187 protein-coding genes, 5 tRNA genes and 2 pseudogenes (2 of these 194 only partly in view) are annotated in these 230,686 nt (G+C 66.8%); 66 read left to right on the forward strand and 128 right to left on the reverse strand.

Annotated features, from left to right (window positions below):
• The 5 genes in view from KXD98_RS16325 to KXD98_RS16345 are tightly spaced (each overlapping or abutting the next) and all read right to left on the reverse strand, a layout consistent with a single transcriptional unit that may run on beyond the window.
• Positions 1–5,267, reverse strand: the 5' portion of a protein-coding gene (locus KXD98_RS16325) for a non-ribosomal peptide synthetase (RefSeq protein ID WP_260759412.1). It extends 10 nt beyond the left edge of the window; 5,267 of the gene's 5,277 nt are visible here — the first part of the coding sequence; the start codon lies at positions 5,265–5,267; the stop codon falls past the left edge of the window.
• The gene (gene mbtD, locus KXD98_RS16330; protein ID WP_260765241.1) at positions 5,264–8,149 is read right to left on the reverse strand and encodes a mycobactin polyketide synthase MbtD; all 2,886 of its coding nucleotides are present in this window, start codon (positions 8,147–8,149) and stop codon (positions 5,264–5,266) included. The genes KXD98_RS16325 and mbtD overlap by 4 nt, the downstream gene beginning before the upstream one ends.
• Positions 8,149–9,456 (reverse strand): polyketide synthase, encoded by a 1,308-nt coding sequence (locus tag KXD98_RS16335; protein WP_260759413.1) that lies wholly within the window; start codon positions 9,454–9,456, stop codon positions 8,149–8,151. Before KXD98_RS16335 ends, mbtD begins: the two co-directional genes overlap by 1 nt.
• Positions 9,446–10,189 carry a thioesterase II family protein gene (locus KXD98_RS16340; RefSeq protein WP_260759414.1) on the reverse strand — a complete coding sequence of 248 codons (744 nt, stop codon included), beginning with the start codon at positions 10,187–10,189 and terminating at the stop codon, positions 9,446–9,448. The genes KXD98_RS16335 and KXD98_RS16340 overlap by 11 nt, the downstream gene beginning before the upstream one ends.
• Positions 10,186–13,671: an amino acid adenylation domain-containing protein gene (locus tag KXD98_RS16345; RefSeq protein ID WP_260759415.1), complete on the reverse strand. Its 3,486-nt coding sequence runs from the start codon at positions 13,669–13,671 to the stop codon at positions 10,186–10,188. The genes KXD98_RS16340 and KXD98_RS16345 overlap by 4 nt, the downstream gene beginning before the upstream one ends.
• A 110-nt stretch (positions 13,672–13,781) precedes the next feature.
• On the opposite strand from KXD98_RS16345, the gene KXD98_RS16350 reads away from it, so the two are divergent.
• Positions 13,782–15,431 (forward strand): (2,3-dihydroxybenzoyl)adenylate synthase, encoded by a 1,650-nt coding sequence (locus KXD98_RS16350; RefSeq protein WP_260759417.1) that lies wholly within the window; start codon positions 13,782–13,784, stop codon positions 15,429–15,431.
• A 19-nt stretch (positions 15,432–15,450) separates the two neighbouring features.
• Complete coding sequence (locus KXD98_RS16355; protein WP_396881448.1) at positions 15,451–16,935, forward strand: pyruvate kinase; 1,485 nt, start codon at positions 15,451–15,453, stop codon at positions 16,933–16,935.
• On the opposite strand, the gene KXD98_RS16360 is transcribed toward KXD98_RS16355, so the two are convergent.
• Entirely contained in the window at positions 16,897–22,065 is a 5,169-nt protein-coding gene (locus KXD98_RS16360; protein ID WP_260759418.1) for a type I polyketide synthase, read from the reverse strand. The two genes, KXD98_RS16355 and KXD98_RS16360, sit on opposite strands and share 39 nt — an antisense overlap.
• Before the next feature lie 119 nt (positions 22,066–22,184).
• Positions 22,185–22,568 (reverse strand): nuclear transport factor 2 family protein, encoded by a 384-nt coding sequence (locus KXD98_RS16365; RefSeq protein WP_260759419.1) that lies wholly within the window; start codon positions 22,566–22,568, stop codon positions 22,185–22,187.
• 48 nt (positions 22,569–22,616) lie between these two features.
• On the opposite strand from KXD98_RS16365, the gene KXD98_RS16370 reads away from it, so the two are divergent.
• Positions 22,617–23,477, forward strand: coding sequence for an LLM class F420-dependent oxidoreductase (locus KXD98_RS16370; RefSeq protein WP_260759420.1), 861 nt, complete (start codon positions 22,617–22,619; stop codon positions 23,475–23,477).
• 27 nt (positions 23,478–23,504) lie between these two features.
• Here KXD98_RS16370 and hemW read toward each other — a convergent pair whose 3' ends face one another.
• Positions 23,505–24,692 carry a radical SAM family heme chaperone HemW gene (gene hemW, locus KXD98_RS16375; RefSeq protein WP_260759421.1) on the reverse strand — a complete coding sequence of 396 codons (1,188 nt, stop codon included), beginning with the start codon at positions 24,690–24,692 and terminating at the stop codon, positions 23,505–23,507.
• A gap of 311 nt (positions 24,693–25,003) precedes the next feature.
• Between hemW and KXD98_RS16380 the strand changes: the two genes are divergently transcribed.
• From KXD98_RS16380 to KXD98_RS16400, 5 genes are all read left to right on the forward strand, one after another.
• Complete coding sequence (locus KXD98_RS16380; protein WP_260759422.1) at positions 25,004–26,686, forward strand: nitrite/sulfite reductase; 1,683 nt, start codon at positions 25,004–25,006, stop codon at positions 26,684–26,686.
• A gap of 4 nt (positions 26,687–26,690) precedes the next feature.
• Positions 26,691–27,398 (forward strand): phosphoadenylyl-sulfate reductase, encoded by a 708-nt coding sequence (locus KXD98_RS16385; RefSeq protein WP_260759423.1) that lies wholly within the window; start codon positions 26,691–26,693, stop codon positions 27,396–27,398.
• Positions 27,377–28,102, forward strand: coding sequence for a sirohydrochlorin chelatase (locus tag KXD98_RS16390; RefSeq protein WP_260759424.1), 726 nt, complete (start codon positions 27,377–27,379; stop codon positions 28,100–28,102). Before KXD98_RS16385 ends, KXD98_RS16390 begins: the two co-directional genes overlap by 22 nt.
• A gap of 96 nt (positions 28,103–28,198) precedes the next feature.
• Complete coding sequence (locus tag KXD98_RS16395; RefSeq protein WP_260759425.1) at positions 28,199–29,575, forward strand: hemolysin family protein; 1,377 nt, start codon at positions 28,199–28,201, stop codon at positions 29,573–29,575.
• Positions 29,568–30,566 (forward strand): hemolysin family protein, encoded by a 999-nt coding sequence (locus KXD98_RS16400; RefSeq protein ID WP_260759426.1) that lies wholly within the window; start codon positions 29,568–29,570, stop codon positions 30,564–30,566. The genes KXD98_RS16395 and KXD98_RS16400 overlap by 8 nt, the downstream gene beginning before the upstream one ends.
• A 1-nt stretch (position 30,567) precedes the next feature.
• Here the strand turns inward: KXD98_RS16400 and KXD98_RS16405 are convergent, their stop codons facing one another.
• The 6 genes from KXD98_RS16405 to KXD98_RS16425 all read right to left on the reverse strand — a co-directional run bounded on the left by KXD98_RS16405 (position 30,568) and on the right by KXD98_RS16425 (position 34,904).
• Positions 30,568–31,602 (reverse strand): sulfate/molybdate ABC transporter ATP-binding protein, encoded by a 1,035-nt coding sequence (locus KXD98_RS16405; RefSeq protein ID WP_260759427.1) that lies wholly within the window; start codon positions 31,600–31,602, stop codon positions 30,568–30,570.
• A gap of 43 nt (positions 31,603–31,645) precedes the next feature.
• Complete coding sequence (cysW, locus tag KXD98_RS16410; protein ID WP_260759428.1) at positions 31,646–32,464, reverse strand: sulfate ABC transporter permease subunit CysW; 819 nt, start codon at positions 32,462–32,464, stop codon at positions 31,646–31,648.
• Positions 32,461–33,333: a sulfate ABC transporter permease subunit CysT gene (cysT, locus tag KXD98_RS16415; protein WP_260759429.1), complete on the reverse strand. Its 873-nt coding sequence runs from the start codon at positions 33,331–33,333 to the stop codon at positions 32,461–32,463. Before cysT ends, cysW begins: the two co-directional genes overlap by 4 nt.
• The gene (locus KXD98_RS16420; RefSeq protein WP_260759430.1) at positions 33,330–34,355 is read right to left on the reverse strand and encodes a sulfate ABC transporter substrate-binding protein; all 1,026 of its coding nucleotides are present in this window, start codon (positions 34,353–34,355) and stop codon (positions 33,330–33,332) included. Before KXD98_RS16420 ends, cysT begins: the two co-directional genes overlap by 4 nt.
• A gap of 120 nt (positions 34,356–34,475) precedes the next feature.
• Positions 34,476–34,568, reverse strand: a complete 93-nt coding sequence (locus KXD98_RS28570; protein WP_396881455.1) for an Ms4533A family Cys-rich leader peptide — start codon at positions 34,566–34,568, stop codon at positions 34,476–34,478.
• A 117-nt stretch (positions 34,569–34,685) separates the two neighbouring features.
• Entirely contained in the window at positions 34,686–34,904 is a 219-nt protein-coding gene (locus KXD98_RS16425) for a hypothetical protein (RefSeq protein ID WP_260759431.1), read from the reverse strand.
• Positions 34,905–34,971: 67 nt separating this feature from the next.
• Here KXD98_RS16425 and KXD98_RS16430 point away from each other — a divergent pair, with 67 nt between their 5' ends.
• The gene (locus KXD98_RS16430) at positions 34,972–36,990 is read left to right on the forward strand and encodes a glycoside hydrolase family 15 protein (protein WP_260759432.1); all 2,019 of its coding nucleotides are present in this window, start codon (positions 34,972–34,974) and stop codon (positions 36,988–36,990) included.
• A gap of 74 nt (positions 36,991–37,064) precedes the next feature.
• Positions 37,065–37,334, forward strand: coding sequence for an ANTAR domain-containing protein (locus tag KXD98_RS16435; protein ID WP_260759433.1), 270 nt, complete (start codon positions 37,065–37,067; stop codon positions 37,332–37,334).
• A 439-nt stretch (positions 37,335–37,773) separates the two neighbouring features.
• Here KXD98_RS16435 and KXD98_RS16440 read toward each other — a convergent pair whose 3' ends face one another.
• Positions 37,774–38,703: an LLM class flavin-dependent oxidoreductase gene (locus tag KXD98_RS16440; protein ID WP_260759434.1), complete on the reverse strand. Its 930-nt coding sequence runs from the start codon at positions 38,701–38,703 to the stop codon at positions 37,774–37,776.
• Between the two features lie 90 nt (positions 38,704–38,793).
• On the opposite strand from KXD98_RS16440, the gene KXD98_RS16445 reads away from it, so the two are divergent.
• On the forward strand, positions 38,794–39,405 hold the full coding sequence (locus tag KXD98_RS16445) for a TetR/AcrR family transcriptional regulator (RefSeq protein WP_260759435.1): 612 nt from the start codon (positions 38,794–38,796) through the stop codon (positions 39,403–39,405).
• A 103-nt stretch (positions 39,406–39,508) separates the two neighbouring features.
• Here the strand turns inward: KXD98_RS16445 and KXD98_RS16450 are convergent, their stop codons facing one another.
• The 7 genes from KXD98_RS16450 to lepA form a co-directional block, all read right to left on the reverse strand.
• A complete protein-coding gene (locus tag KXD98_RS16450) occupies positions 39,509–40,240 on the reverse strand; it encodes a sensor domain-containing protein (protein ID WP_260759436.1) in 732 nt (243 codons plus the stop codon).
• A gap of 102 nt (positions 40,241–40,342) precedes the next feature.
• Positions 40,343–41,920 carry a histidine ammonia-lyase gene (gene hutH / locus KXD98_RS16455; protein ID WP_260759437.1) on the reverse strand — a complete coding sequence of 526 codons (1,578 nt, stop codon included), beginning with the start codon at positions 41,918–41,920 and terminating at the stop codon, positions 40,343–40,345.
• 78 nt (positions 41,921–41,998) lie between these two features.
• Positions 41,999–43,441 carry a class I adenylate-forming enzyme family protein gene (locus tag KXD98_RS16460; protein ID WP_260759438.1) on the reverse strand — a complete coding sequence of 481 codons (1,443 nt, stop codon included), beginning with the start codon at positions 43,439–43,441 and terminating at the stop codon, positions 41,999–42,001.
• Positions 43,438–44,277, reverse strand: coding sequence for a leucine-rich repeat domain-containing protein (locus KXD98_RS16465; protein ID WP_260759439.1), 840 nt, complete (start codon positions 44,275–44,277; stop codon positions 43,438–43,440). The genes KXD98_RS16460 and KXD98_RS16465 overlap by 4 nt, the downstream gene beginning before the upstream one ends.
• Positions 44,274–46,991: a type I polyketide synthase gene (locus KXD98_RS16470; protein ID WP_260759440.1), complete on the reverse strand. Its 2,718-nt coding sequence runs from the start codon at positions 46,989–46,991 to the stop codon at positions 44,274–44,276. The genes KXD98_RS16465 and KXD98_RS16470 overlap by 4 nt, the downstream gene beginning before the upstream one ends.
• 80 nt (positions 46,992–47,071) lie before the next feature.
• Positions 47,072–53,539 (reverse strand): type I polyketide synthase, encoded by a 6,468-nt coding sequence (locus tag KXD98_RS16475; protein WP_260759441.1) that lies wholly within the window; start codon positions 53,537–53,539, stop codon positions 47,072–47,074.
• A gap of 700 nt (positions 53,540–54,239) precedes the next feature.
• A complete protein-coding gene (lepA, locus tag KXD98_RS16480; protein ID WP_260765244.1) occupies positions 54,240–56,087 on the reverse strand; it encodes a translation elongation factor 4 in 1,848 nt (615 codons plus the stop codon).
• A 107-nt stretch (positions 56,088–56,194) separates the two neighbouring features.
• Between lepA and KXD98_RS16485 the strand changes: the two genes are divergently transcribed.
• Positions 56,195–56,809 (forward strand): type II toxin-antitoxin system PemK/MazF family toxin, encoded by a 615-nt coding sequence (locus KXD98_RS16485; RefSeq protein ID WP_260759442.1) that lies wholly within the window; start codon positions 56,195–56,197, stop codon positions 56,807–56,809.
• Positions 56,810–56,968: 159 nt separating this feature from the next.
• On the opposite strand, the gene KXD98_RS16490 is transcribed toward KXD98_RS16485, so the two are convergent.
• Entirely contained in the window at positions 56,969–57,574 is a 606-nt protein-coding gene (locus KXD98_RS16490) for a GNAT family N-acetyltransferase (protein WP_260759443.1), read from the reverse strand.
• Positions 57,575–57,604: 30 nt separating this feature from the next.
• The gene (locus tag KXD98_RS16495) at positions 57,605–58,033 is read right to left on the reverse strand and encodes a CBS domain-containing protein (RefSeq protein ID WP_260759444.1); all 429 of its coding nucleotides are present in this window, start codon (positions 58,031–58,033) and stop codon (positions 57,605–57,607) included.
• 144 nt (positions 58,034–58,177) lie between these two features.
• Between KXD98_RS16495 and KXD98_RS16500 the strand changes: the two genes are divergently transcribed.
• The gene (locus tag KXD98_RS16500) at positions 58,178–59,038 is read left to right on the forward strand and encodes a ribonuclease Z (RefSeq protein WP_260759445.1); all 861 of its coding nucleotides are present in this window, start codon (positions 58,178–58,180) and stop codon (positions 59,036–59,038) included.
• Here KXD98_RS16500 and KXD98_RS16505 read toward each other — a convergent pair.
• Genes KXD98_RS16505 through KXD98_RS16515 form a run of 3 tightly spaced genes read right to left on the reverse strand, consistent with a single transcriptional unit; the run spans position 59,022 to position 62,355 of the window.
• Positions 59,022–59,861: a transglutaminase family protein gene (locus KXD98_RS16505; protein WP_260759446.1), complete on the reverse strand. Its 840-nt coding sequence runs from the start codon at positions 59,859–59,861 to the stop codon at positions 59,022–59,024. The genes KXD98_RS16500 and KXD98_RS16505 overlap by 17 nt on opposite strands.
• Before the next feature lies 1 nt (position 59,862).
• Positions 59,863–60,837, reverse strand: a complete 975-nt coding sequence (locus KXD98_RS16510; RefSeq protein ID WP_260759447.1) for an alpha-E domain-containing protein — start codon at positions 60,835–60,837, stop codon at positions 59,863–59,865.
• Positions 60,838–60,846: 9 nt separating this feature from the next.
• Positions 60,847–62,355 (reverse strand): circularly permuted type 2 ATP-grasp protein, encoded by a 1,509-nt coding sequence (locus tag KXD98_RS16515; protein ID WP_396883217.1) that lies wholly within the window; start codon positions 62,353–62,355, stop codon positions 60,847–60,849.
• Positions 62,356–62,669: 314 nt separating this feature from the next.
• On the opposite strand from KXD98_RS16515, the gene rpsT reads away from it, so the two are divergent.
• Positions 62,670–62,930 carry a 30S ribosomal protein S20 gene (gene rpsT / locus KXD98_RS16520; protein WP_260759449.1) on the forward strand — a complete coding sequence of 87 codons (261 nt, stop codon included), beginning with the start codon at positions 62,670–62,672 and terminating at the stop codon, positions 62,928–62,930.
• A 5-nt stretch (positions 62,931–62,935) separates the two neighbouring features.
• On the opposite strand, the gene holA is transcribed toward rpsT, so the two are convergent.
• From holA to KXD98_RS16535, 3 genes are read right to left on the reverse strand one after another with little or no spacing between them, the layout of a single operon-like run.
• Complete coding sequence (gene holA / locus KXD98_RS16525) at positions 62,936–63,877, reverse strand: DNA polymerase III subunit delta (RefSeq protein WP_260765245.1); 942 nt, start codon at positions 63,875–63,877, stop codon at positions 62,936–62,938.
• Between the two features lie 14 nt (positions 63,878–63,891).
• Positions 63,892–65,352, reverse strand: coding sequence for a ComEC/Rec2 family competence protein (locus KXD98_RS16530; RefSeq protein ID WP_260759450.1), 1,461 nt, complete (start codon positions 65,350–65,352; stop codon positions 63,892–63,894).
• A 5-nt stretch (positions 65,353–65,357) separates the two neighbouring features.
• The gene (locus tag KXD98_RS16535) at positions 65,358–66,164 is read right to left on the reverse strand and encodes a ComEA family DNA-binding protein (RefSeq protein WP_260759451.1); all 807 of its coding nucleotides are present in this window, start codon (positions 66,162–66,164) and stop codon (positions 65,358–65,360) included.
• Positions 66,165–66,278: 114 nt separating this feature from the next.
• Here KXD98_RS16535 and KXD98_RS16540 point away from each other — a divergent pair, with 114 nt between their 5' ends.
• From KXD98_RS16540 to KXD98_RS16550, 3 genes are read left to right on the forward strand one after another with little or no spacing between them, the layout of a single operon-like run.
• A complete protein-coding gene (locus tag KXD98_RS16540) occupies positions 66,279–66,917 on the forward strand; it encodes a hypothetical protein (protein ID WP_260759452.1) in 639 nt (212 codons plus the stop codon).
• Positions 66,918–68,063 carry an acyl-CoA dehydrogenase family protein gene (locus tag KXD98_RS16545; protein ID WP_260759453.1) on the forward strand — a complete coding sequence of 382 codons (1,146 nt, stop codon included), beginning with the start codon at positions 66,918–66,920 and terminating at the stop codon, positions 68,061–68,063.
• A gap of 29 nt (positions 68,064–68,092) precedes the next feature.
• On the forward strand, positions 68,093–69,058 hold the full coding sequence (locus KXD98_RS16550) for an acyl-CoA dehydrogenase family protein (protein ID WP_260765248.1): 966 nt from the start codon (positions 68,093–68,095) through the stop codon (positions 69,056–69,058).
• A gap of 1 nt (position 69,059) precedes the next feature.
• Here KXD98_RS16550 and KXD98_RS16555 read toward each other — a convergent pair whose 3' ends face one another.
• From KXD98_RS16555 to KXD98_RS16595, 9 genes are read right to left on the reverse strand one after another with little or no spacing between them, the layout of a single operon-like run.
• Positions 69,060–69,869 carry an SDR family NAD(P)-dependent oxidoreductase gene (locus tag KXD98_RS16555; protein ID WP_260759454.1) on the reverse strand — a complete coding sequence of 270 codons (810 nt, stop codon included), beginning with the start codon at positions 69,867–69,869 and terminating at the stop codon, positions 69,060–69,062.
• Complete coding sequence (locus KXD98_RS16560) at positions 69,866–70,705, reverse strand: DegV family protein (RefSeq protein WP_260759456.1); 840 nt, start codon at positions 70,703–70,705, stop codon at positions 69,866–69,868. The genes KXD98_RS16555 and KXD98_RS16560 overlap by 4 nt, the downstream gene beginning before the upstream one ends.
• Before the next feature lie 6 nt (positions 70,706–70,711).
• Positions 70,712–71,446: a diglucosylglycerate octanoyltransferase gene (gene octT / locus KXD98_RS16565; protein WP_260759457.1), complete on the reverse strand. Its 735-nt coding sequence runs from the start codon at positions 71,444–71,446 to the stop codon at positions 70,712–70,714.
• The gene (gpgP, locus tag KXD98_RS16570; RefSeq protein WP_260759458.1) at positions 71,447–72,118 is read right to left on the reverse strand and encodes a glucosyl-3-phosphoglycerate phosphatase; all 672 of its coding nucleotides are present in this window, start codon (positions 72,116–72,118) and stop codon (positions 71,447–71,449) included.
• On the reverse strand, positions 72,115–72,498 hold the full coding sequence (rsfS, locus tag KXD98_RS16575; protein WP_260765250.1) for a ribosome silencing factor: 384 nt from the start codon (positions 72,496–72,498) through the stop codon (positions 72,115–72,117). The genes gpgP and rsfS overlap by 4 nt, the downstream gene beginning before the upstream one ends.
• Positions 72,495–73,109, reverse strand: coding sequence for a nicotinate-nucleotide adenylyltransferase (gene nadD, locus KXD98_RS16580; RefSeq protein WP_260759459.1), 615 nt, complete (start codon positions 73,107–73,109; stop codon positions 72,495–72,497). Before nadD ends, rsfS begins: the two co-directional genes overlap by 4 nt.
• Positions 73,110–73,159: 50 nt before the next feature.
• Positions 73,160–74,596, reverse strand: coding sequence for a VWA domain-containing protein (locus tag KXD98_RS16585; protein ID WP_260759460.1), 1,437 nt, complete (start codon positions 74,594–74,596; stop codon positions 73,160–73,162).
• Positions 74,596–75,492 carry a MoxR family ATPase gene (locus KXD98_RS16590; RefSeq protein WP_260759461.1) on the reverse strand — a complete coding sequence of 299 codons (897 nt, stop codon included), beginning with the start codon at positions 75,490–75,492 and terminating at the stop codon, positions 74,596–74,598. Before KXD98_RS16590 ends, KXD98_RS16585 begins: the two co-directional genes overlap by 1 nt.
• A gap of 16 nt (positions 75,493–75,508) precedes the next feature.
• Complete coding sequence (locus tag KXD98_RS16595) at positions 75,509–76,756, reverse strand: glutamate-5-semialdehyde dehydrogenase (protein WP_260759462.1); 1,248 nt, start codon at positions 76,754–76,756, stop codon at positions 75,509–75,511.
• 68 nt (positions 76,757–76,824) lie between these two features.
• Here KXD98_RS16595 and KXD98_RS16600 point away from each other — a divergent pair, with 68 nt between their 5' ends.
• Both KXD98_RS16600 and KXD98_RS16605 read left to right on the forward strand, forming a co-directional pair.
• Entirely contained in the window at positions 76,825–77,733 is a 909-nt protein-coding gene (locus KXD98_RS16600) for a ribokinase (protein ID WP_260759463.1), read from the forward strand.
• On the forward strand, positions 77,702–78,520 hold the full coding sequence (locus KXD98_RS16605) for an enoyl-CoA hydratase/isomerase family protein (protein WP_260759464.1): 819 nt from the start codon (positions 77,702–77,704) through the stop codon (positions 78,518–78,520). Before KXD98_RS16600 ends, KXD98_RS16605 begins: the two co-directional genes overlap by 32 nt.
• 11 nt (positions 78,521–78,531) lie before the next feature.
• Here the strand turns inward: KXD98_RS16605 and KXD98_RS16610 are convergent, their stop codons facing one another.
• Positions 78,532–80,574, reverse strand: coding sequence for an NAD(+) synthase (locus KXD98_RS16610; RefSeq protein ID WP_260759465.1), 2,043 nt, complete (start codon positions 80,572–80,574; stop codon positions 78,532–78,534).
• Between the two features lie 43 nt (positions 80,575–80,617).
• Between KXD98_RS16610 and KXD98_RS16615 the strand changes: the two genes are divergently transcribed.
• From KXD98_RS16615 to KXD98_RS16630, 4 genes are all read left to right on the forward strand, one after another.
• The gene (locus KXD98_RS16615) at positions 80,618–81,157 is read left to right on the forward strand and encodes a cysteine hydrolase family protein (protein WP_260759466.1); all 540 of its coding nucleotides are present in this window, start codon (positions 80,618–80,620) and stop codon (positions 81,155–81,157) included.
• A 23-nt stretch (positions 81,158–81,180) separates the two neighbouring features.
• Complete coding sequence (locus KXD98_RS16620) at positions 81,181–82,026, forward strand: NAD-dependent protein deacetylase (RefSeq protein ID WP_260759467.1); 846 nt, start codon at positions 81,181–81,183, stop codon at positions 82,024–82,026.
• A gap of 71 nt (positions 82,027–82,097) precedes the next feature.
• Positions 82,098–82,658, forward strand: a complete 561-nt coding sequence (locus KXD98_RS16625; RefSeq protein WP_260759468.1) for a hypothetical protein — start codon at positions 82,098–82,100, stop codon at positions 82,656–82,658.
• A 44-nt stretch (positions 82,659–82,702) separates the two neighbouring features.
• Positions 82,703–83,983: an HNH endonuclease signature motif containing protein gene (locus KXD98_RS16630; protein WP_260759469.1), complete on the forward strand. Its 1,281-nt coding sequence runs from the start codon at positions 82,703–82,705 to the stop codon at positions 83,981–83,983.
• 40 nt (positions 83,984–84,023) lie between these two features.
• Here KXD98_RS16630 and proB read toward each other — a convergent pair whose 3' ends face one another.
• From proB to KXD98_RS16685, 11 genes are all read right to left on the reverse strand, one after another.
• Entirely contained in the window at positions 84,024–85,139 is a 1,116-nt protein-coding gene (gene proB, locus KXD98_RS16635) for a glutamate 5-kinase (protein ID WP_260765251.1), read from the reverse strand.
• Between the two features lie 2 nt (positions 85,140–85,141).
• The gene (obgE, locus tag KXD98_RS16640) at positions 85,142–86,581 is read right to left on the reverse strand and encodes a GTPase ObgE (protein ID WP_260759470.1); all 1,440 of its coding nucleotides are present in this window, start codon (positions 86,579–86,581) and stop codon (positions 85,142–85,144) included.
• A gap of 85 nt (positions 86,582–86,666) precedes the next feature.
• The gene (gene rpmA, locus KXD98_RS16645) at positions 86,667–86,933 is read right to left on the reverse strand and encodes a 50S ribosomal protein L27 (protein ID WP_260759471.1); all 267 of its coding nucleotides are present in this window, start codon (positions 86,931–86,933) and stop codon (positions 86,667–86,669) included.
• A 17-nt stretch (positions 86,934–86,950) separates the two neighbouring features.
• On the reverse strand, positions 86,951–87,274 hold the full coding sequence (gene rplU / locus KXD98_RS16650) for a 50S ribosomal protein L21 (RefSeq protein WP_260759472.1): 324 nt from the start codon (positions 87,272–87,274) through the stop codon (positions 86,951–86,953).
• A gap of 156 nt (positions 87,275–87,430) precedes the next feature.
• On the reverse strand, positions 87,431–90,304 hold the full coding sequence (locus KXD98_RS16655; RefSeq protein ID WP_396881472.1) for an Rne/Rng family ribonuclease: 2,874 nt from the start codon (positions 90,302–90,304) through the stop codon (positions 87,431–87,433).
• A 355-nt stretch (positions 90,305–90,659) separates the two neighbouring features.
• Positions 90,660–91,070, reverse strand: coding sequence for a nucleoside-diphosphate kinase (gene ndk / locus KXD98_RS16660; protein WP_260759474.1), 411 nt, complete (start codon positions 91,068–91,070; stop codon positions 90,660–90,662).
• Between the two features lie 21 nt (positions 91,071–91,091).
• On the reverse strand, positions 91,092–91,481 hold the full coding sequence (locus tag KXD98_RS16665) for a DUF4233 domain-containing protein (protein WP_260759475.1): 390 nt from the start codon (positions 91,479–91,481) through the stop codon (positions 91,092–91,094).
• Positions 91,478–92,896, reverse strand: coding sequence for a folylpolyglutamate synthase/dihydrofolate synthase family protein (locus tag KXD98_RS16670; protein WP_260759476.1), 1,419 nt, complete (start codon positions 92,894–92,896; stop codon positions 91,478–91,480). Before KXD98_RS16670 ends, KXD98_RS16665 begins: the two co-directional genes overlap by 4 nt.
• A gap of 2 nt (positions 92,897–92,898) precedes the next feature.
• Positions 92,899–95,592, reverse strand: a complete 2,694-nt coding sequence (locus KXD98_RS16675; RefSeq protein ID WP_260759477.1) for a valine--tRNA ligase — start codon at positions 95,590–95,592, stop codon at positions 92,899–92,901.
• Between the two features lie 26 nt (positions 95,593–95,618).
• Positions 95,619–96,881 carry a trans-acting enoyl reductase family protein gene (locus KXD98_RS16680; protein ID WP_260759478.1) on the reverse strand — a complete coding sequence of 421 codons (1,263 nt, stop codon included), beginning with the start codon at positions 96,879–96,881 and terminating at the stop codon, positions 95,619–95,621.
• Positions 96,882–96,891: 10 nt separating this feature from the next.
• Positions 96,892–98,895 carry a S9 family peptidase gene (locus KXD98_RS16685; protein WP_260759479.1) on the reverse strand — a complete coding sequence of 668 codons (2,004 nt, stop codon included), beginning with the start codon at positions 98,893–98,895 and terminating at the stop codon, positions 96,892–96,894.
• 176 nt (positions 98,896–99,071) lie between these two features.
• Between KXD98_RS16685 and KXD98_RS16690 the strand changes: the two genes are divergently transcribed.
• Together KXD98_RS16690 and KXD98_RS16695 are read left to right on the forward strand one after the other, a co-directional pair.
• Positions 99,072–100,403 carry an ammonium transporter gene (locus KXD98_RS16690; RefSeq protein WP_260759480.1) on the forward strand — a complete coding sequence of 444 codons (1,332 nt, stop codon included), beginning with the start codon at positions 99,072–99,074 and terminating at the stop codon, positions 100,401–100,403.
• Positions 100,404–100,622 carry a hypothetical protein gene (locus KXD98_RS16695; RefSeq protein WP_260759481.1) on the forward strand — a complete coding sequence of 73 codons (219 nt, stop codon included), beginning with the start codon at positions 100,404–100,406 and terminating at the stop codon, positions 100,620–100,622.
• Positions 100,623–100,695: 73 nt separating this feature from the next.
• Here KXD98_RS16695 and KXD98_RS16700 read toward each other — a convergent pair whose 3' ends face one another.
• The 3 genes from KXD98_RS16700 to KXD98_RS16710 are packed head-to-tail and all read right to left on the reverse strand — an operon-like array spanning position 100,696 to position 103,162.
• A complete protein-coding gene (locus KXD98_RS16700) occupies positions 100,696–101,673 on the reverse strand; it encodes a DUF3445 domain-containing protein (protein WP_260759482.1) in 978 nt (325 codons plus the stop codon).
• The gene (locus KXD98_RS16705; protein ID WP_260759483.1) at positions 101,670–102,623 is read right to left on the reverse strand and encodes a PDR/VanB family oxidoreductase; all 954 of its coding nucleotides are present in this window, start codon (positions 102,621–102,623) and stop codon (positions 101,670–101,672) included. Before KXD98_RS16705 ends, KXD98_RS16700 begins: the two co-directional genes overlap by 4 nt.
• Positions 102,620–103,162, reverse strand: a complete 543-nt coding sequence (locus KXD98_RS16710; protein WP_260759484.1) for a dimethylamine monooxygenase subunit DmmA family protein — start codon at positions 103,160–103,162, stop codon at positions 102,620–102,622. Before KXD98_RS16710 ends, KXD98_RS16705 begins: the two co-directional genes overlap by 4 nt.
• 117 nt (positions 103,163–103,279) lie before the next feature.
• On the opposite strand from KXD98_RS16710, the gene KXD98_RS16715 reads away from it, so the two are divergent.
• Positions 103,280–104,506: an FAD-dependent oxidoreductase gene (locus tag KXD98_RS16715; protein WP_260759485.1), complete on the forward strand. Its 1,227-nt coding sequence runs from the start codon at positions 103,280–103,282 to the stop codon at positions 104,504–104,506.
• On the opposite strand, the gene KXD98_RS16720 is transcribed toward KXD98_RS16715, so the two are convergent.
• From KXD98_RS16720 to KXD98_RS16745, 6 genes and pseudogenes are all read right to left on the reverse strand, one after another.
• Positions 104,484–104,984: a transglycosylase family protein gene (locus tag KXD98_RS16720; RefSeq protein ID WP_260759486.1), complete on the reverse strand. Its 501-nt coding sequence runs from the start codon at positions 104,982–104,984 to the stop codon at positions 104,484–104,486. The two genes, KXD98_RS16715 and KXD98_RS16720, sit on opposite strands and share 23 nt — an antisense overlap.
• Positions 104,985–105,214: 230 nt before the next feature.
• Positions 105,215–105,448 (reverse strand): annotated as a pseudogene (locus tag KXD98_RS16725) (transglycosylase family protein); the annotation flags it as partial.
• A gap of 1,051 nt (positions 105,449–106,499) precedes the next feature.
• Positions 106,500–107,105 carry a molybdenum cofactor guanylyltransferase gene (mobA, locus tag KXD98_RS16730; protein WP_260759487.1) on the reverse strand — a complete coding sequence of 202 codons (606 nt, stop codon included), beginning with the start codon at positions 107,103–107,105 and terminating at the stop codon, positions 106,500–106,502.
• 43 nt (positions 107,106–107,148) lie between these two features.
• The gene (locus KXD98_RS16735; RefSeq protein ID WP_260759488.1) at positions 107,149–108,234 is read right to left on the reverse strand and encodes a 2-oxoacid:ferredoxin oxidoreductase subunit beta; all 1,086 of its coding nucleotides are present in this window, start codon (positions 108,232–108,234) and stop codon (positions 107,149–107,151) included.
• 30 nt (positions 108,235–108,264) lie between these two features.
• Complete coding sequence (locus KXD98_RS16740; protein WP_260759489.1) at positions 108,265–110,223, reverse strand: 2-oxoacid:acceptor oxidoreductase subunit alpha; 1,959 nt, start codon at positions 110,221–110,223, stop codon at positions 108,265–108,267.
• 340 nt (positions 110,224–110,563) lie between these two features.
• Positions 110,564–111,574: a LacI family DNA-binding transcriptional regulator gene (locus KXD98_RS16745; RefSeq protein WP_260759490.1), complete on the reverse strand. Its 1,011-nt coding sequence runs from the start codon at positions 111,572–111,574 to the stop codon at positions 110,564–110,566.
• Positions 111,575–111,709: 135 nt separating this feature from the next.
• Between KXD98_RS16745 and KXD98_RS16750 the strand changes: the two genes are divergently transcribed.
• From KXD98_RS16750 to KXD98_RS16765, 4 genes are read left to right on the forward strand one after another with little or no spacing between them, the layout of a single operon-like run.
• The gene (locus tag KXD98_RS16750; RefSeq protein WP_260759491.1) at positions 111,710–112,888 is read left to right on the forward strand and encodes a phytanoyl-CoA dioxygenase family protein; all 1,179 of its coding nucleotides are present in this window, start codon (positions 111,710–111,712) and stop codon (positions 112,886–112,888) included.
• Complete coding sequence (locus tag KXD98_RS16755; RefSeq protein WP_260759492.1) at positions 112,885–113,901, forward strand: Gfo/Idh/MocA family oxidoreductase; 1,017 nt, start codon at positions 112,885–112,887, stop codon at positions 113,899–113,901. The genes KXD98_RS16750 and KXD98_RS16755 overlap by 4 nt, the downstream gene beginning before the upstream one ends.
• A complete protein-coding gene (locus tag KXD98_RS16760) occupies positions 113,898–114,770 on the forward strand; it encodes a sugar phosphate isomerase/epimerase (protein ID WP_260759493.1) in 873 nt (290 codons plus the stop codon). The genes KXD98_RS16755 and KXD98_RS16760 overlap by 4 nt, the downstream gene beginning before the upstream one ends.
• Positions 114,767–115,729 (forward strand): Gfo/Idh/MocA family protein, encoded by a 963-nt coding sequence (locus tag KXD98_RS16765; RefSeq protein WP_260759494.1) that lies wholly within the window; start codon positions 114,767–114,769, stop codon positions 115,727–115,729. Before KXD98_RS16760 ends, KXD98_RS16765 begins: the two co-directional genes overlap by 4 nt.
• A gap of 3 nt (positions 115,730–115,732) precedes the next feature.
• Here KXD98_RS16765 and KXD98_RS16770 read toward each other — a convergent pair whose 3' ends face one another.
• The 5 genes from KXD98_RS16770 to KXD98_RS16790 form a co-directional block, all read right to left on the reverse strand.
• Positions 115,733–115,876, reverse strand: coding sequence for a hypothetical protein (locus KXD98_RS16770; RefSeq protein WP_260759495.1), 144 nt, complete (start codon positions 115,874–115,876; stop codon positions 115,733–115,735).
• Positions 115,877–116,028: 152 nt separating this feature from the next.
• Positions 116,029–116,511, reverse strand: coding sequence for an SRPBCC family protein (locus KXD98_RS16775; RefSeq protein WP_260759496.1), 483 nt, complete (start codon positions 116,509–116,511; stop codon positions 116,029–116,031).
• A 67-nt stretch (positions 116,512–116,578) separates the two neighbouring features.
• Entirely contained in the window at positions 116,579–117,403 is an 825-nt protein-coding gene (locus KXD98_RS16780) for an ATP-binding cassette domain-containing protein (RefSeq protein ID WP_260759497.1), read from the reverse strand.
• A gap of 4 nt (positions 117,404–117,407) precedes the next feature.
• Entirely contained in the window at positions 117,408–118,466 is a 1,059-nt protein-coding gene (locus KXD98_RS16785; RefSeq protein ID WP_260759498.1) for an ABC transporter permease, read from the reverse strand.
• An 18-nt stretch (positions 118,467–118,484) separates the two neighbouring features.
• Entirely contained in the window at positions 118,485–119,501 is a 1,017-nt protein-coding gene (locus tag KXD98_RS16790; RefSeq protein ID WP_260759499.1) for a substrate-binding domain-containing protein, read from the reverse strand.
• A gap of 413 nt (positions 119,502–119,914) precedes the next feature.
• Between KXD98_RS16790 and KXD98_RS16795 the strand changes: the two genes are divergently transcribed.
• Positions 119,915–120,739 (forward strand): TIM barrel protein, encoded by an 825-nt coding sequence (locus tag KXD98_RS16795; RefSeq protein WP_260765254.1) that lies wholly within the window; start codon positions 119,915–119,917, stop codon positions 120,737–120,739.
• Between the two features lie 30 nt (positions 120,740–120,769).
• Here the strand turns inward: KXD98_RS16795 and KXD98_RS16800 are convergent, their stop codons facing one another.
• Positions 120,770–121,501 carry a GntR family transcriptional regulator gene (locus tag KXD98_RS16800; RefSeq protein ID WP_260759500.1) on the reverse strand — a complete coding sequence of 244 codons (732 nt, stop codon included), beginning with the start codon at positions 121,499–121,501 and terminating at the stop codon, positions 120,770–120,772.
• A gap of 156 nt (positions 121,502–121,657) precedes the next feature.
• On the opposite strand from KXD98_RS16800, the gene iolC reads away from it, so the two are divergent.
• The 5 genes from iolC to KXD98_RS16825 are packed head-to-tail and all read left to right on the forward strand — an operon-like array spanning position 121,658 to position 127,511.
• On the forward strand, positions 121,658–122,659 hold the full coding sequence (gene iolC / locus KXD98_RS16805) for a 5-dehydro-2-deoxygluconokinase (protein WP_260759501.1): 1,002 nt from the start codon (positions 121,658–121,660) through the stop codon (positions 122,657–122,659).
• Positions 122,652–123,566, forward strand: coding sequence for an aldolase (locus tag KXD98_RS16810; RefSeq protein WP_260759502.1), 915 nt, complete (start codon positions 122,652–122,654; stop codon positions 123,564–123,566). The genes iolC and KXD98_RS16810 overlap by 8 nt, the downstream gene beginning before the upstream one ends.
• Positions 123,563–124,450, forward strand: a complete 888-nt coding sequence (iolB, locus tag KXD98_RS16815; protein ID WP_260759503.1) for a 5-deoxy-glucuronate isomerase — start codon at positions 123,563–123,565, stop codon at positions 124,448–124,450. Before KXD98_RS16810 ends, iolB begins: the two co-directional genes overlap by 4 nt.
• A gap of 12 nt (positions 124,451–124,462) precedes the next feature.
• Positions 124,463–126,412 (forward strand): 3D-(3,5/4)-trihydroxycyclohexane-1,2-dione acylhydrolase (decyclizing), encoded by a 1,950-nt coding sequence (iolD, locus tag KXD98_RS16820; protein WP_260759504.1) that lies wholly within the window; start codon positions 124,463–124,465, stop codon positions 126,410–126,412.
• 40 nt (positions 126,413–126,452) lie between these two features.
• A complete protein-coding gene (locus KXD98_RS16825) occupies positions 126,453–127,511 on the forward strand; it encodes a Gfo/Idh/MocA family protein (RefSeq protein ID WP_260759505.1) in 1,059 nt (352 codons plus the stop codon).
• Between the two features lie 26 nt (positions 127,512–127,537).
• Here KXD98_RS16825 and KXD98_RS16830 read toward each other — a convergent pair whose 3' ends face one another.
• Entirely contained in the window at positions 127,538–129,715 is a 2,178-nt protein-coding gene (locus KXD98_RS16830; RefSeq protein ID WP_260759506.1) for a glutamine synthetase III, read from the reverse strand.
• A gap of 228 nt (positions 129,716–129,943) precedes the next feature.
• Between KXD98_RS16830 and fdhD the strand changes: the two genes are divergently transcribed.
• Positions 129,944–130,768, forward strand: coding sequence for a formate dehydrogenase accessory sulfurtransferase FdhD (fdhD, locus tag KXD98_RS16835; RefSeq protein WP_260759507.1), 825 nt, complete (start codon positions 129,944–129,946; stop codon positions 130,766–130,768).
• A gap of 84 nt (positions 130,769–130,852) precedes the next feature.
• Positions 130,853–132,169 (forward strand): glycosyltransferase, encoded by a 1,317-nt coding sequence (locus tag KXD98_RS16840; protein WP_260759508.1) that lies wholly within the window; start codon positions 130,853–130,855, stop codon positions 132,167–132,169.
• A 257-nt stretch (positions 132,170–132,426) separates the two neighbouring features.
• On the opposite strand, the gene clpX is transcribed toward KXD98_RS16840, so the two are convergent.
• Both clpX and KXD98_RS16850 read right to left on the reverse strand, forming a co-directional pair.
• Complete coding sequence (gene clpX, locus KXD98_RS16845; RefSeq protein ID WP_260759509.1) at positions 132,427–133,707, reverse strand: ATP-dependent Clp protease ATP-binding subunit ClpX; 1,281 nt, start codon at positions 133,705–133,707, stop codon at positions 132,427–132,429.
• Positions 133,708–133,995: 288 nt separating this feature from the next.
• A complete protein-coding gene (locus KXD98_RS16850; protein WP_260759510.1) occupies positions 133,996–134,280 on the reverse strand; it encodes a hypothetical protein in 285 nt (94 codons plus the stop codon).
• 111 nt (positions 134,281–134,391) lie between these two features.
• Here KXD98_RS16850 and KXD98_RS16855 point away from each other — a divergent pair, with 111 nt between their 5' ends.
• Entirely contained in the window at positions 134,392–134,835 is a 444-nt protein-coding gene (locus KXD98_RS16855) for a TIGR03618 family F420-dependent PPOX class oxidoreductase (protein ID WP_260759511.1), read from the forward strand.
• Positions 134,836–134,843: 8 nt separating this feature from the next.
• Here the strand turns inward: KXD98_RS16855 and clpP2 are convergent, their stop codons facing one another.
• The 4 genes from clpP2 to KXD98_RS16875 form a co-directional block, all read right to left on the reverse strand.
• On the reverse strand, positions 134,844–135,479 hold the full coding sequence (gene clpP2 / locus KXD98_RS16860) for an ATP-dependent CLP protease proteolytic subunit ClpP2 (RefSeq protein ID WP_260759512.1): 636 nt from the start codon (positions 135,477–135,479) through the stop codon (positions 134,844–134,846).
• The gene (locus KXD98_RS16865; protein ID WP_260765255.1) at positions 135,476–136,078 is read right to left on the reverse strand and encodes an ATP-dependent Clp protease proteolytic subunit; all 603 of its coding nucleotides are present in this window, start codon (positions 136,076–136,078) and stop codon (positions 135,476–135,478) included. The genes clpP2 and KXD98_RS16865 overlap by 4 nt, the downstream gene beginning before the upstream one ends.
• Before the next feature lie 123 nt (positions 136,079–136,201).
• Positions 136,202–137,632, reverse strand: coding sequence for a trigger factor (tig, locus tag KXD98_RS16870; RefSeq protein ID WP_260759513.1), 1,431 nt, complete (start codon positions 137,630–137,632; stop codon positions 136,202–136,204).
• 45 nt (positions 137,633–137,677) lie between these two features.
• A tRNA-Pro gene (locus KXD98_RS16875) sits at positions 137,678–137,754 on the reverse strand.
• A 145-nt stretch (positions 137,755–137,899) separates the two neighbouring features.
• Between KXD98_RS16875 and KXD98_RS16880 the strand changes: the two genes are divergently transcribed.
• Positions 137,900–137,973 (forward strand) — tRNA-Gly (locus KXD98_RS16880).
• Positions 137,974–138,002: 29 nt separating this feature from the next.
• On the opposite strand, the gene KXD98_RS16885 is transcribed toward KXD98_RS16880, so the two are convergent.
• Positions 138,003–138,962 (reverse strand): SPFH domain-containing protein, encoded by a 960-nt coding sequence (locus KXD98_RS16885; protein ID WP_260759514.1) that lies wholly within the window; start codon positions 138,960–138,962, stop codon positions 138,003–138,005.
• 123 nt (positions 138,963–139,085) lie between these two features.
• Between KXD98_RS16885 and KXD98_RS16890 the strand changes: the two genes are divergently transcribed.
• On the forward strand, positions 139,086–140,426 hold the full coding sequence (locus KXD98_RS16890) for a cytochrome P450 (RefSeq protein ID WP_260759515.1): 1,341 nt from the start codon (positions 139,086–139,088) through the stop codon (positions 140,424–140,426).
• A 137-nt stretch (positions 140,427–140,563) separates the two neighbouring features.
• Positions 140,564–141,271: a Crp/Fnr family transcriptional regulator gene (locus KXD98_RS16895; RefSeq protein ID WP_260759516.1), complete on the forward strand. Its 708-nt coding sequence runs from the start codon at positions 140,564–140,566 to the stop codon at positions 141,269–141,271.
• 4 nt (positions 141,272–141,275) lie between these two features.
• Here KXD98_RS16895 and KXD98_RS16900 read toward each other — a convergent pair whose 3' ends face one another.
• Positions 141,276–141,752, reverse strand: coding sequence for a DUF4383 domain-containing protein (locus tag KXD98_RS16900; protein ID WP_260759517.1), 477 nt, complete (start codon positions 141,750–141,752; stop codon positions 141,276–141,278).
• Positions 141,753–141,874: 122 nt separating this feature from the next.
• On the opposite strand from KXD98_RS16900, the gene KXD98_RS16905 reads away from it, so the two are divergent.
• On the forward strand, positions 141,875–142,648 hold the full coding sequence (locus KXD98_RS16905; RefSeq protein WP_260759518.1) for a DUF1542 domain-containing protein: 774 nt from the start codon (positions 141,875–141,877) through the stop codon (positions 142,646–142,648).
• 10 nt (positions 142,649–142,658) lie between these two features.
• Here KXD98_RS16905 and KXD98_RS16910 read toward each other — a convergent pair whose 3' ends face one another.
• Genes KXD98_RS16910 through KXD98_RS16920 form a run of 3 tightly spaced genes read right to left on the reverse strand, consistent with a single transcriptional unit; the run spans position 142,659 to position 144,524 of the window.
• Positions 142,659–143,465 carry an Fpg/Nei family DNA glycosylase gene (locus KXD98_RS16910; protein WP_260759519.1) on the reverse strand — a complete coding sequence of 269 codons (807 nt, stop codon included), beginning with the start codon at positions 143,463–143,465 and terminating at the stop codon, positions 142,659–142,661.
• Positions 143,466–143,468: 3 nt separating this feature from the next.
• Entirely contained in the window at positions 143,469–143,942 is a 474-nt protein-coding gene (locus KXD98_RS16915; protein ID WP_260759520.1) for a ribose-5-phosphate isomerase, read from the reverse strand.
• Positions 143,943–143,984: 42 nt separating this feature from the next.
• The gene (locus KXD98_RS16920; protein WP_260759521.1) at positions 143,985–144,524 is read right to left on the reverse strand and encodes a TetR/AcrR family transcriptional regulator; all 540 of its coding nucleotides are present in this window, start codon (positions 144,522–144,524) and stop codon (positions 143,985–143,987) included.
• 84 nt (positions 144,525–144,608) lie between these two features.
• On the opposite strand from KXD98_RS16920, the gene KXD98_RS16925 reads away from it, so the two are divergent.
• Positions 144,609–145,349, forward strand: coding sequence for an SDR family oxidoreductase (locus KXD98_RS16925; RefSeq protein WP_260759522.1), 741 nt, complete (start codon positions 144,609–144,611; stop codon positions 145,347–145,349).
• Here the strand turns inward: KXD98_RS16925 and KXD98_RS16930 are convergent.
• From KXD98_RS16930 to KXD98_RS16945, 4 genes and pseudogenes are all read right to left on the reverse strand, one after another.
• On the reverse strand, positions 145,346–146,305 hold the full coding sequence (locus tag KXD98_RS16930; RefSeq protein ID WP_260759523.1) for an isopenicillin N synthase family oxygenase: 960 nt from the start codon (positions 146,303–146,305) through the stop codon (positions 145,346–145,348). The two genes, KXD98_RS16925 and KXD98_RS16930, sit on opposite strands and share 4 nt — an antisense overlap.
• Entirely contained in the window at positions 146,302–146,748 is a 447-nt protein-coding gene (locus KXD98_RS16935) for a nucleoside deaminase (protein WP_260759524.1), read from the reverse strand. The genes KXD98_RS16930 and KXD98_RS16935 overlap by 4 nt, the downstream gene beginning before the upstream one ends.
• Positions 146,745–148,142 (reverse strand): annotated as a pseudogene (locus tag KXD98_RS16940) (purine-cytosine permease family protein). Before KXD98_RS16940 ends, KXD98_RS16935 begins: the two are co-directional and overlap by 4 nt.
• A gap of 151 nt (positions 148,143–148,293) precedes the next feature.
• Positions 148,294–148,902 carry a DsbA family protein gene (locus KXD98_RS16945; RefSeq protein ID WP_260759525.1) on the reverse strand — a complete coding sequence of 203 codons (609 nt, stop codon included), beginning with the start codon at positions 148,900–148,902 and terminating at the stop codon, positions 148,294–148,296.
• Positions 148,903–148,999: 97 nt separating this feature from the next.
• Here KXD98_RS16945 and pepN point away from each other — a divergent pair, with 97 nt between their 5' ends.
• Positions 149,000–151,585 (forward strand): aminopeptidase N, encoded by a 2,586-nt coding sequence (gene pepN / locus KXD98_RS16950; RefSeq protein ID WP_260759526.1) that lies wholly within the window; start codon positions 149,000–149,002, stop codon positions 151,583–151,585.
• Positions 151,586–151,644: 59 nt separating this feature from the next.
• Positions 151,645–152,037 carry an HNH endonuclease gene (locus tag KXD98_RS16955; protein ID WP_260759527.1) on the forward strand — a complete coding sequence of 131 codons (393 nt, stop codon included), beginning with the start codon at positions 151,645–151,647 and terminating at the stop codon, positions 152,035–152,037.
• A gap of 35 nt (positions 152,038–152,072) precedes the next feature.
• On the opposite strand, the gene KXD98_RS16960 is transcribed toward KXD98_RS16955, so the two are convergent.
• Genes KXD98_RS16960 through KXD98_RS16970 form a run of 3 tightly spaced genes read right to left on the reverse strand, consistent with a single transcriptional unit; the run spans position 152,073 to position 153,457 of the window.
• On the reverse strand, positions 152,073–152,549 hold the full coding sequence (locus KXD98_RS16960) for a DUF5130 domain-containing protein (protein WP_260759528.1): 477 nt from the start codon (positions 152,547–152,549) through the stop codon (positions 152,073–152,075).
• Positions 152,536–152,751, reverse strand: a complete 216-nt coding sequence (locus KXD98_RS16965; protein ID WP_260765256.1) for a hypothetical protein — start codon at positions 152,749–152,751, stop codon at positions 152,536–152,538. The genes KXD98_RS16960 and KXD98_RS16965 overlap by 14 nt, the downstream gene beginning before the upstream one ends.
• Before the next feature lie 40 nt (positions 152,752–152,791).
• Positions 152,792–153,457, reverse strand: coding sequence for an HNH endonuclease (locus tag KXD98_RS16970; protein WP_260759530.1), 666 nt, complete (start codon positions 153,455–153,457; stop codon positions 152,792–152,794).
• A gap of 170 nt (positions 153,458–153,627) precedes the next feature.
• Between KXD98_RS16970 and KXD98_RS16975 the strand changes: the two genes are divergently transcribed.
• Positions 153,628–154,029: a globin gene (locus KXD98_RS16975; RefSeq protein ID WP_260759531.1), complete on the forward strand. Its 402-nt coding sequence runs from the start codon at positions 153,628–153,630 to the stop codon at positions 154,027–154,029.
• 6 nt (positions 154,030–154,035) lie between these two features.
• Here KXD98_RS16975 and KXD98_RS16980 read toward each other — a convergent pair whose 3' ends face one another.
• The 9 genes from KXD98_RS16980 to KXD98_RS17020 form a co-directional block, all read right to left on the reverse strand.
• Positions 154,036–154,689 carry a hypothetical protein gene (locus KXD98_RS16980; RefSeq protein ID WP_260759532.1) on the reverse strand — a complete coding sequence of 218 codons (654 nt, stop codon included), beginning with the start codon at positions 154,687–154,689 and terminating at the stop codon, positions 154,036–154,038.
• Positions 154,686–155,048: an acyl-CoA thioesterase gene (locus tag KXD98_RS16985; RefSeq protein WP_396883222.1), complete on the reverse strand. Its 363-nt coding sequence runs from the start codon at positions 155,046–155,048 to the stop codon at positions 154,686–154,688. Before KXD98_RS16985 ends, KXD98_RS16980 begins: the two co-directional genes overlap by 4 nt.
• A gap of 53 nt (positions 155,049–155,101) precedes the next feature.
• Positions 155,102–159,964, reverse strand: a complete 4,863-nt coding sequence (locus KXD98_RS16990) for an NAD-glutamate dehydrogenase (protein ID WP_260759534.1) — start codon at positions 159,962–159,964, stop codon at positions 155,102–155,104.
• An 88-nt stretch (positions 159,965–160,052) separates the two neighbouring features.
• Entirely contained in the window at positions 160,053–161,726 is a 1,674-nt protein-coding gene (gene ettA, locus KXD98_RS16995) for an energy-dependent translational throttle protein EttA (RefSeq protein ID WP_260759535.1), read from the reverse strand.
• 121 nt (positions 161,727–161,847) lie between these two features.
• Positions 161,848–162,348, reverse strand: a complete 501-nt coding sequence (locus tag KXD98_RS17000; RefSeq protein WP_260759536.1) for a single-stranded DNA-binding protein — start codon at positions 162,346–162,348, stop codon at positions 161,848–161,850.
• Positions 162,349–162,514: 166 nt separating this feature from the next.
• Positions 162,515–164,533, reverse strand: a complete 2,019-nt coding sequence (locus tag KXD98_RS17005; RefSeq protein ID WP_396881498.1) for a cytochrome c oxidase assembly protein — start codon at positions 164,531–164,533, stop codon at positions 162,515–162,517.
• A 35-nt stretch (positions 164,534–164,568) separates the two neighbouring features.
• The gene (locus KXD98_RS17010) at positions 164,569–166,917 is read right to left on the reverse strand and encodes a glycerol-3-phosphate 1-O-acyltransferase (RefSeq protein WP_260759537.1); all 2,349 of its coding nucleotides are present in this window, start codon (positions 166,915–166,917) and stop codon (positions 164,569–164,571) included.
• Positions 166,914–168,566, reverse strand: a complete 1,653-nt coding sequence (locus KXD98_RS17015; RefSeq protein WP_260759538.1) for an HAD-IB family hydrolase/lysophospholipid acyltransferase family protein — start codon at positions 168,564–168,566, stop codon at positions 166,914–166,916. Before KXD98_RS17015 ends, KXD98_RS17010 begins: the two co-directional genes overlap by 4 nt.
• Complete coding sequence (locus KXD98_RS17020; RefSeq protein WP_260759539.1) at positions 168,563–170,035, reverse strand: wax ester/triacylglycerol synthase family O-acyltransferase; 1,473 nt, start codon at positions 170,033–170,035, stop codon at positions 168,563–168,565. Before KXD98_RS17020 ends, KXD98_RS17015 begins: the two co-directional genes overlap by 4 nt.
• Before the next feature lie 99 nt (positions 170,036–170,134).
• Between KXD98_RS17020 and KXD98_RS17025 the strand changes: the two genes are divergently transcribed.
• The 5 genes from KXD98_RS17025 to KXD98_RS17045 all read left to right on the forward strand — a co-directional run bounded on the left by KXD98_RS17025 (position 170,135) and on the right by KXD98_RS17045 (position 173,976).
• Positions 170,135–170,207, forward strand: a tRNA-Arg gene (locus KXD98_RS17025).
• 88 nt (positions 170,208–170,295) lie between these two features.
• The gene (locus KXD98_RS17030; protein ID WP_260759540.1) at positions 170,296–171,054 is read left to right on the forward strand and encodes a dienelactone hydrolase family protein; all 759 of its coding nucleotides are present in this window, start codon (positions 170,296–170,298) and stop codon (positions 171,052–171,054) included.
• 40 nt (positions 171,055–171,094) lie between these two features.
• Entirely contained in the window at positions 171,095–172,435 is a 1,341-nt protein-coding gene (locus KXD98_RS17035) for a PE-PPE domain-containing protein (protein ID WP_260759541.1), read from the forward strand.
• A gap of 10 nt (positions 172,436–172,445) precedes the next feature.
• Complete coding sequence (locus KXD98_RS17040; RefSeq protein ID WP_260759542.1) at positions 172,446–173,219, forward strand: acyl-[acyl-carrier-protein] thioesterase; 774 nt, start codon at positions 172,446–172,448, stop codon at positions 173,217–173,219.
• A 4-nt stretch (positions 173,220–173,223) separates the two neighbouring features.
• Positions 173,224–173,976 (forward strand): enoyl-CoA hydratase, encoded by a 753-nt coding sequence (locus KXD98_RS17045; RefSeq protein ID WP_260759543.1) that lies wholly within the window; start codon positions 173,224–173,226, stop codon positions 173,974–173,976.
• A gap of 1 nt (position 173,977) precedes the next feature.
• Here the strand turns inward: KXD98_RS17045 and KXD98_RS17050 are convergent, their stop codons facing one another.
• The 3 genes from KXD98_RS17050 to pdhA are packed head-to-tail and all read right to left on the reverse strand — an operon-like array spanning position 173,978 to position 177,244.
• Positions 173,978–175,114, reverse strand: a complete 1,137-nt coding sequence (locus tag KXD98_RS17050) for a dihydrolipoamide acetyltransferase family protein (RefSeq protein WP_260759544.1) — start codon at positions 175,112–175,114, stop codon at positions 173,978–173,980.
• Complete coding sequence (locus KXD98_RS17055; RefSeq protein WP_260759545.1) at positions 175,111–176,157, reverse strand: alpha-ketoacid dehydrogenase subunit beta; 1,047 nt, start codon at positions 176,155–176,157, stop codon at positions 175,111–175,113. The genes KXD98_RS17050 and KXD98_RS17055 overlap by 4 nt, the downstream gene beginning before the upstream one ends.
• 1 nt (position 176,158) lies before the next feature.
• Entirely contained in the window at positions 176,159–177,244 is a 1,086-nt protein-coding gene (gene pdhA, locus KXD98_RS17060; RefSeq protein ID WP_260759546.1) for a pyruvate dehydrogenase (acetyl-transferring) E1 component subunit alpha, read from the reverse strand.
• 328 nt (positions 177,245–177,572) lie between these two features.
• Between pdhA and KXD98_RS17065 the strand changes: the two genes are divergently transcribed.
• A complete protein-coding gene (locus tag KXD98_RS17065) occupies positions 177,573–178,967 on the forward strand; it encodes a histidine phosphatase family protein (RefSeq protein WP_260759547.1) in 1,395 nt (464 codons plus the stop codon).
• Between the two features lie 143 nt (positions 178,968–179,110).
• A complete protein-coding gene (locus KXD98_RS17070) occupies positions 179,111–179,953 on the forward strand; it encodes an IclR family transcriptional regulator (protein ID WP_260759548.1) in 843 nt (280 codons plus the stop codon).
• Positions 179,954–179,956: 3 nt separating this feature from the next.
• On the opposite strand, the gene KXD98_RS17075 is transcribed toward KXD98_RS17070, so the two are convergent.
• Positions 179,957–181,054, reverse strand: a complete 1,098-nt coding sequence (locus KXD98_RS17075) for an acyl-CoA dehydrogenase family protein (RefSeq protein ID WP_260759549.1) — start codon at positions 181,052–181,054, stop codon at positions 179,957–179,959.
• A gap of 68 nt (positions 181,055–181,122) precedes the next feature.
• Between KXD98_RS17075 and KXD98_RS17080 the strand changes: the two genes are divergently transcribed.
• Positions 181,123–182,085 (forward strand): hypothetical protein, encoded by a 963-nt coding sequence (locus KXD98_RS17080; RefSeq protein ID WP_260759550.1) that lies wholly within the window; start codon positions 181,123–181,125, stop codon positions 182,083–182,085.
• Here KXD98_RS17080 and KXD98_RS17085 read toward each other — a convergent pair.
• From KXD98_RS17085 to KXD98_RS17105, 5 genes are read right to left on the reverse strand one after another with little or no spacing between them, the layout of a single operon-like run.
• Entirely contained in the window at positions 182,028–182,885 is an 858-nt protein-coding gene (locus tag KXD98_RS17085; protein WP_260759551.1) for a CoA ester lyase, read from the reverse strand. The two genes, KXD98_RS17080 and KXD98_RS17085, sit on opposite strands and share 58 nt — an antisense overlap.
• Positions 182,882–183,382, reverse strand: a complete 501-nt coding sequence (locus KXD98_RS17090; RefSeq protein ID WP_396881505.1) for a MaoC family dehydratase — start codon at positions 183,380–183,382, stop codon at positions 182,882–182,884. The genes KXD98_RS17085 and KXD98_RS17090 overlap by 4 nt, the downstream gene beginning before the upstream one ends.
• Positions 183,382–184,542: an acyl-CoA dehydrogenase family protein gene (locus KXD98_RS17095; protein WP_260759552.1), complete on the reverse strand. Its 1,161-nt coding sequence runs from the start codon at positions 184,540–184,542 to the stop codon at positions 183,382–183,384. The genes KXD98_RS17090 and KXD98_RS17095 overlap by 1 nt, the downstream gene beginning before the upstream one ends.
• A gap of 30 nt (positions 184,543–184,572) precedes the next feature.
• On the reverse strand, positions 184,573–186,567 hold the full coding sequence (locus KXD98_RS17100; protein WP_260759553.1) for an acetyl/propionyl/methylcrotonyl-CoA carboxylase subunit alpha: 1,995 nt from the start codon (positions 186,565–186,567) through the stop codon (positions 184,573–184,575).
• Positions 186,568–186,573: 6 nt separating this feature from the next.
• A complete protein-coding gene (locus KXD98_RS17105) occupies positions 186,574–188,124 on the reverse strand; it encodes a carboxyl transferase domain-containing protein (protein ID WP_260759554.1) in 1,551 nt (516 codons plus the stop codon).
• A gap of 94 nt (positions 188,125–188,218) precedes the next feature.
• On the opposite strand from KXD98_RS17105, the gene KXD98_RS17110 reads away from it, so the two are divergent.
• The gene (locus KXD98_RS17110; RefSeq protein WP_260759555.1) at positions 188,219–188,836 is read left to right on the forward strand and encodes a TetR/AcrR family transcriptional regulator; all 618 of its coding nucleotides are present in this window, start codon (positions 188,219–188,221) and stop codon (positions 188,834–188,836) included.
• Between the two features lie 3 nt (positions 188,837–188,839).
• On the opposite strand, the gene KXD98_RS17115 is transcribed toward KXD98_RS17110, so the two are convergent.
• The 3 genes from KXD98_RS17115 to KXD98_RS17125 all read right to left on the reverse strand — a co-directional run bounded on the left by KXD98_RS17115 (position 188,840) and on the right by KXD98_RS17125 (position 191,147).
• Positions 188,840–188,995, reverse strand: coding sequence for a DUF6131 family protein (locus tag KXD98_RS17115; RefSeq protein ID WP_260759556.1), 156 nt, complete (start codon positions 188,993–188,995; stop codon positions 188,840–188,842).
• 36 nt (positions 188,996–189,031) lie between these two features.
• On the reverse strand, positions 189,032–189,235 hold the full coding sequence (locus tag KXD98_RS17120) for a hypothetical protein (protein ID WP_260765260.1): 204 nt from the start codon (positions 189,233–189,235) through the stop codon (positions 189,032–189,034).
• An 82-nt stretch (positions 189,236–189,317) separates the two neighbouring features.
• Complete coding sequence (locus tag KXD98_RS17125; RefSeq protein ID WP_260765261.1) at positions 189,318–191,147, reverse strand: S9 family peptidase; 1,830 nt, start codon at positions 191,145–191,147, stop codon at positions 189,318–189,320.
• A gap of 136 nt (positions 191,148–191,283) precedes the next feature.
• Between KXD98_RS17125 and KXD98_RS17130 the strand changes: the two genes are divergently transcribed.
• Positions 191,284–192,051 (forward strand): MmpS family protein, encoded by a 768-nt coding sequence (locus KXD98_RS17130; RefSeq protein WP_260759558.1) that lies wholly within the window; start codon positions 191,284–191,286, stop codon positions 192,049–192,051.
• Here KXD98_RS17130 and KXD98_RS17135 read toward each other — a convergent pair.
• Entirely contained in the window at positions 192,048–193,367 is a 1,320-nt protein-coding gene (locus KXD98_RS17135) for an MFS transporter (RefSeq protein WP_260759559.1), read from the reverse strand. The genes KXD98_RS17130 and KXD98_RS17135 overlap by 4 nt on opposite strands.
• A 25-nt stretch (positions 193,368–193,392) precedes the next feature.
• Here KXD98_RS17135 and cmrA point away from each other — a divergent pair, with 25 nt between their 5' ends.
• Entirely contained in the window at positions 193,393–194,199 is an 807-nt protein-coding gene (gene cmrA, locus KXD98_RS17140; RefSeq protein WP_260759560.1) for a mycolate reductase, read from the forward strand.
• Positions 194,200–194,208: 9 nt separating this feature from the next.
• Here the strand turns inward: cmrA and KXD98_RS17145 are convergent, their stop codons facing one another.
• Entirely contained in the window at positions 194,209–195,780 is a 1,572-nt protein-coding gene (locus KXD98_RS17145) for a DUF853 domain-containing protein (RefSeq protein ID WP_260759561.1), read from the reverse strand.
• An 82-nt stretch (positions 195,781–195,862) separates the two neighbouring features.
• On the opposite strand from KXD98_RS17145, the gene orn reads away from it, so the two are divergent.
• Both orn and KXD98_RS17155 read left to right on the forward strand, forming a co-directional pair.
• Positions 195,863–196,510, forward strand: coding sequence for an oligoribonuclease (gene orn / locus KXD98_RS17150; protein WP_260759562.1), 648 nt, complete (start codon positions 195,863–195,865; stop codon positions 196,508–196,510).
• Positions 196,511–196,537: 27 nt separating this feature from the next.
• Positions 196,538–196,610 (forward strand) — tRNA-His (locus KXD98_RS17155).
• Positions 196,611–197,153: 543 nt separating this feature from the next.
• Here KXD98_RS17155 and KXD98_RS17160 read toward each other — a convergent pair.
• Complete coding sequence (locus KXD98_RS17160; protein WP_260759563.1) at positions 197,154–199,301, reverse strand: DGQHR domain-containing protein; 2,148 nt, start codon at positions 199,299–199,301, stop codon at positions 197,154–197,156.
• 194 nt (positions 199,302–199,495) lie between these two features.
• Positions 199,496–200,239 carry a Dam family site-specific DNA-(adenine-N6)-methyltransferase gene (locus tag KXD98_RS17165; protein ID WP_260759564.1) on the reverse strand — a complete coding sequence of 248 codons (744 nt, stop codon included), beginning with the start codon at positions 200,237–200,239 and terminating at the stop codon, positions 199,496–199,498.
• A 385-nt stretch (positions 200,240–200,624) separates the two neighbouring features.
• Here KXD98_RS17165 and KXD98_RS17170 point away from each other — a divergent pair, with 385 nt between their 5' ends.
• Both KXD98_RS17170 and KXD98_RS17175 read left to right on the forward strand, forming a co-directional pair.
• Positions 200,625–201,989 carry a Fic family protein gene (locus KXD98_RS17170; protein ID WP_260759565.1) on the forward strand — a complete coding sequence of 455 codons (1,365 nt, stop codon included), beginning with the start codon at positions 200,625–200,627 and terminating at the stop codon, positions 201,987–201,989.
• A 252-nt stretch (positions 201,990–202,241) separates the two neighbouring features.
• Positions 202,242–202,826 carry a recombinase family protein gene (locus tag KXD98_RS17175; protein WP_260759566.1) on the forward strand — a complete coding sequence of 195 codons (585 nt, stop codon included), beginning with the start codon at positions 202,242–202,244 and terminating at the stop codon, positions 202,824–202,826.
• 288 nt (positions 202,827–203,114) lie between these two features.
• On the opposite strand, the gene KXD98_RS17180 is transcribed toward KXD98_RS17175, so the two are convergent.
• The 7 genes from KXD98_RS17180 to KXD98_RS17205 form a co-directional block, all read right to left on the reverse strand.
• Positions 203,115–203,681, reverse strand: a complete 567-nt coding sequence (locus KXD98_RS17180) for a helicase RepA family protein (protein WP_260759567.1) — start codon at positions 203,679–203,681, stop codon at positions 203,115–203,117.
• A gap of 126 nt (positions 203,682–203,807) precedes the next feature.
• The gene (gene istB / locus KXD98_RS17185) at positions 203,808–204,587 is read right to left on the reverse strand and encodes an IS21-like element helper ATPase IstB (protein WP_260759568.1); all 780 of its coding nucleotides are present in this window, start codon (positions 204,585–204,587) and stop codon (positions 203,808–203,810) included.
• Entirely contained in the window at positions 204,584–206,101 is a 1,518-nt protein-coding gene (gene istA, locus KXD98_RS17190) for an IS21 family transposase (protein ID WP_260759569.1), read from the reverse strand. The genes istB and istA overlap by 4 nt, the downstream gene beginning before the upstream one ends.
• A 133-nt stretch (positions 206,102–206,234) precedes the next feature.
• Positions 206,235–206,750 (reverse strand): AAA family ATPase, encoded by a 516-nt coding sequence (locus KXD98_RS28575; protein ID WP_396883224.1) that lies wholly within the window; start codon positions 206,748–206,750, stop codon positions 206,235–206,237.
• A 220-nt stretch (positions 206,751–206,970) separates the two neighbouring features.
• Positions 206,971–207,165 carry a helix-turn-helix domain-containing protein gene (locus KXD98_RS17195; protein ID WP_260759570.1) on the reverse strand — a complete coding sequence of 65 codons (195 nt, stop codon included), beginning with the start codon at positions 207,163–207,165 and terminating at the stop codon, positions 206,971–206,973.
• A 143-nt stretch (positions 207,166–207,308) separates the two neighbouring features.
• On the reverse strand, positions 207,309–208,457 hold the full coding sequence (locus KXD98_RS17200; RefSeq protein WP_260759571.1) for a site-specific integrase: 1,149 nt from the start codon (positions 208,455–208,457) through the stop codon (positions 207,309–207,311).
• Between the two features lie 235 nt (positions 208,458–208,692).
• On the reverse strand, positions 208,693–209,910 hold the full coding sequence (locus tag KXD98_RS17205) for an Ig-like domain-containing protein (protein WP_260759572.1): 1,218 nt from the start codon (positions 209,908–209,910) through the stop codon (positions 208,693–208,695).
• A gap of 157 nt (positions 209,911–210,067) precedes the next feature.
• Between KXD98_RS17205 and KXD98_RS17210 the strand changes: the two genes are divergently transcribed.
• Positions 210,068–210,143, forward strand: a tRNA-Lys gene (locus KXD98_RS17210).
• Positions 210,144–210,198: 55 nt separating this feature from the next.
• Here KXD98_RS17210 and KXD98_RS17215 read toward each other — a convergent pair.
• A complete protein-coding gene (locus tag KXD98_RS17215) occupies positions 210,199–210,579 on the reverse strand; it encodes a hypothetical protein (RefSeq protein WP_260759573.1) in 381 nt (126 codons plus the stop codon).
• Positions 210,580–211,116: 537 nt separating this feature from the next.
• Positions 211,117–211,344, reverse strand: a complete 228-nt coding sequence (locus KXD98_RS17220; protein ID WP_260759574.1) for a DUF3618 domain-containing protein — start codon at positions 211,342–211,344, stop codon at positions 211,117–211,119.
• Between the two features lie 97 nt (positions 211,345–211,441).
• Between KXD98_RS17220 and bcp the strand changes: the two genes are divergently transcribed.
• Entirely contained in the window at positions 211,442–211,915 is a 474-nt protein-coding gene (gene bcp / locus KXD98_RS17225) for a thioredoxin-dependent thiol peroxidase (RefSeq protein WP_260759575.1), read from the forward strand.
• 4 nt (positions 211,916–211,919) lie between these two features.
• Here the strand turns inward: bcp and KXD98_RS17230 are convergent, their stop codons facing one another.
• The 5 genes from KXD98_RS17230 to KXD98_RS17250 form a co-directional block, all read right to left on the reverse strand.
• A complete protein-coding gene (locus tag KXD98_RS17230; RefSeq protein WP_260759576.1) occupies positions 211,920–213,311 on the reverse strand; it encodes an MBL fold metallo-hydrolase RNA specificity domain-containing protein in 1,392 nt (463 codons plus the stop codon).
• Between the two features lie 76 nt (positions 213,312–213,387).
• On the reverse strand, positions 213,388–214,740 hold the full coding sequence (locus tag KXD98_RS17235) for a dipeptidase (RefSeq protein ID WP_260759577.1): 1,353 nt from the start codon (positions 214,738–214,740) through the stop codon (positions 213,388–213,390).
• Positions 214,741–214,856: 116 nt separating this feature from the next.
• The gene (locus KXD98_RS17240) at positions 214,857–215,249 is read right to left on the reverse strand and encodes a holo-ACP synthase (protein ID WP_179964258.1); all 393 of its coding nucleotides are present in this window, start codon (positions 215,247–215,249) and stop codon (positions 214,857–214,859) included.
• Positions 215,250–215,271: 22 nt separating this feature from the next.
• Positions 215,272–224,490: a type I polyketide synthase gene (locus tag KXD98_RS17245; protein WP_260765262.1), complete on the reverse strand. Its 9,219-nt coding sequence runs from the start codon at positions 224,488–224,490 to the stop codon at positions 215,272–215,274.
• A gap of 589 nt (positions 224,491–225,079) precedes the next feature.
• Entirely contained in the window at positions 225,080–225,820 is a 741-nt protein-coding gene (locus KXD98_RS17250) for a MerR family transcriptional regulator (protein WP_260759578.1), read from the reverse strand.
• A gap of 375 nt (positions 225,821–226,195) precedes the next feature.
• Here KXD98_RS17250 and KXD98_RS17255 point away from each other — a divergent pair, with 375 nt between their 5' ends.
• Together KXD98_RS17255 and KXD98_RS17260 are read left to right on the forward strand one after the other, a co-directional pair.
• Complete coding sequence (locus KXD98_RS17255; RefSeq protein ID WP_260759579.1) at positions 226,196–227,452, forward strand: nitrate/nitrite transporter; 1,257 nt, start codon at positions 226,196–226,198, stop codon at positions 227,450–227,452.
• Positions 227,453–227,491: 39 nt separating this feature from the next.
• Positions 227,492–228,199, forward strand: a complete 708-nt coding sequence (locus tag KXD98_RS17260; RefSeq protein ID WP_260759580.1) for a 2-C-methyl-D-erythritol 4-phosphate cytidylyltransferase — start codon at positions 227,492–227,494, stop codon at positions 228,197–228,199.
• Here KXD98_RS17260 and KXD98_RS17265 read toward each other — a convergent pair.
• The 4 genes from KXD98_RS17265 to KXD98_RS17280 form a co-directional block, all read right to left on the reverse strand.
• Positions 228,171–228,836 carry a 2-C-methyl-D-erythritol 4-phosphate cytidylyltransferase gene (locus tag KXD98_RS17265; RefSeq protein ID WP_260759581.1) on the reverse strand — a complete coding sequence of 222 codons (666 nt, stop codon included), beginning with the start codon at positions 228,834–228,836 and terminating at the stop codon, positions 228,171–228,173. The two genes, KXD98_RS17260 and KXD98_RS17265, sit on opposite strands and share 29 nt — an antisense overlap.
• Positions 228,837–228,847: 11 nt before the next feature.
• Entirely contained in the window at positions 228,848–229,402 is a 555-nt protein-coding gene (locus tag KXD98_RS17270) for a hypothetical protein (RefSeq protein WP_260765263.1), read from the reverse strand.
• 80 nt (positions 229,403–229,482) lie between these two features.
• Complete coding sequence (locus tag KXD98_RS17275) at positions 229,483–230,319, reverse strand: hypothetical protein (RefSeq protein ID WP_260759582.1); 837 nt, start codon at positions 230,317–230,319, stop codon at positions 229,483–229,485.
• A gap of 141 nt (positions 230,320–230,460) precedes the next feature.
• On the reverse strand, positions 230,461–230,686 hold the end of the coding sequence (locus KXD98_RS17280; RefSeq protein ID WP_260759583.1) for a FadD3 family acyl-CoA ligase. The gene runs 1,226 nt beyond the window's last position; the window shows 226 of its 1,452 coding nt (coding positions 1,227–1,452); its start codon lies beyond the right edge, outside the window; the stop codon is at positions 230,461–230,463.

Raw genomic sequence — 230,686 nt, forward strand, 5'->3', positions numbered from 1 at the left:
TCGTTCTGTTCGGCCCACGACGACGCGACCATCGCCAGCTCCTCGGGCGACAAGCCGGAGGTGGTCATCGGTGCGTGCCGGACGTCGTCGGCTTCCGGTGTGGCGCCGGCAACATCGACGGCGGCGGCCAGATCGTGAACCATGGGATGCTCGAACACCATTCGTCCGGTCAACCGCAGGCCCGCCTGCTTGGCCCGGGCCGCCAACTGCACGGCGAGGATGCTGTCGCCGCCGAGCTCGAAGAAGTCGTCGTAACGCCCGATGTCGGTCCCGTCGTACACCTCGGCCAGCACGTCGGCCAGCATCGCCACCAGTGCCTTCTCGGTCTCGGTGCGGGCGGGTTCACTCGGCCCGACCACGCGGGGCGCGGGCAACTCGCGCCTGTCGGCGGGCAGCGCGTCCAGCACGGTGATCGACGTCGGCGCCAGCTCGGGCGGCAGCGCCGAACGCACCATCTCGGCAAAGGCCGCCAGGTCGTCGACGGGACGGTCGGGGACGACATACCCGGCCACCACGGTGCGGTGGCCGATGTCCCAGCTGCGCATCGCGGCCGCGGCGACACCGTCCACCCCGGCCAGCGCTTCCTCCAGGTCGTGGTCGACCCGCACCAGGTACTCCAGCCGCCCGTCGTCGGTCCACCGGCCACGGTCCCCACGGCGATCGGCTGCCTGACCGGGGTAATGCACATCGGCCACCACGCCCACCGGCACCGGATTTCCCGCCTCGTCGAGCAGGATCGCCTCGGCGTCGGGTCCCGGGAGCACCGGTGCGGCGATGTGCAGGTCGTCCAGCGTCCGATCGGGATCGTCGGCCAGCGCCGTGATCACCCGGCTCAGCCAGCCGGCGAATCGTTGTGCGGTGGCGTGGCTGTAGAGCTCGGTGCGGTAGATGACGTGGCCCCGGTAGCCCGCGTCACCGGCGAAGAAGTTCACCGACAGGTCGGCGTGGGCCATGTCGAATGTCGGTTCCAACGCGGTGAACATGGTGTCACCGTCGGGTGCGCTGCTGATCACCCTGGACTCGGGGAGCTGTTCGCGCACGTGGACCACGACGCCGAACAGGGGGTTGCGCGCCAGCGAGCGCACCGGGCTGACCGCGTCGACCACCTGGTCGAACGGCAGATCCTGGTGGGCGTAGGCGGCCAGCGCCATCTCGCGGGCCCGGCGGGCCACCTCGCGCAAGGTGGGGTTGGCACGTAAGTCGTTGCGCAGTACCAGGATATTGATGAAGAACCCGATCAGCTGGTCGAGTTCGGATTCGGTGCGCCCGGCGACCGGGGTACCCAGCGGGATGTCGGGGCCCTCGCCTGCCTTGTACAACGTCACCGCCACCGCAGCCTGCAGCAACATGAACTCGGTGGCCCCGGTCTCGCGGCTCAATGCCACGAGTTTCTCCCGGGTTGCCGCGTCGATGCTGAACTCGACAGCGTCGGCCGCACCGCTGGGCACCGGCGGCCGAGCGAAGTCGGGCTGCAGTCCGGTCTCGGCGGTCAGACCGTCGAGCTGCTGTGTCCAGTAGTCGCGCTGTGCGGCGATGAGTCCGGATTCGTCGGCCAGCAGCGCCGCCTGCCAGGCCGCGTAGTCGGCGTACTGCACCGGCAACGGCGCCCAGGTCGGGGCCGCCCCGGCACAGCGAGACCGGTAGGCGGTGAGCAACTCGGTGAACAGCACCGCCGCCGACCAATGATCGGCGGCGATGTGGTGGATGACGATCGACAGCGCGTGCTCCCCGGGAATTGACAGCACCGCCGCCCGGATCGGCCACTGGTTCTCCAGGTCGAAGGCGTGCAGACGTTCGGCGTCCAGTTCCGAACTCAGCCAGACGTCGTCGGCGCCGCGGGCGCACCGCACCGGAAACTCGGGATCGGCGGCATTGATCAACTGGTAGGGCACACCGTCGATTTCGCAGAAGGTGGTGCGCAGGCTCTCGTGTCGGTTGACCACATCGCGCACCGCCGCGACCAGCGCGTCGACATCGCACGGTCCGCTGAACCGGGCGGCGAACGGCACGTTGTTGACCGGTCCGGGCCCTTCGATGCGGTACTGGAACCACTGCCGCAACTGCGAGGCCGACATCGCTGCCGGTCCATCGTGCGGCACCGCGATCAGCCGGGGCCGCGACGGCGCCGACTCACCGGCAGCCAGCGCCTCGACACGTTCGGCGAGGCGGGCGACCGTGCCCAGCTCGAAGATCTCGCGAATCTCGATCTCGACGCCACAACGCGAGCGCACCGCGGTGACCAGCTTGGTGGCCAGCAGAGAGTGCCCGCCCAGCTCGAAGAACGAGTCGTCAGCGCCGACCCGTTCGGTTCCCAGCAGCTCGGAGAACAGTTGTGCCAGTTGCTTTTCGGCCTCGGTTTGAGGTTCGCGGTACTCGGTGGTGGTGCTGATCTCCGGCAGCGGAAGCGCCGCACGGTCGATCTTGCCGTGCGCGGTGATCGGTATCTCGTCGAGAACGACGTAGGCCACCGGGGTCATGTAGTCCGGCAGGGCGGCAGCCACCCGCTCGCGCACCCGGGGTAGATCGACGTCCTCGCCCGCCGCCGCGGTGAGGTAACCGACCAGGCTCTTGCCCAGCCCCGGCAGATCCTGGCCCAGCACCACCGCCTGGCCGACCGACGGGTCGACGCTGATGGCGGCAGCGACCTCGCCGAGTTCGATGCGGAACCCGCGGATCTTGACCTGTTCGTCGGCGCGGCCGACGAACTCCAGATCACCGTCGGCGTTGCGGCGAGCCAGGTCGCCGGAACGGTAGAGCCGACCGCCAGGGGTGAACGGGTCGGCGACGAAGCGTTCGGCCGTCAACGCCGGTCTGCGGTGGTAACCGCGCGCGACGTGGTCACCGCCGATGTAGATCTCACCGATCGCGCCGGCCGGGACGGGTTGCAGCGCATCGTCGAGCAGATGCACCGAGGTGTTGATCTTCGGCTTGCCGATCGGCACGATGCGCGATCCCTGGGTGCCCTCGACCTTGTAGCGCGTGGTGTTGATGATCGTCTCGGTCGGACCGTAGAAATTGTGCAGCAGGGCGTCGAAGGTGGCGTGGAATTTGTCGGCGAGCTCGCCGGGAAGTGCCTCTCCCCCGATCGGCACCCGCTCCAGGGTGCGCCAATGGTTGACCCCGGGCAGCGACAGGAACAAACCCAGCAACGACGGCACGAAGTGCATCGCCGTGATGCCTTCGCGCTGCAGCAGATCCGTCAGATAGCCGACATCGGTCAGGCCATCGGGCCGTGGGATGACCAGGCGCCCACCGCAGGCCAGTGTCCCGAAGATCTCGCCGATCGAGACGTCGAAACTCGGTGAGGCGACCTGCAACAGGCGGTCCGATTCACCGATGTCGTACTCGTCTTTGAACCAGGCGAAGTACTCCGCGACCGGCGAGTGCGGCACCGGCACGCCTTTGGGCTGACCGGTGGAACCCGAGGTGTAGATCAGGTAGGCGGCGTTGTCCGGCCGCAGCGGACGCACCCGGACATCGTCGGTCGGATTGTCGCTTCGGTAGCCGTCCAGTGCGCCCACCGGTTCCCGGATCACGATCGCGGGATCAGAGTCACTCAGCACGAAGGACAGCCGGTCCTGCGGATAACCGGGGTCGATGGGCAGATACACCGCGCCGGCCTTGATGATTCCCAAGGCGGTGATCAGCAATTCCGGTGAGCGCTCCAACAGTACCGCCACCCGGTCCTCGGCGCCGATGCCCTGTTCGATCAACCAGTGCGCGACGCGATTGGCCGCTTCGTTGATCTCCCGGTAGGAGTACCGATGGCCTTCATAGACCACCGCGACGGCGTCGGGGATCACCGCGACGCGGGACTCGATCTGGGCGCCTATGGTGCCGGCGGGCACGTCGAAGGCCTCGCCGTGGCTGACCCGGCGCAGCCATTCCGCGTCGCGACCACCCATCAGGGTCAACTGCGCAAGCGGCGTATCGGGTGCTGCCATCGCGGCGTCCAACACCACCGCGTAGTGCTCGAGCAGCTGGCGGGCCAGTCCATCCTCCAGCACCTCGACCAAGTACTCGGCCTCCAGCACCGCCCCGGACCCGTTGAGTTCCACCATCAGCTCCAGCGGCAGCTGGGTGAACTGGCCGCGCAGTTCGGCTCGACGGCAGGTCACCCCGGGCGGGCAGAACCCGCCACCGTCCGGTTCCCGGAAACCGAAGCTGACCCGGGTCATCCGCTCCGCGCCGTGCCTGCGGTCCAGGTCGAGTTCACGCACCACCCGATCGAGGTTGACCTGCTGGTGGGCGAACGCCTCGAGCGCGAAGTCCCGTGTCTGCGCCAGGAGTTCGGCGAAGGTCTGCATGGCCCGTGGCCGCAGTCGCATCACCGCGGTGTTGCCGTGGTAGCCGATCACGTCCTCGCCTCCGGCTGGTCGCAACAGCACCGGGCTGGCGACGAGGATGTCGTCGGCCTGGGTGTAGCGGTGCAGCAGCGCGCCGAAAGCGGCCAGCATCACCATGTACGGCGTGGCGCCGGCAGCACGGGCGGTCGCGCGCACCCGCTCGATGGTCTCGGCCGGCAATGCCACCGTGGTGCGCTGCGAGCGCCAGGTTGTCGGCACCGCACTGCCATGGGGGCCGGGAAGTTCGAGGGGTTCGGGCAGGCCGGTCATCGCGTCCCGCCAGAACCGGAGATCCTCGTCCGCGGTCGCCGGTTCGGGTATCGGGCCAGGGGTCGGACCGAGCTCGGCGCCGGCGTAGGCACGGGTCAGGTCGGCGAAGAACACCCGCCAGCACCCGTCGTCCCATGCGATGTGGTGCACGACGAGCAGCATCACGTACTCGTCGGGCGCGGTGCGCGCCATGGTGATTCGCATCGGAGACTCGGCAGCGAGGTCGAAAGGCTTGCCGAACTCACGCTGGGCCAGTACTTCCAGACGCAGCCGGCGAGCGTGCTCGGAGAGCTCGGACACATCCTGCACAGCCCACCCGGGCTGCAGATCGTCGTGCACGGTCAGCCGAGGATCACCGTCGGCGTCGGCGTGAAACGTCGTGCGCAGCACCGGATGACGCTGCGCCACGGCGACCACGGCATCATGCAGGCGGCTCAGGTCCAGCTCACCGGTGATGCGGTAGGACAGACACACGTTGAGCAGCGCGCCGCTGGGATCGATCGAGTGCACGAACCACATGCGCTGTTGTCCGTCGGACAGGACGCCCGCGGGACGCACCCGTTCGTCGGTCTCACGGTCGCGCAGGCCTTGTCCGGCAAGGCGGCGGCGCAACAGCTCCAGCCGTCGGGCATCCAGGTCAGTGTCAGTCACGCGGGGATCTCATTCTTTCGGGGTGCATCGTCCAAGTCGGCAATCAGTTCGGTTCCGGTCATGCCGCCGAGCATCGCGGCCAGCGGAACCGACGTACCGGTGGCGCGTCGCAGTCGCTTGCGCAGGTCCAGCGCCAGTAGTGAATCCACTCCCATGTCGAGCAGGGAGGCGTCCAGGTCGATGCCGCCGGATTCGATTCCCAACACCGAGGTCAGCTCGGCGAGCACCAACGCGGTGGTGTCGCCGACGTCGACCTTCGGCGCCGACGTGTCGGCGGCCGGGGTTTCGCGGAAGATCTGCAGCCGGCCCCGGTCGGCACTGTAGATCAACGGGTCACCCGGGTGATCATGCAGGCTGGCCGCGATGGCGTCGTCGGCGTCCAGGGGCACCAGTCCGGAACGACCGATCTCGGTCACGGTATCGGTGTCGACGATGCCGGTCCCGAACAGCCCGAACCGCACAGAAACGCAGCGCACACCGTCGGCGCGCAGCTGCGCAGCCTGCACGTCGAGAATCCGGTTGGCCGCCGCGTACGCTGCATGGCCTCGGCCGCCCCACACTCCGGAGACTGAGCTGCACAACACCATGCGCGCATCGGGACGCAGCGGCCAGATCTCGGCGAATCGGGCCAGGCCACCGATTTTTGCCGCGGCGGTGTCGGCGAAGTCCGCGCCGGTCAGCCGGTCATGGTCGCCGAACCGCGCCGCCGCGGCGGCGTGCACCACCAGCGACGCTCCGTCCCCGGCGTACTCGGCCGCGACGGCCGACAGCTGGGCGTGGTCGGTGACATCGCAGCGCACCGTGCGCACCTGCGCCGCACCCGAAAGGTCGGCAGCCTCACCGCTGCGGCTGAGCAACACGATTCGGCGCGCCCCCCGTTCGGCGAGATGGCGGGCATAGTGCCCGGCGACCGTCCCACTGCCGCCGGTGATCACGACGTTGTCCAGCACGGCGGGATCGGTCGTCGACGCCGGCGAAGGCGCCACGGCCTCATGCTCGACGCAGGCGAACAGTACAGGCCCGCAGTTGGTTTCGCGCAGTGCCAACTGGTCACCGGCGCCGAGCACAGCCTCGAGTGCGACCGCCGCCGTCGCGTCGTCGACGGTCCGCGCCGGCAGATCCAGGTGACGGAATGTCTGGTCGGGGAACTCGAAGCCGAGGCTGCGGTGCATCGCCGCCAGAGCGGCCTGGGCGGGAAGGCCGGGGTGTTCGCCGGCGACCTGCTCGGCCCCCGCAGTGATCAGCCACACGTCGCGACATTCGGCGCCGACGGCACCCGGGTACCGGAGCAGGCCGGCACCGATGAGTTCGGCCAGCTCGGCCACCGCCTGCTGCGGGTCGGTTCCCTGCAGGGCCGGGGCGACTGCCAGCACCAGATCGGCCTGACCCACCGGCGCTGCAAGCATGCCGGGATGGCGATCGACAGCGCTGCGCAGCAGCGCACCGAGTTCGCCGATCGGACCGGCGAGGTCGAGGACGGCCGTTCGGCGCCATGCCAATCCTCGGGCGACGGGCTGGTGGGGTTCCCACTGCTGTGCGGCCACCGTCAGCAGTGGACGCGGTGGCAGCGGCTGCGGCAAGGCCCACAGGTGCGCCCTGCGCATCGGCGCGTTCGGAAACCCACGCAGGGCCGCAAGCGCGGTGTCGACGGTGTCTGCCCACGGGAATCGGGCATCGTCAGCGGCCACCGCGGCCACACCGGCCGAGAGCGTCTCCGTCACCGACTCGTCGCGTCGTCCCGAGCCGACGGTCAGCGCGTTCTCGGCGCTCTGCCCGAGCGCGAACAGCAGTGCCGGGTGTGCCGACATCTCGACGAACTGGTCAGCTCCGGCCTGCACGGCCGACGCGGCGGCGCGGTCGAAGCGCACGGTGTTGCGCAGATTGGCAAACCAGTACTCGGCGAAGTCCGTTTCCGGCGCCACTACCGACCCGGTCGCTGATCCGATGAATGGAATTGCCGGCTCTGCGAAACGCGAGTCCGGCAGCCGGTCGGTCAATTCGTCTCGCAACCCGTCCAGCAGGCTGGTGTGAGCGGGGAATGCCATGGTGACCGAGCGGGCGAAGACGCCGCGTGCGGTGGCGGTTGCCAGCAGGTAGGCGACTGCGTCGCGTTCGCCGGAGACGCCGACCGACGATTCGGAGTTGACCACAGCCAATTCCAGCCACCCCGGAGTGGACTCGATCAGCTGCTGGGCGGCATCGGGCCCGACTCCCAGCACCACCATTCCGTAACCCTCGGACAGGCTCTGCAGCACCGTCGCTCGGGCGATGACGACCGCGGCGGCATCGGGGAGGGTGATCGTGCCCGCCACATAGGCTGCCGCCACCTCGCCGAGGCTGTGCCCGACCGTCAGGTCAGGGGCCACCCCACTGTGCTGCCACGCCGCGGCCAACGCCGCCGCATGGGTGAACTGCGCCGCCTGCGCCTCGAGCTGGGACCAGCCGTCGGTACCGGGCGCCGCGGTGAGGTAGTCCAGCGGCGACGGGGCTCCGATGGCCGCGAAGGCGGCCGCGCACGCGTCGGCTTCGGCTCGGTAGGTGTCGAGCTCCCGGTAGGCCTGGGCGCCCATCGACGGCCATTGATTGCCCTGCCCGGGAAAGACGAAGGCGCGCCGGCGTGCTGCGGCCTCACCGGAGCGAGCCACCAGCGCGTGATCCCGCCCGTCCGCCAGCGCGGCGAGGGCGTCGGCCAGTTCGCGCCGGTCGGCTGCACGCACCACGGCCCGATGCCGGTGTCGGCGCCGCAGTCGCAACAGGGTGGCCGCGACCGCCTCGACATCCGGTTCGCGCTGCAGGAATTCTCCGATGGATCGGGCTTCGGCGCCGATCAACTCCTCGGCATGTGCACTGAGCAGCAGCGGGATTCGACCATCGGGCAGCATCACGGCGCTCCTGGGTCGGGCACGGCGACGATCGCGTGGGCGTTGGCGCCGCTCATTCCGAACGCCGATACCGCGGCCAGTCGGCGTCCCCCGATGGCGGGCCATTGGGTCCGCTTGGTGGCGAGCCGCAAACCCTGTTCATCCCAGTCGATTTCGTGACTCGGCTCGTCGGTGTGCAGACTTTTCGGGATGGCAGCGTGCGCGGCGCTGACCAGGATCTTGGCCAGACCCAGCGGTCCCGCGGCGGACTGTGCGTGCCCGATGTTGGATTTCACCGATCCGAGCACTGCCCCGCATCCCGGGCGGGTGGCGCCGTACGTCGCAGCCAGCGACTGCAGTTCGGTACGGTCGCCGAGTCTGGTTCCGGTGCCGTGACCTTCGATCATGCCGATCTCCTCGGGTGGCACACCGGCAGCGTCGAGGGACCGCCGGAACAGCCGCGCCTGCGCCCGCCCGCTGGGCGCGGTCATCCCCTTGGTGCGGCCGTCGGAGTTCACCCCGCTGGCCAACACCTCGGCCAGCACCGGATAGCCGTCGCGTTCGGCCACCGATCGACGGGTCAGCACGAAGACCGCCGCGCCTTCGGCCCATACGGTGCCGCTGGCGTGGGCGCTGTAGGGACGACAGTGGCCGTCGTCGGACAGTGCGTGCTGTTTGGAGAATTCGACGAAATAGCCGGGTGATCCGAGCACGCACACTCCACCGGTGAGCGCGATGTCGCAGTCCCCGGCACGAACCGCCGAGACCGCGACATGCAATGCGGCCAGTCCGCCGGTGCACGACGCATCGATCGTCAGCGCCGGCCCGTCGAGTCCGAGCACATAGGCGACCCGCCCGGAAATCGCCCCCAGGGTGGTGCCGGTGAGCAGATGTCCGCTGTAGGCCGAGTACTCGGCCAGGTCACCGCCGTAGCCGAGGTAGGACGCCCCGACGTAACAGCCGACCTCCTGGCCGGCCAGGGTGTCGGGATTGATGCCGGCGTTCTCCAGCGCGCGCCACGCCACCCGCAGGCAGACCCGCTGCTGCGGGTCGATCGCGACCGCTTCGCGGGGCGAGATACCGAAGAACTCCGGATCGAAGGACGCTGCGTCGGAAAGGAATCCGCCCATGTCGTGAATGCGTTTGAAACCCTCGCGCCGGGAACCGTCCAGCAGCTCGCGAACCGGCCAACCGCGATCGGCCGGGAACGGCCCGAGGACCTCGCGTTCCTCGGCCAGCATGGCCCAGTACGCCTCGGGAGTCTCGATGCCCCCAGGTGCTTCCAGTGCCATGCCGACGATGACGACCGGATCGTCGCTAACGGCCATGGATCGACTCCGCTACAGCGGCGGCCTGCTCCGTGACGTAGAAGTGCCCACCGTCGAAGAGCTCGCAGGAGAACGCACCGGTTGTGTGCTCCTGCCACCCCGCCAGCATGTCCGAGGCGATGCGGTGGTCGCTGCGACCACCGAGGGTGCCGATGTCGGCGCGGATCCGCACGTCGGCCGGACACGAGTAACGGTTGAACGCCTGGTAATCGGCCAGCACGGCCAACAGCAGCAGTTCGACGAAGTCCTCGTCGGCAAGCAGCCGCGCATCAGTCCCGCCGAGGTCGACCATGTGCGCGAGCACCTCACGGTCGGTGGTGGGTAGGCGTGGCGAAGCGGCCACCGCCGAGGGCGCCTCGCTGGCCGACACCCACAACCGTTGCACGTCCACGCCGTGCCGCTCGGCGATCCTGGCGAACTCGAAGGCCACCACGGCGCCCAGGCAGTGTCCGAACAACTGCAGCGGGCCGATGTCCGCCCAGTCACCGGCATCGAAGAGGTCCTGCGCCAGTTCCTCCACGGTGACCGCTGCGGGGTGGGCGAGTCGTTCGGCGCGGCGCGGGTATTGCAACACGTAGGTGTCGATTCCACGGCCGGCGAATGCCGTCGCCAGCCCGCGATAGGTCGCCGCGGCGCCACCGGCGTGCGGGAACAACAGAATGGCCCCGGATCCAGCAGCTGCCCCGGCTGGGTAGCGCTTGACCCAGGGCTTCAATGTCGCTTGATTTCTCACTGTGCTGCAACGGTTTCCAGCGTAGAAGCGACCTCGGCGGCATCCATCTGCGCAACTTCGAGGTACATCTCGGCGACCTTCTCCAACCGACTCTCACGGGCCGACAGCGCAGCGGCCAGCGCAGCGACGGTGCGGGCCGCGAAGATGTCGGAGACCGCCACCGCCGTGGTGTCCAGCCAGGTCCGGATCCGGGAGACCGCCTGCGTCGCCAGTACCGAATCGCCCCCGCTGGCGAAGAAGTCGTCGTCGACGCCGATGCCCGTTCGGTTGAGCAGCCCGCCCAGGATGGATACCAGCGCCGACTCCAGCGCGCTCGCCGGCGCCCGGTACCCGCCCTCGGGGACGCCGGCCTGGTTGAGTACCCGCGCCACAGCCTGCCGGTCGATCTTGCCACCGACCGTGAACGGAATCCGCTCGGTGATCCCGACGATCTTCGGAATCATGTGCGGTGCAACAAGTTCAGCCATCGCCGCGATCACCGACGTGGCGTCGATGGTCGCACCGGCGGCCGGTTCGACCAGCGCGGCCAGCATCTCGTGGCCGCCGTCGGGGCCGACCATCGCGGCCACCGCGGCCTCGATGCCGGCAATGCGGCGCAGCGCGGACTCCACGTCACCGAGCTCGACGCGGTAACCGCTGATCTTGACCCGGTGATCGACCCGGCCGACGAATTCGATGAGCCCGCCGGGGCGGTACCGGACCAGATCACCGGTGCGGTACCACCGTCTGCCCTGATACGACACGAATCGCTGAGCGGTCAGATCGGATCGTGCGCAGTAGCCCCGGGCCACCCCGCGACCGCCCACCCACAGTTCGCCGGGCACCCAGTCGGGGCAGTCCCTGCCGTCGGGCCCGACCACCCGGCAGGCGTTGTTGGGCAGCGGCACGCCCAGCGGAATCGATGTCCAGTCCGCCGGGATCTCACCGACGACCTCGCAGATGGTGTTGTGGGTGGCAGTTTCGGTGGCACCGCCCAATCCGGCGAAGCGCATCTGCGGGGCACGCTTGCGCAGAGCGCGCACCAGGTCGGGGCGCACCCAGTCGCCTCCGGTGGGGACCACCCGCACCGAGGACAGGTCTGCATCGACCTCGGCGAGCATCTCCAGCCACCCGGGCATGAAATGCAGCACGGTCACGCCGTGTTCCTCGATGAGCCGAGCCCAGGACTCGGGGTCGCGGCGCTGCTCTTCGTCGACGACGACGATCGATCCCCCGGAACGCAGCGTGCCGAAGATGTCGAGCACGGACAGGTCGCACTCCAGCGTCGACAGCGCCAGGCAGCGGTCGGCGGGCCCGAGCCCGAAGTGGCCGTTGATGAACTCGACGGTGTTCATCGACGCGTCGTGGGTGATCTCCACACCCTTGGGCTCACCGGTCGAGCCGGAGGTGAACAGGATGTAGGCCAGATCGCCTGGATCCACCGCGGGTGGGGTGAAGGCGCTCTCCCGGCGGCCCACTCGCAACGCCTCGGTGACCGTCAGAGCGGGCAACGTGGTCGGCGGCTCGTCGCCGCACACCAACGCCATCCGCACTCCGGCGTTGACCAGCATGCGGGCGGCCCGTTCGGCCGGGTGGTCCGGCCCGACCGGGACGTAGACCGCGCCGACTGTCGAGATCGCCAACAGGGCGATGACCTGTTCGTAGTTCTTCGCGCCCAGCACCGCGACGGTGTCACCGCGCCGTACACCGGCGACGTGCAGCGCCGAGGCCACTGCGAGCACCCGCTCGCGCAGGTCTCGGTAGGAGAGGTTCTGATTGCGGCTCCACACCGCCGGCGCGTCCGGCTGGGCCTGGGCCTGGCGGAAGAATCCGTCGTGCAGCACGTCGCCGCTGGGCGGCTCGGTCACCGTGTTCAGCGCATCGCGGGTGGCCTGTTGGTGCGCGGTGACAGCGGGCGGATCGGTTGCCTCCCATGCTGATTCGTCGGTTGCCAGGCGTTGCAATTCGGCGAGGTGGTGGGAGAACATGGCGTCGGCCACGCCGGGACGGAAGGCGTCCTCCCGAGTGTCCCAGTTGATCATCAAACCTTCGGCCACCGGCGTGGCCTGCGCGTCGAGCAGAACCTGGGGACCCTGCGAGATCGTCCACACCGGCCTGCCGAAGTGCTCGGTCACCTTGCCCGCGAACAGGTCTCCCAGACCGATCGCGCTGGTGTAGACGATCGGAGCCAGCACCGGGCTGCCGTGGTGACGGGTCAGATCACGCAGCACCGACAGCCCCGAGTAACTGGCGTGGCGTGCGGTGGTGTGCAGTGTTTCCTGCAGCACGCGACAGCGCGCGATCGGGGTGTCGGCGCCGGTCAGGTCGACGTCGAGCATCAGCGACGAGGTGAAATCGCCGACGAGCCTGTCGACGTCGGGGTGGAACTGTTCGCGGCCGAACATCGGCAGGTTGAGCAGGAAGCGCCGGCTCGTCGACCACCGGGCCAGGGTTCCTGCGTAGGACGCGGCGACGGCCATCGCCGGCGTGATCCCGCGCCGCTGCGCAGCGGCGAACAGCGCATCACGGGTGGTGACGTCGAAGATGTGCCAGCGCCGCCGGGACCGCTTGGGGTCGGCCTGCTCGGCGCGTGGAACCAGCGGAAGCGCCGGACCCTCCGGCAGCTCGGGTATCCGCTGCGCCCACCAGCGACGGTCCTGCTCGGACTCGGTCACCGTCGAGGTCAGCGCTGCGCGGTACTGGCGATAGGTGTAACCCAGTTCGGGCAGGCTTGCCCCGCCGTAGAACTCGGCCAGGTCGGCCATGAAGTTGCGGTAGCTCACCGCATCGGCGGCCTGCATGTCCATGTCGACGTGCAATCGGGTGCGGCCGTCGGGGCGCAAGGACAACGACAGCTGCAGCACCTCGCCGTGCATCATCTGATGGGACTTGGCATCCCTGATCTGCTCGAGTCGTTGCTCGGCTGCCGGGATGTCGAGGTCACGCAGGTCGTAGACGGTGACCGGCAGGCCGCGATCGCTGATGCGCTGGGTGCCGTCGGGCAGGATCTCCACGCGCAACATCGGGTGACGCGCCGACAGTTTGGCCGCGGCGTCGCGGAGCCGCTCGGGATCGACTCCCGCACCGTCGAACTCGACATAGAGGTGGGCCGCGACGCCGCCGAGCTGCTGGTCATCGTTGCGACCGATCCACATCGCGTGCTGAATCGGGGCGAGCGGGAACACCTCGGCCGAATCGTGCGCCGACGCCGCGCTGTGCTCGGCGGGCTGCGCAACGGTCGACTCCGGTGCGGACTGCCGGGTGGCGGCGGGCTCGGTGGCGACCAACTCCGACCACGCGGCTACGGTGGGGTTTGCCGCCAGCGCGGCAAAACCGACGTCGACGCCCTGTCGGCGCCACCGTCCGGACAGCGTCATCATCCGGATCGAGTCGAGACCGGCGGCGATGAGATCGGTGTGCGGATCGAGTTCGGCCGGGTCCACGCCGAGCAGTTCGGCAACCTCGTCGCGGACAGACTGTGCAGTCGTCGACGCCAAACTCACCGAACCTCCTCGGTCCACCTTTGAATTAAGTGCAGGCTGCCCTAACTTTGAGAAGGCTACCTTATATTCGGGTCACCGAAAACTCCTACCCAGAGCGGCGATTTTGACCCATGAGCAGTGAATACTCGACTGAGCAGGCTGATGAGCTGGCACACGGCTTCGTGCCCTTTCCCGAGGACAGGGCCGCGGTGTACCGACAGGCCGGATACTGGACAGGTCGGCCCCTCGACTCGATCCTCACCGAAGCCGCCGCGGCCTGGCCCGACAAGCCGGCAATCATCGACTCGACGCACAGCTACTCGTTCGCCGAATTGGACGCCGCGGCCGACCGGGCCGCCGCCGGTCTGTCCAGCATCGGGATCCGTCCCGGCGATCGGGTGCTGCTGCAGTTGCCCAACACCTGCCAGTTCGCCGTTGCTCTTTTCGGGCTGCTGCGCGCCGGGGTGGTGCCGGTGATGTGCCTGACCGGACACCGGACCGCCGAACTCGGCCGCTTCGCCGAGGTCAGTGGCGCCGTGGCGATCCTGATCCCCGACCAGGCCGCCGGATTCGACTACCGCGATATGGCTGCCACGCTGACCGCAGAACACCCGACGCTGCGCCAGGTGATCGTCGACGGTGCGCCGGGACCGTTCCTGGCGTGGTCGTCAATCCGCGATTTCGCCGGACCAGCGGCCGAGCGCGGGCTCGTCGACCCGACGCTGCCGGCACTGCTGCTGGTGTCGGGGGGCACCACCGGATTGCCCAAGTTGATCGCCCGCACCCACGAGGACTACGTCTACAACGCCACCGCATGCGCCCAGGCCTGTCAGATGACCGCCGAGGACGCCTATCTGGTTGCGCTGCCCGCTGGGCACAACTTTCCGCTGGCCTGCCCCGGCCTGCTCGGCTCGATGACCGTCGGTGCGCCGACCGTGTTCACCACCGACCCCAGCCCGGAGAACGCGTTCGCGTTGGTCGACAAGCACCGGATCACCGTCACCGGACTGGTGAACGCGCTGGCCAAGGTGTGGGCACAAGCGTGCGACTGGGAGCCGGTGCTGCCGACGTCGCTGCGCTTCGTCCAGGTCGGCGGCTCCCGGATGAGCCCGCAGGAGGCGCGCTTCATCCTCGATCGGTTGACCCCGGGCATGTCGCAGATCTTCGGGATGGCCGAGGGGATGCTGAACTTCACCCGCCCCGGCGACCCGGAGGACGTGGTGGTGCACACCCAGGGCCGACCGATGTCCGCGCACGACGAGATGCGGGTGGTCGACGAGGACGGGCATGACGTGGCGCCGGGCGCCGAGGGCGAGCTGCTGGTACGCGGCCCCTACACCCTCAACGGCTACTACCGCGACGACGAGGCCAACGCGCGGGCTTTTTCTCCCGACGGGTTCTACCGCACCGGTGACCGCGTCCGGATATTCACCGAGGGTGCGCGCGCCGGCTACGTCGAAGTCACCGGCCGGATCAAAGACGTGATCCACCGCGGGGGGGAGACGGTTTCCGCGACCGACCTGGAGGATCACCTGCATACTCACCCGGGAATCTACGCGGCCGCCGCGGTTGCGCTACCCGATCCCTACCTCGGTGAGAAGATCTGTGCTGCAGTGGTTTTCCGAGGCAAGCCGATCAGTTTGACCGAACTCAACGCGTTCCTCGACGAGCGCGGAGCCGCCAAGCACGCACGACCCGACGTGCTGGCGCCGGTGACGTCATTGCCGATGACCGCGGTCGGCAAGGTCGACAAGAAACAGTTGGTCGCTCGGCTGGTGTGAACGGCACGGATGGGGCAATGTGGCCGACGTGGACTTCGACGCCCTAGCCGAAGACATCGACCGACTCCGCACCGACATCGCCACAGCCGAGGCCCATTGGGCCCCGTGGCTGCACCGGGTGGCGCCGCGGCATCGGCGCAGCGCCCAGAACATGGTCCACTACTGGGCGCTGCGTCAGCACGACCTGCGCGGCCTGCAAACCCGGCTTTCCGCGCTCGGCCTGTCCTCACTCGGCCGTTGCGAGCCCCATGTGCAGGCCACCGCGGACCTCATCGCCGCAGCGCTGACAGCGATGCGCGGTGGCGGTTACCACCGGCCCACCGCCGCCGCGATAAGCGTCGCCGAAGGCCCCGCGCTGCTGGCGCGCCGCGCCGACGAACTGCTGGGCCGGCGTCGCGCCGAGCGTTCGGTGCGGATCATGGTGACGCTGCCCAGCGAGGCCGCCGAGGATCCCACCCTCGTCGAGGACCTGATTGCCGCCGGCATGGACGTCGCCCGCATCAACTGCGCCCATGACGACGCACCGGCCTGGCGCGCGATGGCCGAACACGTCGGTGCCGCCGCGGCTGCCGCGCAACGCAGCTGTCTGGTGGCGATGGACCTCGGCGGCCCCAAACTTCGTACTGTCGCGCTCGGACCTAAGGCCGGTGCACTCACCCTGGGCGGCGGTGACAGGTTGCGACTGGTCCCCGACGACGCCACCGCGCCGGCCGACATCCCCTGCATCGCCACCACGCTGCCCGAGCTGTTCGATCCCATCGCCGTTGGTGACGCGATGTTCTTCGACGACGGAAAACTGGGTGGTGTCGTGGAATCGGTCGGCGCCGAGGGGATCGATGTACGCATCGAACACCCGGCACGGGGCACTGCACGACTCAAATCGGGCAAGGGCATCAACGTGCCCGACACCGACTTGGCGATCTCCGCGCTGACCGACAAGGACGTCAAGGACCTCGCGACCGTGGTCGAGATCGCCGACATCGTCGAGTTGTCGTTCGTGCGCGACCCTGTCGACGTCCAGCGGCTGCTCGATGAGCTCGACCGCCGGGGCGCCGACGATCTGGGGGTGGTGCTCAAGATCGAGACCCGGTCGGCGTTCGAGAAGCTGCCGCAACTGTTGATGACCGCCATGCAGCGCAACCGCGTCGGGGTGATGGTGGCGCGCGGCGACCTGGCGGTCGAGGTGGGCTATGAGCGCATGGCCGAGATTCAGGAGGAGATGCTGTGGTTGTGCGAAGCGGCTCACCTGCCGGTGCTGTGGGCCACCCAGGTGCTGGAACGGCTGGCCAAGAAGGGCCAGCCGACACGCGCTGAAGTGTCCGACGCCGCCATGGGCGTGCGTGCGGAGTGCGTGATGCTCAACAAGGGCCGCTACATCACCGACGCGGTCGGTGCACTGGACAGCATCCTGCGCCGGATGGAGGCGCACGCCTACAAGAAGAACAGTCTGCTGCGCACGCTGACCTCATGGCGACCCGACGCGGCCACCCTGCGCGGTCGCTGAGGTCGAGCCGTTGCCGGTCGCGAGCATCTCGACGATGCGGGCACTGACCGCGGCCGCGCTGGGATGCTCCCACAGCAGGGTCGGCGGCAGTCTCAGCCCGGTGCGCTTCTCCAGAGCGCGGCGCAGCGCCACCGTCATGATGGAATCCACACCGGTCTCGACCAGCGGGACCCGCGGATCGACGTCCTCGTGGTCCAACCCCAGCTCGGCGGCCACCACCTCGATGACCTGATCGGCGACCCACTGTTCGACGTCTTCGTCACCCGGCCCGAACGCGGCACTTGCGCCCCCGGCAGGATCGGGCACGGGTGCCACGTCGGCGAGCATCGGGACCGAGCCGGCTTCCGGAAGCACCGGCAGCACAACGGGGTTCGGGTCGTCGCGACGCATCGCCGCGTCCAGTGCGCGCATCGCGTCCTCGGCTCCCACCGTGCCCATACCGAGGGCCTCGAGTTGGGCGGCCACGTATCCCGAGTCCGATCCCATGCCCAGCCCACGCCAGGCGGTCCAGGCCACACTGACGATGCGATCACCCTGTGCGCGGCGGTGTCGGGCGAACGCATCGAGGTAGGCATTGGCGCACGCGTAGGCACCCTGTCCGGGGAACCCCGCCAGGTACCCGCACGAGGAGAACAACACCATCCAGTCCAGCTGCCCCGGGCCGAACAGCCGGTGCAGCGTCTGCGCCCCGTCCACCTTGGGCGCCATCGTGGCGTGCAGATCCTGCGCTGTGGTGTTCGCCAGCAGTGCGCCGGCTTCCACGCCCGCGGCGTGCACCACGCCACGCACCGGAGGAAGCGGCGAGAGAATCTCGCTCAACTGCTCACCGGCGTGCGGGGCCGCGATGTCGATCGCGGCCACGTGCACGCTGACCCCGCGTTCCTCCAACGAGGACACCGCGGCGACGAGCTCGCGGTCATGGTGTTGCGGCCACTGGCGGCGCGGGGGGATCCCGCTGCGCGACAACAGCACCAGGCGGCGGGCCCCGAGATCGGCCAGTCGCTGGGCGACGCGCAGGCCGAGCGCACCGGTGCCTCCGGTGATCAGGTAAGTGCCGCCCGGGGCGCAGGTCAGCGGCGCTCCCGCACCGGGATCGGCGGGCGCCAACCGAGCGGTGAACGCCACACCGTCGCGCACCACCACCACGCCGTGGCCGTGCAGTTGCGCCAGGACTGCGTCGGGCACCACGTCATCGACCAGGTCGAGCACACCACCCCACTGGTCGGGGTGCTCGGCGGCCGCGACTCGGGCCAACCCCCACACCGGTGCCTGCGCCAGGGCGGCACCTTCGTGAACTCCGCGGGTCAGCACCCACAACCGGGCTCCCGATGCCTTCAGGTGCATCTGCAGGCAGGCGTGCAGGGCCAGTTCCGCAACGGCCTGGGGGGTGGCCGAAGACGGTATCACCAGTAGCACCACCGCCGCGGGTGTCGGGTCGGACGGGATCTGCGTGATGTCGCGGTAGCATCGCACCGTCGCCGGCGTGCCGTCGAGATGATCTGCCAGCGAACGGGTTTCAGCCTCTTCGCCGACCAGGAGTACCTCAGCGGGCCGTCGGTCGGGGTCGAAGGCCACCGGGTGCCAGGCCACCTGGTGCAGCATCCGCGAGGTGTCGCTGCCGCTCGGATTCTCCAGTTCCTCGAAAGTCATCGCGGTGATCGAGGCCAGCACCAGGCCGGCGTCGTCGGCGATCACCACGTCGGTGGTGGTGGGTTTCCGATGCCGGATGTGCATGACGGCCACCGCCGGTGGTGGTGCGCCGATCCGGACCTCCCCGATGCGGGCCGGCATCCGCAGCCGCGCCGGCCCGTCGAACACCGTCGAGGCAGCCGATGTCGCGGCGTCGAGCAGACCGGCCCAGGTCGCAGGCACCGACCCGTCAGCGTGCGCCGACACCCGGATGAGCATCTCGGCGTCACCGCAGCGGATGTCGAGGATCTGCCAGTCAAAACCCATCGCCGCGACCCCCACAGCGGCCAGAGTGTCGACGACATGCTCGGGCGGGCGCACCCGGGTGCAGCGCCACCGCGCGTCGTCGTCGATCCGGCCGCTGGGCGCATCGGTCCCGTCGTCGGTGACGACCACGGCGCTGCTGTGGGTCAGCCACCCGCCGGCGGCCGCGTCTGCGTCGGGCTCGACCACCCGCGACGACAGCCGCAGCGCGCCGTCCTGCAGCACCACCTGGATGTCGCGGGCGCGCCCGGGCGCGACCGGGGTGCGCAGTCGGACATCGGTCAGCCCGGCCCCGGCAGCGCCGAGGAACGTGTTGACCAGCACCGCGGCCGGCACGATTTCGGTGTGCTGAACGGGGTGGTCTCCGGGGTAGGGCCGGTTGGCCATGTCGAGCCGCGTCTGCCAGACGCGAGCCGGGACCGCCCCGGTCACCTCGGTGGCTCCACCGAGCAGGGTGTGCGACGTGACATCGTGCAGCGCACCGGTGCCCGGGGGCACGCCCGGGGTGCGCCAGAAGTGCCGGTGCTGCCATCGGGTGCCGGGCAGCCCGGGTGACCACGGGCTCTTCGAGGTGTAGCCGTGCCGAACGGGTGCGCCGTGGCAGTACAGGGCGGCCAGCGCGGCCCCGACCGATCGGCGCTCGGGCTGGTCTCGCCGAAGCACCGGGACCACCGCGTAGCAGTCACGGCCGTCCTCGTGGCCGAGCCCGGTCATGGTCTCGGCGATCGAGTGGGCCACCACCGGGTGCGCAGAGACCTCGAGGAACAACCGGTGACCGTCGGCCGCGGCCGCGGCCACCGCCTCGGCGAACCGTACCCGACCACGCAGGTTGGTCGCCCAGTATTGCGGCCCGCGCGGCGCCGAGGAGCGCGGGTCGGTCATTGCGGTGCTGTACAACGGGATTCGGGGTTGTCCGGGTTCTGGTAGCTCGGCGACCAGGCGGGCCAGTTCACCGGTCAGCTGATCCATCGCGGGGCTGTGGAACGCGACGTCGGTGTTGACTCTGCGCACGGTCATGCCGTCCGCGCTCCACCGCGCGACGACGTCCTCGACGGCGGCCACGGCGCCCGATACCACAGTCGACTGCGGGGAGGCGCTGATCGCGGCCACCACGTCGCCGCGGCCGGTCAGCTGCCGGACGGCCTCCTCGAACGGCAGCCGCACCAGCGCCATCGCTCCCGCGCCGGCCACCTGCCGGAAGCCACGGGCCCGGTAGCAGGCCACCGCCGCGCCGTGGAACAGGTCGAAGACTCCCGAGACCACGCACGCGGCAACCTCACCCACCGAGTGGCCGATCACCGCGGCCGGAGTGATGCCCCGGCCGGCCAGCAATGCGGCCAACCCGACCTGCATGGCGAACGTCAACGCCTGCACCTGATCGGTCTCACCGAGGTCTTCGGAGGTCAGCGCTTCGCGGGCGCTGAACCCCAGTTCGCGGCCGAACACGGTGTCGACCGCGTCGATGGTGGCGGCGAACTCCGGTTCGGTGGCCAACAGTTCACGGCCCATCCCGGCCCAATGCGAGCCATGCCCGGAGAACACCCAGACCGCTCCGTCACCGGCTCCGGGCAGCACATTGCCGGTCACCACGCGTGGGTCACGCCCCTGGGCAGCGAGCGTGTCGAGCGCCTTGACCACGATCGGAGCCCGCTGCTCGTCGCTCAGGCCTTCGGTCACCACCGCGGCGCGGACCGGCTCGACCGAACGTCGGGTCCACATCGTCGCCGCGACACGCTCGACGTCGAATTCCGCGGTGCGCAGATGGTCGGCCAGCGCCCCGGCCTGGATGGCCACCCTGTCCTCGGAGCGCGCCGACAGTGGAATGAAACTGGCTGTCGGCACTGGCTTTTGAGAGTCTCCGGCCAGCGGGGCCTCTTCGAGTAACACATGGGCGATGGTGCCGCCGTAGCCGTAACTGCACACCGCGGCGCGACGCGGAGCCACACCGCGAGTCCACGGCTCGACCTCGGTCGGCACCCGCAGGCCGCTGCCGGCCCAGTCGATGGCGGGGTTCAGCGTGCGCACCCCCGCCGTCGGCGGCAACGCCTCACGGTGCAGCGCCAGCGCGGTCTTGATCAGCCCGATCACCCCCGCGCCGCCCTCGAGATGGCCGGTGTTGGGCTTGACCGAACCGATCGCGCACGGGCCGCTGGTACGCCCGGCGCCGTAGACCGCCGCCAGCGCCGCGACCTCGACCGGATCTCCGGTGGGAGTTCCGGTGCCGTGCGCCTCGATGTAGTCGACGCTGTCCGGCGTGATGCCCGCGCTGCGGCAGGCCAGTCGGAAGAGGTCCTGCTGGGCTTGGCCGTTGGGGGACATGATGCCCACGGTGCGACCGTCCTGGGCGACGGCACCGCCGCGGATCACGGCCAGAACCCGGTCGCCGTCACGCTGCGCATCGGTGAGTCGCTTGAGGACCACCACGCCGGCACCCTCGCCGCGCCCGTAGCCGTCGGCGGACTCGTCGAACGTCTTGCACCGGCCGTCGGGCGCGGTGGCGCCCGCGACGTCGAGCACCCGGCTCAGTCCCGGCCCGATGAGCGCGCTGACCCCGCCGGCGAGAACCAACGATGTCTCGCCGTCGCGCAGCAGCTGACAGCCCTGGTGCACGGCAACCAGCGACGCCGCGCACGCGGCATCGAGGGCGACGCTGGGACCACGCAGGTCAAGCAGGTGGGAGACCCGGTTGGCGACTCCGCACAGCGAGGTGCCGATACCGGTCCAGGCCTCGATGCCCTCGAGATCCTCCATCAACAGCCTGCCGTAGTCGTCGGAGTTGACCCCCATCAGCACCGCGGTGTCCGTCCCCGCCAGTGAACGCGCAGCGATGCCGGCGTGCTCCAGGGCTTCCCACGACACCTCCACGGCCAGCCTCTGCTGCGGGTCCATCAGCTCGGCTTCCCGTGGGGAGACGCCGAAGAAGTCGGCGTCGAAGCCCGCCAGATCGTCGAGGAATGTGCCCCACCGCGTGGTGTCGCGCAGGACCGCAGCGTTGCGGGGGTCGCGGTGCAGGTAGGGCTCCCACCGCTCGGCGGGTACCTGACGCACGGCACTGCCGCCCTCGAGCAGAAAATCCCAGAACTCGTCGGCGGTGCTGATGCCGCCCGCAACACGGCAACCGATGCCGACAACGGCGATCGGCTCGGGAGCGCGGTTCAGTGCCACGTCGGCAGGCACGCCCGGGGCACCCACCGTGCCAGCGAACTATGTTTAGGCTGCCCTAACTGACGCATGGGCGTTATCTTGGCACAGCGGCCGCGCGATCAGGAATCCATCCCCGGTCTCGAGAAGTTTGCTCACCGCCGCGGCGGGGGCTGCGCGCCGGGGTCCTCGGGGTCGACCTCGACCGCATACGACGTGATCGCCGCGATCTCCTCGCCGGCGAACTCGTAGATCGCGCAGCCGGCGACGGCGATGATCCCGTCCGGGCGCAGATAGCGCACCACGGTGTCGACAGCGACAACGTCACCGTCGCCGGTGTTCACCTGCCGGTCGAAGGTCACCTCGATGCCTTCCAGACTGGCCAGGGTCTCCCGGCAGGTGCGGCGCACCGCATCGGCGCCTTCCAGCACCATCCCGCCGACGATTGTCCACTTCACGTCAGCGGCCAGATGTCCCAGCGCGTCGTCGAACCGGTGCTCGGAGAAGGCGCGGGCCACCGCAGCCGGGTCGAATGTCACGGTCTCGACCGTAGCGCCCGCCGCCCTCGGGCGGGTATGTGTAGACGCATGGAGCTGTCCGGGATCGGTGTGTGGAGTTCGCAGTTGCGCTACGGGAATCCGGCGGAGGCAGCAGAAGCGGCCGCCGAACTCGATGAGCTCGGGTTCACCGCCCTGTGGATACCGGACGTCGGCGGACCGGTGCTCGACTCGGTGGAGAACCTGCTTTCGGCCACCAAGCAGACGGTGATCGCCACGGGCATCCTGAACCTCTGGATGCACGAGCCCGCCGAGGTCGCCGACCGCTACGCCGCCCTCACCGATGCCCATGGCCGGCGATTCCTGCTCGGCATCGGCTGCAGTCACGCCCCACTGATCGACGCGGGAGAGCCCGGTCGCTACCGCAAGCCGCTGGCCGCGACGAGAGCCTTCCTCGACGGCCTCGACAGCGCGACGCAGCCGGTACCCAAAGACGACCGGGTACTGGCCGCGCTGGGGCCGAAGATGCTGCAGCTGTCGGCCGAGCGCGGCGCCGGCGCACACCCGTACCTGACCACGCCCGAACACACCCGGCAGGCCCGTGAGGTGCTCGGCGACGGCCCACTGCTGCTGCCCGAGCAGGGCGTGCTGCTGACCGAGGACCGCGAGCAGGCCCGGGCGATCGGCACCGACTGGCTGAAGTCCTATCTCGCACTGCCCAACTACGCCAACAACCTGCTGCGCCTCGGCTTCACCGAGGAGGATCTGCGCACTGTCAGCGACCGCGTCTTCGACGCGCTGCTCGCCTGGGGCGACGAGGAGACCATCCAGCGACGCGTCGACGAGCATCGCCAGGCCGGCGCCGATCATGTGTGCGTGCAGGTTCTCACCGCCGATCCCCGCGAGTTCCCGCGCGAGCAGTGGCGCCGGCTCGCCGCGGCACTGCTCTGAGCCGGCTCGCCGACGTGCTGCTCTGAGTCAGTCCAGCAGCGAGCGCACCACCGCGTCGGCCAGCAGCCGGCCGCGATCGGTGAGCACCACCGCGGCGCCCTCGGCGCGCAATAGCCCATCGTCGATCGCGGTCGCTGCTCGCCGGCGCTCACGATCCGACAGCACGGCCAGCGGCAGGCCGCTGCGCAGCCGCAACCGCAACATCACGTCCTCGACGTGGATGGTGTCGCAATCGAGCACCTCGAAGTCGGCCACCGGTAGCCGACCCGCAGCCAGCACCGCCGCGTAGGTCGCCGGGTGCTTGACGTTCCACCACCGGGTGGCCGCCACATACCCGTGCGCTCCGGGGCCGGCACCCCACCACAGGCCGCCGTTCCAGTAACCCAGGTTGTGTCGGCACTCACCGCCGGGCCGGCTCCAGTTCGACACCTCGTACCAGGAGAACCCGGCCTCACCGAGATGACGGTCGACCAGCTCGTAGCGACGCGCCAGCACGTCGTCGTCCGGGGCGGGCAGCTCCCCGCGCCGCACCCGGCGGGCCAGAGCGGTGCCGTCCTCGACGATCAGCGCGTAAGCAGACACGTGGTCGGCCCCGGTGGTCAGCACCGCGTCCAGCGACCGCCGCAGGTCGTCATCGCTCTCCCCCGGCGTGCCGTAGATCAGATCGAGGTTGACGTGCTCGAAGCCGGCGCGGCGCGCCTCCAGTGCCGCCTCGATGGCCCGGCCGGGTGAATGCACCCGGTCAAGCGCCCGAAGCACGTGCGATGCGGAGGACTGCATGCCCAGCGACACCCGGGTGTAGCCGCCGCGGCGCAGCGCACTGAAGAATTGCGCAGACGTCGACTCGGGGTTGGCCTCGGTGGTGACCTCGACGTCGGCGGCCAGCCCGAACTGCGCGCGCACCGCGTCGAGCACCCGGGTCAGCCCGGCAGCGCCCAGCAACGACGGGGTGCCGCCACCGACGAACACCGTCGACACCGCGCCCACGTCGCCCAGGTGCCTGGCGGCCAGTTCCAGCTCGGTCTGCACCGCCGACAGCCACCCCTGCGGGCTGCTGTCGCCGAGTTCGGCGGCTGTGTAGGTGTTGAAGTCGCAGTAGCCGCAGCGGGTCGCGCAGAACGGGACGTGGATATAGAGCCCGAACGGGCGGCCCGGGTCCGCCGTCAGCGCAGGCAGAACCACCCCAGCGGCGGCGGGCGGCATACCGACGGACATGGCCACCAGTGTGGCAGGCCGGGCCTGCGCTCACCGTGAGCACAAATCTGGCCCGGTTAGGGGCTATACCGGTGTCCGTGGCACAATGGCCAACGTGACCGACGCCCGCATCCTGCCTACCCCGGTAGCCCTGGTAGCCCGGCGTCACGTCGACTTCAAGCGTGTCTGTACCAGCACTTGTCTGCTTTGTCGCGCCTGATCTAGGACCCAGCCCACCCCCGAACTCACAGCTGGCCGCCGGATCTGCGCCGCCGGACAGCCACCGGTGAGAATGCGCGGTCCCCACGCCGGCTCCGACCGAGAGCCACCTGATGACCACAGCCAAGACACCCCCCAGCAAACCCGCCAAACGCCCGCGTGGTGAAGGCCAGTGGGCCCTGGGGTACCGCGAGCCGCTCAACGCCAACGAGCAGGCCAAGAAGGACGACAACCCGCTCAATGTGCGGGCCCGCATCGAGAACATCTACGCCAAGAACGGCTTCGAGTCGATCGACAAGGGCGACCTTCGCGGCCGTTTCCGCTGGTGGGGACTGTATACGCAGCGCAAGCCCGGCTTCGACGGGACTTGGACCGGTGACGAGAACACCGACATGCTCGAAGACGAGTTCTTCATGCTGCGGGTGCGCTCCGACGGTGGCGCGCTGACCGCTGCGGCGCTGCGCACACTCGGGCAGATCTCCACCGAGTTCGCCCGGGACACCGCTGACATCTCGGACCGGCAGAACGTGCAGTACCACTGGATTCGCGTCGAGGACATGCCCGAGATCTGGCGGCGCCTCGACGAGGTCGGGCTGCAGACCACCGAGGCCTGCGGCGACTGCCCGCGCGTGGTGCTGGGCTCCCCGTTGGCCGGGGAATCCCTCGACGAGGTGATCGACGGCACGCCGGCGGTCGATGAGATCGTCAAGCGCTACATCGGCAAGCCCGAGTACTCGAACCTGCCGCGCAAGTTCAAGACCGCGATCTCCGGGCTGCAGGACGTGGTCCACGAGGTCAACGACGTCGCGTTCATCGGCGTGGTCCACCCCGAGCACGGACCCGGCTTCGACCTGTGGGTCGGCGGCGGCCTGTCGACCAACCCGATGCTGGCCCAGCGGGTCGGCGTATGGGTGCCGCTGGCCGAGGTGCCCGACGTGTGGGAGGCCGTGGTCAGCGTGTTCCGCGACTACGGCTACCGCCGGCTGCGCAGCAAGGCCCGGCTGAAGTTCCTGATCAAGGACTGGGGCGTCGAAAAGTTCAGGGAAGTTCTCGAGCAGGAATACCTGCACCGTCCCTTAGTCGACGGGCCGGCGCCCGACCCGGTGACCCGGCCGATCGACCACGTGGGCGTGCAGAAACTCAAGAACGGACTCAACGCCGTCGGTGTCGCGCCGATCGCGGGCCGGGTGTCGGGCACCATCCTGAGCAAGGTGGCTGACCTCGCCGAGGCCGCGGGCTCTGACCGGATCCGGTTCACCCCGTACCAGAAGCTGATCATCCTCGATATCCCAGACGCCAAGCTCGACGATCTGCGTGCCGGCCTTGACGCCCTGGGCCTGCCCTCGACACCGTCGCACTGGCGCCGCAATCTGATGGCATGCACCGGCATCGAGTTCTGCAAGCTCAGCTTCGCCGAGACCCGCAGCCGCTCGCAGGTGCTGGTGCCCGAATTGGAGCGCCGCCTGGAGGACATCAACTCCCAACTCGACGTGCCGGTCACCATCAACATCAACGGCTGCCCGAACTCGTGCGCGCGTATCCAGGTCGCCGACATCGGTTTCAAGGGCCAGATGGTGGACGACGGGGACGGCCCCGAGGAGGGTTTCCAGGTGCATCTGGGCGGCAGCCTGGGCCTGGACAGCGGGTTCGGTCGTAAACTGCGCCAGCACAAAGTGCTGGCCAGCGAGCTCGGCGACTACATCGAGCGGGTGGTGCGCAACTTCGTGAAACAACGCGAGCATGGCGAGCGTTTCGCTACGTGGGCGCTACGAGCCGACGACGCGGACTTGAGGTGATGGCATGACCGAGACACTGACCGAGAGCGATTTGCAGCGGCTGGCCGAACGGGGCGCAGCGGAGCTGGGCCCGAACGCCACCGCAGAGCAGCTGCTGCGCTGGACCGACGAGAATTTCGGCAACGATTACATCGTCGCCTCCAACATGCAGGACGCGGTGCTGGTGGACCTGGCCGCCAAGGTGCGCCCCGGTGTGGACGTGTTGTTCCTCGACACCGGCTACCACTTCGTCGAGACCATCGGCACCCGCGATGCCGTCGAGGCCGTCTACGACATCAACGTCGTCAACGTGCGTCCCGAGCAGACCGTCGCCGAGCAGGATGCGTTGCTGGGCCGCAACCTTTTCGAGCGCAACGCCAACGAATGCTGCCGGTTGCGCAAGGTCGAACCGTTGTCGAAGGCGCTCAGTGGCTACTCGGCGTGGGTGACCGGTATCCGCCGGGTGGAGGCGCCGACCCGCGCCAACGCACCCCTGATCACTTGGGATGCGGCGTTCGGACTGGTCAAGATCAACCCGCTGGCGGCCTGGACCGACGAAGAGATGCAGGACTACATCGACACGCACGGGGTGCTGGTCAATCCGCTCGTCGAGGAGGGCTATCCGTCCATCGGATGCGCGCCATGCACCCGCAAGCCGGCTGCCGGTGCCGATCCGCGCAGCGGGCGGTGGGCCGGTCAAGCCAAGACCGAATGCGGGTTGCACGCCTCTTGAGCACCCTGGTGCTGACGGCGCACGGTAGCGCCGATCCCCGCTCGGCGCGCACCGTCGCGTCGATCGCCGATTGCGCGCGCCGCTTGCGCCCGGCGTTGGACATTCGGGTTGCCTTCTGCGAGAAGAGTTCTCCCAATCTACGCGAGGTGCTCGCCACGGTGGGAGATGACGACGCGGTGGTCGTTCCACTGTTGCTTGCCGATGCTTATCACGCCCGGGTCGACATCCCGGCGATCATCGCCGAGTCCGGCGTGCGAGCCCGGCAATCCGAGGTCCTCGGAGAGGACGATCGGCTGATCCACGTGCTGCGCCAACGTCTGGAGCACGCCGGGGTGTCCCGGCTGGACTCCCGGATCGGAGTGCTGGTCACCGCGGTGGGCTCCTCGCGGCCCTCGGCCAATGCCCGCACCGCATCGGTGGCCCGGGAGCTGACGCTGACCACGCGCTGGCGGGCCGCGACAGCATTCGCCACCGGCCCGCAACCCAGTCTGGCTCACGCTGCCGACGCCCTGCGCCACCGCGGGGCCACCCGCCTGGTGATCGCACCGTGGTTTCTCGCGCACGGCCGGATCACCGACCGGGTCGCAGACTTCGCCGCGGCACAGGACATTCCGATGTCGGCCCCGCTGGGCGCGCACCGCCAGGTCGCCGAGACCGTGCTGGACCGCTTCGAAGCGGCCCTCATGGTGCGCTCAGCGGCCTAGAGGCCACGCCGCCAGGCCCGGTACAGTCGCTCTCACACCCACGCCGGACTCTTCACAGAAGGATTCGATGCCCCCTCATAGACCCGGGGCGGTCACGTGTTGACCGCCGCCCTCGGGATTCTTGTCGGATTTGTCGTCGTCCTGTTGATAACAGCGCTGACTGGCTACTTCGTCGCGCAGGAATTCGCCTACATGGCCGTGGACCGGTCCCGGCTCAAGGCGCGTGCAGAAGCAGGTGACGGCGCGTCGGCACGGGCGCTCGGTGTCACCCGCCGCACGTCGTTCATGCTGTCGGGCGCACAACTCGGCATCACGGTCACCGGGCTGCTGGTCGGGTACGTCGCCGAACCGCTGATCGGGCGCGGTCTGGAGACACTGCTGGGCGGCTCCGGCATCCCCACCGTCATCGCAGTCGCCATCGGCGGCGTGGCCGCGATCGCAGTGTCGACACTGATCCAGATGCTCTTCGGCGAGCTCTTCCCGAAGAACCTCGCGATCGCGCGACCCGAACCGCTGGCTCGCTGGTTGGCGTTGTCGACCACGATCTACCTGAAGCTCTTCGGCTGGCTGATCTGGCTGTTCGACCAGTCCTCGAACGTCCTGTTGCGGTTGTTGCGAATCGAACCCGTGCACGACGTCGAACACTCGGCGACCCCGCGCGACCTCGAGCACATCGTCGCGGCGTCTCGCGAAGCCGGTGAAATCCCGCGGGAATTGTCCGCGTTGCTCGACCGCATACTGGACTTCCCCACCAGCACCGCCGAGCACGCGATGATTCCCCGTTCACGGGTTGACATCGTCGAGAGTGACGAACGCATGTCGGATGTGCTCGATCGGATGGCCGGCGGCCACACCAGATATCCGGTGATCAGTGTCGATGACGACGAAGTGGTCGGCGTCGTCCACCTGCACGACGTGCTCGGTGACGTCCCCGGCGAAGACACCGTGGTGGGGCACTGCCGACCGGCGGTGATCGTGCCGGAGACGTTACCGCTGCCGAATGTGGTGCGCGCGTTGCAGGATGCTGCCGACGAGATGGCGGTTGTGATCGACGAGTACGGGGGGTTCGTCGGTGTGGTGACCGTCGAAGATCTCGCCGAGGAACTGGTGGGTGAGATCGACGACGAACATGACACCGATCACGAACCAGACGCCGTCGTCGAGGACGGTGGTTGGTTGCTCGCCGGGGACCTGCCACTCGACGAGGCCGAACGCACGCTCGATCTGACACTGCCGCCGGGAGACTACGAGACGATCGCTGGAATGGTGATCGCGTTCGCGGTCGGACTGCCCGACGTCGGCGATACCGTCAAGATCGAGCTTCCGAGCGACAGCGCCGACCTGCTGATCGACGGGCCCGCACCGACACGCCGACTGACAGCCGAGGTGCGGTCGGTCGAACGTCACGTCCCGGCCACGGTCTTCGTCACCGTCACCACCGAGTCCGCTCCCGCGGAGGCCGGCCATGAATGATCTCTGGGTGGTCGGGGGCATCACCGTCGCATTGATCGCCTCCAGCGCCTTCTTCGTGGCCATCGAGTTCGCGTTGATCGCTGCGCGCCGCAGCCGGCTCGAGGATGCCGCCGCCACGAGTGCGGCCGCTCGAGCCGCGCTGCGCAGCGCCAGTGAGCTGTCGCTGTTGCTGGCCGGGGCCCAGCTGGGCATCACGGTGTGCACGCTGATGCTCGGCGCGATCACCAAACCTGCTGTGCACTACGCGCTCACGCCGCTGCTGCGGGACCTCGGCGCGCCCTCGTGGGCGGCGTCGGTCGGCGGGTTCGCGCTCGCGCTGCTGATCGTGACGTTCCTGCACCTGGTGATCGGCGAGATGGCGCCGAAGTCGTGGGCGATCGCACACCCCGAGCGTTCGGCGACACTGTTGGCGCTGCCCATGCGCGGCTTCATGTTCGTGACCCGGCCGCTGCTGCGGGCACTCAACCAGGCCGCCAACTGGTGTCTGCGGCGTGTCGGCGTGAATCCGGTTGACGAGCTTGCCGAGGGCCAGGACCCCGGTGCGCTGCGGCAGCTGGTGGAGCATTCGGCAACTGTCGGCACGCTGGACGAGCGCTACCACGCCAACCTGACCAGTGCGCTGGAACTCGAAGCCCTGACCATTGGCCAAATGGCCCGCCGCGACGTCGAATTCAGCACCGTGCCCGCCGACGCGACACCGGAGCAGGTGCGCCAGACCGCGCGCGCCACCGGGCATCTCCGTCTGTTCGTCCGCGACGGGGAGGCGACGGTCGGTGTCGTGCACGTACGCGACACCCTGTCGTCATCGAGCCCGGCGCGCGACCTGATGCGACCGGTTTTCACCCTGCCGGAGCAGACACCCGTCTACGAGGCGCTGCGCCTCATGCGCGAGACCCGTAACCACCTGGTGGCCGTCGACGGCCCGTCCGGACCCGGCCTGCTGACGCTCACGGATCTGCTGCATCGACTGCTGCCTGCCGGCTCCGCCTGACTCAGCTCACCACCGCACCTTCGACGACCGTCACATCGTCGGGCAACGTCGGCACTCGGGTGGCACGCACGTAGACGGTGTCACCCTCCTTGAGTCCCAGCGCTTCGGCATCGCCTCTGGTGATCTGTGCGGTGAACGGGGTGTTCGTCGCAGCATTGGTCAGCTCGACGCGAACTTCGAAGCCCAACAACACGATCCGATCGATGACCGCCCGCGTGACCCCGGTCGCCTGCACCGAGTCGTCGCTGGTGGCGATCGCCATCTCGGGGTTGCGGCCCACCCGAATATCGTGCGGACGCACCAGCGCACCATTCAGCAAGGACACGGCACCGAGGAACGACATGACGAAAGCGTTGGCCGGCTTGTCGTAGACATCGCTGGGCGCGCCGACCTGCTCGATGCGTCCTTGGTTGAGCACTGCGATCCGGTCAGAGATGTCCAGGGCCTCGGACTGGTCGTGGGTGACCAGCACGGTGGTCACGTGCACCTCGTCGTGCAGTCGTCGCAGCCAGGCGCGCAGGTCTTCACGAACCTTGGCGTCCAGCGCGCCGAACGGTTCGTCGAGCAGCAGCACCTGCGGGTCCACGGCCAGGGCTCGGGCCAGGGCCATCCGTTGCCGCTGCCCGCCCGAGAGCTGGTTGGGGTAGCGGCCCTGAAAGCCGGCCAGTCCGACGACCTCCAGGAGGTTGTCGACGCGGTCCTTGATCTCGGCCTTGGGTTTCTTGCGGATCTTCAGGCCAAAAGCGACGTTGTCCCGCACCGTCAGGTGTTTGAAGGCGGCGTAATGCTGGAACACGAAGCCGATGCCGCGCCGTTGCGGCGGTACGTCGGTGACGTCGCGACCGTTGATGATGACGGTGCCGCTGTCCGGTTTGTCCAGACCGGCGATGGCCCGCAGCAGCGTCGACTTGCCCGAGCCGCTGGGCCCCAGCAGCGATGTCAGCGAACCCTGCGGCACCGTGAAGTCGACACTGTCCAGCGCGGCGAAGTCACCGAACCGCTTGTTGGCCCCGCGGACGACGATCGCATCTGTCATTCGTCTCTCACGTCCCTTCGGTTGTCATTCAGCATTGTGCGACTCAGTCTTCGGTACGGACGCGTTTGCGCTGGGTGTCGAACACGATCTGGGCGATCAGGACGGTCACCGCCACGGCCATCAGCACGGTCGAAATGGTGTAGGCCCCGTACTCGTCGCCTCGGGTGTAGCGGTCATGCACCAGCAGCGTGAGCGTCTGCGACTGACCGGGAAGGTTCGACGACACCATGAGCACCGCGCCGAACTCGCCGAGCGTGCGCGCCACCGTCAGCACCACACCGTAGGTCAACCCCCACCGGATGGACGGCAATGTCACTCGCAGGAAGGTCTGCCAGGCGCTGGCGCCCAACGTCGCCGACGCCTCTTCCTGATCGGTGCCCAGTTCATGCAACACCGGCTCGACCTCGCGGATGACAAACGGCAGGGTGACGAAGATGCTGGCCAGCACGATGCCCGGGAAGCCGAAGATGATCCGCAGGCCCAGGTCGTTCTGCACGAACCCGAAGAGCCCACCGGTGCCCCACAAAGCGATCAGGGCGACCCCGACGACGACCGGCGAGACTGCGAACGGCAGGTCGATGGCGGCCTGCAGGAGGTTCTTGCCGCGGAAACGTCTGCGCGCCAGCACCAGCGCCGTCGATACCCCGAACACCACGTTGAGCGGCACCACGATGGCCACCACGAGCAGCGAGAGCTGCAGGGCCGATTGCGCCGCCGGTGTGGTGATGGATGCCCAAAACGCGCCCAGCCCTGGCGCGAACGTCTGCCACAGGATCGCGCCCAGCGGCACGATCAGCAACGCGACCACGTAGATCGACGCCAGGAGCCGCAGCACCAGGCGGGTGGGCAGCGAGAGCGTCACGGCGCCAGCGCCTCCCGCTTGGCAGCCCGGGCTCCGAAGTACCGCAGCGCGAACAGCACGATGAAGGAGATCGCGAGCAGCACAATCGACACCGCGGCTGCCCCGGCGGGGTCATCGTTTTCGATCAGTGTCCTGATCCACTGAGAAGACACTTCGGTCTTGCCGGGAATCGCGCCGCCGATCAGCACGATCGAACCGAACTCCCCGATCGCCCGCGCGAAGGCCAGCCCGGCACCGGACAGCAGCGCCGGCGCCAGTGCGGGCAGGATCACCCGTGCGAAGATCGTCAAATTGTTCGCACCGAGTGAGGCCGCTGCCTCTTCGACCTCGCGGTCGAGTTCCAGCAGCACCGGTTGCACCGCTCGGACGACGAACGGCAGCGTCACGAAGGCAAGCGCCATACCCACCCCCCACTCGGTGTGCTGGATCTGGATGCCCACCGGACTCGCGGGTCCATACAGCGCCAGTAGCACCAAGCTCGCCACGATGGTGGGCAGCGCGAACGGCAGGTCGATGATCGCGTCGACGAACCGTTTGAACGGGAACTCGTCGCGCACCAGCACCCATGCGATCAACAGACCGAATACCAGATTGACCAGTGTCACGGCCACCGAGATGGTCAGGGTGACCCGAAACGACGCCACCGCCGACGGCGAGGTGACGGCGGCCACGAACGCTTCCCAGCCACCTCTGGCCGAAATCCACACGATCGCTGCCAGCGGCAGCAGGACGGTCAGCGACAACCACCCCACCGCCACGCCGATCTGCAGCGTGCCGCCGCTTCGTCCGAGCGCAGCCGAACGCCCGCCGGGTGCGGGCGTCACCTCCGGCCGCACCTCCTCGGGATTGGGCTGGGCGACAGCCCTCATCCAGTGGCCTGCTTGTAGATCTTGGTGATCGTGCCGTTGTCCTTGTCGAACAGTTGCGCATCGACGTCAGCCCAGCCGCCGAGATCGTCGATGGTCCAAAGTTTCTCGGGTGCGGGGAACTTGTCGGCGAACTCGGCCAGCACGGCGGGGTCGACCGGACGGAAGTTGGCCTCGGCCCACAGCCGCTGCGCCTCGGCGGTGTACTGGAAGTTCAGGAAGTCGTTCGCCTTGTCGAGGTGGCGGCTGGTGTTGACCACCGCGACCGGGTTTTCGATCTTGAACGTTTCGGGCGGGTTGACATACTCCAAATCGAAGTTCAGCGCTTCGTTCTCGTAGGCCAGCAGCACGTCGCCGCTGCCCTGCCGGAACACATCGGTGGCTTCCCGGCCAGAACCGGGACGGAGTTTGACGTGCTCGGTCACCAGCCGGTTGACGAAGTCGATACCGGCCTGGGGGTCCTGTCCCCCATTGCTGGCATACGCGTACGGTGCCAGCAGATTCCACTTCGCAGCCCCGGAACTGAGCGGGCTCGGCGTGATCACCTCGACACCGGGGGCCAGTAAGTCATCCCAGTTGCGGATGTTCTTCGGGTTGCCCGGCCGCACCGCGAAGCTGACGACCGACCCGAACGGGATGCCCCGGGTGACGCCGGCGTTCCAGCCCTCGTCGACCTTGCCGGCCTTGACCAGCCGGGTGATATCCGGTTCGACGGAGAAGTTGACGATGTCGGCCGGTTTGCCGGCCTCGACGCTGCGTGACTGGTCCCCCGAAGCCCCGTAGGACCCGGTGACCTCGACACCCCTGCCGTCCTGGGTCGCCGCGAAGGCCGGCGCGACCTTGGCCCAGCCCGGCTCGGGGACGGCGAAGGCGACCAGCGTCAACGTCGTCTCGGCGTCGGAGCGGCCACCGCCCTCTCCCACCACATCGCTGGCGCCACCGGCGCAACCGGCCAGCAGTGTCGCCGCGAGAGCGAACGCGGCGGCGGCGCGCCGGTGCTTCAACGATCTGAGCGTGTCGTGCATGGGGAACCTTTCACCGGAGGGGGCTTTTCAGGGGGAACCCGTCGGCGACAAGGCGAGATGGGTCGCGGCACCTCATGCCGCAAACAATCACCGACCACCGGACCGCGAACGGGCAGGAAGTCAGCGACAACAGCAGACATCGGCAACGGCAGACAAACCCACGGCAATGAGGGCCACGATATGGCCGCTCTTGTTGCCGGACGCCGTTCGCATGGCGGGAAGAATAGCAGAACCGTCGCTGATCAGTTCACCGAGCGAACAGCCACATCACGATGACCAGGACGATCAGCGCGACCAGCGCCAACGTCACCCGCGAACGCGGCATCGCACTCACCTGTCCTCTCCGTCTGCCTCGGCCGTCGCGCGCGCTCGGGCCTGGCGTGCCTGTCTGCGCAACCGGATCCCGTGTCCCAAGACGACGTCGAGCAACGCGGCAACGCCGTACGCCAGCACCAGCACCACCGGCATCACCACTGCGGTCTGCGCCACGAAGGGCAGACCTGAAAGCCACAGCTCGACTCCGTCCCACCAGTTGAGGAACCCGTCCACCCGGCCAGCCTATGCTCCGTGGCCCCTGCAGTAGACGGCGCGGCGGTCGGCAGTCGATGATGAGCAAATGGTTGTGCAGCGATCCGAGGTATCCGGTGAGGTATCCCACAATGGTGATTCGGCTGGCGATTCGGCCTTGACCCTGCCCGCCCCCACGCCGCCCTATCAATCCGGCGGTCCGCTGCGCAATCCCTTCCCGCCGATTGCCGACTATGCCTTCCTGTCCGACTGCGAGACGACGTGCCTGATCTCCTCGGCCGGATCGGTGGAGTGGATGTGTGTTCCGCGACCGGATTCGCCGAGCGTGTTCGGCGCGATCCTGGACCGCGGCGCCGGCCATTTCCGGCTCGGGCCCTACGGGGTGTCGGTGCCCGCGGCGCGCCGCTATCTGCCGGGCAGCCTGATCCTGGAGACCACCTGGCAAACCCATACCGGATGGCTGATCGTGCGTGACGCGCTGGTGATGGGCCCATGGCACGACTTGGAGACCCGGTCGCGCACCCACCGCCGCACCCCGATGGATTGGGACGCCGAGCACATCTTGCTCCGCACGGTGCGCTGTGTCAGCGGCACGGTCGAACTGGTGATGAGCTGTGAGCCGTCGTTCGACTACCACCGCACCAGCGCCTCTTGGGAGTACTCCGCGCAGGCCTACGGTGAGGCGATCGCGCGGGCGACCAAGAACCCGGACTCGCATCCGACGCTGCGGCTGACCACCAACCTGCGGATCGGGCTGGAGGGCCGCGAGGCGCGGGCCCGGACCCGGCTCAAGGAGGGCGACAACGTCTTCGTCGCGTTGAGCTGGTCCAAACACCCGGCGCCGCAGAACTTCGAAGAAGCCGCCGACAAGATGTGGAAGACCAGCGAGGCGTGGCGGCAGTGGATCAACGTCGGCGATTTCCCCGACCATCCGTGGCGCGCCTATCTGCAGCGCAGTGCGTTGACGTTGAAGGGGTTGACCTACTCTCCGACCGGCGCCCTGTTGGCCGCCCCGACCACGTCGCTGCCGGAAACGCCGCAGGGTGAACGCAATTGGGACTACCGATATGCCTGGGTGCGAGACTCGACGTTCGCGCTGTGGGGCCTGTACACGCTGGGCCTCGACCGCGAGGCCGACGACTTCTTCGCGTTCATCGCCGACGTGTCCGGCGCCAACAACGGCGAGCGCCATCCGTTGCAGGTGATGTACGGCGTCGGCGGTGAGCGCAGTTTGGTCGAAGAGGAACTGCCCCACCTGTCGGGCTATGACAACTCACGCCCGGTACGGATCGGCAACGGCGCCTATAACCAACGCCAGCACGACATCTGGGGCACCATGCTGGACTCGGTGTACCTGCACACCAAGTCACGTGAACAGATTCCCGAAACACTGTGGCCGGTACTCAAAGAGCAGGTCGAAGAGGCGATCAAACATTGGCGGGAGCCCGACCGCGGCATCTGGGAGGTGCGCGGCGAACCGCAGCACTTCACGTCGAGCAAGATCATGTGCTGGGTCGCGCTGGACCGGGGCGCCAAACTGGCCGAGCTGGAAGGCGAGAAGTCCTATGCCCAGCAGTGGCGGACCATTGCCGACCAGATCAAAGACGACGTCCTCGCCCACGGGGTGGATGAACGCGGCGTGCTGACCCAGCGGTACGGCGACGACGCGCTGGACGCGTCGCTGCTGCTGGCGGTGTTGACCCGGTTCCTGCCGCCCGACGACCCCCGCATCCGGGCCACGGTGCTGGCCATCGCCGAGGAACTGACCGAGGACGGGCTGGTACTGCGCTACCGCGTCGAGGAGACCGACGACGGACTCGCCGGCGAAGAAGGCACCTTCACCATCTGCTCGTTCTGGCTGGTGTCGGCGCTGGTGGAGATCGGGGAGATCGAACGCGCCAAGCACCTGTGCGAACGGCTGCTCGGCTTCGCCAGTCCGCTGCATCTCTACGCCGAGGAGATCGAGCCGCGCACCGGCCGCCACCTGGGTAACTTCCCGCAGGCGTTCACCCACCTGGCGTTGATCAACGCGGTGGTGCACGTAATCCGCGCCGAGGAGGAAGCCGACAGCTCGGGGGTGTTCCAGCCGGCGAACGCCCCGGTGTAACGGCGTGGTCGCGGTTTAATTTCTGGGCGCGCAGAAGACTCCCGCCGTTCACCGAGCGGGTGAACTATGGCCGTATGAGTGTGCGGGGATCAGACGACACGTCTCGGCAAGTCATCGACGTGGCTGTCGGCATTTTGATCGGCCTGCGCGGATGCTCGCGCCGGGAGGCTTTCGACGAGCTGGTGGCCGTGGTGCACCGCACCGGGACCGGGCTGGGCACGATCGCCTCGGGCCTGGTCGCGGTGGCCAGCGGGGCCAGTTCGGCCCGCTACGCCGAGGCCTACCACGAGTGGGGCGAGCTGATTCGCCTCGGCCGGAACGGGCCGCTGGCCGCCGCGGGCTGACGAGCGCGGATTTTCGACCTCGCTGAACAGAATGCTGTTCCTCGGAGCGGTCGGGCCACCATCGCCGCGGCCTGCCGATTGCGCACCAGCTGTTCGCCGGCGCCGGCCAGGCAGCTGCGCACATCGGCCCAGATCTCGTCGAGTACGCCAACGGACGCGGTCAGCACCTCCCCGCGCCGCAGATAGTTCTTGTCGTACGGCAGCACCTCACGCTGCAGCGCCGACACCACCTCCCGGTAATCGGCTGAGCGTCCACCGCTCTGCGGACGGATTCCGGCCGTGCCCGCACCGGACACCCGGCGAAAGGGAGATGGTCCAGCGAAAGCAGCTGGCGGGCGAGGTGGTAGGGGTGCTGCAGCGTCGCCGACCCGGTGAGCACCAGCCCGACGCGTTCGGCACCGCACGGAAGATACTGAGCCGCTGACGATTTGCCCAGTATTCAAACCGTCGCGAGCGCAATCTCCCGCAGCGCGGCGACGGTGCGCGCGCGAGCGGTCTCGTCGCCCACGGGTAAGGCACTGAACTCGGCGACGCCGAGGTCGGCGAACTTCTGCAGGCCGAGCATCACCTCCGACTCGTTGCCGACCAAACAGAGGTCGGCGATGCTGTCGACACCCTCCTTCTCCACCATCGCGCGATACCTCGGCACCTCACGCGCCACGCTGAACGTGGAGTTCACCTCGGCGCGGGTGGCTTCGACGTCATCGGTGATGCTCACAGGGAGACCGACGATCACCTGCGGCACCGGCCGGCCTGCATCCGCCGCAGCGGTTGTGACCTGCGGAATGATCTGGCTTTCAATCACTTTCGGACCAGTCCAGGCAGTCAGCACGCCGCCTGCGAACCGGCCTGCCAAGCCGAGCATCTTGGGGCCGAGCGCCGCGAGAACGATCTGTGGAGCCTCGACGGGGAACTTCAATCGACCGACCGCCGTGATCTGCGCCCCGTGGTGCTCGACGGGCTCTCCGGCCAGCGCCGGCCCGAGTACCTCGAGGTACTCGCGCAGATACGCCGCCGGTGCGTCGTAGGAATACCCCAGCGCGTCGGCGACGACGAACTTGTGGCTGACACCGATGCCGAGAATGAATCGGCCCTGGATGGCAGCCGCTGCAGTGAGTGCCTGGCGGGCCAGGACAAAGGGGTGTTGGCCGTACACCACGGCGATCGAGGATCCCAGCTCGATGCCGGGCGTTCGAGAGCCGGCGACGGCCAGTGCGGTCAGTGCGTCCCACCCCGTCATGTCGGCTACCGGCGGCAGTTGCGGCACCCACGCGCGCGCGAATCCCGCCGCCGCGGCGTCGGCGATGCCGTCGAACACGGCGTCGAGTCCGGCATCCGGCGGCGGCACGACGGTCAGGGTGATATTCATACGGGAGGCCCATCATAGAATGTGGAGACTGTCTCCGGTGAATATACGGAGGTGGTCTCCGGTTGTCCACCTGAGCATGCGAAGGGCCTGATGAATACGACAGCCGATGCACGACCGCGCCGCGCCGACGCTGCACGCAACCGGCAATTGCTGCTGCGCTCGGCGCATGATGCCTTCGCCAAGCACGGCGTGAACGCATCACTCGATGACGTCGCCCGTGCCGCCGGCGTCGGTCCGGGAACCCTGTACCGACATTTCCCAAGCCGTGACGCGTTGGTGCTCGCCGTCATCGACGAGGGGTTGACCGCCCTGCACCGTCTCGGCACTCGACTACTCGAAGCGCCGGATCCACTTGGCGCGCTTCGGGAATGGTTGCAGGCCTACATCGAGCAGGGCGCGATCTTCACGGGCTTGGCGGCAACGCTGGCAAGCCCACCGGACCCTGGTGATGACTCGGACAGCACGTGTCAGCTCGCCCGCAAGGCGGGCGCTGCGTTGATCGACCACGCCATCTCCCACGGCGTCGTCCGCGACGATCTCACCGCGCAGGACGTGATGGACATGGCCGCGGCGATCACGTGGGTTGGCGATCAGCCTGACCGCGATGCGGCCCAGCGGGACCGGCTGCTCGCAGTACTGATCGACGGCCTGCATGCTGGCACGCCGTCACGTCGGAACCCTGTTGAGTCGGCACTTCCGTAATCAACCCAGAGCCGCGGCGTTCGCGTCGACGCGGCGACGGGCAGTGCGATCAGCGCGTGGCGTTGATCTTGTCGAGGATGACGTCCGCGACCGCGCCGCCGGGTCAGCGGTGCGCGGCGATCTTGTCGAGCATTAGCGCGGCCACGCCCGCGGCACCGCGCACGTCGCCGGTGGGGCGCGGATCTGTCAGCTCCACCTCGACGATGCAGTCGCCGGCCAGTGCAACGGCACGCAGTTGATCGGGAGCGGCGGTGCCGTGCGAGGCATGCAGGATGTTGGCCGAGACGATCCGCTGATCGAACGACACGTCGGTGACCCTGCTCAGCTCCCCTACCTGTTGGCGGGCCAGCGTCTGCCCGTTACAGCGGTGCCACGCACCGGTGAGCGTGGCGAAGAACTCCTGGGCCGCCGCCGCCGACGCCATCTGCACGATCCCGAAGTGACCGGTCACCGGGGGGCCGTCGAAGCCACCGCCGGCCCAGGTGTTGGTCGCCACCGACCGCACCGGACTGTCGTCGTAGACGACGTTCTGCAGCCGGTAAGCGGCACTGACACAGTCTGCGGGCACCACCTCGGTCTCGCCGACGTTGCGCAGCAGCATGCCGGCATCACCCTGGACGATCTGGCCCATGAAGCCGTCGGGACCCGTCCCCAACACCTGCGACAATTCCTGCGCGGTGGGCAGGACGTGCCCGAACGGCATCGCCTCCGACGGTGCTGCGGCCTCGACGATACGCACGGTGGGCCGCTGATCGACCGGTGCGCCGACACAGCCGGTCAGCGCACCGCCCACAGCCACCATCGCAGCCAGAGCCGCCCAGCGCGCTGCCGACATGCCGCCTCTTTCGTCACAGGTGCTACTTACCCTGGCGTCTTGATAGCACGCGATGGACACTCATGCGACCGCTTCGATCGACACCGGGCCGCGAAACCGACACTAGGCCCACTGGTGGCAGGTACGGACGATCGCCGCGACCGCCCCGGATCCGATCAGCTGACGGGCCGCTTCGTGATCGGCGGCGGGCGAACGATCACGCCCGAGAGGTGGAACCTGCTCGCGGAGCAACTCGTGGACAGCGCGAGTGCCGACCCCGGCGTGGCCACCGCGGCAGTCGAGTGCTTGTGCCGCACAGACCAATTCGATCGAGAGTATGCCCTGAAGTCTGTCGATCGCGTCCAGCGCCATCAAAGCACCCGTCATCCCCATGCTGACGTGGTCCTCCTGCCCACCGGATGTCGGGACATTGTCGGTGCTCACCGGATAGGCCAGAGCTCGTAACTCACTGAGAAGTGCTGCGGCGGTGTATTGGGACAGCATGTAGCCGCTCGACGCGCCCCGCCCGTCGCCTAGAAACGCCGGCAACCCACGGTTCTCCGACGGCGCCAGCAGCCGGAATATCCGGCGCTCGGCCATCGAGGCAAGGTCGGCAACCGCGATACGAAGCGTATCGAACCCCAACGCCAGCGTTTGCCCGTGGAAATTGCCTGCCGAGATGATGTGGGGCGGATCGGCGAAGACCAATGGGTTGTCGGTCACCGCGTTGATCTCGTTGTCGGCGATCTGACCGAAGAATGCTGCCCCCAATCGCGCCGATCCGTGCACTTGAGGCACGCATCTTGTCGAGTACGGGTCCTGCCTGCCGCCGCAGTATTCGGTGAGATGTTCGGAGCCGAAAGTAATGTTGTAGAGGTTCATCGCCGTCCTGGACTGCCCCTCACCCCCGCGCAATCGTTGCACCCGCGGATCGAAAGGTGATGTCGCGCTGAGCAATGCCTCCGTCGACATCGCAGCTGTCGCGTCGGCCGTGTCCAACAGCACGTCGACCCGGGCGGCGACAATGGCTGCGATCCCCGCCATGAAGTGCGTCCCGTTGAGCAGCGAAAGCCCTTCCTTGTACGACAGGGTCAGTGGTGCGATCCCGAGCTCTGCGAGCACCTGCGCACCTGTGACATGCCGACCGGAGCTGTGGAGCAGTTCCCCTTCTCCGATCAACGGCAGGAATGCGTGTGCCGACGGTGCCAGATCACCGCTGGCGCCCAGCGAACCGCTCCGAGGAACGATCGGAACAAAGCCGCTGTTGAGAATGTGGGCGATGCGTTGCAGTACTGTTGAACGGATGCCGGAGTGTGCTCGCAATAGGCCATTGAGGCGCACGATCACACCCGCGCGCACGACGTGGCTCGGTAGCGGGTCCCCCCAGCCGGCAGCATGGCTGCGCAACAGGTCATCCTGTGCGGCAGCGCTTTCGGCTGGATCGACGTCCTTGACCATGAGCGCCCCCACCCCGGTGGTGACGCCGTAGATGAGGGCCCCCTGGGCCACCAACTCATCGAGAGTGCTCCGATTGCGATCCACCGCCTTCAGGCATTCCGGTGACAGCTCGATCTGGACGGGGCCGGTCGCCGCCCAATCGAGGGCATGCCGAGACAGGTGTCCGTCCAGGACGAGCGAATCGCGCATCTCGTGACCGTGGTCTGGCGCGGTGATCTCGAAATCGAGGCGAGTCTCGCTCATGTGGACCTCATTGGCATCACCATCGGAGCCGTGTGCTCAGGCTTGGGTACCTCCATTGCCGAACCGATTCCTTCGCTGTCAGGGCAGCTCACACGTCACCACCTTCCCCGACGGGGTCATGGGGAGCGTGTCGAGCAAATGGATCACATTCGGACGCTTGTAGAAGACGAGGTGCGCCCGGCAGTGCGCGGCAATCGTTGCTGCGCTGATCTTTTCGTCCGCCACGACCGCGACGTTGACCTGTTCGCTGTCAGAGGTCGCGCTCTTGCCGTACGCCTTCACCGCGGACACTCCCGGAATTGCGGCGATGACGTCCTCGACCTCGCGCGGCACAACCTTGAGGCCATTGACGTTGATGATCTCACTCTCTCGGCCGGAGAGCAGGTAAGAGCCATCAGGGCCGCGTGACACGAGGTCGCCGGTGCGGTACCAGGACTGTTCGACACTCGAGGAGTCGACACCGTCCCCGTCGAGGTATCCGGCCATCACCATGGGCGACTGTACGAGCATCGTCTCGAAGGTGGGGTCGGTCGCCGGGCACAATCGGATGTCGACACCCTCGGCGGCGACGCCGACGGTATTCGGTTGTTCAGCCTGCTCCTGGGTTCGCGCGACTGAGATCAGGGCCGTCTCGGTCGTCCCGTACATCGGGTAGGGCCACCGCGATGTGCACTCGAAGTGCTTGCGGGCCAGTTCATGTGGCAGCGGCGCGCCCGCGGTGAACGTCCACGTCGGAACGGGTGTCGTCGGGCTGTAACTGGCCAGCAGCGATTCGAGCATCCCGGGCACGGCCGGCAGGATCGAGACCGCATGTTCCTCGATCGCACACGCCACCGTGCGGGGATGATAGCGATCGAGCGTGACGACCTGCGAGTGGTTGAGTAGCGGCGTGACCACACACATGCCGAACCCGTACACGTGTGTCATCGGCGGCGCAGCGAGCACGGTGTCGTGCCTGTCGAACCCGAGGGTGGCCAGATAGCTTCGCCCGTCGGCGACGGCGCTCGTCCCGGTGCGGACCGCGAGCTTGGGACGTCCCGTCGTGCCCGACGTGCAGTGCATGTACACGCCGCGTAGTGCACCGTCGTGGCCCTCGGACGCGGGTACCCGACCGGCGGCGAACACCAGCCAGGGCAGCACCTCGTGCCGATCGGCGACCATCCCGCCCACGCTCAACGCCTCGGGTGACTGCCGTTGGGTAATGATCACGTCGGCGTGGGCGCGCAAGGCGATCCGCTGCAACTCGTACGCCGGGGTGTCGGCATGCACCAGTATCGGGACCGCGTCGTGCTGGAGCAATCCCATGAAGAGGGCCAGCAGAATCGGGGAATTGGCCGCCGACAACACCACGCGGTCTGCACCCCCGACACCCCAATCGGCCAGCCAGCGCGTCACCGCGGCGGCGCCGCGGCGCAATTCGGCAGCCGGATACCGGTGTCGAGCCGCTAGGTCGATCCAGCCTCCCTGGTACTCGGCGAAAGCCTCCAAAAGCCCGTTGGCGTCTGCACCGCGGGCGGTCACCAGATGATCCTCGCCGTGTCGTCGTTGGCCGACGAGTTCAGACCTGCGACCGCGGCGGCGATGATGCCGGCGGCGCCGCGGTCGACGCGTGTCGCGCGCAACTGAAGTCGGGTCAGGGAACTGAAGGTGCACAGGTCGGGCACACAGCTATCGGTGACAGCGGTGTAGCCCAGGTGCAGCCGGGTCAGGCTCCCGGCGAGCGGCTTCAACGCGCTGACCCCGCGATCGCCGACCTGGGTTTCCTCCAAACCCAACTCCCGCAGCGTGGCGATCGTCGCGATGGCTTCGACGTCGTTGTCACCCAACGGTGTTGACGCGAGGTTGAGCACCGTCAGGCGGGGTGCGCGGGCGAGCGCGGCAACCGCACCCGACGTCAGAGCGGTGTAGCCGAGGTGCAGTGTGTGCAGCCTCGGAAGCGTTGCGATGACGTCGAGCACCGGCCCGGTGATCGAGGTGCCCGCAAGATTGAGCACCTCCAGGTTGTGGCACTCGGCCAGCACGGCGAGGTCGGCGTCGTCGAGCTGGGTGTTGAAAAGATCGAGGAATGTCACCTCGGGGAAAGCGCTCAGCGTCGAGATGCCTGAGCCGGTGAGGCTTCGGCAGCTGGCCAGGGACAGCGCGGTGATCCGCGCTTGGCGCAGCCCCTCGATGAGCACCGGAAGATACTTGTCGCCGATCCGAAAGTCCGGGTGGCGCACATAGCGTCCGTTCGGCAGTCGCAGGGCATCGGCGAGAAAAGTATCGCCGTCCTCATCGAGGTTGTCACCGAGGAACTGGTCGATGCCCCAGAAATCGTGTCGGTAAACCCGCAACGCCACATCGGTGGCCACGGTCACGATGAACTCCCTCCCCCTAGACAATTCCCGTCGCCCGAACCGGCTGCTACGCCGACGGGCTGCACCGGAGCGACTGCCGACGTGCTCGACAGAAAAACCTTACGATCGAACACCGTGCAGCGCGGCAGCTCGGATCCGGACACTCGTGGCGCCTGAGACGCTCCAGACACATGCGGCTCTCGGTCGATTTCCACTCCGAGGCTGTACAGCTGCGCAGCGGCACGCAGCACGGCGACGTCGTCGTCGAGATCTGGCCGCAGGGTAGTGATGATCGGAATATCCGGTCCAAGAGTGGATCTGGCCACATCTGCCAGATGAGGCGCGGGTCCGAGCTCGACCACCGCGTCGATGTCCATCGCCTTCACTGTTTCCAGGCACAGATGGAATTCGACGGTACGGCGGAGGTGACCGCGGACATAGGACGCCGACATCTGCTGCAGGCGCGCCCCCGAGACGTTCGAGACGAGCGGGATACGCGGAGCACGGAAGGTCAGTCCAGACGCGTATTCGGTGAAGGCGGCGATGTCGTCGGCCGGCGGGGACTGCGGCGGAGGAGACACCGCCACCTCGCCGTAGCGGATATTCCTGTCGGACAGAACTGATGACAGTTTGGCGAGATCGGACCGAGGCACCGACACCACCACGCTGTGGGGACCGTAAACGACCGCAACGTCAACATCTGCGAGTCCGTGCGCAGCAGCGAGGTGACCGAGGTCCTCTTCGCTTGCCGCCACCGAGACCATCGCGGTGTCGGCAGCAGCTCGGTGCATCAACGCGCCGCGCCGACACACCAGACGGGCAGCATCCCGTAGGGCGATCACACCGGCGACGACGCTGGCGACGAGTTCGCCCACGCCACAGCCCAGAACCACCGACGGATTCAGCTGCGCGGCACCGAAAGACTGCGCCAGTGCGTAGCCGACCGCGAAGATCGCGGGTTGGCGGTACCGCGGCTGCGCAAGCCAGAGGTCCGCACCTGGCGGCGTCTCGGACAGCAGGGTCGGCAACGGCCGGTCCAGCTCGGTGTCCATCACATTCGCGACCTCGTCGAACGCGGTGCGGAACAGCGAATCGGATTGATAGAGGCCGGTCGCCATCCCGGTGTGATGACTGCCCTCACCGGTGAACAGCAGGGCGATTCGCGGACGCTTCGCCGACGATCCGTTCCAGCCGCCGGCCTCGACTGCGGCCCCGGTGCTGAATCGTCGCAACGCCGAGATCGCCTCCGCCGCGGTGGTCACCACACATGCGAACCGCTGCGCCCCACGAGCGTCCAGACGACGTAAATGGGATGCCACGGCAGCCAGATCTGCGGACGGGGTCGCTCGTAGATACCGCGCCAGACGCCCGGCCGTATCGCGCAACTCGTCTGTCTTGCGCGCCGAGAACGCAAGCATCAGTGGACCGGTTCGGCTCGGCGTCTCTGCGTCGGTCGCCGGCGCCGGGGTGATGATCACGTGGGCGTTGGTCCCGCTGAAACCAAAGGAACTCACCGCGATCCCAGCCCGGCTGGGCGGCAGGGGACGCCGGACGTCTGCGATCGCCAATGGGTTGCTGTCAAAGCCCAGATGTCGACTGGCGCGATGGAAATGCAACTGCGGGAATACTTCGTTCATCTGGACCTCGAGTACGGCCTTGATCAGACCGGCGATTCCGGCGCTGGCCTCCAGATGACCGATATTGGTCTTGACCGAACCGACCGCGACCCGGTGGCCGGGCGGCCGACTGCCGATGACCGAGCTCAGCGCGTTGAACTCGATTGCGTCTCCGAGCAAGGTACCGGTGCCGTGGGCCTCGACGCAGCCCAGGTCGTCGGCTTGCATTCCAGCAGCCTGCAATGCCCGCCTGATGACCGCCTGTTGCGCCGGGCCGTTGGGCGCGGCCATCCCGTGGCTGCGTCCGTTGTGGTTGACTGCGCTGCCAGATATCAGCGCCAACACCGGGTCGCCGTCGCGCTGCGCGTCCGCGATCCGCTTGAGCATGACCAGCCCGCAACCCTCGCCGCGGCCGTACCCGTCGGCGCGGTCGTCGAAGGTCTTGCACCGGCCATCGGGAGCCAACATGCCGGCCTGTGAAAACGTGATGTGAACGGTTGGCGAGAACATCGCATTGACACCGCCGGCCAGCGCCGCATCCACCTCACCGCTGGCCAACGCACCGCAGGCGCGATGCACGGCCACAAGGGCGCTCGAACAGGCTGTGTCGATGCTCTCCGCAGCGCCGTTGAGATCGAAGTGATAGGCCAGTCGGCCCGCGGCCGCGCTGTGCGCGAGCCCCGTGCCCAGCAGCCCGTCGCGGTCCTGGGCAGAAAACCGCTCGTAGTAATCAAACGTCGAAATACCCACGTAGACACCGGTTGCTGTGCCGGCCATCGATTCCATGCTCAGGCCGGCCGATGCCAGAGTTTCGTGACCGACCTCCAGAAGGACCCGATGCTGGGGGTCCATCCGCTCCGCCTCCTCGGGCGAGATGGCGAACAACTCGTTGTCGAAAGCGGCGAAATCCGAGCAGAATCCACCGTGCCGGACCGGCGTCTTGCCCCTGACGCCCGGCGTCTCCGAATAGTAGGCGTCCGCGTCCCAGCGTTCGGACGGAACAGACCCCACCGCGTCGACACCGTGCAGGAGTAGATCACGAAACTGGCCGACCGTCTCTGCGCCGGGAAACCGGCACGCCATGCCGATCACGGCGATGGGCTCGTCCTTGGCGATCATTGCCCGTGCCAAGTTTGCTAGGCGGCGTTTCCCGGCTCCGGCAGATGCGTTCTGGTGCGGCCGCGTCGTCGACATCGTCGCTACCCCTCCAGAATCCGCTCGAGCAAGTCGCGCTGGGCGGTCTCGGGCAATGACTCGATCTGCCTCAACAGATTCGACACGACGTCCTCGTCGAGGACCCCAGACGCCGGCTGAGCGACCACATCGTCCACAACATCGGTGTCGGTGTCGGCGTCCCCGCCGAGCCCGAGCTGGTCGTAGGCGAGATGTTCGGCAAGCGACGACAGCGTCGGGTAGTCGAAGAGCAACGTGGCCGACAACGTCAGGCCGAGCCGTCGACCGAGAGCGTTACGCAGCTCCACAGCCATCAGCGAATCAAGCCCCAGGGCCTCCAGCGGCGCATGGACGTCGATGACAAGCTCCGAGTCCAGATAGAGCATCTTGCGGATCTCGTCCTCGATCAATGCCGCGACTGTTTCGACGGTGGCTGACGAGAGGTCGATACCACCGGCGTCGGCGCTGCGCCGACGCTGCACAGCCCCACCCAGTCTGCTGAGCGTGACGCGCAGGTGCTCGGGCGCCTGCGGCAGGTAGCGCGCCCAGTTCGCCGGCAGGACCGCGACCTGGCAGTGGTCTAAGCCGAGCAGAGCCGTGAACGCTTCGGCGCCGTCCGGCGGCGCGATGGGATCGATTCCCGATGCCTTGATGGCCGCCAACAGTGCGCCGCCGTCACGAGCAGCCATCCCGATGTCGCCGAAACCGCCCCAGTTGATGCTCAGTGCGGGAAGGCCATGGCTGCGGCGATGATGGGCAAGCGCGTCCATGTATGCGTTGGCAGTTGCATAGTTCGCCTGGCCCACGGTGCCGAGCAGCGCGGTCACCGACGAGAACATCACGAAGTAGTCCAGACCGGCGTTGAGGGTGGCGGCGTGCAGGTTGTGCGCGCCGGCGACCTTCGCCGCCAATACCTGCTGCATCGATTCCCAGCTCTGCTGGGCCAACAATCGATCGTCCAGAACCCCTGCAGCATGGATGATTCCGCGCAGCGGCGGGTACTGCGATCTGATCCTATGCACCACGCCGTACACCTGATCGCGGTCAGCTACGTCGCAGGGCAGGATGACGAGTCTGCGTCCGGTGGGGTCCAGCTTGTGCACCGTGTCCGCCACATCGGCCGCGGCGACGTTGCGGCCGGTCAGCACCACCTTCGATGCACCCGCGTCGAGCAACGTCTGTGCGGTCAGCTGTCCCAGCGCGCCGAGACCGCCGGTGACCAGATACGTTCCCGGCCCGGCATCGAACTCTGGATCGGCACACGGGCCGAATCGCAATGCCAGCTTGCCGACATGTCGGCCACCGGCCATCTGACGGAACGCTTGCACGGCGTCGGAGGCATCGAACTGCTGTGTGGGCAACGGGTGCAGCTTGCCGCTGACGATCCGAACCAGAACGTCGTCGAGCATCGTCCGCAGTTGCTGATCGGGCAGATCGTTGAGATCGAAATGGAAGTACCGGATTCCCTCAGGCACTTCCGCCGCGCTCAGCACTGTGACCTTCCCGATCTCGACGAAGCGCCCGCCGCTTGCCATGGTGCGCAGCGTGGCCGGGACGAACTCGTGCGCCAAGGAGTTGAGCACGACATCGACACCGCGCCCTTCGGTGAGTTCGAGCACCTGGTGCTCGAAGTCCAGCGTGCGCGAATCCAGTACATGCGCCACACCGCGTGCATGGAGCAACGCACGCTTACGCCGGCTGCCTGCCGTGGCGATGATCTTTGCCCCACAGGCCTGTGCGCATTGCACCGCGGCTTGTCCGACCCCACCGGCAGCCGCGTGGATCAGGATGGTCTCTCCCGGGCGTAGCTTGGCCAGATTGTTGAGCGCGTGCTCGGCGGTCAAGAAGGCAACAGGCAGAGTGGCGGCGTGTGCTGCGGTGAGATCGGAAGGCCGCGCAACCACCCTGGCGGCCTTCGCGTTGACGATCGACCGGAATGCTCCGCCGGTGAGCGCGATGACGGGATCCCCCACGGTGAAACCGGATACTTGGGCCCCTACCGCGGTCACCCGCGCTGCGCATTCCTTACCCAAGGGTTCGGGATCGCCTGGATAGACGCCCAGCGCATTCATCACATCCCGGAAATTCACACCGGCGGCTTCGACGGCCAGTTGCAGTTCGTCGTCGGCCGGTGCGGGTGCGGCGCAAGGCTCCAGTACCAGCTCGTCGAGCACACCTGGTCTGCGGGACGTCAGTGCGTACGCGGGCGCCGAGGGTTGGTCGAGTGATGTCGGATCACTGAGTTCCAACAGCCGGAACACGTATCGATCTTTCCCGCGCAGCGCAGCCTGCCACTCCTGGTCGCTTGACTGTAGCGCGGCCAACAGCGCATCTGCTTCTTCTGCGCCGATGTCACCGCCACTATCGAGATCGACCATGCTGCAGTGGAGTTCGGGATGTTCGACACCGATGACGCGACCAAGACCCCAGACCGCGGCCTGCGCAGGAACCCCCTGTTCGGTGTCGAGAACCCGATGCGCCCCGCGGGTCACCACGGTCAAGTCAGGCGGTTGGGCGCCCTGCTGCGACAGCAGCGTCTGCGTCACGTGCAAGACGCCGCCGGCTGTCGAGCGGAGGAAGGCCGTCGTGGCGTCGACGTCGAGACAGTCGGCGGCGACGTTCCCGCCTGCCTGTCCCGACAACCCCACCTCGAGACCCGCGGGCCAGAGGCACACCACACGATCGAACCGCTGCGCCCTCGACAGAACTCCGCGGACGGCACTCGTCACGCTGTCGGGACAGCCGGGATCGAGCGTGCCATCACGGCCGTCGTCAGCGACGGCGAGCAGCGTCGGTGTCACATCGCGAGCCTTCAACGCCGCGACGGTGCTGCGGGTCAGTTCGTCCGCACCACCGATCACAAGCCAGCTTTGGCCGGCGAACTGGTCGCGATGGGCAGCGGAAATCTCAGCAGCCTTCTCCCACAGAGGAATCAGGAATGCGCCGGTGATCGATGATCGCGTGAGCTTGCGCAAAGCGTCGCTGTCCGCGCGCTGCAGGGTCAACCCGTGCAGCCTCATCGCCAGCATCCCCGCATGGTGGACGTCGATATCGGCGCTCAGCGCGTCGGGGCTGTTGGTGGGTCGCACCCGCACATGGCACAACGCGTCACAGAGTGACTGGCGGTCATCGCCCCGACTCAGCGCCTGAAGGCGGCGCCCGAGTTCGATGCGGTCCACCCCGACCGGCAAGAACGCTCCCGGGGCCACCTCGAGTCCCCGCTGCGCCGCGCCGATCGCGTGCAGGCACGCGTCGAGCAGCGCAGGGTGGATGAGGTAGGGCCCGGCGGACACATGTCCGGGTAGCACGACATCGGCCACGGCTTCCGCCGGGCGCGCGACGGAGCCCTGCAACGTACGAAGTCCGCGGAATGAGTCGCCGTAGTCGAGTCCCTCGGCGGCCAGGTCCAGGTAGTGCTTCTCGATGTCCATGACGTCAGCGAAGGAGTGGCGCATTGCGTCGCTGTCGACGCTCGTCGGCGCCCCGTCACCGGCCGGGCCCAGCACCGCGGTCGCTGTCGCGTGCCGCTCCCAAGACTGGCCGGTCGATGGCGAATCAGGATGACGACCAAATACTTCGACACGGATCGCGCCATCGTCGTCGAGTTCGAATCGGGTGCAGAAGGTCCGTCGTCCATCGTCCGGCAGCACCGCAGCTCGCTCGAAAATCACCCCGCGGAGTTCGACGCTGTCATCTGGCCATTCGCACTGCACCGCTTCGAGCATCATCTCGACGAACGCCGCACCGGGGAACACCGGGGTTCCGGCCACTCGGTGGTCAGCCAGGTAGGGAAATTGATCGAAGTCGACGGTGGTGGTGTACAAGTCCGGATCGGGCGGCGCCGGGCTGCGTTTCTGCGCCAAAGGTCTAAGGTGGTTCTCTGGACTGCTCTGTGACCACAACGGAGCCGTATCGCTGAACCAGAAGAACTTGCGCTCGAACGGCATTGTGGGCAACGATATTCGCCGCTGCTCTCGACCGGCATAGAAAGTTGACCAGTCCGGTTGCACTCCCGCGCAGTACAGCGACGCCACAGCCCGCAACGCCGATTCGGCGCCGTCGCGCCCGCGCACCTGCGTACCGACCACGTGACCGTCAGGCACGAGCTGAGAGACCAACTGGGACAGCACCGGATGCGGTCCGATCTCCACGAACACGTTGCAACCGTCCGCGGCCAGTGACGCCACGCCAGGCGCGAACTGAACGGGTTGACGTATGTGGTCGCGGAAGTAGCGGCTGTCGAGTGTGTCCGGCTCGGCGGGCAGGCCGGTGAGGTTGCACATCAATGGGAGTTTCGGCGGGGTGAAGGAGATCTGGCGCGCGCTGATCTCGAACTCGTCCAAGATGGAATCCATGTGTGGCGAATGAAACGCGTGCGACACCGTCAGGCGGGTGCTCCGGATATCGAGCGCTTCCGCCGCCTCGATGATGTGGTCGATCGCCGTACTGTCCCCGCTCAGCACTGTGCTCCGGGGACCGTTGATGGCGCCGAAACCGACGACATCGGCGAATGGAGCCAGCAGTCCGGCCATCTGCTCGGCGGGTGCCGAGAACGCCACCATGGCGCCCCCGGGCTGCGCAGACGCCATGCAGCTGCTCCGCCGTTCGACCAGCCATAGCGCGTCCTCGAGCGACAGCACACCTGCGGTGCACGCGGCAGCGTACTCGCCAATGCTGTGGCCGATGACCGCATCCGGGACGATTCCCCAACTCGCCAGGAGTTCAGTCATCGCGTACTGGAACGCGAACAGGCAGGGCTGCGCGTAGCGGGTGTCATGAATCGTGCCGCCGTTGTCGAACATCACCTCGAACAGCGGTTGATCGAACCGGCCATCCAGCAGCTCGGCGCAGCGCGTCAGCGCATCCCGGAAGATCGGCTCGCTGTCGAACAGGTGCCGGCCCATCCCCGGTGTCTGAGACCCCTGACCCGAGTACAGGAATGCGACTCGGGGAGCCTTGAGGGCTCGGCCCACGACGAGATTGTTGTGGTCGCGACCGGCCGCCGCGGCGGCAAGGCCTTCCCGGGCATTCTTCGCAGACGAGCACACGATGGCGGTCCGGCGCTCAAAGGGTGACCGACCCACCGCGAGCGTATAGGCGACGTCGGCCAACTCGGCACTTGGCGACGCACGCAGAAACCGGTCCAGATTCCCGGCGATGGCGCCCAACGCCGAATCTGTCTTGGCGGACAAGCAAAGTAGCTGATGTGTGCGCTCGGTCTCGCCGCGCCGCCCGAAGCCCTGCCCTTGTTCGAGCAGCACATGTGCGTTGGTCCCGGAAAACCCGAATCCGCTGACTCCGGCGAGACGTCGCCCACCGGCCGAGGGCTGCCACGGGACGCGCTGCACCGGTACGCGTGCCGGGGCCCCGGCCAGGTCGAGGGCGGGATTCATCGATCCTGCATGCAGATTGGGCGCGATCTCACAGCGCTGCAGATTCAGGACCGTCTTGATGAGGCCGGCCATTCCGGCCGCTTGCTCGAGATGTCCCAGATTGGTCTTGACCGCTCCAAGTGTGAGCCGATTCCGTCCAGCGGCGCCGAACGCCGACATGATGCCCTCGACTTCCTTGGGGTCGCCGACTGGTGTGCCGGTACCGTGGGTCTCGACAAAGGTGATGTCTTCGGGCTGTATTCCGCTCTTGCCCAGCGCCAATTCGAGGACCTCGTACTGCGCCGTTGCCGACGGTGCGATCAATGCGGGGGTATGTCCGTCGTGGTTGATCGCGGTGGCCCGCACCACCGCCCGCTCGGTCATACCCAGTTCCCGGGCCGTGCCGCGGGGCATCACGATCAGCGCACCGCTACCTTCCGAGCGGGCGAAGCCGTCGGCATCCTCGGCGAAAGTCTTGCAGCGGCCATCCGGCGACAAGACATTGATCTCGGACAGCAGGAGGTGCTGGATCGGGTTGACGATAGCTTGTGATGCCGCCACCACCGCCATGTCACATTCGCCTGCAGCGAGGCTTTGGCACGCCATGTGCAGAGCGACGAGTGAACTCGAGCATGCGGTGTCGAGGGCAATCACAGGACCGGCGAGATCGAGGAAATGCGCGATCCGGCCGGCAGCCATACACAGCAAGCCGTTGACGCCGCCATAACCCGCCCGGGTGAAGTTCGGCGCCAGGTACTCGTTCTGGGCGGGGCCGACGAATACTCCGGTTCTGCTGCCGCGCAGAGACAACGGAGCGATGCCGGCATCCTCCAGGGCTGTCCATGTGGTTTCGAGCAGCATTCGGTGCTGCGGATCCATCCCGCGCGCCTCGGCCTCGCTGATGCCGAAGAACGCGGCGTCGAATCCGCACATATCGTGCACGAATCCGCCGCGACGCGTGCTCATCATTCCCTCGGCCGGCTCGGACGAATAGAGCTCGTCGACGTTCCAACGCTCGGCCGGTATCTCGGATGTCGCGTCGACACCGCTTTCCAGGATCGACCAGTAGGAGTCGAGATCGTCTGCGCCGCCAGGGAAACGACATGCCATACCGACGATCACGGGCTGACTGTCCGGTGCAACCACTACGCGGCCCGCTTCGGCCGGAAGTCGCGCAGCGCCCCGAAACCGCGTCCATCCATATCCAGGAATTCACGCAAACCGACCGTCGCCCCCCTCGATCCTGACTTACGAGTAACGTTACTGTTTGGTCATATCGATCCCCGGGAGCGTAACCTACGCGACCGTATGATGTGCAACTCTTCTGACGGATCTTTGCGGATTTAGCAATCGCCGACGCGTCACCGACCGGAGCCGGGTTCGATGCCATCGCACGCGATTACGGGGCAAGTCCGGGTAGCCGTGTCGAGGCCGGTGGCGTCCCGCGCACTCACCACACCAACCCAAGAACGACGAGGTGGCGTGCGTGCGGATGGCCGATAATCCATTGCGCAGCAATCGGGTTGCTGGGAAATGAGCATTTACGCCGGGAAACCAATATCCCAGGCCCGATGGCGCAACGGCACTGCACAGCAGCCGCGCATCCACGCAGTCACTGTGACTACAGGTTGTCCGACGGTGTCCCCCAGCTACTCCCGCTTCGCCGATCCGGTCACCGCACCGTTACCTCAGCAAATTTGGCCCGGTAGCTGTCGGCGATCTGCTCGACTGTCGACCGTCGGCCTTCCGGCACATTTCTCGCGCCGCGACACCCACCCGTCAGCTGGTGCTGTGGCCACGGCCGATCCGCGACAACACGCCGCTATTTCTTGGGCTTGTCGGCCGCCGATTCGGTCGACAGCGCGGCGACGAACGCCTCCTGGGGGACGTCAACCCGACCGATGGTCTTCATCCGCTTCTTGCCTTCCTTCTGCTTCTCGAGCAGCTTGCGCTTACGGGTGATGTCACCGCCGTAGCACTTGGACAGCACGTCCTTGCGGATAGCCCGGATGTTCTCGCGGGCAATGATTTTCGATCCGATGGCCGCCTGCACCGGCACTTCGAACTGCTGACGCGGGATGAGCTCTTTGAGCTTGGTGGTCATCTTGTTGCCGTAAGCGGCCGCGGAGTCCTTGTGCACGATCGCGCTGAACGCGTCGACTGCCTCACCCTGCAGCAGGATGTCGACTTTGACCAGCGCGGCCTCCTGTTCGCCGGCCTCCTCATAGTCGAGGCTGGCGTAGCCTCGGGTGCGCGACTTCAGTGAGTCGAAGAAGTCGAAGATGATCTCGCCCAGCGGCATGGTGTAGCGCAGCTCGACCCGTTCGGGTGACAGGTAATCCATGCCGCCGAGCTCGCCACGCCGAGACTGGCAGAGCTCCATGATGGTGCCGATGAACTCGCTGGGCGCGATGATCGTCGTCTTCACGACAGGTTCGAAGACGCTGCGTACCTTGCCTTCCGGCCAGTCCGACGGGTTGGTGACGATCAGCTCCGTTTCATCGTCTTTGACGACGCGGTACACGACGTTCGGCGAGGTGGAGATCAGGTCCAGATCGAATTCGCGCTCCAGGCGTTCGCGGGTGATCTCCATGTGCAGCAGACCCAGGAAACCGCATCGGAAGCCGAATCCCAGCGCCACCGACGTCTCTGGCTCGTAGGTCAGCGCGGCGTCATTGAGCTGAAGCTTGTCCAGCGCGTCGCGCAGCACCGGATAGTCCGAACCGTCCACCGGATACAGCCCCGAGTACACCATCGGTTTGGGTTCGCGATAGCCGGTGAGTGGTTCGGTGGCGCCGTGACGCGCGGTGGTCACGGTGTCGCCGACCTTGGACTGACGAACGTCCTTCACACCGGTGATCAGGTAGCCGACCTCGCCGACGCCGAGCCCGTCGGAGGGTTTGGGCTCGGGTGAGACGATGCCGACCTCGAGCAGCTCGTGGGTGGCGCCGGTGGACATCATCTTGATCTTCTCGCGCGGGTTCAGTTTGCCGTCCACGACGCGGACGTAGGTGACCACGCCGCGGTAGATGTCGTAGACCGAGTCGAAGATCATGGCCCGGGCGGGCGCGTCGGCCTCCCCGACCGGCGGCGGGATCAGCCGCACCACCTCGTCGAGCAGTTCGGACACCCCGGCACCGGTCTTGCCGGACACCCGCAACACATCTGCGGGCTCACACCCGATGATGTGGGCGATCTCGCCGGCGTAGCGGTCCGGGTCGGCGGCGGGCAGATCGATCTTGTTGAGGACGGGGATGATCGTCAGGTCCCGATCCAGCGCCAAATACAGGTTGGCCAGGGTCTGCGCCTCGATGCCCTGCGCAGCATCGACAAGCAGCACCGCACCTTCGCAGGCTTCCAGCGCACGGGACACCTCGTAGGTGAAATCAACATGGCCCGGCGTGTCGATCAGGTGCAGGACGAAATCCTCGCCGTTGACCTGCCACGGCAGCCGCACGTTCTGAGCCTTGATCGTGATCCCGCGCTCACGTTCGATGTCCATCCGGTCCAGGTACTGGGCGCGCATGTCGCGATCGGCGACGACCCCGGTGATTCCCAGCATGCGGTCGGCCAGCGTCGACTTGCCGTGATCGATGTGGGCGATGATGCAGAAGTTCCGAATCTGCGCCGGCGCAGTGAACGTCTTGTCGGCGAAGCTGCTGATGGGAATCTCCTGGTGAACGTGGTTTCTGCGGCGTGGGCGGGTCCGTCCAGCCTAGCGATCCGGCCCGCCGGCGACACAATCGAGCGCCGCGATCACCCTTATGCTTGGCGGGTATGGCGCCATCATCGGGCTACTTCAGGTCGTTCCAGCGCTTCCTGCTCAAGAACACCGAGAACCTCGTGTTCAACGAGGCCCCCAAACTGGTCCGTCAGCTGCAGCAGTCCGAAACGCTGCAGCGAGGCATCGCCCAGGGCATCCGTCTCGGCCGCGACGTCCTGGCCGCCGGCCAACCCACCGCGGCCACCCCTGCGCTGCCGGCGGGCCGGCCGGTGTCGCGCACCTTCGTCCCGACCGCCCATCGCGCTCGCCGGGTCGCGTACTCCCCCGACCTCGACGGACGCGCCGACCCGGGCGAGGTCGTCTGGACCTGGGTGGTCTACGAGGACGACCCGAGTCAGGGCAAGGACCGGCCGGTGCTCGTCGTCGGCCGTGACCGCCAGATTCTGCTGGGTCTGATGCTGTCGAGCCGAGAACACCACGGCGACGATCCGAACTGGGTCGGCATCGGCACCGGCAGCTGGGATCATGAGGGCCGACCCAGCTGGGTGCGACTGGATCGGGTGCTCGACGTCCCAGAAGAGGGCATTCGACGCGAGGGCGCGATCCTGGCCCGCGAGGTGTTCGACGTGGTTGCCGCGCGCTTGCGCGCCGACTACTCCTGGAGCTGAGCATCACCCTCCCTGCGCGAGCAGACACCAAAAACCCCTGAAACGCACCGAACGGGGGGACTCAGCGTCTGCTCGGCCGAGTGACCGTGGCTGCCGCCGCCTCGGCCTCACCGCGGCGTTCGCCACATCTGTCTCATCGTGGCTGTCGCCACATCTGTCTCATCGTGGCTGTCGCCACATCGGCCAGATCGCCGGCCCGCCGTCGGGCATCCTGATCTCCCCGGTCACCTCGAAGCCGAACCGCAGGTAGTACCCGATGTTGGATTCCTTGGTCGACTCCAAGTAGGCGGGGGCGCCCTCGGCATCGCAGCGGTCCAGCCGGGACTCCATCAGTGCTTTGCCGAACCCTGCGCCGCGGACCGCCGGGTCGCTGCCGATGACGGCCAGATACCAATGCGGTTCCTCGGGGTGCTGGGATTTCATCAGCTCGGCCATCGCCTGACCGCGACCGCTGTGCCGACCCATCGCCAGCAGGAACGCCGGCATCATCCGCAGCTCCTCGCGCCGGGTCTGCTTCCACCGACCCGGCGGGTCCCACAGCGCCGCCGCACCCAGATCGCCGTCGCGTCTGGCGACCTCGACCGCCTGGCCGGCCAGGAAATGGTGTCGGGTCATCGCGGCGAAGATCCGCGGCAGCGCCCGCGCCCGACGCGCACTGTCAGGGATCATCCAGACCATCAGCGGGTCGTCGAAGAAGGCGGTGCCCAGCACCCGTGACAGCGGCTTCACATCGGCGCGGCGGGCGGGCGCGACATCGATCGTCATTCCGCGCAGACTACGCGCGGACCGACACGCTCAGCCCTGGGTGATGTAGGCCTGCAGCTGCTGGTGTTCGTGTTCGAGCTCTTCCATTCGGGTTTTGACCACATCGCCGATGCTGACGATGCCGGCAAGCCGGTCACTGACCATCACCGGGACGTGACGAACACGGTTGGTGGTCATCAGCGCGGCCAAATTGTCCACCGGATCGTCCGGTGAACACGTCGCCACCAGCGCGGTCATGATCTCCGACACCGGCCGGCGCAGCAGCTCAGCGCCGACCTCATGGAGCTTGCGCACCACGTCGCGCTCGGACACGATGCCAAGCACGCCGTCGGGTGACACCACGACCATGGCACCGATGTTGTGCACGCTCAGCTCGGTGAGCAGGCCGGCGACCGAGGTCTCCGGGGTGATGGTCGCGACCGTGTGACCCTTGCTGCGCAGCACATCGGCGATCCGCATCGGCATCCTCCTGGTGACTTGGCTCACACCGGATTACCACCAGGCTAGTTCGCCGACCGTGCCCGCGCCAACGTTTGGCTGCGTCAACCCTCTGGCTGCGTCAATTTCACCCTGCATCGCGGCGTTCGCGGTATATGTGACGCCATGATCGAAGTGACCCTCCTCGGAACCGGCAGCCCGATCCCCGACGCGCGCCGGGCCGGACCGTCCACTCTCGTGCGCGCCGGCGAGCAGATCTTCCTGGTGGATTGCGGGCGCGGGGTCTTGCAGCGGGCCGCGGCGGTCGGTGTGGGCGCCAACAATCTCAGCGCCTTGCTGATCACCCACCTGCACAGCGACCACATCACCGATCTGGCCGACGTGCTGATCACCCGCTGGGTGTCGAACTTCGATCCGAATCTGCCGCCACTGCCGATCATCGGCCCGCCGGGAATCGCCGAGGTCGTCCAGAGCACGCTGGCGGCGATGCGCTTCGACATCGGGTACCGCATTGCCCACCACGACGACCTGACGGCGCCCCCGCAGGTCGAGATCGAAGAGGTCTCCGACGGAGTGGTGTGGGGTCGCGACGGAGTGCAGATCCGGGTGGGACCCACCGATCACCGCCCGGTGACCCCGACGATCGGGTTCCGCATCGAACACGGCGGTGCATCGGTGGTGCTCGCCGGTGACACCGTGCCGTGCCCGACGCTGGACGAACTGGCCGCCGGCGCGGGTGCGCTCGTACACACAGTGGTCCGGGAGGACCTGATCGAAGCGCTACCGATGCAACGTTTCCGCGACATCTGCGGTTATCACTCGTCGGTGGAGCAGGCCGCCAGCACCGCAGCCCGCGCCGGTGTCGGCATCCTGATCCTCACGCACTACGTGCCCTCGATACAGCCCGGCCAAGAGGAGGACTGGCGCGCGTTGGCGGCGACGGTGTTCGAGCGCCAGATCGAGATCGGCGACGACCTGCACTGCGTGCAGGTCCACCCGGGGGTAGGCGCTAGGCCAGCCGCGTGACCTCCACGATGACGTCGAGATCGGTGGATCCCTCCCCGGAGTAGATGCCTTTGAGCGGTGTGACATCGGCATAGTCGCGTCCCACGCCGACACTGATGTACTGCTCGTTGATCTCGGCGTCGTTGGTCGGGTCGTAGTGCCACCACTCGCCCGTCCAGGCCTGGATCCAGGCATGGCTCTGGCCGTCGACCGTCTCACCGAGCTCGGCATCGCGGCTTGGGTGCAGGTACCCGGAGACGTAGCGCGACGGAATACCCATGCCGCGCAACAACATCAGCGTCAGATGGGCGAAGTCCTGACACACTCCCTTACCCTCCCGCAGCGCCTCGACTCCCGAGGTGTGCACACCGGTGGTGCCCGGCACATACTCCAGTTCGGCCTGCACCCAGCGCGCCGCCTCGATGACCGCCTCGACCGGTTCGTGGTACTTGGCGATGCGCCGGCCCACCCGTTGGATGCGTTTGCTCGCCGGCACATAGTGCGTCGGGGCGAGCACCTCATCGAACCTGTCCACCGCCGCTTCGGTGGCCAGGTCAGACCAGGTGACCTTGGCTTTGGGTTCCTCGGTTTTGTCGGTTTCGACCACTGAGGACGCAGTGACCTCGAGTTCGGTGTGCGGAGCGTGCAGATCGAAGGCGGTCACCGCGGTGCCCCAGTAGTCGACGTAGCGGTAGGACCGGGTCGCCGGCACCGTCTCGACCCGGTTGAGGATGACGTTCTGCCGAGAGTCCGATCGGGGCGTCAACCGGGCTTCGTTGAACGACGCGGTGACCGGCGACTTGTAGGCGTAACCCGTCGAGTGCACCACCCGCATTCGCCACATGTCAGATCTCCCCTTCTTCGATAACCAGCGAGTTGTGTCCTGCATCGGTCCAGGCCACCCACGGCGCGGAGTGAAAATACTGCACCGCCAATGCTTCTCCGACCTCAAAGCAGGTCTGCTGCAAGCCTGCCAGCCGGGTCTCGAGGGAATCGACGACCGCACCGGGTTGCAGGAACTCCAGCTCACTTCGGGCCCGGCCGAGCAGCCGCTGGGCTTCGGCGGTGGCGCCGAGGCGTCCGTGCGGGCGCTTGAGCAGTTCGTCGAGGCTGTGTTCGGCGAGCTTGAGCGAGTAGAAGATCGAGCGTGGGAACAAGCGATCCAGCAGCATGAACTCCACGACTCGGCCGGCGTCGAGCGCGCCACGGTAGGTGCGCAGGTAGGTGTCATGGGCGCCGGCGGAGCGCAACAGCGTCACCCAGGTCGGTGAGGACCCGCTGTCCCCGACCCGCGACAGCAGCAGACGCACCGTCATGTCCACCCGTTCCAGCGCCCGCCCGAGCACCATGAAGCGGTAGCCGTCGTCACGAGACAGGGTGGAGTCGGCCAACCCGGCGAACATCGCGGCACGGCCCTCGACGTAAGCCAAGAACTCGTGCGGCCCGAAGCGCTTGGCCGCGCGTTCCCGTTCGGGTAGCGCGTTGTAGGTGCTGTTCAGGCACTCCCAGATCTCAGTGGAGGTGACTTCCCTTGCACCCCGGGCATTCTCGCGGGCAGCGGAAATAGCCTCGACGATCGAGCAGCCACCGTAGGTCTCGCGGCTGAACGCGACGATGTCGGTCAACGACCACACGTCGAGCGCTTCGTCGGGCGGCTCGATGCCCAGCACCCGCAGCAACGTGCGCGATGCCCAGTCCGGATCGACGCTGGAGTCCTCGAGCAGCTGATGGACGGTGACGTCGAGGATTCTGGCGGTGTCATCGGCGCGCTCGACGTAACGTCCGATCCAGTACAGCGATTCGGCATTCCTGGCCAACATGGCTGACTCCTATTGCTGCTGCTGTTGCTGCTGGCTGTTGTCCGGCCCGCCGTCGGACCGGACCTTGCTGGCGGCAGCTTTGGGCAGCGAACGCACCACCTCTGCCGCACCCAGCTCGCGGTCAGCCGCCGACGTGCGCGACGCCAGCACCCAGGTGTCTTTGGACCCTCCCCCCTGACTGGAGTTGACCACCAGCGAACCTTCGGGCAGCGCCACCCGGGTCAGACCGCCGGGCAGCACCCACACCTCGTCTCCGTCGTTGACCGCGAACGGGCGCAGGTCGACGTGCCGGGGCGCCAGTTGGTCGCCGATCTGGGTCGGCACGGTCGACAACTGCATCACCGGCTGGGCGATCCAACCTCGCGGGTCGGCGATGATCTTCTTGGTGATCGTGGCCAGTTCCTTGTCCGAAGCGTCGGGGCCGAACACGATGCCGTAGCCGCCCGAACCCTCCACCGGTTTGATGACCAGTTCCCCGACCCGGTCGAGGACTTCCTCGCGCTCGTCGTCGAGCCAGCAGCGGAAGGTGTCCACATTGGCCAACAGGGGCTTTTCCCCCAGGTAGTACTCGATGATCGTCGGAACGTAGGTGTAGACGAGCTTGTCGTCGCCGACACCGTTGCCGACCGCGCTGGAGATCACCACATTGCCTGCGCGGGCCGCGTTGAGGACGCCCGCGACGCCGAGCACCGAGTCTGGCTTGAACTGCATCGGATCCAGGAAGTCGTCGTCGATCCGCCGGTAGATCACGTCGACCTGGCGCTCACCCTCGGTGGTGCGCATGTAGACGGTGTTGTCCCGGCAGAACAGGTCGCGGCCCTCCACCAGCTCCACACCCATCTGCCGGGCCAGCAGCGAATGCTCGAAATACGCGGAGTTGTACACCCCCGGTGTCAACACCACCACGGTCGGGTCGGCGACGTTGTTGGCCGCGGCATTGCGCAGCGCACGCAGCAGGTGCGCCGAATAGTCACCGACGGCCCGCACCCGGTGGGTGGCGAACAGATTCGGAAAAACCCGCGCCATCGTGCGTCGGTTCTCCATGACGTAGGAGACCCCTGACGGCGAGCGCAGGTTGTCCTCCAGGACGCGGAAGTTGCCCTGCTCGTCGCGGATCAGGTCGATACCGGCGACGTGGATACGCACTCCGTTGGGCGGAACGATGCCGACCGCCTCCCGGTGGAAGTGTTCGCACGAGGTGACCAGCCGGCGCGGGATGATGCCGTCACGCAAAATCTCCTGCTCGCCGTAGATGTCGTCGAGGTACATCTCCAGTGCCTGCACCCGCTGACGGATGCCGCGTTCCAGCCGGGTCCACTCCGCTGCGGAGATGACGCGGGGCACCAGGTCGAGCGGGAAGGGCCGTTCCTGACCCGACAGCGAGAACGTGATTCCCTGGTCGGTGAACGCCCGGCCCAGCGCCTCGGCGCGGGCGGCCAGCTCGGACGCGTCCGACGGGGCAAGTTCTTTATGGATGCCCTTGTAGGGGCCGCGCACGTTGCGTTGGGCGTCGAACATCTCGTCGAAGGCCTCGGCGTAATTGCCCACGGCGTTGTAACCCCCGAAGACGCCGTCGTGGCGCTTGGCGGCTTTGACGGTGTTGCGTGAGGTCCGTACGGTCTCGGTCGGCAACGTGCCCCCTAACTCTGTGCTGAGTGCTTGCGGTGCGCGAGCACCCGCCTGCCATGCTGCATCACATCTGCTGTTTCGGCAGGCCAGCGACGCTGCTTTGGGACATTTACCCGCTCGCTGCTACCCTGAACAGTCGCTGCCCCCGGACGGGCGCCCACAGACTCCAGTAACCCAGTCGAGATTTGCGAAGGAATACACGCGTGGCCAACATCAAGTCGCAGGAGAAGCGGAACCGCACCAACGAGCGCCGCAGACTGCGCAACAAGTCGGTGAAGTCGTCGCTTCACACGGCGGTCCGTGGGTTCCGCGAAGCGGTCGAGGCCGGCGACAAGGACAAGGCCGGCGAGTTGTACGCCGCCACCAGCCGCAAGCTCGACCAGGCGGCCAGTAAGGGCGTCATCCACAAGAACCAGGCCGCCAACCGCAAGTCGGCACTGGCCAGGGCGCTCAACAAGATCTGATCGGGTCAGTCGCTGACCAGCGACGCGACCTTTCGCACGGCCTTCTCCAAGGCGTAGTCGGCATCGGCTGCGGCGCCTTTGACATCGGCATTCAACGCGGCTACCAGCCGCATCGCCTCCGCTACCGAGTCCCGCGACCAGCGCCGGGCCTGCTTTTGCGACTTCTGCACCCGCCACGGCGGCATGCCCAGCTCGCTGGCGACCTGGAAGTGGTTGCCGGACATCGGACCCACGCGGGCGATGGTGTGCACGGCCTCGGCCAGCGCGTCGGCCAGCACCACATGCGGTTCGCCGGCCATCATCGCCCAGCGCAGCGCCTCGGCGGCCCCCGCCACATCTCCCACCACCGCTTTGTCCGCGATGTCGAATCCCTTGACCTCGGCTTTTCCGGAGTGATAGCGGCGCACGGCTGCGGCGTCGACGTGTCCGCCGGTGTCGGCGACCAGCTGAGAGCAGGCAGCGGCCAACTCGCGGATGTCGGACCCGACCGCGTCGAGCACGGCGGTGACGGTGCTGTCGTCAGCCTTGATGCGCAACGCCTTGAACTCCCGACGGACGAAATCGGCGCGCTCGCCGGGTTTGGTGATGCGCGCGCACGGGTGAACCTGCGCGCCGAGCTTCTGAAGCTTGTCGGCCAGTGCTTTGGCTCGGCCGCCGCCGGAGTGCACCACCACCAGTACGGTGCCCTCGGGCAGGTCGGCGGCGGCGTTCTCGATGAGGGCGACGGCGTCCTTGCCGGCTTCGGCGGCCGACTCCAGCACCACCACGCGCTCGTCGGCGAACAGCGAAGGACTGAGTAGCTCGGCGAGCTCGCTAACGCTGACTTCACCGGCGCGCAGCCGGTCGACCGGGACATCGGCGGTGCCGGCGACGGTGCGCGCCTGCCGCAGGATCGCGCCGACGGCACGTTCGACCAACAGTTCCTCATCACCGAGAACCAGGTGCAGTCCCGCCAGTTCAGTCACGCCATGATGTTGTCACGGCGGCCCGACACGACCCAATGCCAGCCCGCCGCCGCGATCGCGGCCGTCGTCGCGACGCACACCACCCCGGCAACACCCGAAGGAACCGGCACCGACGCGGCGGGCAGAGCCGAAGACCAGCGCGCCACTGCGAGCAGCCACCACACCTCAGGTCCGGTGAACCGGATCAGCAGCTCGGCACCGGCCGGCCACAGCGGGCACATCGCCGCAGCCGCCGTGCCGAGCACGGTGATCGGCGGAATGACCGGTGCCGCAGCCAGATTGGCGAGTACAGCGACCAGGCTGACCGAACCCGAGATGCCGGCCACCAGCGGAGCGGTGACCAATTGTGCGGCCAGCGCGACGCTGACTGCCGCGGCCAGGGGCTGCGGCCAACCACGGTCGGTCAGGCGTCGTGTCCATACCGGGGCGATCAGCACCAGCGCCGCGGTGGCCGAGGCCGACAACGCGAAGCCGACATCGACGGCCAGTTCGGGTGCGCCCACCATCAGCACGATCACGGTGGCAGCCAACGCCGGCAGCGCCTGGCGCCGTCGATGCGACAGCACCGCCAGCAGGGTGATCGCGCCCATCACCGCCGCGCGCAGCACGCTCGCCGAGGGCTGCACGACGATGACGAAGCCCAACAGGCTGACCGCGGCCAGACCCACCGCTGCGCGCGGGCCGAGCACCGCCGCCGAGAGCAGCACCGCGCCGCACACGATGGTCACGTTGGCCCCTGACACCGCAGTCAGATGGGTCAGGCCGGCGGCCCGAAACTGCGCGGTGGTCGCAGCCGACACCGTGGAGGTGTCACCGAGCACCAGTGCGGGCAACATCGCGGCCTGGTCGGCCGGCAGCACCGAACGCGCGGAGTCGGTGAAGGCGGTGCGCACCGCGTGCGCGACCTGCATCACCGGGGCCGCATCGCCCGGCGCCGGCCGGCCCTTGGCCGCCAGCACCGCCACGGTCAGGTCGCGCCGTTTGGGTGCGCTCACCACCGCCCGGAACGCGGCGGGCTGTCCCGGCTGCAGGTGCCCGTAGTCAGCACCGGAGGCAAATACCAGCACCCGCCCCGACGACGGCACGCCGTCGAGTCGGTGCAGCACACCGCGGAACATGGTGCGGCCCCCGGTGAGCACGCGCGGTGTCTCCGACGGGGCGACAACCACCGACACCGACGAGCCGGTGTCGGCGGCGATCGGGTGGTGCCGTGCCGCGTCGTCGCGCAGCGTCACCGCGATCGCGAATCCGCCGCCGACGACCGCCACGGCGACCACGCTGCTCAGCCAGCGCCCTCGATCTGGCGGCGTTCGGTGCCGCACCGCCCACCAGCCCGTCACGGCCGTCGCGGCGGGAGCTGCGGCCACCGCGCCCCAGGCCCCCGTACCCGCCCACGTGATGCCCGCAGCGGTGACTATCCAGCTGGTCAGTGCAGCCGGGACCAGGCGCAGATCCACCGCCGTCAGACCCGGACGCGGTCACGGAGCTTCTCCAGCCGCCCCGCCCCGATACCATCGACGTCTTTGAGTTGGTCGACGCTCTCGAATCGGCCGTTGGCGTCCCGCCAGGCCACGATGGCCGCCGCTGTCACCGGCCCGATGCCGGGCAGCGCGTCGAGCTGTTCGACAGTGGCCGTGTTGAGGTCCACCACACCGCCCGCACCGGAGCTCGTCTGTGTCGATGTGGGCCCCGGCTGCGCCGAGGGGTCCGCCACCACCGAGCTGCCCATCTGCGCAGGCTGACCGGGTGGCGTCTCGATACCGACCACGATCTGTTCGCCGTCGGCGACGCGACGAGCCATGTTCAAACCGAGGACGTCGGCACCGTCGACCGCACCACCCGCTGCCTCCAGGGCGTCGGCGATGCGTGCACCGGGCGACAGCGTGACCAGACCGGGCTTGTGCACCAGACCGACGACGCTGACGACGACCGGTTCGGCCGGCCCGGGAGCAGGGGACCCCGCCGAGGTCGAGGCCACCATCTCCACCGGCGGCAGCTTGGCCGACACCACCGCCGGCGGCTGATCGCCGATCAGGGTCAGCACGGTGACCAGGATCGCCACCACGGCCACCGCGCTCAGGCCCAGCACCCCGGCGCGACCTGGATCGGCCCGCATCTTGGCCAGCCAGGCCGCCGGTGTCGACGGTGCCTGGTCGGGCAACCAGCGCGACAACGACCGTTCCGATGGCTCCTCAGCGTCGGTGACCCCGCCCTCGGCATCGGTACCGAGCCGCCGGTGCAGCCGCTCGGTCGGCAGTTCGGTGGACATGATGCCGACGCTAGGACGGGCGAAGGACGTTTCGGCTGACCTCGGGCCACCAGACGCGCACCCTGTGGATGGATGCCGTGTTGGGGACAGCCGTGACTACGATGGCTTCTCAAGATGAACCGACGAGCCCCGACGATCGCTGGTGTCGCGTTCGCGGTGCTCTACACCACGGCCGTGCTGATCCTGCCTGCTGTCGCGGGCAGCGAACCCGCAGCGGTGCGAGCGCGCGCGCTGCTGTTGGCCTTCGCGGCACTGGCCCTGGGCTTGCTGGCCGCTGCGGTTCGCGACCGGCTGACCGGCCCGCCGGCCCACCTGTTCACGATCGGATCGATCCTGTTGCTCGCACAGCTGTGCATCGGGACCTGGTTGAGCGCCGGCCCGGCGATCCGGCCAGGCCAGGTTACCGACGGCACCGCGGCCACCCTCGACGACATCGGCTCGCTGTGGCTGCCCACCGCCACCATCGCCCACATCCTGGTCGCCATCCCGATTCTGTTGGAAGCCAACGCCGGTCGGCTGCCGCGCTGGCTCGGTATCGGTGCCGCGGTGTTCGTCGTGGAGCAGCTCATCGAAACCATCACCATCATCGGCCCGCCCGGCAGCTTCATCTCCCCCGGCGGGCCGATGAACATCTATCTGGGCGCGACCCTGTCGGCGGCGTTCTTCGCCGCACTCGGCATCGCCGTTGGGCAGCTGCCCGACACAGTCGGCCAGCAGGACGACACCGCGTCCGAGGAACCGGTAGGAGATTGAATGACCTTGCCCCGTCTGGTACCTCGCTCAGGCATCGAACCGTCGAGCGCCGGCGTGTTGCGCCGCGAGGTCCGTGGGTTCCTGGCCGCGCAGCTCGCCGCGGGTGTCTTCCAACCCGCCGTGGACGCCTGGTTGACCGGGTGGGATGAGGAGTTCACTGCGGCGTTGGCGGCCCGGGGCTGGCTGGGAATGACGGTGCCGCCCGAATACGGCGGTCACGGACGCTCATTCCTGGAACGCTTCGTCGTCACCGAGGAGCTGCTGGCGGCGGGTGCACCGGTCGCGGCGCACTGGATCGCCGACCGCCAGATCGTGCCGTCGCTGCTCAAGTACGGCACCGAGCAGCAGAAATCGCGGTTCCTCCCGGCGATCGTGGCCGGCCGGTGTTTCTTCGGAATCGGAATGAGTGAACCGGATTCCGGGTCGGATCTGGCCAGTGTGCGCACCCGTGCCGAGCGGGTCGAGGGTGGATGGGCGCTCACCGGCACCAAGGTGTGGACCTCGGGCGCGCATCGGGCCCATGCCTTCATCGCCCTGGCACGTACCGCCCCGCCCGATCCGGCCCACCGGCACGCCGGGCTGAGCCAGTTCATCGTCGACCTGCGCGGACCCGGCGTGCAGATCCGTCCGATCGAGTCGATGAACGGCGCGCACCATTTCAACGAGGTGATCCTCGACGGTGCGTTCGTCCCTGACGACATGGTGTTCGGTGAGATCGGCGACGGCTGGCGCCAGGTCACCTCCGAGTTGGCGTTCGAGCGCAGTGGGCCAGAACGGTTGCTGTCGACGTTCGTCCTACTCGACGCGTGTGCCGCGCGGGCCGCTCAGCGGCGTACACCTGCGCACACCGACCTCGGCCGGTTGGTGGCCCGCATCGCGGGTCTGCACCAGATGTCCTGCGCGGTAGCCGAAGCGCTGCAACGCGACGAACTCGCCGACATCCCCGCAGCCGTGGTGAAAGTACTGGGCACCTCGACCGAAGGTGACATCGCCGAATTCGCCCACCTGGGCGCAGACGCCGACGACGGTGACGAGTACCTCGACACCGCCTGTGCTGCACTAGATCAGCGGCCGGGATTCACGTTACGAGGTGGAACCAACGAGGTGCTGCGCGGCGTGATCGCGCGCGGATTGGGGCTGCGGTGAGCGACGAGGTCGACCCCGCGCTGGTCGACATGATGGATGCCGTTCTGCGCCAGCATGGACGCAACAGCGACCCCGCCGATCTGTGGAACCGGCTCGCCGACCTAGGCCTGGTCCGCCTCACCGGCGCGGAAACCTCCAGCGGCAGCGGCGCCGGATGGCGCGAAGCCGCCGCACTGATGTCGGCGGCGGTGCACAACGGTGTGCGCCTTCCGTTGGCCGAGCATGATCTCCTGGCGTGCTGGCTGCTCGATGCCGCCGGTGTCACCGGCTATGACGGTGTGATGCGGACGGTGTGCGTGCTCGACGCCGACGGCCGGGCTCGGGCCGTGCCGTGGGCATCTCGGGCGCGACGGGTGGTCACTGTCACTGCACACGGTGACGGGTTCACCGTGGCCGATCGCGACGTCGCCGAGCTCTCGATCACGCCCGGGGTCAACATGATCGGCGAGCCCCGCGACACCGTGGCCGCGCACCAAGATGCGCCCGAGGTCGGCATCTCCGCCGCATTGGTAGCGCAGCTGCGAAACAAAGCCGCCCTGGTCCGCGCGGTTCAGGTGTGCGCCGCCCTGGACTGCGCCCTGGAGTCCTCGATCACGCACGCCACGTCCCGGGAGCAGTTCGGCCGACCGCTGGCGAAATTCCAGGTGGTGCAACATCTCATCGCCGACATGGCTTCCGAGGCCGCGCTGGCCCGATCGGCCACCGACGCGGCGATCGCGACCGGCGTGGCCAGTGACTGGGCGGCGCCGAACCTGGACTTCTTGGTAGCGGTCGCACGGTCGTGCGCCGGACATGCGGCGTCGGTGGTGGTACGGCATGCCCATCAGGTACACGGCGCCATCGGCACCACCAAGGAGCATCGGCTGCACGAGTTCACCCGTGCGGCTCTGGCGTGGCGTTCGGAGTTCGGGACGGTGCGCGATTTCGACGAGCAGCTGACCCGATTGGCCGTCGACGCCGGCGCTGGGAGCCTTTGGCAGACAATCTGCCCCTGAGTCAGCGCACCACGACGGAACTGGGTTCGCGAGGGGCGCCCAGCATGTCGCGATGTGACGGCGGTCGGCGTCCGCCCTCGTCGGTGATGCCGTAACGCTCGGCCAATTCGGCGGTGATCAGGGTGTACCCACTGAGGTCGCGCACGGCAGGGTCGCGGTACAGCGCATCGATGACATGCCCGGCAAATTCCGGTGTCTCGGCCTGGGCGCTGAAATCGCTCAGCGCCTGGGTGTTTTCACCGAAAGCCGCCCGCAACCGCTCGGTCAGCAGAATGCCCAGCCACAGTGACACCACCGAAACAGTGGTCTCGCCGAAGTCCACGGCCATGTCGGCGACCATCTTGTCGACACCGGCTTTCTGCGCGCCATAGGCAGGCCCGTGCATGTAACACACCGAGCCCGGCGAAGATGTGAACACCATCAGCGCGCGCTCGCGCTGGGCCAGCAGCGGCGCGGCGTGCCACGCCGCAACGTAGGAGGACCGCAGCCCGACATCGAGGACATCGGCCAGCTCGCGAGGCTTGCGCCAGAACGGCTTCCGATCGACCAGATGATCAGATATCGCCGCGGCGTTGTTGACCAGCAGATCCAGCCGGCCGCACGCATTGTGCACTCGCTCGAAGACCCGACCCACCGCATCGTCGTCTCGGTGGTCGACGGTGAGGCCGGTGCCCCAGTGCGGGCGGTCGGCGATGGTTCGACCGGTGCCATACACCCGCCAACCGCGGGCGGCCAGGGCAACGGCGATGCCTTGGCCCGCGCCCCGGCTGGCGCCGGTGACGACGGCGACCGGTGCATCCTGGCCGGTCACGGCGCATCCACCCGGACGGCGACACCAACTGCGCCGGAGCCGACATGCACCGACAACAGCGGACCCATGTCGGTGACCGTCAGCGCAGAGATCTGCGGGAGACGTTGTGTCAGGGTGGCGCCGAGTTCATCGGCGCCGTCGTGGTTGTCCACGTGGTGAACCACGACCTCGGCTGAGCTCTCGCCGACCACCTCGACGACGCGTTCCACCATGGCGGCGTGCGCCTTGTTGACGGTGCGGATCCGCTGATCGAGTACCAGCCGGCCGTCGACGTCCAACATCAACAGTGGTTTGAGCGACAGGGCTGTGCCCAGCCAGGACGCCGCGGTGCGCAAGCGGCCGCTGCGGCGCAGATTGTCGAGACGGTGCACCACCAAGAAGACGTGGGTGTGGTTGACCGCCTTGCGGGCCGCCGCCTCGACGGCATCGAGGTCGACCTCGGCTCGGGCGGTGCGGGCCGCCTCTACAGCGATCAAGCCCACCCCCATGGCCGCCGAGCGCGAATTGACCACTCGAACCGAGGGCCCGAACTCCCGCGCAGCCATCACCGCCGCGCTGTAGGTCCCCGACAATGCGGCCGAAATATGCACGGCAACAACGCCGTCCCCGTTGCTGTCGGCCAGGGCTTGTCGATAGACGTCGGACAGATCAGCCGGGGTGGCACCGGCTGTGGTGACTTTGGGACGGTCGTGCACGTCGAACGGGATGTCGTCGCAACCGTCACGCAGATCCGTACCGTCGATCAGGACGTGCAGCGGCACCTCCAGGATGCCCCATTGCGCGCGCTGCTCGGCAGACAGACGCGACGACGAATCGCTGACCACTATGACGGACATGGTCGGTCATCCATGCGAATCAGATACCTGCACACCAGCTTCGGCCAGGCCTTTGACCATCAGGTCGGCGACCGCCTGATGAGCCTCGAAGTTCCAGTGGATCCCATCGGGGTTGCCCCGCCCGCCGAGCACCTCGTCCTCGACCGCGGCTTTGAGGTCAACCAGCGGCACACCGTGGGCGCCCGCCCATGCAGTGATCGCCGCGACGGTACCGGCCCGACCATGGTGGGCCATCCCGTAGGTCGGCGCGATGTGCACCGACGGCAGCGACGCCACCACCGGGATGCCGGGCCGGTTGAAGTCGATGGCTGCCCGGGTCATCTCGAGGTATTCGACGGTCAGGTGCGGTGGCAGTGCGGCCCGCGCCACCGGCGAGAGCCGCGGTTGCACCCAGCCGTAACCGTCCCGGGCCCAGCGTCGCAGCCGAGTCGGTCGGACATAGCGAATGAGCTCGCGCAGCGCGGTGGGCAACGGCGAGGGCAGCGAGTCCATCCCCGAAGTGGCGAAGATCACCGCTCCGGCGCGCGGCAGTGCGGCCCACGAGCGCGGATCCTGGGTGGCCGCCCACCACACGTCACGACTCGTCCAGCCGATCCGACCGATCAGCTCCACGTCCCAGTCAAGTTGTCGGGCAACGATATTCGGCCAGATCCTGGGATCATCTGACGGCAGCCCGCCGGTCGGTCCGTAATAGGACAGCGAGTCGCAGAAGATCAGCAGGGTCCGGCGCGGTGCGGTCATCTACAGTACGTCCCCCGCGACCTGCGCCGATGCGTTCCACACGTCCAGCCGCCACCGGATGTCGTCGAACGACGCCCCGGCGCCGCCGGTGCGGGTATGCCCGGCCAACTGCACCCAGCTGGCGTTGCCCATGCCACCCAGCACCGGCCAGTTGTCCACCGGTAGGTCCAGCAGCGCCGCGGTCAAAGCCGCGATCAGTCCGCCGTGCGCGACCAAGATCACCGGCCGGTCGTCCCGACCCCATTCGATCTGCCCCGCGACCAGTTCACGGACCAACGGCACGCCGCGTGCGGCGACGTCGACACGGCTCTCACCGCCGTGCGGTGCCCAACGCGCGTCCTCGCGCCATGCGAGTCTGGCTCCAGGTGCGGCGGCATCCACCTCCAGGTGAGTCATCCCCTGCCAGTCGCCCAGGTGGGTTTCCCGCAGCCGGGTGTCGATGCCGACGGGAAGGCCGCTGCGGTCACCGAGGGCGACCGCGGTGTCGAGCGCGCGGCGCAGGTCCGATGACACGATCAGCAGCGGCTGCCGTTTGGCCAGCGACTCCGCCGCCGCAATGGCCTGATCCCGGCCCAGGTCGCTGAGCTCGGTGTCGAGCTGACCCTGCATGCGGCTGCCGGCGTTGTACTCGGTTTGCCCGTGGCGCAGCATGACCAGACGGCGGATCGTCATGGACCGCCCTCCGCGCGGTCGGCGCTGAGATCCACTTCGACCGTCGGGCAGTCCCGCCAGAGCCGGTCGAGCGCGTAGAACTCGCGTTCGTCGGCGTGCTGGACGTGTACCACGATGTCCACGTAGTCCAGCAGTGTCCACCGCCCTTCACGGGTGCCCTCGCGCCGGGCCGGCTTGTAGCCCGCCTGCCGCATCTTCTCCTCGACCTCGTCGACGATGGCGTTGACCTGCCGGTCGTTGGACCCCGACGCGATAACGAAGCAGTCGGTGATCACCAACTGACTGGACACGTCGATCACGACGACATCCTCGGCGAGTTTGGCTGCCGCTGCTCGCGCGGCGATCCGTGCCATCTCGATGGCTTCCTGTGTGGCGGTCAGGGATGCTCTCCTTGTCCTGCGTTGCTGGAGTTGCGATATAGATTGCGCTTGGCGACATACTGCACCACACCGTCGGGGACCAGGTACCAGATGGGCCGCGACTGCCCGGCGCGCACCCGGCAGTCGGTCGACGAAATCGCCAGTGCCGGCACCTCGACGAGGTGCAGCGCATCAGAGGGCAGTTCGGCCATCGCAGCGGTGATGTGGCTGCCGTCGAGTTCGTAGCCCGGTCGGCTGACACCGATGAAGCTGGCGATCGAGAACATGTCCTCCCAGTTCTGCCACGACAGGATGGAGGCCAGCGCATCAGCACCGGTGATGAAGTACAGGTCGGCGTCCGGGTTGGCGGCCCGCAGGTCCCGCAGCGTGTCCTTGGTGTAGGTGGGCCCGCCACGGTCGATGTCGACCCTGCTGACCGAGAATCGCGGGTTGGACGCGGTCGCGATCACCGTCATCAGATAGCGGTCCTCGGCCGCGGTGACACCCCCGCTGCGCTTCTGCCAGGGCTGACCGGTCGGGACGAAAACCACTTCGTCGAGTTCGAACAGGTCGGCGACCTCACTGGCCGCCACCAGGTGCCCGTTGTGGATGGGGTCGAATGTGCCGCCCATCACGCCGAGCCTTCTGCGCTGTCGACCCTCTCCTTGCCCCGACATCGCCGTCAGACCGGCAGCAGCGCGTCGATCACCGACGCCAGCTGCTTGGCCGACCGGCACTCGTGCATCGTGATCAGGTCCTCGTAGCGCGGCACCGCCGAATCCCCACTGCCCCACAGGTGGCGGGGCTCCGGGTTGAGCCAGTGCGCATGCCGGCTCGCATTGACCATGTGGGCGAGCAACTCGGTCTCGGGGTTGCGGTAGTTGTTGCGCCCGTCGCCGAGGATCAGCAGCGCGCTGCGCGGGGACAGCACATTCGGATACTTGTCCAGAAACGACACGAACGCGTGGCCGTAGTCGGAGTGACCGTCGCGGGTGTAGACCCCTGCCTCGCGGGTGATCCGTTGTACGGCCACCGCGAGATCAGCCTCCGGACCGAACAACTCGGTGACCTCATCGGTGGTGTCGATGAAGGCGAAGACCCGAACCCGGGAGAACTGCTGGCGCAGCGCGTGCACCAGCAGCAACGTGAAGTGGCTGAAGCCGGCCACCGAGCCGGACACGTCGCAGAGCACCACCAGCTCGGGTCGGGCCGGATGTGGCTTCTTGAGCACTACGTCGATCGGGACGCCGCCGGTGGACATCGACTTGCGCAGCGTCTTGCGCAGGTCGATCTCCCCGGCGCGGGAGCGGCGCCGCCGCGCGGCCAGCCGGGTCGCCAGCGTGCGTGCCAGCGGGGCGACGACTCGGCGCATCTGGCGCAGCTGTTCGCCCGAGGCCCGCAGGAACTCGACGTTCTCGGCCAGCTGCGGCACCCCGTAGGTCTGAACGTGGTTACGACCGAGCTGTTCGGCGGTACGGCGTTTGGTCTCCGCTTCGACCATTCGGCGAAGTTGCGTGATGCGCTGGGCAGCAAGAGCTTTAGCGATCTGCTCCTGCGTCGGGGTGGGTTCGTCACCGTAAGGTGCCAGCAACCCGGCCAGCAGCCGACCTTCCAGGTCGTCCAGACTCACCGCTTTGAGTGCCTGATACGACGAGTAGGACGGCCCGCGACTGGAGTTGTAACGCCCATAGGCCTCCACGATCTGGGCGATCATTGCGGCCAACCGTTCGTCGAGATTGGCCAATTCCTCGTTGTCGCTGAGCATATCGACCAGCGCCTGGCGCAGCGCCTCGATGTCCTCGGGCGGAAGGCCGTCCTCGGAGTCGGAATCTTCATCGAGCACCGTCTTGACGCCCAGCGCCGCCGGGAAGTAGAGGTCGAACAGCACATCGTAGGTCTCGCGGTGATCCGGGCGGCGCAGCACCGCACACGCGATACCCTCCCGCAGCACCTGGCGGTCCCCCAGCCCCAGCGTAGCCATCACCCGGCCGGCATCCACGGTTTCCGATGGACCCACCGAAATACCTTGTGCCCGAAGCGCTTCGACGAACTCGACGAGGTGCCCGGGGATTCCGTGCGGAGCCAGGGGCTGAGGCGGGCTGGTGCGGCGGACGGCCATCAGTTCAGCCTCAGCTCCCCGGCGGCCTTGATCTGGTCGGACTGGTGCTTGAGGACGACGCCCAGGGTGGCGGCGATGAGCTCGTCGTCGATGGTGTCCAGGCCCAGCGCCAGGATGGTGCGACCCCAGTCGATCGTCTCGGCCACCGACGGCAACTTCTTCAGCGCCATGCCGCGCAGCACGCCGATGATGCGGACCAGCTCGTCGGCCAGGTGCGCCGGCAACTCCGGCACCCGCGACAACAGGATGCGCCGCTCCAGGTCGGGGTCGGGGAAGTCGATGTGCAAGAACAGACAGCGCCGCTTGAGCGCCTCAGAGAGTTCCCGGGTGGCGTTGGAGGTCAGCACCACCAGCGGACGACGCTGCGCGGTGATGGTGCCCAGCTCGGGCACGGTCACCGCGAAATCACTGAGCACCTCCAGCAGCAGGCCCTCGATCTCGATGTCGGCCTTGTCGGTCTCGTCGATCAGCAACACCGTCGGGTCGGTGCGCCGAATGGCGGTCAGCAGCGGCCGGCTGAGCAGGAACTCCTCGGAGAAGACGTCGTCTCTGGTGCGATCCCAGGCTTCACCGTCGCCCCCGGCGCCCGCGTTCCCAGCCTGGATGCGCAGGATCTGCTTGGCGTGGTTCCACTCGTAGAGTGCGCGGGCCTCGTCGACTCCCTCGTAGCACTGCAGCCGCACCAGCTCCGAACCGGTCGACTGTGCGATGGCCCGGGCCAGTTCGGTCTTGCCGACCCCGGCGGGCCCTTCCACCAGCAGCGGCTTGCCCAACCGATCAGCGAGGAAGACCGCGGTCGCGGTGGCGGTGTCGGGCAGATACCCGGTTTCGGCCAGCCGCTTGGCGACGTCGTCGATGTCGGCGAACAGCGGCACGGTGTGCGCGGGGAGACTCACAGGTCTTCTCCTTCTCCTAGGCCGGACGGGTGTGGCCGTCGCCCCACACGATCCATTTGGTCGAGGTCAGCTCTGGCAACCCCATCGGGCCACGCGCGTGCAGTTTCTGGGTGGAGATGCCGATCTCGGCACCGAAGCCGAACTGTTCTCCGTCGGTGAACGCGGTAGAAGCGTTCACCATCACCGCGGCGGCATCGACGCGTTCGGTGAACCGTTGCGCGGCAGCGAGATCGGTGGTGACGATGGCTTCGGTGTGTCCGGTGCCGTAGTCGTTGACGTGCGCGATGGCCCCGTCGACACCGTCGACGACGGCCAGCGCGATGTCCATCGAGAGGAACTCGGCGCGCAACTCGTCCTCGGACGGATCGGCGTGCACGGTCACCCCGGCCTCCTGCAGCGCGGCCGTCAGCCGAGGCACCGCGATGTCGGCGATGGCGGCGTCGACCAGAACCGTCTCCGCGGCGTTGCACACACTGGGGCGGCGGGTCTTGGCGTTCAGCAGAATCTTCTCGGCCATGTCGAAGTCGGCGGACTTGTCCACGTAGACATGGCAGTTCCCCACGCCCGTCTCGATGGTGGGCACCTGGGCGTCGCGCACCACCGCATCGATCAGGCCGGCCCCGCCGCGCGGGATGACTACGTCCACCAGTCCGCGGGCCTGAATGAGGTGGGTGACCGACGCCCGGTCGGCGCTGGGCAGCAGTTGCACAGCGTCACAGTCGAGTTGCTCGCTGGCCAGCGCCGCTCGCAGTGCATTGACCAGCGCTTCGTTGGACTGCGCGGCCGAGGAGCTGCCGCGCAGCAGCACCGCGTTACTCGACTTCAACGTCAGTCCGAACGCATCGACGGTGACATTGGGCCGACCTTCGTAGACGATCCCGACCACCCCGAGCGGCACCCGCTGCTGACGCAGCTGCAGACCGTTGACCAGGGTGCTGCCGCGCAGCACCTCCCCGACCGGGTCGGGCAGGCCGGCGACCTGGCGAAGACCGTCGGCGATGCCCTCGATCCTGCTCGGGTTCAGCGCCAGCCGGTCGAGCATCGCCGCGGGTGTGCCGGCACCACGGGCGACGTCCAGGTCGGCCTCATTGGCGTCGAGGATGACGCGGGTGTTCATCAACACATGGTCGGCAGCCGTGCGCAGCGCGCGGTTCTTCACCTCGGTACTCAGGGTGGCCAGCACGCGGGCGGCGCTGCGGGCGCGCCGGGCTGCCTCGTGGACCTGCTCGCGCAGATCAGGTGCTGATGGTGCCTGCACACTCATCAGGCCAGGGTATCGGGTCTTCGGACCGCCTCGTCGGCAAGGGTGACGGTTGTCGAACGCTACCGTTTGTGAGTGTGACGCGAGTGTGCGTGGTCGGCAGCCTCAACGCCGACCTGATCTTCTCCGTCGGCGCGCTGCCGCGTCCGGGCCAGACGGTGATGGCCGCGGACCTGATCACCGCACCGGGTGGCAAGGGTGGCAATCAGGCGGTCGCCGCGGCCCGCGCCGGCGCCGATGTGGCACTGGTCGCCGCAGTGGGGACCGACACCGCCGCCGACGAACTGCGGTCCCACCTCCGCGACAACGGCGTGGACCTGTCCGGGGTGAGCACGGTGCCAGGCCCGAGCGGATGCGCGGCGATCGTCGTCGACTCGGCCGCCGAGAACTCGATCGTGGTCGCGCCCGGGGCCAACGCCCATTTCGGCGTAGATTCGCCCGGGCTGCGTGCCGCGGTCACCGGGGCAGACGTCATGTTGACGCAGCTCGAAATACCGCTGTCGACAGCGGTCGCGGCAGCGCGCTGGGCGCGTGCCGCCGGAGCCGTGGTGCTGGTCAACGCGTCGCCGGCCGGAGGCGACCCCGCAGGTCTCGCGGAGCTGGCCGCGCACACCGACGTGGTCGTCGTCAACGAGAACGAGGCGCCGCGCTGGCTCGACGATGACCGCCTGCGCGTCGAGCACCTGGTGGTCACCCGTGGCGCGCACGGGGCCCGCCACATCAGTGACGGGCGTATCCGGGAGGTGCCGGCGCCCGTGGTGCAACCGGTCGATACGACGGGCGCCGGTGATGTGTTCGCCGGGGTACTGGCAGCGGGGTGGCTGGCCGGCCCCAAGCTCGCCTTGCGCCGAGCATGTGCTGCCGGAGCATTGGCCACACTGGTGTCCGGGGCCGGTGACTGCGCCCCCTACAGTAAGGCGATCGACAACGCCCTGACAGGAGGTCCCGATGACCAGCGCGCCCCGACCACCCGAGGGTGATTGGCTCGGTACCCCGTTTCTGCGCTTCACCCGGGAATCCGGGTTCGGGGTGTGCACACTGGACCGCCCCGAGGCCCGCAACGCGATGACGCCGGCGATGTACTTCGGCATCCGTTACGCGGTACGCCACGTCGATGCCGACCCGGATCTGGCGGGTCTGCTGATCACCGGCACCGGGGACGTCTTCGCCCCCGGCGGCGACATGGGCGGCGGGGACGGCTCGGACAACTGGTTGACGTTCGGCTCGGCGCTGGGCATGGACGTGACCCCGTTCGAGACGCTGCGCCAATCCACCAAACCGGTGGTCGCTGCGGTGAACGGGTTGTGTCAGGGCGGTGGACTACAGATCGCGCTGTGCTCGGACATCGCGGTGGTCAGCGACCGGGCGACCTTTCGGGTGCCCGAACTCTTCCGCGGGATCGCCGACACCTACTACAGCCACATGCTGGCCCGTCTCATCGGGCCGGTGCGTACCCGCGACCTGATGTTCACCGGCCGCACGCTGACCGCGGCCGAGGCGCTGGACTGGGGTCTGGTGGCCCGGGTGGTGCCCCACGAGGAGCTGCCCGGCGCCGCGCGGGAGGTGCTGGCCCAGTGCTGTCGCACCGCACCGCACGCTCGCAGCGTCGTCAAGGCCAGCCTGGACAACTACCTCGGGCTCTACGACCGCATCGGGATGCAGGCCAGCCTGGGTGCACCGGAGTCCATCGAAGGGTTCCTGGCGTTCAAAGAACGTCGGTCACCGAATTGGGTTCATCCGGGTCTGCGCATCGACGGGCGGTTGTGAGCGTCGGCGCGTCAGCTCTGCGGAACTGAGCGCTCGATCTCGTCGAGCCACGTCCGCGCGGACATGTCCGACGGGGCGCGCCAGTCACCGCGCGGCGACAGTGAGCCGCCGGCGGAGACCTTCGGGCCGTTCGGCAGTGCCGAACGCTTGAACTGGCTGAACGAGTAGAACCGCTGGGCGAAGACCTGCAGCCAGTGCCGGATCTCCTTCAGCGAGAACGATGGCCGCTCGTCCTCCGGCAACCCTGGCGGCCAGTCCCCGCGCTGCGGGTCACTCCAGGCGTGCCACGCCAGGAACGCCACCTTCGACGGCCGGAACCCGTAGCGAAGCACCTGGAACAGCGAAAAGTCTTGCAGGACATAAGGTCCCACCTTGCTTTCGCTGCTCTGGATCTCCTCGTCCTCGCCTGCGGGCACCAGCTCGGGACTGATCTCGGTGTCGAGCACCGACTGTAAAACCTCGTTGACCGCGTCGTCGAACTGATGTGACGAGATCACCCAGCGAATCAGGTGCTGGATCAACGTCTTGGGCACCCCGCCGTTGACGTTGTAGTGCGACATCTGGTCACCGACGCCGTAGGTCGACCAGCCCAGCGCCAGCTCGGACAGGTCACCGGTGCCCAACACGATCCCGCCGCGCTGGTTGGCCAGCCGGAACAGATAGTCGGTACGCAGGCCGGCCTGGACGTTCTCGAAGGTCACGTCGTAGACCTCCTCGCCGCGGGCGAACGGGTGATCCATCTCGGAAAGCATCAGCTGCGCCGTCGACGAGATGTCGATGGTCTGAAAGGTCACACCGAGCGCCTCGGCGAGCCGGGTCGCGTTGTTGCGGGTGCGGTCGCCGGTGGCGAACCCGGGCAGCGTGAACGCCAGGATGTCGCTGCGGGGCCGCTGCTCACGGTCCATCGCCCGGGCGGCGACGATCAGCGCATGGGTGGAGTCGAGGCCACCCGACAGGCCGAGCACGATCTTCGGGTAATCCAGCACGCGCAACCTCTGCTCGAGCCCGGAGACCTGGATGTTGTAAGCCTCGTAGCAGTCCTGCTCCAATCGGGCCGGGTCAGCCGGCACGAACGGGAAGCGCTCCACCTCGCGACGCAATCCGATGTCCTCGGCCGGTGGATCGACCCGGAATTCGATCCGCCGGAAGGAATCGTCGTCGATCAGGTGCTGGCGCCGGTTGTCGTCGAAGGTCCCCATCCGGATGCGTTCGTTGCGCAGCAGCTCGACGTCGACGTCGGCCACCGACCGGCGCTCGCCTTTCGGGAACCGCTCGGACTGCGCCAGACACACCCCGTTCTCCCAGACCATGGTCTGTCCGTCCCAGGCCAGGTCGGTGGTGGACTCGCCCTCCCCGGCCGCGGCGTACACGTAGGCGGCCAGGCAGCGCGACGACGCCGACCGCGCCAGTAGGCAGCGGTCCTCGCTGCGGCCGATGGTGATCGGACTGCCCGACAGGTTGGCCAACACCGTCGCACCGGCCAGGGCTGCCTCGGCGCTGGGCGGTATCGGGACGAACATGTCCTCGCAGACCTCGACATGCAGCACGAACGCGGGGATATCCTCGGCCGCGAACAGCAGATCGGGCCCGAACGGCACGTCGGCGCCGCCGAGCCGGATTTCGCCGGCCTCGTCATGACCGGACGCGTACTGTCGCTTCTCGTAGAACTCCCGGTAGGTCGGCAGATAGGACTTGGGCACCACACCGAGCACCCGACCCTTGTGGATCACCACTGCGGTGTTGTAGATCCGATTGCGGTGGCGCAGTGGCGCTCCGACCACCAGCACCGGCATCAGGTCGACCGACCCGGCGACCACCGACAGCACCGCCCGTTCGGCCGCCTCCAGCAGGGCATCCTGCATCACGATGTCCTCGATGGAGTACCCCGTCAGATTCAGCTCCGGGAACACCGCCACAGCCACACTGTCGTCGTGGCATCGGCGCGCGACGTCCAGCACCGTCTCCGCGTTGCCGATTGGGTCGGCCAGGGCGGTGTGGTGGGTGCACGCGGCCACGCGCACGAAGCCATGGCGGTAGGCGGAGTAGAAATCCATGCCTCATTGTTGCCCGTAAACCAAACGGGGTATGCACGTGGCCATGAGTGACACCGTGGTGCTGGTCGTCGACATGATGAACACCTACCAGCACGAGGATGCCGAGGTGCTTGCCGACAACGTCGCCGCGATCATCGATCCGCTGTCGAAACTGGTCGCCGAGGCTCGTCGGCGCGACGACGTCGACCTCATCTACGTCAACGACAACTACGGCGACTTCTCCACCGAGTTCGGTGACCTGGTCACCAACGCGCTCAACGGTGCCCGGCCTGAGCTGGTCAAACCCATCGAGCCCGACGACGGCTGCCGATTCATGACCAAGGTGCGGCACAGCGCGTTCTATGCGACGTCGCTGGCTTACCTGCTCAACCAGCTCGAGCCCCGCCGCTTGGTGTTGACCGGGCAGGTCACCGAGCAGTGCATTCTCTACACCGCGCTGGACGCGTATGTGCGCCATTTTCCGGTGGTGGTGCCGCGGGATGGGGTGGCCCACATCGATGCCGGTCTGGGTGAGGCAGCGCTGCAGATGATGGAACGCAACATGGACGCCGAGGTCGTGGCGGCTGCCGAGTGCCTGCCCTGACGCCGATGCCTACTGTGGGGGACGTGGAATCACCTGAACTGGTTGCACTGCTGCGGGGCCGCCGCGTGGCGGTGCTGACGGGCGCGGGCATGTCCACCGACTCTGGCATCCCCGACTACCGCGGGCCCGACTCGCCGCCGAGCAACCCGATGACGATCCGTCAGTTCACCTCGGACCCGACTTTTCGCCAGCGTTACTGGGCGCGCAACCACGTCGGCTGGCGGCACATGGACGACAAGCGGCCCAACGCCGGCCACCGAGCGCTGGCGGCACTCGAACGGGCCGGCGTGGTCACCGGCCTGATCACCCAGAACGTGGACCTTCTGCATACCAAGGCCGGCAGCCACGCCGTAGTGGACCTGCACGGCACCTACGCGCGGGTGGTGTGCCTGGAATGCGGGCACCGGATGTCTCGCTCGGCGCTGCACGACCTGCTCGACGCAGCCAATCCGGGTTTTCTGGAACGTGCTGAGTCGGTGGGCGCCATCGCGGTGGCACCCGACGCCGATGCGATGCTCGACGACACCGCGGGCTTTCGGATCGTCGATTGCCCCGAGTGTGGCGGAATGCTCAAGCCCGACATCGTCTACTTCGGCGAAAGCGTCCCCAAAGCCCGCGTGGATGTTGCGTATTCGATGGTCGACCATGCCGATGCGCTGCTGGTCGCGGGTTCGTCACTGACGGTGTATTCGGGCTACCGATTCGTCCGCCACGCCTGCGCTCGTGGTATCCCGGTGGCGATCATCAACCGCGGTCGCACCCGCGGCGACGATCTGGCCTCGGTCAAGATCGACAACGGTTGCTCACCCATGCTTGCGTTGCTGGCCGACGAACTGCCTGCCCCAGCCGCCCCGGAGCTGAGCGCGTGACGACACCACTGGCGCGGCTGCGTCCCCCCACCGGACCGGTGCACGGACGCTGGGGGTTGGGTCTCGGGGAGTTGGCGGCGCGCATCAGTCGGGCACCCGAGCCGCTGGACGCGGCGCTGCGTCACCTCAATCATTTCGGCGCGCTGGTCATCAGCGACGACTCGGTGGAGTTCGACGGGGATTCCGTCGCTTGGTCCGATGTTAAGGACATCGAAACCCACAGTCTCGTCGGGTATCTCGTGTCCGGGGCATTGGACAAGCAAGTCGGCAAGCTGCCGCTGCCCCGGTTCCCGGGGCGCCGACTTGCGATCGGGCTGGCCTCTGACGCGGCGCTGACTGCGCTGGTCGTCGTAGCCGGTGGGCCGCTCAAGACTGTGTTCGAGGTGCAGATTCCGGCCGAGGTGAACTACAAGGCGAGGTTGCGCAACCGCACCTTGGCCGCAGGCGTGTTGCCCACCCTGTTGATGGCGGATCCGGCGGTGCGCGAAACCTTGATCCAGACTGCCAAAGCGAACGGCGTCACCGTGCGGCATGCCGACAACGACGCCATCGACGACGCCGAAAAAAGACTTCAGAAGATCAAGGCACTTTGGGATAAGCTGGCTTCGCTCGCCGAAAAGCACTCTGGCTGAGCCGGATACACCTTTTTGTCAGACCCCGGTGCGATCATGGGTTCATGTCTTCGGTCGCAACGGACAGCGGGGCCGACGTCGGGTCTCCGGCGGAGCGGTTGGCGGTGTTGTTCGATGAGGTCGCCGAGTTGTGTGGGCAGCGCAATGCCATCGATGGCCGTCTGGTGCAGATCGTCGCCGAGATCGACCGTGACGGGTTGTGGTGCATCACCGGGTGTCGGTCGGTGGCGGCGTTGGTGGCCTGGAAAACCGGTGTCTCCCCGAACAACGCCACGTCCATGGTGGCGATCGCCGACCGGCTCACCGAGTTCCCGCGCTGCGTGACGGGGTTGCGGGAGGGTCGGTTGTCGCTGGATCAGGTCGCGGTGATCGCCCAACGCGCCGGTGCGGGCTCGGACGAGCATTACGCCGAGCTGGCCCAGAGCGCCACGGTCACCCAGCTGCGCACCGCCATCAAACTCGAACCCCGACCCGACCCCGATCCACGTCCACAGCCGAGGCCGTCGATCAGTACGCGGGTCAACGGGGACATGACCTGCTGGACCATCTGGCTGCCGACCATCGAATCAGCGAAACTCGAAGCCGGGCTGGCATCCCAGCACGACGGGCTGATCGCTGACTGGAAACGCGACCACACCATCGACACCAGCGACGACAGCACCGACCCCGACACCGACGGGTCGGCTGCCCGGCCGCCGATGCCCACCCGGGTGGATGCGTTGATGGCGTTGGTCGAGGCCGGATGGGATGCCGAGGTGGCGGCCCGCCCGCACGGGCAGCACACCACCGTGATCGTGCATGTCGATGTCACCGACAAGCTCAGCTCACTGCATCTGGGTCCGCTGCTCTCCGACGCCGAGCGGCAGTATCTCGGTTGTGACGCCACCGCCCAGGTGTGGTTCGAACGCGACGGTCAGCTGATCGGGTCCGGGCGCACCACCCGCACCATCAGCCGCCGACTGCGCCGCGCCCTGGAGTATCGCCACCCCACCTGCGCGGTACCCGGGTGCGGGGCCACCCGCGGCCTGCATGCCCATCACCTCCGGCACTGGGAAGACGGCGGACCCACCGACCTGGACAACCTGGTGCTGCTGTGTCCCTGGCATCACCGCGCCCATCACCGCGGGGCCATCACCATCACCGGCACAGGACACAACATCACCGTCACCGACGCCACCGGCCAAACACTGCACCCCGGATCACTGGCCCGACCACCCACCACCACCGCACCCGACGTGGCGCCCTACCCCGGCCCGACCGGCGAACGCGCCCACTGGTGGTGGTACGACCCCTACCAACCACCCCCACCCACCCACACCAACTAGGCCCGGCAACACCTGTTGCGCCAGAACCACATTGACCGCGTCAGGCAGGCACCAGATCGTCGGCGTGCACCACAGGGCGGCGCATCTCGGTAGGCAACTCCGAGGTGGAGCGGCCTAGCATGCCCGCCAGCTCGGTGGCGTCGTAGGCGACCACACCCCGGCCCACCAACGCCGAGTCCTGCGCCCGCAACTCGACCACGTCGCCACCGTAGAACCGGCCCGACAGCGCCGTGATACCAGCCGGCAACAACGAGCGGCGCTGACGCACAACAGCGTTGACGGCACCGTCGTCGAGAGTCAGCGTTCCTGACGCCTCGGCGGCATAACGCACCCAGAACCGGCGCGAGGACATCCGGGTAGCGCGTGGCGCGAACACCGTGCCCACCGACGCGTCGGTCAACGCGGTGGCCGCGTCGGCCGCCGCAGCCAGCAGCACGGGCACACCGGCGTCGGAGGCCAACAGTGCCGAAGAGAGTTTGGAGACCATTCCCCCGGTGCCCAGGCTGCTGCCGCGACCGGCGGTCACCCCGACTAGGTCGGCCGGGCCGCTGACCTCGGGGATGAAACGCGCCGGATTGTCCTCCGACGCCTTGCGCGGATCTCCGTCGTAGAGGCCGTCGATGTCCGACAGCAAGATCAACGCATCGGCCCCGACCAGATGAGCCACCAACGCCGAGAGCCGGTCGTTGTCACCGAACCGAATCTCGTTGGTGGCCACCGTGTCGTTTTCGTTGACAATCGCCACGGCATGCAGGGCGCGCAGCCTATCCAACGTCCGCGCGGCGTTGGTATGTTGGGCCCGCATCGAGATGTCGTGCGCGGTCAGCAGGACCTGCCCCACGGTTCGCTGGTAGTGCGCGAACGCGGCGCTCCAGGTGTTCACCAGCGCCACCTGCCCCACGCTGGCGGCAGCCTGCTTGGTGGCCAGGTCCGTGGGGCGCCGGGTCAGACCCAGGGGCTCGATGCCTGCGGCGATCGCGCCCGAGGACACGATGACCACATCGGAACCGGACTGCATCCGGGCCTCGATCGCGTCGGCCAGATTTTGCAGCCGGCTGGCGTCGAACTTGCCCGACTGAGTGGTCAGCGCCGTGGTGCCGATCTTGACGACCACCGAACGCGCGTTGCGGATAGCCGCGCGGTGGATGGACTCCACGCTCACCCGTCGCTCTCCCGACGAGCTTTGCGGGCAGCCTTCCGCTCGTCAGCGGAGATCCGTCCGGTCTGTTCCAGGCGAGCATCGGTGCCGCGCCCCGACATGGGGACATCCACACCGGCCGGCGTCTGCGGCTCCCAGTCGAAGGTCATATCACCGATCGTGACCGCACATCCGGGCGTGGCACCGAGCTTGAGCAGCTCGTCCTCCACCCCGAGCCGGGCCAGCCGGTCACCGAGATAGCCGACAGCCTCATCGTTGTCGAAGTTGGTCTGCGCCACCCAACGCTGCGGGCGGGTCCCGGAGACGACGAAGCCACCGTCGCCGTCGGGCTGCACCGAAAATGCCGTCTCGTCAACAGGAATCGGTCGGATCACCGGTCGGCGCGCCACCACCTCGGGCTGGGCCGCCCGATATGCCGAGACCATCTCCCACAGCCCGAAAATCAACGGTCGCAAACCTTCTCGTGTCACTGCAGAGACCTCGAACACCCGCCACCCGAATTTCTCGGAGACTTCCGCGCGAACGAAATCGGCAAGTTCGCGCGCATCGGGAACGTCGATCTTGTTCAGTACCACCGCACGTGGTCGCTGCGCGAGGTCGCCGAGCGCGGAGTCGCCCTGCAGCGTCGGGGTGTAGGCAGCCAACTCGGCTTCGAGCGCCTCAATGTCGGAGATCGGGTCACGGTCGGGCTCGAGCGTGGCGCAGTCGACGACGTGCACCAACACCGCGCACCGCTCGATGTGACGCAAGAAATCCAGTCCCAGCCCGCGGCCTTCGGACGCGCCCGGGATCAGTCCGGGGACGTCGGCGACGGTGAAGGTGTGCTCCCCGGCCGAGACCACACCCAGGTTGGGGACCAACGTGGTGAACGGATAATCGGCAATCTTCGGTTTGGCCGCCGAGATCGCCGAGACCAACGAAGACTTACCGGCCGACGGGAAACCGACCAGCCCGACGTCGGCGACCGTCTTCAGTTCCAGCGTCAGCTCGCGCGTCTCCCCTTTCTCGCCGAGCAATGCGAATCCGGGGGCTTTGCGGGCCCGCGAGGCCAGCGCGGCGTTTCCCAGTCCGCCGCGCCCACCGGCCGCGGCTTCGAACCTGGTGCCGGCTCCGACGAGGTCGGCCAGCAGCCGACCCTTCTCGTCGAGCACGACCGTCCCGTCGGGGACTTTCACCTCCAGGTCTGAACCGGCAGCTCCGTCCCGGTTGCTACCGGCGCCCTGCTTGCCGGACGGCGCGACGACGTTGGGATGGAAGTGGAAGTCGAGCAGGGTGTGCACCTGCGGATCGACGACGAAAACCACACTTCCGCCCCGGCCACCGTTACCGCCGTCGGGACCACCCAGCGGCTTGAACTTCTCGCGGTGCACCGAGGCGCACCCGTTGCCACCATTACCGGCCCGCGCGTGGACCACGACGCGGTCGATGAACCGGGGCATCGGACTACCTTTCCATGACGAAATCTACGTTTTGCGGGCGATGTGCGAGAGCCCTGCGAGCAAAACGGCGATCTCGACGCGGAAGTCAGGCCTCGCTGCGGGTGACGCGGACGATGTTGACGAACTTGCGGCCGCGCTTCGTGCCGAACTCCACAGCACCCGGTGCCGTCGCGAACAGGGTGTCGTCACCACCACGCCCGACGTTGACGCCGGGGTGGAAATGGGTCCCGCGCTGGCGGACCAGGATCTCGCCGGCCTTGACGACCTGGCCGCCGAACCGCTTGACGCCCAGTCGCTGGGCGGCGGAATCGCGACCGTTGCGTGAGCTCGAAGCGCCCTTCTTGTGTGCCATCTCTCTCGCTCCCGTCGTTACTTGATGCCGGTGACCTTGAGCACCGTCAGCTGCTGACGGTGGCCCTGGCGCTTGTGATAGCCGGTCTTGTTCTTGAACTTGTGGATCCGGATCTTGGGGCCCTTGGTGTGTTCGAGCACCTCGCCGGTGACGGCGACCTTCTCCAGCGCCTTGGCGTCGGTGGTCACCTTCGCGCCATCAACCACCAGCGCCACGGGCAGCGAGACCGAGGAACCGGGCTCGACGTCGAGCTTCTCCACCTTGACGATGTCGCCGGCCGCCACCTTGTACTGCTTGCCGCCGGTCTTCACGATCGCGTACGTGGCTGTTTGCGCTGCCATCGTTGGTCTTCCTCTGCTTCGCGTGCGGGCGCGCATCACCCGAGGGTGTGCGTGCGGGTCTGGGTGCGGGAACATCCCGCTCTCCGGCCGACCGGGGGCCGGACCTGGAGACAACTGTTCAAGGTTACGTGACCAGCGGCTGGAGAATCAAACCGCTCAGTCCTGGCTGGGTGGTCCGGCCGGGCGAGCAGCGGCGCGCCGGCGCTGTCGACCGGGGCGGGCCGCGACGACCGGCTCGTCGTCGGACTCGTCCTCCGTGTCCTCAGACTCGTCGTCCGAATCATCCTCGTCGTCCGAATCGTCCTCGTCGTCCGAATCATCATCGGAGTCGACGACGTCGATGTCGTCCTCGATCTCTTCCTCGTCGTCGTCGAGGTCGATCTCGTCCTCATCGGTGTCGTCGTCAGAGTCATCATCGGTGTCGTCGTCGGTGTCATCGGCGTCGTCGGTATCCCTGCCGACCGCCCGGCGGATGGTGTCCGGTTCGAGCTCGGCGACGTCTACTGCAGCATCCCCGGACTCGTCGTCGTCCTCGTGCTTGCCGTTGGCGGCGGCCATCGCCTTGAACATCGGGTGGTCACCGGGGCTGTGCGAGGGCAGTTTGGCGACCTGGACCTCCTGCTCGCGGGCGCCGCGCTTGCCACGCTTGCCGCGGCGGCCGCCACCGGACTCGGACTTACGTCCGCCACCCGACGAGTTCGAGTCAACCGGATCGCCATGTAGCACGATGCCACGCCCGGCGCAGTGCGTACACGGTGTGGAGAACGCCTCGATGAGCCCGGTGCCGAGCCGCTTGCGGGTCAGCTGCACCAGCCCCAGCGAGGTCACCTCGGAGACCTGGTGGCGGGTCCGGTCGCGGGCCAGCGCCTCGGTCAACCGGCGCAACACCAGGTCACGGTTGGATTCCAGCACCATGTCGATGAAGTCGATGACCACGATGCCGCCGATGTCGCGCAACCGCAGCTGCCGCACGATCTCCTCGGCCGCCTCCAGGTTGTTGCGAGTGACGGTCTGTTCGAGATTGCCACCTGAGCCGGTGAACTTGCCGGTGTTGACGTCCACGACGGTCATTGCCTCAGTGCGGTCGATCACCAGCGTGCCGCCGGAGGGCAACCACACCTTGCGGTCCATCGCTTTGGTCAGCTGCTCGTCGATGCGGTGCACGGCGAACACGTCGGGGGCATCCGCGGCCGCAGGTTCGTACTTGGTCAGCCTCGGCATCAACTCGGGAGCCACGGCTTCGACGTAGTCGTTGATCGTCTTCCATGCCTCGTCACCGGAGACGATCAACCCGGAGAAATCCTCGTTGAACAGGTCGCGAATGACCTTGACCAGCACATCGGGCTCTTCGTAGAGGGCCACCGCGGCACCGGCCTTCTTCGCGGTGATCTCGGCGGCTTTGGCCTCGACCTCGCCCCAGCGCTTCTGCAGCCGCTCGACGTCGGTGCGGATGTCGTCTTCCTTGACGCCTTCGGAGGCGGTGCGGATGATCACCCCGGCGTCCGACGGCACCACCTCGCGCAGTATCTCCTTGAGTCGCTGGCGCTCGGTGTCGGGCAGTTTGCGGCTGATCCCGGTCGATGACGCACCGGGCACGTAGACCAGGTAGCGACCGGCCAGACTGACCTGAGTGGTCAGCCGGGCACCCTTGTGGCCGACAGGGTCCTTACTGACCTGAACGACGACGTAGTCGCCCGGTTTGAGGGCCTGTTCGATCTTGCGGTTCTGCCCGCCCAGGCCGGCAGCTTCCCAGTTCACCTCACCGGCGTAGAGCACACCGTTACGGCCGCGGCCGATGTCGACGAACGCCGCCTCCATCGAGGGCAGCACATTCTGCACGATGCCGAGGTAGATGTTGCCGACCAGCGACGCCGACGACGCCGAGGTGACGAAGTGCTCGACGACCACGCCGTCCTCCAGAACCGCGATCTGGGTGTAACGGGCTCCCTCGTGCGGCGGTTCGGTTCGAACCTTGTCGCGCACGATCATGGTCCGTTCCACGGCCTCCCGGCGCGCCAGGAACTCGGCCTCGGACAGGATGGGCGGGCGCCGACGGCCCGCGTCGCGCCCATCGCGGCGACGCTGCCGTTTGGCTTCGAGCCGGGTGGATCCGCTGATCCCCTGGATCGCGTCGGGGTCGGCAGTGTTCTTGTCGCCGCGGTCGTTCTTGCGGGGCTCGCGCTCGTGGACGACCGTGTTGGGCGGATCATCGGACGAGCCGCTGCTGTCGTTGTCGTTACCGGAGCCGGATTTGCGGCGTCGCCGACGGCGCCGCCGCCGGGTGGTCCCGTCGCCGCCGTTGCCGTCGTCGTCGTCGTCGCTGTCCTCGTCGTCGGAGTCAGACTCGGCCTGGGAATCACCGTCGCCGTCGGACGGCGCGTCCTCACCATTCTGCTCGCCGCGCCCCCGGCCACGCCCCCGCCGACCACGCCGACGCCGTTTGGCCGCGCCCGCCGGACGTCCACTCTGGTCGTCGTCGGAGTCGGCGTCGTCGTCGGAGTCGTCGTCGTCAGAGTCCTCGTCGTCAGAGTCATCGGCCCCGGTGTGGCGGTCATCGAACCGCACGGGCTGCGGAGCGACGAACAACGGCAGGTAGTCGGCGGGCTCAGCGGCCGGCGCTGCCGGTGCCTCCAGTATCAGCCGAGACTCCGGCTCTTGCTCGGCCTGCTCAGGGGCCTCGGCCTGCTCGGGGGCCTCGACGGGCTGTCGGGGTTCGTCGACAGCGGAGTCAACCGCTTCGTCGGCGGCGGCATCGACCGCGACCGGCTCGGCTTCCGGCTGGGCGAGGACCTCCCGCACCCGGTCGGCTTCCTCGCGGCCGACTGTCGAGTGCGCACTGCGCGCCCTGCCGTCGAGTTCGACCAGCGCGTCGATGATCCGCCTGCTCGTGGTGCCGAGCACCCGGGCCAGCGAATGGACTCTCAACCGTTCCGGCGGCGCTTCCTTGACTCCACCGGCAGAGGCAGCAGGTTGCTGTGTCTCTTCCGGGAGGTCGTGGGTCGGGACTGCAGAATTCTCATTGTCGGCCACGTATTCTCCTCAAGCCCCCGGGCGCGTCGTCATGCTGACGCGGCCACGCGAGGGCTACCGATTTGGCGTCCGAGCTCCGATTTCTCGGTACTCCCGAACTCGTTATGGTCTTGCTCCGAGTAGATCCCGCGGGATGTAGCTCGGTGCCGGTCTGAATGATGGCTGGACGGGTCCGCGCCGCACCGCGTCACCGGTGGTCGCGCTCGTCGAAGTCTTCATTCGGGTAGCCGACCCGGGTCTGTCGGGACGGTCACCCTCGCCCAGTATCCCACACCACAACGAGTGAACCGTTCAGGCCGGGTCTGTCGCGTCGGTGACGACGCCGTTGGGCCCTGGCCCTCGACGCTGTCGCGCCCTAGCTCCCGGGGAACCAGAGCGCGATTTCGCGCGCCGCCGACTCGGGCGAGTCCGAACCGTGCACCAGGTTGAACTGCGTCTCCAGCCCGAGGTCACCGCGAATGGTGCCGGGCACGGCCTTCTCGACGGGATCGGTGCCGCCGGCCAGCTGGCGGAACGCTGCGATCGCGCGTGGCCCCTCCAGGACCGCGGCCACAACCGGACCCGAGGTGATGAACTCCAGCAGAGACCCGAAGAACGGTTTGCCGTCGTGTTCGGCGTAGTGAGCGCGCGCCAGGTCCTCGCTGACGTTCTTGAGCTCGAGCGCGACGATGGTCAGGCCTTTGGCTTCGATTCTGCTGATGACCTCCCCGACGAGCCGGCGCTGCACACCGTCGGGCTTGATCAGAACCAGGGTTCGCTCAGTCACGGCCGACAGCCTACCCAGTGCTCACTCGGGCTCGGGCTGCTGACCGGGCAGCAACCCGCGCCGCTGGCGGCGCAACACCTCGGCCCGCAGGTAAGCGATCAACAGCCACACCACCAGGAACAGCACGCCGATGAAACCCAGTCCGGGATAAATCGCCCATCCTGCGACCAGGATCAACTGCGCCGCCAAGTTTGCCCGCATCGCCCAGGGCCGCCCCTGTAGACCCGCCAACAACACCAACAGCACCGCCGTACCGATCACGTAGCCGGTCGACCACGGGGTCAAGCCGCCTCCGACGGCCCCGACCACCGGCAGCGCCAGCAGCACGACGATTGCCTCCAAGATCAACGTGCCGGCCGTGACGCCCCGGAAGCTGCGCCAGGGGTCGGGCGCCGACGTCTGTTCGCTCACGCCGGATCCTTTCCGAACAAGGTCCGGGCCGCGCCTGCGGTCACCACCGAACCCGTGATCACGATTCCCGCGCCGCTCAGTCCCACACCGCTCTGGTCGTCGGCGCCGGAATCCTCCACCAGCGCGGTCGCCGTTTCGATCGCGTCGGGCAAGGTGGCCGCCACGATCACTCGTTCCGGACCGAAGATCTCCTCGGCTTTGACAGTGAGCGCGTCGACCTCCAGCGCCCGCGGGGAGCCGTTGTGGGTGACCACCAGCTGATCGAAGGCCGGCTCGAGGGCCGCCAGTATCCGGTCGACATCCTTGTCGGCCATCACCGACACCACACCGACCAGGTAACGGAAGTCGAACTCCTCATCCAGCGCCTGCGCCAGCGCCGCGGCGCCGGCCGGGTTGTGCGCAGCATCGATGAAAACCGTTGGGGCGCTGCGCATTCTCTCAAGTCGCCCGGGTGAGGTGACGCTGGCGAATCCGGCCCGCACCGCGTCGAGGTCGAGTTGCCGTTGCGCTCCGGCGCCGAAGAAGGCCTCCACCGCGGCCAGTGCGAGCACCGCGTTGTGTGCCTGATGTTCGCCGTGCAGCGGCAAGAAGATCTCGGAGTAGACGCCACCGAGACCCTGCAGTTCCAGCAGCTGACCTCCCACGGCCGTCGCGCGGTTGAGTACCGCGAATTCGGAGTCCTCCCGGGCTACCGCCGCGTCGGCGCGCACCGCCTGCGCGAGAAGGACTTCCATGACCTCGGATGGCTGGCGTCCGATCACCGCGACGGTGTCGGTGGGGACGAGGTCGTCGCGCTGTTTGGTGATGATGCCGGCCTTCTCCCCCGCGATCGCAGCCAGATTGTCACCGAGGTAGTCGGTGTGGTCCATGCCGATCGGAGTGATGACGACTACCGGCGCATTGACGACGTTGGTGGCATCCCAGCGCCCGCCGAGCCCGACCTCGACGACGGCCACCTCGACCGGGGCGTCGGCGAACGCCGCGAACGCCATCGCGGTGAGAACCTCGAACTTGCTCATCCGGGGCCCACCGGCCGCCTCGGATCGTCCGTCGACAAGTTCGACGAACGGTTCGATCTCGCGGTAGGTGTCGACGTAAGTGGCCGGGCTGATGGGCACGCCGTCGATGCTGATGCGCTCCACCGCCGACTGCAGGTGCGGGCTGGTGGTGCGGCCGGTGCGGCGGTGCAGCGCGGTCAGCAGTGCGTCGATCATGCGCGCCACCGAGGTCTTGCCGTTGGTGCCCGCGATATGAATCGACGGATAGCCCCGCTGCGGCGAGCCCAGCATTTCCATCAGCGCCTCGATACGGGCCGTGCTGGGCTCGATTTTCGTCTCCGGCCACCGCTGATCGAGCAAGTGCTCGACCTGCAGCAGGGCAGCGACCTCGTCGGGCGTGGGTTCGGGGAGGGTCATCGCTACTGCGCCGGCAACGCGGCCAGGCGTGCGGTGATGCGCGCGACCTCTTCTTCGGCCACCTGCTGGCGGGCGCGGATCTTGTCGACGACATCGGCCGGCGCCTTGGCCAAGAACGCGTCATTGCCCAGCTTCGCAGACGTACCCGAGAGCTCCTTCTGCGCCGCACCCAGATCCTTCTCCAGCCGCCGCCGCTCGGCGGCCACGTCGACGGTGCCCGAGGTATCCACCTCGACGACGACGGTGGCGTTCGTCAGGCGTACCTCGACCGCTGCCGAAGCGGTGAAGTCGTCGGCCGGCGGGGTCAGCCAGGCCAGCGCGCTGACCGCTGGGACGTGGGCGTCGAGACCGGCCACGCTGATCTGTGACAGTCGCGCAGGGACCCGTTGCCGGTCGGCCAGACCTTGATCGCTTCGGAACCTGCGCACCTCGGTGATGAGCTTCTGCACGTCGGCGACCCGTTGCGCGGCAGCGGGATCGACGCCGATGCCGCTGGGCTTCGGCCATTCGGCGATGACCAGGGACTCCACTTTTCCAGCCGCTTCGCTCGCCCCGGACCCACCACTGAGCGTCTTCCACAACACCTCGGTGACAAACGGCATCACCGGGTGGAGCAGTTTGAGCAGCGTATCCAGCACGGCAGCGAGCACCGCGGTCGTGTGCGCAATCCCTTGGCCGAGCTGAACTTTGGCGAGTTCGACATACCAGTCACAGAATTCGTCCCAAGCGAAGTGGTAGAGCGCTTCGCAGGCGCGGTTGAATTCGTAGCCGTCGAAAGCCGCGTCGACCTCGGCGCGCACTTCTTCGAGCCGACCCAGGATCCACCGGTCGGCGTCGGTGAGTTCGTCGGGCGCCGGCAGCGGAGCCGGCGCGGCACCGTTGAGCAGCGCGAACCGGGTGGCGTTGAACAGCTTGGTGGCGAAGTTGCGTGATGCCCGCGCGTGGTCCTCTCCGATGGACAGGTCACCGCCCGGGCTTGCGCCACGGGCCAGGGTGAACCGCAGCGCGTCGGCGCCGAACATCTCCACCCAGTCCAGCGGATCGATGCCGTTGCCTCGTGACTTACTCATCTTGCGACCGTGCTCGTCGCGGATCAGCCCGTGCAGGAACACGTTGTCGAACGGGACCTGCGGAGCGCGGGAGCCGCCCCCGGTGATCGCGGCGTCGTCGGCCACAAACGTGCCGAACATCATCATCCGCGCCACCCAAAAGAACAGGATGTCGTATCCGGTCACCAACACCGAGGTGGGATAGAACTTCGCAAGTTCGGGTGTGCGGTCCGGCCACCCCATCGTCGAGAACGGCCACAGTGCCGAGCTGAACCAGGTGTCCAGCACATCAGGATCCTGTTCCCAGCCTTCCGGCGGCGTCTCGTCGGGACCGACACAGACGATTTCACCGTCTGGTCCGTGCCAGATCGGGATGCGGTGCCCCCACCACAGCTGTCGGGAGATGCACCAGTCGTGCATGTTGTCGACCCAGTCGAACCACCGAGGTTCCAGGCTCGCCGGGTGAATCACGGTGTCGCCGTTGCGCACCGCGTCGCCGGCGGCTTTGGCCAGCGTCTCCACGCGCACCCACCACTGCAGGCTCAGGCGCGGTTCGATCGGTTCGCCACTGCGCTCGGAGTGCCCGACGCTGTGCAGGTAGGGACGTTTCTCGGCGACGATACGGCCCTGCGCGGCCAGCGCTTCACGGACTGCCACCCGGGCCTCGAACCGGTCCATCCCGTCGAATTGCGTTCCGGTGTCGGTGATGCGGCCCTTGGTGTCGAGCATCGAGGGCATCGGCAGCTGGTGTCGCAGGCCGATCTCGAAGTCGTTGGGGTCGTGGGCCGGGGTGACTTTGACCGCACCTGTGCCGAACTCGGGGTCGACATGCGCGTCGGCGACCACGATGATCTCGCGCTCCAGGAACGGATGCGGCAGGCTCTGCCCGACCAGGTGGCGGTACCGCTCATCGTCGGGGTGCACGGCGATCGCGGTGTCTCCGAGCATGGTCTCCAACCGGGTGGTGGCGACCACGATGTGCGGCTGGTCGTCGGACAGCGACCCGTAGCGGAACGACACCAGCTCGCCCTCGACGTCCTCATACTTGACCTCGAGGTCGGAGATCGCGGTTTCCAGCACCGGCGACCAGTTCACCAGCCGCTCGGCCCGATAGATCAGTCCGGCGTCGAAAAGCCGCTTGAAGATGGTGCGCACGGCCCGGGAAAGAGTCTCGTCCATGGTGAACCGGTCGCGGCTCCAGTCCACGCCGTCACCCAGACGCCGCATCTGGCCCCCGATGGTGCCACCGGACTCACGTTTCCAGTCCCACACCTTGTCGATGAACAGTTCGCGGCCGAAGTCCTCTTTGGTCTTGCCCTCGGCGGCCAGTTGCTTCTCCACCACCGACTGGGTGGCGATACCCGCGTGGTCCATGCCGGGCAGCCACAACACCTCGTAGCCCTGCATGCGCTTGCGGCGGGTCAGCGCGTCCATGAGCGTGTGGTCGAGCGCATGGCCCATGTGCAGGCTGCCGGTGACATTGGGCGGCGGCAGCACGATCGAGTAGGCCGGTTTGGCGCTGGCCGGGTCGGCGGTGAAGTAACCGGCCCGAACCCAGCCTTCGTAGAGCTCGGTTTCCACCGCCGCCGGATCCCAGGTCTTGGGTAGGGCGTCGAGACCGGGGTTGGTGAGAGGCTGGGAGGTCACCGAGCCATTCTAGGAAGGCGGCGGGCTCAGAGCCGAGAGACCTCCAGCGACACCGCTGCCGCAGGCAGGCGAGCCAGCAGCGCATCGCCCATCGCCGCTGCCGGCGTCAGCACTCCGCGCAGGTCAGAGAGCTGATCGCGATCCTGCGCAAGTGCCAGACCGCTTTCGGCGAGCAGCACCGAGGTGGCCTTGTAGCCGGGATCACCCTGCTGGGACATGGTGGCCCGGTATCGCGCACCGCCGGAGGTGGACGTGTAGGTCTCGACGGTGTAGTGACCGCGTTCGCGGGTCTGTTCGCTGGGCCCGGTGCCCGGCTTGGGCAACACCCGTTCCAGCAGCCCCCGCGGGACTCGATTGAGGAACCGGCTGCCCAGACCCATGGTGGCGACGTTGCCGCCGGTGGCCATCGCCGCGGCGACCGGCGCGACCACCGAGCGACCCACGCTCATCTGCTCGGCGTACTCGAAACGCCGGCCGTACGGATAGTCCAGCAGCGCGTTGGTGCGCCGCACGATGCGCGTGTTGGGCAGAGCCATCGCAAACGCGCCGACCCAGTAGCCGTCCAGTTCCGGGGCGATCTCGCGGCCGCGGCGCCAGCGCGCATCGGGCTGCCCACCGAGCTCGGGCTCGGCGGCGCGGTCGGGGGTCAGCGTGTAGGGGTCGTTGAGCAGTCGTCGCGCTTCGGGATCGAGGGAGGCTTCCCGCGCCAGCTCGGTCATCGAGGCCACCGTGCCGCCCGACACTCCCCCGGCGAAGCGACGCACCACGAGGTTGGTGTCCTCCAGGTCACCGGTACCGTCGCGCTGAGCCTGCCGGTAGAGCGCGAAAACCGTCAGATCCGACGGGATGGAGTCGAATCCACACGAGTGCACGATGCGTGCGCCGGTGTCCTGGGCCTGCTTGTGGTAGGTGTCGACGCACCGCCGGATGAACAGGGTTTCCCCGGTCAGGTCGGCGTAATCGGTGCCCGCTGCGGCGCATGCTGCCACCAGCGGCTCCCCGTAGCGCAGGTAGGGCCCGACGGTGGTGACCACAACACGGGTCCGGGCCGCCATATCGCTCAGCGTGGACGGTTGGGATGCATCCGCGGTGATCAGCGGCCAAGATTGGGCTACGGGCCCCAGCGACTCCCGGACCGCGAGGAGGCGGTCGGCAGAGCGGCCGGCCAGCGCGATCCGTGCGTCGTTCCCGCGGGCCGCGACCGAAGCCAGATACTGCGCCGTCAGCTTCCCGACGAATCCGGTGGCACCGTAGAGGACTATGTCGAATTCGCGCTCAGCGTCAGCCATGTTTTCGACGCTACCCCAGCATTTCGGGCCACTGGGCGTGCTCGTCGAGCAGATGCGCGGCCAAGAACGCCAGAACCACCTGATACCAGAGTTTGGCGTGCTGCGGGTTGAGCACCCAATGGTTCTCCGACGGGAAATACAGGAACCGGTGTTCGGTGCTGCCGTCTTCGGCAGCGGGCAGCCCTGATGCGCTGAGCAGCTCGTACCACAGTCGCAGCGCCTCCCCGATCGGCACTCGGTAGTCCTTGTCGCCGTGGATCACCAGCATCGGAGTGGCGATGTCGGAGACGAAGTGGTGTGGCGAGTTCGCGGCAGCCATTTCCGGGGTCATCTCCCGCGCCCACCAGTAGGCGCCGTCGGTGGTGGCACCGAACTGGTCGAGGGCCCACAGGCTGGCGTGGGTGACGATGGCACTGAAACGGTCGGTATGCCCGGCAATCCAATTGGCCAGATAGCCGCCGAACGATCCGCCCATCGCCGCGGTCCGGCTCGCGTCGACGCGCGGATGCGCGCAGGCACCGTCGGTGGCGGTCATCACATCCGTGTACGGCGCGCCACCCCATGCGCCCCAACCACGTTGGATGAACTGCTGGCCGTAACCGGTCGACAGCGCCGGGTCCGGCAGCAGAACCGAGTAGCCGGCCGCGACCATCACCCACGGATTCCACCGCCAGTGCCAGGCATTCCAGCTGGCCAACGGCCCGCCGTGAATCCACACCAGCAGCGGCGCCGGTCCGTCGCCGTGGGGCAGCGCCAGCCAGGACCGCACGTTCTGCCCGTCGGACGTCGTGGCCGTGACATCCTCCACGGTTCCCGGCAGATCAGGCGGATCGACGCAAGGCAACACCGTCACCGCGCCGTCGGGGTCGATCCGCACCGGGTGCGGTGGCGCCGTGTAGGAGCTGCGCAGCGCGTAGAGAACGCCTGCGGGCGCGGCCTTCACGTCCGTGTAGGTGAAGTCGTCGGCGACCAGCCGCCGTACCGCGCCGGAGGACGGATCGACGACGAAGACCGGTCCCCGCCCGTTGTCGTCGGCGGTCACGATCAGCGACGAGCCGTCATCAGCCCAGGTCACCGACGTGGGCCACCGGTCCCAGTCACCGGTCAACTCGGTGGGTTGCCCATCGAAGTGCTTCAGCCACAACGTGATCCGCGGGGCCGATGTAGGGGTCGAGAGTGTCTCGCGGGTGTAGGCGATCGACTTCCCGTCGGGCGCGATTGCCGGTGCTGCGAGATCGGCGTCCGGGTCGTCGACCACCGTGACCCGGTGGCCAGTGTCGAGATCGATCCGCACCAGGATGGTGCGTTGTGCTGCGCCCGGCCCGGGCCGGCGCCACGTCGTGACCAGGAAGCTGCCGTCACGGCTGACGTCGACATCGGCCTCCCGCACGGCGTCACCCGGAGTCGGGGTCAGGTCCAAGGGATCTTCCCCGTCGACCAGTTTGAACAAGTGCGCGCGGCCCGGACCGAGATCGTGGTCCCAGTAACGCACCGGGTAGCCACTGTGCAGCACCGCAGAGACCTTGTTGTCCTTGCGCAAGGTGCGCAAGCGCCGGTCGTCCTCGACGGTGCCGGTCGCGGCCAGTATCGCCGCGCCCACCACCGTGGTGGTCGTGGCGCGCGCGGTGAGTACGGAATCCACACCGGCAGGCAAGGTCAGCACCTCGGTGGCTTCACCACCGTCGGCCGGAAGTCGCCACAGCGACCGTGGCGGGCTGTCGTCGTCTGGGACCGGACGCACCGCGAGGAACAACATGTCGTTGTCGACAGTGAGCTCGGGTGCCGATTCGCCCTTGGGACCGTGCGTGATTCGTCGGGCCGGCTGCTGGCCCGCCGGGTCGAGCTCCCAGATGGCGCCGACGAACTCAGTGCGCTTGTCGTTGAGCTGGGACACCGTGGTGAGCACGCGGGAACCATCGGGTGACACCGCCAGCCCAGACACCCGGGGCAGCGCAAGGAAGGTGTCGATGTCGTGGAATGGGGTCACGCCGAGGCCTTTCACAGCAGCAGACATACGGATTTCGTAACACACTGCCTGACGGGACTTCACGCGAAATTAACGCGCCTTGACCGATGGGACACATTCACCCCGTTAGCGTCATGGCTCGTACACCATCAGTACCTCGAGAACACTACGAATAAACCTGTGTTCTCGGGAAGCCACCCCACACAGACCCGGCGGAGGTCCCCTTGACACCTGAAGTGGAGGACGCGATCGCGTCCATGGCGGCAGTCAACAACGAATTCTTCTACTGGATGTCCATCGCGCTGATGATGCTCATTCACGCGGGTTTCCTGGCCTACGAGATCGGCGCATCCCGTTCGAAGAACGTTCTGGCCACCGCGATGAAGAACCTGTTGGCCTTCGCCACCATCGTGGCCTCGTTCTATTTCGTCGGCTGGTTCCTGTACAACGCGATGCCCACCGGATTCATCGAGTTCAACGATGCGGCCAAGGCTGCGCTGCCCTGGAGCGAGAACATGGGCCCGAACACCGATGACCCCGCCAGCGGCATCTTCTGGGGCGCGTTCGCCCTGTTCGCGGCCACCACCGGCTCCATCATGTCGGGTGCGGTGCTGGAGCGGATCCGGACCAGTGGCTTCCTGGTCCTGACGGTGTTCGTCGGTTCGGTGTTGTGGATCATCGGAGCTTCCTGGGGCTGGCACGGCGCCGGTTGGATGCTGACCGAGCTCGGGTTCCATGACGTCGGCGCGGCCGGCTGCGTGCACATGATCGCCGGCTTCGCCGCGCTGGGGATTCTGATCAACCTCGGTCCACGGATAGGCCGGTTCCTGCCCGACGGCACACCGGTGACGATCCGACCGCACAATCTGCCGTTGACCATGCTCGGACTGTTCCTGATCTTCACCGGGTTCTTCGGCTTCCTGATGGGCTGTGTGATCTATGGCCCGGGCGGCTACGCCACCATCTACGGAAGCCCGACGACGTTGAGCGCCTTCGCGTTCAACACCCTGATGGGCCTGGTGGGCGGCATCATCGGCGCCTACGTGATGTCGCGGGGTGAGCCGTTCTGGACCATTTCGGGCGGTCTGGCCGGCGTGATCTCGGTCGCGGCGGGGCTGGACCTGTACCACCCAGCGCTGACGTTCGTCATCGCACTGGTGGGTGGCGGCCTGATCCCCTACATCGGCAAACTGCTCGACAAGATGAAGATCGACGACGTCGTCGGAGCCGTCGCAGTGCACGGCGGCATGGGTTTCTACTCGCTGGTCATGGCCGGGATCTTCCTGGCCGGATACCCGAACACCGATGGCAACCCGTCGATTTCGTTCTGGGGTCAGCTGGTCGGTGCGCTGACCTTCGCCGCGTTGGGCTTCGTACCGGCTTATCTGCTGTCATTGTTGCTGAAAAAGGCAGGGCTGCTGCGCATTCCGCCTGAGGTGGAAGAACAAGGCTTGGACCTGTCCGAGGTCCCGGCCACCCCGTACCCGGAGGGCATCCCGGTGACCGCGATGAGGGTCAACGGATCCGTCCTGGTCGTCACCGAGGAGGTCAAGTAGATGTTTAGTCCCATCACCAGCTATGACGAACCCGGCGTGGTGTTCACCTTCGGCGCCAACAGCGTCGGCGCCTGGTTGTTCTTTGTCCTGGCCGTGGTGCTCTTCGTTGGATTCTTCGTCCGGATGATCCAGCACGAGAACCACGCCTACAGGTCGATCATCGAGCACACCCCAGTGGAGAAGGGCCCAGCCGCCGAAGGGGAACCGCCGGTCTACTGAGTCCCGTTCCTGCCGAGCAGACGCAAAATCCCCCAGATTCCACTCTGGGGGATTTTGCGTCTGCTCGCGCGGGTCAGCCCGCTTTACGAAGCCAGGCCACCGCGCGGTCACGGTAGCCGATGATGCCTTTGTAGTCGGCCATGTCGTCGGGCAGCTCGGCAAGCACCGCCGCCGCGCGCCGACGCCACGGTTCGACGGTGGCCAGGTCGGCGAATGGGAGCATGTAGCTGCGGATCAGAAAACAGATCGATCCGGATTCCGGCAACCGGATCAGATGCTGCACCTCCACACGCAGATGCACCAGTCGTCCGAACTGCTCGTCGGAGACCCCCTGGATCATCATCCGGTCCGGGCCCCATTCGTGATACAGCTCGGTTGAAACATCCAGGCGCCGACCGATGGTCAGCGTCCAGTTGGTGCGCCGGTAGATCTGGTCGGGCTGCAGCCGCATCAGGAACTCGCGGGCCCGGGTGATCACCCCGGTTTGGCGCAGCCTCGGGACCGGACCGTGGATCTCCAGGAATGTCATGCCCACGTCGAAGCCGAATGACCAGTCCGCTGCGAAGGTGACCACGCCGGCGTCGCCGAACAGATCGCCGTCGCGCTGGTCGAGCAGCACGATGTCCTCCTGGACCTGACCGGCGATGTAGGCCAGTGGTTCACAGGGCAGAGTCGCGTCATCGCCGACGACGAAATCCTGTATTACGCAGCGTCGTTCGTTGCGCCAGCGCCAACCCCGGTCGTGCCGCTGTAGTGACATGGTGTCCGGATAGGTGACGGCCAGCTCCTGCATCAAGGTCAGCATCGCGTCCCAACACGCGGGACGCATGTGCGGCAGGACCGCATATCTGGACGGGTCGGCGGCCAGAATGGCGGCCCGCTCGTCCAGTTCGGACTCGTACTCACTGTCGATGTCGACGATTCGTTCTCCCCAACGCCCGGCCGGTGTGTGCACCGGTGAACCCGCGGGCTCCACATTGGTGGAGTACCGGTATTCGTCGCCGGCGAACGGGAAAGGGAACGTCGCGATCAGATCGGCTGCCGAGATCACAGGTCCAACTCCAGACTTTGGTTCGCAGCCCGCGAAACACAGGCCATCATCGAATCGCCGGCGTTTTTCTCATCATCGGACAGGAACAGGTCACGGTGGGTGACCGTGCCGCCCGACACCGGGATCCGGCATTCCCCGCACACCCCCTGGCGGCACAGGTTGGGCACGTCGATGCCGCGACTTTCCAGCGCCTCCAGCAGCGAGACTCCCGATTCGACGGTGAACATCTCCGCGGTGGACGACAGGCGTACGGTGAACGGCTCCCCGGGGTCCAGTGCCGCGGACCCGAAGTGTTCGAGATGAATCCGGCTGCCCGGCCACCCCAGCTCGGTGGCGGTGGTCACGACGAAGTCGATGAACGCTGCGGGGCCGCAGATGTAGAGGTGGGTGCCCAGCGGCTGATCGGCCAGGCCCGCCGCCAGCTCGGCGACGAACGCCGCGCGTTGGGTGTGGATCGCGGCGTGCTCGGTGAGTTCGCCAACCACGTCGGCGTAGGCGCCGCGGCCCGGCCGGTGCAGGTAGAACAGACGCGCATCGCGCCCCCACAACCGGGCGCCGCGCAGATGCGACACCATCGGTGTGATGCCGATGCCCGCCGCCACCAGCAGGTGCCGACGCGCGCGCAGCACCGGCGCGAACGCGCTGCGGGGTGGGCGGGCGAGCACAGTGTCCCCGACCGCGAGCTCGTCGTGGATCCAGCGGGAGCCGCTCGGTTCATCCTGTGGCTTGTCGGCGCGCAACACCGAGATGACATACGCCGCGGGCGTGATTGCGTCCCCGGTCAACGAGTAGGCGTTGACCGGGCCGCCGCGGCCCCCACACTCGACGACGAGATGGCTGCCCGGGGTGAATGAGGGCAGCGGCGCTCCGCCCGGCCGGGTCAGTGTGAGAGTCCGGACAGCAGGGATCGAATCGTCGATTCCGGCGACGGTCAGCTTCAGGGAGGTCATGACGCGGCCTGCTGTTCGGCATCGACCTGGTACCCGAGGTGCGCTCCCTTGCGGCGGGAAACATGGTAGTGGACAACCAGATTGCGTTCACATCCGGAGCAGGCCACGACGTCCTCCAGGCCCACGGCGGCGGTGGTGACGGTGCGGCAGTGCACGCAGTGCACCGCGCGCACATCGATGCGGGTGGACGCCACCGTGATCTCGTCATCGGCGACACCGGCGGCCAGAGCCAGCGCGCGCACCTGCAGGCAGAGGTGCGCTGGGCCGGCGACCATCAGCCGCCAGCCCACTCGGGCTTCGGCGAGCGCGGCGCGCAGCACCGCACCGGCCGAGTCGCCGGCGTCCTCTGGTGTGCTGTGTAGTTGCGACCGTGGCCGGCCCCCGACAGCGGCGACCTCGGCGTCCCACCGGCGCGCAACCTGCATCCCGGCCTCGCCGATCGCGATGATCGTCCAGTACCGACCGGACAGGTCTGCGGTCGGGCAGGTCGGCTGGGTTGCCCACACCGGGATGCTGGTCAACTCGAGCGCAGGTCTCACTCCGGCCTCCGTAAACCGATGGTTGACAATGTTGCCGTTCAGGAAACCAGCGATGCGTTTCGTTCGTGTGACCGCGTTGTCTCGTGTGCTTGACGTCCACGTCGGTAAGGTCACCGGATGCCGGTGCGAATCATGGTGGTCGGAGCCGGCATCGCGGGCCTGACAACCGCGGTCGCGCTGCACCAGGCAGGCCATCACGTGTCGGTGATCGACAAGCGCACCGACCTCGCCAGCGGCGCCGGGATCAGTATCTGGCCCAACGCGCTGGCCGCGCTCGACGAGCTGGGGCTCGGCGATCCGGTGCGGCAGACGGGCGGGCGGGTCAGCGCGGGGGCGCTGCGCTGGCGCGACGGTTCCTGGTTGCGTCGACCGGCGGCCCAACGCATCGTCACAGCCCTTGGTGAGCCGCTGGTGGTGATCCGGCGCTCGGCGCTGACCGACATCCTGCGCGCCGCATTGCCCGACGGTGTGGTGCGCACCGGAGTCACCGCCCTCGGGGTGGCGGTGGGCCCGTCGTCGGTGCGAGTGACGTCGAGCAGCGGGCCGCAGCTCCACGCCGATGCAGTGGTCGGAGCCGACGGAGTGGGTTCACCGCTGGCGCGTGCACTCAACGGATCACTGCCGGCGCGCTACGTCGGCTATACGGCGTGGCGCGGAATCGCCGCCCACCCGTTGGACCCGGAGTTGTCCGGCGAGACGATGGGCCCCGGCGCCGAGTTCGGCCATGTCCGCCTCGGTGACCGGCACACCTATTGGTTCGCGACCGAACGCGCTGCCGAGAACGGCACCGCCGCGGGCGGCGACAACGGCACCGCCGCGGGCGGCGACAACGGCACCGCCGCGGGCGGCGAGCACGCCCACCTGCGCCGCATATTCGGCGACTGGGCCGATCCGATACCGGCATTGATCGACGCCACCGCCCCGGCCGATCTGTTGCGCAACGATCTCTACGACCGCCGACAGGCACGCCGCTGGTCACGTGGTCGGGTGGTGTTGGTCGGGGATGCTGCGCACCCGATGCGACCTCATCTCGGCCAGGGCGGCTGTCAGGGGATCGAGGACGCAGTCATCCTGGCCCGGTTCCTGGACCTCGCCGATGACCCCGCCACGGCATTCGGGCACTTCGGATCGTTCCGCCGGCGCCGGGTTGCACCGCTGGTGCGGGAGTCGGCGTTCATCGGCCGGGTGGTGAACCTGCGACCGGCCGTGCTCAGTGGTGCCGCCAGTCGGGCATCAGCGCTCGTTCCCGAGGCGCTGGTCACCGCGCATCTGGCCTCGATCGCCGCGCGGAGCGCCTTCCGGCTGCCGACGTCAGCTGATGTCAGCGCACAGCGCGAGGTGTGAGGAACGCAGTGCACATCTTGCGCAGGTCGACGATCCCGCCGAACACCGAGGTCGGCATCCCCTCGCAACCGGTGGCACGCACCGGAGTCGCGACGGGCGCCGTGGGCGCCACGGTGTTGGTCCAGGTCGCCGCCGCGAGGCCCTTGGGTCCGCACTTCGGCCAGGCCTTGATGCCCTGGGTGCGCAACACATTCTCCGCAACGCGGATCTGCTCGGCCCGGGTGGCCCGCGCAGGATTGCCCTGACCGCCATTGGCCGCCCAGGTGGCCTGCTTGAACTGCAGGCCGCCGAAGTGGCCGTTGCCGGTGTTGATCGACCAGTTACCGCCGGACTCGCAGTGCGCGATGGCGTCCCAGTTGACCGAGTCTGCGTGCGCGGTGGCCATGGCGCTGTCCGACAGCACCATCGGCACGACGGCGAGCGCTCCGGAAATAGCGGCGGCCACCAGGCCCTTCGAGACAAGTTTGCCAATGTTCATCGCTGCGGTCCTTCCCCGACCGTTGTGACCCAAGGTCCGCGTCTGTGGTGATGCCGAGGTGCTGAAGCGTCCTCACGTTGCGGCTATCCGGTCTGTCGGGTGACCCACATCACCTGTTACGGCCGGGGCGAAAGTTTTAGGCGTTGCTTATCTGGCGTAAGAGACCCCTGAGAGACAAGTGGCGGCGCCGGCACGCTGCCGGCACCGCCACCTGTGGACGTTTGTCGAGGTCAGCCTCGCGAGCCGCAGGTCGGCCACGCACCGATACCCTGCGTCTGCAGCACGTTCTCAGCCACCCGGATCTGCTCCTCACGGCTGGCGAGATGCGGCGAGCCGGAGCCGCCGTTGGACTGCCAGGTGCCCATCGCGAACTGCAGGCCGCCGTAGTAGCCGTTGCCCGTGTTGATGGACCAGTTGCCGCCCGACTCGCACGCGGCCACGGCGTCCCAGTTGACGCTGTCGGCGCTCGCGGTCCCCGCCAGCCCGGTGGCCACGGCCATCGGTGCGACGGCGAGTGCGCCGGCGATGGTGGCCAGTCCAAAAGTCTTGCGGATGTTCTTCAACTTCGATCCTTTCGCCTAGCGCGTGCCGTGGAACGGCCGCGTCGCTACGCGGTCGCACTGCCTGTGATCAGGCCCCTGGCCGGGCCGCGCCGTCTCGGTCGGGCGCGACTGGGTGGTCGGCAACCCGCCGGGCTCGCAGTCCCGGCGACCGGAGGCTCGGCGGCCTCTCGCGGTGCCCACACACGCTGGTTCGTGGTTTTTGGTTATTTGCTCCCTGCGGAGCCGTTTGGGACCGTACAAAGCGTTCAAAGCAAAGTCATATTCACCGCAGTGCGTGTCGCGAGCAGATAACGAAACGATCACGAGCCTCCGCCGACGCCGTCGTCGCAGGTCATCCATGAGTTCGGCGCCACCGCCGGCCGGCATCGCAACTATGCGTTCCGTGAGCCAAATCACGTGTCAAATGTGAACCAGGTCACTCCCGCATCGACCTAGACATGCCCGTCAGACGCGAAAAGTGCTTGCACTGAGCCAGAATTGACCCCTTTAGCGGTACATTACAGGCATTCTGTTCGCTGAGATGAGAGTTACCTCTAAATCAATACCGCTGTGTTGCAACGTGTTACCATCGTTGGCCGCATGCCAAAGCTTGATGCAAGACGAATATTGTTGCAGCATTGAGGGTTTCAGTCACTACGCCGCAAACACTATGAGTCATCGATGCAGGTCCCCCGTTTGATCTGGAAATCCCTGGTGGTCGTAAATGCTGCGACGCTGCCGTTGATTCGCGTCGATTGCTGTTGCAAATCCACAATATTGTGGCTACCGTGTTGCGGATCATGTTGCAGGACAAGGGTTTAAACCTCTGACAACTACTGAGGGCCAGCCTGCCAACCCTGGCGCACGATCGCAACTCGGCCGCCGTTTATCACGACAATAATTTCGATTTGATAACCTCGTGAATTCGCGCTGCGGCCTGATTGATTCCAGTTTTATTCGGGAATCTAATTTGCTAGCTCCACTGGGGAGGCTCGATGGCCGAGAAGTCTTCCACGGTGTTGACGTTGGTGAGCGCCGCCTGCTCGGGCAGCACGATGCGCTGAGTGTCGACAGAATCCACCAGCGCACGCATGCTGCGGTGGCCGGCCTCGATCAGTGCGGTCGCCCGAGCACCCAGCGCGGTGCGATAGATGCCCGCCAAGAAATGGTCGCGTCCATCCCACGGAAGAACGACATCCACCCCTAGTCGGTGCGCCGGCTCGGCGAGCAGGTCGATGACGTCGACGGTCAGCAGCGGCATGTCGACAGCGCACACGAAGGCGTACTCGACGCCGGCATCAGCGGCAGCGCGCAAGCCCCGCCCGGTGGCCAACAGCGGTCCCACCCCCTGCACCTGATCGCGCAGGATCGATGAGGCGGGTAACTCCGGCAGCGCCTGTCCCGGTGCGGCGACGACGAAGACCGGAGCGCATCGGGAACTGACGACCGCGACCACGCGCTCGACCATCGTGGTGGATCCGGACGGGCCGGCAATGGGAAGCGTGGCCTTGTCGCGTCCCATCCGGCGGGACGCGCCCCCGGCCAGCACCACGGCAGCCAACGGTGGCGAGGTCGTCACAGGGTGACGTTATCCCACCGACTCCGTCAGCGACGGCAGCCGATCAGTCGACCGTCCACGTGTCCTTACCCCGCAGCAGCGCCTGCAGCGCAGCCTTGTCATGCGGCTTGGCGGCACGAGCGGTGCTGATCTGTTCGCGCGCGGCGTCGTCGTAGGTGGGTTTGCCCACCTGGCGGAAGATACCCATGACCATGTGGTCGAGATTCTGCTCGGACAGCCGGGACAGCGCGAATGCGTAGGCGGGGTCCTCCAGGTGTGCGTCGTGGACGACGATCTGGTCGGCGGACACGTCGGCGGTCTTGGCGACCTCGAGGCCGTACCCGGATTTGATGACGCAGTACGCACCGTCGGCGCCGAAGGTGATCGGCTCGCCGTGGGTGAGGTTGACCAGGCGATCTTCGGCGCCTTCTTTGCGCAGCGCGTCGAATGAACCGTCGTTGAAGATCGGGCAGTCCTGCAGGATCTCGACCAGCGCTGCGCCGCGGTGCGCGGCTGCGGCACGCAGAACCTCCGAGAGGCCTTTGCGGTCGGAGTCCAGCGCGCGACCGACGAAGGTGGCCTCCGAACCCAATGCCAGCGACACCGGGTTGAACGGATGGTCCAGCGAACCCATCGGGGTGGACTTGGTGACCTTGCCGACTTCCGAGGTCGGTGAGTACTGCCCCTTGGTCAGCCCGTAGATCCGGTTGTTGAACAGCAGGATCGTGATGTTGACGTTGCGGCGCAACGCGTGGATCAGGTGGTTGCCGCCGATCGACAGCGAGTCGCCGTCGCCGGTGACGACCCACACCGACAGGTCGGGCCGGGCCAGCGCGAGCCCGGTGGCGATCGTCGGGGCGCGACCGTGAATCGAGTGAAAGCCGTAGGTCTCCAGGTAGTACGGGAAACGGCTGGAGCAGCCGATGCCGCTGACGAACGCGATGTTCTCGCGCCGCAGCCCCAACTCGGGCAGGAAGTTGCGGATGGTGTTGAGGATGACGTAGTCCCCACACCCCGGGCACCAGCGCACCTCCTGGTCGCTGGTGAAGTCCTTGGCCTTCTGCGGCTGGTCCGTCGTGGGCACCAGGCTCGTCTTGCTCAGCGCCGTCAGGCCCAGGTCTCGATGGTCGTGACCGATCAGGTCAGTCATGTGCTCTCCTCCGCAAGCTCGTCGGCCTCGTCACGCGTTTGCCCCCACACCCGTCGCGTCTGCCGCTGCGGCCGGCACCTCGATGGTGGCCGCCGCCAGCCGGGCGAACTCGGCTTTCTCGATTTCCCGCTGCCCGAGTGTGCCCTCCAGCGCCGCATCGATGATGCCTTCGACCTCGTCGGCCAAGAACGCCATGCCCTCCACCTTGGTCACCGACTGGACGTCGACGAGATAGCGGCCGCGCAACAGCAGGGCCAACTGTCCGAGGTTCATCTCCGGCACGACCACCTTGGAGTACTTGGTCAGCACCTCCCCCAGGTTGGCCGGGAACGGATTGAGGTGGCGTAGCTGGGCGTGGGCGACCTTGATGCCTTTGCGCCGGGCGCGCCGGCAGGCTTCTCCGATCGGCCCATAGCTGCTGCCCCAGCCCAGCATGAGCAACTCGGCATCACCGGTCGGATCGTCGACGTCGAGGTCGGCCACCGAGATCCCCGCGATCTTCTCCTGACGCAGCCGCACCATCAAATCGTGGTTCTTGGGCTCGTAGGAGATGTTGCCCGAACCATTGGCCGACTCCAGGCCACCGATGCGGTGGGCCAAGCCGGGGGTGCCGGGCACCGCGAACTGGCGGGCCAGTGTCTCGGGATCTCGGGCGTAGGGCGCGAACGGCTCACCCTCCTTGGCGAAGGTGTGCTCGATGGCCGGGTAGCTGTCGACGTCGGGGATACGCCAGGGCTCAGATCCGTTGGCGATCGCTCCGTCGGACAGAATCATGACCGGCGTGTGGTACTTGATGGCGATCCGCGCCGCTTCCACGGCGATGTCGAAGCAGTCCGACGGAGACCTCGGCGCCAACACGGCGACCGGCGATTCTCCATTGCGCCCGAACATCGCCTGCAACAGGTCGGCCTGCTCGGTCTTGGTCGGCAGCCCGGTCGACGGGCCGCCGCGCTGCACGTCGATGACGATCAGCGGCAACTCGGTCATCACCGCCAGGCCGATGGCTTCCGACTTCAGCGAAATGCCCGGGCCCGACGTGCTGGTCACGCCCAGCGCACCGCCGTAGGACGCACCGATTGCCGCGCCGATCCCGGCGATCTCGTCCTCGGCCTGGAACGTCATCACATTGAAGTTCTTGTGCTTGGACAGCTCGTGGAGGATGTCCGAGGCCGGCGTGATCGGGTAGGTGCCCAGCACGATCTGCAGATCGGCCAGCTGGCCGGCCGCCACGAGCCCGTAGGCCAGCGCTGTGTTTCCCGAAATCTGGCGGTACTCGCCGGTCTTGAGCTTTGCTGGGGCGACCTCGTAGGTGGTGCCGAACGCCTCGGTGGTCTCGCCGTAGTTCCAGCCCGCCCGCAGCGCCAACACGTTGGCTTCGGCGATCTCGGGCTTGCGGGCGAACTTCTCGCGGATGAATGCTTCGCTGTGCTCAAGCTCGCGGCCGTACATCCAGGACAGCAGGCCCAACGCGAACATGTTCTTGGCGCGTTGGCCGTCCTTCTTGCTGGCGCCGATCGATTCCACCGCGCCCAGCGTCAGGGTGGTCATGGCGACGGCCTGCACGACGTAGTCGGAGAGCTCGTCGTTTTCCAGCGGGTTGGCGTCATAGCCGACCTTGGCCAGATTGCGCTTGGTGAATTCGTCGGAGTTGGCGATGATCAGCCCGCCCCGGGGCAGGTCACTGACATTGGCCTTGAGCGCGGCCGGGTTCATCGCGACCAGCACGTCGGGCCGGTCACCTGCGGTGAGGATGTCGTAATCGGCGATCTGGATCTGGAACGAGGAGACACCGGGCAGCGTGCCCTGGGGCGCGCGGATCTCGGCCGGGTAGTTCGGCTGGGTCGCCAGGTCGTTGCCGAACAACGCCGCCTCGGAGGTGAACCGGTCACCGGTGAGCTGCATACCGTCACCGGAGTCACCGGCGAACCGGATGACGACCTTTTCCAGCTTCTGCCGAGGCGCTCCCGCCGCGCCGCCGTTGTCTCCCACTCGCTCGCCTTCCGTGTCGTCCCCGGGTGCTGCGGGGGCCCGCATCTGGCGAAGTTCCACCGAGTCGCAGTCACGTTGACGCGCCGCCAGTGGTCGTCCACCAAAGTTTGATGTCACTGCCAGTACCGATTATTGCACTTCTCTTAGGTAGTCCTATACCGGGCGCGCAGGTGGCGCACAGGTGGACGCCGCCGGAACGCACTGTTCAGAGCGTCGCTCCACGGTGACATGAGACAAAAGTGTGTTGTTCGTCACGTTCGCGAGACAGGTCGCGGCGGTCCAGCTTTCTTAGAATTGGTTACTGATCAGTAGCCGCCCGCACGCACCGGCAATGGTCCGATCAGTGATGCATCGGCACGTTGAAGGGTGTCACGACCTGGATCGGTACTGGACGAACCGGCTCGAACGGCAACGCACCTCGTTCCTGCAGCAGCAGTCGCAGCGCCAGGCGTGCGTCAGCGCGCAGGTCGTTGTGCAGCACGGCCGATATCCGTCCATCCCGCAGTAATCGACGGTTGTCGGCATCGAGGTCGTGGGCGATGAAGACGTAGCAGTCGCGGCCGATCCCCTCGAACGCCGCGACCGTGGCGACGTTGCCCCCGCCGACCGAATAGACGGCCCGCACCTGCGGGTTGGCCTCCAGCGCGTCGAGCACCAGGCGCTTGTTGGTGGCGTCGATGCCGTCGCTGTCGCTGACCTCGACGATGGCCCTTCCGGAGCTGCGTAACGCCGACCGGAACCCGACCTCCCGCTCGCCCTCACCGCGGAACACCGTGCGGCTCAGCGTGATCAACACATCCGAGGGCCGCTCGCCGAGCCACTGCTGCATCAGATAGGCGGCCGTGACCCCCGCGCCGTGATTGTCGATGCCCACATAGGCGCAGCGGGTGCTTGCGGGTATGTCGGTCGTGTAGGTCACCACGGGCACCCCGGAAGCAACGAGACGGTCGACAGCATCGGCCACTTCAGGGTCGTCCTGGGCCTTGAGCACCACACCGTGGCTGCCGCGGATGCGGTCAAGCGCGTCCACCATCTGCGCGGCGGACCCTGTCTCCCACAGGTGGAACCGCGCGCGCAACATCGCCGGGGCAAATGCGGGCAGCTCGGCCTCCACGGCGGCGCGGAACGCGTCCGAGAAGCGCTGCGGGGTCTGCATGACCACGTCGATCAGATATCGCCGTCCGTTGAGCCGTAGCTGGGCACGTTGCTTGTCGAGGTCGGCGATGGCTTGGTTGACCTCGGCGACGGTGTTCTCCCGAACCCCGGGGCGGTTGTGCAGAACCCGGTCGACGGTCGCCTCGCTCAGCCCCGCCTGCTGGGCGATCTCGCGGACCTTGTAACGGTGCGGCACCCCTACCCCTCTCCCTTCGAGCTGCTCGGCCTTGCGCGGCGGGACGTCACGACGGCCCGCAGACCCGCCATTGTGAGGGTTTTTTGATGGCTTTCTGCCGTTGATTGCGGTCCCTATCACAGCAAGACTACTGCCATGGCCCCGCCCGTTCACACTCCGCTGACCCGGGAGTCCCGGCCCTGGCTGACCGAATCCGACATCGATCTCGATGACTTCCGTCGGCAAGTCGAACGCGACACCGATGTCTGCGACTACCCGCACGCCGCCGATGTGCGCGCCAACGTGCTGATCTACTCCGCGCCGGCGCTGGCCCGTGTCGCCGACCGACGGGCCGTGCAGGCCGAACTCATCGAGGCCCTTGCCGACGGGCCCGGCGTTGTGGTGCTCACCGAGGCGTTCGGCACCGACGTGGTCGACCGTGCCAGCGACGCATTCTTCGCGATCATCGATGCCCAGCACGCCGGCGGCCGCGCCGCGGGTGACCATTTCGGCGAACCCGGCGCCAACGACCGGATCTGGAACGCCGCACAGAAGCTCGCGCTGCACGATCCGCAGGTGTTCGCCGACTACTACGCCAACGATGCCCTGGCGCTGGTCTGCCAGGCCTGGCTGGGTCCCCGTTACCAGGTGACTTCGCAGGTCAATGTCGTCAACCCCGGTGGCACCGCCCAGGTTCCGCACCGCGACTATCACCTTGGCTTCGTTGCCGGCGAGCATCTGGCGGCCTACCCGGCACACATGCACCGCGCCTCTCCGACGCTGACACTGCAGGGGGCCGTCGCGCATTGCGCCATGCCGATCGAGAGTGGACCGACGATGCTGCTCCCCCATTCGCAGCGCTTCACCGGCGGTTACATCGCGTTCAACCGCCCCGAGTTCGTGGACTACTTCACCGCCCACCACGTGCAACTGCCGTTGGCCAAAGGTGACGCGGTGTTCTTCAACCCGGCCCTGTATCACGGCGCCGGAACGAATGTCTCCGGCGACATCCGGCGCATCGCGAACCTGATGCAGATCAGCTCGCCGTTCGGCCGGGCGATGGAGGCCGTCGACCGCACCGCGATGGTGCGCGCCGTCTACCCGGCGCTGAGAGCCATGCAGGCCGCCGGCCGACCCCACCGCGACATCGAGAACGTCGTCGTGGCCACCGCCGAGGGTTATGCGTTTCCCACCAACCTCGACAGCGATCAGCCGATCGGCAGCCTGGCACCACCCAGCCAGGTCGACACCGTGCTCGACGCACTGGCCGACAACCTGACCGAAGAAGAACTCGACACCGTGCTCGACGCCCAGAACGAACGGAGAACTCCATGACCACGCTCGGCCTCATCGGCCTCGGCAGGATCGGCGCATTTCACGCCGAAACGCTGACCAACCTGCCGGAGGTGTCCGGACTCGTGATCACCGACGAGCGACCCGAAGTGGTGAGTCAGGTGGCCGCGAAGTACGGCGCCACCCCGGCCGAATCGGTGCAACAACTGTTGGACCACGGCGTCGACGGTGTCGTGGTTGCTGCCGCGACGCCGGCACACGCGGAGCTCACCCTTGCCGCGGTCGAACGTGGCCTGCCGACGTTCTGTGAGAAGCCGATCGCCTCCACCGCCGCCGAAAGCGCGCGTGTGGCCGAGATCATCGCGGCCTCGGGAGTACCGGTACAGGTGGGCTACCAGCGCCGGTTCGACGCGGCATTCGCCGCGGCCAAAGTGGCCGTCGACGGCGGCTCACTGGGTGCGTTGCACACCGTCCGCAGCACCACGATGGACCCCGCACCCCCGCCGATGGACTACATCAAGAGTTCCGGCGGCATCTTCCGTGACTGCACGGTCCACGATTTCGACGTGATCCGCTGGATCACCGGCCAGAATGTGGTGCAGGTCTATGCCACCGGCAGCGTGCAGGGTGATCCGGTGTTCGCCGAGTACGGCGATGTCGACACCGCGGCGGTGGTGGTCCGTTTCGACGGCGGCGCACTCGGCTTGGTATCCGCGGCGCGGTACAACGGTCGCGGCTACGACTGCCGGCTGGAGGTGCACGGTTTCGAGGACACCGTTGTCGCCGGCTGGGATCAAGGCGTTCCGGTCGGCAACGCAGACCCGGATTTCTGCTCCCCCGGGGCATTCCCCGCCGGACCGCCACACCACTTTTTCATGGACCGGTTCACCGAGGCGTTCCGCGCCGAGTTGAGCGCGTTCGTCAAAGTTGTTGAGGGCGGCCCGATCGGCGGCGCCACCGTCGCCGACGCCGTGGAGGTCGCGTGGATCGCGGAGGCCGCCACCGAGTCTCTACGCCGGGGCGTCCCGGTGACCATCGAGGAGGTCAAAAAGTGAAGATCGCAGGTGCACCCATCTCCTGGGGTGTGTGTGAGGTGCCCGGCTGGGGTTACCAGTTGAGTTCGGACCGCGTGTTGACGGAAATGGGGCAGGCGGGGCTGACCGCAACCGAATTGGGACCCGAGGGTTTTCTGCCCACCGACACCGTCGAATTGGTACGACTGCTTGGCAATCACGGGCTGGAGTGCGTCGGCGGGTTCGTTCCGGTGGTGCTGTACCGGGACGACCACGACCCCGCCGACGACCTGGCCGGGCCGCTGGAGTCACTGGTTGCGGCCGGGGCGGGTGTCGTCGTACTGGCGGCGGCCACCGGCATGGACGGTTACGACCAACGGCCGATTCTCGACGAGACACAATGGGTCACACTGCTGTCCAACCTCGACCGGTTGGCGGCCATGGTGGCCGCACGGGGTCTGACCGCTGTCCTGCACCCCCACGTGGGCACGATGGTGGAGACCCGCGCCGAAGTGGACCGCGTGCTGGCGGGTTCCTCGGTGCCACTGTGTCTGGACACCGGTCACCTGTTGATCGGTGGAACCGATCCGCTGGCGCTGACCATGGAGGTTCCCGAGCGGATCAAGCACGCCCACCTCAAGGATGTCGATGCCGGGCTGGCCGCGAAGGTGCAGTCCGGTGAGTTGACCTACACCCAGGCCGTCGCCGCGGGCATGTACGTGCCGCTCGGCGCCGGTGACGTGGACATTGTCGGGATCGTGAAAACTTTGGAGCACAACGGTTTCGACGGCTGGTACGTGATGGAACAGGATAAGATCCTCGACACCGAACCCGCCGGCTCCGGTCCGTTGGGCGATGTGCTCGCCAGTGTCGCCTACCTGCAGGACGCGGCGGCCGGCGTCCGCTCGTGACGCTGCGGATCGGCATACTGGGCGCGTCGCGCATCGCCGAATCGGCGATTGTCAGGCCGGCCGAGGAGTTGGGGTACCGACTCGTCGCGGTGGCAGCGCGGGATCGGCTGCGCGCCGAGGTATTCGCCGACAAGTACGCAGTTGAGCGGGTGGTCGCGTCCTATCGGGACCTTGTGACCGATCCCGACGTGGATGTCATCTACAACCCGCTCGCCAATGGCCTGCACGCCCCGTGGAACCTGGCCGCGGTGGCAGCTGGGAAACCGGTGCTCACCGAGAAGCCGTTCGCCCGTGACCGCGTGGAGGCGGCGAGGGTCGCGGCCGCAGCGGAGGCCGCGGGCGTCACCGTGATGGAGGGCTTCCACTATCTCTTCCATCCGATCAACCAGCGGGCACTGGCACTGGCCGTCGACGGCACACTCGGTGATCTCACCCGCATCGAGGTCCGGATGGGCATGCCGGCACCACCGCCGGAGGACCCGCGGTGGTCACTGGAGCTGGCCGGTGGAGCGCTGATGGACCTGGGCTGCTACGGGCTGCATGTCATGCGCCGATTCGGCACACCGACGGTCGTGTCGGCGACGGCGGTGCAACGCTCCCCCGGTGTGGACGAGCGGTTCGACGCGGAGCTGGTGTTCCCGTCGGGAGTGACGGGGTTGACGACCAATTCGATGGTCGACGACGACCATTCGTTCACCCTGCGGTTGATCGGCACGCGCGGGGAAGCTTTCGCGCACAACTTCATCAAGCCCGCCGACGACGACCGGCTGACCGTGCGCACCGAGGGCGGGACCACGGTCGAACACCACGGCACCCGGCCGTCCTACTCGTATCAGTTGGAGGCGTTCGCCGCGCACGTCCTGCACGGCGCGCCGGTCCCGCTCGACACTGCCGACGCGGTCGCCAACATGGCCCTGATCGACGACGCGTACCGCGCCGCGGGCATGAACCCGCGCTAGCCGTCAGTCCTGCCGCTCGGTCGCCGCGGCCCGCCGCTCATGCCAGCGCAGACGCAGCAGCAGCAGCCCGCGATGCGCGCGCCACCCCGCCGACATCGGGTCACGCCAGACCGGCGCGTGCAGCCGGGGTTCGCGATCACTGTCCATGGCCACCATTGTGCCGGGCGTCGGCGTGCTCGGCCCGACGACAGCAGCACCGACACCATGTCGAGACAGTGAACGCTCGGTTCGCAGTTGCCAACGTCACACTGCCGAACCCCTGGGACAGAGCCGGACCTGGGCTGAGACCCCCAGCCGCCTCAGTGCGCGTCGTACCGATTGGCCAGGGCAAGCAGGGTGGACTCGATACCGTCGGCGTTCTTTTTCGCCATACCGAGCAGGTCGATGACAAACGGCACCTTGGCCGTGGAGTAATCGAACGTCTCGGTCACTTTCGTCGCTCCCGGGCCGACTTCGGCCAGTTCCCACCGCCAGCGGTGGCCCAGCGGGTGCTGCCATTCGACCAGGCGGTCTTCCTCCACGGCGGTGACGGTCGACGTGATCTTGTACGGGATCCCGTACTGGGTCATCCCGACGGTGAACTTGTCGCCGACGGCAAGCCGGTGGGGTCCCTTGATCTGGCACTGGTCTGCGCCCCGGACCGTGCCTGACCCGTCGATCTCGGGGTGCCGGTGCGGGTCGGCGATCAGCCCGAATATCTCGGCAACGGGCGCCGAAACCTGGATGCTGCGGCTGACGGTCTTGGGACCTGACTTCTCGGTCTTGAGCGGGGAGATGGTCATCGGACTCGCGTACCCACGCACCCCGCCGGCCAATCGGTCGGCGGGGCGCGGCTCGGGGTGCTCTGCGCTACTGCTTGGCGGCGCGCAGCTCGTGGGTGAGGGCGTCCAGCTCGTCCCCGCCGGCCATCTCCTGAGTCAGATGCTCCAGCGTGATGTCGTCGTAGGTACAGTCCAACTTTTGCCGGCCCCGGTTGAGCAGCACGAAATGGTCACCGACCATGTGCGCGTGGTGCGGGTTGTGCGTGATGAACACCACGCCGAAACCCGCCTCCCTGGCTGCGGTGATGTACTTGAGCACCACCCCGGACTGCTTGACGCCCAGTGCCGCCGTCGGTTCGTCCAGGATGAGCACCCTGGCCCCGAAGAACACCGCCCGGGCGATCGCAACACACTGCTTCTGTCCACCCGAGAGCGATCCGATCGGGACGTCGACGTCGGGCAGGTCGATCCCCATCTTCGACAGTTCCGACAGCGTGGTGGCGCGCATGGCGTTGGCATCCAACGAGAACGGGAACGACTTCTTGCGCAACTCCTGACCGAGGAAGAAGTTGCGCCACACCGGCATCAACGGCACTACCGCCAGGTTCTGGTAGACCGTCGCGATGCCCTTGCCCAGGGCGTCGGCCGGAGAGCCGAACTTGGTGGGTTCGCCGTCGACGAGCAGCTCACCCTCGGTCTGCTGGTGCAGGCCGGCGATGATCTTGATCAGCGTGGACTTGCCGGCCCCGTTGTCGCCCAAGATGCCGGTGACCTCGCCGGCATGCACCCGCAGGCAAATACCCTTCAGTGCGGTGATGTTGCCGTAGGACTTGCCGACGTTCTTCAGTTCGACCAGTGGCACCTTGCCGCCGGATTGCGCGTCATTGCTCGGCTTTTCGACGGAGATGGTCATCGGATCACTTCTTTGCTGCATAGTTGCGGAAGGCGTTGTTGGCGATCACCGCGAACAGCAGCATCGCCCCTAGGAAGAACTTGAACCAGTCAGGATCCCAGCCGGCGTACACGATGCCCTGGTTGGTCATGCCGAAGATGAACGCCCCGATGGCGGCACCGATGGCGGTGCCGTAGCCACCGGTGAGCAGGCAGCCGCCGATGACCGCGGCGATGATGTAGAAGAACTCGTTGCCGATGCCCTGGCCGGACTGCACGGTGTTGAACGCGAACAGCAGGTGCATGCCCACGAACCAGGCGCAGAAGCCGACAAACATGAACAACCCGATCTTGACCTTGGTGACCGGGACGCCGACGGCGCGCGCGCTTTCCTTGTCACCGCCGACCGCGAAGATCCAGTTGCCGATCTTGGTCTTGAACAGCACCCAGGTTGCGACGACGGTGAAGACCAGCCACCACACCACCGTGATGCGGATGCTGACCCCGAACAGGGTGAACGACGACGCGAACACGTTGCGTGCCGAATCCCATCCCTGCATATCGCTGACGCTCTGGGTGGCAACCTGCCCGGCCACCAGTTTGGTCACCGCCAGGTTGACACCGGCGAGCATGAAAAAGGTGCTCAGGGTGATCAAGAAGCTCGGGATCTTGGTCTTCATCACCAGGAAGCCGTTGAAAAAGCCCACCGTCAGCGCCAGCACCAAAGCCAGCAGCGCCCCCACCCACAGGTTCAGGTGCAGGTTGTACGCGAGCATCGAGGCGGCCAGTGAACTGAACGTCACCGCGACGCCGGCCGAAAGGTCGAACTCGCCGCCGATCATCAACACCGCAACGCCGCACGCCATGATGCCGATCGTGGAGCTGGCGTAGAGCACGGTCGCCAGCGAGGAGGCCTCCCGGAAGGGGGTCGCCACCACGAGGAAGAACACGAAAATACCGATCGCGCCGATGCCGGCACCCATCTCGGGACGAATCAGAATGCGCTGTAACCGGTTTCGTTCTTTGACACGTTCGTCGCGGACCACCGTGTGGGCGGCGACGTCGAGATCTGCTGGGGTAGTCATGGGTTACCTTCCGCCCCGCTAGCGGGTTCCGCCCTTGGCATACTCGGCCACTGCTTCGATGTTCGACTGGTCGATGAACGCCGGACCCGTCAGCGTGGGCTGACCACCGCCGATGACGTTGCCGTTGCTCAAGTAGAGCCACAGCGAGTCCACGGCGAGGTAGCCCTGCAGGTAGGGCTGCTGATCAACGGCCCATTGCACGTCGCCGTTCTGGATGGCATCCACCAGGGCGGCGTTGGTGTCGAAGGTGCCGATCTTGGCGCTGCTACCGGCGTTTCCGACCGACTGCACCGCAGTCAGCGCAAACGGTGCACCGAGGGTCACCACGTAGTCGATTGCGGGATCCTGCTGCAGTTTGGCGGTGATGGTCGACTCGACCGAAGGCATGTCCTTGCCGTTGACGTTGAGCACCTCGGTGGCCGGGAAGGTGTCGCGCACTCCGGCGCAGCGGGCCTCCAGGTCGACGTGACCCTGCTCCTGGATCACGCAGATCGCTTTGGTTGCACCTTCACTGCGCAGCCGGTCGCCCACACCCTGACCGGCGATGCGGCCGTCCTGCCCGAAGTACTCCTTGACGCCCATGGCCTGCCACGCATCCATGCCGGCGTTGAACGCCACCACCGGGATGCCCTTGGCCTCGGCTGCGCGCACCGCGGCCTGCATGGCATCGGGCTTGGCCAGCGTCACGGCGATACCGTCCACATTGCTGTCGATGGCCGACTGCACCAGGTTGGCCTGGTTGGGCGCCTCGGGGTCGTTGGAGTAGCGCAGCTCGATATTGTCCTTCTTGGCCGCCGTCTCGGCGCCCTTGCGGACGAGATCCCAGAACGAATCGCCGGGAACCTCGTGCGTGATCATTGCGATCGTCATCCGGGGGGTGTCGACGGTGCCCCCGCCACTGCCCTCGCCGGATTGTTGCGGCGCACCGCCGGTGGACGAGCACGACACGACTCCCAACGCCAGGACACCCGCCCCGGCAGCAGCCGCGAGCCGCTTGAACATCCTCGACTTCCCGCTCTTCAGGCGAGGGCTCATCACAGTTTCTCCTTGTCTTCGAGACTGTCGCGACGCCCACGTCGACCCGTTGCGGGTTGTGTCGGGCGATACGCCTCACAGGTGATGTAATACGCCTCACACCAGAAAGTCAATAGTTTGTCCTGACATTAGGACTGCAAGTCATATGTTCGGCAGTTCGTCGCAGTTCAGGGCAGTGGAGGGCTCCGTCGACGCCGCCCGATGGCCGGCCGCGTCGGACGTCACACTCTATGCCCAATGAGCTTGGCCACAGCCATTTTTCGCTCGCGCGCGCCATCCGCGATCGCACGTCCGCCCGGGCCGGGCCGGATCAGTCCACCGTTGACGCGGCCCTCGGCGACGACTTACGGTCTAGAACATTCAGCCCGTCGTGTCAGACGAGGCCGCACCCCGCGCCAGATTCGGAGCTCCTCATGCCCACCCCCGCGATCGCCGCTGGTGCCGAGCCCTCCGGTGCGCAGCTTTCGTTGTCGGTCTGCGCGGAGATGGTCTTCACCGACCTGCCCATCATCGAGCGGGTGCGACGCATCGGGGACCTCGGTTTCGCCGCCGAGATCTGGAGCTGGCACGACAAAGACCTCACGGCGATAGCAGCCACCGGGGTGCCGATCACCTCTATGACGGGCTATCTGCACGGTGATCTGATCGATCCGGCAACCTGCGACGAGTTGGTGCGGACGGCCGAGCTGAGCATCAAAGCGGCTGAAACACTTGGGGTTACCCGGTTGAATCTGCATACCGCCGAACTCGTCGACGGTCAGGCGGCGCGGCCCAGGCAGCGCAGTACCGGCCGGATGTGGCTGACCGCGGCCCGGACCTTGGAGCGTATCGGCGAGCTCGGAGCAGCGGCGGGTGTGACGTTCTGCCTGGAGAACCTCAACACCATCGTCGATCACCCGGGCGTTCCGCTGGCTCGGGCGAAGGACACGCTCGCCCTCGTCGAGGCGGTCGGTCGTCCGAACGTCAAGATGATGCTCGACCTGTACCACGCCCAGATCGGGGAGGGGAATCTGATCGAGCTGATCCGCCGCTGCGGCGATGCCATCGGCGAGATACAGGTCGCCGATGTACCCGGTCGATGCGAACCCGGCACCGGCGAAATCAACTATCCCGCAATCGCCGCCGTTCTGCGCGACGCAGGCTACACCGCGACGGTCGGTCTGGAAGCCTGGGCTTCCCATGCCGGCACCGCGGGCAGTGAGGCTGCCCTGGCGGCGTTTCGCGCCGCTTTCTCGTGACGTGACGGGCGGCGCTCGACAACCGAGGCGTCAGCGGTCGACGAGCGTGGTGTCGAAGTAGTAGCGCGACGCACGGTAGCAGTGGTTACCGAATTCCACGGCGGTGCCCGAGTCATCAAATGCGGTGCGAGTCATCGTCAGCAGCGGAGCGTTCGGCTTCTCGTCCAGCAGTTGCGCCTCGGCGCGGGTCGCGCTGCGCGCGCCGATGCGCTGCCGGGCCAACCGGATGTGCACACCGCGGGCACGCAACGACTGATAGAGACCGCTGACCTCCAACTCGGCGGCATCCGGGGCAAGATCGGCCGGCAGGTGGTTGATCATCAGTGCCAGCGGTTCGCCGTTGGCGCAACGCAACCGGTGGATCGCGGCGACGTCTCGACCTTCGGCCAGGTTCAACTCGCGGGCAACCTCTTCGTCGGGCGGGCCGACATGGAATTTGAGCAACCGCGTGGTGGGTTCCTGCCCGGCGCGCGTCAGGTCGTCGAACAAGCTGGTCAGCTCAACTCGACGGTGTACCGGGTTCTGCACGACCTGCGTGCCGACCCCCCGCTTGCGCACCAGCAGCCCCTTGTCGACCAGCTCCTGGATTGCGCGGCGCGTGGTGGGACGCGACAACGTCAGGCGCTTCGCCAGCGCGAGCTCATTCTCGAAGCGGTCACCTGGTGCGAGTTCGCCGTCCCTGATCGCAGCCTCGATCGCCTGGGCCAACTGGTAATACAGCGGAACCGGGCTTGACCTGTCGAGCTCCACTGTCAGGGGCACGTCAGCTCCGATCTCGGGTTGGGCCTGTCAACCGTAGCTGCATCGTAACACCGCTTGAGATAAAGATAGAATGTCAGGACAAACTCTTGACATGGTGAGGTCACGAGGGGCACAGTCGTCATCAGCCACCCACATCGATCCGTCGGAGTGACTTTGATGACCCATCAGCCGTATGACGTTCTCGCCATCGGGCGCAGCGGTGTCGACGTCTACCCCTTGCAGGTCGGTGTCGGCCTCCAAGATGTCGAGACATTCGGCAAGTTCCTGGGCGGCAGCGCTGCCAACGTCGCGGTCGCCGCGGCCCGTCTCGGCAATCGGTCGGCGCTGATCTCCGGAGTGGGTGAGGATCCGTTCGGCCGCTATGTGCGGGCCGAGCTGTCCCGCCTGGATGTCGACAACCGATTCGTGACGGTCCACGCAGAGTTCCCGACGCCGGTGACGTTCTGTGAGATCTTCCCACCCGACGATTTCCCGCTGTACTTCTACCGCAAGCCCAGCGCCCCGGATCTGCAGATCCGGCCCGACGAAATCGACGCCGAAGCCGTGCGGTCAGCACGGCTGTTCTGGTCGACCGTCACCGGACTTTCCGAAGAGCCAAGCCGCAGCGCCCATTTCGCAGCGTGGGAGGCTCGCGCCAAGGGGCGCGAAGCGACGGATGGTCGAGTGAGCAGGACACCGCTGACAGTCCTCGATCTGGATTATCGCCCGATGTTCTGGGCCACTCCGGGCGCCGCCACCGAGCAGGTTCAGAAGGCGCTCGCGCACGTGACCGTCGCGGTCGGCAACCGCGAGGAGTGCCAGATCGCCGTCGGCGAGTCGAATCCGCACAAGGCCGCCGATGCGCTGCTCGACCTCGGCGTCGAGTTGGCCATCGTCAAGCAAGGGCCCCGGGGGGTGCTGGGCAAGACCCGCCGATCGTCGGTTACCGTGGCGCCCAACGACGTTGACGTGATCAACGGTCTCGGGGCCGGTGACGCGTTCGGTGGCAGCCTGTGCCATGGACTGCTGCGCGGCTGGCCGTTGGAGAAGACACTGCGCTACGCCAACGCCGCGGGGGCGATCGTAGCCGGCCGGCTGGAATGTTCGACTGCGATGCCCACCGCCGCCGAGGTCGCCGAACTCGCCGAGCGAACCGCGATCGAGGCTGTCAATGTCTGAACTTGCCCCGTCTGATGGCGGACGGCCCAGAGAGGCGGCGTGCGGCGATTACGCGGCAGTCACCGAGCTCCGCGCGACCGACCCGGACGCTGTCGCACGCGCCTGGGCACACCGGACGACGCGTCCCACCGTGCGCGGAGACGGGCGCCTGATGGTCGTCGCCGCCGACCACCCGGCCCGGGGTGCGCTCGCCGTCGGGTCTCGGCCCACCGCCATGAACAGCCGCACAGACCTGCTCGACCGGCTGCGCGCGGCGCTCGCCGACCCGGGTGTGGACGGCGTGCTGGCTACCGCGGACATCCTCGACGACCTGGTGCTCATGGGCGCGCTGGAGGACAAGGTCGTGTTCTCGTCGTTCAACCGGGGTGGTCTGGCCGGCTCGTCGTTCGAACTCGACGATCGGATGACCGGAGCCACTGCGGCGTCCACCGCTGCCGCGCGGATGAACGGCGGAAAGATGTTGTGCCGCATCGACCTCCAGGACGCCGGCACGGTGGCCACCCTGGCGGCATGCGCACAGGCCATCGACGAGCTCGCAGCCCACGGTCTGATCGCGATGCTGGAGCCCTTCATATCGTCGCGGGTCGAGGGCAAGGTTCGCAACAACCTCTCCCCCGATGCGGTGATCAAGTCGGTACACATCGGCCAGGGCCTCGGCTCGACCTCGGCGTACACGTGGATGAAGCTCCCGGTGGTCGACGAAATGGACCGGGTGATGGAGTCGACCACGATGCCGACCCTGCTGCTCGGCGGGGACCCGACCGATCCGGATGAGGCGTTCGCCAGTTGGGAGAAGGCGCTGTCGCTGCCGTCGGTGCGGGGCCTGATCGTGGGCCGCACCTTGCTCTACCCACCCGACGACGATGTCAGCTCGGCGGTCGCGACCGCGGTGGCGATGGTCCGATGAGGTCCAAGCTCTACATTCCCGCAGGCAGTGCGACCGCACCGTATTCCGTCGCGATCACACCGGCGGACGCCGGTTGGGCCGAGTGCTCGCTGCACGTCCTGGATCTGGACGCCGAGGGCGAGTCGGTGTCGTTGGGCACCGGCGACACCGAAGTGATGATCCTGCCGCTGGCCGGCGGCGGCTCCGTCGAGTGCGACGGGCAGGTGTACGAGTTGTCGCCCCGCACATCGGTGTTCGACGGTCCGGCAGACATGGTGTATCTCGGTGTCGCGCAGACCTACACCGTGACCGGCTGGGGACGGATCGCGATCTGCGGTGCCAGGGCGGCCAAGTCCTATCCCAACCGACGTGTCGCCGCGGCCGATGTCGCTGTCGAACTGCGCGGTGCGGGCAACTGCAGCAGACAGGTGCACAACTTCGGCACCGCCACCGCGTTCGAGGCGGACTCGCTGATCGCGTGTGAGGTGATCACGCCCGGCGGCAATTGGTCGAGCTACCCCGCCCACAAACACGACGAGAACACAGATGTCGAGACCCAACTCGAGGAGATCTACTACTTCGAGGTCGACGACAGTCCAGCAGGCACACCAGGATTCGGATATCACCGGGTCTATGGCACCCCGCAGCGTCCGATCGAGGTGCTCGAGGAGGTCCGCACCGGGGATGTGGTGCTGGTCCCGCATGGGTACCACGGGCCGTCGATCGCAGCGCCCGGCCACCACATGTACTACCTCAACGTGATGGCCGGCTCCGGGCCGAATCGCGCCTGGCTCATCTGTGACGACCCGAACCACACCTGGCTACGCAGCAGCTGGGAACACCAGCAGATCGACCCCCGCCTGCCGTTCACTTCGACCTCCGTGACGCAATCGCCGGCTGGATAGGAGAAGAGACCTGTGGTTTCCACCGCGCCGAAGTCGACCGACAAGATCGTCGACCGTGAACCCACCGTGCGGCTCACCGTCGCCCAGGCAACCGTGCGCTTTCTGGCCAACCAGTACGTCGACCGGGACGGGTTGCGGCGCAAGTTCTTCGCCGGCTGCCTCGGCATCTTTGGCCACGGCAATGTGGCCGGCATCGGGCAGGCGCTGCTGCAGGACGAGGTGCTGGCCCACGAGGCCGGTCGCGAGCCCGGCCTGAGGTACGTGCTGGGACGCAACGAGCAGGCCATGGTGCACACCGCGGTGGCCTACGCCCGCCAACAGGACCGCATCCAGGCGTGGGCAGTCACCGCCAGCGTGGGCCCCGGCTCGACCAACATGCTCACCGGCGCGGCATTGGCCACCATCAATCGTCTTCCCGTGCTGCTGCTGCCGGCAGACACGTTCGCCACCCGGGTGAGTTCACCGGTGCTCCAGGAGCTCGAACTGCCGTCCAGTGGTGATGTGACCGTCAACGACGCGTTCAAGCCGCTGTCGCGCTACTTCGACCGGGTATGGCGCCCGGAGCAGCTGCCGGCGGCTCTGCTCGGCGCGATGCGCGTGCTCACCGACCCGGTGGAAACGGGGGCCGCGACGGTGGCCCTTCCGCAGGACGTCCAGGCCGAGTCGTTCGACTGGCCGGTGTCGCTGTTCGCCGAGCGGACATGGCATATCGCCCGCCCACTTCCGGAGCGTTCGGTGATCGACAAGGCTGCCGAGGTGATACGAACGGCCACCAAGCCGTTGATCGTCGCCGGCGGCGGAGTCATCTACTCAGGCGCCAACGACGCTCTCGCCCATTTCGTTGCCAAGACCGGAATCCCGGTGTCGGAAAGTCAGGCCGGTAAGGGATCTCTGCTGCACGACGACCCCCGCTCGGTCGGCGCGGTCGGCTCGACGGGCACCACCGCAGCCAACGCATTGGCCGCCGAGGCCGATGTGGTCATCGGAATCGGGACCCGGTACAGCGATTTCACCTCGGCCTCACGCACCGCGTTCAACAATCCCGAGGTCCGGTTCGTCAACATCAACGTAGCCTCGCTGGATTCGGTGAAGCAGGGCGCGATCAGCGTGGTGGCCGACGCCCGGGAGGCCCTCGACGCTCTCACCGACCTGCTCGACGGGTACACCGTCGGCGAGGATTACGCGGCGCGGATCGGTGAGCTCATGACCGAGTGGAACGACACGGTGTCGGCGGCCTACCGCACCGAGGAGGGCGTCGCACTCAACCAGAATCAGGTGATCGGCCTGGTCAACACGCTGTCGGACCCCCGCGACGTCGTGGTGTGCGCGGCCGGGTCCATGCCGGGCGATCTGCACAAGCTGTGGCGCATGCGTGACCGTAAGGGCTACCACGTCGAATACGGGTTCTCCTGCATGGGATATGAGATCGCCGGCGGGATCGGCGTGCGGATGGCCGCACCGGACCGGGATGTCTTCGTCCTGGTGGGTGACGGCTCGTACCTGATGATGGCGACCGAACTGGTCACCGCCGTTCAGGAGGGGGTCAAGATCATCCCGGTGCTGGTGCAGAACCACGGCTTCGCGTCGATCGGTGGCCTGTCGGAATCGGTGGGCTCACAACGTTTCGGCACCGCGTACCGGTACCGGGGGCAGGACGGCCGACTCGACGGGGACAAGCTGCCGGTCGACCTGGCTGCCAATGCGGCCAGTTTGGGCGCCGAGGTCATCCGCGTCACCACCTCAGCCGAGTTCACCGACGCGGTCAAGGTTGCCAAAGCCAGCGACCGCACCACGGTCATCCACGTCGAGACCGATCCGATGGTCTTCGCGCCCGACAGTCACTCCTGGTGGGACGTCCCGGTCAGCGAGGTCTCGACGCTGGAGTCCACCCAGCAGGCCTACCAGCGGTACGCGGACTGGAAAAAGGTCCAGCGACCATTGGTCAACCCGTCGGACCGCTAGTCACGAAGGCAGAAGATGAGCACCATCACGGCCCTAAGTCATGACTGATCTGCGCGTCGCCGTTCTCGGGGTGGGCGTGATGGGCACCGACCACGTCGCCCGCATCACCGCCCGCATCTCGGGGGCCCGGGTCTCGGTGGTCAACGACTATGTCGCCGAGAAGGCCGAACAGGTCGCCGCCGGTATCGAAGGATGCCGGGCGGTGGCCGATCCTCTCGACGCGATCGCCGCTGCCGATGTCGATGCCGTGCTGCTGGCGACTCCGGGCAGCACCCACGAGAAGCAGTTGCTGGCTTGTTTGGAACACGGCAAGCCGGTGATGTGCGAGAAGCCGCTCACCACCGATGTCGCCACGTCTTTGGAGATCGTCCGCCGCGAATCCGAACTGGGCCGTGCGTTGATCCAGGTCGGTTTCATGCGCCGCTTCGATGACGAGTATCTGCGTCTCAAGGCGCTGCTCGACGGAGGTGCGCTGGGTCGACCGCTGTTGATGCACTGTGTGCACCGCAACCCGAGTGTGCCCTCGTATTTCGACAGCTCGCTGATCGTGAAAGACTCGCTGGTCCATGAGATCGACGTGACGCGTTACCTGTTCGGCGAGGAGATCGCCACCGTGCAGATCCTCACGCCGTCGTCGAATCCCGGTGCGCCCGAGGGCGTGATCGATCCTCAGATCGCAATACTGCGGACGGTGTCCGGGCGCCACGTCGACGTCGAACTGTTCGTCACCACCGGGGTGGCCTACGAGGTACGCACCGAGGTGGTCGGTGAACATGGCAGTGCGATCATCGGACTGGATGTCGGGATGATCCGCAAGAGCGCAGCGCCGTCACCGGGCGGGGCGGCAGGTCCGGCCACCTGGGGCGGGCAGATCGCCCCCGACTTCCGAGAGCGGTTCGGCGGCGCCTACGACACCGAGATCCAGCGCTGGGTCGATGCCGTCCGATCGGGGGCCACGACGGGTGACTATACGGACGGGCCCACCGCCTGGGACGGCTACGCCGCCGCGGCGGTCTGCGCCGCCGGCGTGGAATCACTGCAGACCGGTCTGCCCGTCGACATCCAGCTCGCCGACCGCCGTGGCGGTTCGACCCGTTAGAACCCCCAACCACCCGAGCTGGGACGTCACAGGATGTAGAGCATCTCCTGATATGTCGGCAAGGGCCAGAGATCGTCGGCCACTACGGCTTCCAGCGCATCGGCTGCCGCCCGTACCGCCTCCATCGCCGGCAGCAGCACCTTTTGGGCGTGGGTGGCCTCGCCCAGCGCCGATTCCGCGCCGTGGTCGGCCAGACCGGCCTTCAGTGTGCTCAACGCTGCCGTCAGCTCGGAGATCGGCGCCGAAACCGACTGCAGCAGAGCCGTATCGGCCTCCATGCCGGCGGCCTTCAACGTCGCGACGTTGTGCGCGAGCTCGGTTTGGTAGCGCACTGCGGCGGGCAGGATGACCGTCGTCCCGAGCTCGAGCGCCAGCTTCGCTTCCACACCGATCGTCAGCGCGTACTGTTCCAGCCGAACCTCGTAGCGGCTGTGCAGTTCGCGCTCGCTGAACACCCCGTAGCGTTCGAAGACCTCGATGGCCTCGGGCTTGATCAGCTCGGGAATCGCGTCGAGCGTCGTCTTCAGGTTCGGCAGGCCACGGCTGGCCGCTTCGATCTGCCAGTTTTCGGAGTAGCCGTCGCCGTTGAACACCACCGCACCGTGCTCGGTGATGATCTCGGTCAGCAGAGTCTGCACGGCCGCGTCGAAATCCTGTCCGTCGGCCACAGCGTTCTCCAGCGCGGTGGCCATGTAGTCGAACGAGTCGGCCATGATCGTGTTGAGCACGGTCATCGGCACCGCGACTGTCTGCCCCGATCCCGGGGCACGGAATTCGAAGCGGTTGCCGGTGAACGCGAACGGGCTGGTGCGGTTGCGGTCGCCGGGGTCGGTCGGCAGCGCAGGCAAGGTGTCCACGCCGATGTGCATGATGCCCTTGCCTTTTGACGAGGTTGCCGCACCCTTGGCGATCTGCTCGAACACATCGGCCAACTGTGCGCCGAGGAAGATGGAGATGATCGCCGGCGGAGCTTCGTTGGCGCCGAGACGGTGGTCGTTGGTGGCCGAGGCCACCGACACCCGCAACAGGCCACCGAACTTGTGCACGGCACGGATGATGGCCGCGCAGAAGACCAGGAATTGGGCGTTCTCATGGGGGGTGTCGCCGGGAACCAGCAGCGAGCCGAGTTCGGAATTGCCGACCGAGAAGTTGACGTGCTTGCCCGAGCCGTTCACACCAGCGAAGGGCTTCTCGTGGAACAGGCATTCCATTCCGTGCTTCTTGGCGATGGTTTTGAACACCGTCATCAACAGCTGCTGATGATCAGAGGCGATGTTGGCCCGCTCGAACATCGGCGCCACCTCGAACTGCGCCGGGGCGACCTCGTTGTGCCGCGTCTTGGCCGGGATGCCGAGCTTGAACAGCTCACGCTCGGTATCCATCATGAAGCCGAGGACACGCTCCGGCACCGCGCCGAAGTAGTGGTCGTCGAATTCCTGCCCCTTGGGCGGCTTGGCACCGAACAGCGTGCGGCCGGCATTGACGAGGTCGGGACGGGCCAGGAAGAAGTGCCGGTCGACGAGGAAATACTCCTGTTCCGGACCGCAGAAGGACACGACCTTCTGCAGGTTCTGGTGACCGAACAGCGCCAGGATGCGTTCGGCGTGCACGCCCATGGCCTGCTGGCTGCGCAGCAGCGGAGTCTTGTAGTCGAGGGCCTCCCCGGTCATCGAGACGAACACCGTCGGGATGCACAGGGTATTGCCATTCGGGTTCTCCAGGATGTAGGCCGGACTCGTCACGTCCCAGCCGGTGTAGCCGCGCGCCTCGAAGGTGCTCCGCAGACCGCCCGACGGGAAGCTGGAGGCATCCGGTTCGCCCTGGATCAGCGCCTTGCCGGCGAATTCGGCCAGTGTCTCGCCGTCGGACACAGGTTCGAGGAAGCTGTCGTGCTTCTCTGCGGTCAGCCCGGTCATCGGGTAGAACACATGCGCGTAATGCGTGGCGCCCTTCGACAGGGCCCAGTCCTTCATCGCCGAGGCCACCGCATCAGCGATCTCCGGGTCGAGCTTGGTGCCCTTCTCGATCGTGGCCACCACAGACTTGTAGACCGACTTCGGCAGGCGCAGCTGCATCTCCGCCTTGGTGAAGACATTGGAACCGAAGATCTGACCAGGCGCTTCAGCAGGATCGAAGCTGATCGCTGGAGGCACATACGCCTCGACGTTGTTGATCGCCTGCAGGCGCACCGCATTACCGCTCAATGGACTTCCTCATCCCGTGCGTCGCCCGATCTTCGTCACGGGCGTTGACCGGCCAACCCTAGGAACATTCGATGCCGATCTCGTTACGTGAGCGTCAACGTCAGAAGGCACTCGTCACCGCTGCGTATCGCGGATGTGCGACGGGCCTACGCTGGACACCATGCGCGCGCGCCACGACCGAGAGCCAGACGACGTCGGCGCCGTCGACCACAGCGAAGGGACCCGATCGTGGGCCGGGTGACGGCGCGGCGCCGAGTCCACCACGTCAGCGCCGAGGACGCGGTGTCGCGGCCCGAGACGTTGGTGGTCGAGGAGCCCCTCGAAATCCGCGTGAACGGTGCACCGATCACCGTGACCATGCGCACGCCGGGTTCCGACGTCGAACTGGCCCAAGGTTTTCTCTTGACGGAGGGACTCGTCGCCCGCCGCGAGGACATTCTGTCGGTGCGCTACTGCCGGGGAGCGGGCGAGGACGGGGCCAACACGTACAACGTGCTCGATGTCGCGCTGGCCCCCGATGTTGCCCCGCCCGACGTGGATCCGACACGCAACTTCTATTCGACGTCATCCTGCGGGGTGTGCGGCAAGGCGTCGCTGGAGGCTGTTCGCCTGATCAGCAGACACGGGCCGGGTGACGACCCGTCAACGGTCGCGGCGGAAACGCTGTCGACTCTGCCCGCCAAGCTGCGAACCCGGCAGAAGGTGTTCGCCGCGACGGGGGGACTGCACGGCGCCGCGCTGTTCAGCGTCGACGGCGCCATTCTGGCCGTCCGTGAAGACATCGGCCGGCACAATGCCGTCGACAAGGTGATCGGGTGGGCGCTCGAACAGCGTCGGATCCCACTCGGCGGCACGGTGCTGCTGGTCAGCGGGCGGGCCTCGTTCGAACTCACCCAGAAAGCGGTGATGGCCGGCATCCCGATGCTGGCCGCGGTATCAGCTCCATCGTCGCTCGCCGTCGATCTGGCCCGCCAGTCCGGGCTGACTCTGGTGGCTTTCCTGCGCGGTGATTCGATGAATATCTACAGCCGACCGGACCGTGTGAAGAACTGACCGTCGCTGGATGCCCGTGTTCTCCACACAATCTCCCCACCACCTCCAAGCGTCACCACCCACCGGGCGGCCAGCATCAACGGCATGCCCAGCATCCTCATTGCCTCCTGCCCTCCCATCGGCCACATCGCGCCGCTGCTGACCGTCGCCCGCGGCCTCGTCGCCCGTGGTGACCGTGTGTGCGTGCTGACCAGCGCGCGCCATGCCGACAAGATCCGGGCCGTCGGCGCCGAGCCGCGATCGCTTCCCTCCGGAGCTGACTACGACGATTCATCGCTGGACAGCGACCTGCCCGGGCGGGCGCAAACGTCGGGCATCGCTCGGATCAACTTCGACGTCGAACATGTCTTCGTCCGACCACTGCCCCACCAGCACAACGCGCTGCTGGGGCTGTTGGCGGCCGACGATTTCGACGCCGTTCTCACCGACGGGTTCTTCCTCGGCATCTTGCCGTTGCTGCTTGATGAGTCGACGCCGCGCCCACCGATCCTGTCGTACTCGACCACACCGCTGTTCCTGACCAGTCGGGACACTGCCCCTGGGGGCCCGGGAATCACTCCGATGGCGGGCCCGATCGGCCGGCTGCGCAACCGGTTCCTCACGCTGGTCACCCAGCGCCTCCTGCTGCGGCCGGCCCACCGGGCCGCCAACCGTGCGCTGGAAGCTTTGGGACAGCCTGCACTGCCGGTCTTCGTCCTGGACTGCGCGACGCTGGCCGACCGCATGATCGTCCCCACCGTGCCGGAATTCGAATACCACCGCAGCGACCTGCCCGCACACGTCCGATTTGTCGGCGCCGTCACGCCGGTGCCCACCCGGGATTTCTTGCCACCGCCGTGGTGGTCCGAACTCGGCGAACCGCGGCCCGTCGTGCACGTCACGCAGGGCACGGTCGACAATGCAGATCTGAGACGGCTGATCGAACCCACGATCGAGGCCCTAGCCGACGAAGACGTCACCGTCGTGGTCACCACCGGGGGGCGGCCGTTGTCGCAGCTGCCGGCATCGTTGCCGACGAACGTCTTTGCAGCCGAGTTCATACCGCACGATGTCCTGTTGCCGTTGGTGGACGTCATGGTGACCAACGGCGGGTACGGCGCCGTGCAGCGCGCGCTGGCCAGCGGTGTGCCCCTCGTGGTGGCCGGCCGGACCGAGGACAAGCCCGAGGTCGCCGCCCGCGTCGAGTATTTCGGCGCAGGACTGAATCTGCGCACGGGTACACCGACGGCCGAACAGGTGCGTCGTGCGGTCAACGAGGTTCTGCGGGACCCGCGATATCGCGCCCACGCACGACACCTGCAACGCGCCAATGCGCGACGGGACAGCGCGGCTGACATTGCCACGGTCCTCGACGAGGCGATTGCCGAGCAGCCGCAACGCAAGCAGACAGCCCGCCGTTGACTGCGCACCTCATCGGGGTGATGCGATGAACCCCTGCACCGATCCCCACTGCCCGCCGATGCGTGAGCGACTCGGGAAACCGCGGAGTCGGCTACCGGTGGCCATTGCCGCGACGACCAGAAAGCTCGACGTCGGGGCTGCACACGCGGGTTCCTCGGCGTTGCCGCAATCCTGTTGCGGGGTCCAGCCGGCGCCGGGAGTCACCGACCACCGAGCTGACGACTGAGCGCCGCTCAGGCACTCGCGTCGAGCGAACGCTAAGCCGACTTCTCGCGGCGCTCGTTGCGCGGGGGCTTGCGCGGCACGATGGTCGGCAGCACGTTGTCTTCGACGGTCTCCTTGGTGACGACGACCTTGGCGACGTCGTCACGGCTGGGGATGTCGTACATCACCGGGAGCAGAACTTCCTCCATGATGGCCCGCAGACCACGAGCGCCGGTGCCGCGGTGGATCGCTTGGTCGGCGATCGCTTCCAGCGCGTCTTCGGCGAACTCCAGCTCCACACCGTCCATCTCGAACAGTCGGGTGTACTGCTTGACCAACGCGTTCTTCGGCTCCGAGAGGATCTTGACCAGCGAATCCTTGTCCAGGTTGGTCACCGACGCCACCACCGGCAGACGACCGATGAACTCGGGGATGAGTCCGAATTTGATCAGATCCTCGGGCATGACCTCGGCGAAATGGTCCTGGGTGTCGATGTCGGCCTTGGAGTGCACCTCGGCGCCGAAGCCGAGCCCGCGCTTGCCTACCCGGTCGGAGACGATCTTCTCCAAGCCGGCGAACGCGCCCGCCACGATGAACAACACGTTGGTGGTGTCGATCTGGATGAACTCCTGGTGCGGATGCTTGCGCCCGCCCTGCGGAGGCACCGAGGCCTGGGTGCCCTCGAGGATCTTCAGCAGCGCCTGCTGGACACCCTCGCCGGACACATCGCGGGTGATCGAGGGGTTCTCGCTCTTGCGCGCGATCTTGTCGACCTCGTCGATGTAGATGATGCCGGTCTCGGCACGCTTGACGTCGTAGTCGGCAGCCTGGATCAGCTTGAGCAGGATGTTCTCCACGTCCTCACCGACGTAACCGGCCTCGGTGAGTGCCGTCGCATCCGCGATGGCGAACGGGACATTGAGCATCTTGGCCAGCGTCTGCGCCAGGTAGGTCTTTCCGCAGCCGGTCGGTCCGAGCATCAGGATGTTGGACTTGGCCAGCTCGACGGGCTCGGCCCGTGAATCGCGGCTCTTCTCCCCCGCCTGGATGCGCTTGTAATGGTTGTAGACCGCCACCGCCAGGGTGCGCTTGGCCGTGTCCTGGCCGATGACATAACCCTCGAGGAAATCCCGGATCTCGGCCGGCTTGGGCAACTCGTCGAGCTTGACGTCGTCAGCGTCGGCCAGTTCCTCTTCGATGATCTCGTTGCACAGGTCGATGCACTCGTCGCAGATATAGACGCCGGGTCCGGCGATGAGCTTCTTCACCTGCTTCTGGCTCTTGCCGCAGAACGAGCACTTCAGCAGGTCGCCGCCATCTCCAATGCGTGCCATGGTGCCGGGGTCCTACTTCCTGTCGCCGTCGATGGTCGGGTCGGTGGGGTGCACCGGGACCGTGAGGTGTAAAGCCGACGCTACCCGCTGTCTCCGTCGCTGTGCGACCGATAAGGCCGAATCGCGTCGGTGGTATTCACCTGTGGTTGCGACAACATATCGCCTGACCCACCCGAGATGGCCACGGAACGCGCCACCGTGTCTCTGGCGTGTCGCCGCCGTTACCCGACCGAGAATACCCAAGGCGCGGCAACGATCCGGCCCGAGTCCCGTGACCTGCGACGACCGTCAGCGCGGGCCGGGACCAACCGGGCCCGGCCCGACTGGCCCCGGACCCACGGGGCCCGGACCGACCGGACCGACCACGCCACCGACCCCGACCGGCCCGGCGGGTCCGACCACCGGGTTGGGCGGGTTGACGTACACGTCCACATCGACGCATGCCGCCATCGGGACACTCCAGTAGGTGCCCTCCGGACACTCCGGCTGCGCCTGGACGGCCGGCGCCAGCTGGATGGCTGCCCCCAGCGCCGCGGCCGACAGCGCGACGATCGCGGTTCGATGGCTTCTCATGGCGCCCCCTTGATAACTGACGTCTACGTCGATACCAGCGTGACATGGATGCATGTGTCCTCGCCCCGATTCGGCAACTTTGCCAGCCGGAGACTCTCGTAGGCTCTGGACATGACCACGCTTGCCGAGGCGTTTGCGCTGGGCGCCGAGGACAACGGCCTGGCCGTGGTATCGACGCTGCGCGCGGACCACACCATCCAGTCGTCGCTGATCAACGCCGGGCCGCTACCGCACCCGGGCACCGGACAGGCGGTACTCGGATTCGTCACCTATGGCCGGGTCAAGCTGACCAACCTGCGGTCCCGGCCGCAGATCACGGCCACGTTCCGCAGGGGCTGGCAGTGGGCCGCCGTCGAAGGCACCGCGGAGCTGGCCGGCCCCGACGACCGGCAGCCCTGGCTGGCCTCCGACGAAGCGCTGGCGGGCCTGTTGCGGGACATCTTCACTGCAGCGGGCGGGACGCACGACGACTGGGACACCTACGACCGGGTGATGCGCGAGCAGCGACGCACCGCCGTGCTGATCACCCCGACGTGGATCTACAGCAACGGCTGAGCTGGGCGTCAGGCTTTCTGAGCGGACAGCTTGCGGTACTCCAGCACCGTGTCGATGATTCCGTAGTCCTTGGCCGCCTCGGCGGTCAGGATCTTGTCGCGGTCGGTGTCCTTGCGGATGACCGCGGCATCCTTGCCGGTGTGACGCGCCAGTGTCTCCTCCATCAGCGTGCGCATCCGTTCGATCTCCGCGGCCTGAATCTCCAGGTCGGAGAACTGGCCCTGGATCACGCCGCCCAGCGCGGGCTGATGGATGAGGATGCGCGCGTTGGGCAGCGCCAGCCGCTTACCCGGGGTGCCGGCCGCCAGCAGCACCGCCGCGGCTGAGGCAGCCTGCCCGAGGCACACCGTCTGGATGTCGGCACGCACGTACTGCATGGTGTCGTAGATCGCCATCAGGCTGGTGAACGAGCCGCCGGGCGAGTTGATGTACATCGTGATGTCGCGGTCGGGATCCAGCGACTCCAACACCAGCAGCTGGGCCATGATGTCGTTGGCCGATGCGTCGTCGACCTGCACCCCGAGGAAGATGATGCGTTCCTCGAACAGCTTGTTGTACGGGTTGGATTCCTTGACGCCGAAACTCGAGTGCTCGATGAACGACGGCAGGATGTAGCGCGCTTGAGGCTGCGTGTTCGGGTTCATTTGTCGAGTCCTGCTCCTGGTCCTGAGCCGTTGATGGTGACGCTGGTGATGATGTGGTCGACAAAGCCGTACTCGAGCGCTTCCTGGGCCGTGAACCAGCGGTCGCGGTCGGAGTCGGCTTCGATCCGCTCGATCGTCTGTCCGGTGAACTCGGCGTTCAGCCGGAACATCTCCTTCTTGATCGACGCGAACTGCTCGGCCTGGATCGCGATATCCGCCGCACCACCGGTGATCCCACCGAGGGGTTGGTGCATCAGAATGCGCGCGTGCGGCAGCGCGTACCGCTTACCCTTGGTGCCCGCGGCGAGCAGGAACTCGCCCATCGACGCTGCCATACCCATCGCGTAGGTGGCCACGTCGCACGGTGCGAGCACCATCGTGTCGTAGATCGCCATGCCGGCACTGATCGAGCCACCGGGTGAGTTGATGTAGAGGTGGATGTCCTTGGTCGGATCCTCGGCCGACAACAGGAGGATCTGCGCGCAGATGCGGTTCGCGATGTCGTCGTCGACCTGGGAGCCCAGGAAAATGATCCGCTCGGCCAGCAACCGCTCATACACCGAGTCGACAAGGTTGAGGCCCGATGAGGCGCCACGCATGTCAGTCACGACTGGATACCTGCTTTCTATGTCTACTTCCGACGCGGTGACCGGTCTTATGAAAGACACTAACGAACCCGCCCCGCCCGGGAGTCCCCAGACGGCGCGCGTTCGCTCACAGCATCACTTGGTGTCGTCGTCTGCCGCGGTGTCCTCGGCGGGTGTCTCCTCGACGGCGTCCTCGGCGACATCCTCGGTGGTGGCCTCTTCACCAGCGGCCTCACCCTGCTCGCCGGAGGGACCGAAGAACTCGGCGGTGTCGATCTCGTTGCCGTCGGTGTCGGTGACGGTCGCCCCGTGCACCACGGCCGCGACGGTCAGACCGCGCCGCACGTCGGCGAACATCGCCGGCAGCTGGTTGTTCTGCTGGAGCACCTGCAGCAGCTGCTGAGGCTCCAAGCCGTACTGGCGCGACATCAGCACCAGACGCTCGGTCAGGTCGTTCTGGCCGACCTGGATGTCGAGCTTGTCGGCGATCGCGTCCATCAGAAGCTGCGTCTTGATCGCCTTCTCGGCGTTGGCGCGGTTGTCGGTGTCGAATTCGTCGCGGCTGCTGCCCTGCTCGGCAAGCGCCTCGGCGAACTTCTCTTCGTCGTGGTCAAGCGGGTGGATCGCATTGTGCAGCGTGTCGTCGACCTGGGCCTGCACCACCTTCTCCGGCAGCGGGACCTCAGTCTGGGCCAGCAGTTCCTCGATGGCCTTGTCGCGGATCTGCTCAGCCTGCTCGACCCGCTTGACGTTGCCGACCTTCTCCCGCAGGTCGGCCTTCAGCTCCTCGATGGTGTCGAATTCACTTGCCAGCTGCGCGAATTCGTCGTCGAGCTCGGGAAGTTCGCGCACCTTGACCGACCGGACGGTGACGGTGACCTCTGCCTCGCGCCCGGCATGCTCGCCGGCGACGAGCGTGGTGGTGAACACCTTGCTCTCGTCTTCTTTGAGGCCGACGATCGCGTCGTCGAGGCCGTCGATCAACTGACCGGAGCCGACCTCGTGGGACAGGCCCTCGGTCGCGGCCTCCGGGACGTCCTGACCGTCGACGGTCGCCGACAGGTCGATCGAGACGAAGTCACCGTTCTCGGCGGCGCGGTCGACCCCGGTCAAGGTGCCGAAGCGCTTCCGCAGCGACTCCAGTTCGGCGTCGACGTCCTCGTCGGCGATGCTGATCGGGTCGACGGTGATCGTCAGGGCCGCCAGATCCGGCAGCTCGATCTCGGGCCGGATGTCGACCTCGGCGGTGAACACCAGCTCCTCGTTGTCCTCGAGTTTGGTGATCTCGATCTCGGGCTGGCCCAGCGGTTGCAGCGACGATGAGGCCACCGCCTCGCTGTAGCGGCCGGGCAGCGCGTCGTTGACGACCTGCTCCAGCACAGCGCCGCGACCGACGCGGGCCTCCAGCAGCTTGCGCGGCGCCTTGCCCGGGCGGAACCCGGGCATCCGCACCTGCTTGGCGAGCTGCTTGAACGCCTGGTCGATCTCTGGTTCGAGCTCGGTGAAGGGCACCTCCACGTTGATGCGAACCCGGGTCGGGCTCAACTTCTCGACGGTGCTCTTCACGTTGCTTGCTCCTCTATTGCCTGTTGCCGTACGGATAGGTGTCTCTGGTCGGGGTGACAGGATTTGAACCTGCGGCCTTCCGCTCCCAAAGCGGATGCGCTACCAAGCTGCGCTACACCCCGGTCGTCGCTGTGCACAGCGCCAGACCACCGGCGATACTACGGCCTGACCACCGCGAAGCCATATCCAGCCGGGTGGGTGACCTCGACTGGATTTGAGTTGGGTCGGCCCGGTACAGTCTGCCGGTACTGTCGACAGGCAGCGCATGCGGGCGTAGCTCAATGGTAGAGCCCTAGTCTTCCAAACTAGCTACGCGGGTTCGATTCCCGTCGCCCGCTCCACACCGACCAGGACTTTCGTCGGCGAACGCTCAGGTGGTGGCGCCGACGTTGAGCACCGGGTTGGTCGGCGAATCACTGGCGATCACCGTCATCAGGTTTGCCGCGAAACTGGCCCGCCGGTCGTGATCGAGCGGCACCGCGTCGTCGCTGTCGCTGCCCTGCTCCAGTGCGCTCAGTGCGTGACGCACCATGCCGACAGCACCTTCGACGATCTTCCTGCGGCCCGCCACGATGGCCGCCGCCTGCTGGCGGCGCAGCATCGCCTCGGCGACCTCGGCGGCATAACTCAGATCCGTCACCCGCGCCTCCAGCACCCGCACCCCTGCGGCGTCGGCCCGTTCCTGGAGCTCATCGAGCAGACTCTCGTTGACCTGGGCCGGCTCACCGATCAACGTGGTGCGGTTGTCATCCTCGAACGACTCGTAGGGGTAGGCGCGGGCCATCTGGCGCACTGCGGATTCAGATTGCACGTGCACGTAGTCGATGAAGTGGTCGACACCGAAGGACGCCCGAGCGGTATCGACCACCTGCCACACCACCACGGCAGCGATGTGGATCGGATTTCCGTTGGCGTCGTTGACTTTCGACGATGTGGTGTTGAAGTTGCGGACACGCAGCGAAATCTTCGCACCGCTGTACAACGGGTTGGCAATACGCAACCCGTTGCCGCGGTCGGTGCCCCGGTAGGCCCCGAAGAAGGTCAGCACGGCGGCCTGGTTCGGTGCCAGGGTGTAGAAGCTGGCCAGAATGACCAGGAAAGTCACCGCGATCACCGTGGTGACCAGCCACCAGCCCTGCCATCCGGTCTGCTGGGCGGCGATCACGCTGAGCACGCCCAGCACTGCAAGCACGAACTCGACCACCAAGAACGGCACCCCGGAGATGGCGCGGGCCGGCCGTTCGGTGAGATCTGGGTCAGCGGGCTGCTCGGCTCGGGTCTTGCCGTCGGCCACGGGCGCTGACGTCGGTCGCTGGTCGACCATGGTCATGGTCGGACACCTCCGGTGGTTGGTCGGTTGCATGTTCTGCGGTCGCATACCCGATCGCTACACCGCGACACGTCTGAGACCAACTCCGCGACGCACCCGTCCGGGCGTGGAATCGTGGCTGACATGCGTCCTCCGAGCCTGCCGTCTGCCCCGCTGATGTCACCGCTGTTCGGCGGTCTGTACGCCGCGGCATACGGCATCGGCGGTCAGCAGCTCGTCCGTCGGCTGGTGCGGACTTGCGGGCCGGTCATCGCACTGCCCGTCCTCGGTTACGGCAGGGTCGTCGCCGTCGCCGATCCGGCGCTGGCCAAGCAGGTGTTCACCGCCAAACCTGACGTGCTGTTGGGCGGTGAGGGCGTCGGGCCGGCCGCCGCGATCTACGGCCGCCGCTCGATGTTCGTACTGGAGGAACCCGAACACTTACGGCGGCGCAAGCTGCTCAGCCCGCCGCTGCACGGCCACACATTGCGCGAGTACGTGCCGGTGATCGAGGCCGCGACCCGCGCCGCGATGGCGTCCTGGCCCTCGGAATCACCGGTCCGGATGCTGGAGGCGGGCCGTGAGCTGACCCTTGAGGTGATCGTGCAGGTGATCTTCGGGGCACACGAGGCCACCGAGATCGAACGGTTGGGCGCTCCGTTCGCCGACCTGCTCGACTTGGCACTGTCGACAGAGACTCCGATCCGTTATGCAGCACGCCGGCTCGGAGCGCTGCGCTCCTGGGGCACGCTGGCCGACCTCAACCGCAGAATTGACGAGGTTGTGCTGCCCCTCATCGCGCGCCGACGTGCGAGTGCGGCCCGGGTTCGCGCCACCGACGTGCTGAGCATGCTGGTCGATGCGCGCTCCGAAGACGGGGACCAGTTGTCGGACAAGGAGATTCGCGACGACGTCATCACGTTGATGCTCGCCGGGCACGAGACGACGGCCACCACCCTGGCGTGGCTGGCGGACCTGCTGGCGCACCACCCCGATGTGCAGCAACGGGTGCGCGCCGAGGCCGGTAGTGAGCGCACCGACTACACCGAGGCGGTGATCAACGAGACCCTGAGGCTGCGTCCGCCGGCGCCGATCACAGGCCGGATGACCACGGCGGAGTACCGGCTCGGTGACTACACGCTGCCGGCCGGTACGCGCATTGTGCTGCTGCTCGATGCCATCAACCGCGACCCGCAGACCTATCCCGATCCGGACACCTTCGACCCCCAACGCTTCGTCGGCACCCGCGTCAACCCTTACAGCTGGGTGCCCTTCGGGGGTGGGCTCAAACGATGCATCGGCGCGAGCTTCTCGATGTGCGAGCTCACCACGATCCTGCACACGATGCTGGCCGAAGCCGAGCTACGTCCCGTCGACCGCCGCCCGGAGTCTCCGGCCACCCATGCCGCGCCGGTCGTCGTGCCGCGCCACGGCGCCCGGGTGTACGTCGCGCCACTGTCACGGCGCACCGAGATTTCGGCCTGACGCCCCTGGTGGTGGAGATGCCGGTCACCGCCACGATGGCCGTGCCCTGTGCTCCATACATTTGATTCAGCCGGATCGGGATATGTCCGCCGGCGCTGGGTAACGCCCTCGAATCCGCCCAGCGATCAGGAGGATGCGTGCACCAGGATGCGGTCAAGGTCTCGTTTTTCGGGATCGACCTCCCCGAGCTGATGGCCGTCGCTGATGTCGACACTGCGCGCTTCACCCCCGGCCAGGTGATCCTCGCCGAAGGTGACGACGTCGGCCGACTACATATCGTCGCCGCCGGCAGAGTCCGCATCGGCCGGCACCGGGCCGACCGTGAATGCCTGTTCGGTGTGCTGGGCCCCGGGGAGATGTTTGGTGAGGAGTCGGTGTTCGACCCGGGTCCGTCCGGGACCTGCGCCATTGCGTTGACCGACGTCGAGGTTGTGGCCATCGGCCGCAGGGCACTGCTGTCCCTGCTCATCGACGCCCCCGAGGCCGCGCAGCGCATCATGCGGATCCTGGCGCGCCGGGTCCGCCGCCGCTCGGGCACCATCACCGACACCGTCTACGCCGACGTCACCGCCCGGGTCGCCAAGCAGCTGCTGGCACTGGCGCAACGGTTCGGCCAGCAGCACAGCGGTGCGATCCGGGTGCCGATGGAATTGACCCAGGAACAGTTCGCACAGTTGGTGGGCTCGTCGCGGGAGTCGGTGAACAAGGCGCTGAGTGAGTTCGTCGAACGCGGCTGGATCATCATCCGGCGCGACGCCATCCTGATCCGGGAGTCCGAACCGTTGGCGACCCGCATGCACGGCGCACGGCGGCACAGCAAGCGCGGCCAGACCATCACCGTGTGACCCGCTAGGGAGTCCGGGTGCCGGTGGTGTCGGTTCGAGCAGACCGGCTCAGGCCGACCCCGAGACCGATCATGACCAGGCCCAGTCCGAGATGCAGCCAGTCGATGGCGGTGTTGACCGGCACGAAGTTGGCTGCGCTGTCGTGGTCGATGATCATGCCGTAGAGGAACAGCACGAGGTAGATCACGCCGCCGCCGATGAGATAGAGCCGGGCCAGTGCGAAGGTGCGCGCCATCAGCACACCGGCTACGCCGAATGCCAGGTGAACGATGTTGTGCAGCACCGAGACTGCGAACACCCCCAGCAGCATCGCGCCGGAGTGGTGCCCGGCGAATGTCAGCTGGTCGTAGTTGGTGGTGATGCCCGGAATGAACCCGAGGATGCCAACGAGCAGAAACACGGCGCCGACGATGAGTGCGGCGGTTTGCACAGGATGGCGGACAGCTGTACTGACCTTGCCGGCAGGTTCTGGTGTAGTCATTTCTCCTCTTTTCTCGTGTCGCGCCCGAAACTCGCGTCCGGTCACGCCGCCGAACTACCCGGTGGTGAGCAGCTGAAACGCGCCGACGACGACGGCCGACCGCCGTCGGTACGCTGAGAACCATGGATGTCGCCCTCCTTGTGCTTCTTCTTCTCGTCGTCGCGGCGATCGGGTACGCCGTCTATGCCGCGTCGAAGGCCTCGACGCGGCGCACCGCGGGAGCGTTGTCCGACGCCAAAGCCGATGCCCGCCGGCTCATCGAACGTCTTGGCGGTCAGGTGTTCGCCCTGTCGGGCACCGATGACGCGTCCACCCAGGCCCTGGCCGATGCCTCGGAGCGCTACACGGCCGCGTCAAGCCAGATCGATCAGGCCGACACGATCCGACAGGCCGAGTTGGCCAAGGAAAGCGCCGTCGAAGGCCTCTACTACATCCGCGCCGCGCGTACGGCGATGGGCATGGATCCCGGACCGGAACTGGAGACCCTGTCCGGGCAGCGGTCGGCCGGAACTGTCACCGAGGACCGCAGCATCGAATTCGAGGGCCGTCAGATCTCCGCCTCGCCGAATCCGTCGCAGGCCACGCCGAACTACTATCCCGGTGGCCGCGTCGCGGGTCGCCCGGTGCCCGCCGGCTGGTACTCCGAGCCGTGGTGGAAACCGGCGCTGGTGGCCGGCGCCTGGGGCATGGGTTCGGTCCTGCTGTTCAGCGCGCTGTTTTCGGGTATGCACGGAGTCGACTACGGCGCACAAGGATTCGAGAGCGGTTACGGCGACGGGTACGCCGACGGGCTGGCCGCCGGCCAGGACGGCGGGTTCGACGGCAGTGACGCCGGCGGTTGGGACGGTGGCGGCGGCTGGGACAGCGGCGGCGATTTCGGCGGCTTCGACTTCTGAGTCGCGTCCCTCAACTTTGACAGGTGGGACACCAGAACAGGTTGCGTGCTTCCAGCTGCACAGTGCGCACCGACGTCGCGCACACTCGGCACGGCTCACCGCCGCGTCGGTACACGTAAGTCCGCGGGCGGCCCGGCCGGTAGGACGGCGCGCCGTGGTCGTGTTCAGCCTCGACCACCACGATCTTGCCGCGGCGCACCCCGACCTTCATCAATCCCACCAGATCGGTCCACATGTCCATGAATTCATCGCTGGTCATCGTGGTGCCCGGCCGGAACGGGTTCACCCGGTGGCGGAACAACAACTCGCTGCGGTACACGTTTCCGACTCCTGCGATCACCGTCTGATCCATCAGTAGCGCACCGATCGGTCTGCGCGACTTCACGATTCGTCGCCAAGCCAGAGCCGGGTCGGCGTCGGGGCGCAGCGGGTCGGGGCCCAATTTGGCCACGACGTCATCGACCTGGGTCTCATTGATCACCTCGCACACGGTCGGACCCCGAAGGTCGGTGCCGCACTCGGCGCCGCGCATGCGCATGCGGACCTGTCCGACCGGTGCCGGGTCGACACCGTCGTCGGGCGATGACCAGTCGGTGAAGCTGCCGTACAGGCCGAGGTGGATGTGCACGACGCGACCACCGGCGTAATGGTGGAACAGGTGCTTGCCCCAGGCACTGGCCCGGGTCAGGACGCGACCGGTGACGGCGGCGGCGCCGTCGACGAAGCGACCCTGAGGGCTTGACACCACCACCGGTGCGCGCCCGAATCGGCGCTGGTGCGCACGCGCCAGCCGATGCAGGGTGTGGCCCTCGGGCATCGGCTACGCGCCGGGGACCGGCGGCGCGACGTGTGTCGTGTCGTATTCGGAGAGGATGTCGATCCGGCGTTGATGACGTTCGGCCTCCGACCACTGGGCGGCCAGGAACGCATCGACGATCGCCAAGGCTTCCTCGGTGGTGTGCATCCGACCCCCGATGCCGATCAACTGGGCGTTGTTGTGTTCGCGCGCCAGCGTCGCGGTCTCGGTGCTCCACGCCAGCGCGCAGCGCGCCCCGGGCACTTTGTTGGCTGCGATCTGCTCACCGTTGCCCGAACCGCCGAGCACGATGCCCAGGCTGCCCGGGTCGGCGACGGTCTTCTCGGCAGCGGCGATGCAGAACGCCGGATAGTCGTCCTCGGCGTCATAGGAAAAGGCGCCGCAGTCGACAGGGTCGTTTCCGGTGGCCCTCAGGTGCTCGATGATGGCCTGCTTGAGCTCGTATCCAGCGTGATCGGCTCCCAGGTAGACGCGCATGGCGGTAACCCTACTCATCCGGTCACCCAGCACATCGGTCGCCTACCGGGCCGACAATCCGTCGAGCAGCACCTCCAGCAGGCGTGGTGTGCGCTCTGCCCATTCGCCCTCCTCGACGTGGGCGAGGAACCAGGACAACAGGATGACGTCGCGCGGATCGACATCGCCGCGTAATACGCCTGCCTCGCGGCCGGCGGCGAGCAGGGCACCGAGGGCATCGCCGAGCTTGCCCGGCGTCTGCGCCACGATGTCCTGCCAGACGGACGCCTCGACCGCAGCCATCACACCGAATTTCACTCGGGCGTAGGCCGCGAGTTGAGTGAACCACCGCCGCAGCGCTTCGACCGGGGGATGCTGCTCCAGTAATGCGTATGCCAGGGAAACCAATTCGTCGATCTCGTCGTCGTAGAGCGCGCGCATCAGATCGTCGCGGGTGGCGAAATGGCGGTAGAGCGTGGCCTGGCCGACGCCGGCCGCCCGCGCAACCGCACTGAGCTTGAGTTCGCCCGGTTCGGTGACGAGCCGTCGCGCGGCATCGATGATGACCGCCCGGTTGCGCGCCGCGTCGGTGCGCTCGGACATGACCGCCCTCCGCCTGGCAAACGGACAAGTTGTCCGGTTATATGGAAAACGGACAACTTGTCCGCATCTCTCGAAAGGGTAGTCATGAACTCACTCGCCGACAAGGTCGTGGCGATCACCGGTGCCAGCAGTGGCATTGGCGCGGCGACGGCACGCCGGCTCGCATCCCGTGGCTGCGCCGTCGTCCTCGGCGCGCGCCGCACCGACCGCCTCGAGGACCTCGCCGCCGCACTACGCGCCGACGGGGGCCGGGCGAGCACCGTAGCGGTGAAAGTCACCCAGGCCGATGATCTGCAACGACTGGTTGCCGCAGCGGTGTCGCAGTTCGGCCGTCTCGATGTTCTCGTCAGCAGCGCCGGCATCGGCCCGATATCACCAATGTCGGCTCGGCGCCGTGGCGACTGGGACGCCATGATCGACGTCAACCTGCGCGGTGTGCTGCACGGGATCGATGCCGCACTACCCGTTTTCCAGCGGCAAGGCCGCGGGCATTTCGTCACCATCGTCTCGACGGCCGGCCTCCAGATCGCACCAACGATGGCGGTCTACGCGGCCACCAAGAACGCCGTGCGCACACTGCTAGAGGGGCTGCGCCGGGAGTCCACCGACGGCACGCTCAAGACCACCGCCATCTCACCGGGGTATGTGCGCACTGAGTTCGCGGATTCAATCACCGACCCGGCAATCCGCGCCGAGATCGAGGGCGGCATGCAGACATTCGCGCTCGATCCCGACGCGATCGCCAGATCGGTCGAGTTCGCGATCGACCAGCCATGGGAGGTCGAGATCGGCGAACTGGTGATCCGCCCGACCGTGCAGGACTAACCGACCGTGATGGCGTCCAACCGCTCTTTGATGAAATCGGCGCAGGTCACCGGGTCGAGGCCACCGACCCGGCCGATCGGCGGTTCCAATGGCGTGACCAGCGCATCATGGTTGGCCTCGTAGAAGTAGATCAGTGAGACCAGATCCTCCTCGGGCGCGTGCGACTGCGGCGGCAACACCCGGTGCCGGCCCGACGGCCAGCGCCGACCGCTCCAGTACTCCAACAGGTCACCGATGTTGACAGTCAACGCGCCCGGCTCCCACGGGGCGTCCTCCCAGCCGGCCTCTTCCGAATACACCTGCAGCCCACCGGCGCCCGGTTCGCGGTCCAGTACTGTGACCGTGCCGAAGTCGGTGTGCGGACCGATGCGGAACTGACCGGGCTCGGGCTCCCCGACCACGCTCACCGGCGGATAGTGGTTGATGTTCATCGTCCAGGTCGGCCGGCTCGCCAGCGCGGCGAACGGGTTGTCGGGCAGACCGAGTGCCTTGGCGAACAAGGCCAGCAGGTCATCGGACAGCTTTCGCATCGCACTCGTGTACTCGTCGACCAGGCCCTGTAGGTGCGCCACTTCGGCCGGCCAGACGTTGGGCGCAAACCAGATCCGGTCCACCTCAAGATCACCGGTCGCGGTCTCCGCACCAAGGCTGAAGCTCTCCTTGAGATCCGGCGGGGTCTCAATGCCCTCGGCGTAGGCGTTGGCCTCCGCGCCGGGACCGATCCAACCGTGCCCCCCGACCGGCACCGAATACCGTTGCTTCACCCCGGCGGGCAGGTCAAAGAATTCGCGGCTGGCCGCACGTACCCGGGCAGCCAGATCGGCGTCGACGCCATGTCCGGTGACGACGATGAAACCGGCTCGCTGCAGTCCCTCGTCGACCTCGGCGGCCAGCGCTTCGACGTCGGCACCGCCGGTATACCAGCGCGAGAGATCCACTGTGGCAATGGCGCTCATTCAGCAACTCCGATGTCTTCGTTCCACAGATCGGGCCGTGCGGCGATGAACTCCTCCATCATCGACACGCACCGCTCATCATTCAGAAGGGTGACCTGCACCCCGTTTTCGGCCAGCCAGTCGTGTCCACCGGAGAACGTCGTGGCCTCACCGATCACCACCGCGCCGATGTTGAACTGACGTACCAGGCCGCTGCAGTACCAGCACGGCGAGAGCGTCGTCACCATCACCGTGGACCGGTAGTCGCGCTGACGACCGGCGTTGCGAAAAGCATCGGTCTCGCCGTGCACCGACGGGTCGTCGTTCTGCACGCGCCGGTTGTGCCCCCTGCCCAGCAGCACACCAGCGGCGGTGAACAACGCCGCCCCGATCGGAATACCGCCCTCGGACAGACCTTTTCGCGCCTCGTCGACAGCGACGTCGAGCATCTGCTCCGGGGTCATACGGTCACCTTATCGGCCTCGACCTTGGATCGGCAGAGCACCAGGTAGCTGCCGGCGGCCAGCAGGAAGCCGACGAAGAACCCGATGTCACCGAGCTCGGGCACCGCACGCACCACATATCCGACGAACAGCTCCTGATTGCAGAACAGCACGAACGAGACCACCAGGCCGATCAAGAAGGACAGCAGCCCCGGCCAATTCGAGTAGTTGCGGTCATAGAGCAACCCGTCGACCCGCTGGCCGCGGCGCAGGAACTGATCGGCGAACACCACGCCCAGCCACGGCCCGACCCAATAGGCGATGAGGAACAGGAAGCCCTTGTAGCTGGTGGCGGCATCGGCCAACGCTCACCAGGCCACCAGGAAACCGGCCAGCCCGAAGAATGCCGTGGCCAGCGCCCGGGCGATATGGGCGGGCAGCCGGACACCGGTGGTGACGAACGCCATTCCGGCCGAATAGACGTTGATGGCGTTGGCGGCGATCGCGCCGATCGCGATGGCCAGCAGGGTGGCGGCGGCCAGCCAGCCGGGCAGTGAACTGGTGAACGCGTCGGTCGGGTTGTCGGTCACGCTGGCCGTCACGATGGTCACCGAGGCGGCGCCCACGATGGCCAGGACGGTGCACGCTCCGAACAGCCCGGTCGCGGCGAAAAGTCCGGTGCGCACCGGGGAGACGCTGCTGGGCAGGTAGCGGCTGAAGTCGGCGGCATACGGGGCCCAGCCCGCGACGTAGCCGAATGTGGTGCCCACGGTCAGCAGGAAGCCACCAAGTCCCCCGACACCACCGTCCAGGGCAGGGGCAGCAAGGTCGGCCTCGGTCATGATCAGCACCGAGGTGATCGCGAAGATGACCGCCAGCACCGGGAACGCCCAGCGCTCGAAGGCCTGCACCAGGTTGTGACCGAAGAATGCCAGCGCCGTCTGTATGACCACCACCAGGACCAGCCCGAGCAGCGAACCGATGCCGAACAGCGTGGACAGCGCGAACGCGGCGCTGATGCTGTTGGTCGCGAACCAGCCGACGCCGGCGGTCACCGCCATCAGTGTCGAGGGCACCGCATTGCCCTTGTAGCCGAAAGCAAGTCGACCGGTCACCATCTGCGGCACCCCGAGTTGCGGGCCGCGTGCAGACAAGAAGAAGTGCGCCACCGCCCCGAGCCCGGCGCCGACGACGATGCCGGCCGCGGCCTGCCAGAAGTTCATGCCGAAATAGGAGACCGCCAACACGCCCAGGAAGATGGTCGCAAATTCCAGGTTCGGCGATGCCCAGGTCCACAACAGTTGGCTGGGCCTGCCGTGCCGGTCGCCTGCGGCGATGAACTCGTTGCCGCCGGGTTCGACGGCCACGATCCGGTCCCGGTAGGTCCCGTCGGTGCTGGGTTCAGCCGCTGTCATTCTGAGCACTTTGACGCGCCCGGCACATGCTTGCAACCGGGACGAGCGAATGTCACACCTTCGGATTTCGTTGCCGCACTTCACCCGGACACCTGCGCGACAGGCGCTGTCCACACGTTGATGCCCTGTCGGACAAGGCATTAACCGCCGGTCAGTCGAAGACCGGCGCCTCGGTGCGGGTGCGCTTGAGCTCCCAGAAGTGCGGATAGGACGCGAAGGTCACCGAAGCATCCCACAGCTTGCCGGCTTGCTCGCCGCGCGGAATGCGAGACAGCACCGGGCCGAAGAACGCCACGCCGTTGACATGGATCGTCGGGGTACCCACGTCCTCACCGACGGCATCCATGCCCTCGTGATGGCTCTTGCGCAACGCCTCGTCATAGCGCTCCGACGTCGCCGCTCCGGCCAACTCGGCAGGCAGCCCGACCTCTGCCAGCGACTCCCCGATCACCACGTCGAAATCCCCGATGCCCCGGTCGTGGATCCGGGTGCCCATCGCGGTGTAGAGCGGGGCCAACACCTCGGCGCCATGCTCCTGCTCGGCGGCGATGGCGACCCGCACCGGACCCCAGGCCTTCTTCATCGCGTCCTGGTACTCCTCGGGCAAATCCCTGCCCTCGTTGAGCACCGCCAGGCTCATCACGCGGAAGTTGACCTCGATGTCGCGTACCTTCTCGACCTCCAGGATCCACCGCGAAGTGATCCAGCACCACGGGCACAGCGGGTCGAACCAGAAATCGGCTCGAGACTTCTCGGACATGGGGCATCCTTTCTCGGAGATCGCACACTGCGGCGTCCATGCCACACAACCCACGACGCCCGCCGGGTCTTCCCATCAAAGGCTAGTGTTTACGGGCGTGGCACTTCCTAATCTGACTCGCGAGCAGGCCGCCGCGCGCGCCGCCGCGGTGACCGTCGCCCGCTATGACATCGCCTTGGACCTCACCGATGGGTCCGGGGCCCCCGGTGAGCGGACCTTCCGCTCGACGACGACGGTGGAGTTCGACGCGCTCGCCGGCGCCGACACCTACCTCGACCTGGCCGCCGACACCGTTCACCGGGTGACCCTCAACGGTGTCGACGTCGACGTGTCGGCCTACGACGAGTCCGCCGGCATCGCCCTGACGGGCCTGTCGGAGCACAACGTCGTCGTCGTCGAGGCCGACTGCCTCTACTCCAACACCGGGGAGGGCCTGCATCGGTTCGTCGACCCCGTCGACGACGAGGTCTACCTGTACTCGCAGTTCGAAACCGCGGACGCCAAACGGATGTTCGCCTGTTTCGACCAGCCCGATCTGAAGGCCACCTTCGAGGTCAGCGTGGTCGCGCCGGCGCACTGGGAAGTGATCTCCAACGGGGCCACCACCAGCGCCGAGCAGGACGGTCCCGCCAAGCGGCACCGCTTCGCCGTCACCCCGCGAATGAGCACCTACCTGGTCGCGCTGATCGCCGGGCCCTATGCCCGGTGGGACGACGCCTACTGCGACGAGCACGGTGACATCCCGTTGGGGATCTTCTGCCGCAAGTCGCTGGCTCAACACATGGACGCCGATCGCCTGTTCACCGAAACCAAGCAAGGGTTCGGCTTCTACCACGACAATCTCGGTGTCCCGTACGCGTTCGGCAAGTACGACCAGCTCTTCGTACCGGAATTCAACGCCGGAGCCATGGAGAACGCGGGCGCAGTGACGTTCCTGGAGGACTACGTGTTCCGCAGCAAGGTCACGCGCGCGTCCTATGAACGCCGCGCCGAGACCGTGCTGCACGAGATGGCACACATGTGGTTCGGCGACCTGGTCACCATGCAATGGTGGGACGACCTGTGGCTCAACGAGTCCTTCGCGACGTTCGCGTCGGTGCTGTGCCAGGCCGAAGCCACCGAGTACACCGAGGCGTGGACGACGTTCGCCAACGTCGAGAAGTCCTGGGCCTACCGACAGGATCAGCTGCCCTCGACCCATCCGGTGGCCGCCGACATTCCCGATCTGCACGCCGTGGAGGTGAACTTCGACGGCATCACCTACGCCAAGGGCGCCAGTGTGCTCAAGCAATTGGTGGCATACGTCGGGTTGGAACCGTTCCTGGCCGGCTTGCGCGACTACTTCCGCGACCACGCATTCGGCAACGCAACGTTCGGCGACCTGCTCGGCGCGCTGGAGAAGTCCTCGGGCCGCGATCTGTCGGGCTGGGGACGGCAGTGGCTCAAGACGACCGGTCTGAACACGCTGCGACCGGCCTTCGACGTCGACGAGCAGGGCCGGTTCACCCGGTTCACCATCGAACAGGGCGGCGCCAAACCTGGAGCCGGTGAGACCCGTGTGCACCGGCTGGCGGTGGGCATCTACGACCAGGATGCGTCCGGCAAGTTGGTGCGGGTACATCGCGAGGAACTCGACGTCGAAGGCACGACCACTGAAGTGCCTGCGATGCAGGGTGTTTCGCGAGGAAAACTGATCCTGGTCAACGACGACGACCTGACCTACTGTTCGCTGCGATTGGACCCCGACTCGCTGCAGACGGTGCTGACGCGCATCTCCGACATCGCCGAGCCGCTGCCCCGCACGCTGGCGTGGTCGTCGGCGTGGGAGATGACCCGCGACGCCGAGTTGCGGGCCCGCGATTTCGTCGCTCTGGTGATCAGTGGGCTGCACGCCGAGTCGGAGGTCGGTGTCGCCCAGCGACTGCTGCTGCAGGCCCAGACCGCGCTGGGCTCCTACGCCGACCCGGCCTGGGCGGCCGAGAACGGGTGGCCGGCCTTCGGTGACGCACTGCTGGACCTGGCGCGCGAATCCGCACCGGGGTCCGACCACCAGCTCGCGTTCGTCAACGCGCTGTGCACGTCGGTGCTCTCCCCCAATCACGTCGCTGTGCTGTCGACGCTGCTCGACAACGAACCGGCCGCGGTCAACCTGGCCGGGCTGGTCATCGACACCGATCTGCGCTGGCGCGTGGTCACCGCGCTGGCCCGCGCCGGAGTCGTCGACGCCGACGGTCCGCAGACACCGTTGATCGACGCCGAGGCCGAGGCCGACCGCACCGCGGCCGGACGGCGTCAGGCCGCCGCCGCGGCAGCGGCCCGCCCGCAGGCCTCGGTCAAAGACGCTGCGTGGCAGCAGGTCGTCGAGGACGACACCCTGGCCAATATCACTGCCCGGTCCATCATCGGTGGTTTCGTGGCGCCTGGGCAGGGCGAACTGCTGGCACCGTTCCGCGATCGCTACTTCGCCGCCATCTCCGGGGTCTGGCAGCGTCGGTCAAGTGAGGTCGCGCAGACCGTGGTGATCGGGCTCTACCCGTCGTGGGATGTCAGCGAGGACGGCCTGGCCGCCGCGGATCGCTTCCTGTCCGATCCGGAGGTGCCACCGGCGCTGCGCCGACTGGTACTGGAGGGCCGCGCGGGTGTGGAGCGTGCGCTGCGGGCCCGCCGGTTCGACACCCCGTAGCGTCGACACGCCGCCGCACGCATCGGTGCCGGGCCGTCGCCGTCCCTTACGCTCACGCCGTGGTCGCCGGGAACAGTCGTCGGGCGCGTGCCGCGCGGCGGCGTCAGCGCCGGGTCGCGGCCGTCGTCAACGACCTCACCGATGGGCAATGGGCGTTGATCAAGGCAGCCTGGAATGGGTGTGCATACTGCGGCGCAACCACCGGGACGATGCAGCGCGATTGTGTGATGGCGATCTCCCGCGGTGGGAGATACACGATCGACAACGTGGTGCCTGCCTGCGCAGCCTGCAACGCGAGCAAGTGCAACGACGAGGTCACCGGCTGGCTGCGCCGCAAGCGTCTCGACGAGCGCCTGTTCCTGCAGCGCTACGTGCGGATCCGGGCCGAGCTGATGCTTACCGTCACCGAAGGTGCAGCCACGGTAGCCACCGACGCCTCACGGCTACCGTGAGCGCACTTTCGCGGAGGGGCGGGGCGAGCAGCGGGTCAGCGGGGCGAAACGCCCGCCGACAACACCCGCACGCCGCTGATCAGACCGTCGATCAGGTTGCCGTCCTTGAAGGAGGCGGCAGCCGCCGAAACTCCCAGCGGAGCAGCGTCCTCGATGCCGCGGCCCTTGACCTCGGAGCCGTAAACGACCTCGATCGCGCGCTGGTTCGGCGAGACGGCGAGCAGCACCGCGTTGTCGGGGGTCGGAACGCGCGCCAAGATCTCGCGGGCGGTGGCTGCGGTGTCGGCACCCAGATCGCCGATGTACACCGCGAAGCGTGCCTTCGCCGCGCGCGAACCGAACTTCAGCGCGTTGTCGAGCACGACCAGGTCCATCTTCGGGAACGGGTAGTGCACCGACAGCTCACCGGGCTCGGTGACCGCGGAGATCCGGCCACTGGTGGTGACCACCGCGCCGTAGGGCAGTTCCCGCAGCTGAGTTGATGCTGCTGTCGCGACCTCACCACTTGCCACTTGCGCCACCTCCGATGGTCAGATGCGAACCATGGCCGCCGTGCCCGTGATCGGCAGGTTCCTCGGCTGCCCACAGGATCGGGTCGTGCGTCCACTTCTCCGACATGTCATAGGTCGCCGGGTGCGGGTCCTTCTGACGCCAGATGAACAGCGACAGCACACCGGCCAACGCCAGTGGGACCAGCACGAAGCTGGCGTGCATCAATGCAGTGTTCACGATCAAACCGTATCCCACGGCCGAGTCAGGCCGCGCCCTCACCCAGATATCTGGCCCACGCCGGGTCGAGTTCCTTGACCGTCGAGAGCAGCCGCCAGTGCTGACCCTTCGGCGGCAGCGGCGCCGCCCGCAGCGTCCAGCCCAGTTCGGCCAGCAATTTGTCGGCCTTGCGGTGATTGCAGGCCGAGCATGCGGCCACACAGTTCTCCCACGAGTGCTCACCTCCGCGGCTGCGCGGGACGACGTGGTCGACGGTGTCTGCCTTGGACCCGCAGTATGCGCAGCGAAACCGGTCACGGTGCATCAGCGCCGCCCGGGTCATCGGGACCCGCGCACGGTAGGGCACCCGAACGTAGGTGCGCAGCCTGATCACCGACGGCACCACGATGCTGCGGGTCGCCGAGTGGATCACCGGCCCCATCGGGTCGTCGTGCACCACATCAGCCTTCTCGCACATCAGCATGATGACGGCACGGCGCATCGGCAACGCGGTCAGTGGCTCGTAGGTCGAGTTGAGCAGCAGCACCCGGCGGCGGCCCCAGATGGAGGTTTCCTGGACGACCGGCAGGTAGCCATCGACAACTGGACTGACGCTGTGGAGAGCGCGCGTCGCGATACCCGCTGTCGACCCAGATGGGCCTGTCGCGGTCCGGTGGTGCCGGTGGCCGCGACCGTTCTTGCGCTGCGCCATACGTCCTCCGCACGACAGTTCACCACGGATGTCAGCAGTTCGCACGACATTTCTCAGCGCGTTCGCTGGTCAGTCCGGTGAACTTTTCGTGACCCGGCCCGCCGTCACGCGTTCGGGACCCTCCGGTGCGCGAGTGACGGCGCTGCGGACATGTCCCACAATGGAGGGCAATGGATGCAGTCGAAGCACAGCGGTCCTTCTACGACGCCGTGGGCGGGCACGAGACGTTCCGCCGGATCGTCGGACGGTTCTACGAATTGGTGCGCGAAGACGAGATCCTGCGCCCGCTCTACCCCGAGGACGACCTCGACGGTGCCGAAGAACGGTTGCGGATGTTCCTCGAGCAGTATTGGGGTGGCCCACGGACCTACTCCGACCAGCGCGGACATCCACGGCTGCGGATGCGCCACGCACCGTATCGAATCGGGTACCTGGAGCGTGACGCGTGGCTGCGGTGCATGCACATCGCCGTCGCCGACATCGACGCCGAAACCCTCGACGATGCGCACCGTCGAGAGTTGATCGGCTATCTGGAGATGGCAGCCGAGTCGATGGTCAACTCGCCGTTCTGAGACGTCTCAGCGCAGCACCACCGACGGATCGCCGCGCCGCTGGTAGACGGTGCCGAAGCGGGCGTCGATGCGCAGCCACGTCGGGGTCACCCGGACCCGTATGACCTCCTCGGGCGAGGGCCGCACGAACCCCATCCCCGCCAGCGCCAGCACACACCGCATCGGGACGCCGACGTCGCCGGCCTCGGCGCTGACGCGCACCACCTCCTGGTCGAGCAGCGACGTCGGCGGGCCGTGCGCGCTGGAGTGCTCGCGCGCCAGCGCTGAACCGCGTTGCGCCAAGTCCACCACCACCCCGGCCGGCACGTCGTCGAGGTGGACGAAGCCGGTATCGGCGGGGACCGCACCTCGCCACGCGGAGTCCATCGAGAAGCCCGGGTCGACGAAACCGTCGGCTGTCATCGCCGCCAACCCGGTTATCAGGGCGTCGGCGCCGGCGCACAGGTCCGCCGGCCGGACCCGGCCTCCCACCGCCCTGCTGGCCAGCACATCGAAACCCGTGGCGACCCAGGCAGCGATCATCCCGTCGCTGCGCGCACGCAGCCGGATCACCGCGGCCTCGTCGAGTCGGCGGGCCCGGTCGACGAAGGTGGCCAGGTCGTCACGCTGCGCGGACAGCGACTGCGGCCCCAGCCACAGGCCGCGCTCGACGTCGGTCACCGCGACCAGCGTCGCAGGTACTCTCGCTGCCGCTCGGAAAGCCGTTGCAGCCGTTGCTCTTCGATGTGCACCGCAGCCAGCTGCGTCTCGGCGACGACGGCAGGACGGGATTGCGGCGCGGCGCCCACCGAGCGCACCTCATATCCGATGGTGAAGTCGACCGCGCGCACCCGCTTGGACCACATGGTGACCTGTAGCGGCGAGTCCAGCAGTCGCAGCTGTGCCTTGTAGGCGATGTTGACCTCGGCGATCAGCAAACCGATAGTGGTGATCTCGTCGCCGAAGGGTTCGCGCAGAAAAGGAATCCTGGCTTCCTCCAGGATGGTGACCATCGTCGCGTGGTTGATGTGCTGGTACATGTCGATGTCGGACCATCGGACATGCACTGGGGCGGTGAAACCGTGCTGTTCTGTCACCCCGCCGTTCCCGTCCCACTCATCCTGGTCATGCTGCGAATCTGGCGCGCTGCCACCGACAGTGTTGCCAGGTCGTGTTCGCCGCTCTCGTACATCTCGGTCAGCGTGCGACGTGCCCGGGTGACGCGAGAGTTGTTTGTCGACTCCCACTCGGCGATCTTCTCCTCACCACTTTCCTCGGGTTCGCCGACCCCGAGCACGTCGAAGCACAACGCACGCAACGAGCCGTAAATGTCATCACGAATCGCCAAGCGCGCCAGCGAATGCCAGCGATCATCGCGCGGCAGACGCGACACTGCGGTCAGCAGACCGTCGGTGCCCAGGTGATCCATGAGCGCGAAGTAGGTGTCGGCGACCTCCGCAGGGTCGCGGTCGACGATGTCGGCGACATCGATCACGTCGAGCAGGCTGAAGTGATAGAGCCCGCTGGCGACGGTATAGGCCAATTCCTCGGGCACCCCTTGGGAGCTGAACTCCTCGGCCTCTTTGGCGACGATGGCTTTGTCGTCGCCGCGCAGCCACTGCGGCATCAACGGGATCAAAGCGGCGACCTTGTCGGCGAACCGGTGGATCTCGGCGCCGACCGCCAACGGCTGAGGCCGGTAGTTCAACAACCAGCGCGTCGACCTGTCGACCAGCCGCCTCAGGTCAAGCGTCATCCGGTCGGTCACCGCCACCGAGACGCCGTCGGCTGTGGTGGCGCGGATCTGCCGCCAGACCCGGCCCAGTCCGAAGATCGCGTCAGCGGCCACGAAACTACGCACGGCGTCGACGGGCGTCACGCCGAGGTCCTCGGTGATGCGATAGACGTAGGTGATCCCGGCGGTGTCGACGACGTCGTTGACCAACATCGTGGCCACCATCTCGCGGCGCAGCTGGTGCGCCCGGATCTCGGCGCTGAACTGCTCGCGCAGCCGCTCCGGGAAGTAGGCCGGCAACCGCGCCGCGAACACGTCCTGGTCGGGCAGGTCGCTGGCCAGCAAGTCGTCCTTGAGGGCGAGCTTCACGTGCGCCATCAACGTCGCCAACTCCGGCGAGGTCAGCCCCAGCCCGGCCTCGGCGCGGCGGTTGATCTCCTTGTCCGTCGGCAGTGCTTCGAGTTCGCGGTTGAGTCCCCGCTCGGTGACCAGGTCGCGGATCAACCGGGCGTGCACCGAGAGCACACTGGCAACGTTGGCCCGACTGGTGCCCATCAGGTCGTTCTGACTTTCGTTGTCCGACAAGACCAGTTGTCCGACCTCGTCGGTCATCGCCAGCAGCAGCTCGGTGCGTTCGTCGGCGCCGACCTTGCCTGCGGTGACCAGCGAGTCGATCAGGATCTTGATGTTGACCTCGTGGTCGGAGCAGTCCACCCCGGCCGAATTGTCCAGAGCGTCGGTGTTGATCCGGCCGCCGCACAGGTCGAACTCGATGCGACCCAGCGACGTCACACCCAGGTTCCCACCCTCACCGATCACCTTGGCGCGCACCTGATTGCCGTTGACCCGGACGGCGTCGTTGGCCCGGTCACCGACGTCGGACTCGGATTCAGCTTTGACGTAGGTGCCGATGCCGCCGTTGAACAACAGATCGGCCGGCGCCTTGAGGATCGCCTTGATCAGCGCAGGCGGAGTCAACTCCGATGCGTCGCTGTCGATGCTCAGGGCCCGACGCGCTTGCGCGCTGATCGCGATGGACTTCTGGTCGCGCCGGTACACGCCGCCACCGGCACTGATCAGCGACGAGTCGTAGTCCTCCCAGCTTGAGCGCGGCAGATCGAACAGCCGCCTTCGCTCGCCCCAGGACGTGGCGGCGTCGGGGTCGGGATCGATGAAGATATGACGATGATCGAAGGCGGCGAGCAGTCGGATGTGCCGCGACAACAGCATTCCGTTGCCGAAGACATCACCGCTCATGTCACCGACCCCCACCACGGTGAAGTCCTCGGACTGGGTGTCGACGCCCATTTCCCGGAAGTGCCTCTTGACCGACTCCCACGCCCCCTTCGCGGTGATTCCCATGGCTTTGTGGTCGTATCCGACCGAGCCACCCGAGGCGAACGCGTCGCCGAGCCAGAACCCGTAGGACTTGGCGACCTCGTTGGCGATGTCGGAGAACGCGGCGGTGCCCTTGTCGGCTGCCACCACCAGGTAGGCGTCGTCGCCGTCGCGGCGCACCACCTCGCTGGGGGCGACGATACCGCCCGATGACTTGTCGACGTTGTCGGTGATGTCGAGCAGTCCGGCGATGAACAACCGGTAGCAAGCCACTCCTTCGTCGCGGGTGGCCTCCCGATCGACGGCGGCGTCCCCGCTCGGCGTCGGCGGGTTCTTGACCACGAAGCCGCCCTTGGCGCCGACGGGCACGATCACGGCGTTCTTGACCGCCTGGGCTTTGACCAGGCCCAGGATCTCGGTGCGGAAGTCTTCGCGACGATCTGACCAGCGCAGGCCACCGCGGGCGACGAAGCCGAAGCGCAGGTGCACGCCCTCGACGCGGGGTGAGTAGACGAAGATCTCGAACTTCGGTCTCGGCAAGGGCAATTCGTCGATGAGCTCCGGGTTGAGTTTGAACGACAACACGTTCTGCGCTCGCGCGGAGCTCGGCGCGGTGATGAAGTAGTTGGTGCGCAGCGTGGCCTGGATCATCGAGGCGAAAGCCCGCAGCACCCGGTCGGCATCGAGGCTGACCAGCGCGTCGATGTCGGCCGACACCGCCGCCACGGCCGCCTGCGCGTCGCGCCGGTTGGTCTCACTACGCTCCTGGTCGGCCGGCGCGAACAGCGCCTCGAACAATTCGACCAGCGACCGGGCGGTCCCGGCGTGATCGTTGATCAGGGTGGCGATATGGGTTTGGCTGTAAGAGAACCCGGCCTGCTTGAGGTATTTGGCGTAGGCACGCAGGACCGCGACCTGTCGCCAGGTCAAGCCCGCCCGCAGGACCAACTCGTTGAAGCGGTCCACCTCCGCGTGCCCGTGCCAGATCGCGGTGACGGCCTCGGCGAACCGTTCGGCGGTGAGCTGGCGCTGGGAACCTGAGGCGATCTCGGGGATTCCCCGATGCGGTGAGATGCGGAACTGGTAGATCCAGACCGCGAGCCCGTCGGGCCGGGTGACGGTGAACGGGCGCTCCTCGAGGACGACCACGCCCATCGATTGCAGCATCGGAAGCAATTGACTCAGCGACGCCGACCGGCCGCCGAGGTACCACACCAGGTGATGGACTCCGGCCTCTCCGCCGTCGTTGAGCACCAGTTTGACCGAATCATCTTCCAGCGCTTCGATGATCGCGATGTCATCCAGCGCCTGCGCGGGGTCGAATGCCTGCTTGTAGACCTCAGAGAACGCCGAGGCGTAATGCTCGGCGGTGCCGTGGTCGATGCTCCCCGCCCGAACCGAGCCCAGCAGACGGTCCGCCCAGGTGCGGGCAGCCTCGGTGAGCAGGTCCTGGATCCGCGACTGATTACCCTCGGAGACGTCGACGTCGCGCGGACTCGAACCCTCAGGCAACCGGACAGTGAAATGCACAGTTGCCCAGGGCGATTCGCTCACCCGGGCCGCGTAGTCGATGCTCTCACCGCCGAGTTCGCGGACCAGGATGTCCTGCATCTGCAGCCGCACCGCGGTCGTATAGCGGTCCCGGGGCAGGTATACCAGACACGAGACGAAGTAGCCGAGCAGGTCGGCGCGCATGAACAGCAGGGTGCGGCGCCGTGAGCCCAGGTCGATGACGGCCATCGCCATCTCCAGAAGCGTCCGCGCGTTCAGCGCCAACAGCTCTGCCCGCGGGATGGTCTGGATGACGTCGAGCAGCAGTTGCCCGGGATGGCCGGGGTCGCGGTGGGCCATGGCCAGCGCATCGTTGACCCGTCGCGACACCAACGGGATCTCCAGCACGTTGGCGTTCATCGCCGCGATGGTGAACAGCCCGACGAATCGGTGCTCGACCGCCGAGCCGGCATCCTCACCGCTCTTTTCGCGCACTGCGACAACGTGCGGATAGGCGCCGTAGCGCAGGAAGCTGGGGAAGGTGGCCTGCGCGAAGGCCAGCAGCTCATCGTCGTGGGTCAGCTGCGGAAGCACGTCCTCGCGCATCCGCAGCACACCCAGCCTGCTGTCGGCGTCAACGGAGGCGTCACCGTCGCGGACCGTGCAGCGCTGATATCCCAGCAGCACGAAATGCCCGTCGACGAGCCAGCGAATCAGCGCCGCAACGTCCTTGCGGTCGGGGCTGGGAAAACGGCTGCCGAGGTCGCCCTCGAGTTCGGCTGCCAGGCTGCGCAGGGTCGCCGCCATGTCGGCTGAGTCGAGGGCCACCTGCCTGGCATCGGCGAGGACTCCGGGCAGGAGACGTTCCGCTTCAGCCAGGGCCCGGCGGTCCACCGACCGGGACAATGCGACGTGAACCCACGTTTCGTCGACACCGTCTCCGAATGCCGCCTGGCCGGCAGGCGCGATGTCGAGCAATTCCCCATCGGGGTCGCGCCGGACCCGCAACACCGGGTTCATGATCGCCTTGTAGGCGACGCCGATGCGGTGTAGCAGCACCGTGACCGAGTCCATCAGCATGGTGGCGTTGTCGGTGACGATCTGCAGCGCAGGACCGAATCCGCCGGGCTCGTCGGGCCCGTAGACCGCGACCCTGGTCTCACCGGGGCCCCGCCGCCGGCCGAGGTGACACTGGGCGGCGACCAGCGCCGGTCCGGCCATGTCGGAGGTCGGCGCTGCCCGCAGCGGACCGGTGACGGCGGCCTCGGCCCCCGGTGCGCCGCCGTAGGGACCGCGGTAGGTGTCCAGATAGACCGGTAACAGCCGCTCGACGAACTCCGGGTCCACCTCGCGCTCCGGCGCACCGCCGGAGGTTCCGGAATTCACCGACATACGCCGCTCCTGACTCCTACGGGCGCACCGGACATCATTGTCGCTACCGGGGCGCTACGACCACGGTTAGCTGGCACGCACGACGAGACTATCCCCGGGTGAGCTTGCGGTGGGTGACCCGGTGCGGGCGGGCCGCCTCGGCGCCGAGTCGCTCGACCTTGTTCTCCTCGTAGGCGGCGAAGTTGCCTTCGAACCAGAACCATTTGGCTTCGTTGTCGGCATCGCCCTCCCACGCCAGAATGTGGGTACACGTCCGATCCAGGAACCAGCGATCGTGGCTGATCACGACCGCACAGCCGGGGAAGTTCTCCAGCGCGTTCTCCAGCGAGCCCAACGTCTCGACGTCGAGGTCGTTCGTCGGCTCGTCGAGCAGGATGAGGTTGCCGCCCTCCTTGAGCGTCAGCGCCAGGTTCAGGCGGTTGCGCTCACCGCCGGACAGCACGCCTGCGGGCTTCTGCTGATCGGGGCCCTTGAAGCCGAATGCCGACACGTAGGCTCGCGACGGTATCTCGTTCTGACCGACCTCGATGTAGTCGAGCCCGTCGGAGACCACCTGCCACACCGTCTTGTTGGGGTCGATGCCGGCGCGACTTTGGTCGACGTAGCTCAGTTTGACTGTTTCACCGACCCTGACCGTGCCGCTGTCGGGCTGCTCGAGACCGACGATCGTCTTGAACAGCGTGGTCTTGCCGACACCGTTGGGGCCGATCACGCCGACGATGCCGTTGCGCGGAAGGGTGAACGAGAGGTCCTTGATCAGCTGGCGGCCGTCGAATCCCTTGTCGAGATGTTCGACCTCGACGACGACACTGCCCAATCGCGGGCCGGTCGGGATCTGGATCTCCTCGAAATCGAGTTTGCGGGTCTTCTCGGCCTCGGCAGCCATCTCCTCGTAACGCTGCAGACGGGCCTTGTTCTTGGCCTGGCGGGCCTTGGCTCCGGAGCGCACCCACTCCAGCTCGTCTTTGAGTCGCTTCTGCAGCTTGGCGTCCTTGCGGCCTTGCACGGCGATGCGCTCGGCCTTCTTTTCCAGGTAGGTCGAGTAGTTGCCTTCGTACGGGTAGGCCCGTCCGCGGTCGAGTTCCAGGATCCATTCGGCGACGTTGTCGAGGAAGTAGCGGTCGTGGGTGACGGCCAGGATCGCGCCCTTGTACTCGGCAAGATGCTGCTCCAGCCACAACACGCTTTCGGCGTCGAGGTGGTTGGTGGGTTCGTCGAGCAGCAGCAGGTCGGGCTTGGACAGCAGCAGCCTGCACAGCGCGACGCGGCGACGCTCACCGCCGGACAGATGCGTCACCGGCTCGTCAGGCGGCGGGCAGCGCAGCGCATCCATCGCCTGTTCGAGCTGGGAGTCGATGTCCCAGGCATCCGCGGCGTCGAGTTCCTCCTGGAGCTTGCCCATCTCTTCCATCAGCTCATCGGAGTAGTCGGTCGCCATCAGCTCGGCGACCTCGTTGTACCGGTTGAGCTTGCCCTTGATGGCAACGCCTGCCTCGACGTTCTCGCGGACGGTCTTGGTTTCGTCCAGCTGGGGTTCCTGCTGCAGGATGCCCACGGTGGCGCCGGGCTGCAGGAACGCGTCACCGTTGTTGGGTTGGTCCAGTCCGGCCATGATCCGCAAGACGCTCGACTTGCCGGCCCCGTTGGGACCGACGACGCCGATCTTCGCGCCCGGAAGGAAGTTCAGCGTGACGTCGTCAAGAATGACCTTGTCGCCGTGCGCCTTGCGGACCTTCCGCATCGTGTAGATGAATTCGGCCATTGCCTCCGATGTCGCCTTTCTCGACCCCGCGCTTCGCACTGCGGGATCATCTCGGACTCTGCGATCGTCGGGCCCCATCCTAGGCGTGACCGGCACCGCGTCGCCGCGGCGGTGCATGCGGCTACGCGCTGCGCGCCAGCCCGACGCTGACCTCCCCCGTGTCTGCAGCGGCGTCGCCGTCGCGATCGCCATCCTGATCGGACCCGACTGCCTGGTCCGAGCGGGTGTCACCGGCCGCGGGCGCGGCGTCGGCCGCGGATTCAGGGAGGCGACGTTTGTCGATATGGGCGATGCACCGCGCCAGGTCTGGTCCGACCGAAGTGGCCCGGATCTCCAGCGAGGACCGACGGTTGCCGTCGCGGTCCTCGTACTCGTTGGTGTAGAGGTGCCCGACCACGATGACGGCGTCACCCTTTCCGAGTCCCGCGCCGACGCCGGTCACCAGCCGGCCCCAGCAATTCACCGTCGCATACAACGAGTTGCCCGGCTCCCAGCTTCCGTCGGAGGTGCGCCGCCGCGAATTGCTGGCGACCCGGAACTTGTAGAGCCGCTGCTCGCCGACCCAGCGCAGTTCCGGAGCGGTGATCACGGTGCCCACGACGGTGATAGGTGTCTCGAACATGATGGGGTCCTTTCGGAGATCTTTCGGCAGCGGGCCGGGCACGGTGCCCGACCCGTCGATGACACCTGCCATTGACCCCGGCAGCACCGACACGTCCGACCGCCACCACGGGACTACCGCGCGGCACTGTGGATGGATGCGGCTTTGGGGAAAGCCGCAGACGATCTCAGTTCCCGGCGCGGTCGCGCCGGGCCAATTCGGCCAGCATCGCGTTATAGGCAGCCAGATCAGCATCCTCGTCGCGGTCAGCGGCGCGATCGAGGCGTTTGGCGGTACGTTCGTCGCTGCGGCGCCACTGCACGAACAGCGCCACCAAAACGATGACCAGCGGCACTTCCCCTGCGGCCCAGGCAATTCCTCCGCCAAGCCGTTGATCGCCGAGCAGATCGGTGTGCCAGGGCAGCTGCAGCGAGCGGTAGAACTGCTCTCCCAGCACCGTCTGGGTGCCCATCAGCAGCACCCCGAAGAACGCGTGGAACGGCAGCGAGATGAACACCACCGCGAGCTTGACGATCGACGGCAGCGGGCGCGGTGTCGGGTCGACCCCGATCACCACCCAGTAGAACAGGTAACCGCTGAGCAGGAAGTGCACGTTCATCGCGACGTGAGCGGCGTGGCTGCCCCCGGTCGCATCGAAGATGCCGCCGAAGTACAGGCCGTAGAAGCCGACGATGAACAGCGTCATCGCGACGAACGGGTTGGTCAGCACTTTCGACACCCGGGAGTGCAGTGCGGCGAGAAGCCATTCCCGGGGGCCCGGCGGGTCATTGCGGCCCGCAGCGGGCAGCGCCCGCAACGCCAAGGTCACCGGCGCCCCGAGCACCAGCAGGATGGGGGCCAGCATCGACAGCAGCATGTGGGCCACCATGTGCATGCTGAACATCGCCGGCATGTAGCGCCCGATGCCCGAGGACGTCGCGATCAGCAGCACCAGGCAACCCAGAACCCACGCCACGGTGCGACCGGCCGGCCAGCTGTCACCCCGGCGGCGCAGCCGGCGCACCGCAGCCAGATACACCAGGACCAGGACGATCGCAGCGCTGCCGAACAGCACGTCAAACCGCCAGTCCAGCAGCACGCGAGCCAGCGTCGGAGGACCGGCCAGGTCGTAGCCGATCTCAACGGCCGGGATCGACAGGTCGAAGTACCTCGGCGCCGGTGGTGGCGTGCGGCCCAGCGCCACCGCAACACCGAAGGTCAGTGCGAAGATCGCCGCCTCGACGACGGCGAGTCGGATCAGCGGCCCGCGCGCAGCCGGATCGCGTGCCACCGCGGCCACCCCGCGATGCCGCTGACGCCAGCCGAGATAGCCCAGCGCGCCCAGGGCCGCCACCTTGCCCAACACCAACAGGCCGTACTGGCTGTCGAGCAGGTCGGCGGGTTCGATCCGGACCCATGCGTTGATCACCCCGCTGAACGCCATCGCCACGAAGCACCACAGCGCCACCGCCGAGAACCTGCGGGCGGCTACGTCGCCGTGCTCGCCGCCGCGCCAGGCGTGCGCCAGCAATGCGAGCAGCCCGCCGGCCCACAACGCGCCCGCGACCATGTGGATCAGCAGGCTGTTGGTGGCGACGTCATGCGACCCGCCCGAAGCCGAATGTCCGGTCAGTATCAGCGGCAGCAACGTGACCAGGGAGCCGGCGAACAGTACCGGCGTCCACGACCATCGCAGAACCGGCAACGCAACCAGGCAGACCACCGCGGCGAACAGCGCCGTCCAGCGCCAGGCACCGGCCACATCGATCAAACTGGCCACCGACCAGATGGTGGCCGGGCTCATCCGTGCCGACAACGGTTGACCGCTGACGTCGGAGACCGTCAACGCCACCATCAGCACCGCGCACACCGCCCAGACGCCCGAGGCGACCGTGGCTGTCCGCACCGCCCGGTACCCGCCGGCATCGAGCACGCCGTTGGCCTGCGGGGGTACCAGGAACGCGGCGAACAGGAACGACCCGATGGCCGTCACGGCCGCGATCTCACCGGCGGCCCGGACGAACGGCAACCCGTAGGTGGTCACCGGGCCGGGGTCGGGCAGGCCGGTGGCGGTCAGCGCGTCGGCCAGTGCGAGCGTCGACAAGGCCGCCGCGGTGACGCCGGCCAGCACCGCAACCCCGCAGAACAGCGTCCACACCGGCGCTCTACGCACATCGGTGGGGGCCGGCTGCCCAGGGGAGGTCACGGTCCCAGGGTATGACCTCGGTCGCGGTGCTCTTGTCAGACCGCCTGGTGGCGCTCCTCACGCCGGCGCCGTTCCCGCGCGAAGAACTGCTTGCGCGCGTATCGGTCGACGGTGTTCATGTCGGTCAGGATCCCGCGCAGCTCGCGGCGGAACGCGGTACGACGGGCGCTCAGGTCGGCCGCAGGCCGCAGCAGGTCCTGGTCGGCAGCGACCTGTCGGCCGGTGGTGAACAACAGCGCCGACACCGACTCGTTGCTCTGCACCCGGCTCTGTGCGACGTACTGCCGACCCAACCCCAGCGCCTTGGCGGTCAGGTCCTTCTCCGAGACGTCGGCGGGTGCGTCGAGCAGCGCGTCGGCGACGATCCGGTAGGCCTCGAAGAACGGCCGCAGCAGGGGTCCGGCGATCGCCGGACGCTTGGCCCGCATCAGTGCGTCCAGGCGCTCGCCACCGGCCTCGACGTCGCTCTCCCAGCCCTCATGCCAGGCCATCTCGGCAGCGACGTGCTCCCGGAAGGCAGCCGAGTCGGCGAAGTAGAACTCGAACTTCAGCAGGTCACGCAGCCGCATCACCTGATTCCAGAAGGCGTCGAGCCGGTCGGTCTCGTGCCGCGCGGCGTGCGCCAGCGCCAGCTCGACCAGTGAGGTCTCCAGGAACGCGTCGATCAGCGAATTGCGGTAGAACGCGGCCTCCAGCTCGTCCTGTGGGGCGATGTGCCACACCGGCTCCCGTCCGCTGTCGACCCGAGTCACCGGGTGCCCGCCCGACAGCGCGTCGAGGGCGGTGCGCACACCATCGGAGGTGCGTAACCGCAACGCGCTGTTGGTCATCGGCGCCTGTTTGCGCTCCAGATAGTCCAACGAGTCCTGCAATGTGTGGTGTAGCTGATCGAGGGTCAACGCGACACCGCGGGTACTCAGTAACAGCGCCGACACCAGCGCGGTGGCATTGATCGGGGTGACCTGCAAAATCCGCCAGGCCACCTCGAATGCCATCTTCTGCAACGCCAGGCGCTTGGCGGCGTCGTCGGTGGCCATCGGGCCATGTGGTTCCCCGAGGTACTCGCGCATCGATACCGCTTCGGGGAAGCGGACGTAGATCTTGCCGTAGTTGCGCTCCCCCTGTGCCTTGATGAAGTTGTACAGCCACGGCAGACCCTCGGGCGTCTTCTCACCGCCGCGGGCGTACGCGGCGTACTCGGCGGTCTCGTGGAGTTGGTCGAAGCTGATCGAGACCGGCTGGAGCAGGATGTCGTCACTGCGACCGTCGAGGTATGCGTCGGCGACATAGGCGAGCAAACCGAGCTTGGGCGGCAACATCTTCCCGGTGCGCGACCGGGTGCCCTCGATGGACCAGCTGAGGTTGAACCGCTTCTCGACGATGTAACCGACGAACTGGCGCAGCACGTACTTGTAGAGCGGATCGTCGAGTTTGCGGCGGATGAAGATGACCCCAGAGCGGCGCATCAGCGGGCCCATCGCCCCGAAGGACAGATTGATGCCTGCGAACGTGTGCACCGGGGGCAACCGATTCTCCTGCATCGCGACCGGCACGATCACCCCGTCCAGGTACGACCGGTGGGAGAACAGCAGCACCGCCGGGTGATTCTCCAGCCCCTGCCGCATCCTCTCGACTTCGAAGCGGTCGTAGTCGATCTTGGGATCGAAGCCCCGGCTGAAGACCGCGCGGCCCAGAGCCGGGATGAGGTCCACGGAGAAGCGACTCCACCCGGTGCTGAGCTCGTCGAGCATCTCGCCGGCCTTCTCGACGGTGGCGCCGGGAATCTTGTCGAGCCCCTGCCGGAACCGGGCCGAGGACAGCATCTCGGGCTTGATCAGCCGCGGTGACTTGTACTCGGGGCCGAGCAAGCGCAGCTCGACCCGCTCGATCGCCAGAATTGCTCTGCGGAGCACGAAACGCGCGAATTCCCGGTGGTTTTCGGCGACGGTGGTGTCACTCCACTGCTGCCGCAGTTCGGAGACCTTGGCCGGCTCGCCGGCGACCACCCGGGCCCGCGACGGGTCACGTCTGAGGATCCCGGCCTGCAGCATCTGCGGCGGGCAGTAGGTGTCGCGGCCGGACAGCAACGCCACCACCTTCGAACGGGTCGGCAGCCCGCCAGGCACCCAGAACACCCGGACCGGGACCACCGAGCGGTCCTGCTCGGCCTGGAGGTGTTCGACGAGCTGGGCCACTATCCCGGCCGGCGGATCGTCGTGGTCGGGCAGTCGCAACACTTCGATCGTGGCGTCGGGATGCTCGCGCCGCTGCTGGGCCAGCCAGTCGGCGAGCAGACGTTCCTCGGCCGGCGAGGACACCGAGGCGAGCACCAGGGTGTCGTCGGTGGCGGTGAACGCCGTGATGTCGTCGGCGCGTAGCTTCATGACCGTCCCTGTCCGCCGGACTTCTGGGCAGCCTTCTTGGCGGCAGGCTTCTGGGCGGCGGCTTTCTTGGCCGGAACCTTCGCGCCGGCCGCCTTCTTGGGCGCGGCCTTCTTGGCAGCCTTCTTGGCCGGCGCCCGCCTGCCCGACGGCGTGGCCGGCGTCTCGGCGCGGTGATACAAGTCGGGCAGTTTCAGCTCGTCGTGCGGCCAATTCTTCAGCGTGTCCAGGTAGAGCCGGCGAATCTCGTCGATCCGTTCCGCCAGATTCTCCGGAGTCCAATCGTCGACCGGGATCGGCGGGTAGACGACGACATCGACGGTACCGGGATTGAACGTGCTCGAATCGCGGGCGGCGATCACCTCGGCATTGCGGATGACGATCGGAACGATCGGGATCCCCGCCGACATCGCGATACGAAAGGGCCCCTTCTTGAAGGACCCCACCTCAGTGGTGTCCAGCCGGGTGCCCTCGGGCGCAATGAGAATGGAAACACCCTTGCGCGCAAGGTCTTCGACCTTCTTCAGACCTTCCACTGCTTTGACCGGATCGTCACGGTCGATGAACGCGGCGTCGAGGATCTTGCCGATGGTGCCCACGACCGGGTCGTTTTCGAGTTCCTTCTTGCCCACCGTGGTGAAGTTGTCGTTGACCAGTCGCCCGGCGATCAACGGGTCGGCCTGGTTGCGGTGGTTGAAGATGAACACCGCTGGCCGCTGCGCGGTCAGATTCTCCTTGCCGAGGACCCGCAAATTGATCCCGATCGTGGTGAGCAGGGTCCGGCCGAAGACCGAGGTGAAGAAGTTCACCCCGGTGCGCTTGCTGCGCGTGAGTAGCCCCACCCCGAACGCGCTCGCCGCGATCGGCACCATCGTCGCGATGCCGGCCGCGGTCCGTAGCTGAGATGCCGGATTGGCGCCGCTTCGGCTGCTGAACCGCAACACCGGCCAGCCGCGCTTGGCAGCGACGGCGGCCATCTTGCCTTCCGGGTTGGTGGGCCGGGGGTTACCGACGAGATACATCAACGCGACGTCCTCGTCGCCGTCGGCATAGAAGTAGCTCCCGGACAGGTCGATGTTGTTGGCCGCGGCGAATTCCTGTACGGCGCGCGCCTTTCCGGGCCCCCAGATGACTGGACGCTGCACTTCACCGGTGATCAGACCGTTCTCGTCGGTCTCGAACTTGTTGCTCAGAACGTTGGTGATGCCGAGAAACCGCGCGACCGGCTCGACCTGCACCGTCAACGCCGACGAACTCAATACGACGGTGTGGCCGCGAGCCATGTGCGCGCGAACCAGCTCGCGCATCTCCGGATAGATCCGGCTGACGATCTTCTGCACGAACAAGCGCTCAGCGAGCTCGTCGATGTCGGCTACCGAGTTGCCACGCAACATGCGCGCACCCTTGCCGATCAGGTCCTCGAACTCCGACCGGCCCAACTGGTGGTTAAGTCCCGCCTGCACCATCCCGATGAACTCGCCGACCGACATCTGCCGACGGCGCAACCGATCCTGCGTCATCACCACGCCGGTGAATCCTGCGACCAGCGTGCCGTCGAGGTCGAAGAAGGCGCCGATCTCGGGACCTTCCGGGCTGGCCATGATCTCGGCAACCGAGCCCGGTAAACGCATTTCGCCGTCTGCCGACGTCATTGCGGACTTCCGTTCAGTGGGAGGGACGGGGACTGTACGGTGAACGTCGCCGGAACCGCCCGGCCGTCACCGCCGAGAGCGAGGACTTCGTCGAACCCATCGAGAAGGCACCGGGCGAACAGATCGGGATCGGTGACCGAAGCCCTGTCGTAGCGGGCGGTGATCGTGCAGTAGCCCGACCTCGACACCAGTACCACCATCATCGCCACACCGGGCAGCGGACCGAGTCCGTACTGGCGCAACACCTTTGCGCCGGCGATGAAGGTGTCTCCGGCGTAGACGGGCACATTGCTGGCCTGGACGTCGGAGCTGACGATGGCACCGGCCATGCTCTCCAGCACGGTGTCGGGCAGCAAGCTGACCAACGGGGCGATCGCCCCCATGAGATCGAGGGCTCTCTCGTCCCGCTTGCGGGTCATCTGCGCGCGGATGTCCTTGATGCGCTCCGCGGGGTCGGTCACACCGATCGGCGCGGCGAGGTTCACCCCGACGAAGCGATTCCCACCGGCCGGGTCGGCGTCTGAGCGCAGGTTCACCGGCACCGCCATGGGCAACGTGTCGATCGGAACCCCTTTGGCTTCGTGATAGAGCCGCAACGCACCACACAGCCCGGCCAGGTAGGCGTCGTTGATCGACCCGCCGGCCGCTTTTGCGGCGCGGTGTAGATCGGGAAACACGATGTCGATGGCCTCACTGCGGGAGGCCAGGCTGCGGCGGCGCAGGATCGGCGACGGGTCGGCGACCGGACCGATGACGCGGGCACCCGAGACGGCGTAGTCGATGGCGCTGCCCACACGCGACACCGGAGCGCGCACAACGTGGCCGACGGCCTGCACAGCACCGAACACGACGTCGCGGACCCCGCCGACGACGGTGCTGGGCAATCGGTTCAGTCCCTGGCGCATCAACTCGTTGGGCGACAGGTCCGACGGAATCGGTAGCGGCGGTCTGGCCTGCGCACCGGGCTCCCGCTCGAAGTCGTAGAGGGTGGCGAACATCTCCACGCCGCCCACACCGTCGGTGACAGCATGGCTGAGGTGCACCATCAGCGCTGCGCAGCCGTCCTGCAAACCCTCGATGAGGGTCGCAGTCCACAGCGGTCGGGAGATGTCCAACGGTGACTGCGCGGCGACCTCGGCCAAATCCATCACCTGACGCCAGGTTCCCGGTTGCGGTGCGCGGACCCGGCGCACATGGAAGTCCAGGTTGAAGTCCGGGTCGACGACCCAGCGCGGCGCGGCGGTCGGCAGTGTCGGGGTGACGACCTTCTGCCGCAACCGCAAGACCTTGCGCGAGGCATTGTCGAAGCGGGTCCGGAACAGGTCCCAGTCCGGCGTGGTGTCGAGCAGCTCGATGGTGAGGATGCCAGAGCGGGTGCGGGGGTTGGCCTCCCCGCGGTGCAGGATCTGATCGAGCGGGCTGAGTTCCTCAGGAAGCCCAGCCGCATCCAGATCCGGCGCGTTGCTCATGGTCACCAAACTAGTCGGCGGCCGGGTCCGGCGAGGCGGCTTTAGTCGCCGTTGCCAGGCCCGTCGCCGGTGCGGGCCCGCGATACACTGCTCGGCGCTGCCTCCGTAGCTCAGCGGATAGAGCAGCCGCCTTCTAAGCGGTTGGTCGCAGGTTCGATCCCTGCCGGGGGCGCTCAGAGCTCAGCTCCGCCGGCGCCCGGGAAGTTTCGCGGGCAGCGAACGCGCGGTGTGCGCGGGGAGGTCATGGCAACGTCGGCCGCGTGACCGTGCAACAGACCTCGCTGCGCCACACCATCGACGAGAAGTACTTCGACGCGGTTTCGGTTCGCGACGAGCGCAGCGCAGCCGCCGCACCCACCGTGCTCGTCCTGCATGGCATCGAGGGTCGCAGCGACGCTCAGCTCGACATCGCGACCCGCCTGGCCGAGCGCGGTTATCAGGCCATCGCCGTCGACCTTTTCGGTGAGGACGTCAGTGCCAGGGGCATCGAGGCCACCACCGCCGCGATGACGGATTTCCTCTCCGACCGCGACGCCCTGGCCCGCCGCTTGGACACCGTATTCGAGACGCTGATCTGCGCTGCCGGCGTGGACGCGGGCCGGGTCGCGGCGATCGGCTTCTGCTTCGGCGGGTTGTGCGTGCTCGACCTGGCCCGCGCCGGACATCCGCTCATCGCGGTCGCCAGTTTCCACGGGCTGCTGACCCCGCCCCCCGTGAGGCCACCGCGTCCGGTGACAGCCAAGGTCATCGTGTTTCACGGGTGGGACGACCCTTTCGCCACCCCGGAGGACGTCGTTGCGCTGGGCCGGGAGTTCTCCGGCCGCGACATCGACTGGCAGTTGCACGCCTACGGCAACACCATGCACGCGTTCATGGCCCCGTTCGCCGATGACCCTGCCCGAGGGGTGCTCTACAGCGAATCGGCGTCCCGCCGCGCCTGGGCCACGCTGGAACTCTTCCTGGCCGAGTGCTTCGCGAACGACAGCGCAGCGCACCGGGACCCGCAAGTCGCTGAGTGAGCTCCCGACGCGATACCGTGTCGCGGGGAGGTGGCTCGGTGTGAGCAAAGTTCGTAACGGAGTGATCGGCAATGCTGTCGCGGTCATCGCGGCGGGGCTGGCGGTGACGGTGGGCGGCGCGGCCGCGACGCATCCGGCCTCGATAGCGTCGCCGTTGGTCGACCTGAGCGCACTGATCGTGGTCGGCAGTTCGACCCACCCCGATCCGACGGGCAACGAGAACTTCTTCGGCGGCAAGTTCAACCAAGCCCCGTACAACCCGGGCGGCCAGCCTGGCCCGAACCTCATCGGCGTCGACTTCGGCGGCGGTGCCGCTGCCATCAATGCCGCGCTCCAGGCGAATTCCGGGGAAGACAACGCTGTGCTGTCCTCCGGGTGGGGGGCGGCCAATGCCAGCTTGCTGCTGAGTCGGCTCCACCGGGCCGGCGATCCGGTCCTGCCGACCACGTTGTTCATCCTGGACAACAACGTGTCGCGCCCCAACGGTGGCTTCGGCACCCGCTACCCGTTGTTCGCGCTGATCGGGGTGAACCCGTTCCCGTCACCCACCGATACCGCCGCCGCGGCCGTGATCGACATCGCCTATCAGTACAACTACAACTCCAACGCCCCGGCCGACCTGCTCAACATCGTCGCGCACGTCAACTCGCTGGTGGCCTATCTCTACGGCTACCGAGAACAATCCGAGATCGAGCTACCCGTCGACGTGGACGGGCGGCCGGCGGTGTCCTGCGGTGCTGCCAACACCTGCGCGGTGCTCACCGGTGGTGACGCCATCGCCTGCGACGACGCCCGGTGCACGCCCCCCGCCGACGACCGGGTGGTCGCCTATGTGACCACCCGTGGGAACACCACCTACGTCACTTACACGACCGAGGAGTTGCCGCTGACCCGGCTGATCCGGCAGGTGCTGGGCAACACCATCGCCGACGCCTCGGCCCCCCTGCTGAAGTTGATCGTCGATTCCGGGTACTACGACGGCAACCCGATTCCGTCCGACCCGAGCCGCTACCGGCCCGCGCGGCTGGGGCCCTCGCCGGGCGAACTGGCCGACACCATGGCCAAGGTTCCGGGCGCTATCCGCGCGGGGCTGGACACTCTGTCCGACAGGCGAAATCAGGAGCCTGCGGCAGATGTGCGCGCCGACGCCGCAGCGGCCACCGAGCCGGTCATCGACGACGAGTTGCACACACCGCAGGAGCATCTCGACCTGCGCGAGAACGGCTTCGAGGAGGCCGAGGAGACGGTCGAGGACAAGTTCGGGTCCGCCACCGACGCGGCACCGAGTGACCCCGAGACTGTCACGTCCTCGGCGCGCGAGTCGAGCCCCGACACCAAACGAGAGCGCCGATCGCCGGGGGCGCGCGCGATCCGTCCGTAGGCTCACAGCGATGTCCACCCAGCCTGTCGAACACCGCCTGACCACCCTGCCGGAATCCGGATACGTCTACCGCACCGCGTGGCGGGTGGCCACCGGCGACATCGGTGGTGACCTCAACCTGCGCCTGGACAGCGTGGCCCGCTACATCCAGGAAGTCGGTGCCGAGAACCTCGTCGACGCCGGCGAAGCCGAAGCCCATCCACACTGGCTGGTGCAACGCACCGTCATCGACGTGATCGAACCGATCGACTTTCCCAATGAGGTGACGTTCAGCAGGTGGTGCTCAGCCCTGTCGCTGCGCTGGTGCACCATGCGGGTGGATCTCGTCGGCAGCGACGGCGGTCGCATCGAGACCGAGGGATTCTGGATTGCGATGAACGCGAAAACGCTGACCCCACAACGGGCCACCGACTCGCTGATCGAGAAGTTCTCGTCAACCACCACCGAGCATCGACTCAAATGGCGGCCCTGGCTGCAGAATCCGGCCGACCCGCCCCACACGGCGCCGTTCGCATTGCGGCGCACCGACATCGACCTCTTCGAGCACGTCACCAACACCGCATACTGGCATGCCATGCACGAGGTGATGGCCCTGGTACCCGACGTCTGCGCACCGCCCTACCGCGCCGTGATCGAGTACCGCAAACCGATCAGGTACGGCGAAGACGTCACCATCGGCTGGGATCGTCGCGACGACGTCGACGGGCCGGCAGTGCATATCTCCCTGCGTGTCGGCGAGGAGGTCCGGGCCGCGGCTCTGCTGCGCAGGCTCTCGCTAGGCTGACCGGGTGTCTGAACTCGTACTGACGCAGGTCGAGGACCGCGTCGCGCTGATCACCATCAATGATCCTGACCGCCGTAACGCGGTGACCGCCGACATCTCGGCGCGACTGCGCGCCGCGGTGGCTGACGCCGAGGCCAACCCCGACGTGCATGCGGTGATCGTGACCGGCGCGGGCAAAGCGTTCTGTGCCGGTGCCGACCTGACGGCGCTGGGTGCCGCGACCGAGGATGGCCTGCGAGGGATCTATGACGGGTTTCTGGCATTCGCCGACTGCGCATTGCCGACGATCGCGGCCGTCAACGGTCCCGCGGTCGGTGCCGGACTGAACCTGGCGCTGGCTGCCGATGTGCGCATCGCCGGACCGGGTGCGCTGTTCGATCCGCGCTTTCAGAAGTTGGGGATCCATCCCGGGGGTGGGGCCAGCTGGATGCTGCACCGCATCGTCGGACCCCAGGCCGCACGAGCCGCCCTGTTGTTCGGGATGCGCTTCGACGCGCACACCGCGGTGCGTCACGGTCTGGCCCTCGAGGTGGCAGACGACCCGGTGGCCGTGGCGCGTCAATTGGCTGCCGGCCCAGCCGCCGCACCGCGCGATGTCGTGCTCGCCACCAAGGCATCCATGCGCGCCACGGCGAACCCGGGGCACCTCGACAGCGAGCAGCACCGCCTGGCAGTCAACATCGAGATCGTCCCGCAGGCCCGCTCGATCGAATCACCGGAGTTCGCGGCACGACTGGCCGCGGCAAAGCGCAGATAACTCACAGATCGAGCAGCGCGAGTTCGGGCGCGGCGATCAGCGATCGCAGTTCGCCCAGGAATGCCCCCACCTGGGCACCGTCGGCAACCCGGTGGTCGAACGCACAGGTGAGTCTGACCGTCGGTCTTGCGACCACCGCCCCGTCGTGGACCACAGCACGCGGTTTGAGCGTCCCGACGCCCAGGATCGCGGCCTCGGGATGGTTGATCACCGGGATCGCATCGTCGATACCCAGCGCACCGAAGTTCGACACCGTGAACGTCGACCCCTGCAAATCAACGGGTTTCGCCACTCCCTCGCGCGCAGCGGTGATCAGCCGGTCGACCTCGCCGGCGAGTTGACGGGTGGTGCGGTGCTGCGCGTCGGTCACCACCGGAACCAGCAGACCGCGTGCCGCCGCCACCGCGATGCCCAGGTGGATGGCCTCGTGTTGGCGGATGTGCGGACCGTCGACGGCATCCACCCAGGTCGCGTTGAGCACCGGGTGCCGGCGCAGCGCGATGACCAGCAAGCGCAAAATGAGCACGAACGGGGTGACCGCGACCGCGCCGGCGGCATGGCACCGTTGCCGCAGCTTCACCAACTCGGTGGCATCAACCTCGATCGAGGCGGTGGCATCCGGAATCTCCCGGCGGGACAACGCCATCCGGCGGGCCATCGCCAACCTGACGCCGGTGACCGCCTGCTGCTCATTGCCGGCGTCGAGCGCGGCGAGCACGTCGTCGCGGGTGACGATTCCACCGGGGCCTGATCCGTGGACTCTGGCGACGTCGACATCGAGGTCGGCGGCCAGTTTGCGTACCGGGGGTTTGGCCCGCACCCGACGCCGACTGCCGTCCATACTGTCGTCGGCGCCGTACCCGACCAGCACCGGCGTCGGGCGTGCGGCATCGGGCTCGACCTCGATAACCGCCAGCACCGAACCAACGGGCAGCGTCTGACCTTGTGTGCCACCGAGTTCGGTAATCAGGCCCGCGTTGGGGCTCGGAATCTCGACCTGGGCCTTGTGCGTCTCCACCGTGCACAGCGGCTGGTTGAGCTCCACCTGATCCCCCACGCCGACGTGCCACTCGATGATGGTGGCCTCGTCGAGACCTTCGCCGAGATCGGGCACCAGGAACTCCCGCGCAGCGCTCATGGCCGACTCATCGCCTTCTCGACGCAGTCGAGTAACCGGTCCACACCGGGTAACCACATCTTCTCCAACCGCGCCGGTGGATACGGTGTGTCGAAACCGGTGGCGCGCAACACCGGAGACTCCAGCTCGTAAAAGCACTCCTCGGAGATTTGTGCCGCCAGCTCGGCGCCGAATCCCAGCGTTCGCGCACCCTCGTGCATCACCACGGCGCGGCCCGTCTTGCGGACCGACGCCGCCACCGTGTCGAAATCCAGCGGGTTCAACGATCGCAGGTCGATGACTTCGAGGCTGGTGCTGCACATCTCGGCGGCGTTGAGTGCCGTGGCCACCAGCGGTCCGTAGGTGATGACGGTGACGTCGCGGCCGCGTCTTCTGATCTCGGCCACCCCGATCGGCGCAGCGGGATTTCTGGTGTCCACGAGCTCTTTGGCCCAGTAGCGGCGTTTGGGTTCCAGGAAGATAACCGGATCCCGGCCGGCGATCGAATAGCGCAGCAGCCAGTACGCGTCGGTCGGCGTCGACGGCACCACCACCTTGAGCCCGGCGGTGTGCAGCCAGTAGGTCTCGGTCGACTCCGAGTGGTGCTCCACCGCCCCGATGCCGCCGAACGACGGGATGCGCACCGTCACCGGCATGTCGACGTCGCCGCGGGTTCGGGTGCGGTACTTCGCCAGATGACTGACCATCTGGTCGAATGCTGGTGCGGCAAAGCCGTCGAACTGGATCTCCGGGACGGGCACCAGGCCACGGATCGCCATTCCGATGGCGATACCGATGATGGCGGACTCGGCCAGCGGGGTATCGAAACACCGCTGTTCGCCATAGGTTTCGGCCAGCCCCTCGGTCACCCGGAAGACCCCGCCGAGCGTCGCGACGTCCTCGCCGAAGACCAGCACGCGGTCGTCGGCGCGCATCGCGTCGTGCAGCGCGCGGTTGATGGCCTGCGCCATCGACTGCGGTACAACCGGATCAGGTGTACGGAGTGCGGACGGCTCGGGGGCATCGTCGTCGAAGCCGAACGGCCGCTCGATGAGTTGGGTCATCTCAGGTGTCCTTGGCGATCTCGGCGAGCAACTCGTTGCGTTGGCGCACCAGTTCCGGGGTGATGTCGTGGTAGACGGTGTCGAAGACCTCCTCGACGTCGATGTCGGGCTCGTTGATCACCGCTTCGCGCAGATCGGCTCGCAGCCGCTGCGCGCGGTGCGCCACCCGGTCCTCCAGCCGGGATGTCCACACCCCGCAGTCCTGAAGGTACCGGCGATAGCGGGTGATGGGATCTTTTGCCCGCCAATGCTGCACTTCCTCGTCGGACCGATACCTGGTGGGGTCGTCGGAGGTGGTGTGCGGGCCCATCCGGTAGGTCACCGCCTCGATGAAGGTAGGGCCGCCGCCACGTCGCGCGCGGTCGGCCGCTTCGTCCATCACCGCATAGCAGGCCAGCACGTCGTTGCCGTCCACCCGCACCCCGGTCATCCCGTAACCGATGGCTCGATGCGCGAGCGTGGGTCCGGCGTGTTGGCGCTGCACCGGCACCGAGATGGCCCACTGATTGTTCTGCACGAAGAACACGCACGGCGCCCCGAACACCGCCGCCAGGTTCAGCGCTTCATGCGCGTCGCCCTCGGATGTGGCGCCGTCACCGAGGAAGGCCACCGTCACCGACGACTCGCCCAGTCGTTGCGCCGCCATCGCCGCTCCCACCGCGTGCAGGCCGTGGGTGCCGATCGGAATCGCCACCGGCGCCACACACTTGTCGGTGAAGCCCAGCCCGCCGTGCCATCGGCCCCGCCACAACGCACCCAGCGCCGGCGGTGGTATCGACCGCACCAGGAAGGCCCCCAGTTCCCGGTACTGCGGGAACAACCAGTCCGTCTTGTGCAGGCAGGCTGCCGCGCCGACCTGGGCGGCCTCCTGCCCCCGACATGACGCGAACAGCGCCAATTCACCCTGCCGCTGCAGGTTGACGAATTCGGTGTCGAGTTCTCGGGTGACGCACATCGACTCGTAGAGCCAGGCCAGCGTCTCGGGCGGCAGGTCTCGCCGATATCGGGACTCTGCGGTGGGCGCACCGGTGGGCGACACCAGTTGAATCGGTTCGTCGGTCTCCGCGTACACCGAACGTCCAGCCATACCGCCTCCTGTGGTCTCTGGCGGCGGATCGCGCCGGCCAGTCGACTGAGGTGCATCAGGGCAGCGGCGGGAGGAGCTGGACCCCTGATGTGGAGTTGTCGGCCGGGCGCCGGGGTGTGGCACCGGCTCGACGGTGCATCGACCCGCCGGAGCACTGGGGCAACTTCCATTATGCGCTCGCCTGGGCTGCCTACCGGTGCGCCTCGGCGCCGTGTCGAGGTCTACGCCCAGCGCGCCGGCCTTGTCTCGGTGAGCGAGACCCGGCCTTGTTCGCGACGGGGCCGACGGCGACCCTGAGCCGTCCCTATCACCACAGAGGAAGTGTTCTATGAAAGATGCGGCTATACCCGGTGCGACGGCAGCCGGGCTGCGTCACCGTCGACGCAATTCTGGACCGTGGAAGGTCGCCGTCGTCGTCGTGACCTCACTGTTGCTGTTGGTCGGCGCCGCGATCCCGGCAGCGGCAGCCGAGTTGATGCGGGTGACGTTCGTCCGGCACGGCCAGTCGGCCGGAAACGCGTCGGGTCTGATCGACACGTCGACGCCGGGCCCAATTCTGACCCCAACGGGTTATCAGCAGTCCCAAGCCGTGGTCGGCAGGTTGGGCGACAGGAATTTCGACGGCATCTACGCCTCGACGATGGTACGGACACAGTTGACCGCGGCACCGATGTCGCAGTATCTGCGGCTGCCCATCCAGGTGCTCGACGGCCTGCAGGAGATCGAAGCCGGCGACTTCGAGGGCACCCCGGAGAGCGAAGCCGCCAACGGGTACGGCCTGTTCCCGCTGGCCTGGGCGATCCAGGGGCAGCGCGACCTGCGCATCCCCGGATCGATCGACGGCAACGAGTTCGACGCCCGGATGGATGCGGCGCTTCGACAGATCTGGGACAACGGTGACCGCAACAGCGTCGTCTTCTCGCACGGCGGCGCGATCATGTTCTGGACGATGATGAACGCCCAGAACCTCACGGCAGCGCAGAAAATCGACCTGCTCAGGACCGCTCCGTTGAGTAACACCCACTATGTGGTGGTGGAGGGCAGTCCCGAGGAGGGCTGGACGCTGCTCAACTGGAACGGCAAGCTGTTCAGCCCGGAACCGACGTACTTCAATGAACTCAAACGCCAGGTGCGTACGTTGACCAAACAGCTGGGATCCAGCCTGGCCGCGGTCTTCGAGTCCTTCGCGTCACGAAACCTGGCCACTATCGCTACCGCGATCAACCGTGCGGTCGTCGATGCGTCGCACTCGTTTTCGAAGTTCCACCGCGCGATGAACGCGAAGTTCATCAGCGACCTCGAACGGATCTTCACACCGCGACCTGCCGTGACACCGGCCGCGGTCACCGAGGAGTCCGCAGAGGCCCGCGTCGGTGCTGTCGAGGTCGCGGCAGTCACTCAGCCCGCCGCAGAGCCGACGGCCGCCCCGTCCCGGCGGACGGATCGGGCCAGCGGCCTGACCGTGGTTCCCGAACCTGTCGCAGTAGATGAAGCGGGACCCGCGGCCACCGACGACGACCTGGCCGCCGAACTCGAGGGCTCCGAGACCCTCGACGTCACCGAAGCCGACACCGACACCGGCGGCGACGCAGTGACGACGTCGGGCAGCGTGGTCGACAGCGATGCCGACCCGAAGTCGGAGGGGGCACGCACCACCGGCCGCGACAGTGACTCCGGCAGCGCCGGAGCCGAGCGCCGCCGCGAGGCGCGTAACGCCGCCTGAGCGGCGCCATCGCGGGTTACGCAGTAGCCGCGAGGTCGCAGCACGACGAATCGGCCCCTCCTGTCGGCGACAGGAGGGGCCGATTGTCGACCGAAAGCGGCGAACCGCCGTGCGCGGCCGGATCATTTCCTACAGTGCAAGCGATGAGCCAGAGCGCAACGGTCGCACCGACGTCGATGGTCAGCCGGGTGGCGTTGATCATCAACGCCTTCGACCGGGCCGCAACGGTGTTGCGCCTCGACCAGGTGGTCGACCGCACCCGCCTCCCGCGCTCGTCGACGCATCGGATCCTCAATCAGCTGCACGCGGCAGGACTGCTGCAGCACGGCCCGGAGGGCTATCGGCTCGCAGCACCGTCACTGCCGGTCAACAGCAGAGTCGACCACTCCGGGCTGCGTGGTGCGGCCTCCCCGGTGCTCAAGCGCCTGCACGCCGATACCGGCTTGGTCGTCCACCTCGGCGTGTTGACGGGCTCCGAGGTTGTCTACCTGGACAAGGTGTCGGGTGCCAGTGGCGCTGCGGTGCCCACCCACGTCGCCGGTCGCACACCCGCCCACGCGAGCGCACTGGGCAAGACGATGCTCGCCACACTGCCCGCTGAAGAGGTCGACGCGCTGTTGGTGTCTCCGCTGGCAAGACTGACGCCGGCAACGATCACCGACCTGGCTGCTCTGCACACCGAGCTCGCGCAGATCAGGTCCCGGCACGGGCTCGCCTACGACGACCAGGAATTCGCCGTCGGGCTGTCCAGCATCGCCGCGCCGATCCGATCGGCCGAGGGCGAGATCGCCGGTCTGTCACTCACCGGTTCCGGACCAGCTCACCGGCTCAATCGGGTGGCTCCGTTCCTCACCCGCGCAGCCTCCGGCATCGCGCAGCGCATCGGCGTACCGGCGGCGACCAGACCGCTGCCCGACATCGCCGCGGTCACCGACGACATGATGTCGCGGGTACTGCGCACGCTGTCCGCCGACGATTGGGTCTGACGCTCACCAGATCACATCGTCGACGCTGAGCCCGAGTTCGAAGCGGCCCACCACCGACAGCACCTGTTCGACATTGCTCGACACATGTATGCAGGCTGTCTGTACGTCGCGCCATATCCGTTCCAGCAGCACGTCGTCATCGCCATAAGCAGCTTCCTGCACGATCAACCGGACCGCTTCTCGCGCGCGTTCGGCGGCCATCACCTGGTCGCGGCGATTACGCAGCGCCAACTCAGCGGCCGGAAACTCGCCCGTGCGAACACTTTCCACCATTTCGGCGACGTTGCGGCTGATCTGGCGCACCGACAATGCGACATCGGAATCGGCCATCGCCAGCGCACTGAGCGCGCCACCGCTGCTCGTCGGCGCGACGTCGAGTGCCCGTCGGGCCGCACCGAGCAGCGGCAGGGTGCCGGCCAAGGTGTAAAAGGTCGGTTGTGGAAGGCGGTCCAGCGGAGCCACTCTGGCGTCGTAGGCCAGGTCGAGCCAGCTGAACGCCCGGTACTCGGGCACGAAGACATCGACGACGACCACATCGTCGGCACCGATCCCACGCAACCCCAGACCATCCCACGTCGACTCGACCGCGTAGTCGGCGGCGGGCACCAGCACCGCCATGAAGTCCTGGGCCGCACCGTCGGGCCCCACCAGCAACGCCGCCGCGCTCAACCAGGACGCATGGTGGGCTCCGGTGCAGCGGGCCCATCGGCCGGAGAGCCGGAAACCACCGCCGACCCGTTCGAGCCGGCCCGTCGGCGCATACGAGGAGCACAGCAGGGTGCGCGCGTCGTCACCCCAGATTTCGTCGAGCACTCGCGGGTCACGCACCGAGAGACCCCAGCTGTTCACCGCGAGCCAGCCTGCCAACCACCCCGTGGACACGCAGGCCGCCGAGATCTCCCGGGTGGCGGTGAGGTAGGCCTGCGCATCGGCGGGGGGTCCACCGAACCCGGGTGGCCGCAACAGCGAGAAGTAGCCGCAGTCGTGCAGCAGGGCGATCACGGCCCGATCGACCGCGCCACGCTGATCGACATCGAGGGCACGCTCGGCGATGTCGGGGATCAGCGACCTGACCGAATCGAGCACGGACTGCAAGGCCACCCCTCTCGACGTCCGCGCGCAGCGCCTCCGCTCATGCATACCATCAGGACAGTCCGGTGGAGGAGAGTATGGCGATGCCACGCAAGGTACCCACGGCCCTGCACACCGCGCTGGCCGGGGTGGAAGCGGAGTCGCTGGCCGCGCTGGCCGACCCGATCTCCGGACGACTGCTGCGACCAGTGCAGCACGACGGCGCCGGGGCCGACGAGGCTGACCTGGTGGAGCTGGTGCTGCGGGTCGCCGCGATCGACGCGTCGGTGGGCTGGCTCGCTGCGGCGTTCAACAGCGCCGCGCGGGACCTCGGCGAACTGGCACCGGCGGCAGCCGCCGACATATGGCGGACCAACCCGGCCGCGCTGGTCACCTCGGCGAACCAGGTCGGTGGCCGGCTGTCACGGCAGCTTCGGCTGACCGGTCGCTGGGGCCCTGTCGTGGCCGGCACCTTCGCCGACTGGTTCTTGCTTCCGGTCGGGGGTCCCGCACGACCACGGCTGTGCCTCGCCCCGCGCGGCGCGCTGGATATCGCAGCACCCACCGGCCGCGGCGGACTTGCGGCGGCCGGTATCAGCGAGGTGGCGGTCACCGAACTCGCACTGCAGGACTGGCAAGTGATCGGTGGGTCGATGACCGTCAGCCGGGCCGCCACCGCCGCCGCGGTGGTGGGGTCGGCCGAACGCATGTGGCGCAGCCACGTCGAACGGACGCGGGCCCGGATGTCCGGTGCACAGGTCAGTGACGAGCTACCCGAAGCCGTGGCACGTCACGTCGCCCGGGCGTCATCCGACATCGACGCGGCCAAGCTCCAGGTGTTGTCCTCAGTCGATCCCCGGTGCGACGGCACGCATGCGGTGTTCGCCCAGACCCAGGCCGCCGCCCGCGCCCGCGATGCCGCTGACCGTCTGCTCGGTAGTGGCCGTCATGCCCTGCAGGCCGCCGACCCGGTGACCCGGCACTGGCGCGACGTTCATGAGGGCTATCGCCTGGCGATGGGGTCGACGCCGGTATCGGCAGACCCCGCCGCCGAAGGCTGAACAGTCAGGGCCACGATGCGTTCGGCCCGTCGCAATACCGGCATGTCGACCATCTGGCCCTCGAATTGGAACACGCCGCGCTGGGTGCGGGCGGTGTCGAGAACCTTGCGCGCCCACTCGATCTGCTCTGCCGTCGGCGCGTACGCCGCGCGGATCACACCCACCTGCGACGGATGGATCGCGACCTTGGCGTCGAAACCGACAGCGACAGCGTCGTCGCTCTCGGCGCGCAGACCGTCGAGATCCTTGATGTCGAGGTACACCGAATCCAGCGCGAGCCGGCCGTAGGCCTTGGCGGCGAGCAGGCTCTGCGACCGCACATGCTGGGCGACGTCGCGGTAGCTTCCGTCCGGCCACCGGTTGGCGGTGCCGCCAGTAGCAGCGAACAGATCCTCGGCGCCCCACATCACCGCGACGGCGTTGGCGACGGCGGCGGACTCGGTGACCGCCAAGGCTCCCAGCGGAGTTTCGACCAGCACCACCACCTGTCGCGGCGCCAGCGACGCGACCTGTTGGGCAGACTCGGTCTTGGCGAGCATCACGGCGGTGTACGCGGTGGCATCGAGGGCCGCCAGATCCAGTCGATGGTCTGGGGTGTTCACCGGATTGACCCGCACCACGGTGCGCTGCGGATCCAATGTGGCGCCGATCAGCGCTTCGCGAGCCGCCGGCCGATCCTTGGCGGCGACACCATCCTCCAGATCGAGGATGACCACATCGGCTGCGGCAGCTGCCTTTTCGAAGCGCTCAGGACGGTCGGCAGGGCAGAACAGCCAGCCGGGCCCGGATGCAAGGGTCACGAGTTCTCCTCCTGGGGCCTCTTGCGCACCATGGTTTTGCGAGACGCGGTCGCCACGACGTCGCCGTGCTGGTTGCGTCCGGTGTGGGCGAAGGTGACGATCCCTTCGCCTGGGCGGCTCTTGGACTCGCGCTTGTCGACGACCTCGGTCTCGGCGTAGAGAGTGTCGCCGTGGAACAGCGGCTTGGGGAACGCGACCTCACCGAACCCGAGGTTGCCGACGATCGTGCCCTGGGTCAGCTGGGCGACCGACAGACCGACCAGGGTCGACAGCGTGAACATCGAGTTCACCAGCCGTTGGTGGAAGGGCGGCAACGCATCGGAGAACGCCGCATCCAGATGCAACGCCTGGGTGTTCATCGTCAACGTCGTGAACAAGACGTTGTCGGCCTCTGTGATGGTGCGGCCCGGACGATGCTGATAGCGCACCCCGGGCTCGAACTCCTCGAACCACAACCCGCGTTGGACGACGATCTTCTTGTGCGCCATGTCGCTCATTACAGGCCCAGCTCCCTACCGATTAGCATCAGCTGCACTTCCGTTGTACCCTCGCCGATTTCGAGGATCTTGCTGTCCCGGTAATGCCGAGCGACGGGATACTCGTTCATGAATCCGTACCCTCCGAAGATCTGGGTGGCGTCGCGTGCGTTGTCCATCGCCGCCTCGCTGGCCACCAGCTTGGCCACCGCGGCGGCTTTCTTGAACGGCTTACCGGCCAACATCATCGCCGCCGCGTCGTAGTAGGCCGCCCGCGCGGCGTGAGCACGGGCCTCCATCCGGGCGATCTTGAACGCGATGGCCTGGTTGGTCCCGATGGTCCTGCCGAACGCCTCGCGTTCCTTGGCGTACTTGACGCTCTCGTCGACACATCCCTGGGCAGCCCCCACCGACAGCGCAGCGATCGCGATACGCCCCTCGTCGAGGATGCGCAGGAAGTTCGCGTAGCCGCGTCCCCGTTCCCCGAGCAGGTTCTCCGCGGGCACCCGCACGTCGTCGAAACTCAGCGGGTGAGTGTCGGAGGCATTCCAACCGACCTTGTTGTATGCCGGTTCGGCCGTGAACCCGGCAGTGGGTACCGGCACCAGAATGGACGAGATCTCCTTCTTCCCGTCGCGCTGCCCGGTGACTGCGGTGACGGTGACCAGCTTGGTGATGTCGGTGCCGGAGTTGGTGATGAACTGCTTGGAGCCGTTGATGATCCAATGGCCGTCGTCGAGCCGCGCGGTGGTCTTCGTCGCGCCCGCGTCACTGCCCCCGCCCGGCTCGGTCAGACCGAAGGCCCCCAGTGCCTTGCCACTGGCCAGCAGCGGCAGCCACTGCTGCTTCTGCTCCTCGGTGCCGAACCGGTACACCGGCATGGCGCCCAACGAGACACCCGCCTCCAGGGTGATGGCGACGCTCTGGTCGACCTTGCCGAGCTCCTCGAGCGCCAGACACAGCGCGAAGTAGTCTCCGCCCATCCCGCCGTACTCCTCGGGGAACGGCAGCCCGAACAAGCCCATCTCGGCCATCCCGGCGACCACCTCGTAGGGGAAGGAATGCTCTTCGTCGTGCTTGGCCGACACTGGGGCGACGACGCTGCGGGCGAAGTCGCGGACGGTCTTGGTCAATTGCTCGTAGTGCTCGGGAAGTGTCCCGGTGGCCAGATAACTGCTCATGCGCGATTCACTCCGCTTCTCGCTGGACGGTCATGACTGCGGCTCCTCGCTTGCCGTGATTCGGGCCAGCACCTGGCCTACCTTCACCTGCTCGCCGGCGTCGACGAGCAGGTCGACCACGCCGTCGACCGGCGCGGAAAGTGCGTGTTCCATCTTCATCGCTTCCACGGTGACCACGACGGTCCCGGCGGTCACGGTGGCGCCGTCAGCGACACCGACGGCCACCACGGCGCCGGGCATCGGGCTGGTCAGCTCCGCGTCGCCGGCGTGGGCGTCCTGGGGTCGCACCGGAGCTTCCCGGACCTCCTCGATCACCGTCACCCGGCCCGCGCCGGCCAGCCACACCTGATCGCCGTTCGCGGATACCAGATACTCGGTGCGCAGCCCGTCGAGCGTGACCGCAAGTCTGTCACCATCCAGTGTTGCAGCCAGCGAACGGTTTTGGTCACCCTCGACGGCCGCGGTGGCCGCCGTCGGCACACCGGCCAGTGACACATGGTCGGTGCGGTCGCCGGCCCGTAGCCGCGTCGTGATGGGCGCGCACCCGGCGATGCGCCACCCCGAGGGCACCTCCCACGGACTTCGCGCCGTGGCCGGCCAGTGGCACAGCCAGCGGTATGCAGCAGCGGCGATGAGCTCCTCGTCCCGGGCCGCAGCCGGCGCGAAGTCGGGCATCCGGCGGTCCAGCAGTCCGGTGTCCAGCCGCCCCGCAACCACATCGGGGTCGGTGAGCAGGAAGCGCAGGAACTCGACGTTGGTGGTCAGGCCCAACACCGCGGTTTCGGCCAGCGCGGCGTCGAGCGCGCGCAGTGCGGTAGGCCGGTCCTGGGCGTGCGCAATGACCTTGGCAAGCATCGGGTCGTAGTCACTGCCCACGACGGTGCCGGTCCGCAGACCCGAGTCCACCCGGATGCCTAGGCCGGCGGGTTCGCGCAACCCCACGACGGTGCCCCCGGTGGGCAGGAACTGCCGACCCGGGTCCTCGGCGTAGACACGGGCTTCGACGGCGTGACCGTTGAGGCGGATGTCGTCCTGGCTGATCGAGAGCTTCTCCCCCGCCGCGATCCGCACCTGGTGCTCGACGAGGTCATATCCGGTCACGAGCTCGGTGACCGGATGCTCGACCTGCAGCCGGGTGTTCATCTCCATGAAGAAGAACTCGTCGGGACGGTCTGCCGAGACGATGAACTCGACCGTTCCGGCACCGGTGTAGTCCACACTGCGCGCGGTGTCGCAGGCCGCCGACCCGATCCGGGCCCGGGTCTGGTCATCGAGCAGCGGCGACGGAGCCTCCTCGATCACCTTCTGGTGGCGACGTTGCAGACTGCATTCCCGCTCACCCAGATGGATGACGTTGCCGTGACGGTCGGCGAGCACCTGCACCTCGATATGGCGCGGGTTGAGGACGAAACGTTCGATGAACAGCGTGTCGTCGCCGAATGCCGAGGCCGCTTCGCGGCGTGCCGAGACCAGGGCGGCGCCCAAGTCGCCGGGGCCGTGCACCACCCGCATTCCCTTGCCCCCACCGCCGGCAGAGGGTTTGACCAGTACTGGGAAACCGACCTCCGAGGCACCGGCGACCAGCTCGTCGTCGGTCAGTCCTGGGCGTGAAATCCCAGGAACAACAGGAACTCCGAACTGCGACACCGCAGCCTTGGCCGAGATCTTGTCCCCCATCGTGCGGATTGCGCCGACCGGCGGCCCGATGAACGTGACCTCGGCGTCACTGAGCGCTGCGGCGAATTGCGCGTTCTCGGAGAGGAATCCATACCCGGGATGGACCGCCTGCGCACCGGTGCGGCGCACCGCGTCCATCAGCGCCTCGATGCTCAGGTAGCTCTGGCGCGCGGGGGCCGGACCGAGGCGGACCGCGACATCGGCCTCGGCCACGTGGCGGGCATCAGCATCGGCATCGCTGAACACCGCCACCGAACGGATGCCCAATGTGCGCAGGGTGCGGATCACCCGACCAGCGATCTCTCCGCGGTTGGCCACCAGCACGGTGTCGAAGAGCTTGTCAGTCATTGCCGATCACATCCTGAAGACGCCGTAGGACACCGGCTCCAGGGGTGCCTGCGCGGTGATGGAGAGGGCCAGTCCCACAACGGTTCTGGTGTCTGCCGGGTCGATCACTCCGTCATCCCAGAGTCGTGCGGTCGAGTAGTACGGATTACCCTGCTCCTCGTACTGGGCACGGATCGGCGCCTTGAAGGCCTCCTCCTGCTCGGCGCTCATGTCACCGCGGACCGTCGCCAGCACCGAGGCGGCCTGTTCACCACCCATCACCGAGATACGGGCGTTGGGCCACATCCACAAAAACCGCGGCGAGTAGGCCCGACCGCACATCGAATAGTTGCCGGCTCCATAGGACCCGCCGATGACCACCGTGAGCTTGGGCACCCGGGCGCAGGCCACGGCGGTGACCATCTTGGCGCCGTGTTTGGCGATGCCGCCGGCCTCGTAGTCCCGCCCGACCATGAAGCCGCTGATGTTCTGCAGGAACAGTAGCGGAACCATCCGCTTGTCACACAGCTCGATGAAATGTGCTCCCTTGACTGCTGATTCACCGAACAGCACACCGTTGTTGGCGACAATGCCCACAGGATGGCCGTGGATGTGCGCGAACCCGGTGACCAGCGTGGTGCCGTAGGACGCCTTGAACTCCGAGAATTCGCCACCGTCGACGATGCGGGTGATGACCTCGTGGACGTCGTAGGGGACGCGCGGGTCGACCGGGACGACGTCGTAGAGCTCGGCCTGGTCGGCGATCGGGTCCACCGCGGGCGCTACCTGCCAGGGCGGCTCGGCCCGCGGGGCCAGGGTGCCCACGATGTTGCGGACGATCCGCAGCGCGTCACGGTCGTCGTGGGCGAGGTGGTCGGTGACGCCGGAGACCTTCGAGTGCAGGTCGCCACCACCGAGCTCCTCGGCGGTGACGACCTCGCCGGTGGCCGCCTTCACCAAGGGCGGCCCGCCGAGGAAAATGGTGCCCTGGTTGGCGACGATGACGGCCTCATCGCTCATCGCAGGCACATAGGCGCCGCCCGCGGTGCAGGATCCCAGGACGGCTGAGATCTGGGCAATACCGTTGGCGCTCATCGTCGCCTGGTTGTAGAAGATCCGTCCGAAGTGCTCACGGTCGGGAAAGACCTCGTCCTGGCGGGGCAGAAACGCGCCACCGGAGTCGACGAGGTACACGCACGGCAACCGGTTCTGCGCGGCGATCTCCTGAGCGCGCAGGTGTTTCTTCACCGTGATCGGGTAGTAGGTCCCGCCTTTGACGGTGGCATCGTTGGCTACGATCATGACCTCGCGGCCCATCACCCGCCCGATGCCGACGATCATTCCGGCTCCGGGACACTGGTCGTCGTACATGCCGTCGGCGGCCAGCGCCGCGATCTCCAGGAACGGGCTGCCGGAATCGAGCAGGCCGTCGACCCGGTCTCGCGGTAACAGTTTGCCCCGGCTGATGTGCCGCTCACGCGCGCGTGCCGGCCCGCCGAGAGCGGCAACGGCCAACTTGGTTCGCAACTGTTCAACCAGCGCGACATGATCGTCACGGTATGCGGCCCGCGCTGCCATCCGGTCACCCATTCCGATTGAGTTAATGACGACTAACTGGGTGGTATGTTAATCATCACTAACTGCAGATGTCCACCACCGGCCGGAGGCGCACATGACCACCACCGATGCCGCGTCCCCGCGCAGTAGGGCCAAGTCCGACCGGCGCAGCCAGCTGATCGCCGCAGCCGAACGGCTGATCGCCGAATCCGGTTATCTGGCGGTCCGGCTGGAAGACATCGGCGCCGCAGCCGGGGTCAGCGGGCCCGCCATCTACCGGCACTTCCCGAACAAAGAGGCGTTACTGACCGAGTTGCTGGTCGGCATCAGCACCAGGCTGCTCGCCGGCGCCACCGACGTGGTGGCGCGGACCGCGGATGCCGAGTCCGCGTTGGCGTCGTTGATCGACTTCCATCTGGACTTCGCACTCGGTGAATCGGACCTAATCCGGATCCAGGATAGGGATCTGAACAACCTTCCGCCGGGCGCCAAGCGTCAGGTACGTCGCGCACAGCGACAGTACGTGGAACTCTGGGTCGGCGTACTGCGCCGGCGCACGGACGAGGTCTCCGAGTCCGAGGCACGACTGATGGCTCATGCCGCGTTCGGGTTGCTCAATTCGACCGCGCACAGCGTCAAACCCGGTACCAACAAAGCGGCCGAGGCCAGCACGCGAACCGTCCTGAGAGCAATGACGGTCGCCGCGCTGACCTCGGCCGAGATGCCGAGGTAGGGGCTAGTACCAGGCTTTTCTGCCGCCGACCGGACGGCCGACCGAGCCCAGGATCCAGAACACCGCACCGATGACGAGCAGTACGACACCGATGTAGGTCAGGATCGACATTCCGAACAAGAGACCCAGGATCAGCAGGATCGCGCCCAGGACGATCATGGTCACTCCATTCTGTGATTCGATCTAGTCAGCGGATTACTGGCTAGGTTGCGGGACTTGACAATCGGTGACTTGAGGATTGACACCCGCGTAATTCAGCGGTCCGGCAACCACTGTCAGAGCGATGCTCCCCGCGGTGGCGCAGTTGGCCTCACCACCGCTGAAGTAGTCGCGCTGATAGGCCGCGAAAACGCCGATCAACAACCAGACGAGAACGATGACGCCGAGAATTCCTCGCATGCCGTACTCCTCCGTCCGCACACCGTGGGTGGCGCGCAGGAAGGTTTTACCCGGAAGACAATTCGGATAAACCAAGATCATCTCAGCGTGCGAAAGCCTCGGTCAGCCACGCGGTCATTTCCTTGAGCAACATCGCGCGATTCTCGCGCTTGTCGATCTCGTGCCCATCGTCGTCGAACAGCAACAGCGACGTGTGCCGACCGTGCTCGACGAGAACCTCGTACATCTGCTGCGACTCGGTCGGCGGGACGTTGGTGTCGTTGAGCCCATGAACGAGCAACAGCGGTGCGGTGATCGCGCCGGCGCGTGGCAACGGTGAGAGCTGTTCGAGCAGATCTCGATCGCTGACCGGGTGACCGTACTTCGGGTAGGCCGCCGCGGCGATCCACTGCTCGGTGGTGCGGTACCAGGTATTGAGATCGCTCATCCCGCAGATGCTGATGCCGGCGGCGAACTGAGCCGGATGGAAGGCCAACGCGGCCTGGGTGAGGTAACCACCGTAGGACCAACCGCAGCAGGCCACCCGCCCTCGGGGGGCGTGGCCGTTGCCGACGAGGAACTGCACCGCGTCGGCCACATCGTCGATGGCGGCGAACCGCTTCTCCCGGTCGTCTGCGTGCATGAACGAGCGACCGAATCCACCCGAGCCGCGCACATTGGGCAGGAAGACCGCGATGCCGGTCTTCAGCAATTCGGGGAAGAACTCGTTGTAGCCGGGCCGACCCTGCCCTTCGGGCCCACCGTGCAGAAACAGCATCGCGCCGATGGTCTCGACATTCGGCGGTGGACGGAACAACCAGCCGGTGAACGTCAACCCGTCGCGCGCGATGACCGTCTCCAGAGTCGGATCGTCGGACACCGGACCGCTACTGGGCTCCCGGTCCACCGGTTCCCACTCCCCGGTCCGCGGATCGACCAGCTCGACGGTGGGAGGCTTGGAAGGTCCCTCCACGGTCAATGCCAGCATGGACCCGCCGGCACTGATGCTCAGCTCGCTGGCGACCATCCCCCCGGGCAACGGGATCGGGTCGTGCAGGGTGTTGTCGATGAGGTCGAGGATCTGTAATTCGCTGGCGCCGTGGATGTTCCACAGGATCGCGACAGTCGACATGTCGTCGGATACGGTGAACTCGTCGAGCTCGTAGCCCGCGCGTTCGGCCACCACCCGGTAAGCCACACCGTCGGCGGTCACGGTGACTTCCAGAAGTCGTGCGTGCTCGGCGCCGTTCTCGCTGCGGATCAGCGCCCGGACGTAACCCTCGGTGCTGTTGATGCCGTACTCGCGGGCCGGTTGATAGAGCTCGGTGATCTCACCCTCCGGACCGGACCGCAATCGCCGCGGGCTGTGGTCGTCGAGGATGAGGCCGGTGTCGGTGGTCGAACCGGGGTCGAAGGGCAGCAGAGCTGTCTCGGTCAGCCCGCGCAGCAGGTTGAGTTCGCGGTATCCGCGAGGTCCGACCCGCACCAGGGACGCGCCACCCCACGCATCGACCAGCCGGCCGCCGGAGCGCCGGTCCAGCACGGTGGTGGTGCCGTCGACCGGATCGATGAGCACCGAACTACCGACCCCGTCGTCGCCGGTCAGGATGGCCGCAACCAAGGTGCCGTCCCAGTTGATCAACTCGGCGGTGCCCTCGACGCCCGACGGCCAATAGTCGATACGCCTCGCATCACGGTCGTCGGGATCTGTTGTGACGACCCAGATCTGGGTGCGAGTACCACCATCTGGCGCCACCTGGCAGGCCAACCAGTGGCCGTCGGCCGAATGCATCACCCTGGTGACCGGGCCCTCGACCGGCAGCTCGACGTCGCGCGAGGAGCTCGCCCGCCACCCCCGCAGGAACCGCTGCACGGCGCGCGGGAACCCGCCGTCGTCGACGAGGTGGGCGAACGCGGTGGCGTCGGGCGACATCGACGCCCCGTAGACCCGACGAACCTGCTGTGCCACGGTCCTCGATTGTGCCTGCTCGGTCCCGTCGGCGCCGACCGGCCCGGCGTGCAGACCGGCCTGGCCGGCCACCCAGGTACCCTGCAGCCATGAGGTGGATATGACGGATTCACCCTCGCGCGGAGACCAATGGCGGCCTCCCGGACGTCAGGATCCGACGCAGGCGTATGGGCCGGACCCGGGTTACCCGGACCCCGCGTACGCCAGCCAGGCCCCCTACGGCCCGGCCTACCAGCATCAGCCGACCGAGCAGCTCCCCTACCCCCCGTACGGATACGACCCGTATGCGACGAATCAGTACTCGCCGCAGGGGTACGGTTCAGAGCCCCCCGATCCCGGCGGCCCGAAGTCCCCGCGCTGGCTGTGGGTGGTCGCCGGCGTCGCGGTGGTGACGGTGGTCGGACTGGTCATCGCGCTGGTGATCGTCAACAGTTCCCGCCAGGAGACGGTGATGGCCCCGGTGCCCTCCCCACCGGAACCCACCTTCACCACCCCGACTCGGCCGGCTCCGACGACCACAACGGCGCCGCGGCGGCCCACCTCCCCTGTGGTGCCGGTGCCGACGGTCCCCACCACGCCCAGAACCACCCCGCCCCCCGGGCCGACCGACACCGTGGTCTACACCGTCAGCGGTACCGGCCGGGCCATCAACATCAGCTATGTCGACTCCAACGGGCTGCTGGGCACCGAGTTCAACGTGATGCTGCCGTGGAGCAAAGAGGTCGCGCTGCCCCAGCCAGGGGCGGACTCGGCCAGCGTCAGCATCATCAACGTGGGACGCGAGGTGACGTGCTCGATCACCGTCGACGGCACCGTCGTGCTGGAACGCACCGGTGCCGGCCTGACGATCTGCAGCGTCGGCCGCTAATCGCGGCGGACATGGGGCGCACGCACGCCCAGCAGCGCGATCAGCCCCAGCACCAGGACCAGCACCAGTCCGAGCAAGCCGGCGCGCTCGCTGTCGAAGATGTCGATGAACAACGAAAACAGCCACGGCGCAAGGAAGGTCGCGGCGCGGCCGACGGTGGTGTACAGACCGAACGCCATGCCCTCTTTGCCATGCGGAGCCATCCGCAGCATCAGCGTGCGCGCCGATGACAGCGTCGGACCGATGAACAGACACAACAGCAGCCCACACACCCAGAAGGCCAGCACTCCCGACAGCGTCCACAGCGTCACACCGATGATGATCATTGCCAACAGCGAGCTCACGATGACGCGCTTGGAGCCCACCCGGTCGTCGGCCTGCCCGCCCAGCACCGCGCCCACAGCGGCCACCACGCACGCCGCGACGCCGAACAGCAGAACGTCGGCCTGCGACACCCCGTAGACGGTGACGCCCAGCACCGCGCCGAAGGTGAAGACACCGGCCAGCCCGTCCCGGAAGATCGCGCTGGCACCCAGGTAGTAGACGATGTTGCGGTCGCGGCGCCATTCGGTGCGCAGGTCGGCCCACAGCTTGCGGTAGGCGTTGAGAATCCCGGCCGGCGGGTCCGGCTCAGCGGTGGCGGGTGGACGTACTGTGATCAGCAACGGCAGCGCGAACAACGCAAACCATGCCGCGACCAGCAGCATCGCCGCCCGCACGTTCTGACCGTCGGCGGTGGGCAGTTGCAGCAGACCCCGGGTGTCGCCGTCGCCGGAGACGAAACCGAGGTAGACCACCAGCAGCGCCAACACGCTACCGAAGTAGCCGAACGCCAACCCGAAGCCCGAGATCCGTCCCGAGTTGTGCGGGTTGGACAGCTGGCGCAGCATCGCGTTGTACGGCACAGTGGCCAGCTCACTGCAGGCAGCGGTGCAGGCCAGCAGTACCAGCCCGGGCCACAGGTAATGGTGGTCGTCGCGGATCAGGCTCATCGACGCGGTAAAGATCACCACCAGACCGGTCAGCACCGCCAGGGCCCGGCGTCGACGCGCAGGAACATCGACCCACACGCCGGTCACAGGGGCCAACAACGCCACCACCAGACCGGCGACCGCCAGCGCGCGACCGAGCCAACTCGCCGGGCTGGTATCCCCGGGCAGGTCGTCACCGACGGCTTGGGTCAGGTAGACCGAGAACACGAACGTCACCACGATCGCGTTGATCGCGGTCGCACCGAAATCCCACAGTGCCCACGCCAGGATGCGGGAGGGCAATGCGCGCTCGGCGGACGGCCGGACCAGACGCGGCTCACTCATGGATGCCCACGATATAGTCCGGCCCATGCCAGTACCCGCCCCCAGCGAGGACGCCCGTGCGGTCGTCACCGGCGCATCGCAGAACATCGGCGAAGCGCTGGCCGTAGAGCTGGCCGCCCGCGGTCATCACCTGATCATCACCGCACGTCGGCTCGAGGTGCTCGATGGACTGGCCGCGCGCCTGCGGGAGCAATACGGCGTGACGGTGGAGGTGCGTGCGGTCGACCTGGCCGATCCGGCCGGGCGGGCGCAACTGTGTGACGAGCTGGCCGGTCGCAACATCTCGATCCTGTGCGCGAACGCCGGTACCGCCACCTTCGGCCCGGTAGCCGCGCTGGACTCCGCCGAGGAACGAAAGCAGGTGCAGCTCAACGTTCTCGGCGTCCACGATCTGGTGCTGGCGGTCCTGCCCGGTATGGTCGAGCGGCGCGCGGGCGGCATCCTGATCTCGGGTTCGGCTGCCGGCAACTCACCGATTCCGAACAACGCGACCTATGCCGCCACCAAGGCGTTCGTCAACACATTCAGTGAATCTCTGCGCGGTGAGCTGAAATCAGCTGGCGTGCACGTGACGGTGCTGGCCCCGGGACCGGTGCGCACCGAGCTACCGGACCCCGACGAGCAGTCGATCGTGGAGCGCCTCATCCCGGACTTCCTGTGGATCGACACCCGATACACCGCCAAGGTGTCGCTCGATGGTCTGGACCGCAACAAGATGCGCGTGGTCCCGGGCCTGACGTCCAAAGCGATGTCGGCAGCCAGTGGCTACGCGCCCCGCGCCATCGTCGCGCCGATCGTCGGGGCGGTGTACAAGAAGCTCGGCGGCGACTGACAGCCCGCGTCAGCGACGGCGGCGCCGGCCGGTTCCGAAAATGCTGCGGGTGATCTCACGGCCGATCACCGTGCCCGCCGAACGCATCGCGCTCTTGAACGCGGGGCTGTCCATCACCTTGTCCAGCAGACCGGGCCCGTCCGGGGCCGGCGCGGGCATCGGTGGCAACTCCCAGGTCGGCGGAGGGTAGATCGGCGGTAGTGTCTCGGTGACCGGCGGCGGCTCGAGTTTGGCGGCCAGCCGCTCATAGGCCGACTCGCGGTCGATGGTCGGCCCGTAGCGCGCCTGCAACGGGCTGGCCTGTGCCGCAGCGGCGATCGCCTCGGGGCCGATGGTGTCCATCAGCGACCGCGGTGCTCGCATCCGCGTCCACGCCACCGGCGTCGGGACGCCCTTTTCCGAAAGCACGGTGACGACGGCCTCACCGATGCCCAGCGACGTCAGCGCCGACTCCAGGTCATAGACATCGGTTTTCGGGTAGGTCCGCACCGTCTTCGACAGCGCCGCCTGGTCATCGGGAGTGAACGCGCGCAGGGCGTGCTGGACGCGCGCCCCGAGCTGGCTGAGCACCGCTTTCGGGATGTCGGTGGGCAACTGGGTGCAGAACAGCACGCCGACACCCTTGGACCGAATCAGTTTGACCGTCTGCTCGACCTGCTCGAGGAATGCCTTTGACGCATCGGCGAACAGCAGGTGCGCTTCGTCGAAGACGAACACCAGCTTCGGTTTGTCGATATCGCCGACTTCGGGCAGCGAGGTGAACAGATCGGCCAGCACCCACATCAGAAATGTGGAGAACATCACCGGACGGGTGGCCTGGCTGCCGAGCTCGAGCAGCGTGATGACCCCGCGTCCGGACTCCTCGACGCGCAGCAGGTCTTCGGGTTCGAGTTCGGGTTCGCCGAAGAACGTGTCGGCGCCTTCGGCCTCCAGATTGACCAGCGCGCGCAGGATCACCCCGGCAGTGGTGGTCGAGACCGCGCCCAGGGCCTTCAGCTGTGGCTTGCCCTCGTCGCTGGTCAGGAACTGGATCACCGACCGCAGGTCCTTCACATCCAGCAGCGGCAGGCCCTGCCGATCGGCCCAGTGGAAGATCAGTCCCAATGTCGACTCCTGAGTCTTGTTCAGGCCCAGGACTTTCGACAGCAGGATCGGCCCGAAGCTACTGATTGTGGCGCGCACCGGCACACCCACGCCGTCAGTTCCCAGGGACAGGAACTCGACCGGGAACGCCGTCGGGCGCCAGTCATCGGCGGTGTCGGCGGCCCGTCGGACGATCGCGTCGTTGCCCGCAGCGGCGCATGAGAGGCCCGACAAGTCGCCTTTGACATCGGCCATCAGCACCGGCACGCCCGCCGTCGACAGCTGCTCGGCGATCACTTGCAGCGACTTCGTCTTGCCGGTACCGGTCGCGCCGGCGACCAACCCGTGCCGATTGAGTGTGGACAACGGAATGCGGACCCGCGCGCTCGGATCACACACCCCGTCGACGACCACCGACCCCAGCTCCAGCACCGCACCCTCGGCGGCGTAACCAGCGGCGATCTGGGCGGCGGGCTCGGCCGCGGCATCCGTCGTCATGGATCGCACCCTACTGCGACGATGGCGCGAATCGGCAGGTGTCGTGCGCCGCCGCAGCGGTGGAGGCTTAATGTGGAGCGCTGTGCGCGATGAACTTGTGTGGATCGACTGCGAGATGACCGGTCTGGACCTCACGTCCGACCGCTTGATCGAGATCGCGGTGCTGGTGACCGACTCGGAGCTCAACATTCTCGGTGATGGCCTCGACGTGGTCATCAACGCCCCGGAGGACTCGCTGACGTCGATGATCGACATCGTCGCGCAGATGCACTCCAAATCTGGGCTGATCGATGAGGTGCGGGCCTCGACCGTGGACATGGCCACCGCCGAGACGATGGTGCTGGACTACATTCGCGAGCACGTCAAACAGGCCAAGACCGCGCCCCTGGCCGGCAATTCGATTGCCACCGACCGCGGCTTCATCGCCCGTGACATGCCCAAGCTCGACGACTACCTGCATTACCGGATGATCGACGTGAGCTCCATCAAAGAACTGTGCCGGCGCTGGTATCCGCGGATCTACTTCGGCCAGCCGGAGAAGGGTCTGGCCCACCGCGCGCTGGCCGACATCCACGAATCGATTCGTGAGTTGCGTTACTACCGCCAGACCGCGTTCGTCGACCCACCCGGGCCTTCCACCAGCGAAATCGCGGCGGTCGCGGCTGAACTCGGGCCGTCGGCGACGACCGATTCCGAGGCTGATTCGAACTCGCAGCGCTCCAGCGGCTAGTATGGCGAGGCCGCTCACGCGGCGATGGTGGCTGTAGTTCAGTTGGTAGAGCACCAGGTTGTGATCCTGGGGGTCGCGGGTTCAAGTCCCGTCAGCCACCCTGCAGGTGGGAGGGTATTTTTACCCTCCCACCATTTGCGTTCTGGAGAGCCGTTGCAACCTTGTTGCAACCTTCGATATCGACGCCGGATACCCTTGCAGGTCGGCTTTTGGACCGCACTCGCGTCTCGGCCCCTCCGGACGGTTAGCGTGTCGTCGAACTAGGGATGTCCGATGCGGGCTACCGCCGGTGTGGGCCGTAGGTGCCCCAGCCGTTCATATGGGGTTCGAGATCGTTGTGGTTGGCGGACGTTACGCGGAGTAGACGTAGCGACCCGTTGATCGGATCGGTGCTATCAGCGTGCTTCCGGATCCAGGCGGACCAACTCTGATGGTCTGTAACGTTGAATTAGTTTGCCAACTTGGGACGTGTGCGTGCAACCGTTCACCAAGGCCGAAGAGGGGCGCGTCGTGGCTTGCAGTGTTCGGGATGAACAGCGTTCCCCGCCCGTAATGAAGCCTCTAAAACTATCGCGGGTTGCGTAATCCTCACCCCTCACAAACTGAGCGGGGAGTCGCCAGACCCGGGAGAAATGGCATACAGTTAGCCGGGCAGCGTGTTATCGATATCTCCCTTAATAAGCCAACTCGTGAGGTCGGACAAAAACGCAAACTCGTTCTCCGTCACAGCGCTACCAGCGTCACGGCGACCAACATGATGCGTTTTCTTACGAATCTCGTTGAGTCGACTCAACCATGACGTCCGTTCTTTCCAACCCCCTTTGGCGTGCTCCTCGCCCGGCTTCGTATATTGCTTCTCGAATAGAGTCTTCCATTGCTCGTTGCTGAATCGCATTATCTTTTGGTAATCCACTAGATAAAGACAATCCCACTCCTCAACCTCAGCACCGGGTTCAGCGTCAATGTTCTTCTCCAACGCCCGTTGCCCTGCATCCCTACGGACATCACGGGGTACGCCGCGTTTCAACCAATCACCCTCGTAAGCTCGCTCCAGTTGGTTGCGAACGTCTTCTTTAAGAAACTCTTCAAGAGCCTGAATCATCGCAAACGCTTCATTATTGAACTGTCGCGTCTCATCCTTCAGGTATTCGCTGAGGCCTGGCGGATCGAAGTCAGGACGGGATTCACGAATCGCTAGCTGCAACGCTCTCCATAGTTTCTTTGATCCTCCTGAACCGTATGACCTCTTGAATACTTGGGCGTCCTCTGGAGAAACTCCTTGGAGATACTCGATCATCGGGTCCAAATAGTACGACGTATGCGCAGCCAGTTCGCGGCTGTCCATAGTTTGCGGCTTGAAATCTGGATCTGTGTCGACCAGATGGTCAGTAATGTCACTGATAACTGACAGAATCGCCTCGACTCCGTTGTTTACGAATACAAACCCGCCCTCTTGTCCCCCGATCGACCACTGATCTGGGAGTGCATCTCTCACAAAACCCATACACTCGGCAAGGTACGTCGACAGTGGCTTGTAAGTCGCGTCATTTGATCCGCGGTAGAAAGTTCCGTTACGGACGATTGAAGACTTTCTGAACTCGCCAATCAGATTGCCTTTGTCCAAGCCGCGCTTGATCGCTTCGAGAGTGATGCATCGGAGTTCTGTTCTCGCATCTTCACCTACCACCACACGTGACTTCAGCGGAGAGCTGTTATGTTCACCCATAAACTGCGCTATCTTCAGCTTTAACGCTCGAGCACTCTCAGTAAGGTCCGCCGAGTTCCAGAGTAGTTCGACATCTAGAGTGTTCCTCAAGTTTTTCGGCACTGCTTTTTGATTCTCGTTAATATCCATAAAGAAACGGACCTGTTCCTTTTGGGGCAGATTGACGAACGCAATCACGGGAATTAGGTCTGTCTCAGCTTGAGGTAAGCCAGCGTATCCGTATAACCGATGCTGACCATCAATTATGTAGGCCGATTGGTAGTTTCTTGGGAGGTGCAGAAGCCCCGCAGCGAAACTACCGCCTCCACTCCCCTTTAGATCGAACTGCAAGTCTCTACGCCCAGACTTAATACTGATAATTATCGAGTTAGGAAAAACGCCACCCGTCTGCACGAAATCGCGCACTTTCCGCAATCGAGCCTTTTGAAGTATTCGCTGATAGGTAGGCAGCATATCGTTGTGAGCATGATGCCGATGGAGGATATATCCGATTTTTAGTAGCACAGCTGGCTGGATTGCAAATGAGTAGTACTTGTACGGCCCCATGGAGGCCCGCACGGCGGGAACTGCTATTTCCAAACCCGGTACTTTAGTGCCTGCCAGTATGGCACCCAGCAATTGGAATCTCGCAGCAGTACCGAGGTGGCCAGCCATTTCGAGATAGTATTCGATCGATTCCTCGTCTAAATGGATGATGTCGGCATTACGTATGCGTTCGGAGGTGTTTTCACTCAGCTGGTAATTTCTCGTCGCGAGGAGAAACTTCACTTTGTGGTCAGGAAACTCCTTCTTGATCGTCTTGAGCAATCCAGGCCGGCGCCCTTGGATCGCTTCCACCTCGTCCTTAAATTGATTATAGGTCTGAGCCTCAGTAGAACGACATTCGATGATGAGGACCACTTCGTCATCTGCCGCGAATACATCGATCTGCTTCTTCTCAGTCGGTAGGTCGCCGTAACTTATCTTGAGATTTCTATCCCGGTTCAGGAAAGTAAAACCCATCTTGGCCATCGTCGCCCAGACCTTGTCTTCGAAGGCTCGGTCATGCGACTTCGGTTTCCGCATCCTGACCGACCTCTTGAGTTTCCGGCCTACGTCGCGGGTCCAACCTTCCTCCAAGTAAGCGGCCTCAAGACTCGGTGAGATTGTTAGTGCGGTGTGGTCCTTTAGACGCTCTGTGGTAGCGCGCTTTATCCCAGAGATGGGCATCAAATGGTCTCTAATTAGGCTCCCTGGTGGGTCATGCTTAGTCAAAGTGCCTAGCCTTCCGCGATATTTGTAAACAAAAATTCCTGCGCTTGTCCGCGGGCGGAAGCTGAGGCGCTTATCGCGCTCTTTCTAGCTACATGTATGTATCGTCCCATATGTCCGAATAACTCGAGAATCGATTCATGAGCTGCGTTTGTGAGAACGTAATACGCACCACGATTGTCGATTTCTTTTATGGTCCTGAGAAGACGTACTTGATCCTCGAAGGCGAACAGACGCTGGTTATATTTGACAAAACCATTGTTGTTGTGTGCCACCGTATAAGGGGGGTCGAGGAACACCAGATCGCGCTCTCTCACCTTCGCTATACATTTTTCGAAGTCTTGGGTTGAAAGAGTTACGTTTCTTAATCGCCGCGATACATTCAGCAAGTGCGCCGTGTCTGGAATCCTGAGATGTTTACGGTGACCATAAGGAACGTTGTAGCGGCCGTTCAGATTCACACGATAGAGGCCATTAAATGAAGTGTGATTTAAATAAATGAAGGCAGCGGCCTGCGAAAGATATCCTCGGGTGCGGGTGCCTCGCACTTGGTAGTAGTGTTCCGCGGTGTTCGGATGCGACAGCAGCCTCGTCGCGATTCCGCTCGGGTTACGGGCAACGGCCTCGTAGGTCGATATCAACTCCGAATTAAGGTCAGACAGGTATGCGTGACGCTGGGGGTTCAGGGCAAAGAAGATCGAACCGGCCCCCAGGAACGGTTCGTGGTAATTCCTGTAGTCCAGCCCTCCCACGAGATCCTGAACGATGGGCGCTAGCCATCGTTTGCCGCCGGCCCAACGTAGGAATGGGCTAACGACTTCACTAGAAACCCCCGACACCGGGCGATCGTATCCTGCCCTGCCGACACGTCACCTGATCTAATTATGCGTGTCACGTGCGGTTTTAGTCGGGAGGCGGCTCCGCCTACCGTCTCTCAGCCATGCGTCGGCCTGATACCGGCCGTTGTGTTTCCGCGCTTGAGGTCACCTGGCCCGATCACACTGGAGTTGCGATAACGGATACGGAGAGGGCTTCATCAAGGACTAAGATTCCCGATGCCGGACCCGATCTCGACCGAATTTTGCTGGAGCGCCAATCACTAGAACAGGTGAATCCCTTTCAAAAACTCTCGCCGAGATGCTCGACGGGAGTCCCTACTCGCTGTCAGACGACCGGGATGCCGCCTCCGAAATCGTGCGGCTCATCGACATCCAACGCGACCTGTCGCGCAGGCTCACACTAGTCATCACTGAACTACGTAAGGCGAAGCTGTTCATCGAACAGAAACGAAACATCCGTACGACCGAGGTATACGAAAGCAACGCGTTAGAAGGCGTAGGCACTGACCTGCCAGGAACCTACTCGATTCTGACATCGCCTCTAGCCGACGACGCAATTGCCGTCGTGAAGAAGGGAATGCTGCTGTCCAGCTTGACCTCGGAAAGGAAGGTCCTGGACGTTGTCGGTCTAAACGCCGCTCGCGATCTAGCGCAGCGAATCGCAGAGCGTGCTTCAAGCAGGCTCTTGTCACAGGCCGACATAAGAACGCTGCACTCAATGATCGAGACCGGCACTTACGCAGCAGGTGCGTACCGGACAGGTGACGTGGCGATTGAAGGCTCGCGCCACCGTCCACCCGATGCACTTGAAGTGCCCCGCTTGATGTCCGATTTGGTCGACTGGTGCGAATCGAAGCGCGACTGCATGCCAGCAGTGCTGCACGCCGCAGTAATACACGGATGGCTCACTCACATCCACCCCTTCAACGATGGCAACGGACGGACCGCACGCGTTGTCGTGAACATGCTCATGTCGCAGTTGGGTCTTCCGCCCGTAATCGTCCGTCACGGTGCAGACCGCGGAACCTACTTGGATGCCCTTGCTTTGAGCGACGACGGTGGTGACATCCTGCCATTCGCAGGCGTGTTTGTCCGCGCACAAAAGCGATTGATGCGTCAGATGGAAAAGCCAGCCTTTCTACGTCAGATCTTCAACGACGAGGTGAAACGGCGCGGCAATTCGATGTACGAGTTCTGGCTTCGCGTATTTTCAGACTTCATCGAGTCACTCGTCGCCGGGCTGAGTGTGTACGGGATCCGCGTTGAACAGGTCGGCCAAGTGGATCGCACGTCCTACGAGCTTCTCAGAGAGGGGGATTCAACCGGCAACATGTGGCTACTGCGCCTTACGAATCAAGAAGGCTGCGAGCTACTGATTTGGCTCGGATACTCGTCATGGCGTACAGCCCGTGCCATACCGGGGCCCAAGCGTGAACCGGCGATGTACTTCTCCGTACGAAGCCAACGCGACCGCACCGAGCCGTACCGCCGAACCTCCGAGTCCGAACTCGGAGGACTCGGCGAAGTTGTCATCGTGCCGGACATTTCATCTCGCGTATATGCCGCCGTACCTGCCTTGAAGAAGGGCGGGATCAGCGATTCGGCTGACTACATAGCGGAGAAGATCGGTCAAGCATTCTCCCGTGGAGAGATACCGAAGTAGCGGTCAATCCCCATTGCCGATTACCGGTACGGACCGATGCCGCCCGCGCTGCCCTCGGCGGTTGGAGTTCTTAGAGCCGACTCCAACTGCAGCCCCCTTACACTGAGCACTGTCTCAAATCTTTAGATTCGGACACTGGATTGAATCAGCTGCCTAAAGACAGGGAAACCAAGTTCGCGCTGTCTCAGAATATGCCTCAAAACGTTCGTCTCATATCTTGCGCTTCTGAGACTTATGCGACATTCTAACTTCATGACCCCAACCGTTACGGGAACCCAGCTCGGCTATGCACGAGTCAGCACCGGCCATCAATCGCTGGATCAACAACTCGATGCACTCGCGGCGGCCGGAGTGGACCCGCAGCGCGTCTACACCGACACGTTGTCAGGCACATCGACCCGCGAGCAACGACCGGGGTTAGCCGGACTGCTCGATTACGCCCGCCCCGGCGACACAATCGTGACGGTCGGTATCGACAGATTGGGGAGGAATGCAGCCGAGGTCATGACGACCATCCGCGAGCTAGGCGAGCGCAACATCGTCTTGAGATCACTACGCGAGGGAATCGACACCTCGAACGCGACCGGTCGCATGGTGGCAGGAGTGCTGGCGAGCCTCGCGGAACTAGAACTCGAACTTGGCCGTGAACGCCGTACGGCCGCGAGAGAGGCCCGCAAAGCTCGCGGGCAACACATCGGCCGACCGAAGGCTCTTGATGCCTCTAAGGCGGCGCTGGCCGTGCGTATGCATGCCTCTGGCGAATCAGCGACCACTATTGCGTCAACGTTAGGAGTTTCTCGTGCAACGGTTTACCGCGTGCTCGCCGAGAGTAGTTAGAGTGCAACGTGTATTGCCCCGCCAGGCCGAACCTTCTGAACAGTTACATGCAGGGAATACAGAGCCTACGTGAAGGCGCAACGCAGTTGGGTGCTTACAGTGATCGCGACACCAAAGCTACAGATTTATCTCTGAGGGCTCTGTTGCCTGGGGGGTACCCCTTGAACGGCGATGGCCCGACACCTCCTGCAAATCAACGCTTCTCTCTCCGAGACAGTTCCGTTGACGCTCTCAATTTCAAATGGTGCCGATGGTTCTGCCGGGTTGCCATCTTGCAGTCTTGCCTGGCTAGGTGTCGGCGGCAAGGCTCACGGTCCAGCCGCCGTTGCCGCTTTTATTCCGCGTGACGCCGATTCGTTCACCCGCACGGCGGATCTTGTCAGGGCTGTAGCCCTCCAGCTCGCCAAGTTCCACCAGGTCCTTGGACGCTAGTGGGCCTTCTGCCAGAACGCCCTTCAGCCACTGGTCGATAGCTGCACTCTGTGGCTCCGGCTTAGCTGCCTGTACCTGCGCGGCCAGTATGTCCTGGATAGTTGCGTTGCTCTCGCCTACGGCCTCCAGACGTGCAACTGTTCCGTCGCTGTCAACTGACTTTTGGAAGTGCTGGACCGGCACCCGTGTAAAACGGTAAGCCAAACCCTTGCCGCCAAGGTTGCTCTTTTCAGGACCTACCAGCAGTTCCTTGCTGTTGGGATCCTCAAGGGCATACATGGTCCCGCGAGCCACTTGTCGCAGCGCGCCCGATAGACCGTAGGTATTTCGGATGTCCTGTGACTCTGCACGATTGGTGTGAGCGACGAGAAGAACAGCCGCGCCTGTCTCTGCGGCGTAAGCCTTCCACGGGGAGACAGCCACGTGTCAATGGACATTTGAAAGTGCCCGTGGGCGGACAGGAGAACTGCCCGTAGGTGGCCATTAAGAATTGCCCGGTGGCGGACACGAATCTGCCCATGAGGGTGTGTTCGCCACCGGCTGGGTCGGTCAGGTCAAGGGGTGGACTCCTTTCCCGTGCAGGGCTTGGGCCAGGCGCACGGAATCGCCGCTGGTTTGGCATAGGTGCGCGTGGTGCAGCAGCCTGTCCACGGTCGCGGTGGCCAGCGTCTTGGGCATGAGCTCATCGAATCCGCTGGGGTGCAGGTTCGACGAGATCGCCACCGAGCGGCGTTCGTAGGCCGCCTCCACGATGCGGTAGAGCCCTTCAGCGGCATCCGCGCCGACCGGCAACAGTCCTACGTCATCGATGACGACCAGCTCAGCACGCACGATCTTGGCCACGGCCTTGCCCAGGGTGTCATCGGCGCGGTGCGCTCGCACCAGCACTCCGATCTGCTCGAGGGTGAACCACGCCACTGGCATGCCGGCTTCGATGACCTTTTGCCCGAGGGCTTCGAGGAAGAAGGTCTTGCCGGTGCCGGCGGGCCCGCAGACCACCAGGTTCTCCCGACGCCCGACCCATTCCAGGGTCTGCAGCGCCTGCTGGGTGGGCAACGGGATCGATGACGCCGTCGGGTCCCAGGCGTCGAAGGTCTTGCCGGTCGGGAAGCCGGCAGCTTTGCGGCGGGAGGCCAGCATGGAGCGGGCCCGGCCGGCGGCTTCCTCGGTCAGCAGGGCTTTGATGACTTCGGTGGGGTCCCAGCGTTGGGCGCGGGCGGTGGCCAGCACGTCGGCGGCGACGGCTCGGGCGTGCGGCAACCGCAACGCACGCATCAACGACTCCACCTCGGCCGGCAACGGTGCGGTAGTGATCGTGGTGGTGGTCATGCGATGCCCGCCTCGCCGGCATCGATGATGGTGCGGCCGAACAGGTTCCACCCACTGGTGCCTTGCGCCAGCGAGGTGTGTTCACCGGCGCCACGCCGAGTTAGGTCCAGGCCTTTGGCGGCGAGGATGGAGTCGAGATCACCGGTAGCGAAGCGGCCGTGCACGGCGGCATGCCCGAGCGCCCAGTCCACATCAGCGCGACCGGCCAACGCCGAGAGCTCGACGGCGTGGGCCATCTTCTGCAGGATGCGTTCGGTGCCGACGGCGGCGGCTTCTTTGAGCCACACCGCCGCACCCGGCCCGAGTGCGAGGAAGGTCTGCTCACTGACGGTGCGGGCCCGCACCCGGTAATCACCGGGAACCTTGTCGCGGTGGTCGGGGAAATGGTCATCGTCGATGGCGGGACTGCCGGGGGTGGCGCGGTGGTGTCGGGCCACTTCCACGGGGCCGCCGTCATCGAGAGCGCAGATCACCACCTCATCGGTCCCGTCGTGATAGCGGATCCAGACGGTCTGTCCCAATAGTGTTGCCGGCAGCGAGTATTGGCAGTGGTTGAAGGTGACCATCGGGGTGTTGTCGGGAACCCGGCGGGTCACCCCCAGCGCGGCGGTATGCGGCAGATCGGGGATGGCGTGCAGGGCCGGGCGTTCTGCAGTGAGCATCTCGGCCGGACGGCGACCCGTGGCGCGGTGGGTCCGGGCGTTGATCTCAGTGGTGAACCCGGCGCACGCCGCCTCGACGTCGGCGAACGAGTCGTACTGGGGCAGTAGGTTGGTATCGGTGGGCACGATGTCGGCCTTGGCGAGCTTGACCGCGTTTTCCACCCCACCTTTGGAGGCCGGGTCGGCCGGCTCACAGGTCAGCACCGAGATGCCGTAATAGCGGCCGAAGGTCACCGCGGCCCGGTTGCGGACCGGGACTCCGGCGATGTGTCCGGTCGTGACGGTCTTCTCGTTGTCGGTCAGCAGATAGGTCGGGGCACCCCCGATAATGCGAAAGATGCGGTCCAGGCCGGCGAACACGCTGGGTGCGGTGCGGTCGCGCAAGGCGATCACCACCCGGTAGCGGCTCCACGCCAGCCACGCCACCAGCAGCACGATCTTGCGGCCGGCCACCAGCGGGCCGTCGGCGAAGTCGTACTGCAGCCACAGTCCCGGCTCGGTGATCCACGGCCGGTGCACGCGCGTATTGCCCAGTCGCCATTGGGCTTTGATCTCGGCCAGCGCTCGGCGGGTGGTGCGGTCGGTACCGGTGTATCCCAGCGCCACCAGCTTGTCGTGGGCCTTGTCGCCGCGGATCTTGCCCTTCGAATCAGACACCCAGCCCTCCAGCAGATCGCGCCAGTCGTCGATCATCCGGGCCCGCCGGGTCGCCGGCGGCAGACCAGCGTCGCGGTCCTCGACGGCCTTCTTGACGGTGTGGTGCGAGCACCCACACAGCTCGGCGGCAGCACGGTAGGACCCGGTCAGGTCGTAGGCATTGAGTATTTCCATGAGTTCTCCGTCAGACTTCAAAGTAGGTCTCTCCTGGGGTTGTCGGTTCGACTTGGCATCGACATCGAAACCGCAGGAGAGGCCGCCCCGTCGCTTGGCGCGCCGGAGCGGGATGACGCGGTCTGGGCAGATTCATGGCCGCCAACGGGCACTTTCATGTCCGCCAGTGGGCAGTTCTTATTGGCCGCGCATGGGCATTTTCATGTCCGCCTGCGGGCATTTTTTCATGTCCGCCGACAGCCACGCGAGCCTTCTGCGGATCCTTGACTTGGAGCCCCCCAGATACGGTATCGATCCAAGCGTCGACAACGACGAGGCTGGGCGTAATGTCAGTACCGCGTAATGCCCTCATGTGCTCGGGGAATGTGGGCACGCCAGTGCCGTCTTCATCGGCACATAAGACGTGAACGCGGGCCAGGTCAGCCTGCGCCACCTCCAGTCGGGGGCGGACGGTGTCCTCCCAACCGTCCTCAGTGGCGACAAGGATGGTGTCTGCCGCATCACCCGCGATGGTGAAAGGGCCCCATGGCGTGCCCGTCGTAATGGAAGCGATGGCACGAGTAGTCCAGAGGGACTTCCCGATTCCCTCGCCCCCGACGAGAAAGTTAACCTTGCCCGCAGCCAAATAACCCGGCGCTAGCCGCCAGGTCACTGGCCTTGAGACTGCCATCTCACACGCTTTGCGTAGGTGTGGTTCGGCCACTTCGACTCCTCTGGGCGCTATGGCCCTCCGTTATTGTTTGCTAAGTCCAGCGCAAGGCGGCAAGACGGCAAGACGGCAAGACGGCAGTTCTACGGACACGGTTTCTGGCCGGCCCTCTGTCACCTTGATTCGCCAGAATGGCCACGTTTGCGGTGAATGACTGTCTCGGCTGACAGTCGGCGTGTTTTCAAGCGCATCCCACCGGGGTTGCCAGTGCCAGAAGGGAATCCCGGTCAATTCGGATCAGTCGCGGCCCGACCCTTACCGCCTTAATTCGCCCCTGTGAGATGTACCGGCGGATAGTTTTCTCGCTCACGCCCAACCAGTCCGCCCCCTGCTTAATCGACGGCTTGGGCGGAAGTGCGGTGGTGGTTGTGCTCATGGTTCCCTACTCTAAATCGCTGTCTCACACGATTGCTCGGACGTCAGCACCATATGGTCATCCTGTAATCACAGGTCAGGGGACTTTTCCTACCCGCGCAGAAAATGGTAGGCAGCCCAGAATGGGAACGGCCGGACTCAGCGTTACCGATTCGACTGCGCTGCGGCCAACTCCGACATTGCGTCTGCGATCTTTGCGTCGCGCTCTTGGGCTGCGATCTGGTAGCGCATTGCCATCCCTGGCGTGGTGTGCCCCAGCCGACTCATCAGCTCTTTGGTCGTCGCACCGGCCTGCGCGGCCAGCGTCGCTCCGACGTGGCGCAGGTCCTGGATACGCATGTCCCCCTTGCCTACCGCCGCAAACCCGCTTTTTACCGATTTCCTGAACGCTGTCGCAGACAACCGTTGGCCGCGCGTGGTGGTAAATACAAACGACTCGGGCCCCCTGCCGGTGTGGTTCTGCATATGCTCGCGGAGTTGCTTGGCGACGTGAGGCGGCACGGTCACGTCGCGGATACCGGCGTCAGTTTTGGGGGGACCCACCTGCAACTTGTTCTCCACGAGGGTTGCGGCTCGCCGGATCCTGAGCACCATGCGGTCGTCGGCATCGTGCACGTCCTTCCGGCGCAACTCGATCAGTTCCCCGAAGCGCAGGCCGCACCATGCAGCGACTGGCACAGCTGCCCGGTATACCTCCGGCACTGAGTGGGCGACTTTGTCCACCTCTGCAGGAGTCAACAGCCTCACGTCGCGGGCCTTCGGCGGCTTACCAGCGGTCTTGATCTGGCAGGGGTTCTCGGTCGCAGCCTTGTCCTCCAGAGCGGTGTTGTAAATCGCCTTGAGAAGCTGGTATGCCTGCGTATTGCTTGTCGGCGTCTCCAGCCTCTTGCCGAGATCGACCCACCAGGCCCGCACTCGCGCCGGGGTGATTGCCCTCAGGATCTCGTCACCCAGCCCGGGCAGGATCCGGCTATCAAGTAGTCGGTTGTAAAGGGCCCGCGTCTTGGGTCTGAGGTCCCGGTGCTCCATCCATCTCGCGGCGTAATCGTTGAGAGTGACTCCGGTAAGCGCCCGCAGCTCGGCTCGCGACTTCGGCGGTGACCACTCTCCCAGCTCTATCAGCTTCCGTTCATTCGCGAGCCAGCCTTCGGCGTCGGTGCGGTTGTCGTAGGTGTGCAGCGCGTAGTAGCGCTTGCCGTCGCCGTCGTAGATGTAAGACGCTTGAACACGTCCGTTCCGCATGGTGCGCAGGGTGCCGAAACTCCGCCGTCTGGCGGTCTTCTGTGGGGCCACGTTTGCAACCTTAGCGCAACGCTAATGTGTCCTTTTGTGTCTCTGAACAGGCATTTCTGTCCCAGCTAAGGTTGCGGCATCGACGTCTAGAAATAACTTTTGAACTGCTCATTCATGGGATTTTTACCGTCAGGTTGTGATCCTGGGGGTCGCGGGTTCAAGTCCCGTCAGCCACCCCGAAACGGAGAACGCCGTCTACTCAGGTAGACGGCGTTCTCTGTATTGCTGGTCGGGGTCAGACGCTGGCGTTACCGGCCTTCCACGTCTCCCACGGGATGTTCCAGTCGCCGAGGCCGTCGGTGCCCGGCAGTGTGGAACCCACCGTGTTCACCACCTCGACGATGTCACCGCGCTTGGAGTTGTCGTAGAAGAACTTGCCGTTGGACGTGCTGACGTTGATGCAGCCGTGACTGACATTGCTGTAGCCCTGGCTACCGACCGACCACGGCGCCGCGTGGACGTAGATACCGCTGTAGGAGATCTGGGTAGCCCAATCCACCTCGGTGCGATACCCGTTGGGCGAGTTGACCGGAACACCGTAGGTCGACGAGTCCATCACCATGTGTGACCGACGATCACCGACGAGGTACACACCCTGGTTGGTCGGTGTGCTGTTCTTACCCATCGATACCGGCATGGTTTTGATCACCTCACCGTTGCGGCGCATGGTCAAGGTCTTGGTGTTGTCGTCGATCGTGGTGATCACCTGATCGCCGACGGTGAAGCTGGTGGACACGTTGTCCTGGCCGAACAGGCCGTCGCCGAGATCGACCCCGTAGGTGTTGACCTGCACGTCGATCTTGGTGCCCGGCTTCCAGTATTCGGCCGGACGCCAACGCACTTCGCGGTTGTTGAGCCAGTAGAACGCACCCTCGACAGCCGGCTCGGTCTTGACGGTTATGGCGCGCTGCGCGGCGATCCGGTTCGGGATGTTCTCGTCGAACCGGATGGCCACCGGCTGCCCCACGCCCACGACCTCGCCCTGCATCGGCGACACGTAAGGCATGGTCAGGTTCTCCGGGGAGTGCGTCTCGAACTTCATCTCCCGGGTGGTCACCCCGCCCAGGCCGAGCGACTCAGCGGTCAGTGTGTAACTGCGGTTGTAGCCGAGCGGCTCCGCGGTCTCCCACGTCAACCCGTCCTTGGACAACGTGCCCTCGACGGTTCTGCCGTTCTCGTTGACCATCGACACCGCGCCCAGGACACCGAACTCGGCGCTGACGGTGACAGGTGAGTCCACGCTGACGCCGACGGCTCCGTCCTCGACCGAGGCCTTCAGCCGCGGTACCAGCAGATCGCCATACGGTGTGCCCTTGTCACTGATCATCTCCGGCTGGGCGGTCTCTGCGCCCGATCCACAGGCCGAAAGGCCCAGGACCAGAGCCGGAATCACGGCCACGGTCGCCAACCACGCGCGCCGTCGATGCCGGCCCGCTGTCTTGACCTGCCACATAAATACCCTCACCTCGCATACGAAGAACCCGCCCTGGGACTGTGGCGTTGATTCTACGGGGCAAACCCGACCGGGCGCGCGACCGCGACGTCGCTCGCCGAGTACCCGACGACGCGATTTCATCTCGCAGCGCTTGGCCTGTTATCGTCTCTCACGCGCGCCGTTAGCTCAGTTGGTAGAGCAGCTGACTCTTAATCAGCGGGTCCGGGGTTCGAAACCCTGACGGCGCACCACCCAAAACCCTGCTCAGGCGGGGTTTTTGTGGTTTGCGAGGGCGTCCGAACGCGCTCAGATGCGCGGCGACCCCGGACCTGGCTGCTGTCCGAGCAGCGGGTTCACGGCTGGGCCGCCCGGCCCGGTGTGCTCACGTTGATGCTGCTGGATCGCCTGCATCAGCGGGTTCTCCCGCATCAGGGCCCGACGATCCTCTTCGGAGAGCTCGTAGAACGTCCACATGCCCCACTCCGAGGGGCGGACATACAGCGTGACCTTCTGCCGTTTGCGGGCATTCTGCGGCAGCATCGCCGGGATCGGCACGACGCGGTCCAGCGAGACGGCGCTGACGAGATCCTGGGCAAGCTGGTCGATGTCGGTCGAGTCCTGCAGCTCGTACACCGATGCCTGGTGGCTCGCCTGCGTCGACCCTTGCAGGGCCAGAAACCACGCCATGGCGCGTCTCCTTTGCTCGTCGGGAATCAGCCGTCAGCGTAAAGGACGCACCACGGCGTTGTGCCAGCGACCATACGCGTGGCGTTATTGACCCTCGCGTCGAAACTGCGTGTTATTGTCGGCGCGGCAGTTTTTCTGTGCTGAAAGCCAGAGTAGGTCACCGGAAGCAACTCACAGCGCAACCGCAAGTTTGGTAACGGCCGCCGACGGCTACACAACTTCATACCTGAGTTGCGCTGGGCATTAGCCGAAACTGGTGCTAAGGTCACAGTTAGCTGAGACGCTCCCAGGCAGTGGTCGACGGAGCCGGATACGCAGAACGAGGGAATTAGCTGATGGCAGGGCGTGGCGAAATGGCCGCATCGGCGGTGACCGGTGGCGACGCGATAGATGACGCCGCAGGGCAACGTCCGATCGCCGTGCACAGCTGCAGTCGACTGGGTCGGGTGGCAAACCCACCCGGATTCTCCTTCTCGTCCTGGTTACGGCCCGGACGACGCCGCTGACCCACCGCTGGCGCGCCCCGGGTTAGCCGACTCAGGGCCGGCGCGTTCGGCGGACGGTCACCACCAGCACCAACACGCCCACCCCGGCCAGTGAGAGTGCCACCGGAGGCTGCTTGACGAAGCGCAGCAGACCCGCCTTCACATCGGCGACCACCCGCTGCGGGTTGGCCCGGGCGGCGAGGCTGTCCACCGTCACCGCCAGTTGCTCGCGCGCCTGATCGATCTCGGCCTTGATGGTGTCGGTATCACGATCCGCCACGATTGCCTCCACGCCCGTTCAACAGTGTTGCCGACTTACCCTAGATCAGCCGGCGCGCACCGCGGCGCCCGGCCGACAGATCGGAGAACACCCAGCCATGCCGCAGACCCCTCGACTCGAAGTGGGCGACAAGGCGCCCGCGTTCAGCCTTCCCGACGCCGACGGAAACCTCGTCAAGCTCTCGGACTACAAGGGACGAAAGGTCGTCGTGTACTTCTACCCGGCCGCCTCCACCCCCGGCTGCACCAAGCAGGCCTGCGATTTCCGCGACAATCTCGCCGAACTCAACGACGCGGGCCTCGATGTCCTGGGCATCTCCCCTGACAAACCCGAGAAGCTGGCCAAATTCCGCGACAAGGAGCAGTTGAGCTTTCCGCTGCTGTCCGACCCTGACCGCACCGTGCTCGAGGCGTGGGGCGCATTCGGGGAGAAAACCATGTACGGCAAGACCGTGCAGGGCGTCATCCGTTCGACGTTCGTTGTCGACGAGAAAGGCAACATCGCTGTGGCGCAGTACAACGTCCGCGCCACCGGACACGTCGCCAAGCTGCGGCGCGATCTGTCGGTCTGACAGGCTACAGGCTGAACAGCTGGTTCTGCCTGGGAACCGTTGCTTGCCAACCAAATTCCCGATCCAGCCGACGACGTAAGGTGTCGGCTGCCTGGGGTTCGCCGTGCACCACGAACACCTGCCGGGGTGCACTGACGAATCCACCGGCCCAGCGCATCAGCTCGTCGGCGTCAGCGTGCGCCGACAACATCGCCAGATTGGCGACCTGCGCGTTGATCGGAATCCACTCGCCATGGATCTTGACGTACCGTTCACCCGCGGCGATGGAGCGCCCGCGTGTCCCAGGCGCCTGATAGCCGGTCACCATGATCGTATTGCGCGGATCGGGCGCAAAGGCTTTCAGATGGTGCAGGATCCGTCCGCCGGTGGCCATACCGCTGGCCGAGATCACCACCTTGGGCTCCCGGCTGGCCGAGATCTGTTTGGACTCGTCGGGCTCGCGCGTGTAGGTGGCCAAAGCGCACATGTCTTGGTACACCTGCGGCGGCAGGCGGTGATCGTGAGGGTGGGCGCCCAGCAGATTGCTCGCATTGATCGCCATCGGGCTGTCCAGGTAGATCGGAATCTTGGGCAGTCTGCCCGCAGAGTGCAGCCGCCACAGGTAGTACAGCAGCGCCTGCGCTCGGCCCACCGCGAAGGCCGGGATCACCAGGGTGCCGCCTCGGCTCACCGTGGCGTTGACGGTCTCGGCGAGTGCCTCGACTGGGTCGACATGCTCGTGCAGGCGGTCGCCATAGGTCGACTCCACCACCAGGTAGTCGGCCGACGGCACCGGCTCCGGGTCGAGCATCACCGGGTCGTCATAGCGGCCCAGGTCTCCGGTGAACACCACGCGGCGGCCATGCCACTGCAGGTCGACGGTGGCCGCGCCGAGTATGTGACCCGCCCGGCGAAACGTCACCGTCGCGCCCCCGGGCAAGTCGGCTGCGCGGCCGAAGGGATGCGTGACGAACAGCTCCAGGGCACGCCGCGCGTCGTCGCTGTCGTACAGCGGCAGGGCGGGGTGGTGCTTGGTGGCGCGGTGCCGGTTGAGGAAGTCGGCGTCGCGCTCCTGGATGGCCGCACTGTCACGCAGGATGATGTCGGTGACCGCGGCAGTGGCTCGGGTGCACAGAATCGGCCCGCTGAACCCGTCGCGCACCAAGCGGGGCAGATAGCCAGTGTGATCGAGATGGGCGTGGGTGACCACGACCGCGTCGATGTCGGCCGGATCGACAGCAAGCGGAGCCCAGTTGAGCTCTCGCAGATTCTTCACACCCTGGAACAGACCGCAGTCCACCAGGATTCGTCGCCCGTCACCTTCCAGCAGATGCTTGGAACCGGTCACCGTATTGGCGGCTCCCAGCGCGCAGAACGTCAGCTCGGCTTCTCGCGATGGGCGCTCGGCGCGGGACATACGCCGAGTCTTGCAGAAGCCCCACCAACCGGATGTTCATTGAACCGAAAACGAGCACAAGCCAACCGGATCAGCACTACTGCGAGGCCACGGGACCTTCTCGTCGACCGAGCTCGGCCAACAGTAACGCCTCGGCTGTCGCCGCCTTCTCGAGAACGCCGAGGTGCAGACTTTCGTTGACGCTGTGCGCCTGGGTGTCGGGATCCTCGACTCCGGTGACGAGGATCTTGGCGTCGGGGAACGCGCGAGCGAACTCCGCGATGAACGGAATGGAGCCGCCGACGCCGGTGTCGACTGCGTCGCGGCCCCACGCCTGGCGGAACGACGCGCGCGCCGCTTCGTAGACCGGGCCGCTGGCGTCGATCGCATAGGGTTCGCCGAGGTCCCCGGGTGTGACGGTGACCTGCGCACCCCACGGCGCATGCTCGGTGAGATGACGGGTCAGCGCGGCCAGATGCTGCGCGGCATCACCACCCGGGGCGATCCGCATGCTGACCTTGGCGCGCGCGCGGGCAATCAGGGTGTTCGACGACTGCGCAATCGAGGTGGTGTCGATGCCGATGACCGTGATGGCCGGCTTTGCCCACAATCGTTGCGTCACTGTGCCCGAGCCGATCTCACTGACCCCATCAAGCAGGCCGGCGTCGGCGCGCACCCGCTCGGGCGGGTAGTCGACATCGGCTGCGGTGGCCTCGTGCAGCCCCGCGACCGCGACGTTGCCCTCGTCGTCGTGCAGGCTGGCGAGCAGTCGCACCAACACCGTCAGCGCGTCGGGCACCACCCCGCCCCACATGCCGGAGTGCAGTCCGTGGTCGAGCGTCGCGACCTCGACGACGCAGTCGGCGAGTCCGCGCAGCGACACGGTCAGCGACGGGGTCTCGGTGCTCCAGTTGTCGGAGTCGGCGATGACGATGACGTCGGCGGCCAGTTCGTCGCGGTGCGCAGCCAGAAGCCGCGACAGCGAGGGGGATCCGGACTCCTCCTCGCCTTCGACGAAGACGGTGACGCCGACCGGTGGTTCACCGTCGTGCGCCCGAAATGCGGCCAAATGCGTTGCGATGCCCGCCTTGTCGTCCGCCGTCCCACGGCCGTAGAGACGGCCGTTGCGTTCGGTGGGCTCGAACGGTGGCGAGTGCCACTGACCGGAGTCGCCTTCCGGTTGGACATCGTGGTGGGCATAGAGCAGCACGGTGGGCGCACCGTCGGGCGCGGGGTGGCGGGCGATGACCGCCGGGGCCCCGCCTTCGGCGACAATGCACACATCGCCGAAACCGGCCTCGGACAACAGGTCTGCCACGGCCTGCGCGCTGCGCGCGACCTCGCCGCGGCGGGCCGGGTCGGCCCAGACCGACTCGATGCGCACCAGGTCTTCGAGATCGGCGCGCACCGACGGCAGCACGTCGCAGACCTTGGCGATCAGATCAGTCATACCGCCCAGATTAGTACGTCACCACTTCTCCGCGAGCAGACGCGTGAGCCCCTGAATACGGCGACTTTGGTGGCTTTTGCGTCTGCTCGCGCAGGAAAAGCCCAGCCGCGAGGAACTCAGCGCTCCTCGAGTACGGCGACGGCTGCGGCGGTGTCGGCCTCATGGGTCAGCGACAGGTGGATCGTGACCTCTTTGAGGTGCTCGGCGATCGCCCCCGACAGCCGCACCCGCGGGCGGCCCCACATGTCGGTGATCACCTCGATGTCGCGGTGGATGCCCTCGGGCAGCACCGGTCGCTTGGAGAACCGTGAACCCGACCATGCCTTGATCACCGCCTCCTTGGCCGCCCACCGAGCCGCCAGATGGCGTGCCGCCGAGGAACTCTTGTCGGCGGCGTCGCGGCGTTCACCGGGGGTGAACGTCTCGGCGAATACGGTGCCGGGTCGATCTACCTGTTCGGCGAAATCGGGGATGGAGACCAGATCGATTCCTATCCCGACGATGGCCACGGGCTGCACGCTATCTCACAGGTCACCGCTGATACACGCCATCGTCACCGAGTCGCGAACCCGGATCCAAGAGCATTGCCGCCTCCTGAACCTTCTCGGGCCGGTCGGAGTCGAAGCGCCGGTCCGCCGGCCGCTCATACAGCGACGGTCCACCCGCGATGGCCGAGGCCAACCGACGCTGGCCGGCCAGCGTGCGCTCCTGTGCCTGCGCCTGGTAGGCCTCGCGCTGCTCGGGCGTCAACGTCGCCAAGAACGCCTGCGGGTGCACCAGCGCAATCAGTCCGGACACGTGACCGAACCCGAGGCTGGTCAGCAGACCCGCCTTGAGCGGGTACTTCTCCCCCAGCCGCAGGGTCTCCCGCGGCCACACGAAGTGTGTGGACGTCGCCAGCTCGTCATCGACACAATCCAGGCTGCGGTTGGGCGGGATGACGCCGTCACGCAGAACCTGACAGAGCCCCATCATCTGGAAGACCGCCGCGCCACCCTTGGCGTGCCCGGTAAGGCTCTTCTGGCTGATGATGAACAGCGGTGCGCCCTCCGAGCGTCCCAGCGAGTCGGCGAGCCGCTCGTGCAGCTCGGTCTCGTTGGGGTCGTTGGCCAGCGTCGAGGTGTCGTGCTTGGAGATCACCGCGATGTCATCGGCACCCACGCCGAGTTTGGCCAGCGAGCGCGCCAGCACCGAGTCCCGCCCGCCGCGGCCCGCCCCCAGTGCACCCAGCCCGGGGGCCGGGATCGAGGTGTGTACCCCGTCGGCGAACGACTGCGCGTAACCGACCACAGCGAGCACCGGCAGACCCATCTTCAGCGCCAGGTCCCCGCGAGCCAGCAGCACCGTGCCGCCGCCCTCGGCTTCGAGGAATCCGAGCCGGCGCCGATCGTTGGCGCGCGAGAACTTCGAATCGCTGATGCCCTTGGCCCGCATCATCTCGGTGTCAGCGGTGGCCGCCATGTCACCGAAGCCGATGACAGCCTCCAGCGTGAGGTCGTCGTAGCCGCCGGCCACCACCAACTCGGCCTTGCCGAGGCGGATCTTGTCCACCCCCTCCTCGACCGAGACAGCTGCGGTGGCGCACGCCCCCACCGGATGGACCATGGCGCCGTAGCCGCCGACATAGGACTGCATGACATGTGCGGCAACGACGTTCGGCAGTACTTCCTGCAGGATGTCGTTGGGCTTGCTGCGTCCCAGCAGGTTGCCGTGATACATGGTCTGCATCGAGGTCATGCCGCCCATGCCGGTGCCCTGGGTCGAGGCCACCAGGCTCGGATGCACCCAGCGCATCAACTCTGAGGGAGTGAAGCCCGACGACAGGAACGCATCGACGGTGGCAACGATGTTCCACAGCGCAACCCGGTCGATCGAGTTGGCCATGTCCGGGGTGATGCCCCAGACCGTCGGGTCGAACCCGGTCGGAATCTGCGCCCCCACCGTGCGCGACAGCTTGGTCTTACGCGGCACGCGAATCTCGGTGCCCGCCTTGCGGATCACCTCCCAGTCACCGGAGTCCGGGACCGGCCGGGCCACCGTGTGCTCGGGATCGAACTGCACGAACGCCCGCGCGTCGGCCTCACTGGAGACCACGAATCGGAAGTCCTTGTCCAAGAACACACTGACCAGCAGCGGCGAGGCATGATCCGGATCGATCGCGCCGTCGTCGACGAACTCGCGGATCCCGCAGCGCTCGACCACCGCGTCGTGGTAGCGCTCGACGAGCTCGGACTCCTCGACCAGGTCGCCGGATTCGGTGTCATACCAACCGGGTTGGGGATCGTCCTCCCACTTGATCAGGCCGGTCGTCCAGGCCAGTTCGAGCACGCCCGCGGCCGACAACTCATTGTCGACCTCCATCTCGAATCGTGTCCGCGACGAACCGTAGGGGCCCAGCTCGGCGCCACCGACGATGACCACCAGATCGGCGGGATCGACGTCGATGTCGGCCCACTCCGGCGCCGGCGCGGGTTGCGGCGGGCGCGGCGGCGAGGGCAGCGCGGCGATGGTTGTCGCCACCGGTTCGTCGACGATGTCCTCGTCTGGATCGGCGACGGCCGCCTCACGGGCCCGGGTGGCCAGCGCCGACAGGTCGAGCTCCACCTCGGCCAACCCGCCGGTGAGGTCGGCCTCTACCGGCTCGCCCGCAGCGGCGACCTTGGTCTCCACGTCGCACAAGTCGAGCAGCATCTTGGCCATCTGCTCGGTGGAATAGGTGGTGACCCCGGCTTCCTCGACTGCGTCGACGATGACGTCGTTGTGACCCATCAGACCGGTCCCCCGGGTCCAGCCGATCAACGCGTGCGCCAGGCTGACGCGCTGCGCCCAAGAGGTCTCTGCCTTCCAGCGCGAAACCACGGCATCCAACGCGGCTTTGGACTCGCCGTAGGCGCCGTCGCCGCCGAACATTCCACGATTGGGCGAGCCGGGCAGCACCACGTGCAGACGCGCCGCGATGTCACGGTCGGCGCCGATGTGCGAGAGCCCGCCGATGAGCCGCTGCACGGCCCACAGCAGAACCTTCATCTCCATCTCGGAGCGCGCACCGGCTTCGGACAGGTCCCCGCCGACCCGCGGTGCGGCGAACGGGAACAGCAGCGTCGGCGACAGTGCGTCCTTGATGTGGATGGACTTCGGCCCCAGACTCTCGGCCTGCTCGGTACCGACCCACTCCACGAGCGCATCGATGTCGTTGTAGGACGCCATGTTGGCCGGGAGCACCCACAGCTGGGCGCCGTAGCGGGCGTGGTCGCGATACAGACCGCGGTAGAACGCCAGGCGCGCGTCGTCGAGCCGCGAGGTGGTGGCGATGACCGTGGCACCACCGTCGAGCAGCTGTGCCACCACCGACGCCGCGATCGAACCCTTCGATGCACCGGTGACCACTGCGACCTCGTCGCTGTAGCGGCCCTTGCCAGGGTTCTCGGCTCCGGCTGCGGCACGCGCATACAGCGATGCGTGCACGGTACGGCCGGCGGCCAACGCCTTACCCTGCCAGAAGGTGGCCTGGGTGCTGACCACGTGGCCGGTGCCCTCGAACCGTTCGGCCAGCCGGGCCCAGTCGGCGTCGACGTCGTCTTCGTCCATCAGCCAGAGCCGGACCAGATCCTCCCGGGCGCTTGCCCACCGATCGTCGAACAGCACCGCCTTACGGCCATCGAAGACAGGGGCGACCAGGCGCGGCCAGTCCGAACCCAGTTCCGCGGTGACCAGATCGATCAGCTCGGCATCGGGGCCTTGTTCGGGAGTGCCGGTGGCGGTGTCCAGCCCCAGCTGATCGAGGATCGTGCGGGCCGCTGCGGCCAGCACCCCGTCGGGTCCGGTGACCTGCGCGGCGAACTCGCCCAGCGCGGCGGAGTCGACGGCTCCGCCACCGCCTCCGCCGGCCGAGGGCAGCGACACCGACACACCGCGACGGGCCGCGACGGCGGCCACCGCCGCGTCGATCACCTTATCGACACTGGTCGCGTCACCGAGCGCCCCGTCGTGCAGGCCGCCGAGGGCCCCGCCACGCACGCTGGATCCCTCGCGGGTGCCCAGCGCCACCTCGACGGTGGCGTGCTTGGCCCAGCCGTCTCCGAGCTCCCAGGTCTTCTTGACCCGCTCGGCGATATAGGCCGGGCGCTTGCCCGACGGCCCGAGGACCGTCCGCAGCTGGTCGTTGATCGCGTCCGACAACACCGGGCCGAACGGCTTGTAGGTGCGGGCCAACTTGGTGACCTGGCCCTTGAGCCCGGCCAGGTCGGCTTCGGCGGCGCCGTCGATGGCACCGAGGTTGAGTTCCGAACCGAGGTCGACCAGCATCTGGTTACGCCGCGAGGACGCGCCGTCGGTGATGGACTCGATGGAGTCCAAAGGCTCGATCTGGTCGATGCGGATCTTGGCCGACAGCGCGATCAGGGCCATCGTCGCGTCCGCGGCGTCGAACCCGATGTCCTCTGGCCGCGGAGCGCCGGCAGGCGTGACATTGGGCGAGGGTCCGGCGGGTGCCGTTGGCGCCGCCGGCACCTCGGCCGGAACCGTTTCTGCCGGAGCGGTTTCCGCGACCGTTGCGCTGTCCTCTTCGAGTTCGGGCTCCGGATCGGTGTCGGTGGCGAACAGCACCGCGGCGTCGCGCTCGGCGTTGAGCACCTCAGTGGTGTTGTGCGAGTACTCGGGCAGCTTCAGCGTGTTCTGCGCCAGGCCTGCCACGGTCGGAGCAGACTTCACGCCGATCTCGACGAACCGTTCGACCCCGAGACCGCCCGCGGCCTCCTCGATGAACAGCAGATCCTGGGTCTCGATCCAGCGCACCGGGCTGGCGAACTGCCAGGCCAGCAGCTCGATGATGACCTTGCGGCACAGCTCCGAGGGCCGCTCGGTGCGCCATTGGTCGTAGTGCTCCAGCACCTCGTCGAGTTCGGTCGCCGGCACCAGATCGCGGATCTCCTGGATGAAGTCGCGGTCGAGGGTGAATGGCCGGGGCACCAGGTTCGGGATGTAGCGCCCGATCACCATCTCAGGGGCGGTTCCATGCGGCATCACTCGGTCCAGCGCCCGACGGAAGTCGTCGACGCCGACCCGCAACACACTGGAGTGGAACGGGACGTCGATGCCGGGCACCAGGATGAACGACCGCTTTCCGCCGGTCAGCTCGCGACGGCGCTCGACCTCGGCCTCGAGCTCTTCGAGTCCGCGCACGGTGCCGGCGATCGCGTACTGCGCGCCACGCAGGTTGTAGTTGACGATTTCCAGGAACTCACCGGTGCGCTCGGAGATCTCGGCGATGAAGTCGTTGACGTCGTCGTCGTCGAGATCGATCTGCGACGGCCGGATGGCCGCCATGCGGTAGTTGGACCGCCCCATCGCGTCGCGTGGCACGATGTCGTGCATCTTGCTGCCGCGGTGGAACACGGCCTCGAGCAGGCCCTCGAGTTTGTACACACCGGACACGCAGGCCAGGGCGGTGTACTCGCCGACCGAGTGACCGCAGGCGATGGCTCCTTCGACGAACGCACCGTTCTCCCGCATCTCGGCGACCTGTGCCGCAGCGGTGGTGGCCATGGCAACCTGGGTGAATTGCGTGAGGTACAGAACGCCCTCGGGGTGGTGGTAGTGCACCCCGGAGGCGATCAACGACGTGGGGTTGTCACGCACCACGTGCAGCACGGAGAAGCCGAGCGTCTCGCGGGTGAACTTGTCGGCCTTATCCCAGATCTGACGTGCGGCCTTGGACCTGGCGCGCACCTCCATGCCCATGCCCTTGGATTGAATGCCCTGCCCGGGGAACGCATAGACCGTCTTCGGTGCGGCCAGCTGTGCGGTGGCCGACATCACCAGCTCGGAGCCGACCCGTGCGGCGACCTCGACAATCTCGGCACCGCGGTCGATCCCGACCCGGTCGACCCGGAACTCGATCTCGTCGCCGGGCAGCACCATCCCGAGGAATCGCGAGGTCCAGCCGACCAACCGGGCCGGCGGGGTGGCGCGGCCGTCGGTCGCGGTGACCGCGTGCTGTGCCGCGGCCGAGAGCCACATCCCGTGCACGATCGGGGTTTTCAGGCCCGCCAGCAGCGCAGCGGCACGATCGGTGTGGATGGGGTTGTGGTCACCGGAGACCACCGCGAACGCGCTCATGTCCACCGGCGCGTTGACGACGACGTCACGGCGCCGACGGCGCGGAGTGTCGGTCGCGTTGTCGGTGATCGCCCCGCCGGCCCGCGGCGGGTCGGTGAGCTCGCCGGCACCGGTGCGACCGCGGATGGCGAACCGCTCAGCCAGTATTGCCAGCACGCTGCCCGCGGAATCGGCGATGGTGACCTCTACCGGGACCACACGTCCCACCTCGGTGTCGGTGGCTGCCAGGGCCGTTGCGGTGACGGTCAGTTCAGCTGCATCGGTGGGCATCGCACCCAACAGGTGGGCGGCGTGGTCGAGATGCACCAGGCTCAGCAGGCCTTCCACCACAGGGAAGCCGTCGTCGGTCGCGGCCGATCCGATCGCCGCGAACACCGCGGGCCAGCACAGACCGACCAGAGCATCGGGCACCAGCGTCAGACCCGGCGCCAACGGCGCCCCGAAGGTCGCGGTCACCCCGGTGTGGTCGGCGACCCGCTCGGGATCCCAACTGACGGTTGCCGTCGAGGTGTTGCCCACCGCGGCGGGCAACGCGTCGGGGCCATCAACTCCCGCGGCGATGGCCAGGACCGCCCGCATGGCCTGCGAAGCATCTTCGACCGTGACGATCGGCATGCCACCGTCGACGGTGCAGGCGGGCAGCGTGAACCGGATGTCGATCCAGATGTCGGACAGCGGCACACTCAGAGTCACGGTCTGATCGCCGGCCAGCTCCAGGCGTGCGCCGGTGTTCGGATGCGTCGCACTGGGCTTGCCGGGCACATCGTTGACCTGCCACTCGTTCGGAGCGCCGATCCGGTGCACCGGGTTGATCGCGGTGCGGCCGGCCCACAGCACGTCGGGCGAGTCGAGCACGACGGCCAGCGGACCACTGATGTCCGCGCGCGCCTGACGACGCGACACCACGGCCACCGGTTCGGCGCCGGAAGCCAGCACCCGGTCGACCATCTTCTGCTCGAAACGGTCGAGCAGGTCGCCCACCGGCTCGTCGACTCGGGTGATACCGGCGACTGCCTGGGTTCCGGGGATGATGCACACCTGATCAGCGGTGTAGCGGGCATCGTGGGCCTGCCAGAGCGAGTCACTGCGCCACCACCGGCGGACGTCCTTGTCAATGACCGGAACGAAGTTCACCGGCTTACCCGGCTTCTTGCACAGGGTGACGAAGAACGGCACGTCGGCCGGATGCAGGCGCACCGTCTCGGCATCGGGATAGCGGGCCAGCAGCGCGGCGATCGCCGTGTCCGGGTTGTCCAGCAGCGCGGCGTGGTCGCTGCGTTCCGCCGGACCCGCGCTGAACAGCGACTCGATCGGGCCGTAGTCCTTGGCGTGCAGACGCGCTTCGGCGCGCTTGAGCATCTCTTCGAAGCGGTCGCGCCAGGTGTCGGCCAACCAGGGGCTGCCGGGCGCCGCGGTGTCGGCGGTGCTGTCGCCGTCGCCGATGGCCAGCTCGACGTAGCGCTGCAGCCACTGCAGGTAGGTCATCTCCGCGACATCGCCAAAGTAGGGCTTTGCAGTCGAGGCCATCGCGGCGATGATCTCGTCGCGCCGCTCGGCCACGGCGTCGGCGTCGCCGGCCACCTCGTCGAGCAGACGACCACACCTCGACGCCGCATTGTCAATCTCGTGGATGTCGGCGCCGAGCTGGCTGCGGCCGCTGGCCATTCCGCTGACAGCCTTGCCGGCCCCGACCCAGTCGTCGGTGCCGGTGGTCTCCACCAGCATCTTTTTGACCGCCGGGGAGGTAGTGGCCTCCTTGGTGGCCATCGCCGCGGTGCCGACCAGGATGCCGTCGACCGGCATGGCCGGGAAGCCGTAGGCCTTGGCCCAGTCACCGGACAGGTAATCGGCGGCCTGTTCGGGAGTGCCGATTCCGCCGCCGACGCAGATGGTGACGTTGGCGTGTTTGCGGAGATCACCGTAGGTGCTGAGCAACAGATCGTCGAGATCTTCCCAGGAGTGATGGCCACCGGCGCGGCCCCCTTCGACGTGGACGATGACGTCGCGGTCGGGGACCTCCAGCGCGATCTTGATGACCGACTTGATCTGGTCGACCGTGCCCGGCTTGAACACCACGTTGCTGATGCCGACCGAGTTCAACTCTTCGATCAGGTCGACGGCCTCTTCGAGATCCGGAATCCCGGCGGTGACGACCACACCGTCGATCGGGGCGCCGGACTGGCGGGCCTTTTGCACCAGGCGCTTGCCGCCGACCTGCAGCTTCCACAGGTAGGGGTCGAGGAACAGCGAGTTGAACTGAATCGCCCGCCCCGGTTCGAGGAGTGCGGTGAGCTCGGCGACCCGAGCGTCGAAGATCTCTTCGGTGACCTGTCCGCCACCGGCCAGTTCAGCCCAGTGCCCGGCGTTGGCGGCGGCAGCGACGATCTTGGCGTCCACTGTCGTCGGCGTCATGCCCGCGAGCAGGATGGGCGAGCGTCCGGTCAGCCGGGTGAATTTGGTCGCGACCTTGACCCGGCCATCCGGCAGCGCCACCGGGGTGGGTGCGTAGCTGGACCAGGCCGGGGCGACCGAGGGCGCCGCGCCGACGGTGAACAGGCTGCGCTGCCCGGCTCGCGTCGCTGCCGGGACGATGCCGATGCCCAGACCACGGATCACCGGTGCGGTCAGACGCGTCACGGTGTCACTGGGGCCGAGGTCGATGATCCACTTGGCGCCCGCCGCGGCGAGCTCCTCGACCTCCGAGACCCAGTCGACCGGCTTGACGAAGATGTACTCGGCCAACCGACGAGTCAGTGCGGCATCCAGACCGGTCCGGGCGGCCCATTCGTCGACGAGATCCACGCCGCCGGCCAGACGCGGGGTATGGAAGCCGACCTCGACCTGGACTTGGTTGAACACCGGGCGGAAGACCGCGCCGCCGCGGGTCTTGTTCTTGCGCTCGGCCTCTTCGCGCTCGGTGATCTTCTCGCAGTACAGCTCAAAGCGGGCCAGCTGCTCGGGGGTGCCGGTGATGACGACTGAACGCCGCCCGTTGCGGATAGACAGCGCAGGGGGCAGCACGGTGCGGACATCCTGGGCGAACTCGTCGAGCAGCGCCGCGACACGGTCCGGGTCGACATTGGTGACCGAGACCATGGGTGACTTGTCCCCGCGACCCACCATGCCGCGACGGCGCGACACCAGCGAGCCGGCCGCACCGATGAGCTGGCCGATGGCCAGCAGCTCGACGTCGCGGGTTCCTCCGGCTTTGAGCGATTCGACGGCAGTGACGCCCTGAGAGTGCCCGGCGATGGCCACCGGCGGGTACCCGTCGAGGTCGAGACCCTGGCGCTTGAGTGCGCGAATGGCGGCCATCTGGGTCAGCAGAATGCCCGGACCCGAGATGGCGGCGGTGGTGAGGTCCTTCTGGGAGGGCAGGGGCTCTTCGGCGGCCAGCGCGCGAATCCACTGCATCGGCTCGAACCCGATCGGCCGAACCACCACGAGTTCGCGCGCCAGCGGCTCCAGCAGCAGCTCCGCTTCGGCGACCAACTGGCTGATCTCGGACTCGATGCCGGCCGAGTTGACCAGTTCCTCGAGGTTCTCCAGCCATGCACCGCCCTGTCCACCGAAGGCCACCGCGTATTGCTCGCCGGAATGCAGCTGGTCGACCAGTGCGTGCGAACCTGCCAGCGGTTCGAAGGTCTGGCCCTGCTCGGTCCCGGAGCCGTTGGTCGCACGCTGCTGGTCGTTGATCGTCACGTCGTGGGTTCTCCTCGGTCCTTCGTTCACGGCGCGATCACACTGCGCACCGCTTTCGTCGGGCAGTCATGGGGCGCGCCCATGGTCGGGCGCGGGCATGGCGATTCGGCGTCGAATCCGGCTGGTCTCGTGCGCGGCGGACCGCGGTGACTTTTCAGCCGTTGTAAGAGTGTCATAAGAGACGGCCCCAGTTTTACGCGCAAAATGGTTACTGGCGAGTTCTACGCTCCGGTAACCGAGAGTTGCGTAACGCGGCCGATGAGACCGCTCGGCAGTCCCGTCCTCAAACCTGCTGCATGCAGGTGGTTACGGTCGAGTAGGGAAGAATCGCAGTTCAAGGCAGTTTTGTTATGAAATCGTTATCTGAAAACCGCCGTTAGCAGACCGCAACAGAACCCGCGCGCTGGAGTCGACATACTCGGCTCGATGGCCCAGTTGCCCCTTCGCACGGCGGACTGAAGTTTGCTACGAAATATTACTCGGCAGTAAGGATCGCAGCTGCCGCGAGGCCGGCGCGGCCCTAGGCGCGCTCGGGCTGCCCGGCGCCGGTCAGCAGAATCTCGCCAATGGCCTCTGATGCGTCGTTGACCATGTGGCGCCGACTGGCCTCTTCGAACCGGGTGGCGATGGTCGCTGCACCGAGGGTGCGGTAATCCTGGAGCAGCCGACGGAGCTCCTCAGGGTCCGACGGTTTCGGTAGGAGTTCGGCACCACCCCGGTCGTAGTAAAGATCCGACATCGTCTCGACGAAGGCGACGGCCAACCCGTCGAGATGTCCGTCGACAGACCGCAGGAACCGCAGCAGCGCCCGGATGTAGAGCATCGGCTGAGGCGACCTGCTCAGGATGTCGCCGACGACTCGGTGCGTCATCACCACGGAGCGCCCGTCGATCCTGGCCAGTCCGTGCGCGACCAATGCGCGCGCCTCCTCGGAATCGACGTCGAGGTCGACGTCGCGGTGCGCTTTGCCGTCCTGGCTGTCGGTGCGCGAACCCAACACGGCCCGCTGCAATCCGAGGATGTCGGCCAGGTCGGCGCCATGGCGCATGCTCTCGAAGAACTCGGCGATGTGGGCGGAGTTGTAACCGCGGCGCAGCAACTGGCTGATCGTGTTGAGCTGCGAAAGGTGGTAGTCGTCGTAGAGCGCCGAACGGCCCACGCGCCGGGGCGGGTCCAGCAGACCGCGCTCCCGATACGCACGGATGTTGCGCGCGCTTACCCCCGACACCCGAGCCAAATCCTCAAGCCGATATTCGGCCATCTCGCACCCCCAGCCCTTCACACATCGTGAACCGGACCCCGCTGGCCACGACGGTCCACGTGATCACTGTAACGCCCGGGCGCGACAAGAGCGAAGGAGGAAGCCAATTTCTTACTCAATGGTAAGGAGCCCCCATCATGGCTCCAGCCTGCACAGATGGTCGACACACCGCGACTCTTCTGCGCGTAGACACGCGACCACAGCCAACTTCGACCGCCAAATGAGTTAGCTCGTCGGACTGAGACCGCCGTCACGCAGTTAGCACTCCAAGGCTCCGACGCGTGAAAATCGAACAGTCACCGGTAACTGCCGAATTTCTGCTGAGGTAGCTACCGCCGTGTGGCACGTTTCCGACGAGCGTGAGAGAGGGTGGGCGTGCGTCCATGGGTCGTCTGGGCGACGGGCCTGCTCGCCTACATCATCGCCGTCCTCGATCGCACCACTCTGGGCGTTTCGGGCCTGGCCGCGGCCGACCGCTTCGGCGCCGGTCCCGGCCTGCTGTCGACGTTCGTCGTGCTGCAGGTCATCGTCTATGCCGGTGCGCAGGTCCCCGCCGGCGTGCTGTTGGACCGGTTCGGCTCCAAAGCGCTCATCGTCTGCGGTGCCACCCTGATGGCCGGTGGACAGTTGACACTGGCACTCACCGAGTCGCTGCCCGTCGCCTTGGGCGCGCGAGCGGTCGTCGGCCTCGGTGATGCCGTCACCTTCATCTCGGTGCTGCGTCTGGTGCCGTACTGGTTCCCTGCGCGCCGAATACCGCTGGTCACCCAACTGACGGGAATCTGCGGGCAGTTGGGGCAGGTGCTGTCGGCCGTGCCGTTCCTGGCGCTCCTCTCGGCGGCCGGCTGGACCACCGCCTATGCATCGGCGGCCGCGTTCGGCGCGCTGTCGATCGTGCTGATTGTGCTGATCGTCCGCAACGCTCCGGAAGCCACCGCCACGACCCGCGAGGCCATGTCCGTGCGACAGACGCTGACCAGCCTCAAGACCGTGTGGCTGCGCCCGGGGACGCGGCTGGGCTTCTTCACCCACATGGGCACCCAGTTCTCCGTCACGGTGTTCGCGCTGATGTGGGGGGTGCCCTACCTGACCGTGGCCCAAGGGCTGTCACCCGGCATCGCAGGCACCCTGCTGACCGTCTCGGTGGCCGCCGCCATCGGCGCCGGACTGGTGATCGGCGTTCTCACCGGGCGCTATCCGCACCGGCGCTCGAGGCTGGTGCTTGCCATCATCGCGAGCAACGCGGTGGCGTGGACGGTGGTGCTGGCCCTTCCCGGCCCGGCCCCGCTGTGGTTGCTCGTCGTGCTGGTCGTGGTGATATCGGTGGGCGGGCCGGGGTCCATGGTCGGTTTCGACTTCGCGCGCACGTTCAATCCCAGCGCCACCCTCGGAACCGCGCAGGGAATGGTCAACATGGGCGGATTTCTGGCGTCGTTGGTGGTGATGCAGGTGATGGGGATGGTGCTGCAGGCCGCCGGAGGGTTGTCCTTCGACTCGTTTCGGTGGGCGTGGACGGTGCAGTACGTCATCTGGGCGCTGGCGGTCACCGGAATCCTGATCACCCGGCACAAGACGCGCAAGCTGCTGCGCGCCCAGGACGAGACCGTGCTGCTCACCGGCATCCGGCAGTGACCGGGGAGGCCCCACCGCGCCGGCCGCTACTGTTCGAGCATGGGCATTGCGGTCGCGGTGGTGCTGGCTGCCGGCCTGGGCACCCGGGTGGGCGCCGACGGCAACAAGGCCTACCTTCCGCTGGCCGGTCGCTCCATGCTGGTCTGGTCGTTGGAGACCATCTCGCGGACGCCCTCGGTGGACCGCACCGTGTTGGTGTTCCGCCGCGGTGAACGGGATCTGGCCGAGCAGACGATTCAGGGCGAGCTGCCTGATCTCTCGATCGACCTGGTCGAAGGTGGCCAGACCCGGCACGGCTCCGAGTTCAACGTGCTGTCCGCACTGGCCGCCGAGATCGACCGCGGAGATGTCGATGTCGTGGCGATCCACGACGCCGCACGGCCGTTGGCCGACCCCGCGATGTTCGAAAGCGCGATCGCACTCGCGCGCCGGCACGGCGGGGCGCTCCCCGCACTCCCCCTCACCGACGTCGCCCATATCAGCGCCCGCGGGCTGGAACCCGCAGACGGCGCACTGGTCCGGGTGCAGACTCCGCAGGCGTTCCGGGCCGGTGATCTGTTGCATGCGTACCGTTGCGCCGCCCGAGATGGGTTCGAGGGCACTGACACCTCATCGTGCGTCGAGCACTACACCGACCTCGACGTCCGGACGTTTCCCGGCCGTTCGGACAATCTGAAGGTGACCTACGCCGGCGATATCGCCGTCGCGCAACGGCTGCTCACCGATCGACCGATGGCGCCTCGATGACCGCGGTGAGGTAAGCCGCGTCGCGCGGAATCTCGACCCGCTGCGCCCGGTCGTCACCGTCGACTTGGACGACCGCAATCCCGGCACGCAGCGCCGCGCTCAGCTCGTCGAAAGGCTCCTGCGCAGCGTCGAGCAGAGTCCGCAGCGTCGCCGGGTCGAAGCCTCGCGGGTACTGCACGGTGCGCAGTCGGGATCGGTCCAGGGTTTGCCGCACGGATCCCTGGGCGTCCACCCGCTTGATGCTGTCGGTGACCGCACGGGTCGGAACAACCACCTGCGCGCCCGCGGCCACCGCGGCGACGACGCGCTGCAGGGTTGCGGCGGTGAAGACCGGCCAGCCCAGATCATGGACCAGCACCGGCCCGTCGCCGCAGTTGGTCAGCCCCGCCTGCAGGCACTGCGCACGCTGACCGACCCCCTCGGCCGTGACGACGTGGACATCCGAAAAGTCCGGGACGCCGATGGCTTCGATGAGCGAATCGGTCAGCGACGGAGCTACCGCCACCACGACGCGCACCGATTGCCGCAAAGTCTCGACGATGCGCGACAGCACCGCGGCCCCGGCTACGGGTGCCAGCAGCGTCTCCCGCCGTCCGACGTAGGCGGCCGGCACCGGCACGATCGCGGTCGTGTTCACCGCTGGTCAGGCTATACGGGGTCGAACGACTCGATGAGCCAGGCGTCGTCGATCTTGGTCATGCCCACTTTCACGCTGCTCGCCGCGAAAGCTCCGTCGGGATTTTCCTCGCTGGTGGTGGTCTGGTTGATGAACACCAGGACCTCCGCCTTGTCCGGGGCCATCTGCGACACCCCTGAGCGCACCACCGAAGCTTCGGTCTTGACCTGCTTCTCTCTGGCCGCCGGCGTGACGATTTGCTCGGTGAAGTGCGTGTAGTAGGACAGGAAGTCACCGGTCAGTCGCGCTTTCGCAGCGGCGAAGTCGGCGTCGAGCGACTCCGGGGAGTACGTCAGCAGGGCCACCGTGCCGCTGGTGGCCGCGTCGAGCACCACCTGCTGGGCCGCCGCATCCGTGTCCTGGTCGGGCCGGTACTGGTTGACATAGAGCCAGCCGGCCAGCCCCGCTGAGGCCAGCAATGCCACCGTCAGCACGGCCGCGGTCACGAGTCCTCTGATAGAGGGCCGGGTGCGCCGCGCCGGCACCGGCGATGCGGCGGCCTCCGGCGTCTCGTCAGGCGTCTCCATGCCCGCCGCGTCGGCTGTCTCGGGAACCTCGGAGGAGAGCTCGGTGTCTTCTGGTTCGCCCTGCGGGCTCGTCTTGTCGGTCACGGGACGAACTCGACCTTCGACATCTTGATCTGCCCGTCTTCGCGCTGCAGACTCACGCCGAGGCGCCAGGTTCGGGGTTCGCCGTTTGCGCCGGCGGTGTTCGTCACCCGTGACGAGGCGGCCACCATCACCTCGGCCGTGTCGGCGTCCATCTCGTTGACCGCCGTGGAGTTCACCGAGACCTCGGTGATGACCTTGGAGTCCTGCGCGACCTGGATGAAGTCCTGCGCCTGGGACTCGAAGTCGGTCTTGAACTGGCCGGTCGAATTGTCGATGATGCGCTGCACGTCGGCTTCGGCGTTGTTGAAGTCCAGCGACATCAGCGTGACCACACTTTGGCGGGCCGCGGCGGCGTACTCTGCGCTCTGCTGCCGCAGCTGCTCGGCTTCGCGATGCTTCCACATCATGAACCCGCTGGCGGCCAGCAGCGCGACGGTGCACAGCACCACCAGCGATGCGGCGATTGTCTGCCAGCTCGGGCGGGGCAGCCGGAATCTGCGCGACGACGTGCGGGCCGGGCCAGGTGCGTCAGCCTCGGCGTCGGAGGCGTCGGGGTCGGAGGCCGGAACCGACTCGTCGGCGTCCCCGGCGTCCTTGGTGACCGCGGCCTCTTCAGCCTCTTCGGAGCCGGCAGCCTCAGCCTCCTGGCGCAGCCGGATCGCCTTCGCGCGCGCCCGCGCCGCAGCGGCGAGCGCCTCGGCCTCGGCCGCCTCGGCCTCGGCTTCCTCGGCCAGTGCCCTGGCGCGTTCGGCGTCGACGACCCGCTCCGCGGCCGGCGGACTACCGACGCGATCGGTATCGATCACCGACTCACGTCGCCTGAAAGACGGCACACCGACCTCCTGCCTTCATCAGTTCTGTCGCGCGCACACACATCCCATCCGAGAACGTCATTCTTCATTGCTGCGCATCGCTTCGACGATACTCTCCATTTCAGCAGCCCCGACCCATGGCCTGGACTGCGGAAATGGTATTTACGCGCCGGGCTGGCCCTCAGCGGGGACGGCCTGCAGCTTGTCCTTCATGACCTTGCCGGTGGCGTTCAACGGCAACTCGTCGAGGAACTCTACATACCGCGGCACCTTGAATCCCGCCATTCGGCTTCTCGACCATGCGATCAGCTCTTGGGCTCCGTATTCTCCGCGTTCGGCGTGGCCGGGTGTCAGCACGACGAAGGCTTTGCCGACCTGACCCATCCGC

This window comes from Mycobacterium sp. SMC-4 (genome assembly GCF_025263265.1).
Classification (GTDB): Bacteria; Actinomycetota; Actinomycetes; order Mycobacteriales; family Mycobacteriaceae; genus Mycobacterium.

Bases quoted from the DNA above. Each gene is read 5' to 3' on its own strand.
- KXD98_RS16390 (WP_260759424.1), top strand. From the start codon at position 27,377: ATGCGGGTTGCACGCCTCTTGAGCACCCTGGTGCTGACGGCGCACGGT.
- KXD98_RS17100 (WP_260759553.1), bottom strand. From the start codon at position 186,567: ATGACTGACAAGCTCTTCGACACCGTGCTGGTGGCCAACCGCGGAGAG.
- rpmA (WP_260759471.1), bottom strand. From the start codon at position 86,933: ATGGCACACAAGAAGGGCGCTTCGAGCTCACGCAACGGTCGCGATTCC.
- KXD98_RS17115 (WP_260759556.1), bottom strand. From the start codon at position 188,995: ATGATCGTCCTGGGCGCGATCCTGCTGATCCTGGGTCTCTTGTTCGGA.
- KXD98_RS17170 (WP_260759565.1), top strand. From the start codon at position 200,625: ATGCTCGACGGGAGTCCCTACTCGCTGTCAGACGACCGGGATGCCGCC.
- KXD98_RS16430 (WP_260759432.1), top strand. From the start codon at position 34,972: ATGGTTGTGCAGCGATCCGAGGTATCCGGTGAGGTATCCCACAATGGT.
- KXD98_RS16510 (WP_260759447.1), bottom strand. From the start codon at position 60,837: ATGTTGGCCAGGAATGCCGAATCGCTGTACTGGATCGGACGTTACGTC.
- KXD98_RS16810 (WP_260759502.1), top strand. From the start codon at position 122,652: ATGTCTGAACTTGCCCCGTCTGATGGCGGACGGCCCAGAGAGGCGGCG.
- KXD98_RS16385 (WP_260759423.1), top strand. From the start codon at position 26,691: ATGACCGAGACACTGACCGAGAGCGATTTGCAGCGGCTGGCCGAACGG.
- obgE (WP_260759470.1), bottom strand. From the start codon at position 86,581: ATGCCCCGGTTCATCGACCGCGTCGTGGTCCACGCGCGGGCCGGTAAT.
- KXD98_RS17110 (WP_260759555.1), top strand. From the start codon at position 188,219: ATGACCACCACCGATGCCGCGTCCCCGCGCAGTAGGGCCAAGTCCGAC.
- KXD98_RS16470 (WP_260759440.1), bottom strand. From the start codon at position 46,991: ATGATCGCCAAGGACGAGCCCATCGCCGTGATCGGCATGGCGTGCCGG.
- KXD98_RS16975 (WP_260759531.1), top strand. From the start codon at position 153,628: ATGGATGCAGTCGAAGCACAGCGGTCCTTCTACGACGCCGTGGGCGGG.
- KXD98_RS16900 (WP_260759517.1), bottom strand. From the start codon at position 141,752: ATGACTACACCAGAACCTGCCGGCAAGGTCAGTACAGCTGTCCGCCAT.
- mbtD (WP_260765241.1), bottom strand. From the start codon at position 8,149: ATGCTGCCCGATGGTCGAATCCCGCTGCTGCTCAGTGCACATGCCGAG.
- KXD98_RS16370 (WP_260759420.1), top strand. From the start codon at position 22,617: ATGGAGCTGTCCGGGATCGGTGTGTGGAGTTCGCAGTTGCGCTACGGG.
- hemW (WP_260759421.1), bottom strand. From the start codon at position 24,692: ATGTCCGTCGGTATGCCGCCCGCCGCCGCTGGGGTGGTTCTGCCTGCG.
- KXD98_RS17050 (WP_260759544.1), bottom strand. From the start codon at position 175,114: ATGAGCGCTGCGCGGGAGTTCCTGGTGCCCGATCTCGGCGAAGGTCTC.
- clpX (WP_260759509.1), bottom strand. From the start codon at position 133,707: ATGGCACGCATTGGAGATGGCGGCGACCTGCTGAAGTGCTCGTTCTGC.
- KXD98_RS16885 (WP_260759514.1), bottom strand. From the start codon at position 138,962: ATGACCATGGTCGACCAGCGACCGACGTCAGCGCCCGTGGCCGACGGC.
- KXD98_RS16630 (WP_260759469.1), top strand. From the start codon at position 82,703: ATGTCTTCGGTCGCAACGGACAGCGGGGCCGACGTCGGGTCTCCGGCG.
- KXD98_RS16615 (WP_260759466.1), top strand. From the start codon at position 80,618: ATGAGTGACACCGTGGTGCTGGTCGTCGACATGATGAACACCTACCAG.
- KXD98_RS17230 (WP_260759576.1), bottom strand. From the start codon at position 213,311: ATGTCCCGCGCCGAGCGCCCATCGCGAGAAGCCGAGCTGACGTTCTGC.
- KXD98_RS17080 (WP_260759550.1), top strand. From the start codon at position 181,123: ATGGCGATGCCACGCAAGGTACCCACGGCCCTGCACACCGCGCTGGCC.
- KXD98_RS16405 (WP_260759427.1), bottom strand. From the start codon at position 31,602: ATGACAGATGCGATCGTCGTCCGCGGGGCCAACAAGCGGTTCGGTGAC.
- KXD98_RS16865 (WP_260765255.1), bottom strand. From the start codon at position 136,078: ATGCGTGGCGCCTCATCGGGCCTCAACCTTGTCGACTCGGTGTATGAG.
- KXD98_RS17270 (WP_260765263.1), bottom strand. From the start codon at position 229,402: ATGGAGACGCCTGACGAGACGCCGGAGGCCGCCGCATCGCCGGTGCCG.
- KXD98_RS17090 (WP_396881505.1), bottom strand. From the start codon at position 183,382: ATGAGCGACATGGCGCACAAGAAGATCGTCGTCCAACGCGGGTTGTGG.
- KXD98_RS17160 (WP_260759563.1), bottom strand. From the start codon at position 199,301: ATGCGGAAACCGAAGTCGCATGACCGAGCCTTCGAAGACAAGGTCTGG.
- KXD98_RS17010 (WP_260759537.1), bottom strand. From the start codon at position 166,917: ATGAAGCTACGCGCCGACGACATCACGGCGTTCACCGCCACCGACGAC.
- KXD98_RS16905 (WP_260759518.1), top strand. From the start codon at position 141,875: ATGGATGTCGCCCTCCTTGTGCTTCTTCTTCTCGTCGTCGCGGCGATC.
- KXD98_RS16780 (WP_260759497.1), bottom strand. From the start codon at position 117,403: ATGACCATCTCCGTCGAAAAGCCGAGCAATGACGCGCAATCCGGCGGC.
- KXD98_RS17260 (WP_260759580.1), top strand. From the start codon at position 227,492: ATGGGCATTGCGGTCGCGGTGGTGCTGGCTGCCGGCCTGGGCACCCGG.
- KXD98_RS16515 (WP_396883217.1), bottom strand. From the start codon at position 62,355: ATGTTCGACGCCCAACGCAACGTGCGCGGCCCCTACAAGGGCATCCAT.
- KXD98_RS17250 (WP_260759578.1), bottom strand. From the start codon at position 225,820: ATGGCCGAATATCGGCTTGAGGATTTGGCTCGGGTGTCGGGGGTAAGC.
- KXD98_RS16850 (WP_260759510.1), bottom strand. From the start codon at position 134,280: ATGAGAAGCCATCGAACCGCGATCGTCGCGCTGTCGGCCGCGGCGCTG.
- KXD98_RS16795 (WP_260765254.1), top strand. From the start codon at position 119,915: ATGCCCACCCCCGCGATCGCCGCTGGTGCCGAGCCCTCCGGTGCGCAG.
- KXD98_RS16985 (WP_396883222.1), bottom strand. From the start codon at position 155,048: ATGTACCAGCACATCAACCACGCGACGATGGTCACCATCCTGGAGGAA.
- KXD98_RS16485 (WP_260759442.1), top strand. From the start codon at position 56,195: ATGGCGCCATCATCGGGCTACTTCAGGTCGTTCCAGCGCTTCCTGCTC.
- KXD98_RS16785 (WP_260759498.1), bottom strand. From the start codon at position 118,466: ATGACTACCCCAGCAGATCTCGACGTCGCCGCCCACACGGTGGTCCGC.
- KXD98_RS16925 (WP_260759522.1), top strand. From the start codon at position 144,609: ATGAACTCACTCGCCGACAAGGTCGTGGCGATCACCGGTGCCAGCAGT.
- KXD98_RS16965 (WP_260765256.1), bottom strand. From the start codon at position 152,751: ATGCACGCCAGCTTCGTGCTGGTCCCACTGGCGTTGGCCGGTGTGCTG.
- KXD98_RS16705 (WP_260759483.1), bottom strand. From the start codon at position 102,623: ATGACCTCCCTGAAGCTGACCGTCGCCGGAATCGACGATTCGATCCCT.
- KXD98_RS17120 (WP_260765260.1), bottom strand. From the start codon at position 189,235: ATGCGAGGAATTCTCGGCGTCATCGTTCTCGTCTGGTTGTTGATCGGC.
- KXD98_RS16770 (WP_260759495.1), bottom strand. From the start codon at position 115,876: ATGGACAGTGATCGCGAACCCCGGCTGCACGCGCCGGTCTGGCGTGAC.
- KXD98_RS16335 (WP_260759413.1), bottom strand. From the start codon at position 9,456: ATGGCCGTTAGCGACGATCCGGTCGTCATCGTCGGCATGGCACTGGAA.
- KXD98_RS17015 (WP_260759538.1), bottom strand. From the start codon at position 168,566: ATGACGTCGGCAGACGGCGAAATGCGTTTACCGGGCTCGGTTGCCGAG.
- KXD98_RS16420 (WP_260759430.1), bottom strand. From the start codon at position 34,355: ATGCACGACACGCTCAGATCGTTGAAGCACCGGCGCGCCGCCGCCGCG.
- KXD98_RS16715 (WP_260759485.1), top strand. From the start codon at position 103,280: ATGCCGGTGCGAATCATGGTGGTCGGAGCCGGCATCGCGGGCCTGACA.
- KXD98_RS16970 (WP_260759530.1), bottom strand. From the start codon at position 153,457: ATGGCGCAGCGCAAGAACGGTCGCGGCCACCGGCACCACCGGACCGCG.
- KXD98_RS16435 (WP_260759433.1), top strand. From the start codon at position 37,065: ATGAGTGTGCGGGGATCAGACGACACGTCTCGGCAAGTCATCGACGTG.
- KXD98_RS28575 (WP_396883224.1), bottom strand. From the start codon at position 206,750: ATGGCAGTCTCAAGGCCAGTGACCTGGCGGCTAGCGCCGGGTTATTTG.
- octT (WP_260759457.1), bottom strand. From the start codon at position 71,446: ATGACCGCACCGCGCCGGACCCTGCTGATCTTCTGCGACTCGCTGTCC.
- KXD98_RS16540 (WP_260759452.1), top strand. From the start codon at position 66,279: ATGAACCGACGAGCCCCGACGATCGCTGGTGTCGCGTTCGCGGTGCTC.
- KXD98_RS16775 (WP_260759496.1), bottom strand. From the start codon at position 116,511: ATGACCATCTCCCCGCTCAAGACCGAGAAGTCAGGTCCCAAGACCGTC.
- ettA (WP_260759535.1), bottom strand. From the start codon at position 161,726: ATGGCCGAATTCATCTACACGATGCGGAAGGTCCGCAAGGCGCACGGC.
- KXD98_RS16825 (WP_260759505.1), top strand. From the start codon at position 126,453: ATGACTGATCTGCGCGTCGCCGTTCTCGGGGTGGGCGTGATGGGCACC.
- KXD98_RS17125 (WP_260765261.1), bottom strand. From the start codon at position 191,147: ATGTCGCCCGACGCCACCGCGTTCGCCCACCTCGTCGACGACGGCGGG.
- KXD98_RS16990 (WP_260759534.1), bottom strand. From the start codon at position 159,964: ATGTCGGTGAATTCCGGAACCTCCGGCGGTGCGCCGGAGCGCGAGGTG.
- KXD98_RS16500 (WP_260759445.1), top strand. From the start codon at position 58,178: ATGATCGAAGTGACCCTCCTCGGAACCGGCAGCCCGATCCCCGACGCG.
- iolB (WP_260759503.1), top strand. From the start codon at position 123,563: ATGAGGTCCAAGCTCTACATTCCCGCAGGCAGTGCGACCGCACCGTAT.
- rplU (WP_260759472.1), bottom strand. From the start codon at position 87,274: ATGGCAGCGCAAACAGCCACGTACGCGATCGTGAAGACCGGCGGCAAG.
- KXD98_RS16840 (WP_260759508.1), top strand. From the start codon at position 130,853: ATGCCCAGCATCCTCATTGCCTCCTGCCCTCCCATCGGCCACATCGCG.
- KXD98_RS16735 (WP_260759488.1), bottom strand. From the start codon at position 108,234: ATGACTGACCTGATCGGTCACGACCATCGAGACCTGGGCCTGACGGCG.
- KXD98_RS16535 (WP_260759451.1), bottom strand. From the start codon at position 66,164: ATGTCCACCGAACTGCCGACCGAGCGGCTGCACCGGCGGCTCGGTACC.
- KXD98_RS16930 (WP_260759523.1), bottom strand. From the start codon at position 146,305: ATGAGCGCCATTGCCACAGTGGATCTCTCGCGCTGGTATACCGGCGGT.
- KXD98_RS16495 (WP_260759444.1), bottom strand. From the start codon at position 58,033: ATGCGGATCGCCGATGTGCTGCGCAGCAAGGGTCACACGGTCGCGACC.
- KXD98_RS16350 (WP_260759417.1), top strand. From the start codon at position 13,782: ATGAGCAGTGAATACTCGACTGAGCAGGCTGATGAGCTGGCACACGGC.
- KXD98_RS17195 (WP_260759570.1), bottom strand. From the start codon at position 207,165: ATGAGCACAACCACCACCGCACTTCCGCCCAAGCCGTCGATTAAGCAG.
- istB (WP_260759568.1), bottom strand. From the start codon at position 204,587: ATGACCACCACCACGATCACTACCGCACCGTTGCCGGCCGAGGTGGAG.
- KXD98_RS17095 (WP_260759552.1), bottom strand. From the start codon at position 184,542: ATGAGCAGTTATCTGGCCACCGGGACACTTCCCGAGCACTACGAGCAA.
- KXD98_RS16545 (WP_260759453.1), top strand. From the start codon at position 66,918: ATGACCTTGCCCCGTCTGGTACCTCGCTCAGGCATCGAACCGTCGAGC.
- KXD98_RS16945 (WP_260759525.1), bottom strand. From the start codon at position 148,902: ATGTCCGAGAAGTCTCGAGCCGATTTCTGGTTCGACCCGCTGTGCCCG.
- KXD98_RS16890 (WP_260759515.1), top strand. From the start codon at position 139,086: ATGCGTCCTCCGAGCCTGCCGTCTGCCCCGCTGATGTCACCGCTGTTC.
- cysT (WP_260759429.1), bottom strand. From the start codon at position 33,333: ATGAGGGCTGTCGCCCAGCCCAATCCCGAGGAGGTGCGGCCGGAGGTG.
- KXD98_RS16595 (WP_260759462.1), bottom strand. From the start codon at position 76,756: ATGAGTGTGCAGGCACCATCAGCACCTGATCTGCGCGAGCAGGTCCAC.
- KXD98_RS17000 (WP_260759536.1), bottom strand. From the start codon at position 162,348: ATGTTCGAGACACCTATCACCGTCGTGGGCACCGTGATCACCGCTCCG.
- KXD98_RS17215 (WP_260759573.1), bottom strand. From the start codon at position 210,579: ATGGCGTGGTTTCTGGCCCTGCAAGGGTCGACGCAGGCGAGCCACCAG.
- KXD98_RS16400 (WP_260759426.1), top strand. From the start codon at position 29,568: ATGAATGATCTCTGGGTGGTCGGGGGCATCACCGTCGCATTGATCGCC.
- cmrA (WP_260759560.1), top strand. From the start codon at position 193,393: ATGCCAGTACCCGCCCCCAGCGAGGACGCCCGTGCGGTCGTCACCGGC.
- KXD98_RS16560 (WP_260759456.1), bottom strand. From the start codon at position 70,705: ATGTCCGTCATAGTGGTCAGCGATTCGTCGTCGCGTCTGTCTGCCGAG.
- clpP2 (WP_260759512.1), bottom strand. From the start codon at position 135,479: ATGAACCCGAACACGCAGCCTCAAGCGCGCTACATCCTGCCGTCGTTC.
- KXD98_RS17130 (WP_260759558.1), top strand. From the start codon at position 191,284: ATGACGGATTCACCCTCGCGCGGAGACCAATGGCGGCCTCCCGGACGT.
- nadD (WP_260759459.1), bottom strand. From the start codon at position 73,109: ATGGGCGGCACATTCGACCCCATCCACAACGGGCACCTGGTGGCGGCC.
- KXD98_RS17070 (WP_260759548.1), top strand. From the start codon at position 179,111: ATGAGCCAGAGCGCAACGGTCGCACCGACGTCGATGGTCAGCCGGGTG.
- KXD98_RS16505 (WP_260759446.1), bottom strand. From the start codon at position 59,861: ATGTGGCGAATGCGGGTGGTGCACTCGACGGGTTACGCCTACAAGTCG.
- KXD98_RS28570 (WP_396881455.1), bottom strand. From the start codon at position 34,568: ATGCGAACGGCGTCCGGCAACAAGAGCGGCCATATCGTGGCCCTCATT.
- KXD98_RS17135 (WP_260759559.1), bottom strand. From the start codon at position 193,367: ATGAGTGAGCCGCGTCTGGTCCGGCCGTCCGCCGAGCGCGCATTGCCC.
- KXD98_RS16605 (WP_260759464.1), top strand. From the start codon at position 77,702: ATGACCAGCGCGCCCCGACCACCCGAGGGTGATTGGCTCGGTACCCCG.
- KXD98_RS16490 (WP_260759443.1), bottom strand. From the start codon at position 57,574: ATGACGATCGATGTCGCGCCCGCCCGCCGCGCCGATGTGAAGCCGCTG.
- bcp (WP_260759575.1), top strand. From the start codon at position 211,442: ATGCCGCAGACCCCTCGACTCGAAGTGGGCGACAAGGCGCCCGCGTTC.
- KXD98_RS17145 (WP_260759561.1), bottom strand. From the start codon at position 195,780: ATGACGACGGATGCCGCGGCCGAGCCCGCCGCCCAGATCGCCGCTGGT.
- KXD98_RS16920 (WP_260759521.1), bottom strand. From the start codon at position 144,524: ATGTCCGAGCGCACCGACGCGGCGCGCAACCGGGCGGTCATCATCGAT.
- KXD98_RS17065 (WP_260759547.1), top strand. From the start codon at position 177,573: ATGAAAGATGCGGCTATACCCGGTGCGACGGCAGCCGGGCTGCGTCAC.
- KXD98_RS17175 (WP_260759566.1), top strand. From the start codon at position 202,242: ATGACCCCAACCGTTACGGGAACCCAGCTCGGCTATGCACGAGTCAGC.
- KXD98_RS17020 (WP_260759539.1), bottom strand. From the start codon at position 170,035: ATGAGCAACGCGCCGGATCTGGATGCGGCTGGGCTTCCTGAGGAACTC.
- KXD98_RS17235 (WP_260759577.1), bottom strand. From the start codon at position 214,740: ATGACTGATCTGATCGCCAAGGTCTGCGACGTGCTGCCGTCGGTGCGC.
- iolC (WP_260759501.1), top strand. From the start codon at position 121,658: ATGACCCATCAGCCGTATGACGTTCTCGCCATCGGGCGCAGCGGTGTC.
- KXD98_RS16445 (WP_260759435.1), top strand. From the start codon at position 38,794: ATGAATACGACAGCCGATGCACGACCGCGCCGCGCCGACGCTGCACGC.
- KXD98_RS16935 (WP_260759524.1), bottom strand. From the start codon at position 146,748: ATGACCCCGGAGCAGATGCTCGACGTCGCTGTCGACGAGGCGCGAAAA.
- gpgP (WP_260759458.1), bottom strand. From the start codon at position 72,118: ATGACGATCCGCCGTCTGGTCATGCTGCGCCACGGGCAAACCGAGTAC.
- KXD98_RS16855 (WP_260759511.1), top strand. From the start codon at position 134,392: ATGACCACGCTTGCCGAGGCGTTTGCGCTGGGCGCCGAGGACAACGGC.
- KXD98_RS16585 (WP_260759460.1), bottom strand. From the start codon at position 74,596: ATGGCCGTCCGCCGCACCAGCCCGCCTCAGCCCCTGGCTCCGCACGGA.
- KXD98_RS17105 (WP_260759554.1), bottom strand. From the start codon at position 188,124: ATGGCAGCGCGGGCCGCATACCGTGACGATCATGTCGCGCTGGTTGAA.
- KXD98_RS16610 (WP_260759465.1), bottom strand. From the start codon at position 80,574: ATGGATTTCTACTCCGCCTACCGCCATGGCTTCGTGCGCGTGGCCGCG.
- KXD98_RS16720 (WP_260759486.1), bottom strand. From the start codon at position 104,984: ATGAACATTGGCAAACTTGTCTCGAAGGGCCTGGTGGCCGCCGCTATT.
- KXD98_RS16450 (WP_260759436.1), bottom strand. From the start codon at position 40,240: ATGTCGGCAGCGCGCTGGGCGGCTCTGGCTGCGATGGTGGCTGTGGGC.
- KXD98_RS16670 (WP_260759476.1), bottom strand. From the start codon at position 92,896: ATGACCCTCCCCGAACCCACGCCCGACGAGGTCGCTGCCCTGCTGCAG.
- KXD98_RS16790 (WP_260759499.1), bottom strand. From the start codon at position 119,501: ATGAGCCCTCGCCTGAAGAGCGGGAAGTCGAGGATGTTCAAGCGGCTC.
- KXD98_RS16695 (WP_260759481.1), top strand. From the start codon at position 100,404: ATGTTTAGTCCCATCACCAGCTATGACGAACCCGGCGTGGTGTTCACC.
- KXD98_RS16440 (WP_260759434.1), bottom strand. From the start codon at position 38,703: ATGAATATCACCCTGACCGTCGTGCCGCCGCCGGATGCCGGACTCGAC.
- KXD98_RS16550 (WP_260765248.1), top strand. From the start codon at position 68,093: ATGATGGATGCCGTTCTGCGCCAGCATGGACGCAACAGCGACCCCGCC.
- KXD98_RS16685 (WP_260759479.1), bottom strand. From the start codon at position 98,895: ATGTCTGCTGCTGTGAAAGGCCTCGGCGTGACCCCATTCCACGACATC.
- pdhA (WP_260759546.1), bottom strand. From the start codon at position 177,244: ATGGCTGGACGTTCGGTGTACGCGGAGACCGACGAACCGATTCAACTG.
- KXD98_RS16750 (WP_260759491.1), top strand. From the start codon at position 111,710: ATGGCCCCGCCCGTTCACACTCCGCTGACCCGGGAGTCCCGGCCCTGG.
- KXD98_RS17205 (WP_260759572.1), bottom strand. From the start codon at position 209,910: ATGTGGCAGGTCAAGACAGCGGGCCGGCATCGACGGCGCGCGTGGTTG.
- KXD98_RS16915 (WP_260759520.1), bottom strand. From the start codon at position 143,942: ATGCGCGTCTACCTGGGAGCCGATCACGCTGGATACGAGCTCAAGCAG.
- hutH (WP_260759437.1), bottom strand. From the start codon at position 41,920: ATGAGCGAGACTCGCCTCGATTTCGAGATCACCGCGCCAGACCACGGT.
- KXD98_RS17055 (WP_260759545.1), bottom strand. From the start codon at position 176,157: ATGACCCAACTCATCGAGCGGCCGTTCGGCTTCGACGACGATGCCCCC.
- KXD98_RS16755 (WP_260759492.1), top strand. From the start codon at position 112,885: ATGACCACGCTCGGCCTCATCGGCCTCGGCAGGATCGGCGCATTTCAC.
- KXD98_RS16910 (WP_260759519.1), bottom strand. From the start codon at position 143,465: ATGCCCGAGGGCCACACCCTGCATCGGCTGGCGCGTGCGCACCAGCGC.
- KXD98_RS16680 (WP_260759478.1), bottom strand. From the start codon at position 96,881: ATGGCTGACGCTGAGCGCGAATTCGACATAGTCCTCTACGGTGCCACC.
- KXD98_RS16380 (WP_260759422.1), top strand. From the start codon at position 25,004: ATGACCACAGCCAAGACACCCCCCAGCAAACCCGCCAAACGCCCGCGT.
- KXD98_RS17040 (WP_260759542.1), top strand. From the start codon at position 172,446: ATGTCCACCCAGCCTGTCGAACACCGCCTGACCACCCTGCCGGAATCC.